Source organism: Olleya namhaensis (assembly GCF_900114005.1).
GTDB classification, from domain to species: Bacteria; Bacteroidota; Bacteroidia; order Flavobacteriales; family Flavobacteriaceae; genus Olleya; species Olleya namhaensis.
The window spans coordinates 115,343-293,919 of sequence record NZ_FORM01000005.1 but is presented as its reverse complement, the minus strand read 5'-3'; the positions used below and the strand labels follow the sequence as shown (position 1 = coordinate 293,919).

General features: G+C 32.1%; 191 protein-coding genes, 3 tRNA genes and 2 pseudogenes (1 of these 196 cut by a window edge). 84 read left to right on the top strand and 112 right to left on the bottom strand.

The genetic code is table 11. The features are described 5' to 3' along the window. On the top strand, positions 1-348 hold a 348-nt coding region (locus tag BMZ09_RS10115), incomplete at its 5' end, for a T9SS type B sorting domain-containing protein (protein ID WP_143067809.1). A gap of 94 nt (positions 349-442) precedes the next feature. Here the strand turns inward: BMZ09_RS10115 and BMZ09_RS10110 are convergent. From BMZ09_RS10110 to BMZ09_RS10100, 3 genes and pseudogenes are all read right to left on the bottom strand, one after another. Next, positions 443-580, bottom strand: a pseudogene (locus BMZ09_RS10110) (dodecin family protein); the annotation flags it as partial. A 218-nt stretch (positions 581-798) separates the two neighbouring features. Further along, on the bottom strand, positions 799-2,319 hold the full coding sequence (locus tag BMZ09_RS10105) for an OmpP1/FadL family transporter (protein ID WP_090840139.1): 1,521 nt from the start codon (positions 2,317-2,319) through the stop codon (positions 799-801). 31 nt (positions 2,320-2,350) lie between these two features. After that, positions 2,351-3,325 (bottom strand): hypothetical protein, encoded by a 975-nt coding sequence (locus tag BMZ09_RS10100; protein ID WP_090840106.1) that lies wholly within the window; start codon positions 3,323-3,325, stop codon positions 2,351-2,353. 101 nt (positions 3,326-3,426) lie between these two features. Here BMZ09_RS10100 and proS point away from each other — a divergent pair, with 101 nt between their 5' ends. The 3 genes from proS to rpsT all read left to right on the top strand — a co-directional run bounded on the left by proS (position 3,427) and on the right by rpsT (position 5,407). Continuing rightward, a complete protein-coding gene (proS, locus tag BMZ09_RS10095; protein ID WP_090840104.1) occupies positions 3,427-4,905 on the top strand; it encodes a proline--tRNA ligase in 1,479 nt (492 codons plus the stop codon). Between the two features lie 147 nt (positions 4,906-5,052). Next, positions 5,053-5,124: transfer RNA gene (locus tag BMZ09_RS10090), tRNA-Glu, on the top strand. Positions 5,125-5,155: 31 nt separating this feature from the next. Next, on the top strand, positions 5,156-5,407 hold the full coding sequence (gene rpsT, locus BMZ09_RS10085) for a 30S ribosomal protein S20 (protein WP_028282655.1): 252 nt from the start codon (positions 5,156-5,158) through the stop codon (positions 5,405-5,407). 321 nt (positions 5,408-5,728) lie between these two features. On the opposite strand, the gene rho is transcribed toward rpsT, so the two are convergent. After that, positions 5,729-7,438 carry a transcription termination factor Rho gene (gene rho / locus BMZ09_RS10080; protein WP_090840101.1) on the bottom strand — a complete coding sequence of 570 codons (1,710 nt, stop codon included), beginning with the start codon at positions 7,436-7,438 and terminating at the stop codon, positions 5,729-5,731. 293 nt (positions 7,439-7,731) lie between these two features. Here rho and BMZ09_RS10075 point away from each other — a divergent pair, with 293 nt between their 5' ends. Continuing rightward, the gene (locus BMZ09_RS10075) at positions 7,732-8,145 is read left to right on the top strand and encodes a DUF4293 domain-containing protein (protein ID WP_090840099.1); all 414 of its coding nucleotides are present in this window, start codon (positions 7,732-7,734) and stop codon (positions 8,143-8,145) included. An 86-nt stretch (positions 8,146-8,231) separates the two neighbouring features. On the opposite strand, the gene BMZ09_RS10070 is transcribed toward BMZ09_RS10075, so the two are convergent. Further along, complete coding sequence (locus BMZ09_RS10070; protein ID WP_090840097.1) at positions 8,232-8,726, bottom strand: metallophosphoesterase family protein; 495 nt, start codon at positions 8,724-8,726, stop codon at positions 8,232-8,234. Between the two features lie 154 nt (positions 8,727-8,880). On the opposite strand from BMZ09_RS10070, the gene truA reads away from it, so the two are divergent. Both truA and BMZ09_RS10060 read left to right on the top strand, forming a co-directional pair. Next, positions 8,881-9,630, top strand: coding sequence for a tRNA pseudouridine(38-40) synthase TruA (gene truA / locus BMZ09_RS10065; protein WP_090840095.1), 750 nt, complete (start codon positions 8,881-8,883; stop codon positions 9,628-9,630). Then, positions 9,623-11,395, top strand: a complete 1,773-nt coding sequence (locus BMZ09_RS10060) for an ABC transporter ATP-binding protein (protein WP_090840093.1) — start codon at positions 9,623-9,625, stop codon at positions 11,393-11,395. The genes truA and BMZ09_RS10060 overlap by 8 nt, the downstream gene beginning before the upstream one ends. Before the next feature lie 118 nt (positions 11,396-11,513). Here the strand turns inward: BMZ09_RS10060 and BMZ09_RS10055 are convergent, their stop codons facing one another. The 4 genes from BMZ09_RS10055 to folP all read right to left on the bottom strand — a co-directional run bounded on the left by BMZ09_RS10055 (position 11,514) and on the right by folP (position 14,336). Then, positions 11,514-11,915 (bottom strand): hypothetical protein, encoded by a 402-nt coding sequence (locus BMZ09_RS10055; protein WP_090840090.1) that lies wholly within the window; start codon positions 11,913-11,915, stop codon positions 11,514-11,516. 75 nt (positions 11,916-11,990) lie between these two features. Then, entirely contained in the window at positions 11,991-12,776 is a 786-nt protein-coding gene (cdaA, locus tag BMZ09_RS10050) for a diadenylate cyclase CdaA (RefSeq protein ID WP_245741128.1), read from the bottom strand. Between the two features lie 35 nt (positions 12,777-12,811). Continuing rightward, on the bottom strand, positions 12,812-13,519 hold the full coding sequence (locus BMZ09_RS10045) for a hypothetical protein (RefSeq protein ID WP_090840088.1): 708 nt from the start codon (positions 13,517-13,519) through the stop codon (positions 12,812-12,814). Next, the gene (gene folP, locus BMZ09_RS10040) at positions 13,512-14,336 is read right to left on the bottom strand and encodes a dihydropteroate synthase (RefSeq protein ID WP_090840086.1); all 825 of its coding nucleotides are present in this window, start codon (positions 14,334-14,336) and stop codon (positions 13,512-13,514) included. Before folP ends, BMZ09_RS10045 begins: the two co-directional genes overlap by 8 nt. 115 nt (positions 14,337-14,451) lie before the next feature. Here folP and BMZ09_RS10035 point away from each other — a divergent pair, with 115 nt between their 5' ends. The 8 genes from BMZ09_RS10035 (at position 14,452) to BMZ09_RS10000 (ending at position 21,128) form a co-directional block, all read left to right on the top strand. Continuing rightward, positions 14,452-14,991: a DUF1599 domain-containing protein gene (locus BMZ09_RS10035; RefSeq protein WP_090840084.1), complete on the top strand. Its 540-nt coding sequence runs from the start codon at positions 14,452-14,454 to the stop codon at positions 14,989-14,991. A 34-nt stretch (positions 14,992-15,025) separates the two neighbouring features. Next, a complete protein-coding gene (locus tag BMZ09_RS10030; protein WP_090840083.1) occupies positions 15,026-15,379 on the top strand; it encodes a four helix bundle protein in 354 nt (117 codons plus the stop codon). 79 nt (positions 15,380-15,458) lie between these two features. Further along, positions 15,459-16,763, top strand: coding sequence for a BT_3928 family protein (locus BMZ09_RS10025; RefSeq protein WP_090840081.1), 1,305 nt, complete (start codon positions 15,459-15,461; stop codon positions 16,761-16,763). A gap of 102 nt (positions 16,764-16,865) precedes the next feature. Beyond that, positions 16,866-17,942 (top strand): ABC transporter permease, encoded by a 1,077-nt coding sequence (locus tag BMZ09_RS10020; RefSeq protein WP_090840078.1) that lies wholly within the window; start codon positions 16,866-16,868, stop codon positions 17,940-17,942. An 11-nt stretch (positions 17,943-17,953) separates the two neighbouring features. Then, positions 17,954-18,703 (top strand): triose-phosphate isomerase, encoded by a 750-nt coding sequence (gene tpiA, locus BMZ09_RS10015; RefSeq protein ID WP_090840076.1) that lies wholly within the window; start codon positions 17,954-17,956, stop codon positions 18,701-18,703. 146 nt (positions 18,704-18,849) lie between these two features. Then, the gene (gene prmA / locus BMZ09_RS10010) at positions 18,850-19,689 is read left to right on the top strand and encodes a 50S ribosomal protein L11 methyltransferase (RefSeq protein WP_090840135.1); all 840 of its coding nucleotides are present in this window, start codon (positions 18,850-18,852) and stop codon (positions 19,687-19,689) included. A gap of 236 nt (positions 19,690-19,925) precedes the next feature. After that, a complete protein-coding gene (locus tag BMZ09_RS10005; RefSeq protein ID WP_090840073.1) occupies positions 19,926-20,756 on the top strand; it encodes a M57 family metalloprotease in 831 nt (276 codons plus the stop codon). Between the two features lie 96 nt (positions 20,757-20,852). Next, positions 20,853-21,128, top strand: a complete 276-nt coding sequence (locus tag BMZ09_RS10000) for an ATP-dependent Clp protease adaptor ClpS (protein ID WP_090840133.1) — start codon at positions 20,853-20,855, stop codon at positions 21,126-21,128. A gap of 45 nt (positions 21,129-21,173) precedes the next feature. On the opposite strand, the gene BMZ09_RS09995 is transcribed toward BMZ09_RS10000, so the two are convergent. From BMZ09_RS09995 to BMZ09_RS09980, 4 genes are all read right to left on the bottom strand, one after another. Further along, entirely contained in the window at positions 21,174-21,377 is a 204-nt protein-coding gene (locus BMZ09_RS09995) for a YgaP family membrane protein (RefSeq protein ID WP_090840071.1), read from the bottom strand. A 66-nt stretch (positions 21,378-21,443) separates the two neighbouring features. Next, positions 21,444-22,145 carry a M50 family metallopeptidase gene (locus BMZ09_RS09990; protein WP_090840069.1) on the bottom strand — a complete coding sequence of 234 codons (702 nt, stop codon included), beginning with the start codon at positions 22,143-22,145 and terminating at the stop codon, positions 21,444-21,446. A gap of 135 nt (positions 22,146-22,280) precedes the next feature. Next, positions 22,281-22,354 (bottom strand) — tRNA-Arg (locus BMZ09_RS09985). A 67-nt stretch (positions 22,355-22,421) separates the two neighbouring features. Continuing rightward, the gene (locus tag BMZ09_RS09980; RefSeq protein ID WP_090840067.1) at positions 22,422-22,574 is read right to left on the bottom strand and encodes an SsrA-binding protein; all 153 of its coding nucleotides are present in this window, start codon (positions 22,572-22,574) and stop codon (positions 22,422-22,424) included. Positions 22,575-23,281: 707 nt separating this feature from the next. On the opposite strand from BMZ09_RS09980, the gene BMZ09_RS09975 reads away from it, so the two are divergent. Then, complete coding sequence (locus BMZ09_RS09975) at positions 23,282-24,373, top strand: mechanosensitive ion channel family protein (RefSeq protein ID WP_090840065.1); 1,092 nt, start codon at positions 23,282-23,284, stop codon at positions 24,371-24,373. A gap of 134 nt (positions 24,374-24,507) precedes the next feature. Beyond that, on the top strand, positions 24,508-26,487 hold the full coding sequence (locus tag BMZ09_RS09970; protein WP_090840063.1) for an endonuclease: 1,980 nt from the start codon (positions 24,508-24,510) through the stop codon (positions 26,485-26,487). Between the two features lie 70 nt (positions 26,488-26,557). Here the strand turns inward: BMZ09_RS09970 and BMZ09_RS09965 are convergent, their stop codons facing one another. Next, on the bottom strand, positions 26,558-28,822 hold the full coding sequence (locus BMZ09_RS09965) for a M56 family metallopeptidase (RefSeq protein WP_090840061.1): 2,265 nt from the start codon (positions 28,820-28,822) through the stop codon (positions 26,558-26,560). Positions 28,823-28,824: 2 nt separating this feature from the next. Continuing rightward, positions 28,825-29,184, bottom strand: a complete 360-nt coding sequence (locus BMZ09_RS09960; protein ID WP_090840059.1) for a BlaI/MecI/CopY family transcriptional regulator — start codon at positions 29,182-29,184, stop codon at positions 28,825-28,827. Between the two features lie 177 nt (positions 29,185-29,361). Here BMZ09_RS09960 and BMZ09_RS09955 point away from each other — a divergent pair, with 177 nt between their 5' ends. Further along, a complete protein-coding gene (locus BMZ09_RS09955) occupies positions 29,362-30,303 on the top strand; it encodes a calcium/sodium antiporter (RefSeq protein ID WP_090840057.1) in 942 nt (313 codons plus the stop codon). A gap of 125 nt (positions 30,304-30,428) precedes the next feature. On the opposite strand, the gene BMZ09_RS09950 is transcribed toward BMZ09_RS09955, so the two are convergent. Continuing rightward, positions 30,429-31,448: a glutamine synthetase beta-grasp domain-containing protein gene (locus tag BMZ09_RS09950; protein ID WP_090840055.1), complete on the bottom strand. Its 1,020-nt coding sequence runs from the start codon at positions 31,446-31,448 to the stop codon at positions 30,429-30,431. 188 nt (positions 31,449-31,636) lie between these two features. Here BMZ09_RS09950 and BMZ09_RS09945 point away from each other — a divergent pair, with 188 nt between their 5' ends. The 12 genes from BMZ09_RS09945 (at position 31,637) to BMZ09_RS09890 (ending at position 47,464) form a co-directional block, all read left to right on the top strand. After that, on the top strand, positions 31,637-33,823 hold the full coding sequence (locus tag BMZ09_RS09945; protein ID WP_090840053.1) for a glutamine synthetase III family protein: 2,187 nt from the start codon (positions 31,637-31,639) through the stop codon (positions 33,821-33,823). A gap of 334 nt (positions 33,824-34,157) precedes the next feature. Next, positions 34,158-35,606 (top strand): hypothetical protein, encoded by a 1,449-nt coding sequence (locus tag BMZ09_RS09940; protein WP_090840051.1) that lies wholly within the window; start codon positions 34,158-34,160, stop codon positions 35,604-35,606. Positions 35,607-35,921: 315 nt separating this feature from the next. Continuing rightward, a complete protein-coding gene (locus BMZ09_RS09935; protein WP_090840050.1) occupies positions 35,922-36,875 on the top strand; it encodes a hypothetical protein in 954 nt (317 codons plus the stop codon). A 351-nt stretch (positions 36,876-37,226) separates the two neighbouring features. Next, on the top strand, positions 37,227-39,221 hold the full coding sequence (locus BMZ09_RS09930; protein ID WP_090840048.1) for a beta strand repeat-containing protein: 1,995 nt from the start codon (positions 37,227-37,229) through the stop codon (positions 39,219-39,221). A 136-nt stretch (positions 39,222-39,357) separates the two neighbouring features. Beyond that, complete coding sequence (locus BMZ09_RS09925; protein ID WP_090840046.1) at positions 39,358-39,873, top strand: hypothetical protein; 516 nt, start codon at positions 39,358-39,360, stop codon at positions 39,871-39,873. 103 nt (positions 39,874-39,976) lie between these two features. Further along, entirely contained in the window at positions 39,977-41,074 is a 1,098-nt protein-coding gene (locus tag BMZ09_RS09920; RefSeq protein WP_177183527.1) for a CsgE family curli-type amyloid fiber assembly protein, read from the top strand. 11 nt (positions 41,075-41,085) lie between these two features. Further along, complete coding sequence (locus tag BMZ09_RS09915) at positions 41,086-41,484, top strand: curli production assembly/transport component CsgF (RefSeq protein ID WP_090840041.1); 399 nt, start codon at positions 41,086-41,088, stop codon at positions 41,482-41,484. A gap of 16 nt (positions 41,485-41,500) precedes the next feature. After that, the gene (locus BMZ09_RS09910; RefSeq protein ID WP_090840039.1) at positions 41,501-42,988 is read left to right on the top strand and encodes a CsgG/HfaB family protein; all 1,488 of its coding nucleotides are present in this window, start codon (positions 41,501-41,503) and stop codon (positions 42,986-42,988) included. 44 nt (positions 42,989-43,032) lie between these two features. Continuing rightward, positions 43,033-44,520 (top strand): carboxypeptidase-like regulatory domain-containing protein, encoded by a 1,488-nt coding sequence (locus tag BMZ09_RS09905; protein ID WP_090840037.1) that lies wholly within the window; start codon positions 43,033-43,035, stop codon positions 44,518-44,520. Positions 44,521-44,611: 91 nt separating this feature from the next. Next, positions 44,612-45,790 (top strand): AIR synthase related protein, encoded by a 1,179-nt coding sequence (locus BMZ09_RS09900; RefSeq protein WP_090840035.1) that lies wholly within the window; start codon positions 44,612-44,614, stop codon positions 45,788-45,790. Positions 45,791-45,813: 23 nt separating this feature from the next. Beyond that, positions 45,814-46,758, top strand: a complete 945-nt coding sequence (locus BMZ09_RS09895; RefSeq protein ID WP_090840033.1) for a DUF3078 domain-containing protein — start codon at positions 45,814-45,816, stop codon at positions 46,756-46,758. 142 nt (positions 46,759-46,900) lie between these two features. After that, complete coding sequence (locus BMZ09_RS09890) at positions 46,901-47,464, top strand: hypothetical protein (RefSeq protein ID WP_090840031.1); 564 nt, start codon at positions 46,901-46,903, stop codon at positions 47,462-47,464. Positions 47,465-47,467: 3 nt separating this feature from the next. On the opposite strand, the gene BMZ09_RS09885 is transcribed toward BMZ09_RS09890, so the two are convergent. Then, a complete protein-coding gene (locus BMZ09_RS09885; RefSeq protein ID WP_090840029.1) occupies positions 47,468-48,127 on the bottom strand; it encodes an ATP-binding cassette domain-containing protein in 660 nt (219 codons plus the stop codon). A 410-nt stretch (positions 48,128-48,537) separates the two neighbouring features. On the opposite strand from BMZ09_RS09885, the gene prfA reads away from it, so the two are divergent. The 3 genes from prfA to BMZ09_RS09865 all read left to right on the top strand — a co-directional run bounded on the left by prfA (position 48,538) and on the right by BMZ09_RS09865 (position 51,520). Further along, positions 48,538-49,614 carry a peptide chain release factor 1 gene (prfA, locus tag BMZ09_RS09875; RefSeq protein ID WP_090840025.1) on the top strand — a complete coding sequence of 359 codons (1,077 nt, stop codon included), beginning with the start codon at positions 48,538-48,540 and terminating at the stop codon, positions 49,612-49,614. Positions 49,615-49,648: 34 nt separating this feature from the next. Then, the gene (gene pyrF / locus BMZ09_RS09870) at positions 49,649-50,467 is read left to right on the top strand and encodes an orotidine-5'-phosphate decarboxylase (RefSeq protein ID WP_090840023.1); all 819 of its coding nucleotides are present in this window, start codon (positions 49,649-49,651) and stop codon (positions 50,465-50,467) included. A gap of 273 nt (positions 50,468-50,740) precedes the next feature. Then, positions 50,741-51,520, top strand: coding sequence for an ABC transporter substrate-binding protein (locus BMZ09_RS09865; protein WP_090840021.1), 780 nt, complete (start codon positions 50,741-50,743; stop codon positions 51,518-51,520). Here BMZ09_RS09865 and BMZ09_RS09860 read toward each other — a convergent pair. The 3 genes from BMZ09_RS09860 to purU form a co-directional block, all read right to left on the bottom strand. Next, positions 51,503-51,700 (bottom strand): Lacal_2735 family protein, encoded by a 198-nt coding sequence (locus tag BMZ09_RS09860; protein WP_090840019.1) that lies wholly within the window; start codon positions 51,698-51,700, stop codon positions 51,503-51,505. The genes BMZ09_RS09865 and BMZ09_RS09860 overlap by 18 nt on opposite strands. A gap of 243 nt (positions 51,701-51,943) precedes the next feature. Beyond that, positions 51,944-52,645: a DUF4197 domain-containing protein gene (locus BMZ09_RS09855; protein WP_090840017.1), complete on the bottom strand. Its 702-nt coding sequence runs from the start codon at positions 52,643-52,645 to the stop codon at positions 51,944-51,946. Between the two features lie 131 nt (positions 52,646-52,776). Next, a complete protein-coding gene (purU, locus tag BMZ09_RS09850; RefSeq protein ID WP_090840015.1) occupies positions 52,777-53,631 on the bottom strand; it encodes a formyltetrahydrofolate deformylase in 855 nt (284 codons plus the stop codon). A gap of 144 nt (positions 53,632-53,775) precedes the next feature. Between purU and BMZ09_RS09845 the strand changes: the two genes are divergently transcribed. The 4 genes from BMZ09_RS09845 to BMZ09_RS09830 all read left to right on the top strand — a co-directional run bounded on the left by BMZ09_RS09845 (position 53,776) and on the right by BMZ09_RS09830 (position 59,343). Further along, the gene (locus BMZ09_RS09845; protein ID WP_090840014.1) at positions 53,776-57,189 is read left to right on the top strand and encodes a methylmalonyl-CoA mutase family protein; all 3,414 of its coding nucleotides are present in this window, start codon (positions 53,776-53,778) and stop codon (positions 57,187-57,189) included. Between the two features lie 205 nt (positions 57,190-57,394). Beyond that, positions 57,395-57,868, top strand: a complete 474-nt coding sequence (locus BMZ09_RS09840) for an OsmC family protein (RefSeq protein WP_090840131.1) — start codon at positions 57,395-57,397, stop codon at positions 57,866-57,868. 263 nt (positions 57,869-58,131) lie between these two features. Further along, the gene (locus BMZ09_RS09835) at positions 58,132-58,671 is read left to right on the top strand and encodes a sigma-70 family RNA polymerase sigma factor (protein WP_090840012.1); all 540 of its coding nucleotides are present in this window, start codon (positions 58,132-58,134) and stop codon (positions 58,669-58,671) included. Between the two features lie 57 nt (positions 58,672-58,728). Continuing rightward, positions 58,729-59,343, top strand: a complete 615-nt coding sequence (locus BMZ09_RS09830; RefSeq protein ID WP_090840010.1) for a DEAD/DEAH box helicase — start codon at positions 58,729-58,731, stop codon at positions 59,341-59,343. Between the two features lie 3 nt (positions 59,344-59,346). Here BMZ09_RS09830 and BMZ09_RS09825 read toward each other — a convergent pair whose 3' ends face one another. Continuing rightward, positions 59,347-59,742, bottom strand: coding sequence for a hypothetical protein (locus tag BMZ09_RS09825; RefSeq protein WP_090840008.1), 396 nt, complete (start codon positions 59,740-59,742; stop codon positions 59,347-59,349). A 116-nt stretch (positions 59,743-59,858) separates the two neighbouring features. On the opposite strand from BMZ09_RS09825, the gene BMZ09_RS09820 reads away from it, so the two are divergent. Further along, the gene (locus BMZ09_RS09820) at positions 59,859-60,299 is read left to right on the top strand and encodes an Lrp/AsnC family transcriptional regulator (protein WP_090840006.1); all 441 of its coding nucleotides are present in this window, start codon (positions 59,859-59,861) and stop codon (positions 60,297-60,299) included. A 1-nt stretch (position 60,300) separates the two neighbouring features. Here the strand turns inward: BMZ09_RS09820 and BMZ09_RS09815 are convergent, their stop codons facing one another. From BMZ09_RS09815 to BMZ09_RS09805, 3 genes are read right to left on the bottom strand one after another with little or no spacing between them, the layout of a single operon-like run. Then, entirely contained in the window at positions 60,301-61,059 is a 759-nt protein-coding gene (locus tag BMZ09_RS09815) for a DJ-1/PfpI family protein (RefSeq protein ID WP_090840004.1), read from the bottom strand. A gap of 3 nt (positions 61,060-61,062) precedes the next feature. Further along, positions 61,063-61,440 carry a VOC family protein gene (locus BMZ09_RS09810; protein ID WP_090840002.1) on the bottom strand — a complete coding sequence of 126 codons (378 nt, stop codon included), beginning with the start codon at positions 61,438-61,440 and terminating at the stop codon, positions 61,063-61,065. Then, complete coding sequence (locus tag BMZ09_RS09805) at positions 61,437-62,648, bottom strand: MDR family MFS transporter (RefSeq protein ID WP_090840000.1); 1,212 nt, start codon at positions 62,646-62,648, stop codon at positions 61,437-61,439. Before BMZ09_RS09805 ends, BMZ09_RS09810 begins: the two co-directional genes overlap by 4 nt. Positions 62,649-62,910: 262 nt before the next feature. Between BMZ09_RS09805 and BMZ09_RS09800 the strand changes: the two genes are divergently transcribed. Together BMZ09_RS09800 and BMZ09_RS09795 are read left to right on the top strand one after the other, a co-directional pair. Next, positions 62,911-63,453 (top strand): DUF4252 domain-containing protein, encoded by a 543-nt coding sequence (locus BMZ09_RS09800; RefSeq protein WP_090839998.1) that lies wholly within the window; start codon positions 62,911-62,913, stop codon positions 63,451-63,453. Between the two features lie 11 nt (positions 63,454-63,464). Continuing rightward, complete coding sequence (locus tag BMZ09_RS09795) at positions 63,465-64,070, top strand: DUF1684 domain-containing protein (protein WP_090839996.1); 606 nt, start codon at positions 63,465-63,467, stop codon at positions 64,068-64,070. 1 nt (position 64,071) lies between these two features. Here the strand turns inward: BMZ09_RS09795 and crcB are convergent, their stop codons facing one another. Together crcB and BMZ09_RS09785 are read right to left on the bottom strand one after the other, a co-directional pair. Next, positions 64,072-64,443, bottom strand: coding sequence for a fluoride efflux transporter CrcB (crcB, locus tag BMZ09_RS09790; RefSeq protein WP_090839994.1), 372 nt, complete (start codon positions 64,441-64,443; stop codon positions 64,072-64,074). After that, a complete protein-coding gene (locus BMZ09_RS09785) occupies positions 64,444-65,490 on the bottom strand; it encodes an SRPBCC family protein (RefSeq protein WP_090839992.1) in 1,047 nt (348 codons plus the stop codon). It lies immediately after the preceding gene. Positions 65,491-65,586: 96 nt separating this feature from the next. On the opposite strand from BMZ09_RS09785, the gene BMZ09_RS09780 reads away from it, so the two are divergent. Further along, on the top strand, positions 65,587-67,626 hold the full coding sequence (locus BMZ09_RS09780; RefSeq protein WP_090839990.1) for a dipeptidyl-peptidase 3 family protein: 2,040 nt from the start codon (positions 65,587-65,589) through the stop codon (positions 67,624-67,626). 84 nt (positions 67,627-67,710) lie between these two features. Here BMZ09_RS09780 and BMZ09_RS09775 read toward each other — a convergent pair whose 3' ends face one another. After that, entirely contained in the window at positions 67,711-67,896 is a 186-nt protein-coding gene (locus BMZ09_RS09775; RefSeq protein WP_090839988.1) for a hypothetical protein, read from the bottom strand. A 64-nt stretch (positions 67,897-67,960) separates the two neighbouring features. On the opposite strand from BMZ09_RS09775, the gene BMZ09_RS09770 reads away from it, so the two are divergent. Continuing rightward, on the top strand, positions 67,961-68,347 hold the full coding sequence (locus tag BMZ09_RS09770; RefSeq protein WP_090839986.1) for a pyrophosphohydrolase domain-containing protein: 387 nt from the start codon (positions 67,961-67,963) through the stop codon (positions 68,345-68,347). Between the two features lie 86 nt (positions 68,348-68,433). On the opposite strand, the gene BMZ09_RS09765 is transcribed toward BMZ09_RS09770, so the two are convergent. Continuing rightward, entirely contained in the window at positions 68,434-69,501 is a 1,068-nt protein-coding gene (locus BMZ09_RS09765; RefSeq protein WP_090839984.1) for a branched-chain amino acid aminotransferase, read from the bottom strand. Between the two features lie 107 nt (positions 69,502-69,608). On the opposite strand from BMZ09_RS09765, the gene BMZ09_RS09760 reads away from it, so the two are divergent. The 3 genes from BMZ09_RS09760 to BMZ09_RS09750 all read left to right on the top strand — a co-directional run bounded on the left by BMZ09_RS09760 (position 69,609) and on the right by BMZ09_RS09750 (position 71,827). After that, complete coding sequence (locus tag BMZ09_RS09760; protein WP_090839982.1) at positions 69,609-70,139, top strand: DUF4920 domain-containing protein; 531 nt, start codon at positions 69,609-69,611, stop codon at positions 70,137-70,139. Then, positions 70,139-70,825, top strand: coding sequence for a tRNA (5-methylaminomethyl-2-thiouridine)(34)-methyltransferase MnmC2 (gene mnmD, locus BMZ09_RS09755; protein ID WP_090839980.1), 687 nt, complete (start codon positions 70,139-70,141; stop codon positions 70,823-70,825). Before BMZ09_RS09760 ends, mnmD begins: the two co-directional genes overlap by 1 nt. A 99-nt stretch (positions 70,826-70,924) precedes the next feature. Then, positions 70,925-71,827, top strand: a complete 903-nt coding sequence (locus BMZ09_RS09750; protein WP_090839978.1) for a TIGR01777 family oxidoreductase — start codon at positions 70,925-70,927, stop codon at positions 71,825-71,827. Between the two features lie 34 nt (positions 71,828-71,861). On the opposite strand, the gene BMZ09_RS09745 is transcribed toward BMZ09_RS09750, so the two are convergent. The 5 genes from BMZ09_RS09745 to BMZ09_RS09725 form a co-directional block, all read right to left on the bottom strand. Then, positions 71,862-72,992 (bottom strand): MBL fold metallo-hydrolase, encoded by a 1,131-nt coding sequence (locus tag BMZ09_RS09745; protein WP_143067808.1) that lies wholly within the window; start codon positions 72,990-72,992, stop codon positions 71,862-71,864. Between the two features lie 103 nt (positions 72,993-73,095). Further along, positions 73,096-73,824: a YoaK family protein gene (locus tag BMZ09_RS09740; RefSeq protein ID WP_090839976.1), complete on the bottom strand. Its 729-nt coding sequence runs from the start codon at positions 73,822-73,824 to the stop codon at positions 73,096-73,098. Between the two features lie 35 nt (positions 73,825-73,859). Then, positions 73,860-74,666 (bottom strand): alpha/beta hydrolase, encoded by an 807-nt coding sequence (locus BMZ09_RS09735; RefSeq protein WP_090839973.1) that lies wholly within the window; start codon positions 74,664-74,666, stop codon positions 73,860-73,862. A gap of 48 nt (positions 74,667-74,714) precedes the next feature. After that, positions 74,715-75,947: a M48 family metallopeptidase gene (locus tag BMZ09_RS09730; protein WP_090839971.1), complete on the bottom strand. Its 1,233-nt coding sequence runs from the start codon at positions 75,945-75,947 to the stop codon at positions 74,715-74,717. 4 nt (positions 75,948-75,951) lie between these two features. Next, the gene (locus BMZ09_RS09725) at positions 75,952-76,749 is read right to left on the bottom strand and encodes a TrmH family RNA methyltransferase (protein ID WP_090839969.1); all 798 of its coding nucleotides are present in this window, start codon (positions 76,747-76,749) and stop codon (positions 75,952-75,954) included. A 243-nt stretch (positions 76,750-76,992) separates the two neighbouring features. Between BMZ09_RS09725 and BMZ09_RS09720 the strand changes: the two genes are divergently transcribed. Beyond that, the gene (locus BMZ09_RS09720; RefSeq protein ID WP_090839967.1) at positions 76,993-77,799 is read left to right on the top strand and encodes a DUF6503 family protein; all 807 of its coding nucleotides are present in this window, start codon (positions 76,993-76,995) and stop codon (positions 77,797-77,799) included. A gap of 109 nt (positions 77,800-77,908) precedes the next feature. Then, on the top strand, positions 77,909-78,712 hold the full coding sequence (locus BMZ09_RS09715; RefSeq protein WP_090839965.1) for a DUF6503 family protein: 804 nt from the start codon (positions 77,909-77,911) through the stop codon (positions 78,710-78,712). Positions 78,713-78,761: 49 nt separating this feature from the next. Here BMZ09_RS09715 and BMZ09_RS09710 read toward each other — a convergent pair whose 3' ends face one another. The 4 genes from BMZ09_RS09710 to BMZ09_RS09695 all read right to left on the bottom strand — a co-directional run bounded on the left by BMZ09_RS09710 (position 78,762) and on the right by BMZ09_RS09695 (position 84,653). After that, positions 78,762-79,121 carry a hypothetical protein gene (locus BMZ09_RS09710; protein WP_090839963.1) on the bottom strand — a complete coding sequence of 120 codons (360 nt, stop codon included), beginning with the start codon at positions 79,119-79,121 and terminating at the stop codon, positions 78,762-78,764. 26 nt (positions 79,122-79,147) lie between these two features. Beyond that, positions 79,148-80,440 (bottom strand): amidohydrolase family protein, encoded by a 1,293-nt coding sequence (locus tag BMZ09_RS09705; protein ID WP_090839961.1) that lies wholly within the window; start codon positions 80,438-80,440, stop codon positions 79,148-79,150. A gap of 75 nt (positions 80,441-80,515) precedes the next feature. After that, positions 80,516-83,500, bottom strand: a complete 2,985-nt coding sequence (locus tag BMZ09_RS09700) for an amidohydrolase family protein (protein WP_090839959.1) — start codon at positions 83,498-83,500, stop codon at positions 80,516-80,518. Positions 83,501-83,585: 85 nt separating this feature from the next. Then, positions 83,586-84,653: a DUF3810 domain-containing protein gene (locus BMZ09_RS09695; protein WP_090839956.1), complete on the bottom strand. Its 1,068-nt coding sequence runs from the start codon at positions 84,651-84,653 to the stop codon at positions 83,586-83,588. Positions 84,654-85,159: 506 nt separating this feature from the next. Here BMZ09_RS09695 and BMZ09_RS09690 point away from each other — a divergent pair. Continuing rightward, positions 85,160-86,065, top strand: a complete 906-nt coding sequence (locus tag BMZ09_RS09690) for a phospholipase D-like domain-containing protein (RefSeq protein WP_090839954.1) — start codon at positions 85,160-85,162, stop codon at positions 86,063-86,065. Positions 86,066-86,390: 325 nt separating this feature from the next. Then, positions 86,391-87,851, top strand: coding sequence for an aminoacyl-histidine dipeptidase (locus tag BMZ09_RS09685; RefSeq protein WP_090839952.1), 1,461 nt, complete (start codon positions 86,391-86,393; stop codon positions 87,849-87,851). A 220-nt stretch (positions 87,852-88,071) separates the two neighbouring features. On the opposite strand, the gene BMZ09_RS09680 is transcribed toward BMZ09_RS09685, so the two are convergent. The 5 genes from BMZ09_RS09680 to BMZ09_RS09660 form a co-directional block, all read right to left on the bottom strand. Next, complete coding sequence (locus tag BMZ09_RS09680; RefSeq protein WP_090839950.1) at positions 88,072-88,833, bottom strand: hypothetical protein; 762 nt, start codon at positions 88,831-88,833, stop codon at positions 88,072-88,074. Between the two features lie 11 nt (positions 88,834-88,844). Beyond that, a complete protein-coding gene (locus tag BMZ09_RS09675) occupies positions 88,845-89,081 on the bottom strand; it encodes a hypothetical protein (RefSeq protein ID WP_143067807.1) in 237 nt (78 codons plus the stop codon). 3 nt (positions 89,082-89,084) lie between these two features. Continuing rightward, complete coding sequence (locus tag BMZ09_RS09670; RefSeq protein ID WP_143067806.1) at positions 89,085-89,522, bottom strand: hypothetical protein; 438 nt, start codon at positions 89,520-89,522, stop codon at positions 89,085-89,087. 337 nt (positions 89,523-89,859) lie between these two features. Beyond that, positions 89,860-90,291, bottom strand: a complete 432-nt coding sequence (locus tag BMZ09_RS09665) for a hypothetical protein (RefSeq protein WP_090839944.1) — start codon at positions 90,289-90,291, stop codon at positions 89,860-89,862. Between the two features lie 209 nt (positions 90,292-90,500). Next, positions 90,501-91,358, bottom strand: a complete 858-nt coding sequence (locus tag BMZ09_RS09660; RefSeq protein ID WP_090839942.1) for a hypothetical protein — start codon at positions 91,356-91,358, stop codon at positions 90,501-90,503. A 334-nt stretch (positions 91,359-91,692) separates the two neighbouring features. On the opposite strand from BMZ09_RS09660, the gene BMZ09_RS09655 reads away from it, so the two are divergent. Further along, positions 91,693-92,568 carry an EamA family transporter gene (locus BMZ09_RS09655; RefSeq protein ID WP_090839940.1) on the top strand — a complete coding sequence of 292 codons (876 nt, stop codon included), beginning with the start codon at positions 91,693-91,695 and terminating at the stop codon, positions 92,566-92,568. 95 nt (positions 92,569-92,663) lie between these two features. On the opposite strand, the gene BMZ09_RS09650 is transcribed toward BMZ09_RS09655, so the two are convergent. The 17 genes from BMZ09_RS09650 to BMZ09_RS09570 all read right to left on the bottom strand — a co-directional run bounded on the left by BMZ09_RS09650 (position 92,664) and on the right by BMZ09_RS09570 (position 105,934). Continuing rightward, entirely contained in the window at positions 92,664-93,200 is a 537-nt protein-coding gene (locus tag BMZ09_RS09650; RefSeq protein ID WP_090839937.1) for a peptide-methionine (S)-S-oxide reductase, read from the bottom strand. Between the two features lie 72 nt (positions 93,201-93,272). After that, entirely contained in the window at positions 93,273-93,707 is a 435-nt protein-coding gene (locus BMZ09_RS09645) for a cupin domain-containing protein (RefSeq protein ID WP_090839935.1), read from the bottom strand. A gap of 137 nt (positions 93,708-93,844) precedes the next feature. Continuing rightward, complete coding sequence (locus BMZ09_RS09640; RefSeq protein WP_090839933.1) at positions 93,845-94,387, bottom strand: hypothetical protein; 543 nt, start codon at positions 94,385-94,387, stop codon at positions 93,845-93,847. 157 nt (positions 94,388-94,544) lie between these two features. Further along, complete coding sequence (locus BMZ09_RS09635; RefSeq protein WP_090839931.1) at positions 94,545-94,898, bottom strand: hypothetical protein; 354 nt, start codon at positions 94,896-94,898, stop codon at positions 94,545-94,547. Positions 94,899-95,108: 210 nt separating this feature from the next. Further along, positions 95,109-95,435, bottom strand: coding sequence for a DMT family transporter (locus BMZ09_RS09630; protein WP_090839929.1), 327 nt, complete (start codon positions 95,433-95,435; stop codon positions 95,109-95,111). Positions 95,436-95,501: 66 nt separating this feature from the next. Next, positions 95,502-95,894 (bottom strand): ACT domain-containing protein, encoded by a 393-nt coding sequence (locus BMZ09_RS09625; RefSeq protein WP_090839927.1) that lies wholly within the window; start codon positions 95,892-95,894, stop codon positions 95,502-95,504. Continuing rightward, complete coding sequence (locus BMZ09_RS09620; RefSeq protein ID WP_090839925.1) at positions 95,895-96,710, bottom strand: type 1 glutamine amidotransferase domain-containing protein; 816 nt, start codon at positions 96,708-96,710, stop codon at positions 95,895-95,897. Positions 96,711-96,854: 144 nt separating this feature from the next. Next, positions 96,855-97,418: a Crp/Fnr family transcriptional regulator gene (locus tag BMZ09_RS09615; RefSeq protein WP_090839923.1), complete on the bottom strand. Its 564-nt coding sequence runs from the start codon at positions 97,416-97,418 to the stop codon at positions 96,855-96,857. Positions 97,419-97,478: 60 nt separating this feature from the next. Then, positions 97,479-97,901 (bottom strand): hypothetical protein, encoded by a 423-nt coding sequence (locus BMZ09_RS09610; RefSeq protein ID WP_090839921.1) that lies wholly within the window; start codon positions 97,899-97,901, stop codon positions 97,479-97,481. Between the two features lie 75 nt (positions 97,902-97,976). After that, a complete protein-coding gene (locus tag BMZ09_RS09605; RefSeq protein ID WP_090839919.1) occupies positions 97,977-100,052 on the bottom strand; it encodes a T9SS type A sorting domain-containing protein in 2,076 nt (691 codons plus the stop codon). A gap of 143 nt (positions 100,053-100,195) precedes the next feature. Continuing rightward, complete coding sequence (locus tag BMZ09_RS09600) at positions 100,196-100,699, bottom strand: hypothetical protein (protein WP_090839917.1); 504 nt, start codon at positions 100,697-100,699, stop codon at positions 100,196-100,198. 43 nt (positions 100,700-100,742) lie between these two features. After that, a complete protein-coding gene (locus BMZ09_RS09595) occupies positions 100,743-100,931 on the bottom strand; it encodes a hypothetical protein (RefSeq protein WP_090839915.1) in 189 nt (62 codons plus the stop codon). A gap of 335 nt (positions 100,932-101,266) precedes the next feature. Beyond that, positions 101,267-102,313: an ACR3 family arsenite efflux transporter gene (gene arsB / locus BMZ09_RS09590; RefSeq protein ID WP_090839912.1), complete on the bottom strand. Its 1,047-nt coding sequence runs from the start codon at positions 102,311-102,313 to the stop codon at positions 101,267-101,269. A 3-nt stretch (positions 102,314-102,316) separates the two neighbouring features. After that, positions 102,317-102,949, bottom strand: coding sequence for an arsenate-mycothiol transferase ArsC (locus BMZ09_RS09585; protein ID WP_090839910.1), 633 nt, complete (start codon positions 102,947-102,949; stop codon positions 102,317-102,319). Between the two features lie 201 nt (positions 102,950-103,150). Further along, positions 103,151-104,362 (bottom strand): peptidylprolyl isomerase, encoded by a 1,212-nt coding sequence (locus BMZ09_RS09580; RefSeq protein WP_245741127.1) that lies wholly within the window; start codon positions 104,360-104,362, stop codon positions 103,151-103,153. Positions 104,363-104,379: 17 nt separating this feature from the next. After that, positions 104,380-104,925, bottom strand: a complete 546-nt coding sequence (gene gldI, locus BMZ09_RS09575) for a gliding motility-associated peptidyl-prolyl isomerase GldI (RefSeq protein WP_090839908.1) — start codon at positions 104,923-104,925, stop codon at positions 104,380-104,382. Next, complete coding sequence (locus BMZ09_RS09570; protein WP_090839906.1) at positions 104,915-105,934, bottom strand: DHH family phosphoesterase; 1,020 nt, start codon at positions 105,932-105,934, stop codon at positions 104,915-104,917. The genes gldI and BMZ09_RS09570 overlap by 11 nt, the downstream gene beginning before the upstream one ends. A 145-nt stretch (positions 105,935-106,079) precedes the next feature. On the opposite strand from BMZ09_RS09570, the gene BMZ09_RS09565 reads away from it, so the two are divergent. Next, positions 106,080-106,499 carry a nucleoside-diphosphate kinase gene (locus tag BMZ09_RS09565; protein ID WP_090839904.1) on the top strand — a complete coding sequence of 140 codons (420 nt, stop codon included), beginning with the start codon at positions 106,080-106,082 and terminating at the stop codon, positions 106,497-106,499. Between the two features lie 179 nt (positions 106,500-106,678). Here the strand turns inward: BMZ09_RS09565 and BMZ09_RS09560 are convergent, their stop codons facing one another. The 5 genes from BMZ09_RS09560 to recF all read right to left on the bottom strand — a co-directional run bounded on the left by BMZ09_RS09560 (position 106,679) and on the right by recF (position 109,139). Then, positions 106,679-106,870, bottom strand: a complete 192-nt coding sequence (locus tag BMZ09_RS09560) for a cold-shock protein (protein ID WP_090839902.1) — start codon at positions 106,868-106,870, stop codon at positions 106,679-106,681. Between the two features lie 175 nt (positions 106,871-107,045). Beyond that, positions 107,046-107,237, bottom strand: a complete 192-nt coding sequence (locus BMZ09_RS09555; protein WP_090839900.1) for a cold-shock protein — start codon at positions 107,235-107,237, stop codon at positions 107,046-107,048. 111 nt (positions 107,238-107,348) lie between these two features. Next, positions 107,349-107,645: a DciA family protein gene (locus BMZ09_RS09550; protein ID WP_090839898.1), complete on the bottom strand. Its 297-nt coding sequence runs from the start codon at positions 107,643-107,645 to the stop codon at positions 107,349-107,351. After that, positions 107,645-108,058 (bottom strand): lipocalin family protein, encoded by a 414-nt coding sequence (locus BMZ09_RS09545; RefSeq protein ID WP_090840126.1) that lies wholly within the window; start codon positions 108,056-108,058, stop codon positions 107,645-107,647. The genes BMZ09_RS09550 and BMZ09_RS09545 overlap by 1 nt, the downstream gene beginning before the upstream one ends. A gap of 1 nt (position 108,059) precedes the next feature. After that, entirely contained in the window at positions 108,060-109,139 is a 1,080-nt protein-coding gene (gene recF / locus BMZ09_RS09540; protein WP_090839897.1) for a DNA replication/repair protein RecF, read from the bottom strand. Positions 109,140-109,272: 133 nt separating this feature from the next. Here recF and BMZ09_RS09535 point away from each other — a divergent pair, with 133 nt between their 5' ends. The 8 genes from BMZ09_RS09535 (at position 109,273) to BMZ09_RS09500 (ending at position 115,738) form a co-directional block, all read left to right on the top strand. After that, a complete protein-coding gene (locus BMZ09_RS09535; protein ID WP_090839895.1) occupies positions 109,273-110,043 on the top strand; it encodes a tetratricopeptide repeat protein in 771 nt (256 codons plus the stop codon). Between the two features lie 7 nt (positions 110,044-110,050). Then, a complete protein-coding gene (gene ribH / locus BMZ09_RS09530; protein WP_090839893.1) occupies positions 110,051-110,530 on the top strand; it encodes a 6,7-dimethyl-8-ribityllumazine synthase in 480 nt (159 codons plus the stop codon). Positions 110,531-110,620: 90 nt separating this feature from the next. Continuing rightward, positions 110,621-110,839, top strand: a complete 219-nt coding sequence (locus tag BMZ09_RS09525) for a hypothetical protein (RefSeq protein WP_090839891.1) — start codon at positions 110,621-110,623, stop codon at positions 110,837-110,839. Between the two features lie 8 nt (positions 110,840-110,847). Continuing rightward, positions 110,848-111,126 (top strand): riboflavin synthase subunit beta, encoded by a 279-nt coding sequence (locus tag BMZ09_RS09520; protein ID WP_090839889.1) that lies wholly within the window; start codon positions 110,848-110,850, stop codon positions 111,124-111,126. Positions 111,127-111,134: 8 nt separating this feature from the next. After that, the gene (mutL, locus tag BMZ09_RS09515) at positions 111,135-113,009 is read left to right on the top strand and encodes a DNA mismatch repair endonuclease MutL (protein ID WP_090839887.1); all 1,875 of its coding nucleotides are present in this window, start codon (positions 111,135-111,137) and stop codon (positions 113,007-113,009) included. 3 nt (positions 113,010-113,012) lie between these two features. Then, entirely contained in the window at positions 113,013-113,840 is an 828-nt protein-coding gene (locus BMZ09_RS09510; RefSeq protein ID WP_090839885.1) for a rhomboid family intramembrane serine protease, read from the top strand. Further along, positions 113,841-114,707, top strand: coding sequence for a rhomboid family intramembrane serine protease (locus BMZ09_RS09505; RefSeq protein WP_090839883.1), 867 nt, complete (start codon positions 113,841-113,843; stop codon positions 114,705-114,707). Positions 114,708-114,721: 14 nt separating this feature from the next. Further along, a complete protein-coding gene (locus BMZ09_RS09500; RefSeq protein ID WP_090839882.1) occupies positions 114,722-115,738 on the top strand; it encodes an endonuclease/exonuclease/phosphatase family protein in 1,017 nt (338 codons plus the stop codon). Position 115,739: 1 nt separating this feature from the next. Here BMZ09_RS09500 and BMZ09_RS09495 read toward each other — a convergent pair whose 3' ends face one another. The 29 genes from BMZ09_RS09495 to udk form a co-directional block, all read right to left on the bottom strand. Then, complete coding sequence (locus BMZ09_RS09495; RefSeq protein WP_090839880.1) at positions 115,740-116,048, bottom strand: DUF6122 family protein; 309 nt, start codon at positions 116,046-116,048, stop codon at positions 115,740-115,742. Beyond that, complete coding sequence (locus BMZ09_RS09490; protein ID WP_090839877.1) at positions 116,049-116,666, bottom strand: WbqC family protein; 618 nt, start codon at positions 116,664-116,666, stop codon at positions 116,049-116,051. Between the two features lie 56 nt (positions 116,667-116,722). Beyond that, a complete protein-coding gene (gene lepB / locus BMZ09_RS09485; protein WP_090839875.1) occupies positions 116,723-118,408 on the bottom strand; it encodes a signal peptidase I in 1,686 nt (561 codons plus the stop codon). A 63-nt stretch (positions 118,409-118,471) separates the two neighbouring features. Further along, a complete protein-coding gene (dapB, locus tag BMZ09_RS09480; RefSeq protein WP_090839873.1) occupies positions 118,472-119,173 on the bottom strand; it encodes a 4-hydroxy-tetrahydrodipicolinate reductase in 702 nt (233 codons plus the stop codon). Positions 119,174-119,180: 7 nt separating this feature from the next. Next, positions 119,181-119,828: a DUF5683 domain-containing protein gene (locus BMZ09_RS09475; RefSeq protein WP_090839870.1), complete on the bottom strand. Its 648-nt coding sequence runs from the start codon at positions 119,826-119,828 to the stop codon at positions 119,181-119,183. Further along, the gene (locus BMZ09_RS09470) at positions 119,818-120,726 is read right to left on the bottom strand and encodes a ParB/RepB/Spo0J family partition protein (protein WP_090839868.1); all 909 of its coding nucleotides are present in this window, start codon (positions 120,724-120,726) and stop codon (positions 119,818-119,820) included. The genes BMZ09_RS09475 and BMZ09_RS09470 overlap by 11 nt, the downstream gene beginning before the upstream one ends. A gap of 3 nt (positions 120,727-120,729) precedes the next feature. Next, positions 120,730-121,494 (bottom strand): ParA family protein, encoded by a 765-nt coding sequence (locus tag BMZ09_RS09465; protein ID WP_090839866.1) that lies wholly within the window; start codon positions 121,492-121,494, stop codon positions 120,730-120,732. Between the two features lie 633 nt (positions 121,495-122,127). Then, positions 122,128-122,580, bottom strand: a complete 453-nt coding sequence (locus BMZ09_RS16050) for a hypothetical protein (protein ID WP_143067805.1) — start codon at positions 122,578-122,580, stop codon at positions 122,128-122,130. Positions 122,581-122,682: 102 nt separating this feature from the next. Continuing rightward, the gene (locus tag BMZ09_RS09455) at positions 122,683-123,771 is read right to left on the bottom strand and encodes a hypothetical protein (protein WP_090839862.1); all 1,089 of its coding nucleotides are present in this window, start codon (positions 123,769-123,771) and stop codon (positions 122,683-122,685) included. Between the two features lie 256 nt (positions 123,772-124,027). Further along, complete coding sequence (locus BMZ09_RS09450; RefSeq protein ID WP_090839860.1) at positions 124,028-124,327, bottom strand: hypothetical protein; 300 nt, start codon at positions 124,325-124,327, stop codon at positions 124,028-124,030. A 185-nt stretch (positions 124,328-124,512) separates the two neighbouring features. After that, entirely contained in the window at positions 124,513-125,229 is a 717-nt protein-coding gene (locus BMZ09_RS09445; protein ID WP_245741126.1) for a hypothetical protein, read from the bottom strand. Between the two features lie 139 nt (positions 125,230-125,368). Further along, entirely contained in the window at positions 125,369-125,506 is a 138-nt protein-coding gene (locus tag BMZ09_RS16180; protein ID WP_177183526.1) for a hypothetical protein, read from the bottom strand. Positions 125,507-125,620: 114 nt separating this feature from the next. After that, positions 125,621-125,809, bottom strand: coding sequence for a hypothetical protein (locus BMZ09_RS09440; protein ID WP_143067804.1), 189 nt, complete (start codon positions 125,807-125,809; stop codon positions 125,621-125,623). 141 nt (positions 125,810-125,950) lie between these two features. Continuing rightward, positions 125,951-126,523: a hypothetical protein gene (locus BMZ09_RS09435; RefSeq protein ID WP_090839854.1), complete on the bottom strand. Its 573-nt coding sequence runs from the start codon at positions 126,521-126,523 to the stop codon at positions 125,951-125,953. A 140-nt stretch (positions 126,524-126,663) separates the two neighbouring features. Further along, positions 126,664-127,155: a voltage-gated chloride channel family protein gene (locus tag BMZ09_RS09430; RefSeq protein WP_090839852.1), complete on the bottom strand. Its 492-nt coding sequence runs from the start codon at positions 127,153-127,155 to the stop codon at positions 126,664-126,666. A 365-nt stretch (positions 127,156-127,520) separates the two neighbouring features. After that, complete coding sequence (locus BMZ09_RS09425; RefSeq protein ID WP_090839850.1) at positions 127,521-128,483, bottom strand: alpha/beta fold hydrolase; 963 nt, start codon at positions 128,481-128,483, stop codon at positions 127,521-127,523. A gap of 61 nt (positions 128,484-128,544) precedes the next feature. Beyond that, positions 128,545-129,108 carry a TetR/AcrR family transcriptional regulator gene (locus tag BMZ09_RS09420; RefSeq protein WP_090839848.1) on the bottom strand — a complete coding sequence of 188 codons (564 nt, stop codon included), beginning with the start codon at positions 129,106-129,108 and terminating at the stop codon, positions 128,545-128,547. Between the two features lie 191 nt (positions 129,109-129,299). Then, complete coding sequence (locus tag BMZ09_RS09415) at positions 129,300-129,845, bottom strand: hypothetical protein (RefSeq protein WP_090839846.1); 546 nt, start codon at positions 129,843-129,845, stop codon at positions 129,300-129,302. Positions 129,846-129,949: 104 nt separating this feature from the next. Next, the gene (locus BMZ09_RS09410; protein ID WP_143067803.1) at positions 129,950-130,390 is read right to left on the bottom strand and encodes a hypothetical protein; all 441 of its coding nucleotides are present in this window, start codon (positions 130,388-130,390) and stop codon (positions 129,950-129,952) included. A 92-nt stretch (positions 130,391-130,482) separates the two neighbouring features. Then, complete coding sequence (locus BMZ09_RS09405; protein WP_090839842.1) at positions 130,483-131,028, bottom strand: TPM domain-containing protein; 546 nt, start codon at positions 131,026-131,028, stop codon at positions 130,483-130,485. A 93-nt stretch (positions 131,029-131,121) separates the two neighbouring features. Next, positions 131,122-131,910, bottom strand: coding sequence for a hypothetical protein (locus BMZ09_RS09400; RefSeq protein WP_090839840.1), 789 nt, complete (start codon positions 131,908-131,910; stop codon positions 131,122-131,124). A gap of 160 nt (positions 131,911-132,070) precedes the next feature. After that, the gene (locus BMZ09_RS09395) at positions 132,071-134,035 is read right to left on the bottom strand and encodes an NACHT domain-containing protein (RefSeq protein ID WP_090839838.1); all 1,965 of its coding nucleotides are present in this window, start codon (positions 134,033-134,035) and stop codon (positions 132,071-132,073) included. Positions 134,036-134,195: 160 nt separating this feature from the next. Further along, positions 134,196-135,113: a hypothetical protein gene (locus BMZ09_RS09390; RefSeq protein WP_090839836.1), complete on the bottom strand. Its 918-nt coding sequence runs from the start codon at positions 135,111-135,113 to the stop codon at positions 134,196-134,198. Between the two features lie 320 nt (positions 135,114-135,433). Next, positions 135,434-137,554, bottom strand: a complete 2,121-nt coding sequence (scpA, locus tag BMZ09_RS09385; RefSeq protein ID WP_090839834.1) for a methylmalonyl-CoA mutase — start codon at positions 137,552-137,554, stop codon at positions 135,434-135,436. Then, the gene (locus tag BMZ09_RS09380; RefSeq protein ID WP_143067802.1) at positions 137,554-138,165 is read right to left on the bottom strand and encodes a hypothetical protein; all 612 of its coding nucleotides are present in this window, start codon (positions 138,163-138,165) and stop codon (positions 137,554-137,556) included. The genes scpA and BMZ09_RS09380 overlap by 1 nt, the downstream gene beginning before the upstream one ends. Positions 138,166-138,177: 12 nt before the next feature. After that, positions 138,178-138,870: a hypothetical protein gene (locus tag BMZ09_RS09375; RefSeq protein WP_090839830.1), complete on the bottom strand. Its 693-nt coding sequence runs from the start codon at positions 138,868-138,870 to the stop codon at positions 138,178-138,180. Between the two features lie 14 nt (positions 138,871-138,884). Next, positions 138,885-140,207: a methylmalonyl-CoA mutase subunit beta gene (locus BMZ09_RS09370; protein WP_090839828.1), complete on the bottom strand. Its 1,323-nt coding sequence runs from the start codon at positions 140,205-140,207 to the stop codon at positions 138,885-138,887. Further along, positions 140,200-140,499 carry an FtsB family cell division protein gene (locus BMZ09_RS09365; RefSeq protein ID WP_090839826.1) on the bottom strand — a complete coding sequence of 100 codons (300 nt, stop codon included), beginning with the start codon at positions 140,497-140,499 and terminating at the stop codon, positions 140,200-140,202. Before BMZ09_RS09365 ends, BMZ09_RS09370 begins: the two co-directional genes overlap by 8 nt. A gap of 8 nt (positions 140,500-140,507) precedes the next feature. Next, positions 140,508-141,116, bottom strand: a complete 609-nt coding sequence (gene udk, locus BMZ09_RS09360) for a uridine kinase (RefSeq protein WP_090839824.1) — start codon at positions 141,114-141,116, stop codon at positions 140,508-140,510. A gap of 221 nt (positions 141,117-141,337) precedes the next feature. Here udk and BMZ09_RS09355 point away from each other — a divergent pair. Then, positions 141,338-141,412, top strand: a tRNA-Pro gene (locus BMZ09_RS09355). An 88-nt stretch (positions 141,413-141,500) separates the two neighbouring features. On the opposite strand, the gene BMZ09_RS09350 is transcribed toward BMZ09_RS09355, so the two are convergent. Beyond that, entirely contained in the window at positions 141,501-142,865 is a 1,365-nt protein-coding gene (locus BMZ09_RS09350) for an NAD-dependent succinate-semialdehyde dehydrogenase (protein ID WP_090839822.1), read from the bottom strand. 182 nt (positions 142,866-143,047) lie between these two features. Between BMZ09_RS09350 and BMZ09_RS09345 the strand changes: the two genes are divergently transcribed. From BMZ09_RS09345 to BMZ09_RS09335, 3 genes are read left to right on the top strand one after another with little or no spacing between them, the layout of a single operon-like run. Then, a complete protein-coding gene (locus BMZ09_RS09345) occupies positions 143,048-143,374 on the top strand; it encodes a YtxH domain-containing protein (protein WP_090839820.1) in 327 nt (108 codons plus the stop codon). A gap of 1 nt (position 143,375) precedes the next feature. Next, complete coding sequence (locus tag BMZ09_RS09340; protein ID WP_090839818.1) at positions 143,376-143,723, top strand: hypothetical protein; 348 nt, start codon at positions 143,376-143,378, stop codon at positions 143,721-143,723. Position 143,724: 1 nt separating this feature from the next. Next, the gene (locus BMZ09_RS09335) at positions 143,725-143,925 is read left to right on the top strand and encodes a hypothetical protein (RefSeq protein ID WP_090839816.1); all 201 of its coding nucleotides are present in this window, start codon (positions 143,725-143,727) and stop codon (positions 143,923-143,925) included. On the opposite strand, the gene BMZ09_RS16345 is transcribed toward BMZ09_RS09335, so the two are convergent. Beyond that, complete coding sequence (locus tag BMZ09_RS16345; protein ID WP_232782602.1) at positions 143,918-144,073, bottom strand: hypothetical protein; 156 nt, start codon at positions 144,071-144,073, stop codon at positions 143,918-143,920. The two genes, BMZ09_RS09335 and BMZ09_RS16345, sit on opposite strands and share 8 nt — an antisense overlap. Positions 144,074-144,257: 184 nt before the next feature. Here BMZ09_RS16345 and trxB point away from each other — a divergent pair, with 184 nt between their 5' ends. Next, positions 144,258-145,241, top strand: a complete 984-nt coding sequence (gene trxB / locus BMZ09_RS09325) for a thioredoxin-disulfide reductase (RefSeq protein WP_090839811.1) — start codon at positions 144,258-144,260, stop codon at positions 145,239-145,241. Positions 145,242-145,311: 70 nt separating this feature from the next. Here the strand turns inward: trxB and BMZ09_RS09320 are convergent, their stop codons facing one another. The 4 genes from BMZ09_RS09320 to BMZ09_RS09305 form a co-directional block, all read right to left on the bottom strand. Continuing rightward, positions 145,312-146,139: a GIN domain-containing protein gene (locus BMZ09_RS09320; RefSeq protein WP_090839809.1), complete on the bottom strand. Its 828-nt coding sequence runs from the start codon at positions 146,137-146,139 to the stop codon at positions 145,312-145,314. 203 nt (positions 146,140-146,342) lie between these two features. Next, positions 146,343-148,229 carry a PspC domain-containing protein gene (locus BMZ09_RS09315; protein WP_090839807.1) on the bottom strand — a complete coding sequence of 629 codons (1,887 nt, stop codon included), beginning with the start codon at positions 148,227-148,229 and terminating at the stop codon, positions 146,343-146,345. Then, positions 148,222-148,566, bottom strand: a complete 345-nt coding sequence (locus BMZ09_RS09310; RefSeq protein ID WP_090839805.1) for a PadR family transcriptional regulator — start codon at positions 148,564-148,566, stop codon at positions 148,222-148,224. The genes BMZ09_RS09315 and BMZ09_RS09310 overlap by 8 nt, the downstream gene beginning before the upstream one ends. 158 nt (positions 148,567-148,724) lie before the next feature. Continuing rightward, positions 148,725-149,171 carry a DUF4870 domain-containing protein gene (locus BMZ09_RS09305; RefSeq protein ID WP_090839803.1) on the bottom strand — a complete coding sequence of 149 codons (447 nt, stop codon included), beginning with the start codon at positions 149,169-149,171 and terminating at the stop codon, positions 148,725-148,727. A 144-nt stretch (positions 149,172-149,315) separates the two neighbouring features. On the opposite strand from BMZ09_RS09305, the gene BMZ09_RS09300 reads away from it, so the two are divergent. The 7 genes from BMZ09_RS09300 (at position 149,316) to BMZ09_RS09270 (ending at position 154,432) form a co-directional block, all read left to right on the top strand. Next, positions 149,316-149,771, top strand: a complete 456-nt coding sequence (locus BMZ09_RS09300; RefSeq protein ID WP_090839801.1) for a DUF4442 domain-containing protein — start codon at positions 149,316-149,318, stop codon at positions 149,769-149,771. 59 nt (positions 149,772-149,830) lie between these two features. Further along, on the top strand, positions 149,831-150,661 hold the full coding sequence (locus BMZ09_RS09295) for a TIGR00266 family protein (RefSeq protein WP_090839799.1): 831 nt from the start codon (positions 149,831-149,833) through the stop codon (positions 150,659-150,661). Between the two features lie 147 nt (positions 150,662-150,808). Further along, a complete protein-coding gene (locus tag BMZ09_RS09290; protein WP_090839797.1) occupies positions 150,809-151,006 on the top strand; it encodes a hypothetical protein in 198 nt (65 codons plus the stop codon). Positions 151,007-151,164: 158 nt separating this feature from the next. Further along, positions 151,165-151,491: a hypothetical protein gene (locus BMZ09_RS09285; protein WP_090839795.1), complete on the top strand. Its 327-nt coding sequence runs from the start codon at positions 151,165-151,167 to the stop codon at positions 151,489-151,491. Between the two features lie 66 nt (positions 151,492-151,557). Next, positions 151,558-152,361 carry an MbnP family protein gene (locus BMZ09_RS09280; RefSeq protein ID WP_090839793.1) on the top strand — a complete coding sequence of 268 codons (804 nt, stop codon included), beginning with the start codon at positions 151,558-151,560 and terminating at the stop codon, positions 152,359-152,361. A 60-nt stretch (positions 152,362-152,421) separates the two neighbouring features. After that, positions 152,422-153,468 (top strand): cytochrome-c peroxidase, encoded by a 1,047-nt coding sequence (locus BMZ09_RS09275; RefSeq protein ID WP_090839790.1) that lies wholly within the window; start codon positions 152,422-152,424, stop codon positions 153,466-153,468. Next, positions 153,446-154,432, top strand: a complete 987-nt coding sequence (locus tag BMZ09_RS09270; RefSeq protein WP_090839788.1) for a transporter family protein — start codon at positions 153,446-153,448, stop codon at positions 154,430-154,432. The genes BMZ09_RS09275 and BMZ09_RS09270 overlap by 23 nt, the downstream gene beginning before the upstream one ends. Positions 154,433-154,485: 53 nt before the next feature. On the opposite strand, the gene BMZ09_RS09265 is transcribed toward BMZ09_RS09270, so the two are convergent. Further along, on the bottom strand, positions 154,486-155,424 hold the full coding sequence (locus BMZ09_RS09265; protein WP_090839786.1) for a hydrogen peroxide-inducible genes activator: 939 nt from the start codon (positions 155,422-155,424) through the stop codon (positions 154,486-154,488). Between the two features lie 103 nt (positions 155,425-155,527). Between BMZ09_RS09265 and BMZ09_RS09260 the strand changes: the two genes are divergently transcribed. Both BMZ09_RS09260 and BMZ09_RS09255 read left to right on the top strand, forming a co-directional pair. Beyond that, a complete protein-coding gene (locus tag BMZ09_RS09260; RefSeq protein ID WP_090839784.1) occupies positions 155,528-156,007 on the top strand; it encodes a Dps family protein in 480 nt (159 codons plus the stop codon). Between the two features lie 131 nt (positions 156,008-156,138). After that, on the top strand, positions 156,139-156,813 hold the full coding sequence (locus tag BMZ09_RS09255; protein ID WP_090839782.1) for a class I SAM-dependent methyltransferase: 675 nt from the start codon (positions 156,139-156,141) through the stop codon (positions 156,811-156,813). Positions 156,814-156,842: 29 nt separating this feature from the next. On the opposite strand, the gene BMZ09_RS09250 is transcribed toward BMZ09_RS09255, so the two are convergent. Further along, positions 156,843-157,259, bottom strand: coding sequence for a BLUF domain-containing protein (locus tag BMZ09_RS09250; protein WP_143067801.1), 417 nt, complete (start codon positions 157,257-157,259; stop codon positions 156,843-156,845). Positions 157,260-157,637: 378 nt separating this feature from the next. Here BMZ09_RS09250 and BMZ09_RS09245 point away from each other — a divergent pair, with 378 nt between their 5' ends. After that, positions 157,638-159,932 carry a response regulator gene (locus tag BMZ09_RS09245; protein ID WP_090839778.1) on the top strand — a complete coding sequence of 765 codons (2,295 nt, stop codon included), beginning with the start codon at positions 157,638-157,640 and terminating at the stop codon, positions 159,930-159,932. Between the two features lie 91 nt (positions 159,933-160,023). On the opposite strand, the gene BMZ09_RS09240 is transcribed toward BMZ09_RS09245, so the two are convergent. Further along, complete coding sequence (locus BMZ09_RS09240) at positions 160,024-160,485, bottom strand: DUF2141 domain-containing protein (RefSeq protein ID WP_090839776.1); 462 nt, start codon at positions 160,483-160,485, stop codon at positions 160,024-160,026. A 103-nt stretch (positions 160,486-160,588) separates the two neighbouring features. Beyond that, positions 160,589-161,833: an OmpA family protein gene (locus BMZ09_RS09235; protein ID WP_177183525.1), complete on the bottom strand. Its 1,245-nt coding sequence runs from the start codon at positions 161,831-161,833 to the stop codon at positions 160,589-160,591. Between the two features lie 207 nt (positions 161,834-162,040). Here BMZ09_RS09235 and BMZ09_RS09230 point away from each other — a divergent pair, with 207 nt between their 5' ends. Next, positions 162,041-162,643 (top strand): trimeric intracellular cation channel family protein, encoded by a 603-nt coding sequence (locus BMZ09_RS09230; RefSeq protein WP_090839772.1) that lies wholly within the window; start codon positions 162,041-162,043, stop codon positions 162,641-162,643. Positions 162,644-162,849: 206 nt separating this feature from the next. On the opposite strand, the gene BMZ09_RS09225 is transcribed toward BMZ09_RS09230, so the two are convergent. The 3 genes from BMZ09_RS09225 to BMZ09_RS09215 form a co-directional block, all read right to left on the bottom strand. After that, positions 162,850-163,140, bottom strand: a complete 291-nt coding sequence (locus BMZ09_RS09225; RefSeq protein ID WP_090839770.1) for a hypothetical protein — start codon at positions 163,138-163,140, stop codon at positions 162,850-162,852. A gap of 92 nt (positions 163,141-163,232) precedes the next feature. Beyond that, a complete protein-coding gene (locus BMZ09_RS09220) occupies positions 163,233-165,389 on the bottom strand; it encodes a M3 family metallopeptidase (protein ID WP_090839768.1) in 2,157 nt (718 codons plus the stop codon). Positions 165,390-165,438: 49 nt separating this feature from the next. Next, complete coding sequence (locus tag BMZ09_RS09215) at positions 165,439-166,125, bottom strand: peptidylprolyl isomerase (protein WP_090840122.1); 687 nt, start codon at positions 166,123-166,125, stop codon at positions 165,439-165,441. 7 nt (positions 166,126-166,132) lie between these two features. On the opposite strand from BMZ09_RS09215, the gene BMZ09_RS09210 reads away from it, so the two are divergent. Together BMZ09_RS09210 and BMZ09_RS09205 are read left to right on the top strand one after the other, a co-directional pair. Further along, on the top strand, positions 166,133-166,774 hold the full coding sequence (locus BMZ09_RS09210; RefSeq protein ID WP_090839766.1) for an NUDIX hydrolase: 642 nt from the start codon (positions 166,133-166,135) through the stop codon (positions 166,772-166,774). A 46-nt stretch (positions 166,775-166,820) separates the two neighbouring features. Continuing rightward, positions 166,821-167,624 carry a lysophospholipid acyltransferase family protein gene (locus BMZ09_RS09205; protein ID WP_090839765.1) on the top strand — a complete coding sequence of 268 codons (804 nt, stop codon included), beginning with the start codon at positions 166,821-166,823 and terminating at the stop codon, positions 167,622-167,624. 94 nt (positions 167,625-167,718) lie between these two features. Here BMZ09_RS09205 and BMZ09_RS09200 read toward each other — a convergent pair whose 3' ends face one another. Together BMZ09_RS09200 and BMZ09_RS09195 are read right to left on the bottom strand one after the other, a co-directional pair. Further along, on the bottom strand, positions 167,719-168,351 hold the full coding sequence (locus BMZ09_RS09200; RefSeq protein ID WP_090839763.1) for a hypothetical protein: 633 nt from the start codon (positions 168,349-168,351) through the stop codon (positions 167,719-167,721). 3 nt (positions 168,352-168,354) lie between these two features. Next, positions 168,355-168,849: an RNA polymerase sigma factor gene (locus tag BMZ09_RS09195; protein ID WP_090839761.1), complete on the bottom strand. Its 495-nt coding sequence runs from the start codon at positions 168,847-168,849 to the stop codon at positions 168,355-168,357. Between the two features lie 265 nt (positions 168,850-169,114). Here BMZ09_RS09195 and BMZ09_RS09190 point away from each other — a divergent pair, with 265 nt between their 5' ends. Both BMZ09_RS09190 and BMZ09_RS09185 read left to right on the top strand, forming a co-directional pair. Further along, on the top strand, positions 169,115-171,268 hold the full coding sequence (locus tag BMZ09_RS09190; protein ID WP_090839759.1) for a TonB-dependent receptor: 2,154 nt from the start codon (positions 169,115-169,117) through the stop codon (positions 171,266-171,268). 94 nt (positions 171,269-171,362) lie between these two features. Further along, a complete protein-coding gene (locus tag BMZ09_RS09185; protein ID WP_090839757.1) occupies positions 171,363-171,869 on the top strand; it encodes a hypothetical protein in 507 nt (168 codons plus the stop codon). A 317-nt stretch (positions 171,870-172,186) separates the two neighbouring features. Here the strand turns inward: BMZ09_RS09185 and BMZ09_RS09180 are convergent, their stop codons facing one another. The 3 genes from BMZ09_RS09180 to BMZ09_RS09170 are packed head-to-tail and all read right to left on the bottom strand — an operon-like array spanning position 172,187 to position 173,588. Further along, positions 172,187-172,699, bottom strand: a complete 513-nt coding sequence (locus tag BMZ09_RS09180; RefSeq protein ID WP_090839755.1) for a 3'-5' exonuclease — start codon at positions 172,697-172,699, stop codon at positions 172,187-172,189. Between the two features lie 36 nt (positions 172,700-172,735). Beyond that, on the bottom strand, positions 172,736-173,170 hold the full coding sequence (locus BMZ09_RS09175) for a hypothetical protein (protein WP_090839753.1): 435 nt from the start codon (positions 173,168-173,170) through the stop codon (positions 172,736-172,738). Positions 173,171-173,174: 4 nt separating this feature from the next. Beyond that, complete coding sequence (locus tag BMZ09_RS09170) at positions 173,175-173,588, bottom strand: hypothetical protein (protein ID WP_143067800.1); 414 nt, start codon at positions 173,586-173,588, stop codon at positions 173,175-173,177. 177 nt (positions 173,589-173,765) lie between these two features. Here BMZ09_RS09170 and BMZ09_RS09165 point away from each other — a divergent pair, with 177 nt between their 5' ends. The 4 genes from BMZ09_RS09165 to BMZ09_RS09150 all read left to right on the top strand — a co-directional run bounded on the left by BMZ09_RS09165 (position 173,766) and on the right by BMZ09_RS09150 (position 177,061). Continuing rightward, positions 173,766-174,392, top strand: coding sequence for a hypothetical protein (locus tag BMZ09_RS09165; RefSeq protein ID WP_090839749.1), 627 nt, complete (start codon positions 173,766-173,768; stop codon positions 174,390-174,392). Positions 174,393-174,421: 29 nt separating this feature from the next. Next, the gene (locus BMZ09_RS09160) at positions 174,422-175,762 is read left to right on the top strand and encodes a 2TM domain-containing protein (protein WP_090839747.1); all 1,341 of its coding nucleotides are present in this window, start codon (positions 174,422-174,424) and stop codon (positions 175,760-175,762) included. A gap of 11 nt (positions 175,763-175,773) precedes the next feature. After that, positions 175,774-176,121 (top strand): 2TM domain-containing protein, encoded by a 348-nt coding sequence (locus BMZ09_RS09155; RefSeq protein WP_090839746.1) that lies wholly within the window; start codon positions 175,774-175,776, stop codon positions 176,119-176,121. A 184-nt stretch (positions 176,122-176,305) separates the two neighbouring features. Continuing rightward, positions 176,306-177,061, top strand: a complete 756-nt coding sequence (locus BMZ09_RS09150; protein WP_090839744.1) for a LytR/AlgR family response regulator transcription factor — start codon at positions 176,306-176,308, stop codon at positions 177,059-177,061. 3 nt (positions 177,062-177,064) lie between these two features. On the opposite strand, the gene BMZ09_RS09145 is transcribed toward BMZ09_RS09150, so the two are convergent. After that, positions 177,065-178,246, bottom strand: coding sequence for an LETM1-related biofilm-associated protein (locus BMZ09_RS09145; protein ID WP_090839742.1), 1,182 nt, complete (start codon positions 178,244-178,246; stop codon positions 177,065-177,067). Positions 178,247-178,400: 154 nt separating this feature from the next. Between BMZ09_RS09145 and BMZ09_RS16415 the strand changes: the two are divergent. Then, positions 178,401-178,577: pseudogene (locus BMZ09_RS16415) on the top strand (DUF4331 family protein); its annotated part runs 96 nt beyond the window's last position; the annotation flags it as partial.

The following is a 178,577-nucleotide window of genomic DNA, read 5'->3' as shown; positions in this document are numbered from 1 at the left end:
GCAGGAGATCACGTGGTAACCGTAAGAGATATTAATGGATGTGGAGAAACAAGTTTACCGGTATCAATAATGGATTACCCACATTTCTTCACACCCAATGATGATGGCTTTAATGACACATGGAATATCTACGGTATCGGAGATCAACCAGAAGCAGTGATTTATATCTTTGATAGATACGGTAAGTTATTAAAACAACTAAGCCCAACAGGATTAGGATGGGATGGAACCTATAATGGTAACCCAATGCCAACCAGTGACTATTGGTTTACTGTAGATTATAGAGAACCAAATGATCCAGATAATACTAAAAAACAATTTAAGGCACACTTTACCTTAAAGCGATAAGTATTATCGAAACAACATACTATTAACTAAAAAAGCCTGAACAAATAAATGTTCAGGCTTTTTTTTATACTTATTATAAGTTTAAAGAAACGTATTAGTTTACTTCAAAAGTGATTTTTAAATTAACTCTAAAGTCAACAACTTCGCCATCTTTAACACTAGCACTTTGATCTTGTACATATACAGATCTAATGTTTTTAACGCTTTTAGAAGCATGCTTTACTGCTTTTTGGTGGTGTTTTGTTAAGTTTTATAGGGGTAGAATATATCTTGGTTGGTAATAGATTAGTTTTATCTAAATTTTTAGTACTTCTATTTTGTAATTACTATTATTTTAAATTAGGCATTAGGCATTAGGCATTAGGCATTAGGCATTAGGCATTAGGCATTAGGCATAAAAAAAACCTGAACATTCGTTCAGGTTTTTAATTTATATAAATTAAATATGGCTTATAGTTTAAACCCTAAGGTTAAAGTAATATTTGAGTTTTTAGTATCTAAGGCAACAGGGTTGGTTAAACCAACATTATAAAACTGTTCGCTTCTGTCTTGTTTAGAGCTCGTGTAAGCTAAGTCTAGGTTAGTATTACCAAAGTTGTACCCTAATCCTAATGAGTAACCTGTAAGGTCTCCTATTATAGTGTCATCAGCATATGGGCTTTCTTCTATTCTGTAGCCACCTCTAAAACTTAATTGTTTTACTTTATATTCCGCACCAATCTTGTAAGTTGAAGCAGCAGTTAACACATTTGCCATTAAAGCGTTTTCTGCGCTAAAAGCGGGGTCTGATGTTGGTTTAAATTTTGTTTTACTGTAATCACGTCTTGAATAATCTACACTAATTAAACCTTGTGTACCAAAAACATATGCTAAACTACCTGTTATTTTACTAGGTGTTTGTATTCTATAGCTTTCAAAAATATTTAAAATATTTGGGTCTACAACTTGATAAAAATCACCTAGATTTTCGTCAGAAACAAATGTTTCAACATATTGTGTTGTTTCATCTTCAAGACTCATCCATGTTGGAGACTCATAAGTTATTCCTGCTCTTAGCTCATTAGTTAATTTAAAGATTCCTCCTAACTGAAAGGAAAATCCAGATCCATTTGTGGCTAAGGTATTTTCAAATAACACTTCTTTAACTACAGATGTTGCATCATTATTAGTTTCATAAAAACTAGTAAAACGCTCATAGTTTAGAAAATGAGAATTAAGATTTAATCCAAAATATGTGTTTTCTCCATATTGTGTTCCAATGTTAAAACTTATTTTTCCATTATATCCAGTCGCGATGTAATTGTAGTCTTGCTGAAAAGAATTTCCTGCAATATTACTGCTATATAAAGTATTATCATCATTGGTGTTGGCAGGCTCTAAAATATAAGAGTCGTACCCTAAAAAAGCTTGTTGGTTAGTGTAACCATACGCGCTACCTATTTCTGAATAAGCTTGAGAGGTTGTTTCTCCTGGAAATGCTGATATCTCGTCAAATCGCAAACCTTGTGCGTTTGCAAGAAAGTATTCACCAATACTGGTGTTTCCTGTTCCGTTAGCTTTCCAGTCGTTGTCGTAATTTTTAGTAATGTCATACTCTACAGCTAAAGAAAACTTTTTCCAAGGAGAGTCTGTTTTTTTGTTTTCAAATATAAAAACACCACCACCTTGATTTAAGTTAAAATCGGAGTTTGAAGCATTTCCTCTTCCATTAAAATAATTAGTATCAGTATCTTTATTATCAACACCTAAAGAGAACGAAGCATAGCTACTTGTAAAAACAGCAGATCCTGCAGGGTTAATACTAATAGCACTTAAATCTCCTCCTAATGCTCCAAAAGCACCACTCATACTTTGAAAACGAGCTGTTCCTGAAATTTCACCAGTAGAGTATCTTAAGGCGTCATTAATATTTTGGGCTTGACTTATTGATATGGATAAGACACCCATTATTAATATGATTACTTTTTTCATAGATTTTTTTTTAATTTTTTCCTTTTCAATTTTAACCTCTTCCTCTTCTTGAACTTCCACTAGATGAAGAACTACTTCTTGAAGAAGAGCTACTTCTAGTAGAGCTTCTTGATGGAGTTGACGTTCTAGGTGTAGAATTATTAGTTCTAGGTGTAGAATTGTTTGTTCTTGGTGTTGTGCTATTACTTCTTGGTCTTGTACTAGTTCTTGGTCTAGTAGTTGTGCTAGTTCTAGGTCTAGTTGTAGTACTTGTTCTAGGTCTAGTTGTTGTGTTAGATCTTGTTCTAGTAGTTGACCTTGATCTTGTTGTTGTGCTTCTTGAGTTTATTCTTGTATTTGATAAACCATTTCTGCTTGAGTAGTTACCACGTCTTCCTGAGTTGTAAGAAATACCTCTTCTATGGTATCCATTGTTGTAAGCATAGCCGTACCCGTATCCATTACCGTAAAAAGGGTGCCCCCAATATGGGTTGTTAAATCCGTTATTCCATCCCCAGTTATTCCAACCGTATCCAAAACCAAGCCCAGCATTCCAACCCCAGTTGTTGTACCCCCATCTACTATACCCCCAAGGTCTGTTCCATCCCCAATTGTTATAACCCCAGTTATTGTAACCCCAACCAAAGTTGTTGTTAAAACCATTGTCATACACATTGATAACAACAACCTCGTTAGTTGCTCCCCAACCTGCATTTTGATTGTTTTCTTTTAAAGACTCATCATAAGATCCTTGGTAAGAGTCAATATCCGTAAATACATCATCATTATTTTGGCTGTACACTTCGGCGTCTAACGCTTTTTCTTTAAAGTAGTTAGTGTAGTAGTCATTATTGTTTTCTGCTGGTATTGCAACAGTTTCTTGTTCTACATTTTCGGTAGTAGTCCCGTAGATGCCATCACTTGTTTGTCCAACATATTGGTAAGATCCGCATGAACTTAAAGCTAAAACAGCTAAAAGAACCGTGAAAGCGGGTATTTTGTTAGATAAGTAGTTAATTAATTTCATAACGTGTTGTTTTTAATTGTTGAACATTACAAAAATAGTTAGTTTTGCTGAACTATTTTATTATTTAACATAATCACAATTTTTGTGCCAAAATACTGTATATGAGTAAAAAACTAACAAGTAGAGCTGAAAATTATTCCAAATGGTATAACGAATTGGTTGTAGAGGCTGATTTAGCTGAAAATTCGGCAGTAAGAGGCTGTATGGTTATAAAACCTTACGGCTATGCAATATGGGAGAAGATGCAAGCAGAATTAGATAAAAAGTTTAAAGAAACTGGACATCAAAACGCTTATTTTCCATTATTTGTCCCTAAAAGTCTGTTTGAAGCTGAAGAAAAGAATGCTGAAGGCTTCGCAAAGGAGTGCGCAGTAGTTACGCATTACAGACTTGAGAACGATCCAGATAAACCAGGAAAACTTAGAGTTGATCCTAATGCTAAGCTTGAAGAAGAATTAGTTGTAAGACCAACTAGTGAAGCTATTATTTGGAGCACCTTTAAAGGTTGGGTACAATCGTATAGAGATTTACCATTATTAATTAATCAATGGGCTAATGTGGTGCGTTGGGAAATGCGTACACGTCTATTTTTACGTACAGCAGAGTTTTTATGGCAAGAAGGACATACGGCACATACAACAAAACAAGAAGCGATTGCTGAAGCAGAATTAATGAATAACGTTTACGCGACGTTTACAGAAGACTTTATGGCTATTCCTGTTATTCAAGGATTGAAAACAGAAAGCGAACGTTTTGCTGGAGCTGATGAAACGTATTGTATAGAAGCTTTAATGCAAGATGGAAAAGCACTACAGGCTGGAACGTCTCACTTTTTAGGACAAAACTTTGCTAAAGCATTTGATGTGAAGTTTACATCTAAAGAAGGAAAGCAAGAATACGTATGGGCAACATCTTGGGGAGTATCTACAAGGTTAATGGGTGCACTAATTATGACACATAGTGATGATCATGGATTAGTATTACCTCCAAAATTAGCACCAAACCAAGTTGTTATTGTTCCTATATATAAGACAGACGAACAATTGGAAGCTATTACAGAAGTGGTTAATGGTATAATGACAGAGTTAAGAAGTAAAAATATTTCTGTGAAGTTTGATAATAGAGATACGTATAGACCAGGCGCTAAGTTTGCACAGCATGAACTGCAAGGTGTGCCATTAAGAATAGCGATAGGGTCAAGAGATCTAGAAAACGGTACTGTGGAGCTTGCTAGACGTGATACATTAACTAAAGAGGTTGTTGCATTAGATACTTTAACGGATAGAGTGGAAGGCTTAATGACGGAAATACAAGATACTTTGTATAAGAAAGCATTAGATTATAGAGATACGCACATCACAGAAGTAGAAACTTTTGATGAATTTAAAAAAGTTTTAGAAGAAAAGGGTGGATTTATCTCTGCACATTGGGATGGAACTGCCGAAACTGAAGATAAAATTAAAGAAATTACCAAAGCAACGATTAGATGTCTTCCTTTAGACGGAAAAATTGAAAAAGGAATTTGTGTGCTTACTGGCAGAGAATCAGCACGTCGCGTATTATTTGCAAAAGCATATTAAATTTTTTTTAATTTTTTTTGTAAAAATTGTTGCAACACTTAAATATAGTTGTATATTTGCACCCGCAATGGAAACGTTGCTAAGTTATTTGAAAGAGTTTGTAAGTTTAAAAAATATGTTTTATATTTGCGCTCTCAATAATCAAATGGCCCGTTCGTCTATCGGCTAGGACGCATGGTTTTCATCCATGTAAGAGGGGTTCGATTCCCCTACGGGCTACAATTTTTATAAAAAAAATAAGGAAACAAAAATGGCAAATCACAAGTCAACTTTAAAAAGAATCAGAAGTAACGAAGCTAAGCGTTTGTTAAATAAGTACCAACATAAGACTACACGTAACGCTATTAAAAAGTTACGTGAATTAGAAGACAAGAAAGAAGCTGAAGCTTTATTTCCTTCTGTAGTGTCTATGTTAGACAGATTAGCTAAGAAAAATGTTATTCATACTAACAAAGCTTCTAACTTAAAATCTAGTTTAGCTAAGCACGTAGCTGCTTTATAATTAGCTTTTAGTTTCTAAAAAATTATAAGTGCTTCATTTAATGGAGCACTTTTTTTATGCCTTATATTTTGGAGGTCCTTAACTAAGATTAAGTGTATTGTACTTTGGTATCGCGTTAGCGGTAGTAGTGGATAGCTTTTGGCGAGCTTGCGCTTTGAGCCAAAACTTGTAACGGATGACGCGACCTTTAGCCTGAGCTTGAATCAGGATATAGGTAACGCCCTAAAATAAAATAGAACTGGTAAGCTTCCGTGCTTGCTTTAGCGCATAAAAAAAGCCTTAACAATTGTTAAGGCTTTTTTAGTTTATGTGTTTTAGTGTCTAACCATTCATTGAGATTAAAAACTCTTCGTTGTTTCTAGTCTGTTTAAAGCGGTCGTTTATAAATTCCATAGCTTCTACAGGGTTCATGTCTGCAAGGTACTTGCGCATTACCCACATACGTTGTATGGTTGTTGCGTCTAATAAGATATCGTCACGACGTGTGCTTGATGATGTTAAATCAATTGCCGGGAAAATACGACGGTTAGATATTTTACGATCTAATTGTAGTTCCATGTTACCGGTACCTTTAAATTCTTCAAAGATAACTTCGTCCATTTTAGATCCTGTTTCTGTTAATGCTGTTGCAATAATAGTTAGTGATCCTCCATTTTCTATATTACGTGCAGCTCCAAAGAAACGTTTTGGTTTGTGTAATGCATTTGCATCTACACCTCCAGAAAGTATTTTTCCTGATGCTGGTTGTACGGAGTTGTATGCTCTGGCTAAACGTGTTATTGAATCTAATAAGATTACAACATCGTGTCCACACTCTACCAATCGTTTTGCTTTTTCTAATACGATGTTAGCAATTTTTACATGCTCATGCGCTTCTTTATCAAAAGTAGAAGCAATAACTTCTCCACGAACATTACGTTGCATGTCTGTTACTTCTTCAGGACGCTCGTCAATTAGTAATATCATTTGGTATACTTCAGGATGGTTTGCTGCAATAGCATTGGCAACATCCTTTAAAAGCATTGTTTTACCTGTTTTTGGCTGTGATACAATCATACCACGTTGTCCTTTACCTATTGGTGCAAACAAATCCATGATTCTTGTAGAAATAGTCGCTTGCTTTTCGGCAATATTGAATTTTTCTTGTGGAAACAAAGGTGTTAAATGCTCAAAAGCAACACGATCTCTAACCACATTTGGGTTTTGACCGTTTATTTTGCTTACTTTAATTAACGGGAAATATTTTTCGCCTTCTTTTGGAGGTCTTACTTGACCTAATACTGTATCTCCTACTTTTAATCCAAATAAGCGGATTTGAGATTGCGATACATAAATATCATCTGGTGATGATAGGTAGTTATAATCTGAAGAACGTAAAAAACCATAACCATCTTGCATGATGTCTAAGACCCCTTCGCTTTCTATTATTGCGTCAAATTCAAAATCTGGTTCTCTGTAACGGTTACGGTTGTCTTTGTTACCGTTATGCTGGTTACCATTTTTTTGATTTTTCTGATTTTTTTGGTTAGCATGTTTAGGACGGTTAGGCTGCTTGTTGTCGCTTTGCTTATCGTCTTTACTGTCGTTAGACTGCTTATTTTTTTGATGATTGTGAACCGGTTTTTTTGGTTGTGGTTTAGCAGGTGCTTTTGCTTTAACCTCTTTTTCACTCACTTCTTTTTTAACTAGTACTTCTGCTTCTGCTTCCGGTTTTAAATCTAATTGCGGTGGCGTAGTAGGTGCTGCTTTTTGAATAGGCTTGCTAACTCTCGCTCTTTTAGGCTTTGGAGCAGTTGGCTTATCTGTAGTTTCTGCTTTTACGGGAGCTGCCTTTTTTACTGGCGCTTTTTTAACAGGAGTATCCTCTTTTTTTACTTCTAAAACAGCTTTTGGATCTGCTGCTTGTTTATCAAGTATTTGATATACTAAGTCTAATTTTTTTAATGAACGAAACTTTGATACGCTCAGTTTTTTAGCTATATCCTGCAATTCAGGAAGCTTCATTTCTTTTAATTGTGAGATTTCAAACATTGATGTTGAATTAACTTATGTGTTGATGTAATTTGAATTGTTTATTTCTTGAAGAAAATAAGATATACTTCTGAAGAATTAACGTTCTGCTAGTGTGAGTGTTGCATTGCGTTACTGCAATTATACAACATTTATTTCAATTTTTTATTTATGTGTCTATGTTTATTCCTTTTTAATTGATGCACAGAAGTTTGTGATTGTGATTTGTTATTTATGCTAATTTTTAGTGCTAGATGTTTCTTTTATAGGAAAAGAAACTATATTTTTGTTTTTCAATATTTTGAAATTTTTATATGTTACAACGCATTCAAACTGTTTATTTATTAATTGTTGCTGTAGTTTCTGGTGGGTTAATCTTCACTTTTGATTTATGGACAACAACTAATGAAGTCGTAGTTTTTGCAAAAGATGAACTAGTTATTTTTGGTTTGTTCTTAGGATCTGCGGTGTTAGCATTAATTTCAATTTTTAGTTATAAAAATAGAAAGTCTCAATTTATGTTGGGACGACTAAATCAGATATTAAATTTAATTTTACTAGGATTTTTCGTGTACCGAACCCTAAGCGCATCTGGAGAAGCAAGTGATGTTTCTGAGAAAGGTGTTGGGATCTTCCTTCCTGTTATTTCTATCGTCTTTTTGATTTTATCAAACAGAGCCATTAAGAAGGATGAAGATCTTGTCAAATCTGTGGATCGATTACGTTAAACCTAACATCTTAGTAGTATTAGTGCGAGAAAAAACCGAAGCGAAAGCTTCGGTTTTTTTGTTTTATAGCAGTTTTATTAAGTCTTTTATTTTCTTGGGTATTCTATAACTTCTAGATTATCAATTTTTCCATTATCTATTGTAAAGCGTAACATAGTTCTCACGTTGTGAAACCCATGTATACCGATTGCGCCGGGATTCATGTGTAATAATCCTAGCTTTTTGTCTGGCATAACTTTTAGGATATGTGAGTGTCCACAGATAAAAAGTTTTGGAGGATTTGCCTTTATTTCTTCTCTAATTCTAATATTATATCTATTTGGATAACCACCAATGTGTGTAATCCAAACATCAACACCTTCAATAGTAAATCTATTGTTTTCAGGAAATTCAGCTCTAGCTTTATCATTATCTATATTTCCCCAAACGGCACGTAAAGGTTTAAGGGCTTTAATAGCATCTGTTACTTTTAGATCTCCAATATCTCCAGCGTGCCAAACCTCGTCTGCTTGTTTGACATGGTTTAAAACCGCATCATCAATATGACTGTGAGTATCGGATAGTAATAATATTTTTTTCATTTATGCTGAGTTTTTTTCAGGACGCTGCGTTTAAGTATTACTGTTGCCTGTTTTGTTTATTTTATGTAAACTATTCTTAAAAAATAAGGCTTCGGACTTTAAGCTTCTGTCTTTATATTATCTTTGCTTTTTAATATGTAAAAATACAGCTTTCTTGCGCTATTTTATAGAATTATCTTATAACGGAACAAATTATCATGGTTGGCAAAAACAACCAAACGCTATATCTGTACAAGAGGTTTTGGAAAAAGCTTTATCTACTATTCTAGGAGAAACCATTGTTGTGATGGGAGCAGGTCGTACAGATGCGGGTGTACATGCTAAACAGTTATTTGCGCATTTTGATACAGTAGTTGTTTTTAATGTAGATAAATTGCAGTATAAATTAAACTCGTTTTTACCAGAGGATATTGCTATACAATCTATTTTTAAAGTCAAGGAAGATATACATGCACGTTTTCATGCAACAAGCAGAGCGTATTTATATCGTGTAGCATTGCAAAAAAGTCCTTTTAATGTAGATCAAGCTTATTTTTTAAAGCATGCTCTGGATATTGAGAAAATGAATGAAGCGACAAAAATTTTGTTTGATTACAAAGATTTTCAGTGCTTTTCAAAAACACATACGGATGTCAAAACATACAATTGTGATATTATGGCAGCAAAATGGAAACTAATTGATGGTGAGTTACAGTTTACGATTAAAGCCGATCGCTTTTTAAGAAACATGGTAAGAGCTATAGTTGGAACATTAATTAATATTGGTGTTGGTAAGATTAAAGTTGAAGATTTACATACTATTATACAATCTAAAAACAGATGTAATGCTGGTTTTTCTGTTCCTGCAAAGGGATTATATTTAACAGAAGTCGCTTACCCTGATACAATAAAACTAAATGACTAAGACAAAAGAAAACATATTTGATTTAGAGTTGTTTAAACGCTTGTTTAAATACACAAAACCTTACAGAACCGTATTTTATGGTTTGATTTTATCTGTATTGATATTAGGCGCTTTAAGTATTGCAACGCCTGTATTACTTAGAGAAATTATTGATGAGCATTTGGTTAAAAAGGACTACAATGGTTTTGTTTATCTAATTGTTTTAATGATTGTCTTATTGGTGGCGCAAGTTGTACTTCAGTTGTTTTTTATATTCTATTCTTCATGGTTAGGATTAAAAATGGTAAAAGACATACGTGTTAAATTATTTGACCATATCCTTAGTTTTAAAATGAAATATTTTAATACCTCTTCTGTTGGTGTTTTAATTACAAGAGCGGTCACAGATATGGAGCGTATTGCTTCTGTTTTTGGGGATGGCTTATTTACAATTATCAGAGATTTACTAGTTATGGTAGTTATTTCTGGAGCTATGTTATATTACAATTGGCAGTTAAGTTTAATTGTATTTGTGACTTTACCTATTGTTTTATTTGCAACTAAAATTTTTCAACGTTACATGAAACGTGCGTTTGAAGATGTACGTAATGAGGTGTCTAACTTAAACTCGTTTGTGCAAGAGCGTGTTACGGGTATGAAAATATTACAACTCTTTACAAGGGAAGATACCGAGTATAAAAACTTTAAAGAAATTAATAATCGTCATAAAAAAGCCTGGTTAAAAACGGTTTGGTACAACTCGATATTTTTTCCGATTGCAGAATTTTTAGGATCGTTAACAACAGGTTTAGTCGTATGGTTTGGTGGTTTAAATATATTAGTTGAAGGCAGTAATGTTACGCCTGGAGATTTATTTATGTTTATTACCATGATCCCGATGTTGTTTAGACCTTTGCGTCAAATAGCAGATAAGTTTAATACGCTTCAAATGGGTATGATTGCTTCTAATCGTGTTTTTAAAATATTAGATACGACGTCTCATATTGATAATTCAGGACACTTAATAGCAGATAATTTTAAAGGCGCTATCAATTTTGATAAGGTACATTTTAGTTATGTTGAAGATGAAGAAGTTTTAAAAGGCATTAGTTTTAATGTTAATGCTGGAGATACAGTTGCAATCGTAGGTGCTACAGGAGCAGGAAAAAGTACAGTTATTAATTTATTAAATCGTTTTTACGAAATTAATTCAGGTACTATAGCTGTTGATAATACAGATATTAAGGATTATACTTTAGTTTCTTTAAGACAGCAAATAGCAGTTGTGTTACAGGATGTGTTTTTGTTTGCAGATACTATTTTAAATAATATTACATTAAATAGTCCAGGTATTACTGAAGCTGATGTTGTAAAAGCAGCCAAAGATATTGGAATACACGATTTTATTATGAGTTTGCCAAACGGTTACCATTATAACGTTAAGGAAAGAGGTGTGATGTTATCTTCAGGACAACGACAATTAATTTCTTTTTTACGTGCGTATGTAACCAATCCAAGTATTTTGGTGTTAGATGAAGCCACGTCTTCTGTGGATTCGTATTCAGAGCAATTAATACAAACAGCAACAGAGAAAATAACAAAAGGACGTACGTCTATAGTTATTGCTCATAGATTAGCAACCATCCAGAAGGCAGATAATATAATTGTTATGGATGCCGGTTTAATTGTGGAGCAAGGAACACATGACGAGTTGCTTAAAAAAGAAAATGGGTATTATAAGAATTTATACGAAGTACAGTTCTTACAAGCAGAGAAGGTGGCTTAATTTCTGCTTAAGCAGAAATGTAATTACCCTTAAGCCATATAGTAGTTATTGATTTTTAATGACTAATGTTTGATCATTATTGAAGAATAAAATCAGGTAATTTAGATTTAAATTAGCCTTAAACCGGGACACCTATTTTAGTAAGCATTTTTTTTACTTTAGAAATTTCTTCAGAAGTTTTTAGGTATGCTAAATCACGACTTTTTCCATTTTTTAATTTTAAAGTCATTCGTTTAGAACCAAAAACGGTTTTTTCTGTTAATCGTTCTATTGTTTTAATTTCAATTTTTTCTTGACTTGATTTTTTGAAAAAGAAAAAATATAAGACTACTATTGATACAATCCCTAATATTAGCCAAATGATTTGCATAAAACCAATTCCGTCTTCACTAATATAAGAGACATTAAGAAGGGCATTAACAAGATTTAGAATCATTAATGCTTTGATCATAAAATACTGGGATTTTAACCCATCTTTAATGTCAATTGTTTTGTCTTTTTGATTGTAGTTAATGTCCATTGCTATAATCTTTCAATTAATGTAAAATGTATAAGAGGTGTGTTGTTTTGACTTTTAAAGAAATAGAAACAAGACTTATTCTAAATCATTCTTCAAAATTTCTGCTAATTCAATAGAGTCCTCAAACGGAAGGAATTCTCCATTTCTAAAACAAGAAATTTGGCCTGTTTCTTCACTTACAGCAATTGCAATAGCATCTGTACGCTCCGTAACACCAACTGCTGCACGGTGACGTAAACCAAAACGTTGCGGAATGTTTTTCTCGTTATTTACAGGTAAAATAACACGTGTTGCTTTTACAATATTATCTTGTATTATAATGGCACCATCATGTAATGGGCTATTTTTAAAAAAGATACTTTCAATAATAGGTTGCGTGACTCTGATATTCATTTCGTCACCTGTATTAGCAATAAAATCAAGATTATTATTGCGTTCTAAAACAATTAAAGCACCTGTTTTAGTACTACTCATTTTATTGCAGGCAGAGATGATAGCATCTATATCTGTGGATGTACCTTGTTCTATCTTTAAAAATTTTAACTGACTTAAAAACTTACGCCTGCTGGCAAAATTGGTGCTTCCAATCATCAATAAAAACTTTCTGACTTCTTGTTGGAATACAATAATTAAGGCAATAAAACCAACACTAATAAAACCACCTAAAATTTTGGTAAGTAAGACCATTTTTAAGGCTTCTACCGTAAGGTAGATAAAATAGATAACTACAATACCAATAAAGATATTAATGGCAACAGTACCTTTGACTAGCTTGTAAACGTAATAGAGTAGCAGTGCTACTAACACCACGTCGATCATGTCTATCCAACTGAATTTTAAAATGTCTTTAAATATTTCCAAGGGAAAAGTGTTTTTGTAAATTTAATATAATTGGGTTAAAAGATATGCTCGATTTTATTAATAACAGTTCTTTCATTTTTGAAATGCAATAATTTTGATTTTATAGATATGTAATCTTGAAAATTTAAACTTTTATTGAAACCTATTTGCAGATTATAAAAGTCGCCTCCATGTTCCTTATCGTCAAGATTAAAAACATTAAGTGTTTCTTTTAGGTAATCATTTAATTTGTCCAAATTCGTTTCTCCTGAAATCATAAAAGAATTTAGAGTAATATCTTCAAGACTATTAATAATAAGATTTATGCCAAAAGAATTATCATCTATTTCAATATCTTCATATTTGGTTTCAGTGTAAATTAAACGATACTCAACATCAGTAAAATCAATAAACCCTAAATTTTTAATGCTCGTATCATTACAAGTATAATAATTTCTAGCTTTTTCATTTTTATGCATAGTTGCATTACGCTTTTTCTCTTGTAATTTTATTATTGATGGTAACGCTTGTTCTAGCGTTAAACGTTTGTCAACATTAAATAGCCAGTTTGTAGATATAATTAAGTTTTTTCGATTTAATTCAACACTGTCTTGCTTGGTTTCATCATAAAAAATATAGGCAGGCGAGACGTCTAAAACTTCTGTTATGTCTGCATTTTGTATTTCTGGTAGTTCCAGTACTTTTTCATTTCCGCAGGAAAAAAACAAAAACAATACGCTAATAAATAATAATCTGTTAAGCATGTAATTGATTGTAAAGTGTGATACATTCTTGGGCTTCTTTAACATCATGCACGCGCAGTATTTTAGCGCCTTTTTGCAAAGCAATCATGTGTAAAGCAGTGGTCCCATTTAAGGCGTTATTTGCTGTAGTGTCTAACGTTTTGTAAATCATAGATTTTCTGGATAGACCAGCTAGTAATGGTAATTCGGTAATATTTAAAAGTTCAAAATTATTTAGTAGTTCAAAATTCTGTTCTAATGTTTTAGCAAAACCAAAACCAGGATCTAAAACTAAATCAATAATGCCTAAAGCACGAGCTGTTGCAATACGCTCTGAAAAATAAAAGTTTATGTCTTTGACTAAATTATCATAAACCGTCATTGTTTGCATGGTTTGAGGCGTACCTCGCATATGCATCATAATATAAGGGACATGTAAATCAGCGATGGATTGCAGCATGTTGTTATCTAAATGACCTGCCGAAATATCGTTAATCAAAGCAGCTCCCGCCTCAATAGTTGCTTTCGCAATAGTACTTCTAAACGTGTCTACTGAAATATTGATGCTAGGAAAATTACTAACCAGAAGTTTGATTATTGGTAAAATACGCTGCAATTCTTCGTCTTCAGACACAAACGGCGCATTTGGTCTAGAACTATAAGCACCAATATCTATAAAAGTAGCGCCTTGATCTAGCATGTTTTTGACTTGATTCAAAATAGAAGTTTCGTCTTTATAACGTCCGCCATCAAAAAAAGAATCGGGTGTAACATTTAAAATACCCATTACTTTTGGAGTACTTAAATCTATAAGTTTGCCTTTACAATTTATTGTCATTTGTACACTTATATGTGGTGTTGGGATAAGCTTAGTAAAACTTTAAACCCTAAACCTTGACGTTTAAATAATTTTATGCGAAATTTACGCAAAATTCAATTAGAGTTTATCAAATATGCAAGATACTTCAAAACAATACGATGCTGTTATAAAAACCTGTCGCGACCTTTTTATTAATAAAATGACGGATTACGGAAGTGCTTGGCGCATTTTACGTTTACCATCTTTAACAGATCAGATTTTTATAAAGGCGCAACGTATTAGAGGTCTGCAACAAAATGATGTGCGTAAAGTTGACGAAGGCGAGCAAAGCGAATTTATCGGGATTATTAACTATTGCATTATGGCTTTAATCCAGTTAGAAAAAGGCGTGGTAGAGCAACCGGATTTGGAAGTAGAAGAAGCTACGGTTTTATACGATGCACAGGTCAAAGCAACAAAGCAGTTAATGCAAGACAAAAACCATGATTACGGAGAAGCTTGGAGAGATATGCGTGTAAGTAGTTTAACGGATTTAATTTTACAAAAATTATTACGTGTTAAGCAAATTGAAGACAATTCAGGAAAAACAATTGTAAGCGAAGGGATAGATGCTAATTATCAAGACATGATTAATTACGCCATTTTTGCCATGATACATTTAACTAATGACTAAAATTCCAAAAAACAAAAACTAAATTCCAAATAGATTGCGTACTACAAAAACTTTTAATTTAGAAGATAGAACTTACGAGTTTGCAAGGGATTGTCGTTTTTTGGTTAAGGATTTAAATAGAACAATTTCTAATATAGAAGATGGGAAACAATTGGTTAGGTCTTCGGGCTCAGTAGGTGCTAATTATATTGAAGGAAATGAGAAATTAGGAAATAAAGATTTAATATTTAGAATTAAAATTTCAAGAAAAGAAGCTAAAGAAAGTGAATATTGGCTAAAACTTTTGAAAGATTTGAATAAAGGAGAGTCAAACAGAATAGAAACATTAATAATAGAAGCAAACGAAATTAGAAAAATACTATCTGCAATAATTAATAAATTAACATAATTTCGAATTTGTTTTTTTTAATTTGTTAAGCAGCGTATTTTGGAATTTAGTTGTTGGAATTTGATATTTATATATAGTTATGAAATACATAGTCGGTTTTTTAAGAATATTTGTTGGTATATTTTTTATTATTTCGGGATTTATAAAGCTTAATGATCCTATTGGATTTGCTTTTAAATTAGAGGAGTATTTTGGTCCAACCGTTTTAGATTTACCATTTTTTATTCCTTATGCTTTAGGGATTTCAATAATAGTAGTTGTTTTTGAAGTGCTTTTAGGTATCTTTTTAATTATTGGATACAAGCCTAAATTCACGATTTGGAGTTTATTATTAATGATTATCTTTTTTACATTCTTAACCTTTTACTCAGCGTATTTTGATAAAGTAAAAGACTGTGGATGCTTTGGTGATGCCATGAAGATGGACCCATGGGAAAGCTTTGGTAAAGACGTTTTTCTGTTAGTTTTAATTCTAATTATTTTCTTCGGAATAAAACACGTCAAACCATTTTTTGGCAAGTTAACCACAACCATACTGTCTTTATTAAGTTTTATAGCATGTTTAGGATTTGCATACCATGTATTAATGCATTTACCATCAATTGACTTTAGACCTTTTAAAATAGGAAATAACATTACAGATAACATGATTGTTCCAGAAGGTGCACCACAACCTGTAATAGAATACACTTGGGTATTTGATGAGAACGGTACAGAAAAGGCATACATGACAAGCGGATCATATCCAGAATCTACAGGTACATATGTAGGTGTAACTACTAAAACAATATCTGAAGGTTATGAGCCACCAATCCATGATTTTTCAATAGAAAAAGATGGTGAGGACTTTACGAAAGATATTTTAACAAGACCGCACGTGTTACTAATTGTTAATTATAATTTGGCAATATCAGAAACAGAGGGTTTAAAAGCTATAAAAATAGCATCGGATATGGCAAATGCTAACGGTTATGATGTTATTGGTTTAACAGCTTCTGGAGAGGATAAAGTAGCGCAAGTTAAGTCTGATTACAAGTTAGATTTTGATTACTATTTCTGTGATGAAACTGCTTTAAAAACAATCATCCGCTCTAATCCAGGATTATTAAAATTAGAAAAAGGAACCATTATCCAAAAAGTACATTGGAATGATATTGACCAATTAGCATTGCCTAAAGTTGATCGTCCAGCTCCTAAAGTAGTTCAGGAGGTTGCTGCTTATTTTATTGATGACGCTTTGGCAACAAAAGCAGAGACAGAGGCTTTGGATCCAGAAACTATTGAGAGAATGGATGTATTTAAAGACAGAACACAATTGGACTCATTAAATATAGACACACAAAAAAATATTACGAGTGTGATTAAAATTACGCTTAAAAAATAAGAAACTCACTTCGAGTGTTTTGTGAGGCACGAGCAAAATGTATCGAGAAGCACATTATTTTGTAAAGCAGTAGAACAACGTATCTAAAATAAATAAAACAATCTGATAACCTATTTACTAAATAAAACCCTGTATGCATTACTCACCTTATTTGGTGTGGTAACTGTTATATTCCTCTTATTTAGTGTCCTTCCAGGAGATCCAGCACAAATGATGTTGGGTCAAAACGAGGATAGTCAGCAATTAGCCATTATTAAAAAAAAGTATGGTTTTGATAAGCCTGTTGCGACGCAGTATTTTTATTATTTAAACGATTTGTCACCAATCTCATTTCATTCTAAAACAGAAGGTGACTATACCTATTTAAGTCAAAATAAATACTCAGCAACACAACTGTTTGCAATAGGTAACACAACTACAGTTATAAAATTTCCGTACTTACGGGAATCTTTTACCAAACAAGGTAAAAAAGTAAGCCAAGTATTATCAGAGACTTTGCCAAATACGTTTGTGTTAGCAGTTTCGGCAATATTAATCGCAATCTTTTTAGGTGTAATATTAGGCGTACTTTCAGCATTAAAAAAAGACACATTTTTAGATAAAATAATTCAAATATTAAGTACCTTAGGGATGAGTGTACCATCCTTTTTTAGTGCCATATTATTTGCATGGTTATTTGGTTTTGTATTACATAAATACACCAATCTAGAAATGACAGGTAGCCTTTACGAGTTGGATGATTTTGGCGAAAAAATGCACATTAAATGGAAAAACTTAATCCTGCCAGCAATTGTTTTAGGGATTAGACCATTAGCAGTCGTGATACAATTAATGCGTAACTCCTTATTAGAAGTCTTTAATCAAGATTATATCAGAACAGCCAGAGCAAAAGGCTTATCAGAGTTTCAAATAATAAAAAAACACGCCATTAAAAATGCTTTAAATCCTGTAGTAACAGCAATCTCAGGGTGGTTTGCAAGCATGCTAGCAGGCGCAGTGTTTGTGGAGTATATTTTTGGATGGAACGGATTGGGTAAAGAAATCGTAAATGCGCTTAACACCTTAGATTTACCTGTAATTATGGGTTCTGTGTTAATTATCGCCTTACTATTCATTATAATTAATATTTTTGTAGATATAATATACACTTGGTTAGATCCAAAAGTTAAATTAGAATAAAACACAACGTCATGAGAAAAAACATAGTAGCCGGAAATTGGAAAATGAATAATGATTTACCACTATCAGAAGCATTAATTTCAGATTTAAAAAGACAAACAAAAACATCTAATGCAGAGGTTATGATTGCGCCAACATTTACCAACTTATGGCATGCTTTTGAAGCTACACGACATGACGATATAGAAGTAATAGCGCAAAACATGCACTTTGCAGAAAACGGAGCTTATACAGGAGAGGTCAGCGCAGACATGCTTAAAAGCGTAGGGATAAAAACGGTGATTCTAGGACACTCAGAGCGTCGTGCGTATTTTAACGAAGACGATGCTATTTTAGCTAAAAAAGTAGATCAAGCCTTATCAAAAGATTTGCGTGTCATTTTCTGTTTTGGAGAAGAACTAGCAGACCGTAAAGCTGCAAATCATGAAGCAGTAGTGGAAAGTCAAATCAAAAACGCATTGTTTCATTTAGACGCTTCGGCATTCAAAAATATCGTGTTGGCTTATGAGCCTGTATGGGCAATTGGAACTGGCGAAACAGCAAGTCCAGAACAAGCACAAGACATGCACAAATTTATCCGTAAAACATTAAATGACAAATACGGTAACCAAGTGGCGGACGACATGACTATCCTTTACGGTGGTAGTGTAAAACCTGCAAATGCCAAAGAGATTTTTTCAAAACCAGACGTAGATGGTGGATTAATTGGTGGAGCAGCCTTAAAAGCTGAAGATTTTTACGCGATTGTAAACGCCTTTTAAACACAAACAATATTCAAAATAATTTGGGCGTTACCACAAGGGTCGCGTCTTCCGTTATATCTTTTTTTGCCATATATGGCAGCAAAAAAAGGATGCCACTACAACCGCTAACGCAGGCTAATCTGCAAAATACAGTACAAATTAAAATGTCAAATATTATTTACATAGGGTATTACTTTAAAGTGCAACCAATGCAACCAGGAACAGAAATTCTTATTGCAGAATTAGGTTACGCAGGATTTGAAAGTTTTGTAGAGACCGAAGAAGGCGTTACAGCATACATCCAAAAAGAAGAGTATTACGATACTATTTTGGACGATATCCAAATATTAAAGTCAGACGAGTTTAAAATCACATATACCTTTGACGAAATTGAGCAAACCAATTGGAACGAAGAGTGGGAGAAAAACTTTAACCCAATAGTAGTCGATGATCTGTGTGCAGTACGTGCACCATTCCATGACAAGTTTGATACAGAATATGATATTATCATCGAGCCAAAAATGAGTTTTGGAACAGGGCATCATGAAACCACACACATGATGATCCAGCATATTCTTAAAAACGATTTTGAAGGCAAGTCCGTTTTAGATATGGGATGCGGTACAGCTGTTTTAGCGATACTAGCAGAGATGAAAGGTGCAAAACCATTAGATGCTATAGATATTGATAACTGGTGCTACTTAAATAGCTTAGAAAACGTGGAGCGTAACAATTGTAAACATATTTCTGTTTATGAAGGGGAAGCAGCGCTTTTAAAAGATAAAAAGTACGATACCATTATAGCAAACATTAATCGTAACATCTTATTAAACGACATTGCAACATATTCAAAATGTATTGATGCAAAAGGAACCTTGTTTTTAAGTGGTTTTTACCAAGAAGACATCCCAATGATAGAAAAGGAGTGTAACGATAACCAGCTTGTTTTAAAAGATACATTAACAAGAAATAATTGGGTTGCACTTAAATTTGAAAAGCAATAAATCAGAGCTAAAAATCTAGTTTTATTATTAATAAAATAGCGTTTTAACATTTTTAATGTTAAAACGCTATTTTTTGTGGTAAAAACCGCAACATTCTTCTTTTTTAATCATTTACCTTTGACTTGATAATTATCTCACATTTGGTTAATAGCAAAATACCCTTAAACTAACGTTTAAAGATCATGTGAAACATTTTACGTAAAGCAAACCATTTATTAATTTAAAATTCAACCAAAATGAACAAAATTAAATTTATGGCTCTAGCCAGCCTGTGTTTTATTTTAGGATTACAATCCTGTCAAAAAGAAGAAACAACCTCTATTGAAGAAGAAGCAATAGCAAAAAAAGAAATTTCGGCAAAAGTATTAGAAAAGTTAGCCAATGCGCAAATCAACACTAATAATGTCAAACTAGTCGATTTTTTATTACCCGACGGTACCACAAAAGAAATGATTGAGGTAGAAGGTGATATTTTTATGAGTGAAGAAGAAGTCTTAAGTCTTGAAGACGACGCTTCTACAGATCGAAACTATCGTACAAACAACCTAGTTTCTCAAGGTAAAACCATTACAATTATTGGTTATACAGGAGGTAGCAATGCGTTGTCTTCAAAAGAGAGAACAGCTTTACAATGGGCTGTTAATAATTATAATGCATTAAGCGGAGTTTCAATTTCGTTTCAATTAACATTCGGAACCAACTACCAATCTAAAGACATGGTAGTGTATCATAACCCAAATGAGTCTGGTTCTGGTGGATCGGCAGGTTTTCCCAGTAATGGTAACCCAAATAAATTTGTACAATTGTACGGTTTAGATAGTTATGATACTAATGTAGTAGAGCATGTTATTACTCATGAAATTGGACATTCTATTGGATTTAGACACACAGATTGGTTTAACAGAGCTAGTTGTGGTCAAAACCAAAATGAAGGTGCAGGATCTATCGGAGCAATTGATTTAGGTGGAAATGATCCAGCGACGTCTGTAATGTTAGCTTGTTTTAGTACAAGTGAAGATGGAGAGTTTGGTACTGATGATGTTAATGCATTACGTATAATGTATTAATATTTAGTTAAATACGTATTAAAAAGGCTTCTGTTGCAACAGAAGCCTTTTTTTATGTCTAATAATTTTTTACTTTTATACCAAAAAGAAGTACGTATGAGTACAAAAGAGAAAATACAAGAACAACACGAGGTCGATACTTTAGAGAAGCCAAACAATGAAATTGTTGTTTATAACGATGATGTAAATACATTTGATCATGTCATAGATAGTTTAATTTATGCCTGTGATCATACACCAGAGCAAGCAGAGCAATGTACTATTTTAGTGCATTATAAAGGACAATGCACGGTTAAAACAGGTGCTTATAAAGAGTTGGAACCACGATGCACAATGCTGCTAGAAGCAGGGTTAAGTGCAGAAATTATTTAAAAAAAAAGAGTCTTTAATTATAAAGACTCTTTTTTTTTATGCTTGTTATTTTCTTTTACAAGTATTTACGCCTAAAATGGCATACAGTGGGCAAAAGTTGACAAAGCTTGTTATTAAAAACACGATTGCTACAGCCATTAAGACATAGGCTACCATTCCGCTAAGTATATCTAGATAATAAAGTAAGGCTATAAATATAGCTGCTAATACTCTTAAGCTTTTATCTAAAGCTCCCATATTTTTTTTCATAATACTAGTATTTATTACTTAAAAGTAAGCATTAGAAATAAAGAAGTAACTTTTTTTAAGTATTTTTTACAGTACGTTAGCTTCTGCTTTTTGTTTTTGGTATACATAGCGTAGCACCATAAACATAGTAATTACGGCTATAACCATCCATATTACACCAACAAGCACACTTGGTATACCGGTTAATGCTGCAATAGCGTCAGCATCACTTCCAATATTACTATTGTCTATTAAATCTCCTTTTATATCTAAGATAACATAAGCACAAGAGGTTATTCCTAAAAATTTAAGCCATAAATCGTGAAAAAAAGTACTAAAGTATTTAAATGCAATTAGCATAAAAAGACCAAGTCCAAAGGTCATAGCGGTACCAAAAAACTCGCCAGATTGTAAAACAAAGTAAGAAAGTATTATTAAGATCATCCCGATAAGCAATGTAATGTACTTGTCCCGTTCTGATTTGACAGCTAAGACTAGTATTAGAGAGCCCCAGAATAAGCTACCAAGGTAACCGGCACTTCCGGTCATAAATTCGCTCCAAAAAGTAGGAGAGATCGTGTATAAGCAATAGCCTCCAATGTGTTGACTAATTTGTATTTCAATTATTTGTCCGCCAAAAGCAATAGCCATTAATCCATGACTCATTTCATGAAGCATTACCACAAACAATTTAATAGGATAGACCAATGGGGTATTCCACAGTAGTGTAACTAATACAATCAATACAATTAAGTGTATGCTTTGGTATTTTTTATCTGTTAGTGTCATTAAGTAATAGTTGTCGTCCCTAAAAATACAAGTAATCTTATTTTAATGATTAATTAATTGTGTTTTTTAGGAAAATACAGGATAAAAAAAAACCAGCAATTTCAAATATTTTTGAAATATGCTGGTTTTACTAAGTGACCTCGACTGGATTCAAACCAGTAACCTCTTGAGCCGTAATCAAGTGCGCTATTCAGTTGCGCCACGAGGCCTTTTTTTTTCGTGGGTGCAAATATATGGATTATTTATATTAACATCAAAACTATTTGACGATTAATTTTAATTTAATGTGTTTTTAGTTACAAATACCTTCCAGCCAAAAATAGCCATCTGTAATTTAGAGGCTTTGCTTAGATCCAGTTTTTGCTTTGTATAACTTGGTAGTATAAGTTTATTAACTTTAGATAAAAACTTAAAAAATGTTTTTTTCATTCCCTTTTAATTAGGGTTCAAAATTATAGCTTTAGTGACTATCTGCCTAATGATTTAGAGTTTTAAATAAAATGGTAAAACTTATTCTAGACTAAGTTTTACATTTTATGGTTTACAGTATAACCGATGTTAAAATGTCGATTATCATTTTGGCAAGTGTTAGCATAATTTTGTAGTTTAAAGGGTTAGTAATTACATCCATTTTCAGGATTGTTTTTTGAAGATATATTTTTTTAATAATATCTACCAAGCAAAAACAGGGATATTGATACATTTGACTTTACTTATATAAGTAAATAAACGTGATGTGTTTCGATTTTTACTATTAGACCTTTATCAAAGTTTTAATGTGTAACTCTAAATCGTGTTTATGGTTTTTATTTATAATAATTGTAGGGCGTTTTTTTAAGGGTTTACTTTGGAGTAGGGCTGTTTGATTTAAGATTAGTGGAATTATTTGAATTCTATTGTTTTCGATTTTAAAATTTTTCTTTTTACTGCTCACTTTTTTTTATAACAAAACTTTAATAGAAGTAATTTTTAAGCATCCAAACTAGTAGTAAATTTGCAGTATAATAGCGCGGTCTATTTTTGTAGTAGATTTAGGGGTGTTAATTTGGGGGTATATTTAAACATAAACGATACGTAAATGTGTATCAAAATTTAAAAACCAACTAAAAAAGGTAACAAACTAATAAATAGTAACAATGATTGATTTTTTTAAAGCACATCAGCAAGATCTTATTTACAGCATTTTTGTAATAGCTATTGTTATAATATTACGCGTGTTAACTAACATGCTGCACAAGTGGGTTGTAAAAGAAAAGAAAAGGAAGTTTCCAACAGAAGCACCAAAATCGACCAACCTGCTTAAAAAAATATTAAATGCGCTTTGGATTATCTTAGGAATTATAGCTCTAAGTTATCTTTTTGTAGAGAATGACGATAAAAGTATTGTGATTCATGAGTTTAAAACGGTGTTATATGTCGGGCTTGTGTTGGCTGTAACTGTAATTGTTGCGACGACCATTAATTTGTGGTTTAAATTAGATATCCAAAAAAAGATAGAAAGTAATCAAGACCCTACTAGTATCAAGTTTTTAAGGTCGGTAGTAATTGTTGGTATTTATTTATTTGGTTTTATCTTGTGTTTATTGGCGTTTCCATCTTTAAAAGGAGTGGCACAAACCGCTTTAGGTGGGGCTGGAGTATTGGCGCTTATTATTGGTGTTGCATCTCAAGAAGCATTGTCTAATTTAATTGGTGGTATTTTTATAATTGTTTTTAAACCTTTTAAAATAGGAGACACCGTTAAGGTAACAGATACTATGGTAGGTCGTGTTACGGACATTACTTTGCGTCACACGGTTATTAGAAACTTTGAAAATAAAATGATTGTCATCCCAAATGCTATCATGAATAAAGAGAAGTTGATAAACTACGATTTAGGTGAATTAAAATGTTGCGAGAGAATAGAGATTGGTATTTCTTACGACAGTGATGTTGCATTGGCCAAGACAATAATGAGGGAAGAATGCGAAAAGCATCCGCTTATATACGATAATCGTACAGAAATAGATATCCAAGATGGTAAACCAATGGTAAAAACAGCGTTAACGGAGCTTAACGATTCTTCTGTGACCATACGTGCTTGGGCTTGGGCTAAAGATTTTAATGATAGTTTTCAGATTAAAATAGATGTTTTAGAAAGTATTAAAATGCGTTTTGATCAAGAAGGTATTGAGATTCCGTTTCCTTATAGAACTATTGTTATGAAAAAGGATAAAAAAGACGAGTAACAATTATTTGCTTGTTTAATTTAAAAGGCTTTTTCTAGTAATAAAATGCTGTTTTTGCAATTTGTTAATTTTAATTTAATACTAGAAGAAAAGCTTACCTGGTTTTAAATACTATTTTCGCAAAAAAAATAAGTATGAAAAAAATTACTCTATTAGCCTCTTTTCTTTTTTCAGTTTTGGGGTATTCTCAAACGGTTGTAATTAATGAGCTGGATTGCGATACTACCTTTGAAGGTAACAATATTGATAACCATGAGTTTATAGAATTATTATCAAGTGTTCCAAACTTTGCTTTAGATGGTTATGTTTTAGTGCTTTTTAATGGCTCTACAAGTGGTGGCGATTCTAGTTATTTCGCTTTAGATTTAGATGGTTACACTACAGATATAAACGGATTGCTTTTAATAGGTAGTAGTAATGTGTCTCCTTTTCCACAAGTAACTATTCCAACTAATTTAATTCAGAATGGTGCGGATGCAGTTGCTTTATATTTAGGCGATGATACAGATTTTTTAGAAGGGACTTTAGCAACACAGACTAATTTAGTAGATGTTTTGGTGTATGATACCAGTGATGCTAATGATACTGGCTTAATGGCATTATTAGGTGCTTCTGAGCAAATTAACGAAGGGTCTAGTAATAACACTAACTCAATCCAACGTTTTGACGATGGTTTAGCCAACGCTAATAGTATAACTTATGTTTCTACTACACCAACACCAAGAGCTTTAAATGATGGAAGTGGAGTGGTTTTAAATGGTGTTTTTACAACTATTACTGCCGGTTTTTTTAACGAAGGTGATGCATTTGATGTCACGTTTACTACAGAGCAAAATGTTACAACAGATCTAACTATTGATTTTACTTTAGATAATTATGGTTTTAATACTTCGGATTTTACGGGAAGCACTACTTTAGTGATACCTGCAGGACAAAATACAGTAACAACTACAATCACAATAATTGACGATGCTTTTGACGAAGGGGATGAGGTTTTAAAATTAGTAGTAACTAATTTGCCAACAACATTTATTGCGTTAAATAATAATTTAACAACTCGCGTTGTGGATAACGATTTTGTTGTGGCACCTTTTGGGACGCCCTTAAATTCAACATTTGGGATTGTTTCGGGCACACAACCTTCTGGTTATTATGACAGTTTAGATGGTTTGTCAGATGCAGACTTACAGCAAGCTTTACAAGATATAGTTGCTAATCCTGCATTAGTAAGAGGTCAAACTTACAGAGATGTTATTACTATATTAGAAGAAGCGGATCAAAATCCAGAAAACAGTAATCAAGTGTGGTTGGTCTATAAAGAAGAAGGTAAGCCTAAACTAGATTTTCAAACCACATCAGATAATACTGGTAAGTGGAATAGAGAGCACACTTTTCCAAGGTCATTGGCGGGATATAATAGTATAGACTTGGATGATGTTGGAGATGGTAAAGATGTGTGGTGGGCAACTACAGCAGACTCTTTAAGACACGGTAATAGTGATGCGCATGCATTGCGTGCTGCAGATGGACCAGAAAACAGTAATAGAAGTAATCAACATTACGGGCAATATAATGGACCTTCGGGCACATTAGGCAGTTTTAAAGGGGATGTTGCAAGAAGTGTTTTATATATGCAAATTAGATATAATGGGTTAAGTATAGAAAACGGATATCCAACAACATCGGGGCAAATGGGAGATTTGCAAACACTTTTGGATTGGCATAGAAATGATCCCCCAGATGATTTTGAAATGAATAGAAATAATGTGATTTACGAATGGCAGATTAATAGAAATCCTTTTATTGATCAGCCCGATTTGGTAGAATATATTTGGGGAGACCAGGTTGGTAATATTTGGAATCAATCATTAAGTGTTGCTGGTTTTACAACCGAAACAATAAAAGTGTATCCTAACCCAGTTTTAGATAAATTATATATTTCGGGTAACAAGCCAAGTTATGAGGTTACTGTATTTTCAGCTGAAGGAAGAGCTGTATTAACACAAACTATTAGTAATAATAGTTTTATAGATTTAAAACTAGCAAGTGGTTTGTATATGGTAACTATCGAAGCTGAGGGCGAACGTTTAATAAAAAAGATACTAATCAACTAATTGTTATAAAGTATAAAACATAAAAAAAGACCTTCAATTGAAGGTCTTTTTTTATAGCTTAAAGATTTATTTATTCCGAAGTAACATCAATATTTCCAACTCCATCTAAACTTATTTTTACAGGACTAATTCCTTTGTTTGCTTGATAAGTGAATTTAGATTTTTTACCTTTTTTGTCTACCACAGATAATTTAAGTTTTGTGATTTTATCTTTGTTATTGCGATTAATAGTTAAGTATTTTAACTCTATACCTTGAGTTTGTAAATAAGCTTTATGCTGGTTTAAAACAAGTTCTGGTGTGTTTTCAGAGATGTTTAAAGTGCTCCCATTTTTTAAGTGGTCTTCATCATCAGTATAAAAAGTTCCAGATACTTCAATGTTGCTAATTTTCCAAGGACTATCTTTTTTAATAGAATCGTTATTTTTTATTATTATTTCTTTTGAGGTGTTTTTTTCTTTTGTTGTTATTTCAATAATCCTATTTACATTTTTTGTATCGTATGCGCTATAAACTTCATAAACTTGCTTAGCAGTTTTATCCTTTAAAACAGTCATAGATTTAATGTTGTCAGGATTTAATTTTTTTAATTCGCCATTATCAACCTTTTTTCCATCTATAATAATAATTGTTGAGTCGTTAAAAACGCTATTAGAGTAACTTGTTTGACTTGCGTTACTGTCTTCATTTGGATATTTTAATATTGCTTTTTTAGGATTTACGCTATCTACAATTGGTGTAAAATTATAAGTCTTGCTCTCACTATCATTTTCAAAATGTTTTTTACTTGTAATTACGATAACTCCATTTTTTCCTAGTTCACCAAAAGTTTCTTCAGCAGATTTACCTTTTAATACGTTTATTGATGCAATATTTTCTGTGTCATAATTAATGTTATTTCCTTCTACAATTTTACCATCAATAACGTACAAGGGTTTCTTTCCATTTTCGGTTATTATAAGTTTGCTTTTATCATCACCAATAGCTTCTGTTTCTATTTTGTATGAAAAATCACTATCCTCATTATTGTCACTATCTAATACGATATTAACAGAGTCTCTTGTGTTTTGCAGATGTACAGTGCCTACATTTTGTGTTTCTTTTTTTGAATAAAGTTGTTCTGTCAATACTGTTGTTGTACCTTCTTTAGTTACTTTCATGTTCATTCCAAATTTTTCATAGCCAAAATGCAATTCATTATTTTTAACTTTTAAAATAAGGTTACCAATTGGACTTTTATCTTTGTGATTGTAGGTAATGTGTTTTGTGAAATTGTTTTTATTTTTAGATTGTGTTTCAATAGATAGATTAATAATTTCTCCATCACTATTTCTATTAATATCAGAGAATTTAATTTTTAAATCATTTGTAAGTGTCTCTAATCGGTTTTTAATAGCTTCAATCTCCGTGTCTGATGATTTTGTGGTAATTGTAAACGTTTCAGTTTTAACTATTGTACTTTTATTTGTTTCCGCTTTAGCGATATAAACTTCTTTTATATTAAAGCTCATTAAAAACAAGGCTAAAAAAGGAAGTACAATTGTAAACTTAAGCTGATTGCTTTTTTTGGATTGTGATTTTTGTAACATAACGATTCGTTTTTTGATTAATGATTGATAAAAATTATTGGTAATAGCCAATTGATTGGTAGTTAAACTAGCTTTTAATAATACGGTTTGATAGCTTTTAGAGCATGCTATAGTGTTCTGAGCTTCGTGATCCGCAATAAACTCAAGGTTTTGTTGCATGGCTTTTGTGTAAAGCCAAATACACGGGTTAAACCAAAATAAGATGGTTGCAATTTGGGTTAATAAAATGTCTATAGAGTGTAGTTGCTTGGCGTGTACTTTTTCGTGTGTTATAATATGTTCTAGTTCGTTTTTAGTGAACTGGTTGCTGTTAAATACGATGCGATTAAAAAAGGAAAAAGGTGCGATATTAGATTCAGTTTCAATAAATGTAAACTGTTCAGTTTTTGTTTTCTTTTGATTTTTTAATAACCTGTTTAATGATACAAATTGAAGTGTCACTTTTGTTGTTACAAATAGTACGCCTGCTAAATATATAAAAGGTAATAGCTGCCAATAATCAAATGGAGGAGCTTGGGTTGTTTGTTGTGTCGGGAAAGTGATTGCTGAGGTTTCAAAAAATTGTATTGGTCTTGGAGTGTATTCTATATAAATAGGAATAATTACAAGTGGTAATACTATTGCAATAAATAATCCTATTAACAGAAACCAACGGTTGGCCTGAAAGAAGGTATCGCGTTGTAAAAATAATTTGTAGCACGCGTAAAATAGTATGATAATTGCCGAAGCTTTTAAAAAGTAGTCCATGTTTAGTCTTGGTTTTCTATTAAACGAATAATCTCTTTTAGCTCGTCAACGCTTATTTTTTCTTCTTTAGCAAAAAAAGAAACCACATTTTTATAAGAGCTATTAAAGTAGTTGTCTATAGCGGTGTTCATAAACTTATTACGATAGTCCTCTTTGGCAACGATAGGGAAGTAGCGGTGTGTTTTTCCAAAAGCTTCATAACTAACATAGCCTTTTTCTTCAAGATTTCTAATCATTGTTGATAGTGTGTTATAATGTGGCTTATCTGTTTTGATGGCTGCCATGACATCTTTTACAAAAGCATGTTCTAGCTTCCATAGGATGTGCATAATTTCTTCTTCTTTATTTGTTAGCTTTTGCATGAGTATCATTTTTGTACAAAACAAACATAACTAAAAAAATAGTTATACAACTATAACTTTAGTTTTTTAACTATTTTTTTAGTTTTCAACGACAGACTTTCCGCTTTAGCGAAAAAATAGAAATCCAAATTCTTAATTAAGATTTCAAAATGTATCTTCGCAAAAATTATATTTTTTATGAGTGTAGCATATCTTATTTTAGGTTTTGTATTATTAGTGGTAGGAGGAGAGTTTTTGGTGCGATCGTCTGTAGCGCTTTCGTTTAAACTTAGTATTTCTAAAATTGTAATTGGTATGACGGTTGTGTCTTTTGCAACGTCTGCACCAGAATTACTGGTTAGTTTACAAGCGGCTTTAAAAGGGTCGCCTGCAATTGCTATAAATAATGTCGTAGGGTCTAATATTGCTAATATTGGCTTGGTATTAGGAATTACTGCTATTGTTGGCGCTATTGCTATAGATAAATCTTTTTATAGGTTAACATGGCCTGTTATGATGTTGTTTTCCATAGCGTTATATTACTTTTTATGGAACGATAACCAGTTGGTTGCGCTTGAAGGATTAATCTTGTTTTTAGGTTTAATTGTATTTATAGTATACTTAATAAGAACTCAGAAATCTACGGACGATTTAGAAGAGGTAGATGATGCTTTAGCGGTTGTTTCTAATTTTAAAATCGGAATTTGGTTGCTAATTGGTGCAGCAGCATTATACTTTGGTAGTGAGTGGTTAGTAAAAGGAGCAACGCAAATTGCAACCAGTTTAGGTGTTAGTGAGGCTGTTATTGGGGTGACTATGATTGCTATTGGTACTAGTGTCCCAGAATTAGCTGCATCTGTTATAGCGGCTGCTAAAAAAGAAAAAGCGATCTCTTTAGGGAATTTAATTGGGTCTAATATTTTTAATATTGGATCTGTTTTAGGATTGACTTCTATGATTAAAACAATACCTGTAACAGAGCCACTTATTTTGTCTAGAGATATTTTCTGGATGCTGATTTTTGCATCTCTAGTATTAATATTAGGGTTATTACCAAAACGACATGAAATAGGAAAGATTAAAGGTTTTGGATTGGTATTACTATATGGTATTTTTATTCTACTTGTATTTAGAGGTTAAAAATAACACATTATAAATGTCAATTAGTATTACGTTGACTGTTGGTTTTATGATATAAAAAAATGCTTTCTATAATTTATAGAAAGCATTTTTTTTGGATTCAACTATGTAATCAATAGCTATTATTAGCTAATATTAGCAGATTTTACTGTCTTAATAATACGACCTGCTATTTTGTATGGATCACCGTTTGAAGCTGGACGACGGTCTTCTAACCATCCTTTCCATCCTTTCTCTACTGTGATAATTGGAATACGTATTGATGCTCCTCTATCAGAGATACCATAACTAAAGTCATGGATAGATGCTGTTTCATGATCGCCAGTTAAACGTTGGTCGTTAAACTCTCCGTAAACCGCAATGTGTTCTTTTACTACTGGTCTAAATGCTTCACAAATTTTCTCATATGTTTCTTTAGATCCACAAGTTCTTAAAACAGAATTAGAGAAGTTAGCGTGCATTCCAGAACCGTTCCAATCCATGTCTTTACCTAATGGTTTTGGGTGGTACTCTATATAGTAACCATATTGTTCTGTTAATCTATCTAAAAGGTATCTTGATACCCAAATTTCGTCTCCTGCTTTTTTAGCACCTTGTGCAAATAATTGGTATTCCCATTGTCCAGAAGCAACCTCTTGGTTAATTCCTTCAAAGTTTAAACCGGCATCGATACATAAATCGGCATGTTCTTCTACTAATTTTCTACCATGTGTGTGTTTACCACCAACAGAGCAATAATACATACCTTGTGGAGCAGGATATCCTCCAATTGGGAAACCTAAAGGTAGTTGTGTTTTATTGTCCATGATAAAATATTCTTGCTCAAAACCAAACCAGAAATCGTTATCCTCATCTTCAATAGTAGCTCTACCATTTGATACGTGTGGTGTACCATCTGCATTTAAAACTTCTGTCATTACTAAGTAACCGTTTCTTCTTGCAGGATCTGGATAAATTGCAACTGGCTTTAATAAACAGTCAGATGCTCCACCTGAAGCTTGTTTTGTAGAAGATCCATCAAAAGACCATATTGGACAGTCTTCTAATTTTCCGCTAAAATCGTTTTCGACTTTAGTCTTGCTTCTCATGTTTTGCGTTGGGTGATACCCATCTAGCCAGATATATTCTAATTTAGATTTAGTCATGGTAAAAATACTTTTTAGTTATATGTTACGACAAATATAAAATAAAAATGAATTTACCCATTAAAAAACAAGGGTATAAATCTTAAATTTATTAAAAAGATGTTAATAACCCTGTTTTTTTTAGGGTATGATATTTTGAGTGTGGTAAATTTTGTAATTTCGTAAAATAATTAAATAAAAAAGTATATATGTCAACATTAAGATTTCATGCTATAAAAGAGTCATTAAAGCGTAAACCGATTGTTATTGAAGAGAAACAACGTCGTTCTGAAATTTTTGGAAGTAATGTTTTTAATGAGTCGACAATGCGTCAATATTTGACTAAAGAAGCTTTTGAAAGCGTTAGAGATGCTATACAATTAGGAAAAAAAATAGATAGAGTAGTTGCTGATCATATTTCTACAGGAATGAAGGAATGGGCAATCTCTAAAGGAGCAACGCATTATACGCATTGGTTCCAACCTTTAACAGGTGCAACAGCAGAAAAGCATGATGCTTTTTTTGAAACTATTGGAGGAGGTTTAGCTATAGAAAAATTTGGAGGCGGACAATTAGTACAGCAAGAACCTGATGCGTCTAGTTTCCCTAATGGGGGAATTAGAAATACTTTTGAGGCGCGTGGTTATACTGCTTGGGACCCAACATCTCCGGCATTTATTTATGGTACAACATTATGTATTCCTACTGTTTTTGTGTCTTACACAGGAGAAGCTTTAGATTATAAAACTCCGTTGTTAAGAGCATTGCAAGCTGTGGATAGTGCAGCTGTTGCAGTATGTAAGTATTTTGATAAAAACGTTAGAAAAGTAAATGCGTCTTTAGGATGGGAGCAAGAGTATTTTTTAATAGATCGTGATTTAGCGATGTCAAGACCAGATATTGTGCAGACTGGTCGCACGCTTTTAGGGCATTCTCCGGCTAAAGGGCAGCAGTTGGATGATCACTATTTTGGAACTATACCAAATCGAGCGATGGCGTTTATGCGTGATTTAGAAACCGAATGCATGCTATTGGGTATACCGGTAAAAACTAGGCATAACGAGGTAGCGCCAAACCAGTTTGAATTAGCTCCAATTTATGACGAAGCTAATTTAGCGGTTGATCATAATTCATTATTGATGGATGTCATGGATAAGATTTCAGACAGACATAATTTTAAAGTGTTATTTCACGAAAAACCTTTTGCTGGAGTCAATGGTTCTGGAAAACATAATAATTGGAGTTTAAGCACGGATACTGGTGTTAATTTATTAGGTCCAGGAAAAACACCAATGAGTAATCTTCAGTTTTTAACCTTTTTTATTAATACAATTAAGGCGGTTAATGATAACGAAGAATTGCTTCGTGCTGCAATAGCATCTGCGAGTAATGATCATCGTTTAGGAGCAAATGAGGCGCCTCCAGCAATTATTTCGGTATTTATTGGAGAGCAACTAACTAAGACATTAAACGAATTAGAAAATGTTACTGATGGTAAATTATCTCCAGAAGAAAAAACAGATCTAAAACTAAATGTAGTTGGTAAAATACCAGACGTTTTATTGGATAATACAGACCGTAATAGGACTTCTCCTTTTGCTTTTACAGGAAATAAGTTTGAGTTTAGAGCAGTAGGCTCAACTGCTAATTGTGCTAACCCAATGACTGTTTTAAATAGTATTGTGGCAAAACAATTGATAGATTTTAAGTCAGAAGTAGATGCTTTAATTGATAAAAAGGATATGAAAAAAGATGACGCCATCTTTAATATTCTTAGAGAGTATATTAAAAAGTCCAAAAATATATTATTTGAAGGAAATGGTTATGGTGAAGCTTGGGAAAAAGAAGCTAAGAAAAGAGGGTTAAGTAATAATAAAACCACGCCAATTGCTTTAAAAGCAAAAGTGTCTAAAAAAACGCTAGATCTTTTTGAAGGACTAGGTGTTATGAATAAGGTAGAGTCCGAAGCTAGATATGAAATTGAAATGGAGGACTATGTTTTACGTATCCAAATTGAAAGTCGTGTTTTAGGGGATATTGCACGTAACCATATTGTGCCTACTGCTGTGAGGTATCAAAATGTATTAATTAAAAACGTGAAGGGATTAAAATCTATTTATGGTGAGGGGTTTAAAGCGTTTGCTAAAGAGCAGTTAAACTTAATTGAACAGATATCAGGGCATATAGAATCTATTAATGCTAATGTTACTAAAATGACAGAAGTCCGTAAGAAATCTAATAAAAATGAAAATTTAGAGAAAAAGGCTTTAGCATATTGTAATAATGTTAAACCTTTATTTGATGCCATAAGGTATAATTGTGATAAATTGGAATTGTTGGTTGATGACGAGTTGTGGCCTCTAACAAAATACAGAGAATTATTGTTTACTAAATAGTAAGATTGATAACCAGTAAAAAAAAATCCACATATTAATGTGGATTTTTTTTATTCTACAAGCAAAGATTAAAACTTTAGTTGAATCGCTTTAGTGTTGTTTTTAGCTTTTTTGTTGAGTTTTGTACGTAGAACTACGTATTTAAAATACTTAAAATCAATGAGTTAAATATTTATTATTGAATATATTTTCCTACAAATAGTTTCGTTTCGTCGTTGATAAGCTTCTTTTTGTCGAATAAGTGTTTGATTTTCAAAGTTTTAAGCGGTAATTTAAATTTGATGTTATAAAACTCACTAATTTTATCATGCTATTAATCTAAAATATATTTAACATGAAAAAATTATTTTTCAGCGCAGCAGCGCTAATGTGTGGGACGGTAATGTTTGCACAATCGAACAACAGTTCAGTATTATCTCAAGGTAACAACAACATTTCGGCAGTTACTCAATCAGGTTTAACAAATGATTCAGATGTAGATCAAGTTGGAGACGACAATGATTCTGCTGTAGATCAAAATGGAACTTTAAATGCTTCTGAGGTAAGACAAGCTAGTGGGTATGGACCTTTAAGAAATCGTAATACAAGTACAGTAGATCAAGATGGTACTAGTAATGATTCTTTTGTATGGCAAGATGGAGATGATAATACGTCTTCAATTGATCAAGATGGAACTAGTAATGATTCTTACGTAGACCAATGGGGTGACTTTAATGATAATGATGTGTCTCAAGATGGAGTTAATAATGACTCTGATGTTTTACAAGGGTATAATGGAAACAATCACGTTAGTTCTGTAGACCAAGTTGGTGATGATAACGTATCTTATGTTTGGCAGGATGGAGATTCTAATACTTCGGAAGTTGATCAAGGTGGAGATAGAAATGACTCAAGTGTTAATCAAGACGGGGATAATAATATTTCTGATGTATTACAAGGTTTTGCTGGTGATGACAACACAAGTGTCGTAGATCAAGATGGGGATAATAACAACTCTAATGTAGATCAATGGGGAGATTTTAATGATAGTAGTGTTACTCAAGATGGTGACAATAACGACTCTGACGTTTTTCAAGGATACCCTGGAGACTACAATACCAGTGATGTAGATCAGATTGGTGACGATAACACATCTTATGTTTCGCAAGATGGTGGAAATAACACTTCTGACGTAGATCAAGATGGTAACTTGAACGATTCTAATGTTAATCAAGATGGTTTCTTTAATAGCAGTGCTGTTTTTCAAACAGGAAACTCTAATCTATCGACTACTGATCAAATAGGGAATGCAAATGGTTCTTCTCAAATTCAAACAGGAAGTGATAATGAGTCTTATGTCTCTCAAATAGGTAATAATAACGGGTCTTTTGTCGCTCAGGTAGGGGATTTAAATGATTCTGATGTGGAACAATTAGGAAATTTGAATAACAGTTCGGTAGCTCAAAATGGAAATGATAACTCGTCTGATGTAGATCAAATTGGGAACTCTAATGGTTCTTCTGTAGCACAAGCAGGTAATGATAATACGTCGATTGTTGCTCAAACAGGAAATGCTAATACAAGTACAGTTGCGCAATCAGGAGATTTACATTTATCAACAGTTGCACAAAACGGAATGGGTAATATTAGTAATGTAACTCAAGTTGGATTATCGCATACTAGTGATGTTTTTCAAAATGGTAATGCTAATAATAGTATTGTTACACAAACAGGTAATACTCATGTAAGTGATGTAGATCAGATTGGAAATGGTAACACTTCAACAGTAACACAAAGTAATTAAGTAGTAATTATGTATTGATAGGCAAAAAGGGTAAAAAAAAAAGTTTAAAAATTTTTTTTTTTTTTTTTTTTTTTTTTTTTTTTTTGTAAGTGATTTCACTACGTAGTTCTACGTAGGTGGGAGGTTATTTGGGATTTAGTAGTGTTTTTTGAATAAAAATAAAGCAGGAAAAACCTTAATTAATTTGTTTTTCAACACTTAAAAAGTGTGTCTCAACGAATATACTATGTAAAGCACTGTTTGTTTTGGTTGTTAAAAATTATGAATCAATTAAACCCATATCTTTACAGCGCTATTAATTAATATATATTCAAAATGAAAAAGGTAATCTTCAGCGCAGCAGCGCTAATTTGTGGGGCAGTAATGTTTGCACAATCAAACAACAGTAAAGTTGATCAAGTAGGAAGCGGAAATGATTCTGAGGTTTCGCAAACTGGAATGACTAATATCTCGGATGTTGATCAGTGGGGTGATTCTAATGTGTCTGATGTAATGCAAGACGGTGTTGCAAATAATTCAGATGTAGATTCTTTAGGAGATGAAAACGAAACTTTTATATCTCAAATAGGAAGTAGTAATTATGCAGAAGTTCATCAAGGTTACGGTACTGGAGCGGGTGAAAATGATGGTAACGAAGCGACTGTAGCTCAAGATGGCGTTTCTAATTGGGGTTATATCGATCAATATGGTGATTCAGAAGGTTCTGATGATAATGCTTCGACTATGCGTCAAGAGGGTAATAGTAATTACGCTTACAATGCTCAAGTAGGTGATAATAATATATCAGGAGTATATCAAAATGGTTTTTATAATGATGCTTATGTTTCTCAAGTTGGGGATACAAACGTGTCTAATGTTTGGCAAACTATTGGGGATAACTCTAGTGTTGTGCGTCAAGATGGAGATAATAACCAGGTTTTAAATGATCAGATGGGATTTTTTAATAAATCTGATGTTGATCAATATGGTAATCGAAATGCAGCTGAGGTAATACAGTATTCAGATAATAGTGAGAGTAATGTAGATCAAGATGGTGATGATAATGATGCGTATACGTTTCAATTTGGTTCTTTGCATTTGTCTAATGTTACGCAAGAAGGAGATTTAAACGATAGTGATGTGTTTCAGGACGGTGTTGATCACTTGTCAAATGTGATGCAAGTTGGAGATGAGAACGAAAGTTATGTTGGTCAATATGGTAATACTCATATTAGTAATGTAGCTCAAACAGGGAATAGCAATGTGTCTTCTGTAATGCAGAATGACTAAATAATAAGTAATTAATGTTATGCTTTTAGTATATCTAAAAAGGGTTCAGTTTACTGAGTCCTTTTTTTTTGTGTTCAAATTATTAGGTACTAGTTTTATGTTTGTATTCCTATGTTCTTTGTTTTGTTTTTTATATACGTAGTTCTACGTAGATTCAAGTATATTAAGGGGTTAGCTTAGTTTTTGAGAGTAAAAACAAGTAGGAAAAATCATAATTTATTTGTATTTCAACGTGTAAAAACAGAGTCTTAACGAATATACTGTTAATTGCCTCGTTTTTTTTTGTTATCGAAATTTACCAATCAAATATTTCTATATCTTTACAGAGCTATTAATCAATATATATTCAAGATGAAAAAATTATTTTTCAGCGCAGCTGCGCTTATGTGTGGAACTATGATGTTTGCACAATCAAACAACAGTGATGTTGCTCAAACAGGAAACGGAAACGCTTCTGCTGTTACTCAAACGGGGATGACAAATGACTCTGATGTAGAATCTTTAGGAGATTCAAACGGATCAATTGTAAATCAAAACGGTACTATTAACAGATCTACAGTAGTACAACATGGAGACGATAACGCTTCAGACGTAAATTCAATCGGACGTTTAAACAGTTCTCAAGTTAATCAAGCAGGAGATGATAACGCTGCAGATGTTGATCAAGATGGAAGACAAAATGCTTCTGTTGTAAGACAAGGTTTTGTAAACAGTACAGGTGCAATTTCTCGTGTAGGTAACGGAAACGAAGCTAGAGTAAATCAACTTGGAGATTTTAACGCTTCTACAGTAAGTCAATTAAGTGCTACGCCAGGTAATGAAAGTAACGATAACGAGGCTGTTGTAAGTCAAGTTGGAGATTCTAACATTAGTGCAATTAGCCAAGACGGAGATTCTAACTTTGCTGATACAGCACAACAAGGAGATGGTAATGATTCTGATGTTAATCAAATGGGAGATGCTAACTTTTCTGAAGTAGATCACCAAGGAAACGCTAACATTGCACGTACTTACCAAGGTGGTAATGACAATAGAAGTACTATTTTCTCTGTAGGAGATTCTAACTTTGCAGATACTGCACAACAAGGTACTTTTAATGATTCAGAGGTTAATCAAGTAGGAAACGATAACTTCTCTGAAGTTGATCACCAAGGAAATTTAAATACGGCACGTACGTATCAAGGTGGTAACAATAATATTAGTACAATATTATCTGTAGGAGATTCTAATTTTGCAGATACTGCACAGCAAGGGACTTTTAACGACTCTAGTGTTAATCAATATGGTGACAACCATGACTCTGAAGTTGATCACCAAGGAAATGCTAACATTGCACGTACTTACCAAGGAGGTAGTGACAATACAAGTACTATTTTCTCTGTAGGAGATTCTAACTTCGCAGATACTGCACAACAAGGAACGTTTAATGATTCTGAAGTTGTTCAAACAGGAAACGGTAACGATTCAGAAGTAGATCAACAAGGTAATAATAACGGTTCTTTAGTTACTCAATTGGGTGACGATAATGATTCAGAAGTAGATCAAACAGGAAATGATAATGGATCAATGCTTTCTCAGTGGGGTGATGATAACATGTCTACTATTGCTCAAACAGGAAATGATAATGGAGCAACAGTGTACCAGTGGGGTGATGCTAACACATCTTCAGTAGATCAGTTTGGAAATTCTAATTATGCTTATACTGCGCAAGTAGGTGATAGTAATAATTCTGCAACAAATCAAGCAGGTATTAGTAACTATGCGACTGCTAGTCAATATGGAGATTCAAATGGACAAATTACAGGTCAGTTTGGAAATTCAAATATAGCTACAACTGGTCAAACAGGTGATGCTAACGGATCTGTAACAGGTCAATTAGGAAACTCTAATGAGTCTTATGTACTTCAGGTTGGAAACACTAACGGTTCTTTTGTAGTTCAAGTTGGAGATTTAAATGACAGTGATGTTGAACAAAACGGAACTTTAAATGGTCAGACAACTATGCAAGTAGGAAACTCTAACGATAGTACAGTGCTTCAAGATGGTACAGGTAACGGTTCTAGTACTACTCAAACAGGAAATAGTAATATTTCTGGAGTGTTACAATTAGGTTCTCTTAATGGTTCTGCTGTAACTCAAACAGGAATGGGTAACAACTCTCAAGTAGTGCAAGATGGTTTCTTTAACTCTAGTACAGTAGATCAAGATGGTATGGGACATACAAGTTCAGTAAATCAAGATGGTAACTTTAACCAAAGTACAGTAGACCAAAATGGTAATACGCATGTTAGTACTGTAAACCAAATTGGTAACGGTAATGGGTCTACAGTTTCACAGAATAACTAAGCATAAGCTTTTATAAAGTAAATTGTTTTATTAAAATAATTATAAGGTATAAGAGCATTAATTTGCTCTTATACTTTTTATAACAGATATATTTTATACCTTACAGGTAGATTGTATCTAAAAAAAACATAAGACTATGAAAACTATCTTTAAATTTATAATAGCTGTTTCTATATTAACCTCAAGTAGTTTAATTACAGCTCAAACTTTTGAAGCAACAGATAATACTGATGCAATCTCTAGTTTTGATACACAGTCTTCCCAAGAAAATTTTTTATTAAACCAAACTGATACTGCAACTAGTTTTGCGTCTACAGAAAATTCTGTTTTTATTGCGCAAATAGGTGATAATAATGATTTGGTAAGTATTACAGAATCATTTGAAAGTGATATTAGTATTATACAAAATGGTAATCAAAATGTTACAGTCTTGGATTTAAATAGTACAAAACTAACAGAAACGGTTATTCAAAAAGGAGATAATAATACCTTTTTAGATTACAGTCCTTTTAAATCGGATGTTAGAAATGCAACAATAAATCAAACCGGTAATAATCAAAATTTAACCATGTTTGGATCAAACTCTTTGTCAGAAAAAATTAAAATATCCATGCAAGGACAAGATCAATCTATAATTATTAGAAATTTTTAACAACAATAATGTTATGTTTTTATGTACTAGCAAAAAAACAATAACATGTCTTATTGTCTTTCTCTTTACGGCAGTAGGTTATTCGCAATTGTACAATACAGAAGTGGAGGCAAAGCTTGATGTCAATCAAGATAATAATTACCTTAATATTAAAGGGGTTGCAATAAATAAGTCTGGAAGTCAAAAAAGCTTAAGTTATAAGTTATCTGTTTTTAAAACAGATCAAAATAATAACAAATCTAAAAACCAGCAAAGCGGTGAGTTTGTTGTTGATGTAAACCAGCAAAAAGATTTGTCTACAACATCAATTAATTTTGATAAAAACACAAAGCTTATAATTCTACTTTTAATTTACGACGCTAATAATGCCATTATAGGTAAAGATAGGGTTGTATTAAATGATGATGGACAAAATAGTCTTGACATCAAAAAAGATATTGCTAATAAAATTAACGATACTTCCATAAAAGTTTCTGCACAATTAATAAACAATGACGTAGAAGCTAAAATACAAACTAATCAGCAAAACGATTTTACGGTTATTAAGGGTACAGCCTTTAATAAAACAGAAATAACTAAAAGTTTAATTTATAAATTTATTGTTTTTAGTAAAGTAGAAAGTGTAAATAATATAGTCGAAGAAAGTAGTGGGCGATTTATTTTGTCAGCAAATACAAAAGTAGATTTATCTTCTATTACACTCAATTTAGATGATAAATTAAAAACTATAGCAGTACTTTTAATTTACGATTTAGATAATAAAATTATTGGTCAAGATAGAATTGTTTTTAATGACGATTCTGAAGACGAAGCTCAAAAAAAGAAACTGCTTTTAGAAAAATTAAAACAAGAACAAGAAAAATCTCAGGACATTAGTGTTGAGAAAAAAGATGGTCTTGAGTTAAATGGGATTGTAGTAGAAGATACTAAAACAAAACCAGGACGCGATTTTTATAAACTGTTTTATTCCTTGTACTCTCAAAACAATATAAACGGAAATAAAGTGGTTACAATAAAAGAGATTTTAGCCTTAGGGCGAAACACGAAAATAGAGGTTATAGTTGGTGATGATAAGATTTTTTCGTTTTTTGTAAGACCAAGTACTGAGTATTTAAAGCAAATGAACGATTACGCTATAATAAGTGTATATAAACATTTCAAAAAACTCGAAAAAGAATCAAAAACAATTAAACGCTATTAATTATTTTTATCATGAAAAAGCTACTTATACTATCGTTATTTTTTACAAGTTATTTTTGTGTTGGACAACAATTATCTTATAAGCCAATTAATCCTGCATTTGGAGGCGAGACTTTTAATTACCAATGGTTATTAAGTTCTGCCAACGCGCAAAACTCTTTTACAGATCCCGATGCTAATCAAGGTGATGATGAAAGCTCTTTAGAGGCTTTCGCCGAAAATTTAAACAGACAAATCTTAAGTCAATTATCAAGATCACTCTTTCAAACTCAACTTGGAGACGAGTTGCAGGAAGGTAATTTTAGCTTTGGTAGTTTAGCCTTAGAAATATATGATTCTGCCGAAGGATTAGTGGTTAATATCCTAGATACAGACACAGGAGAGCAAACACAAATTATAGTCCCTAACTAATTCTTATCGATACATTATGTTAAATTATAGACCTGCGTTTGCAGTCATACTTTTTTTATTATTAACTAGCTGTGGTGCCTTTTTTAATCAGCCTTATGAGCAAGAACGGGCCAGAATTGGAGAAACAAGTCCTGTTACTAGTAAGTTGGAAGCTTTTCCATTACCTCAAAATCCAGTAGTTGCTGGTGTGTATAATTTTAAAGATCAAACAGGGCAATATAAAGCTGTAGAAAATGGAAGTACGTTTAGTACAGCAGTTTCTCAAGGAGGTACAACTATGTTGATTAAAGCATTGGAAGATTCTAAATGGTTTACTGTTATTGAAAGAGAAAACTTAGGTAATCTACTTAACGAAAGAAACATAATAAGATCTACAAGAGACGAGTATAGAAAAAATAAAAATCCTAACGAACCCGTTTTACCAGCATTATTATATGCAGGTGTTTTACTAGAAGGTGGTGTTATATCTTATGACACTAATATCATAACCGGTGGTGCAGGAGCGCGTTATCTAGGTATCGGAAGCTCTACACAATACAGACAAGACAGAATAACGGTTTACCTTAGAGCAGTATCAACATCTACAGGTAAAATCTTGAAAACAGTTTATATTTCAAAAACTATTTTATCTCAAGCGGTATCAGCTAACTTATTTAAATACGTTAAGTATCAAAGGTTACTTGAAACAGAAATCGGATTTACAAAAAATGAACCAGTTCAATTAGCAATGAAAGAAGCTATTGAAAAGGCAGTAGAAGCTTTGATTATTGAAGGTATAAAAGATGAGGTTTGGCTACCACGATTAAGCGAGGAGTCTACAGCTAAATTAATTGCAGATTATGATGCAGAAAAGGATGAAGCAATTTCTACGGAGCTGTATGAGCGTTTTCTAACAGAAAGACGCGGAAATTATGCGGTTACTGCAGCATTAGGAGGGACGTTAATAAATGGAGATTTACCTGATCCTCAGCCAGAATTTAATAGTAAAATTGGATTTAAAAAAACTTTAAACCCTTATTTAAACTTGGGGTTTACCTACAATAAATTTAATTTAGAAAACAAACAGGTTTTAAACGAAGGTTTTATGTCTTTTGATTTAAATTTAGAATATAGCGTGTTGCCATATGATAACTTAACACCATACTTATTTGCAGGAGTAGGGACTAACGCTTCTAATTATTTTGAAGCTATAGATCCTAAAGTGCAAGCCGGTTTTGGGTTAGAGTATTTGGTTAAAGATAATCTAGGAGTCTATATTTATGGAGAGCATAATCTTGTGTTTTCAGATAAGGTTGACGGTGTTGTTGCCGGAAAAGTTGACGATATGTTTTATCGTTTTGGAGTTGGTGTCAATTTTTACTTGTCTAAACCCAATACCAAATTTAATCAACGTAAAGAGGAGAAAAGATTGGAACGAGCTGAGTTGAAAGCGACAAAAAAAGCAAATCGTAGACAGATGCAAGAAAAAATAAAAGCAGCTCGTCAGGAAAATAAAAATAATTAAACAATCTGTTAAATTTTAATTTAACATTTAAATAATTGAAACAGATGAAAATAATTTCAAAGTATATAAGTTTAATCTTAGTTTTAATAGCTGTGGTTAGCTGTAGTGAGGATAAAGTGTCACTTAGTGGTACGGGAGCAATTACTGGTAAAGTCGTGTCTAAAGGCGATAATATACCATTAGAAAACACAAAGATTTCTACAAACCCAGGAACAAGTATCGTTTTTACTGATGCTTCTGGTGAGTTTGTAATCAATAATGTAACTGTTGGCACCTATGCTATAGAGGCGCAAAAAGACGGGTATTTATCTAAATTTGAATCGTCTACTGTTACAGAGGATAATAGCGTAAATGTTATTTTCGAATTAGATGTGGAGACAGCAAATAATAATGCACCAAATGCACCCATACTTAGCGCTCCTGCTAATAATAGTACTGGTCAAAGTTTAACTTTAGATTTGGTTTGGACTGGTTCTGATCCTGAAGAAGATGATTTGGTATATGAAGTTCAGATTTTAAACGATCAGAATTCTGACGTATTAATGTATACGGATATCATAGACACGACATTAACAGTTTCGGGCTTAGACTATGGTACAAAATACTTTTGGCAAGTATCCGCTTCAGACAACATAAATGATGTTGTTATAGGCACTACTTTTAATTTTGAAACATTAGAGTTTCCGGATAATAGATTGTTTTTTACAAGAAAAATTAATGGAAACAATGTGATCTTTTCAGCAGATTCTGACGGTAATGAATATCAATTAACATCTTCAAGTAGTAATAGTTGGAGACCAAGAAAAGCTAGTAATGTAGACAAATTAGCCTTTTTAAGATCTAACGGAGGACAAACTCACATTTACACAATGGACCTAAATGGTGCTAATGTAACACAGGTAACTAATAGTATTCCTGTAAATGGATTTAATCTAGAGGAGTTGGATTTTGAATGGACCAACAGTAATACCAAATTTGCTTATGCAAGTTTTGATAAATTATATAAAATTAATACTAACGGTTCTGGCGTTACTCAAATACACCAGACATTAAATGGTAATTTTATTACAGAAGTAGATTGGAACCAAAGTACGCAGCGTATGGCTGTAAAAACAAATAATACTGTAGGGTACAATGTAGAGATCTATACAATCAATAATTCAGGAGTTATTATTGATTATGTGTTGCAAGGTGTAGCTGGAGCAGCTGGTGGTTTAGATTATGCGTTTGATGGTTCTCAATTATTATACAGTTATGATATTTCTGGTAATCAAAACGCAGAATACAGGCAGTTAGATACGCATATGTTTATTTATAACATTGGTACTATGACAGCAACGGATATTTCGACTTCAAAAGCTGCAGGAACCAATGATTTAGACCCTAAGTTTTCTCCTAATGAAGCAGAGGTTATTTACGTAAATACATCTAATGATGGTGTATCACAACAAAATGTTACTAAATTAAGTTTGGCAACCTTGTCAGAGATTACAATATTAATAGAAAATGCAAAAATGCCTGACTGGAAGTAGTTAATAACCCGTTTGTAAATTTACTTATAAAAGCACACAAATATTTGTGTGCTTTTTATTTATAAATATCTTTGTTGCTTAACACAACACAATGAGTTCAGAAATTTCAAAACGTTACAGTCAAAGAGGTGTATCTGCATCAAAAGAAGATGTGCATAATGCGATAAAGAATATAGACAAAGGTTTGTTTCCTAAAGCATTTTGCAAAATTGTACCAGATTATTTAACTAACGATCAGGAGTATTGCTTGATTATGCACGCAGATGGCGCAGGGACAAAATCGTCTTTAGCGTATATGTATTGGAAAGAAACTGGTGATGTGTCTGTTTGGAAAGGTATTGCCCAAGATGCTTTAATAATGAATATTGACGATTTGTTATGTGTTGGAGCAACCGACAATATCATGTTATCCTCAACAATAGGACGTAACAAAAGTGTAATTCCTGGTGAAGTATTATCGGCTATAATTAATGGTACCGAAGAGTTGATTGAAGACTTAAAAGGTTTTGGAGTAACAATACATAGTACTGGAGGAGAAACAGCAGATGTTGGTGACTTGGTTAGAACAATAATTGTAGATTCTACAGTTACGGCTAGAATAAAACGTAGCGACGTTATTGACAATGCTAATATAAAAGCAGGAGATGTAATTGTTGGTTTAGAAAGTTTTGGCCAAGCAACTTACGAGAAAGGCTATAACGGAGGTATGGGAAGTAACGGATTGACTTCTGCAAGACATGATGTTTTTGATAATTATTTAGCTAAAAAATATCCAGAAAGTTTTGACGCTGCTGTACCAGAAGATTTGGTGTACTCTGGAAAAGTAAAATTAACAGATAAAGTTGAAGGCTCTCCATTAGATGCTGGACAATTAGTATTGTCTCCAACAAGAACGTATGCGCCAATTATTAAAGATATTTTATCTAAATATACAAGTGAAGATATCCACGGAATGGTGCATTGTAGTGGAGGAGCACAAACTAAGATTTTACATTTTATAGATAACCTTCATATTGTTAAGGATAATTTATTTACTGTACCGCCATTATTTAAGCTAATACAAGAACAATCTAAAACAGATTGGAAAGAGATGTATCAAGTATTTAATTGTGGGCATAGAATGGAAATTTATGTATCCCCAGAAAAAGCAGAAGAAATTATTGCAATTTCAAAATCTTATAATGTTAATGCACAGGTTGTTGGTCGTGTTGAAGCTTCAGATTCTAAAAAACTAACAATAGAAAGTCCTTACGGAACGTTTGAATATTAATTACTAATTAATTTTTAAAAAATATGAGATACATTTTTATAATGTGCTTCATGTTTTGCGTTACTAATTTGGTCGCGCAGACGGAACCTGAAGTAAAAGTTGTTGATACCATTAAATGGAAACAAAAAAACAAGATTGGCGTAGATATTAACGAAGTAACTTTTGTTAATTGGAATGCTGGTGGCGCTAATTCAATTTCGGCATTATTAGCAATTAAATCTAGTTTACGTTATAAAAAAAACAATCTAATATGGTTTAACGAGGTTAGAACACGTTATGGTGTAAATAAGCAAGAAAGTCAGAAGTTACGTAAAACGGAAGACGAGCTTGAGTTAATTTCTACCATTGGATACAGAAAAGACACCATTACTAATTGGTATTATTCAGGGCGTTTTAATTTTAAAACACAATACACCAACGGATATAATTATCCAAATAGAGACAATTCTATTTCTAGTTTTATGGCTCCGGGATATTTGTTTATCGGAGGTGGTGTGGAATATGGTAAGAATATCGAAAAATTATCCTTCTATATGTCCCCTTTAACGTTTAAAGCTACTTTTGTCTTAGATCAAGAGTTAGCTGATTCTGGCGCGTTTGGTGTCGAAAAAGCAGTGTTTGATACGTTGGGTAATAAAATTAAAAACGGTGAAAATGTGAGGACGGAAATGGGTATTCTGGTCACTAATGCATACGAAACAGAAGTATTAGAAAATGTATATCTAAAAAACCGAGTAAGTTTATATACCGATTATTTAAATAGTTTTGGAAATATAGATGTGGACTGGGAAGTTGTGTTTGATTTTAAGGTTAACGATTTTGTAAAAGCAACCTTAGGATCTCATATTAGATACGATAATGATGTTAAGATTATTGAAGAAACAAATGTGGAGGATGAGTTTGTGGAGCGTGGAGCAGCTTTACAATGGAAACAACTATTAGGAATTGGTGTGATAGTAGATTTTTAATTGCTATATTTATAAAAAGCAATATTTGAAATCTAAATCCTTTTTTAACATAGTCACTCTTGTTGTTGTTATAATTAATATAACATCAATAGTGTTTTTGGATTTTTTTTATAGTCAGATAATTAGACTGGTATCTAGCTTTTTGTACCTATTATTCTTTCTGTTTTTAGGTGTAAAAGACCGTTTGCTGTTACCATTTTTAACGTTATTAGTTATTGCGGATGGTTTTGATTTGTATTATTTACAGCCGTATGTAATTGAGATTTATTCAGTTATAAAGATGGTGGCTTTTTTAATATTGTGTGTTATGCTTTCTGCTAAGCTCAGATTTCAAAAATTAGGAAATACTATTACGTTATTATTTGTAGTCGTTATAGCAATCAATATTTTAATTGGTTACAAGGCTATTACAGAGACGACTAATGTTTTGGATTATACTCAAATTTTATCAATACAGGCGTATTGGGTGATTTGTATTTTGTCATGTGCTTTGGCTGCTAAATACTATTTTTTAAACGAATCTAAGAAAGCAGTTTGTTTTACGGGCTTTACTTTTTTGTTTGTTTTTACAGATTTAAACGGGTTTATTGCTAATTTTTTTGATGCGGATTTGTTTTTCTTTACAGAAAGAATCTTATACTTTTTAGGGTTTATGTGCTTGGGTTATTATGTGTTTTTTAATAAACAAGAACAGATTAAAAGTTAGTTACTACAAGCTACCTTGAGACAAGTATTTGTAATCTTCTAATTCTGTAAGGGTCTCAATTAATTTTGAGCATCCATTTTTTATTAAATATATTGTGTCTGCTATTTCAATAACTTCGGTGTATCTGTGGTCTGTTAGTATAATTGCTTTGTGTTTTTTTTCTTCAATAATTAATGCCTTAATTTTTTCAATATATAACGGAGCCACACCATTAAAGGGCTCATCTAAAAATATAATTTTAGCTTTCTTTTTTAGTATTAAATATATTTCGACCACACGTCTTTCTCCACCGGATAAGGTCTTTATTGTGTTGTTTTTGTAGATTTTAAATTCAGGATAGTCTTTAATAAAGTTTCTCCAACTAACATTAAATAGTGTAAATAAGGTATTGACCTTAGCTTGATTTGGTGTAAAGTTGTGTTGTGGTAAATAAGCAGCAGCTTTGGTAAGATATAGTGGTTTTAATAAAGGTTTACTGTCCAGTCGGATGTGGCTGTATTTCGCGATAAGCGTACCAAAAGCAATACTTAATACGCAACTTTTTCCAGAACCATTACTGCCTAATAAAGTTGTTACTTTACCGGTCTCAGCCTTTAGATAAATGCCATTTAATATGCGTTTTTCACTAAAGTAAAGCTCTACATTATCTATCTCAAAAATCAAAGTGTATCTATGTAAATTGGTGGATTAGACTTAAAAAAGCAATAGTTACTAAAGCGTCAATGCTATATAAAAAACCAAAAAGTTTTAAATCAGAGATGCCTAGGTTTTTATAAAAAACTAATTTTTGTTTTGTATCCGTTTGAGAGACGATGTAATATAGCAAAATTATTAAAAATAGTTTAGTTATAAGGGCAACTATTAGGTAGGAACTGCCTGTTATTAATAGTAAAATATTAATAATAAGAGACCATATAGCAAAGGTGCGGTAATAGTATAGTATGGCAATAAACTGATTTAACATATAGTTTTAACGGTAAAAAGGCGCTAATATTTTAATTGTAAGCAAACTACTATAAAGTATTGAAAATTCATAAATTATCGTATTTTTGTTTCACAATTTTAAGAAGAAGATGTTAGAGAAGTTACAAATAGTAAAGCAACGTTTTGATGAGGTTAGCGATTTAATAATCCAACCTGATGTTATTACTGATCAAAAACGTTACGTCGCACTAAATAAAGAATATAAAGATTTACGACTTTTAATGGATAAGCGCGAGATTTATCTTGAGTTTACTGAAAATTTAAAAGAAGCGGAAGAAATCATAGCAGACGGTAGTGATGCCGAAATGGTCGAAATGGCTAAAATGCAATATGAAGAAGCTAAAGTGGAAATTCCTAAATTAGAAGACGACATACGTGTGCTTCTAATACCTAAAGATCCTGAGGATTCTAAGAATGCTGTTGTAGAATTACGAGCAGGTGCAGGAGGGGATGAAGCAAGTATTTTTGCTGGAGATTTATTTAGAATGTACAGTAAATACTGTGAAGCTAGAGGATGGAAAGTAGATACGGTAGATTACAGTGAAGGGACAAATGGTGGTTTTAAAGAAATCCAATTTGAAGTTACTGGAAACGATGTCTATGGGACTTTAAAGTTTGAAGCAGGTGTACACCGTGTACAACGTGTACCGCAGACAGAAACACAAGGACGTGTGCATACAAGTGCTGCCACTGTAATGGTATTTCCAGAAGCAGAGGAGTTTGATGTAGAGATTAACCCAAAAGAGGTACGTGTAGATTTTTTCTGTTCTTCAGGACCAGGTGGTCAATCTGTAAACACAACATATTCTGCAGTACGTTTAACGCACATACCAACAGGATTAGTAGCGCAATGTCAAGATCAAAAATCGCAGCATAAAAACAAAGAGAAAGCTTTTAAAGTATTACGTTCGCGTTTATACGACATGGAGTTAGCTAAGAAAAACGAAGAAGATGCAGCGTTGCGTGGTACTATGGTAACCTCTGGAGATAGAAGTGCTAAAATTAGAACTTACAACTATTCTCAAGGTCGTGTTACTGATCACAGAATTGGATTGACATTATACGATTTGCAAAATATTGTAAATGGAGATATCCAAAAAATTATTGACGAATTACAATTAGCTGATAATACAGAGAAATTAAAAGCTAGTGACGAACATATTTAATATCAAGCCTCTTCATTGAGGCTTTTTTTATAGCATGACAACACAACAACTAACAGAACAAATTATTAAAAAGAAGTCTTTTCTGTGTATCGGACTAGACGTCGATTTAAATAAAATTCCACAACATTTATTACAAACCGAAGATCCTATTTTCGAATTTAATAAAGCAATAATTGATGCAACACATCATTTATGTGTGGCTTATAAACCTAATACCGCGTTTTACGAAGCATATGGTTTAAAAGGATGGAAAGCATTAGAGAAAACAATAAACTATCTTAATGATAACCATCCAGATATTTTTACAATAGCAGATGCTAAACGTGGTGATATTGGTAATACTAGTACAATGTATGCAAAAGCCTTTTTTGAAGACTTAGCATTTGATAGTGTTACTGTTGCGCCATACATGGGAAAAGATTCGGTTGAGCCTTTTTTAGCCTTTAAAGATAAGCATACAATAATGTTAGCATTGACCTCTAACCAAGGTGCTTTTGATTTCCAGACCAAGCAAGTAGAAGGAAAAGAGTTGTACAAACAAGTTTTAGAAACGTCTAAAAATTGGAAGAATTCTGAAAATTTAATGTACGTTGTTGGAGCAACTAAAGCCGAGTATTTTGCTGAGATCAGAAAAATAGTTCCAAATAGTTTTTTATTAGTTCCAGGTGTGGGCGCTCAAGGCGGAAATCTTCAAGACGTGTGTAAATATGGAATGAGCAAAAATGTTGGACTACTAATTAATTCTTCTAGAGGGATTATTTATGCTTCAAGCAACGATGATTTTGCGCAAGCAGCAGCAGCTAAAGCAGAAGACTTACAACAACAAATGGAAGTTGTTTTAAATAATAAATAAATAATTGAACGCTCCGTCATGCTGAATTTATTTCAGCATCACATTATTAGTGTCAGTAAAAAAAATGCTGTCTCGCTACGTCATGCTGAACTTGTTTCAGTATCGCATTATTATTATTATTATTATTATTAAAGTAAGTTAATTATTATCATAGAGGATTAGAATACTTAGACTATTGTAATTTATAGATAAAATAAGAACTTTACGTTATGCTGAATATATTTCAGTATCGCATTATTTAGAGGAGTAACATTCGGTTAAAGTAATAATTAAATGAAAATTAAAGATCAAATAGGTAATGTGTTAACATTTGATACCACACCAATACGTATCATCTCGTTAGTGCCTTCTCAAACCGAATTACTCTATGATTTAGGTTTAGAGGATACTATTGTTGGTCTTACTAAGTTTTGTATACATCCAATACATTTAAAAGGAGAAAAGCAGGTTGTAGGAGGCACAAAGCAAATTAATCTAGAAAAGATTAAAGCATTAAAGCCTGATATTATTTTGTGTAACAAAGAAGAAAATACAGAAGCTATTGTAAAAGACTGTCAATCCATCTGTGCGGTGCATGTATCCGATATTTTTACAATTACAGATTGCTTAGAGCTTATAATGCAATACGGACAACTATTTAATGTTGATGCAAAAGCAGAAAGTATTAAGGCTAAAATCACAACTAAGTTAATGGATTTTAAAGCGTACATAAATGACAAACCCACTTTAAAAGTCGCTTATTTTATTTGGAAAGATCCATGGATGGTAGCAGCAAATAATACATTTATCAACCACTTACTTCAATTAAATAAATTAGATAATATTTATGCTAATCAAAAGCGATATCCTCAAGTGGATATTGCTAAGATTCAGGATAAAGATAGCTTGGACCTGGTGTTACTTTCCAGCGAGCCTTATCCATTTAAAAGTAAACATAAATCCGAATTTGTAAATGCTAAAACAATTTTGGTTGACGGAGAATATTTTTCGTGGTATGGATCAAGATTAGTACAAGCGTTTAGTTACTTTAAGCAATTAAGAAAGGGCTTTTAGACTTTCTCTAGCTAAATAATTTAGTTTATTCATCTTGTTTAAAAGCTTGACCGCTTGATAAGCAGAAACGTCACTTGCTTCGTGATCTGTTTGCCGCAAATTGTAAGAGCGCTCGATTAATGCTTTATAGCGCTCGTTTAGTTTGTTTTGTTCTTGTCTGATTAGATTGGGGCTAGTCATAGTTGTTATAGGCTGTTTTTCAGGTAATTAAATTACTTTTATTTTTTTAATAAAAAAAGAAAAACTAACAATAAAATCGTAAAAAGTAAAAGAGCCCATTCTTTACCACAAAAAATAGACTCTATTAACTAACTAAACTAACTCAATAAAAGGAGTCTGAGTGCGACGCTTTTACACAGCAAATATCTAGTATATATTTTATTTATATGTTAACTTAGTATTATTCTAAGTTTAACAAAACGGTTAATCTTGTAAAGCAAATACTTTTTGAAGTAAAGCAGTTGTTCTAGATCCCACTTTAGTTCTAATATCTTGCTCTTCAACAGCAATCATTTTGTAAACACCTTTTAAAGCTTCACCTGTAACATAATCTGTTAAATCAGGATTAACGTTACTAGTAAAAGGTATAGCATTATATTTATTTATTAAGTTAGACCAAATTTGATCAGCACCAACTTTATCAAAAGAGGCTTTAATTACAGGATTAAACTTATCATATAAAGCCGTTTGTGTTTTACTTGTTAAGTATTGCGTAGCAGCATCGTTACTACCTAATAAAATATTTTTAGCATCTGTAAAAGTAATGTCTTTAACTGCATTAATAAATATAGGTGTCGCTTCTCCAACTGCATCTTCAGCTGCTCTGTTTAAAACTTTTAAACCTTCGTCAGCTAAACTGCTTAAACCAATGTCACGTAGTGCTTTGTCTACTTTTTGTAATTCTTCTGGAAGTAAAATTTTAACTAATTCGTTTTTAAAAAAACCATCTGTTTGTGTCAATTTAGAGACCTGTTTGTCAATACCTAAGTCTAAAGCTTCTCGTAGTCCGCCAGCAATATCTAAATCGCTAATCCCTCCTGATTGAGGTAATTGGTTCACAACTTGCTGTAATTCTGCGCAAGCAGTAAAATTTAAAACAATAAGTAAGGCTAATATTTTTTTCATGTTGTATAATTTAAGGCACAAATATACCTATTAATAAGATGCGTTTTTAATTCAAAAATTGCGTTTTATTTTAGTTTTACTTTTAAAAAGAATAAAATCAAGCTTAAAAAGTGTGTGTCTATTATTCTAAATTAAGAGAAAATAACAGTCTTATTATTAAAAACCATCACTTTACGTTTAATATGAAGTTTTATTGCATTGGCTAAAACTATTTTTTCTAAATCACGTCCTTTTGCAATTAAATCGGCTATTGCATGTGTATGCGACACACGTGCAACATCTTGTTCAATAATCGGGCCAGCGTCTAATGCTTCCGTAACGTAATGACTAGTAGCACCTATAATTTTCACACCACGTTTGTAAGCGGAGTGATATGGTTTTGCACCAACAAAAGCCGGTAGAAAAGAGTGGTGTATATTAATCACCTTGTTTGGATATTGACTTATAATTTTACTAGATACAATTTGCATGTATCGTGCTAGAACAATAAAGTTAATACCATGTTTTTTACATAATTCTAATTGTTGGTCTTCCGCTTGCGCTTTGGTCTCTTTAGTTACTGGAATATGATAAAACGGAATATTAAAACTATCAGCAATAGGTTTTAGTGTGCTGTGATTACTAATTATAAACGGAATGTCCACTTCTAGTTCTCCAGAGTTGTAACGTCCCAAAATATCATACAAGCAATGGTCATATTTTGATACAAATAAGGCCATTTTTGGTTTTGTTTCGGTAGAGTAAATACGCCATTTCATTTTAAAACGATCGGCTAAATCTTGCTTAAAAGTATGTTTGAAAGCCTCAGTTTTAAATGTAGCACTTTCAAATTCGCTTTCTAAGCGCATAAAAAATATATTTTGCTCTCTATCTACGTACTGATCTATATAAACAATGTTACCCTTATTAGTGGCAATAAAATTTGTGACGCTAGCAATAATTCCTGATTGATCACTGCAGTGTATTAAGATGGTTAATTTGTTCATTTTCAATAGGTATTAGTGACTAAAATTACTCTAAAAAAGCCATCTTATTATTTTTGCTTTTAACTTTTAGATAATTACAGATTATAGAGCAATATTTTTGAATATTCCGTAAATTGCAACCTCAAAACCCATTATATTTTAAGAATGACACAAGCAACACCATACAAACCAAAATATAAAGTTAGAATAGTAACAGCAGCAGCCTTATTTGATGGTCATGATGCGTCCATAAATATCATGCGTCGTATTATCCAATCTACAGGAGTTGAGGTAATCCACTTAGGGCACGATAGAAGTGTGGACGAAGTGGTAAACACCGCAATTCAAGAGGATGCAAATGCTATTTGTTTAACCTCTTACCAAGGTGGTCATAACGAGTATTTTAAATACATGTATGATTTATTAAAAGAAAGAGGCGCAGAGCACATCAAGATTTTTGGTGGTGGTGGTGGTGTAATCTTACCTTCAGAAATCAAGGATTTAATGGATTACGGTATTGCCAGAATATATTCTCCGGATGATGGACGTGCCATGGGATTACAAGGTATGATTAATGACTTAGTTGAACAATCGGATTTTGCTATTGGAGATGTTTTAAGTAACGAGTTGGATATTTTACCTACTAAAAATCCTAAAGCAATTGCTAGGATTATTTCTTCGGCAGAAAACTTTCCTGACGTTGCTAAAGCGACTTTAGATAAAATTCATATTAAAAATAAAGCGTCTAAAACACCAGTTTTAGGAATTACAGGAACAGGTGGAGCAGGTAAATCTAGTTTAGTAGACGAGTTAGTGCGCCGCTTTTTAGTCGATTTTCCAGAAAAAACAATTGGTTTAGTATCTGTAGATCCTTCTAAGCGTAAAACAGGAGGAGCACTTTTAGGTGATAGAATTAGAATGAATGCTATCAACTCGCCAAGAGTATACATGCGTAGTTTAGCAACACGTCAATCTAACTTAGCATTATCTAAATATGTAAATGAAGCCGTTCAGGTTTTAAAAGCTGCGGAATACGATTTAATTATATTAGAAACCTCTGGAATTGGACAATCTGATACAGAAATTATGGAACATTCTGACGTAGCTTTATACGTTATGACTCCAGAATTTGGTGCAGCAACACAATTAGAAAAAATCGACATGCTTGATTTTGCAGATTTGGTTGCCATCAATAAATTTGACAAACGTGGGTCTTTAGATGCCCTTCGTGATGTTAAAAAACAATACATGCGTAACAATAATCTTTGGGATGTACACCAAGATGATTTACCAGTTTATGGTACTATTGCGTCGCAATTTAACGATCCAGGGATGAACACGCTTTACAAAGCCATCATGGATAAGTTAGTGGAGAAAACGGATTCGGTTTTAAAATCGACATTTGAAATTTCTCAGGAAATGAGCGAGAAAATTTTCGTTATTCCACCTTCACGTACACGTTACTTATCTGAAATTGCAGAAAGTAATCGTGCCTATGACAAAACAGCAAATACACAAGTTGAAGTTGCACAAAAACTTTACGGAATTTATAAAACTATTGAATCTGTTTTAGAAGGAGCTGTAGCATTAGATAAAGCTGGAATAGCTTCAGAATCAGTTGTAGCAACAACCGATAATAAAGACTTTGTTAAACTTTTAGTTGGCGAATTTGACCGTGTAAAATTAAACTTAGATCCTTACAATTGGGAAGTGATTACAGGTTGGGATGAGAAAGTAAACAAATACAAAAATCCAATTTATAGTTTTAAAGTAAGAGATAAAGAGATTAAGATTGAAACACATTCTGAGTCATTATCACACTTACAAATCCCAAGAATAGCCTTACCAAAGTATCAAGCTTGGGGCGATTTATTACGTTGGAATTTACAAGAAAACGTACCAGGAGAATTTCCATATACTTCGGGATTATATCCATTTAAACGTACTGGAGAAGATCCAGCACGTATGTTTGCAGGAGAAGGTGGACCAGAACGTACCAACAGACGTTTTCACTATGTAAGTGCAGGTTTACCAGCAAAACGTTTATCTACCGCTTTTGATAGTGTAACGCTTTACGGAAACGACCCAGATTTAAGACCAGATATTTATGGTAAAATTGGTAATGCAGGAGTTAGTATTTGTTGTTTAGACGATGCTAAAAAACTGTACTCTGGTTTTGATTTAGCAAATGTTATGACGTCGGTAAGTATGACAATTAATGGTCCTGCGCCTATGCTATTAGGATTTTTTATGAATGCTGCTATCGACCAACAATGTGAGTTTTACATTAAAGAAAACGGTCTAGAAAAAGAAGTTGAAGCAAAAATTGTTAAGCTTTATAAAGGTAAAGTGCGTCCATCTTATAATGGCGAGTTACCTGAAGGAAACAATGGGTTAGGCTTAATGCTTCTTGGTGTTACAGGAGATCAAGTGTTACCAGCAGACGTTTATGCAGAGATTAAAAAGAATACCATTGCGCAAGTAAGAGGGACGGTTCAAGCAGATATTTTAAAAGAAGATCAAGCACAAAATACTTGTATTTTCTCTACAGAATTTGCCTTAAGACTAATGGGAGATGTTCAAGAGTATTTTATCGAGAATAACGTCCGTAACTTTTATTCAGTATCAATTTCGGGGTATCATATTGCAGAAGCAGGTGCAAACCCAATTACGCAATTAGCGTTGACGTTATCTAATGGTTTCACTTACGTGGAATATTATTTAAGTCGTGGTATGGACATCAATAAATTTGGTCCAAACTTATCATTCTTTTTCTCAAACGGAATTGATCCAGAATATGCTGTAATTGGTCGTGTGGCACGTAAAATTTGGGCAAAAGCAATGAAGCACAAGTATGGTGCTAATGCAAGAGCGCAAATGTTGAAATATCATATTCAAACGTCAGGACGTAGTTTACACGCTCAAGAAATTGACTTTAATGATATTCGTACAACGCTTCAAGCTTTGTATGCTATTTATGATAACTGTAACTCATTACACACAAATGCGTATGATGAGGCTATTACAACGCCAACGGAAGAGTCAGTTAGACGTGCTATGGCAATTCAATTAATCATCAATAAAGAATTAGGGTTAAATAAAAACGAAAATCCAATTCAAGGCTCTTTTATTATTGAAGAATTAACAGATTTAGTAGAAGAAGCGGTGCTTTTAGAATTCGATAGAATTACAGAAAGAGGGGGTGTTCTTGGTGCAATGGAAACCATGTACCAACGTAGTAAAATACAAGAAGAAAGTTTATACTACGAAACGTTAAAGCATAACGGGAAATTCCCAATTGTTGGAGTAAACACTTTTTTAAGTTCTAAAGGATCGCCAACGGTTATTCCTGCGGAAGTGATTAGAGCAACAGAAGAAGAAAAGCAATTCCAGATTAAAACGTTAGCAAATCTTCATGAGGCAAATGAAACAAAAGCCTTGTTAAAAGATTTACAAGTACGTGCGATTAACAACGAAAACATATTTGAGGCTTTAATGGAAGTCTGTAAAGTATGTAGTTTAGGAGAAATTACATCCTCTTTATTTGAAGTAGGAGGACAGTATCGTCGCAACATGTAAGCAGAGAGCCCATTTTTATTTTTTGTAAAAATGGTGCGAATCGCTTATCCCAAACTTGATTTGGGATCTAAGAAAATAATTTTTCGTGAATAACGAAAAAGATAAACTAGCGTTTGTCATTAAGAGTAAATCAATAATCTCAATACATAAAACAAAAAAAGCGTTTCAATCTGAAACGCTTTTTTTATATTCAATAAAAAAAAATATGTCTATCAATCACACCTTCAAAGCAACTATAAATTGGAATATAAATGAAGGCGAAAGCACGCAAAACCCAAGAACCTTCAGTCGTAATCATGAGGTGCTGATAGAGAACAAGGCAACGCCTTTAAAAGTATCCGCAGCAAAACCATTTAGAGGTGATGACGCTTTATACAATCCAGAAGATTTATTATTATCGGCGTTAACATCATGCCACATGATGTCTTATTTATACGTCTGTGCTCAAAATAATATAGAAGTATTAAGTTATACAGATAATGCTGAAGGCGATTTAGAAGTCAATGCTTCAGGTAGTGGTAGTTTTAAAACGGTAAGATTAAAACCAGTTGTAAGTATAAAAGACGCAAGTCAAAAAGAGTTGGCAAAAAGTCTTCATACTAAAGCTAATCAACTTTGTTTTATAGCTAATTCATGTAATTTTCCTATTGTTCATGACGCGACAATAGTAGTCCGATAATCAAGTATTAAAAAATAATTCACATGTTTTGCATCTTTTTTAAAGTATTCACGTCTATTATATGAACATAAAAATAGATATCATGAAAAATAAAGACTGTAATTGTAACTGTGACGGTTGCTCAAAAGGAAATTGCCAAAACTGTACTTGCGATAATTGTACTTGTACAAATTGCAACTGTTAAGCAACACTTAAAAGAAGTAATAATAACGCTAGTTTTGGTAACTTTATACTAAGATTAGCGTTTCTTTTAATACATAACTATGGATACTCAAGACATTTGGAAATTACATGCAGACGACATCAAATATTTTATTTTTAGTAAAGTAAAAGATGCTGTGGTAGCGGACGATTTATTGCAAGAAACGTTTATAAAAGTGCACACTAAATTAAATACTTTAAAGGATAAAGACAAACTGAAGTCTTGGTTGTTTTCTATAGCAAGGTATACTGTTTTAGATTATTTTAGAAGTCAAAAAATAGTTTATGAAACGACTGACGAAGATTTTATTTTTGAAGAACAAAAATTAGAACATACAGAAGTTGATTGTTTACATGGGATTATTAAAAGTTTGCCTAAAAAGTATCGAGATCCACTATTTTTAAGTGATATAAAAGGTGTAAAGCAATCAGAGATTGCAGCACAATTACATTTGGCATTACCAACAGTTAAATCTCAAATACAACGCGGACGAAAACTAATTGCACAAGGTTTTGTAGACTGTTGTGATTTTGTGGTTAATGATGATGGTTTTTTGGTTGGAGAAGTTAAAGATAAAGCAGACTGTAAAATGTGCCATTAATTAGTATCTTTGCCAACTACAGATTACACTAATAGTTTACTTATCATAATTAAATAAATGTCTTTCAAGAAATACCATCCTTCATTAAAAGAAAATATTGAAAAAGCAGGTTTTGAAACTACTAATCCGTTTCAAAAACAAGTGATGCCTTTAATAAAAGCAGGAAGCGATGTGTATGCTATTGGTCCAAAAGATTGCGGTAAGACTACAGCAATGATTATTAGTACCATTCAAAAATTGGGTGCTGAAGCTTTTGAGGATTCTGCAAGAGCATTAATTGTAGTCAAAGATAAAAAAGCAGCTTTAGATTTAAGGGAGCGTTTTGAAGTGTTTACAAAAAGAACAGATTTACGTTTATATTGTGCTTATGAAGAGTATGATTTAGAAAAACAACGTGAAGAAGTGTATTATGGTGTTGATATACTAATTGCTACACCAAAACGATTAAGCAAGTTATATCATTTAAATAGTTTGCATTTAGGTGAATTACAGTTGTTTATGCTGCATGATGCTGATTTTATTGTAAGAAATAACTTTCATAACTATATTCTAAGATTAAGCGAAAGTGCACCTAAAGCCAAATTTGTAATTTTTTCTGAAACGTTTAATGCAAAAATTAAGGCCTTTAAAGATTCCTTTATGTATAATGCGAGGATAGTAGATTTTACTTAAAATCTACAGCGTTAACATCCAAGTAGTTTGTAGTTTTCTAAACTTACGGATTTCTCTTTTTAATATTGGTAAATAATCTTTACCATTACTATTACAAGATTCTAAACGACTACAGTTTTTGTATAACCTATTGGTTAATAGGTTTACGGAAGCAATATGTCTATGCTTTTTATAATGACAATGTTCTAGTTCCGCACTAATAATCTCTGGTGCTAAAGACACAGATTGCTGTACAATATCTCCAGACACATAAATATTTGAGTCCTCTCTACCATCGTCGTATAAATACGCTAAATCATGATTTAAGTAACTAGAAATATTTCTAGACAACATAAATATTTGCATAGCTTGCTTATATATAGGTAGTTCTGAAAGATGAGAAGGAATTGGAGCCGACATTTTACTTTTTCTTTTTTATCAAAAATAATAACAAGCTTGTATTTTTATCTTTCGATTTTAAAGTAAATATGTATATTTGCTTTAATAATTAAATAATTTTATAAAAATACTTTAATATGATTGTTGATGACCTAAGTTGGAAGATTTTAAAGTGTTTGCAACAAAATTCAAGACAATCAAACGCTGCTATTGGACGACAAGTAGGAATTACCTCTCCTGCTGTTTCAGAGCGTATTAAGAAAATGGAGGATTTAGGAATTATCCAAAATCACATTACATTAATCTCTCCTTTTGAAGTAGGATACCAACTTAAGGCGTTAATTACTTTACAAGCGTTTATGGGAAAATTAAAGCCTTTCCTTGAAAAAGTAAAAACACTTGATGAGGTTGTAAATTGCTATAGAATTACGGGTAACGAAAACATAGTGATGGAAGTGGTATTGAAAAACCACAAACATTTAGAAGCATTTATAGATCAGTTAATTGTGTATGGCGAATGCAAAACACAAATTATCTTGTCTCACGTTGTTAAAAATAATTCTATTAAAAAATTTTAATTTAGTTTACAATTAGGTGTGGTACTGTATTTAAGTCCCAATCTATAACCAAGCCTCCAGCTAAGGATTGTGCGACTTCTTTACCATATAAATACTCACATAAATACAAGGCTGCTTCAAAGCTTTTAGCACCTCCAGCAGACGTAATATATTTACCATCATGCACAAAAAGCACCTCTTTTTTAATATCTAAATCTGGGTAGCGTTTACGCATGGTATCAATATCACTAGGAAACGTTGTGGATACTTTATTGTTTAAGACACCAGCTTCAGCTAATACAAAAGCACCATCGCAATGCGAGGTAACAAATGTGGCAGTTTTATCTACTTGCTTTACAAAATTGATTAATGCTATATCGTCTAAATCTGTATCTAAATGATGCTCTGCACTTGGTACAACTAGTATATCAATTTTGGGTAAGCTATCTTTAATATAGTTGTAATCAGGTAGCAAACGCATACCTTCAAATGTAGTTATTGGATGGTCTGTATTAGCAACCGTAAATACATTCATAGCTTTTATACTATCTCTAAATATAGTGTGCTGAAAAATATCATAAGGGGCAGTTAATTCAGTATTAAATGTGCCATCCATAATTAAAAACGCGACATTATAACGGTCTGGTTTTAAATCTGGGAATTGCTTTTTTATTTTAGTTTCTTCTATAGGACTAGTATTAGTTTTATCTTCTTTTTTAGTTTCAGAAGAATTACAGCTAACAAAAAGTAATACAGTAAAAAGGTATAGTATATGTTTCATAATCTAGTTTATGCGCCAAGGTGGATTTTTTCGGTTTTTGGCAGCTTTAAATAATATAATTTTATTCCCGTCGGGATCTAAAAGATGGGCTTCGGTCCAAAGCCAAGACTTGTATTCTAGTTCTGATATAAAAGTAATACCTTTTTGTTTCAGTTGAAAAACTAAAGCTTCTAAATTTTCATCTTCAAAGTAAACTATAGTGTTATTGTGTTGTTGTTTATTTTCATTAAAATGAATAGAAAATGTAACGTCTCCATCAGGACACTCAAACCTTGCGTAACGCGGTAACGCATCTACAATAAGTTTGAGACCTAATAAAGTATAAAATGCCACAGCTTTTTCTAAATTAACAGATGATATAGTGACTTGGTTTAAATTCATCTAACTAATTTTTTACGTTTTATAAATTGATTTAAGATATATAAAAGTAGCATGCATAAACCACCTAAGACAGTCATGATATACCATGTGTTATCATAACCTACACCTTCTACAAGTTCCATTCCTGATTTATGACCAAAGATGTGGGCAAAAGAAAAAGCTATGGAATATAATGCCATATATTCTCCTTGGTTTCCTTTTTTAGCTTGTTGTAATGCAAACGCATTAGCGAAAGGAAAAGCTATCATTTCGCCAAGGGTCATTAAAAACATAGCAAAAATTAGAATGCCTGACCAGTTAGAAAAATTAAGAATTAGAAAACTAATGGCAGTTAAAAAAGCACCAAATAATATTAGTGACGTCTTAGCAAAGCGCGTATTTTCTAAATACTTAATTAATGGCATTTCTAATAAAAAGATAAAAAAACCATTGGCACCTAGTAGTAATCCAATTTCTAATTCGCTTAGCAAGTGTCTTTCTCTGTAATATAAAGGCATTGTAGAAAAGTATTGCAGGAATATAAAACCAAACAAAAACAGTGCAAATAAAAAGATAATAAACGGTTTGTCTTTATAAGCAGAGTAGGGGTTGTCTACTTTAATTTCATCTTGTACGCGTGTCTTTTTAGGGTTTAGCACCTTTATTAATAATAGTGTGGCAGCAATACATGTAATACCGTCTACCCAAAATAGACCACCATAACCTAAGCTCACAATTATTAAACCTCCAACAGCGGGACCTGCAGAAAAGCCCAAATTAATAGCTAATCTAATTAAAGTGACACTTCTAGTTTTGTTTTCGGGTTTACTGTAGGCGCTTAACGCTACAAACATGGCTGGTCTAAACATATCTGCAACAACCATTAAAGCAAAAATACCTAAGGACAAGGTGTAAATTGTTTTTAGGTATTGCAAGCCAATAAACATGAAGCCAGAAATAAATAAACTAAAAACCATTATTTTATAGTAACCAATCTTATCGGTTAGTTTTCCGCCTAACCATGATCCGATGACAGATCCAAGTCCAAAAGCGGTCATTATTGTACCGACGTTTGACAAAGTAAATCCTAAGTCTTCTGTTAAATACAAAGACAAAAAAGGAATAACCATGGTACCGGCTCTGTTAATTAACGTAATTAAAGACAGCCACCATACTTCTTTTGACAGTCCGTCAAAAGTGCTTATGTAATTTTTTAGTAGTTTTTTCATTGGTTTGGTAGTTAGTATAAATGTAAAAAGTCCAACGGTTAGGTTGGACTTTTTTGTATTGTATAAATTGATATTTAAATCAGCATAACATATAACAGGTCCAACTACTCGTATGTCTACAAGAGGTTTGTTTAGTTAAATATGTAATGACTAAATTCATTTTTTTTTGCTTTATTGAGTTCAAATCTAGACAAAAATTTTTATTAAGTTGTATTTTTGAACAGCCTATTTTTTTAAACCACAATTAAATAAATTTTTATAAATGAAAAAAACACTATTTATCATATCACTTTTTACGCTGTTTTTTTCTTGCGGAAGCGCTTCATTTCAAGGGTTTTATAATGCTCATAAAACAGACTTGGGTGCGACGTCTTTTCAAGTGCCTAATTTTATGAAAGCTTTGCTAAGTTCGGTTTCTGTGCAAACAAAAAGTGTTATTGGAAATTTACAAGATTTAAAATACATCCAATTAGAACAGGTAAGCGAGCAAAGAAGAGCCTCTGTTATTTCTGAAATGAATGCAGTTACAAACTCTGGTTTTACTGATATGTTTAGAAAAAATGAGGTTGCCGAGACTAGAATTATTTCGGTCAAAGAACGTGGTAACATTTTAACAGATGTCATTATATTTAATAGTAATAATTTAAAAACGACAGCGTTTTATTTAAAAGGTAGTTTTGATCCCGATAAAATAAAAGTCTTATCAGAAGCTAAAAATTTTGATGCCTTTTCTCAGGACTTATTACAATCTTATAAATCTAATAGCAATATGACTATTAGTCCTTCGTTTAACCCAAATAACTAAGTCTATAATTTATGAAAAAAGTTGTTGTTTTATTTATCATAATTTCTGTTACATTAAGCTGTGCTCAAGATAAGCTACCCTTGTTAGGAGATACTGAGTACCAACGCGAAATGAATGCTAATTTTAAAGATGCAGCAAAATCGCCTTTAACGGATAGTGACCGTAAAGCCTTTAGAAGTTTAGATTTTTTTAAATTTGATAGTACTTACGTAGTTACTGCAGCGTTTAAAAGAACACCAAATGAGTCTTCTTTTAAAATGAAAACAACTACAGATCGTTTAGTAGATTATGTAAAATATGGCGAAGTTACTTTTACTATAGACGGAAAAGAGCAAAATCTAAACGTCTATCAAAATATCGAATCTGTAAAGCAACTAGGCGAGGAGGAAGCTCTGTTTTTGCCATTTATGGATAATACTAACGGAGAAGAAAGCTATAAGGGCGGACGTTATGTCGAGGTTAAATTACCGGAAAATAACCAAATGGTTATAAACTTTAATAGGGCGTATAATCCCTATTGTGCTTATAATAAAAAGTATTCTTGCCCCATTGTACCAAGCGAAAACATTTTATATGTGCGCATTGAAGCTGGAGTTAAAAAGTATAAAAAAGACTAGATTAAAATTGTTTAGCAACCCACATCCCAAAAAATACTGCTAAAAAACCAAGTATAAAACTGGTAATAGTATAAAGAGCAAAACTTGTAAAATCTCCTGATTTTAAAAACAAGTGATTCTCATAAGCAAACGTAGAGAAAGTTGTGAATCCACCACAAAAACCAGTCGCTAATAATAACGTTTGATTATTGTTAAGGGTGTTGTTTTTTAAGGCTAAACCTAGAATAATCCCTATTAATAAACTACCCAAAATATTGGCTAAAAAGGTGCCATACGGAATCCCGTTTTCAGTATTATTAAGTGCTTTTCCAATAATATAACGCAGGACGCTTCCAAAACCACCACCTACAAAGACTAATACAAGTTGTTTCATTTAATTACTTAAAGTTGTGTTGTTTTCTATTAGTATAGGTAAATATATTTCTGTAATCCAATCTGATGGATTTGGTGTGTTGGTTGGATCTGTCACATATACTTCCAAAGTTACACCTGTTTTATCTGCAACTAAGTTGTTATCTGTTTGGTAGCTCATTGCAGTATTCCATGCTTTTTCTAAGTGAGAATAGTTTCCTTTTAAGGTTGTTTTTAAAGCACTAAAAGGTTGTAATTGTCCAGTTAATATATCATCTTGAGAAGTAATAATACGATCTGCAGTTGGCATTGCACAAGAAAACATAACTGCATTATTCTCTAAATCCCATTTATGATAAATTACAAATGGTGCTCCAGATGGCGTGATATTATTGTCCTTAAAATATTGTTTTAATTTTGGAAACATTTGCTCCATTTTTCCTTTAAAAGTCTCCATTTTAGAAGAAGTGGTGTTGTATACATAAAAGCCACCACCATGTTCTGTAACACCATTTATTGTTATGCTATGTTGTTTCATACTTTCTGTAACCTTACGATCTAGAAGGTCCAAACTACGCTCATAATATGGACCTATTTGCTTGTCCATCCCTCCAGAAAACGCACTATATGCTTTAAATCCAAACGGTAAATCTTTCCCAGAAATGGTCCACTTTACCGCCGTACTTCCGTCAGGGTTTGGTATAAAACTCCATATAACATCAGAGCTAGGATAGTCTCCAAATTGCATGACTTGTGTTATCGATTTATTTGGATTGTTATCTGTTGTAGTCATTGTGCCCGTTTCGCCATTATCAGTCCAATAATAAGCACCATCTATACCTTTTGTTTGTTCAGGATAAGTAATAGTCATTTCTGGCTTTTCTTCAATCCAAGCATTCCAATCTTCCCAGTTTTTAAAATCAATAACTTCATTGTAAATTAGACTTGCAGGTGCTTGTATAGTTTTACTTCTAGTTACTGTATAATCATTAGGTTGTACTGCTACATAAATAGCTATTGCTATAATTGCAATTAATAATAGAAACAATAGGTACTTTATGTATTTCATTCTGAGCAAAATTAAATAGTTAGTTATTTCAAAGATAATCAATTTACAATTTGTTAAATTCTTATCTTTAAAGACTTTTAAAAAACTATATTAATTATGAAACTAAAATCAATACTAAGTGCTGCGTTTGTTGCAACACTATTGTTTTCTTGTGGTAATGATAAGGCAGAAAAGCCAGCAACACAGGAAACAGCAAAAGCCGAAACAGCTTTTGACTTTAATGTCGAGCAATTTGCAGATATTAAAATACTACGATATCAAATTCCGGGTTGGGAAAATCTAACCTTAAAAGAACAAAAACTAGTTTATTATTTAACACAAGCAGGTTTGGCAGGTCGCGATATTATGTGGGACCAAAACTACAGACATAATCTAAAAATCAGAAAAGCATTAGAAAACATTTATACTAACTTTTCAGGAGATAAAGCTACTGCAGATTGGAAAGCTTTTGATGCTTACATAAAACGTGTATGGTTTAGTAATGGTATCCATCACCACTATTCTAACGATAAGCTTAAGCCAGATTTTTCTAAAGAGTATTTACAAGAAATTATGACTGCAACTAACACAACGTTAGCTGGAGAAGCATTTAACGTCTTGTTTAATGATACAGATAGCAAAAAAGTAAACCTATCTAAAGGGGTTGATAATGTTGCATTATCTGCTGTTAACTTTTACGGACCTGGTGTTACTAATGCAGATGTAGAATCGTTTTACAAAAAAATGAAATCGCCAAACCCAGATAAGCCATTGTCATATGGTTTAAACTCTCAGTTAGTTAAAGAGAATGGTGTTTTGAAAGAACGTGTGTATAAGTCTGGTGGTTTATACGGTGCAGCTATTGACCAAATTGTTAAATGGTTAGAATTAGCAAAAGGCGTTGCAGAAAATAAAGAACAAGGTACTGCTTTGGGGCTTTTAATTAGATACTACAAAACAGGAGATTTACAAACTTGGGATAATTATAACGTAGCTTGGACTGCTGCTACTGCAGGAAATGTAGATTATATTAATAGTTTTATTGAAGTTTATAATGACCCATTAGGATATAGAGGATCTTACGAAACAGTTGTACAAATCAACGATTTTGACATGTCAGCAAAAATGGCTGTATTATCAGAAAACGCACAATGGTTTGAAGATAATTCACCTTTAATGGATGCACACAAAAAGAAAAATGTGGTTGGTGTAACTTATAAGGTAGTAAATGTCGCAGGAGAGGCAGGAGATGCATCACCTAGCACACCAATTGGCGTAAACTTACCAAACGCTAACTGGATTCGTGCAGCTGTAGGAAGTAAGTCAGTGTCTTTAGGTAATATTATTCATGCGTACAACAACGCAGGAAGTACGGGGCGTTTAAAAGAATTTGTAAACGATGACCAAGAGTATATTTTAGAAGAAAAATACGGACAAATAGCAGATAAGTTGCATACAGCATTACACGAAGTTATTGGACACGCCTCAGGACAATTAAATCCAGGTGTAGGAGAGACTAAAGAAACACTTAAAAATTATGCTTCTACTTTAGAAGAAGGTCGTGCTGATTTAGTTGGTTTATACTACTTGTATAATCCAAAAATTCAAGATTTAGGATTGGTTGACGATTGGGAAAACGTTGGTATGGCAGCCTATGATGGTTACATCCGTAATGGATTAATGACTCAGTTAATTAGATTAAATATCGGAGACGAAGTAGAAGAAGCGCATATGCGTAACAGACAATGGGTTAGTGCTTGGGTATTTGAAAAAGGAAAAGCTGATAACGTAATAGAAAAAATTACTCGTGATGGAAAAACATATTTTAACATCAATGATTATGAAAAACTTCATAGTCTTTTTGGCGAGTTATTGCGCGAAACACAACGTATCAAGTCTGAAGGCGATTATAAAGCTGTAGAAGACTTAGTAGAAGGTTATGGTGTAAAAGTGGACCAAGCTATTCATAAAGAAGTTTTAGAGCGTAACAAACAGTTTACATCTCCTGCTTACAGCGGTTTTGTAAATCCTGTATTAGTGCCAGAAACAAATGCTGATGGAGAGATTACTGCTATTAAAGTAACACAACCAGAAAGTTTTGATGGTCAAATGTTATTTTACAGTAAAAACTACAGTTTTTTACCAGAAGTAAACTAAAATTATAACGCTTACGCGGAAATTAAAAAGCCTTAATCTAATTTAGATTAAGGCTTTTTTTATTACTTAAAAATAGTGTCGTTTTTATTTAAATATAACTTTAATAGCCACAATCATCCCAATAAAACCAAGGAAGGCTAGAAGTACCCATGGGACACCTTTAAAGTGTGCTTTATGTAGTTTTAAATCTTTTCTGTACATTCTTATAAGCACTAAAATAAAAGCAATAGCGAATAAAACTCCAAAAACGATTTGTCCTTTACTAAACATAATTTATTTTTAAGCAAAATTACTAAAACTAAGGACTAACATCAAAGAATAAAACAACAATTACATGCAAGATAAAATTGAAGCAGTAAAAGCTTTTCATACAGCTTTTAAAATAGGACATAAAGAGGCGCCAAAAGCGGATTTAGGTAAGGCTAAAAATAAATTGCGTTTTGAACTAATGCGAGAGGAAAATGCAGAATATTTCGAGGCTGCACAAAATAACGATTTAGTCGAAGTTGCAGATGCTTTAGGAGATATGTTATATATTTTATGTGGTACTATTATAGAGCATGGTATGCAACATAAAATTGAAGAAGTATTTAACGAAATACAACGCAGTAACATGAGTAAATTAGGTGAAGACGGAGAACCTATTTATCGCGAAGATGGAAAAGTATTAAAGGGACCAAATTATTTTAAGCCAAATATAAAAGCAATATTGGATAAGTAATTTATTAACATATAAGTACAAAAAAAAGCAACCAATTGGTTGCTTTTTTTTGCTATCTAAAAACTAGATATATTTATATGTTCTAATTAAAGTTTTACACGCCATCCAAACGGGTCTTCAACTTTATTAGTTTGTATTGCTACAATACGATTTTTTAATTTTGATGCAAAAGAAGCATCTTGTTCTGGAATTATAAAATCTTCGCCTCTAAATCCAAAACCAGAAATTGGAGAAATTACTGCAGCTGTTCCTGCTCCAAACATTTCTTTTAAACTTCCATTTCTAGATGCTTCAACTAACTCACTAACTTTTACTTTTCTAACGTCTGTTTTTAAGCCTTCAGCTTCTGCTAATTGTAAAATACTTTTTCTGGTAATTCCGTCTAAAATACGGTCACTTACAGGAGATGTTAAAAGGGTATCGTTAATACGAATAAAGACATTCATCGCACCAGCTTCTTCTATAAATTCGTGCGTAGTATCGTCGGTCCAAATAACTTGTTGGTATCCTTTTGCTTTTGCTAATTGTGTTGGATAAAACTGTCCAGCATAATTACCACCAGCTTTAGCAAATCCTACACCACCGTTTGCACTACGTGAGTACGTTTCTTCTATTAAAACATTAACTTTTCCAGAAAAATAAGCGCCTGAAGGTGCCGCACAAATAATAAATTTATACTCATCAGCAGGAGAGGCATGAAATCCTTTTCCTGATGCAAAAATAAATGGTCTAATATATAAAGAACTTCCTTCTGCAGTTGGGATCCAATCTTTTTCCACTTCTAAAAGGGCTTTTAAACCTTCCATGAAATACGCTTCTGGTAACTCAGGAATAGATAAACGTTTAGCAGACACATTTAAGCGTCTTACATTATCCATAGGCCTAAACATAAAGACATCTTCTTTATCATCTTTGTAGGCTTTCATACCTTCAAAAATAGACTGTCCATAATGAAAAATTTTCGCTGATGGATCTAAAGTAATTGGGCTGTAAGGAACAATCTCTGGAGTGTGCCACTTACCATTCTTATAATCGCAAATTAGCATGTGATCAGAAAACACTTGTCCGAATGCTAAATTGTTAAAATCAATCGAACTTATTTTTGAAGATTCAGTTCGTGTAATTTTTATGTCGTTTTTGGTTAAAGCTGCCATATTTTGTGGTTGTTTTTCTGACACAAAAATACAGAAATATAAATTAGAAAGTATGCTATTGCACTTAAAATACTATCTTTGAATAACATAATTTAATAGATAACACCATGAGAAATTATTTCATCTTATTAGCACTATTAGTAACAATAGTTGCTTGTAAAAACGACACTAAGCAGCAAGATGCTGCAGAAGTTGCTAAAAAAGAAGCAACGGAGCGAGCAGATGCTATTACTTTTAAGCCGTTTGGAAAAGAGATTATAGCTAACGACGCTATTGCATCTAGATCTATGATAGCCCATTATAAAGATTTAAAGTCTGGAGATAGCATTCCTGCTAAAGTAACGTTAAAAGTAAAAGAAGTTTGCCAAGCTAAAGGCTGTTGGATGACAGCAGATTTAGGAGATGGTAATGAAGTGATGGTAAAGTTTAAAGACTATGGTTTTTTTATGCCAAAAGACATTGCAGGACAAATGGTAATTGTAAATGGAATGGCATATGTTAAAGAGGTGCCTGTAGATGAGCAACGTCATTATGCTGAAGATAAAGGCGCATCTAAAGAAGAAATTGAGAAAATTACAGAACCAAAACGTACGTATTCTTTTGAAGCAGATGGTGTACTATTAGTAGATACTAAATAGTGAAACCACAAATAGAATTAACAAAAGACGGATCTTCAACTTTGTTACATCCCAAGTATAATGCCTTATATCATTCTACTTATGGCGCAATAGAAGAGTCTAACTTTGTATATATAAATGCAGGATTGTTTTCTGTTTTGTCTTCTGAAAAGGAGCAGGACTTAAAACAATCCTGTTCTATTTTAGAAGTTGGCTTTGGGTCTGGATTAAATGCTTTTAATACGTTTTTAAAAACAGAAGCATTGCCAGTAAATATCAACTATGTTGGTATAGAAACCTTTCCTGTAGGACTAGATATTGTAGCACAATTAAATTACCCTGATTTATTTTTGAAAAAAGACAAGCAATCAGTTTTTAATCAAATGCACGATGTCTCTTGGGAAGAGCAACATCAACTTACAGATCAATTTAGTCTTGAAAAGCGTAATATTGATATTTTTAAATTAGAGGACAAAGCACAATATGATGTCATTTATTATGATGCGTTTGGTCCAGGTGCACAACCAGAATTATGGACAGAGCCTATTTTTAAAATTATGTTCGAGGCGCTTAAAACAAACGGTATATTAATTACGTATTGTGCACAAGGTGCAGCAAGACGTGCTATGATTAGTGCAGGTTTTAAAGTAGATCGATTACCGGGACCGCCAAATAAACGTCATATTTTAAGAGCTGTAAAAATTTAGTTGTCCGAAGTGTTTTTTTATTCTTATAATTAAACGTTAAAGCTTACTTAAACCGTTAAAAGTTAGTATTACTTATTCGTATTTTTAATAAAAAAAGTAATGCGAATTTTAATTACGGGAGCAACAGGATTAATTGGAAGCGAAATTGTAAAACAATGTCGCTTAAATAATATTGCTGTTAATTATTTAACAACAAGTAAATCCAAATTGTCTAAAGCCGAAAACTACAAAGGTTTTTATTGGGATCCCTCTAAAAACGAGATTGATGTGGCGTGCTTAGAAGATGTGCAAGCAATTATCCATTTGGTTGGTGCTAGCATTTCTAAACGTTGGACAGAAGCGTATAAAAAGACTATTTTGTTAAGTCGTGTTCAGACCTCTCAATTAATATTCAATACATTGCAAAATAATCCTAATCAAGTTACTCAAATTGTTTCAGCTAGTGCTATTGGTATTTATCCAAATTCATTAACTAATTATTATACGGAGGACTCGAAAGAAGTTAGCACGTCCTTTTTAGGTCAAGTAGTGGAACAATGGGAGCAAGCAGTAGATGCCTTTTCTAGTTTGGATATTATGGTTTCTAAAGTTAGAATTGGATTAGTCCTATCTGCAAAAGGCGGAGCGCTTCCAGAAATGGCTAAACCTATTAAGTTTGGCGTCGGTGCGGCATTTGGGTCTGGTAAACAATGGCAATCTTGGATACATATTTCAGATCTTGCTAATTTGTTTTTACATGTTTTAGAACATAAATTAGAAGGTATTTATAACGGTGTAGCACCAAATCCAGAGACTAATACTTATTTAACAAAAGCAATAGCAAAGCAATTAAAAAGACCATTACTATTGCCTAATATTCCAGAGTTTGCAATGAAGCTTATTTTAGGAGATATGCATATCTTGTTATTTGAGAGCCAACGTGTAAGTTCTCAAAAAGTTGAAGAAACAGGTTTTAATTTTATACATTATAATCTTCAAAGCGCCTTACAGGAGGAGTATTAGGATGATTTGTTTACAATAGTTTGTTATACTGTTTTTATTGATTCCTTTTGGATAGTTCATCTTCAGTGATATAGCCATCATTATTTTTGTCTCTATTTGTAAAATTTTCTTTTAGTTTTCCTTTGGCTTCGGTTTTCGAAATCTTTCCATCCCTATTATCATCCATTCTTTTCAGCATATTCGCGAAATTTGGTACTGAATTTGGAGTGTTTATTTCAGACAGTTGTTTAGGGTCAACTTGTGTTTTATTATTTTCAACTATACTGTCATTACAAGTAATAACCATTAAGTCTTGAGCGTATAACACTGTGTTATTATAATTTTCACGAATTTGGGTAGTCGTTGCTTCTTCATCAATTGTTGCAAATGTAAAGTGCGTTAATACTAAGTTTTTAGTATTGGCTTCTTTAGCCATTTTAGAGCTTTCTGTTAAATTAACATGGGCTTTTTCTTTAGTTGACTGTTTGTTAATCTTGTTATTTGTAGCATTTCTTTTAGAACCAGCCGCAATTGCACCACCAGAATCCATTATTAAATAGTCCGCATTTTTAGCTAAAATTGGTAATGATTCAGAATAGGTTAAGTCTCCAGAAATTACAATAGATTCATCACCAACATCAAATCGATAGGCTAAAGTTTCAATAGTATGATTTACTAAGGTGTATGACACTTTGATGTCTCCGATATAAAAGGGAGTATTCTCTGTTAGGTTTTTATTTTTAAAGTTGGATAGAACATCATTTAAACTTCTATCGGATTTAGAGAGTCTATACGCGATGTCTTCTTCATAAATATCTAAAATATTATCAACTATAGAAGCGGTTTGTTTTGGACCTGCAATTATTATTTTATTTCCACCAAGTAACGATTGAATAAAAATTGGCGCAAATTCCTCATTATGGTCTAAATGATGATGTGTAAATAGTAAGCCATCAAGCATTTTAATCTTAGTATTGTTTTTGTTTAGATTGGCCTGAGTACCATTACCCATATCCACCAATATTTGTGTGTTTTTATAAGTGATTAATACTGACGGTCCAGAACGTTCTGTATTATATTTAGGTGATCCAGAACCAATAATTGTAGCTGTTAAATGATTTATGTTATTTTGAGCAGACAATTGTGTTCCTAAAAAAAGGAGTACTAGTATTAAGTATCGTGTCATGAGGTATGATTTGATACTTGGACTATTAGTTTTATTAATGGTTTAATTTAGGACTTGTGATTAATAGGGCTTTTGTTCTTTTAGAAATATTAGTTAATTACTATTATTTGATTTTTTTTCTTCTAGTCTTTATTACTTTATACCTAAGATCATCATAGAACAAACTTATTAGTAAAATGACAGCACCTATAATCAAGGTATTCAACTTTAGGTTTACTTTAGAGTAAAAGAATCCACCAATAAGTCCACCAGCAAAAAAGAATAAAATGATATAAATACGAAGTTTAATATTTGCTTTTAGTTTTGCTCTTATGGTGTCAAATTTTGGAAAAAACAATAGAGAAAGATCAATACCTAGATCGGTAAAAAGACCAGTAAGATGTGTGGTCCTAACAACTGCATTTGAAATTTTAGTTACAAAAGAGTTTTGAAGCCCCATTGCAAAAAGAAGCAAGCAAACAATAATGTTGGGAGAAGTGATAATTATAAAATTACTTAAACAGCCAATAGATATTAAGATAAAACATTCAATAAGTGTGGGTAAAACGTAAACATTTAGCTGTTTGTTTTCTTTAAAAAATTCAATTAAAAAACTAGAGGTAAAGGATCCTAATAAAAATGAGAATATATATAGAAAATAGATCGTTCCTTTCCAAACGTCAAGATCAGCAACGTCCGTTATAAATAGTGCAAAATGACCTGTTACATTTGTTGTTAATTGTTTGAAAGCTAAAAAGCCTACAACATTAACAATTCCGGCAACAAAGGATAATACCGTAGCAATACGCAGATTATGTTTTAAGTTTCTGCTTTTGCCTTGATGTCTAAACATTGTTTTTTGTTTTAGTTACTATAAGTGATAAGCAATTACTGTAACGTCCATTTAAAAGCTTTGTCTTTAGTTGCTCTAAAAATGGTGTTGTGTTGTTCATTAGGGGCATCAGAGTATTGCCAAATTAAGTTTTCTGGCGCCTCTGCTTTTAATAGTTTGTCTAATTTGTTTGTCGCAATGGATATGTCTTTAGCGTCAGATCCTGCAAACCAAAATTTAATTTCTTTATTGTTTAATGCAGCTAATTTATCCGATGCAGTTTTGACTAAGTGCATATCATTCCACCATAATGATGGATCCATAGCTATATAAAAATTAAAAGTATCTGGTTTTAGTAACATGGTTTCGACAACAAAAAGACCAGCTAGAGATTCGCCAACAATACCCTTTCTTTCATTTGTGCGGTAACGCGAATTGATTTCAGGAAATAACTCATCAGTAATAAATGCTCTAAAGTTTTTAGCACCATCCGTTAATGGACAATATTGTTCATCTTCTTTAACTTTAGAAAATCCGGATAAATCTCTTCTTCTGTCCGTGTTTTCTATTCCAACAAGAATAATCGGAGAAATGCTTTTTGATTTTATAAGTTCTGCAAGTGTATTAGCAATATGCGAGAAATCTTCTTTAATTCCGCCGTCAGGCATATACAATACAGGGAAGGTAGTAGTAGATGTTTTATACTCGGGAGGTGTCCAAACAGTGATAACTCTAGTTTCGTTAACTGCTTTAGAAGCTATTGTAAACGTGTCGTGTTCTGGTATTGGATCTATGATTTGTGTGTTGTCTTTACATCCAAAAAACACTAAACATAATACTAAGTAGCAGCTGATTTTTTTCATAATAACGATTTGACTACAAGTTAAAACAAAAAATAAATCAAGGTAAAATTATTGTCTTAAATTTTTAATTCTTTCCAGTAATGTAGGATGCGAATAATGCATAAAGACATAGGCTGGATGAGGCGTTAAATTACTTAAACTATTTTTAGACAATTTTTTAAGCGACGTAATTAAAGGTTCAGACTTAAAGGTGGTTTTAGCATAATTATCGGCTTGGTATTCAAACTTACGTGAAAACCAGTTCATTAATAACCCTGTAATTTCGGATAAAGGCGAATATAAAATACCAAACGCAATTAGTCCAATATGAAAACTTGGTGTTGTGACACCTAATGCTTCACTTAACATTGGATTTTCTATTAAAAGCGATAAAATATATAAGGTAAACCCAGTTAATATTACAGAGGTTGCTAAGTTAAAAATAATGTGTTTCTTTTTGTAATGACCAACTTCGTGTGCTAAGACAGCAACAATTTCATCTTCATTTAAGTCATTAACTAAAGTGTCATAAAGTGTGACACGTTTTTCGTTTCCAAAACCAGAAAAATAAGCGTTTGCTTTTGTGCTACGTTTAGAACCATCAATGATATAAATTTTATCTAAATTAAAACCTACAGTGTTGGCATAGTCAGAGATTGCAGTGCGCAAGCTTCCGGCTTCTAATGGACTTTGTTTATTAAATATAGGGACAATTAGCCTGGAGTAAAACAGGTTAACAAACACCGTGAAAACGGTTATTAATAACCAAGCATATATCCAAAATGTTGAACCTGTAGTTTGATAAAACCAAGTTAATGCACCTAATATTAAACCACCAATAAAAATGGTCATAAACCAACCTTTAATTTTGTCTAGGATAAAGGTTTTTCTTGTGGTTTTATTAAACCCAAACTGTTCCTCGATAACAAAGGTTTTGTAGTAAGAAAAGGGAGTGGTTAGTACATCACTACCTAACATGATTATTCCAAAGAAAATTAAAGTAATCAAAATAGAATGTTCTGTTAATTGTCTAGCTATTTGATCTACGTAAGCAAAACCATCAAAAAAGAAAAATCCTAATGTAAGTAATAAAGAAAATGTTGAAGTAAGCAACCCAAATTTATAGTTAGTAGCTTTATAACGTTGCGATTTTTTGTATTCTGCGTCATCATAAACATCTTGTAAGTCTTTAGGCAAAGCATCGTTATAATGTTTCGCGTTAAGCGCATCTAAAATGTTATCAATTATAAAACTGATGGTTATAATAGCTATTAAAATATAAAACAAAGTAGTTGCTGTCATTAGATTATTTAAAATTACGCTGACGTTTAGCTTCAAAAATTAATATTCCAGCTGCAACAGACACATTCATGGAGTCTATGGCACCTTGCATAGGTATTTTTATATTTTGCTTAGATGCTTTTCGCCAAGTATCACTTAAACCATCAGCTTCCGTACCAACTACAATAGCACTTCCTTTACTATAATCTTGCTCGTGATAATGCACAGCATCTTGTAAAATGGCACTGTAAATAGCAATATTATTTTGATTTAAAAAGGCGATAATATCTTCAGTTGTTCCTGTTGCAATTTGATTAGTAAAAATACAACCAACGCTAGAACGTACTATGTTTGGATTGTATAAGTCTGTTTTTGGATTTGCAATAATCACAGCGTCTACATTAGCAGCATCCGCAGTACGCAAAATAGCACCAATATTACCTGGTTTTTCAGGTGCTTCGGCAATTAAAATTAAAGGATTGTTATTATTAAAAACAATAGATTCTAATTGATGCGGTTTACTTTTGGCAATAGCCATGATGCCTTCCGTAGTTTCGCGATAAGCTATTTTTTGGTAGACGTCTTTAGAGACTTCAATGATATTGATAGTATCAGGGAAATCAATTAGTTTTTTGGTGTCATAAATTTCAGGTAACACTAAAATAGTTTCGATAGCATACTGTCCGTTTAAAGCCAATTGTATTTCGCGTTCACCTTCTAAAACAAAAGTATTTGTTTTTTTACGTTCGCGAGATTTGTCTTTTAATAAAACAATGTGTTTTATTAATGGATTTTGAGTGCTACTTATTTGTTTATTGCTCATGCTAATTTGTGTACCCTTTGATTTAGATTGTACAAATTTAAGGTAATTCTTGCAGTATACCATGCTAGGCATTTACTAAGAAAAATTTAGATGTTATGTTCGCAAACGATATCGTAAACCCTAGTAAATGCAAGGTTTTTGAAATATTAAAATGAAATGTTAAATAAAAATTATAACTTTTTTTATGTAAAGAATAGTAATTATTTTCGCGCAAGTAAAGAATACTAAAAAACCAATATTTAAATGAAACATTTATTTTACACATTATCCCTAGGGTTATTATTGTTTTCTTGTAAAACAGAAACAAAAAAAGAGGCCACTATTACTGCTGATACAACAGAAAAAATAGTTGAAATCGATATGACAAAATATCCTGAGAACTTAAGAAAAGTATTTGATGCTCATGGTGGTTTGAAGCTTTGGAAATCTATGAAAGCTTTAGAATTTACACAAGTAAAACCATCAGGACAAGAAATTACCATTACAGATTTAAAGAATAGAAAAGCTAAGATAGAATCCCCAGATCACGCAATTGGTTTTGATGGTCAAAAGCCATGGTTATTAAATAAATCTAACGTAGAATATAAAGGTTATGATCCTCAATTTGGATATAACTTAATGTTCTATTTTTATACAATGCCTTTTATTTTGTCTGACGACGGAATTAAATTTTCTGAGGCGGAAGCACTTACTTTTGAAGGTGTGACGTATCCTGGAATTAAAATTTCTTACGATAATGGAGTTGGAGCAACACCAGAAGATATATATGTGCTATACTATAATGAGGATACTTTTAAAATGGAATGGTTAGGATATACTGTAAACTTTGTACCTGGAATAGATACTAAGGAGTTACACTTTAGAAGATATAGCGAATGGCAATCTGTAAACGGTTTAATTTTACCTAAAGTTATAACAGGTTACGGTTTTAAAGATGATAAGCCAACGACTCCAAAAGCACCAAATGTTTTTACAAACATTAAATTAACAAAAACAGCTCCAGATCAATCGTTATTTGATAAGCCTGAAAAAGCAAATTTTGTAAATTAAAGACAACATTAAATTAATTAAAAGCTTCAGTATTTAACTGAAGCTTTTTTTTGTAATGAATATAATTAATTACGACTCAATTAAAATACTTAAATAAAACAGAATATAAATGAAACAATTAGTGTACACTTTAGCCTTAGGATTATTACTTTTTTCTTGTAAAGGTGAAGTTAAAACAGAAACAACAGTTGAAACAGATTACTCAAAAGAAACACTTGACGTAACAACGTCAATCTATCCAGAAAATATATCTAATGTATTTAAGGCACATGGTGGTTTGGATAATTGGAATCAGATGCAATCTGTTGCGTTTACAATAAATAAGCCAAACGGTAAGGAGGTAACTGCTGTAAATTTAAAATCTAGACGGTCTTTAATTACAATGCCAGATCACGTTTTAGGATATGATGGTAAGACCGTATGGTTAGATAATAAAAGTGCTGAGGTTTATAAAGGTAACCCAAAGTTTTATTATAATTTAATGTTCTATTTTCATACAATGCCATTTGTATTGGCTGATAGCGGAATTAACTATGAAGTTACAAAACCTTTAAGTTTTGAAGGTGTTGAATATCCTGGAATTAAAATTAGTTATGATAATGGTGTAGGAGAGTCATCTGATGACGAGTATGTGTTGTATTACAACCCAACAACATTTAAAATGGAATGGTTAGCATATACTGTTACTTTTAATAGTAAAGCTAAAAGCGAAAAATGGTCGTTTATTAAATATAGTAATTGGCATACTGTTGAAGGTATGGTATTGCCTGAGACTTTAACATGGTATATTGTTGAAGATAATTTACCAGTTAAAAAACGTAACGATTTACAGTTTACTGATGTTACTTTATCTAAGCAAGCATTACCTGCAAGTACATTTGCAAAGCCAGAAGCTGCAACTGTAGTAGAGTAAATACTACGATTAATATTATAAAAAAAAGCGACCCATTGGGTCGCTTTTTTTATTTTTTAAAGTTTATCCGATTATTTCCATTAGGATTTAGAAATGTGCCGGTATACATTACGTTTTGTAATTCTATATCTAAACTTGGTCTTATATCTAATGTAACGCCTTCAAAAGATTTTCCGATATTAGTTGTGTTTATTATCAATTGACCTTGTCTCATTTCATCTAAACGATCAATTAGGACTAGTGTTTCATTAATATTAGTGCTAATAGCTTTTAGTCTATCATACACATTATCAAAATCAGGATAATTTATTACTTGTACTGGCTTACTAGTATTAGACTCTACTATAATTTCTTGCGAAAAACCTAAGTAACTTACAAGTGTTAAACTAAGTGTCAAAAAATATTTCATAGCTATAGTTTTAAAATTAGTACTGTTTATTTCTTATACTTCTCAGAATAACGCTTGTATAATTCTGTTTGGTGCGTTTCTAAGCTAATAGTGCGACCTTGGATAAAAGCTTGGTCTAATTTGTTTGTTCTCATGTCTAAAGCATCACCTTGGCTAATAAAAAGGGTAGCGTCTTTACCAACTTCTAAAGAGCCTACGATGTCATCTACACCCAATATTTTAGCAGTGTTTAATGTTATTAAGCTTAGTGCTTGTGCTTTTGTTAATCCGTGTGCTACGGTTGTCCCAGCTAAAAATGGTAAGTTTCTAGTGTTCATACGCTCCATATCTCCAGCATTTTCCAAACCAACTAAAATACCTGAATTTACTAATTGCGTTGCTAATTTGTATGGCAAGTCGTAATCATGATCGTCTCCTTTTGGTCTAGAATGTGTACGTTGCAATAATACAGGGACGTTGTTTTGCTTTAATAGGTGGGCAACATTATTAGCTTCATAACCACCAACAATAACAAGGTGTTTTATGTTTTCTGCTTTAGCAAAATTGATTGCATCTGTAATTCCTTTTTCATAATCTACATGTACAAAAAGCCTTTTACTACCATCCATTAACCCGTTTAGCGCTTCAAAAGGCAAATCTTTTGGTGTTGTTTTATTAGCGTTATAGGCTTTGCTTTGTGCAAAATAATTGGTTAATTCTTCAATCTCTTTAGCGTAGTTTTTGTTTTCTTTTAAAACATTTGGTTCTCCTAACCACCAGCGTCCTCTAGAGTAGTTGCTTGGCCAGTTTAAGTGAATGGCATCATCAGCCTTAATCGCTGCATCTTCCCAGTTCCAAGCATCTAATTGTACAACACTTGATGTTCCAGAGATACGTCCACCACGAGGTGTGATTTGCGCCATTAAAACACCATTAGGTCTCATAGATTCTACTACTTTAGATTCGGTATTATAAGCAATTAGACTGCGGATGTGCGGATTCATAGCGCCAACTTCGTCTTCGTCATCACTAGCACGTACAGCATCAACTTCAACTAAACCTAAAGTCGCATTTGGTGCAATAAAGCCAGGGTATACATGTTTACCTTTGGCATCTATAATGGTTCCTTTTCTTGCAATTTTTGAGTTAGCACTACCAACAAAAGTTAGTGTACCATTTTCAAACATTATTAAGGCGTTTTCAATAACATCACCATTTCCTAAATGTGCTGTTGCACCTTCAATAGTAATGGCTTGGGTTTGTTTATCTCCAGGCGTTTGTTGTGCAAAACTAATTGCCGAAACACATAACGTTAGGATTAATATTTTGAGTGTTCTCATGATTTATTATCGTTTTATTTCCGCTTAAGCGAAAAATTTATGAGTGTATATTTTACGTTTTACTTTAGGTATTGACTAGTGTTGGTGGTCAATAGAATCACAATGCAATAGCTCTTTTTCTTTTTTCTCAATAGGTTTTGTTTTTAACCCTTTGTTTTTAGCCTGCAGCATTAGCATGGTTAATTCGTTTTTTTCCTTTTTAATAGTCTCTCTTAGTTTAGCATCACGCTCTAAATCAAAATAAACTTTTCCTTCTATGATAGTTTTTTCAGCTTTAGCGTAAATAGATAATGGGTTATCACTCCATAACACAACATCTGCATCTTTACCAACTTTAATACTACCAACACGATCATCGATATGTAATAATTTAGCAGGATTTAATGTTACAAATTTCCAAGCGTCTTCTTCGCTAATATCTCCATATTTTACAGATTTAGCAGCTTCTTGATTTAAACGTCTAGACATCTCTGCATCATCACTATTAATAGCAACTAAAACACCAGCGTTGTGCATGATTGGTGCGTTAAAAGGGATGGCATCGTTAACCTCGTACTTATAAGCCCACCAGTCAGAGAATGTAGAGCCTCCAACACCGTGTTCTACCATTTTGTCAGCTACTTTGTAACCTTCTAAAATATGTGTGAATGTGTTGATTCTAAAATTGAATTTTTCGGCAACCTTCATTAGCATATTAATCTCACTTTGCACGTAAGAGTGACAAGAGACAAAACGTTCTTTATTTAAAATTTCGGCAATAGTTTCTAACTCTAAATCTTTACGGTAAGGTTTACCACTTTTCTTTAGAGCATCATACTCTTGCGCACGTTGGAAGTAATCAGTAAACACTTGCTCAACACCCATTCTGGTTTGCGGAAAACGCGTTTTAGCATTGTCTCCCCAATTGGCTTGTTTTACATTTTCTCCTAAAGCAAATTTGATGAATTTAGGGCTGTTTTGGTAGACTAGATTATCGGCTTTTTCTCCCCATTTTAATTTAATAATAGCCGATCGTCCTCCAATTGGATTGGCAGATCCATGTAATATTTGGATACTAGTAACACCACCAGCAAGGTTACGGTAAATGTCTACATCTTCAGCATCTAAAACATCTTCAATAGTTACTTCGGCAGTACTGTTGTGTCCTGCTTCGTTAACACTTTCTGTTGCAATATGCGAGTGCTCGTCAATAATCCCTGACGTTAAATGTTTGTTTGTTCCGTCAATAACTGTTGCATTACCAGCACTTAAATTAGTACCGATTTTTGCAATCTTTCCGTTTTTAATTAAAACGTCTGTATTTTTAATAATACCATCTTTCTCATTAGTCCAAACCGTTACGTTTTTAAACAATAACGTTTCTTGTTGAGGTAGGCTTTCCATACCATACGCCATATTTGGATACGTTACAGGATATATAGTTGGTGTTTTATCGTCTTTGTCCTCGTTGTCTTTTTTGTCTTCCTTTTTAGCATCTTTTACCTGTTTAGTTGCAAAAAATGTCCCTTCGTTACCATTAGGATAAAATAATTTACCACTTAATGTTTTTGGGTTGGTAACGTTAGTGACTACTCTTATAAAGTCCTTTTTAGTACTATCTGCAGCAGCAAACGTTAATTGCATCCAATTATCACTAAAGCTTATTTTAGAACCATATTCTTTAGTACTTGTTTTAACCTTAGATTTTAGTTTTTCAATCTCACCAGAAATTTCTAACTCATACGCCGTATTGTCAAAATTAAAAGTGTAGCTACCACGTAAGTCTTGGGTATTCATTGCTGTTAATTCGTCTTTGATACCAGTTACCCAGTTTTCGTAAATGGTAGTTTCTTTATCAAAAACATCACCAGAAGTAATTAAAAAGTTAGCATAAGCACCAGATTTAAGATGACCAAGTTCTGAAGATTTTCCAATAATTCCGGCAGGAATAGTCGTTAATGCTTCTAAAGCTTTAGTTTTATCTAAACCATATGCAATAGCTTTTAAAAGATTAGGCATTAACGCTTTAGCATCTTTTAATTTGTGAGTCGTTAACGCAAACTGAATATTGTTTTCAGCTAAAATTTTAGGATTAGCAGGACTTTGGTTCCAAGCTTTTAAATCTTCAAGGCTAACAGACTGCGCTAAAAGCGGGTCTTCCATATCATACGCATCCGGAAAATCTAATGGTAAGATAAATTTAGCGTTGGTGTTTTTAATATCGCTGATCAACTCATACTCATCACCACCACCAACAAATACATATTGGATACCAAATTGATCTCCTAATTTGTCAAAACGTAACGCGTTTATCTTTTTGCCAGCATCAAAAAACTGAACCAGATTTTTGTTAGCTATATACGCTTCTAAAGCGCGGTCTTTTTCTTTAATATTACCTTTAGCATACCAATCTGCATCATGGTTTACTTGGCGTAATAACGCCATAGTCCCCATCAAAGATGTTGGATAAGCCTGTCTAGAGGTTTTACTTTTAGACGTTCCAGAATACTGACCAACCCTATCGTCCAATAATCTAGTAGCATCACTACCAGAAGCTGCTAATGTTACTAAAACACCAGTCCCTTGTATAATACCATCATCAATATGCGAGTTTACAACACCAAAACCAGCTTTACGTAATTCTTGAGCTTTCTTGCTATCAAACTCAAATAAGTCTATTGCATTTTGGTCGGGTCTAATATGGTCATTCCAGTAAAAACCTTCGCGACTAGCATCATATTGTGGGTTTCTTCTATTACCAGATGCGGCACTCGGTTTTTTAATACCAAAATCTGAATAAATATCAATAAAAGAAGGGTAAATAGATTTACCAGTCACATCAATAACAACAGCGTTTTTCGGGATAGTAACAGATGCTCCAGAAGAGACTACTTTACCATCCTTAATAAGTAAGGTTCCTTTTTCAATAATTTGATTAGGAGTGACATAAATTTTAGCGTTTGTTAAAGCTGTGTAATTAGACGTGTTGGTTTTTACGCCATCGTTTTTTGGAACGTACTCTTGTGCAAAAGAAAAATAACCGCACAACAGCAGGCTTAATGCTGCCCATTTTTTAATCATTGGTTGATAGTTTAAGGTTGTTTAAACACTAAATATAAGCATAAGCCAATATGCCAAACAAACCTCAAATAGGATTTTAACGTTTTTATAAGGTTTTATTTTCCAAATAATTAACCAATAAAGCCACCACGTAACTGTAGCTATCCATACCTTTAGCTTGGTTGTTAGCTTTTAGATACGTTGTGTATGTGGATCTAAAAATAGGTTCTAACGGATTTTGGTAGTCATTCCAAAAATCTCTAACCTCTTGATAGTTTTTTAAAATTCCTTTGTTAATAGTTGGTAATAATTGGTAATATACATCAGGGTCACGTCTAAAAATTTCGCCAAGACAATGCCTTAAACCAAAGGTGTAACCAGAATATTTAAAGTAGATATTAGTATTGCTAATGGTTGCCAAAAAGCCAATAAAATTGGCCTCGTTTTCTTTAGCGTAACCCAATTGGTGTGCCACTTCATGTGCAGCAGTGGTCGGAAATTTATAGACAGGGATCATATAATCCACCTGTGCTTCGCTAGTTAGCGGATTAAGATAACCACTAAAACCCATGTACGTCAATGGGACACTAAATAACGATTTTTTTAAACTTTTAGGGTGGTATTCCAAATGCGGAAAATCAGTTTTTAAAGCCTCATAACTTTTAGGCGTTAATGCTAAAATTTCGGATTTAGTAAATGGTAATTCGACCTTTAAACTATCATTTTTAGTAATCTGTAGTTGTATGGTATTCGATTTTTCAATCAAGTTTTTAGTTACTGTAATTAATTGTTCAGTAGTGTAGTCGTCCTCTAAATTTAAATTTTTATGCAAAGGATTTCGATAATAATTAAAACCCCAAAATAAATGAAACGCCATAAAAATAACACTCGTAGTAGCAAACACATCAATCAGCCAGCCTATTGTATCTTTCCAGATGCGTTTTACGTTTAAAATTAACCAACGTATGATATAAATTATCCCAAAAGCATATAATAAATCGCCAAAACTAAAAGGCAACCAACCCAAAGTATATCTAAACAATTTAGAAATAACAGGATACAAACCATTACTATACACAACCTCGACCGTGTCCGGGAATTTAGCCGAAACTTTAACCAATATATACATTGGTATAATTAGTAGGGCAATCCACAGTTTTTTGTTTTTTAGCATGACTCAAAAATAATTAAAAATTAGGACCAATCACTTAGGTTTATTTAAAAGGTTTCTACCTGCTGTCCGTTATATCTTTTTTTGCAAAAAAGGATGCCACTACCATCAGGAGTAGCGACTGAGGTAGTTGGGTGTCTTTAAGGGGTTTGACGTACTGTCCGGTATTATTTATATAAAATCATTCAATAATACGGTAATCCGTAAGGCATAATCAATTTATATTTTTACATTTATTGACTCTATTAAACAATCGCTTTTAATGTAATTATATCAAACCTCAGTATTAAAAAAACATCTAAAATTACAAAACGAAGATGTTGTAACCAAAGCAAACTAAAAGCATATAAAGTATTTTTTAATCTCGATTATATTTTGCAAAATCCAAATTAGCGGTGCAATTACCAAAACAGATGCTATTGGTTATCTTTTGTAAGGTTTGGTTAAGGATGAGATAGTGATTGTAGAGAAATTTTAAGAATAATTAAAATAGAAGAGAATAGTTAAGAATGAAGTTTATACCACCATTAGAAATTGCCTCAAAAATTATGACTTTAATAGAGGAGTCAGAAAAAGAACTAATATTGGTTTCGCCTTACGTGGAGTTATCAAATTGGAATAAAATGAAAAAATGTATAGATCGTGCAATACTAAGAGGTGTAAAAATCACTTTTATTGCTAGAAAAAATGCAAAACAGAATTTAAGTTTTTTAAAACGCCCAGAAATCAATTTGATATTGGTTAATGATCTACATGCAAAATTGTATTTAAATGATAATTACGCTATTGTAACCTCTCAAAATATTGTGTATTACTCGGACGTCAATTCCATAGATATAGCTTATAAAACTGAAAATACAGAACAAAGACTTGAGTTAATTGAGTTCATTAATAAATATGTGGTTAAAATAGAAGAGGCGCAAAAGAAGACTATTAAAATATTAGATAGTTTTAAAAAAACTATTAAAATTATTGATGAAACTATCGAATATGACACAAAATTTTTAACTGCAGATGAATTAGATAAATTATCATTTAGTTTTAATAGTACCTACAGTGATACTAAGTTTGTAACAACTAAGTCTTATGTTTTTAGTAAACATTTAATTCCTTTTTCAGATATTATGATTGCTTCTGTTTATACGGTTAAAGCTAAGAAAAGTAATAACGAGAATATTGAGGATTTTATCAAGGAAATTTTGGGACTTAATTTAAACTTAAAAAACAATTTTAATTTACAATTTACTAAAAGTCATAGTAGGTTTTATTATATCTATTTTGCTCCTGAGATTACCTATGATATTGATGGTTTAATTAGCGATTTTAAGTTGATAACTAACGCGATTTTAGAGTCAGAGTATAAAATTAAACAAGAAATACCTACCGGTAGAGGGTGTATAACTATTTATAAATAATACTATTGGTAAATTGAAAGACTTAAAACATAGTAAATTGTTGTATGTTTGCAACAACAGTACACACCACGCTACCCATAAGCACAGCGTCCCAGGGTGTGTCTTTTGCTTTATATTAGTCTTTCCAATAGTTTAGCTATGAAACTTAAGTGGCAAGAAGAACCATTATGGCGTAATTAGTAGTGTTGTTTTATTTATTAGTTAAGAAACAGTATCATTATTTTAATCTTAATTCAGTTTCTCCACCTAATGTTATTTCTAACCCAAAAAGGTGTCTAAATGCATATGCAATTTGTACTTTTGTAATTCAATAAAAACTATACAAATGAGTCAAGACGTTAGAGCTTTAGAGCCAAAAGCATTATGGAATAAATTCGCAGATTTAAACGCAGTACCAAGACCTTCAAAAAAAGAGGAGCGCGTAATTAAATTTATGAAAGACTTTGGTACCAATTTAGGTTTAGAAGTTATAGAAGATGAGGTTGGAAATGTGATTATCAAAAAACCAGCAACTGCAGGTATGGAAGATCGTGTGACTATTGTAATGCAATCGCATTTAGATATGGTACACCAAAAAAATGCAGATACAGATTTTGATTTTGACACACAAGGGATCCAAATGGTAGTGGAAGGTGACTGGGTAAAAGCAAAAGGAACAACGCTTGGTGCAGATAACGGATTAGGAGTGGCGACCATTATGGCACTTTTAGAAAGTACAGATATACCACATCCAGCAATTGAAGCCTTGTTTACTATTGATGAAGAAACGGGTATGACAGGTGCAATGGGATTAAAAGGTGGTTTATTAACTGGCGGAATCTTATTAAACTTAGATACAGAAGAAGATGATGAGATTGGTGTTGGTTGTGCAGGAGGTATTGATGTTACAGCAACAAGAACTTACGAGCAAGAAGAAACACCTGAATTTAAAACAGGATTTGAAGTAAAAGTAAAAGGCTTACAAGGTGGGCATTCGGGAATGCAAATTCACGAAGGTTTAGGTAATGCCAATAAAATAATGAACCGTTTATTATTTGATGGTTTTGAAAACTTTGGTTTGCGTATTTCGGAAATTGATGGTGGAAGTTTACGTAACGCTATTCCAAGAGAAAGTAGAGCAGTAGTTGCAATAGACACTGTACACGAAGCTGCTTTTATCAGCGAAATGGAGGAGTTAGGTAATAGCATTAAAACCGAACTTAAAACAATGGAACCAGATTTAGTAATTGAAGTTTCTAAAACAGAAACTCCAGAACTAATGATGGATCTTGGAGTTCAAGAAGGATTAACACGTGCTATTTACGCTGCTTTAAACGGTGTGTTCCGTATGAGTGCAGATATTCCAGAATTGGTAGAAACATCTAATAACATTGCACGAGTAATTGTTAAGGATGGTCACGTAAAAATAGGGTGTTTAACACGTAGCTCTGTAGAAAGTAGTAAAATGGACTTAGCAAACACGTTACGTTCAGCATTTGAGCTTACAGGTTGTGAGGTTGAGCTGTCAGGAGATTATCCAGGATGGACACCAAACATGGATAGCGCTATATTAAAAGTGTTAGATAATTTATACCAAAAGTTAAATGGCGAAAAAGCACATATTGCTGCTTGTCACGCTGGTTTAGAATGTGGTATATTAGGGCAAAACTATCCAGATATGGAAATGATTAGTTTTGGACCAAACATAAAAGGCGCACATAGTCCTGATGAGCGTGCACAAATATCATCTGCTAAAAAATACTGGAACTTTGTATTAGAGATATTAAAAGAGATTCCTAAAAAGTAATCTTTTTAAGTCGTATTATATAAAATAAAAAAAGCACAATCTTAGGATTGTGCTTTTTTATGTGATTTATTGATGTTTGTTTGACGGTATTGTATATGAAAAGTAGCAGATTTATAGGTGCTATTTTTCGGTTTAAAACAAAGATAGAAGAAAAGAAATAAACAAAAATTTTAGCTCTTAACTGCTATTTTTTATATACGTGGTTGTGGTTAGTTTTATTTCAAAATTTATTTGTTATATATCCAATATTGTTTTTTTCGTCTACTTTGTAATAAATAATAACTAAAGTTTTAGTGTTTTTCATTATTTTATTTTTTTTATAATTTTTATTTAAACTTGACCATTGACTTGTTTTAAAAAAAGATTTTATATTTCTATCAATTTTATTTCTAAATCCTTGAATTTTTTTCACACATTTAACTGATAAGTCTTCATTAAAAGTCAATTCGAAGATTGCAAATTCTCTTTTCAACTTAATTCCATAATTTTCTCTTCTCATGGGATGAAAATCTTCAGAAGTAAATCTGATATGGTTTGTGAACTCAACTTTGTTTAATTTTAAATTTTCTAAGATTTTTATCTCTTTTTGGTGTCTTTTATTTGTTGTATTGCTATTCGTTTTTCTATTTACTCTTAATATATTCGAACACATCTCTAATTGATAGTTTTGATTTGTTTTCGTCGCGTAAATAACTAAATCTTCATTTATCTGAGTAAAAATCCAACATGCTGAATCTTGTCGGTTTAAATAGTTTCCATATATAAAAATAGATTTTACAGAATTTCCTTTATATAAATCCAAAATTTGAATATCTACTTTGTAATAATCATTATTTTCTATATTTAGATATTTTTTTAGGATTTTTATTTTTGCTACAAAATCGGATTGTATATAATTATTCTCAATATTTTGAGTAGAACATTTACACGCAAAGCTTTTTACAGATAAAAGTAACATTATGATATAAAGTATTTTTTTCATGCTTAAATTATTTAATTATCACATTTGGAATGGTCAAAAAGTGTTTGGTTTGGACGTAAATTATTGATAAGTATATTATATTCGTCAAATAAGAATCCGTTTCTGTCATCATTTGTGATTTCATTTTCAAACTCTTCAGCTTCATCAAGTTCAACTAAACTCATGTAAAATAGACAGCCTTCTAATTCACTTCCGGAGGAATCTGTATAATTGAGCCAATTCCAATTATTTTTACACATTGTTGGCATTAGTTATTTTTCCAAAACAATTTCAAAATTCTCAAATCCGTTGATTTTGTCCAGTTCCTTAATAAAATCATTAAATTCTTTTTCCGTTTGAGTTTTAGCTTGTTTTTCGCACAACGCATATTTTTCTCCGCTTATTTGATTATAGTACGCCTGTTTTTCCATATTCGAAGCGTTATGAGGATAATTTTTTGGAATATCTTGTTTGGTTAGTTCTCTTAAATTCCTAGTGTAAATTTTTTCAGATAATTTTGTCTTATTTATTGCAATCTCAAATTTTGTCCCTCTATTTCTATTTAAGTAGTTCTCAAGTATTTCGTAAAACTCGTTTGTACAGTCTTTTTTACGATTATACAATTTCAATTTTTCAAGAAGTTCAATTTTAAAATCCCTAATATTTTGATAACTCTTTAATTTTAAATTTCTAATATTATCTGATTTCACTTGTTTATGTCCATTTAGAGTTGTTTCCAAATCTTGATTAAAAGTTCTTCATAATTAATGCCAACGTATAGCGAATATGATTCCGTTTTAATGAATTATATTCGAAGTTAAACGAAGTTAGTTGAAAAAAATGACAAAGTCAAATAGGCAATTAATGCTGTATCAAATTAAAGATTAAGATAACGGTTATTAATACACACAGATATCGTCTGCTCAAAAATACTGGAACTTTGTATTAGAGATATTAAAGGAGATTCCTAAAAAGTAATCTTTTTAAGTCGTATTATATAAAATAGAAAAAGCACAATCTTACGGTTGTGCTTTTTTTATTTTTACTTTATTTTTCTATTTTCAGTTCCTCAATATTTATTTTTAGTTTTATAGTTTGTCGTTTGCTATTAGGACCGTATTCAATCTCAAATTCTTTTTCATTTTCCTCTTTGTTGGTCCATTTTACAAATTTAGGATTATAAAAAGTTCCGATTTCGAAAAGATTTTGATTAGGCTCTTCGTCAAATTCTGAGACAGCAATTAGTAAATTATGTGAAACTTCAGAACTTGCATATCCAGCACTAGTACTACCGTTGTCTATTGCATAAATCCTTACAGATAAATAATTATCTTTATTCTCTCCAATTAATTCTGAGTCATTCAAAACTTTTGTAAGTCTAGAATTTTCAGGTTTCTCTATTTTTATTTCATTTTGACTCAGTGCTGTTTGAGTATGACAAAAAATTAAAAATAATGTCAAAATTAGTATTTTTCTCATTTAGTTTTTTTTTAATAAAATTTAAGTTGAAACGAATTTAAGAGAAAAACCTTACATATTCAAACAACTATCAACCTTTATCCAGGTTTGAGGTAAGATAGGGTTTATCAAAATATTTATTTTGGTATAAAAATACTACACTTTTTGTATTTGAGATATTAAAGGAGATTCCTAAAAAGCAAGAGGGCTTTTTTTTATGCGATTTATCTCTACTCCGTTAGCTCGGTAGTTATGATTTTCAGGATTATATAGTTTCTGTATATTGTTGCAAGCAATCCTTTTGATTTTTCGAAAGGCACTTTAATAATGGACTTTAGATTAAAATTTTTAAAACTTTCATTTTTTTTATTATGTGAAGCTATTTTCAAAAAGTAGATGTCATAACATTGGTATAGTTTTCCATTCTTTTTTACTAACCCATTTGAAATTCCTTTTTTGTTTATAGGGATTATATCCCATTCGTTTTTTGATTTCTCAATTCCGTATGGTATAATTGGATTTGAAAAGCGCGTATAAATTCTAATTGAACCAAATAGTGTGTCTTTCGGATTATAAGATTTGTTTTTTGTCAATACAAATTCACTAAGAATCCCTTTCTTAATCTCCGGATGTTCTTCATTATTTATAAAGGGAAAGCTATTGTTTTTATTTTTATAATCTTCAATAGTCATGACTCTTATCTTTTGTTCTTCCGTTTTAAAAGTAACAGTTGGTGTGATTATTTTAATTGAAGGAAAGTTTAGTTCACCTGCTTCTTTTATTTCGAATTGCGCAATTTTAATATATCTATTTGAGTTCGGTGTATTAGATATGTTAGTGATTTTTGATGTTAGTTGAGTAGAATCAGTCTTAACCCCTATAAATTTAAACGCTTTGCTTTTAGGTAATTCAACTTCTATATCATTTGATTCAGTATAAATTTCTATAATAATTATATTTCCTAAAATTAATTTAGTGCTATCTATTTTAAATTCATAATGTCTATTTGTATTTTGAGCACATAAATTATTTACCGTAAATAAATTAAGTATAATTATCAAGATTAATTTAGTAGCTGTTTTTCTCACTGTTCTTTTTTTTAATTATACCTAACGTATAGCAAATATGATTCCGTTTTAATGAATTATATTCGAAGTTAAACGAAGTTAGTTGAAAAAAATGACAAAGTCAAATAGGTGATTTTGTTTGCTTTTGTTTCCGACTTTTCAATTAACCCAGCGTTTTGTTTACTATAATAATTGTTCCGGAAGGTTTAATTAATATTCATCATCTTTAATTTATATATTCGCTTTTAAATGAAGGTTATTTACTAGCGTTTTGTTGGTAATGGATATAGATTAATAAAACAGTTAGTCTTGGCTATGTACTATTTAACCTCATTATTTGATTAAGGATATTTTTATGAGGTATTTATTTGGAGTGACTATTATTTGGGCTTTTTCATTTAGTTTAATCGGTGTATACCTTTCTGGGTATGTAGATGCGTGGTTTTCTGTATTGATGCGTATTGGTATTGCAACATTACTATTTTCACCATTTTTGAGGCTTAATAAATTAAAAAAGGAAACAATTTTTAAACTTACTGCAATTGGTGCGGTACAATTGGGTTTGATGTATTGTTTTTATTTTCAGTCGTTTAACTATCTTACTGTACCCGAAGTATTACTTTTTAGTGTGTTTACACCCATTTATATTACGTTGTTAAATGATATTTTAAGTAAGCAATTTCATAAAGGCTTTTTATTAACTGCTTTAATCGCTGTTTTGGGTGCTGCTTATATTCAATATTCCAGTATAAGTGAAAACGTAGTTTTTGGTTTTTTGATTACTCAAGGTGCTAATTTGTGCTTTGCTGTTGGTCAAGTTGCTTACAAGTATTTATTAAAATCTACACCTGAATTAGAAAGGACACCAAAGCATACTATTTTTGGGTTATTTTTTATTGGAGCTTTTATAGTATCACTAATTGCTTTTTTTGTTTTTGGTTCAACCAAAAAAATGCCAACGACACCAGTACAGTGGGGTGTGCTATTATACTTAGGTGCTGTGGCTTCAGGTTTAGGCTATTTTTTTTGGAACCAAGGTGTTATTAGGGTAAACACTGGTGCCTTAGCAATTATGAACAATGCATTGATTCCGTTAGGATTAATTGTTAACATTCTTATTTGGAATAAGGAGGCAGATATTAAGAAAATTTTAATTGGTGGTAGTCTTATTTTTGCTTCTCTGGCTATTAACCAATACCTAAATAAAAGAAACAAATATGTAAAGGAATAGCTCTTAAGTCTTGTTAATTAAGAATAGATAATCCTATTACGATTGGTAATTCTATTTTTAGTTTAAGCACTGCATTATAGCTAATTAACTACATGCTAATTGCTGTTTTTGTACTTATAGAGTAAGTCTAAAGGGATATGGCAGTAAGAGTAGTCACTAGGGTGCAAGGTTAATCTATCTTGATGTTCTGCATCACTTGGGACAAAATTTGTTAGCGGAAGTATTTCAATAGCTACTTTTTTTGTGGTTTTATTTTTATCATTTAGCGTTTGCTCTATTGACTTAATACACTGTGCTGCTTTTAAAAGAAGATTTTTGTCCGTGCTGTAGATACCTGTGCGATATTTTTCTCCTATATCATTTCCTTGTTTGTTGACACTATATGGGTCAATGATTTTTAAAAAATAATGTATCAAATCTTCAAGCGAAACAAGGGAAGAGTCAAAGACTGTTTTGACACATTCTGCAAAACCATCATAGTCTGTTTTAGTAGATTGTGTAAAGCCATTAGCTCGACCAGCCTGAGTATCAATCACGCCAGGGATGTGTTTTAAAAATTCTTGGACTCCCCAAAGACAACCACCTGCTAGGTGTATTGTTTTAATTGATTCTAATTGTTCTTTTTCTGCCATTTTTAATTGGTGCTAGTGTATAACAAATTTGATTCTAACGTATTACATTATGATCTGTATTGTACACCGTTTTTACGCTTCGTAGATATCAAATTTATTGGAGACAGATTTCATTAATTCTGCATTAGAGAAATCTGCATTAGTCATTTTGGATAATTCTTCTAAAAAAACATCAAATTGACCATTTTTAAATATAGTAAGCATTTTTCCTCCTGCTGTGCAAATTGCTTCGTGCCAAACGTTAGGAGGTACCGTTACAGTATCGCCTTCCTTTAGAATTATTGTTTCATCGTCAAAAATAAGCTCCATTTGGCCCTCAAGCATATAAAATACTTCAGTCATAATTTTATGATGATGACGCTTTAAATGAAACCCTGGTTTTAAGGTGTCTTCAATCAAACATAGTTCGCCATTAGTATCTCTTGATGATAGTTTAACAAAACAGTGGTCTTGAGAGTAATTGTAATTTTCGCCTTCACCAGTTTTTATATATTGTTTTGCAGTCATGATTTCTTTTTAAAATTGAATAAAATGGATAATAAATTTGATTTCATTTTAATGAATTACACCCTAAGCTAAACGAAGTTAGTAGAAAATTTTGATAACGTCAAATGGTTAAATATTAAGTTGATTAATTTCTGTTTTTATCTTTTTGTTATTTTTTTGATGTGATCCTTTACGAGGTTGTTGTAGCAATCCATTGCGCTATATCTAGTGCAACTTATTCCGACTAGTTCAACATTATATTTGTTTCTTAATCTTTCTTCAAATTCCAAATCAAAATTATATTCATCTTGAAAATATTTTATTTTACCATTTATGACATCCTCTTTAAACTTCTTTTCAATTTTTGAACACGAGTCATATTCAAAGTATTGGAAATACTCAGATATACCTTTAATACACTGGATTCTATCATAATTAATTTTTGCTAATCGCAAGTTGTTATACATCGAAATACTTAGTGAAGTAACGGTAATAATCGCTACAAGTTTAAATGCTTTTTTTTGTTTTAATAAAATTAAGTATGCAATAAAACTAAGAGTTCCTAAGAAAAAAAAGAATTTAGCCTCATTTAAACCGGATATCACACTTAGAGTTTGATCACGATATTTTGTATTGATTATTATAAAAAACGCATCAATTAGAAAAAGACCTAAAGCAATATATTTTATTTTAATTCTCATTGGTGCTTAAATGTTTAGTTGCTTATGCGCGTAAGGTTTGCAGTGGTTTGTAATGCGAAGGACTTTCTAATTATACTAAAACGTTAAGTATTTAATCTAGTGTAAAGATTTATCGTTGTTGTTATGCACTGTCTTTGTTTGTTTTTTTTGGAGAAAATTACCAACTTTGTTTTATTCCTCCACTACTACCGGAAGAAGGTAAAGGTCGATCAAAATGTAACTTTTTATTAAATGCATTATTTTCTAAATTTTTTAATTCAGGGAAACTAGATACTCTTGATTTTACTACATCTATTATTGTATCAAGTTGTTCTGTTAACAGGTATTTATTCCAAATTAACTTATCGCCACTAATAGCAATTCCTTCTATGTCATTTAAAGATTCATATTTAAGAAACAACTGCCAATCTTTTTCAAGATTTTTTTTGTCATTCAATCTGTCTTTCCAAATGAAATAGTAGATTCCAATTGAAAGAAGAATAAAAATACCTAAAGAATAAATTAATACCATAATTTATTAAAATTGTTGTATTGTGTAAATAATATGATTTAATTGAAATGAATTGCATCCGCAGCTAAACGAAGTTAGTAGAAAATTTTGATAACGTCAAATGGCTATTATCTACTGCTAGAAAATACTAATTATTTTGAAATTATATTAAAAAAGAAAAAAGCACAACCTTAAGAGTGTGCTTTTTTGATGCTTTTTTTAGTGTATTTTTTAATGCGAAACCACTTTTAAACCAATAATGGATGCAATTAAAGTCATAAGAAAAAGCAGGCGCCAAAAGGTTGCGGGCTCTTTAAAAACTAAAATTCCGACTAGTACAGTTCCTACAGCTCCAATACCTGTCCAAACGGCATAAGCAGTACCAATAGGAAGATGTTGCGTTACTTTTAAAAGAAGCGCCATACTTATACCTAAACACAGTACAAAACCAATGTACCAATTTGTGGCTTCCATTCCTGAGGCTTCTTTGGCTTTTCCAAGACAAGTTGCAAAACCGACTTCAAAAAGTCCAGCAATTATTAATAATATCCAATTCATATCTTAATGATTAGTTCTTGTGATTACGCTCTGTTTTTTAAACCGATTAGATTAATAACTTAAACTTTATTTTGAAAAGACATGTAAGATTTCCATTGCCTTTGCTGTATCTTTTGTGTCAACAAAAATATGATCGTGATAGTAGGCAGCAACAACATTACAGCTAATGCCATGGTCCGATAAAGCATTAGAAAAGGCAGCAGTTAATCCTACAGCTTCTAAAGATGAGTGCACAGTAAGTGTAATCCAAGAGGCTATAAACGTATACTCTAAACCTAATTGATCTGCTACTTCTTTTTTTGCAATAACTGTAGTGCTTTCGTCTTCTTTAAAAGTCATTATAACTTGACTCAATTTTATTTGATCTAAATCTTCAGTTTTACAAAACACAAATTCGCCTATATTATGCTTTGGCTTCATTGATTTTAAAAGCATTGCTAAGTTTTTTTCTCCACTCATTTATTGTGCGTTTTTAGTTAGTTTTTGTAATTCATTTAAGGTTGCTTTTCCAACACTATGGGCAGATTGTGGGTTTTGTCCTGTAACTAGTCTCTGATCAGAAACAACGTGATTAGTAAAAGGCGCAGACTTTTCAAAAATAGCACCATGCGCTATTAATTGGTCCTCTAATAAAAAAGGTACCACATCTTCTAGTTTTACTTTTACTTCTTCTTCATTAGTAAAAGCATTTACTTTTTTGCCATCTACAAGATAAGATCCATTACTTAATTTAATGTTTACAAGTCCTGCTGGTCCATGACATACTGCACTAACGACACCATTGTTTTCATAAATTTGCTTTGCTATTTCTGCAATTTCTGTATTGTCAGCAAAATCCCACATTGCTCCGTGTCCACCAGCATAATGGATAGCGATGTAGTCTTCTGGGTTTACTTCGCTAGGTGTTTTAGTATGCTCAATTTTATTACGATAAGTCGTATTATCCCAAAACTTCTTGTTTATAGAGTCTGTCATATCAAAAGCATCAACTGGTGCTTTTCCACCTTGTGGGCTAACAAAATCTATCTCATATCCGGCAGAATGTAAAACATCCCAAGGATGAGAAACTTCTCCAAGATAGTATCCTGTTTTTTCTCCAGTATCCCCTTTTTTACTATGACTAGTAACTACAAATAATATCTTTTTTAAGGCTTTAGTTTCTTTGTTAACCGTTGGTTTTATAGTGCTTTTTTTACTAGCATTATTGCAACTTGCAAGAAGAATTATAAATACAAATAGAAAATAATGTGTTTTAAATGTTATTGTTTTTGACATGTTTAACTATATTTTAAAATTAATGTTTAGCGTATTCTGAGGTAGTGATTGTAAAAAAGTTTTACAATTTCTTATAAAGAATATAACAGGACAAAAGTCTTAAACATTTTGGTTAAACTATTTATCAAATGATAAAAACGACATTTATTTTATGTTGGCTCTAATTCGGCTTAAGCTAACTTGAGTGACGCCTAAATAGGACGCGATATGCGCTAAAGGTACACGCTGTAAAATGCTAGGGTAATTTTTTAGTAGCGCCAAATACCTTTGGGTTGCAGTATTAAATTGTAAAGCAATGAGACGTTTTTCTGATTTAATAAGTTCTAATTCTGAAAACTTACGACCCCAATTTGCAATCTTAATATCTTCCAAAAACAGGTCCTGAAGTTTCTCTGTTTTTAATTCGTACAGCTCGCATTCTTCCAATAATTCTACGTCTTCGTAACCTTTTTGATTATTGACATAACTTTGCATGGATACAATAGGATCGCCTTCTTGTCCTAACCAAAACGTGATTTGATTGGCATCAGAATACGCATAAGCTCTTGCAATACCTTTTTTGATAAAATAGATACTAGTTTCAACTTTATTTGCTTTAAATAAAATATGACCCTTTGGTAATATCGTTTCTGTTATTGCTGCTTTTATTATGTTTTTAGAAGCAGTTGGTAACGGATATATTGTATCAATAATCTGGCTTAGTTCCATGTATTGTAGTAATCAGTTTTTGCTGTTTTATGGTATTAAAAGTGGTGTTTAATGTTGTAATTAAGCCTCTTGTTTTTTAAAAGGTGTATTCTCAGGTGCTAAATTTAGATTTGACAATACTTCTTTTAATTTCTCCAAAGACGTATCATCAATAAATTCGGCATCGATTTTAAATTTTTTACTATTCGTAATTAGCGTGAAATCTCCTGCATACGATTTGATAAGAGTCACATCTTTTAACTGTATTTTTCCTCCTAAACCATATAGTATATTTTTACTAATAGTACCGTTATTAATGGTTAGATACTGTGTTTTTAAATCGTATAAATAGTGTGTAATAGCCAAAGCTCCAAGCACTAAGTAGGCGAAGTCTGACCATTCTTTTTTGTCAGTTTCTAAGATATTAAATATGCCTAATGCAATACATGTTAGTCCGACAAATATATTTACACGAATCTTTTTTTTGTTGAATTTTATTTTCATAAAATGATACTATTTTCCTATAAGTTGGCCTGAATTTTATTCAAAACGAAGTTAATTTAAAATTCTAAAATAGAATTATTCTTTATAGATTTTTATGGTTTTGTCTCCAATTTTCAGAAAATACATTTGAGAATTTAAGCCTTTTATTTTAAGTTGTATTTGGTTGTTTGTGCGAGATGTTATGTGTAATGCATTAGTAATGTCTTTACCTATGGTACTGTAGAGTTTTATTGTTTTGTTTAGAAGGTTTGATCCTTTTATTGTTATTTCGGATAAAAAAGGATTTGGGTAAGCAATGGTTGTATTGTTTAAACTTACTGTTTCAGTATCTAAGGTAGTATTATAATTTAAAACTTCGCTAAGGATTTGATTAGGTGTACCAAACAGTTGTAAAGCCTCCATTTGGAAGGCTTCATACACATTTGGATCTCCATTGGATGGTGCAGCCAATCCTTCGTTTCTAATATATAAATTCATCCTACACCAGTTTGTTTTTCTCCAATCGGCAACTATACGCATGGAGTTTCTTCTATCCATGGACGTTATTGTGTTTTTGTTTACTCTACTTTTTTGTAAAGTACAGTTAGCATTAAAATCACTTTCAGGATAAAACCAAGAGACAGCTCCAGGTGTGTCAGGATTGGAAGATGTAGAAAAGACTAAAAAGCGATTTTCTAATGGTGTATTTATATTAATTTGAATTTCTTTAGAATCGCCTACTGCTTCCACATGTAATGATTGCCAGGTGTTGTTGGTGTCTCTCCACAAAATCCACTCGTACCCCAAGTCTTTATTCAGTCTGAATTCAAACTTATGTCTCATGTCTCCCATGTCGTTGTTAGCACCAGTAAAGCTTTCAAATTCTGGTCGTTTATTAACGGTGACTTCATGAAACTGAAGAATAAAAGAGGAATGTCTAATATATTCCCACTCCGCTGCATGTCTAACGGTAGATATTCCGTTAGTCTGTGTAACGTTTTCTATTGAGGAATTAAAGTCTAATTCGCTCATTAATTCGTGTCTCATATCCAGACCAAATTCATCATAAACATCATCATCAATTATGGCAGGATGATTTTCGTCTTCAAGTGTTTCATTATTAGGAAATACTAAAGGCGTGTTTTCTATAAAATCATCTTGAAAATACGAGTGTAACGGAAAACTCTCGACCATTAATTTATTAGGAAGTGAGATAACACTTGCTAAATGTCCACCAGATGTACTTGAAACACCAGCTTGTACAGGGTTAAATTTATTAGTATGAAAATAACCTCTAAGTGTTTTTGTCCCACCAGATCCAAATTTAGGAAATGGATCTAGATTTGGGCCACCAGGTGTTAACTCGGTAAAAGTAACATAACCACCACCGTTTTCATTAATTCCAATTTTTTCGCCATTAGGCAACGTTAAAAAATGCTGTCTATCTCCTGTTGTACCAGTGTAACCCGCAGGCGTATCATTGATAAATGCACTAGACGGTCCTAACCACCATTTTATAGGATTACTGTAGATAAATAAATGGTCTATTTCTGATGTAAAAGAAGTTGTTCCATTAGTTGTGGCTGCTAGGTTTATATTTTGCGCAGTGGTATTGTCTGGTAGACTTAAAGTGTAACTATTAGTCGCGTCATTTTCTAACATTATTGACGCCATGTCATTACAACTATCCAATGCAATAGAGTAGGTTACCCATTGGTTTATTGGAGGAGCAGTTGTAATTAATTGGGATGTGTTTAAGTTGTTGGTGTAAAATATTCCGTTAGATTTAAAATCAATTTCTACTTTTTTAGCACCAGTAAATAGCGTAAATGTAAGCGCATCATCATTACCTGAATATTGATTTATTTTGACTCTTATATTTATTTTAAAAGCACAAGGATTTAAATCCATGTATCCAAAATCGTTGTAGTTTATGCTTAAAGTTTCGTTTATAGGTTTTAATTCAAGTGCGTAATTGTTTAATTCGTCCTGCTTATAAATGTAAAACTTATTGGTGTCGTCAATATTATTTCCTGTCCAATTTTTTAAACCTTGATTATTGGCGTCATTTATAAAATTAAAACCATAGGAAGAATAATCAGCTCCAAATTGTGCCAAACAACTAAATGAGGTTAATAAAAATGTAATTAGAATAAAATGTAGGTGTTTCATTTGAGGTTATTTATTATTACTACTAAATGCAGCGTTTTGTATTCTAGGTCAATACATTACAAACGTTGTACAACGAAGTTAGTTCAAATTTTTCAGAAAGCCAAGTTGGTGTGTGTTCAAATTAATTTTGAAGCGAGATGGTATTAATTATTAGTGTTCCTTATTATTTTAATTATAAAATAAATAGGAATACCGACCAAAATAATGGGAAATAAGGAATCAATATATTTTTGAAATGCTATGGTTTTTCCAAGACTATTAAAAATAGAAATTACCGTTATAGTCAGGCACATTACTCCAATAGTAAGCCCTATAAGGCGCAACATTTGCGTCGCCATTTTGTAATTATACTTTGCGTTTGTTGTTGTTATTGTAACAGGGTAATTAAAAACCCACGGATATTGGTTTAACTTATAAATTGAAATTGCAATTATTCCGCAGATTATTGGACTTGCCCAAAGTGTGTTTTTTGTTCCAAAACCATTTTCATCTTTTGAAGGCCAATTGAAATTAATTTGTATTTTTTCAGGAAGTTGATTGTAGTATATTAAAATTAAACTTGCTGAAATAAGAATGAGTATACATGTGAAAACCTCGATTGATCTATCTAGTACATTTTTTTCTATTTTTATTTTAGGCCGGTTCATTCTATTAAGCTGACATTGTTTGTTTAGTAGAGTTTAATTCACGCTAATTAGTCTTTTTTAGTGATTTTAGAAAAACAAAAAGAAAAGAAACCGCAATTAATAAACCAAATAATGAAGCGTAAAATCTCCAGTTTTCAACACCATTTTCTAATCCTTTTCCAAAGAATGTTTTTGCAGAAAATAGAATAAACACGATTAATAAGATGAATATTGGTAGTTTTTTTTTGTTCATAATTTAGTGGTTAGTTGAAATTACTTTATGAATAAAGACATAGTCTTAAAATGATTTTTCTTTATTTTTTAGTAAAGACTAATTTAGTTATAAATTCTCACAATTTCAAATAGGTGTTTTTGGTGTATAAATACAGAAGTCAAGATTGTGTTGATTAATAGTCTTCTGTTAAAAGATAAATGTTCTTTTGGAAATACGATTGAAAACAAAAAAGCACCATCCTAAGATTGTGCTTTTTTGTAAGGGTTTTAGAATGGCCCATTAATAAAATTGGAAGTTAATAACTACAATTAGATAATCAAAAGAAGTGCTATTAACCGTAAATACTTTCGGCTTTAAGCCGAAGCTTTGCCATAATATTTTTTGCGTAACCAAAAGGATACACGAACCAGTAGTATTAAAGCTGGAACTTCTACTAAAGGACCGATAACTCCTGCAAAGGCTTGTCCGGAATTTAATCCAAAAACAGCAATGGCAACTGCTATTGCTAATTCAAAATTATTTCCGGCTGCTGTAAATGCTACTGAAGCTGTCTTGTCATATTCTGCTCCTGATGCTTTGGTAAAGAAAAAACCAATAATAAACATCAACGTAAAATAAATAAGTAAAGGCACTGCGATAATTAGTACATCCATTGGTATTTCGACAATTAATTCGCCTTTCAGAGAAAACATAATTACGATGGTAAATAATAGTGCAATTAAAGTAATTGGTGATATTGTAGGGATAAATTTGTTAGTATACCAATCTTCACCTTTAAGTTTTACCAATATTAATCGGCTTAAAATTCCTAATACAAATGGAAGCCCCAAGTAAATTGCAACACTTTCTGCAATAGTGGCTATTGAGATGTCAACAATAGCGCCCTCAAATCCAAAATAGGGTGGAAGCACGGTTATAAATAACCAAGCGTAAAAACTATAGGCAAATACCTGAAAGATACTATTTAATGCTACTAAACCTGCTCCATATTCGCTACTACCTTCAGCAAGATCATTCCAAACCAAAACCATTGCAATACAACGTGCTAGACCTATTAATATAAGTCCAACCATATATTCTGGATAATCATGTAAAAAAGTAATGGCCAAAACAAACATTAATACTGGACCAATAATCCAATTAAGAATAAGTGAAATAGATAGGATTTTTACATTTCTAAATACTTTAGGTAGCAAAGCATAATTGACCTTTGCTAAAGGTGGATACATCATTAATATTAATCCAATTGCAATCGGAATATTTGTTGTACCACTACTAAATGAGTTTATAATATCAGGGAATGTTGGAATAAAATAACCTAGTCCAACACCAATAGCCATGGCTACAAAGATCCATAAGGTTAGATTCCGGTCTAGAAAGCTTAGTTTTTTAGTTGCCATTGTTTATGCGTTTATTTGTGAGAAGATGTAATATAATTCGGTTGCTATTTGTAAGCTTCTTTCAGTGTATTTTTCAGCTTGTTGCGGTGTATTATCAAATGCTTTTGGGTCTTCAAAAGTTATTGGGATTCGTTTTTCTGCACCAGCAATAAACGGACAACCACCATCTGCTTGAGAGCACGTCATAATTGCAGCAAATCCGGATGTTGGATTAAAAGCGTCATCTAGTTTTTTTGAAAAGCCTATAATTGGATGTTCTGTGTCAGCATATTTAATACTGTAAACAGGGTTTTCGTTTTTAGAAATGGGATTTATCTTAAATCCTGAATTTACTAAAGTTTCTGCTACCATCGGGAAAAGTGCTGTTGCTTCTGTCCCTCCCGAATAACAAAACACGTTTTTAATATTGAAGTAATACGCTATAGTTTGTGCCCAAACTTGTGATAAATGACTTCTTCGTGAATTATGAGTACATATAAAGTTTAGTCTAATGGTTTGGTTTTTTGAAACCTTACCTTGAATAAAATCAGTTAATGGTTGTAGCACTGCTTTGCGTTGTGCGGATATAGTCTCAGTATTTAGAGTCTTAATTAGTTGTTCTATTTCTGTAAACATTTCGGTTTTGGCTAATCCCATTTTAAATCTTTATTAGTTTATTGCAATATTACGATTAATAATTTAGCTTACAAATTATTTTTTGTGTTTATAAAAGCAATTTACTTTGGTTTTTATTTATGGTTATAGTAATGGGAACTAGTCGTTTTAAAGCAAAAAAAAAGAGACTACTTAATTTAGTAGCCTCTTTTAATGGTATTTCTGCTTAAGCAGAATTTTGTTTTATTTAGTTGATAAGCTAACTATTTCAATATCAAAAATAAGGTTAGCATTTGGTGGTACTGGTCCACGTCCAGAAGCACCGTATCCTAAATAACTTGGTACAAAAATTCTAGCTTTATCACCAATATTCATGTTTAACATTGCTTCTCTAAATCCAGGAACTAAAGTTGCAGACTCGTTATAAGGCATTGCAAATGCTTGGTATGCACCTTGTTTTGCAGCGTCTTCATTATATTGATTGTATTTTTTAGCATCTTCAGCAATTGTAGAGAAAAAGAAACTTCCGTCTTCAAAAAGACCTGTACAGTCTATTAATACTCGATCAGAAGGCTTAGGAGTAACTCCGTTTGGCTTAGCATTATGAATCATTACTAATCCAGTTGGCATTTCTTTTACCTCACCTTTAATATCTGCATTTGCTTTAATAAAGTTAACTGCAGCTTCTTTAGCTTTTTCTTTAATTATTTCTTGTTCTTTAGCTTTTTGCTCTTCTAATTTTTTAGACAATAAAGGCTCTTGCTCTGTAAATACTTTAGGAGCGTCAAATGCTTTAGCTGCTTTTCCTTTTCTGATAATGTTTAGTTTTTCAATCACAACATCTTCGTTAGGTTTGTTTCTTTGTCCTACTGGTACGTTAGATATAGTATCTTGTACTTCTAAACCTTGAACAAGTTCTCCAAAAACAGAGTGACAACTTACATTACGTCCATTACAGTTTTTTAAGCTACCATCTGCGTTAAACCCATCTAAGTTTTGCTTTGGTACTTCTGTAATAAAAAATTGACTTCCGTTAGTATCATAACCTCCAGAGTTAGCCATAGATAAGATTCCTGCTTTATCATGACTTAAACTTGTATCAAATTCGCTAAAAAACTTAAATCCAGCACTTCCCATTCCTGTTCCTGTTGGATCACCACCTTGGATCATAAATTTATCCATTACTCTATGGAAAATAATACCGTTATAAAATGGTTTTCCTTTTAAAGAATCTGCTAATTGAGGATGTGTCCCTTCTGCTAAAGCTACAAAGTTAGCGACTACAACTGGCACTTTGTCGTAAAATAATTTTGCTACCATTGTCCCTTTATTAGTTACAATTTCTGCATATAATCCATCTTCTAAATCAGGGTATTGTTGTTGACAAGAATTGGTAGTTAAACTTACCATTATGGCTATTAATAATAGTTTCATTGTGTTAATTAATTTGTTCATTTTTATTGGGTTTATAACTATTCTTTTTGGGTAATCGAAAATACAGAAACTTCACATATAATAGGAATGTTAGTGCCTATTTTATTTTCATCTCCATAATAACCATAGGCTTTTTGAGATGGGAATATAAATGTTGCAACTTCTCCTGCTTGCATTAACTTTAAACCTTCACGTAATCCAGAAAATAATTCTTGCTGGTCCATGGCGTAGTTTTGATCTTTAAGTTCTGCTTTTGTGTAAATAGCATTGCCATTAAGATGCTTAACATTGTAATTAAATTTTACAAGGTCACCAAACGTTGGTGTTGGTAGGCTATCATTAGTAACTTCAGTATTAAAGTAGTACCAAAACCCATTACCAGATGTTTGATAATTGTTTTCGGGTTGTGCGGCTATAATATCTGCAATGACTTTAGTTTCTTTTTGGTACAACGCCTTATTTCTGGCAACAGACTCATTAATAAAAGAGCCTGAATTTACAGTCACAGGTTTTCTAGCTTCTGGTGTTTTACAACTTAACGCTGTAATACAAACTAATAGTATAATAACAAGATTACGCTTCATTTAATAAGGTATTGTATTGTGGTAATATACTAATAAATTTCTCAATAGTTTTTTGGATATTATCATCGCTTTTTCCTCCTGCAGCGTTGGTATGACCGCCACCATGGAAATGCTCACGGGACATTTTGTTAACTGAAAAATCACCTTTAGATCGTAAAGATATTTTAATAATGCCTTGTTGTAAATCTTCAATAAAAATAGCAGCAAGTACTACATTATTTAAGGATAAGGCATAGTTTACAAAACCTTCTGTGTCTCCTTTTTTGTAGTCAAACTGTTGTAACTCTTTCTGAGTTAGCGTGATATAAGCAGCTCTAGATTCTGGAATAACTCTTAAGTTACTTAAAGCGCATCCTAAAAGTTGTAAACGGTTATAACTGTTAGTGTCGTACACTTGATTATGTATCATAGTATTATCTGCGCCTTTGTCTATTAAACTGGCAATAATCCTATGTGTAGCACTGGTCGTAGATCTAAATCTAAATGACCCTGTATCAGTCATAATCCCCACATAAATTGCTGTGGCAATATTACTATCTATTACATCTAAACCGTTAAGGTTTTCTATAAAATTATAAACCATCTCGCAAGTAGAGCTCATACTAACGTCACTATAGGTGAATTTAGCATAGTCATCTGGTTGCTGATGATGGTCAATCATTATTTTTAATGCCGTATTGTTTGTTAAAACAGTTTCCATATCTCCAGCACGATGAAACGCATTAAAGTCTAATGTAAACACAATATCCGCCTCTGCTAATTTAGCTTCGCTTTCTTCTTTTTGGCTGTCATATTTAAGAATTAAATCCTCAGCAGGAAGCCATTTTAGAAAATCTGGATAATCATTAGGTAAGATTACAGTGGCTAAATGATTGGTTTTTGTTAAGTAATGAAACAAAGCCAAGCTAGAGCCAATAGCGTCTCCATCTGGATTTTTGTGGCTTACAATTACAATTTTTTTGGGTGTAGCCAATAACTGATTTATGTCTGTGTACTCTTGTTTTGTCATAGTCCACGAAGATACAATTTTTTAATAATTGAATTTATTGTTTTTATTAATAAATGGCTTACTTTTGCAGAAAATTAACAGGTACTTTTTTTAATTAGAAAGATTGTTTTTTTTAAACAAATTAGATAAATAATAAAATAAAGAAATGGCAACTAACAGAACATTTACAATGCTTAAGCCTGACTCTGTTGAAAAAGGGTACATTGGCGCAATCTTAGAAAAAATTAACGCTTCAGGTTTTAGAATCGTTGCAATGAAGTTAACACACATGACTAAGCAAGATGCTGAAGCATTTTACGCAGTACATAGCGAAAGACCTTTCTATGGTGAGTTAGTAGATTACATGACACGTGGACCTATTGTAGCTGCTATTTTAGAAAAAGATAACGCAGTAGAGGATTTTAGAACTTTAATTGGTGCTACTAATCCTGCTGATGCAGCAGAAGGAACTATCCGTAAATTATATGCAGCTTCTATTGGAGAAAATGCAGTACACGGTAGTGATAGTGATGAGAATGCAGCTATTGAAGGTGCTTTCCATTTTTCTGGACGTGAAATGTTTTAAGTTTAAAACACTATAAATTAAGAAAAAATCCAGCGTTTAGCTGGATTTTTTTTGTTTACTACTTTTGGTTTTTATCAAAAAAATAAAGTCAGTAATGCTAATTTAAAGTAATAGAATAAAAAAAAGCCTCTCTAAATAAATAGAGAGGCTTTTTTTTTGTTAAAGATATATGGTTGCTGTTAAAGTACTTTAACGTTAACTGCGTTTAATCCTTTTTTTCCTTCTTGTAGGTCAAATTCAACTTCGTCGCCTTCGCGTATTTCATCTGTTAATCCTGAAATGTGTACAAAGTGGTCTTTGTTTACACCTTCTTCTGTAATGAATCCAAATCCTTTAGCGTCATTGAAGAATTTTACTGTGCCTTTACTCATCTTAATAAAATTTAATATTAATTAGTTTAATTAGTACAAAGATGATACCAATAAAATTAATAAATGATATTTATTGTATTTATTTTCAATTACTTAGGTGTTAAATGTTTTAACTAAAAAAGCCTCTCCAAATGGAAAGGCTCTTTTTGTAATAGTTTAAATAGAAAATATATAATTATACTACTTTTACATTTACTGCGTTCATACCTTTTCTTCCTTCTTGTAAGTCGAATTCTACGACATCTCCTTCACGAACTTCATCAATAAGTCCAGAAATGTGTACAAAATGGTCGCTTTCTGATCCTTCTTCAGTAATAAAACCGAATCCTTTTGAATCATTGAAAAATTTTACTGTTCCTTGTGCCATTGTAATAAAAAAAATTTGTTAATAATAAAGTCAAAGATAGAATATAAAATAGTAATTACATATTATTTTTTTCGAAAATTTAATTACCATAACATTTTATATGCGTTGTAATTATCTCAATATTAGTTTTTTAATAACATCTTTGCCCAATTCTTCGTTAAGTAAAGTTATTATTTTTTGGTTTCCATAGCTTAATTCTTCCCTAAGTGCACTAGAGCTAAGTTGTACATAAAGGATGTCTTTTTTTAACTCGATTGCTGTGGTGTATTTATTAATACCATTACCCATTAGCTTGGCCCAAGCGTCCCTAACATTAACTTTGTCTAAACCTTTTTCAAGGTTGTTTTCTGTTACAAAGTTTTTTAAGGCGTCAGATATGTTTAATAAATTGTTGTTGCGTTTTGCCATTAGTCTATTGTTATAGGTGTGTAGCGTTTATATAAATATAAAACTTTATTTTGGTTTATAATTTGAAGTTTGTCTTCACTAGCCTTTAATATAGTTTCTTTCCAACTAGAAAAGGGCGTTTTGTAATATAAGTTTAAACTATCGTTTTCTATCTTAACTACAAATTTTTCAATGTCTTTGGAAGTTTCATAGGTACCATTGAAGTTTGGTTTTAGTTTTTTTCTAATTCCTATTGAGTCATTAGTGATTTCAATATAATCTATAGTTTCATTTATTTTATATTGTTTTTTAGTACCATCGTTTAAGATAACCTCACTTATTTCCCAATAACCAGTAACGTGTTGTTTAAAATCTTCTGGATTTTGAGAACAACTGACTAGTATAATACAAAGTGCGTAATATAGTTTTTTCATGTTATAATTTAAAAATTTCATAAGATTGGTGGACTTGTTTTACTGCGTTTTCTGTACGGTCTGCATGTGTATCGCTTAAAAATATTTGTCCAAAATTTTCGTCGTTTACTAGTTTTATAATTTGTGCCACACGTGTTTCGTCTAATTTATCAAAAATATCATCTAATAACAATATTGGATTATCTCCGCTAATTGCTTTTAAACTATCAAATTGTGCTAATTTTAAAGCTATTAAAAATGATTTTTGCTGGCCTTGACTCCCAAATTTTTTAATAGGGTAGTCGCCAATATTAAATTCTAGATCATCCTTATGGACACCAACACTAGTATATTGTAGTGCCTTGTCTTTATTTATTGCTTTTCTAAGCAATTGTTCTAAACTGTTGTCAAATAAATCACTTTTATAATTTAGGCTTACTTCTTCATTATTGTTACTAATAGCCTTGTATCTTGACTTAAATAGTGGAATAAACGCCTCTAAAAACTGTTTTCTTTTTTCAAAAATTTCCGTTCCGTAAAGCTGTAATTGCTGATTGTACACCTCAATAGTATCATTATTATAAGTGTGGTTGGCAGCAAAATATTTTAAAAGCGAGTTACGTTGCGATAATATCTTGTTATAATTTATCAGACTACTTAAATAGCTTTTATCACTTTGGCTAATAACACTATCTATAAACTTACGTCTAGTATCGCTACCATCAATAATCAAATCTCTATCTGCAGGACTAATTATTACCAATGGTAAAAAACCAATGTGATCGCTAAATTTTTCGTAAGCCTTACTATTACGCTTAATAACTTTTTTTTGACCTTTTTTTAAGCTGACAACTATATTTTCTGTTTTTTCGTCTTTATCGTATGATCCATTAACTACAAAAAAGTCTTCATCGTATTTTATATTTTGTGATGCAACAGGATTAAAGTAGCTTTTACCAAAGGATAAATGGTAAATAGCATCCAGTACATTTGTTTTTCCAACCCCATTATTACCAACAAGACAGTTTATGGTCTCATTAAAGGTGAAGGTTTTGGAGTCAAAATTTTTATAGTTTAAAAGCGATAAGGACTTTAAAATCATAGAGTTGTTGCTAAAATAGAGGGCTTAAAAAAGGGAAGCCTTGTAAGGATGTGCAAATTATTGAAAATTATCAAATAATAACCTTTTATTTCTGAAGAAAAATTATATTTTTGTGCGCATTAATAAAATTAATATGGCGACTTACAAGAAAAGAGGATACAAACCAAAAACAGTAGTAGAAAAGGAAATTGAAGTTGAAGACAACTCAACAACTGCTGAAGTTTTTAATACATTAGATGATTCTGCAAATAAGGCAGAGGAGTTTGTAGAGAAAAATCAGAAAAACATTTTTATTATTATTGGTGTTGTTGCTGCTTTTGCTTTAATTTACTTAGTATATCAACAATTTATTGTAAAACCTAAACAAGGTGAAGCGATGAATGAAATGTATCAAGCACAAAAATTCTTTAATGAAGCAGTAACATCTACTGTAGGACAAGATTCTTTATATAACTTAGCCTTAAAAGGAGGAGAAGGTAAATTAGGTTTAACTGATATCGCTGATCAATATAGCGGTACAGCAGCTGGTAACCTTGCTAACTACTATGCAGGTATGGCTTACTTAAATACAAAAAATTACCAAGAGGCGATTGTTTATCTTGACAAATTTGAAAGTGATGACGAGGCTTTAGCTCCTATGGCTAAAGGTGCAATCGGAGATGCTTTTATTCAGTTAACTGAAACAAAAAACGCATTAGACTACTATAAACAAGCAGCAAACTTACGTAACAATCAGTTTACTACACCAACATACTTATTTAAAGCAGGTATTACAGCTTTAGATTTAGGTGAAGCTAAAGAAGCTTTAACATTATTAAATAAAATTAAAGACAATTATCCAAACTCACCAGAAGCTACTCAAGCGGAAGTATTTATTGGAAAAGCGCAAGCGATGTCTAACTAATTAGTTTATGGCAACAACAGATTTATCAGCATACGATAAAGCATCAATCCCAAACGGAGAGCAATTTCGGTTTGGGATTGTTGTTTCAGAATGGAACGAGGATATCACACAAGGTTTACTAGAAGGTGCTAAAAGCACACTTTTAGAACATGGTGTATCTCCTGAAAACATTGCAGTTTGGGATGTTCCTGGAAGTTACGATTTAATTTACGGTTGTAAAAAAATGCAAAACCAAAGGGTAGATGCGGTGATTGCAATTGGTAGTGTTATTCAAGGAGAAACAAAGCATTTTGATTTTGTTTGCGAAGCAGTAGCACAAGGTATTAAAGACCTTAATGTTATTGATGAAACACCAGTTATTTTCTGTGTTCTTACAGATAATAACAAGCAACAATCTATTGATCGTTCTGGTGGTAAACATGGTAATAAAGGTGTAGAAGCAGGTGTTGCAGCATTAAAAATGGCAGCATTACGTCATAACGCTTAATATCTGTTAACAATTTTTAGCATTCATAATCTATAGGTCTGTAGTATTTTCAGTATTTTTGAGTAGTATTCACATTAAAACTACTAAGGCTTGTTTAGTCAAAAGAAAAATAAGAAATTCAGCTACCAGTCACGGTTCTCTAAAGAGGGCGACTCCGCTACCAAACTTAAAGAAAGTTTAAACACTAGTTGGGATGAGACAAGACGCACGTCTTCTAGCTCCAAAAAAGGAAACACCCTATTTTTACTTTTAGGTGTTTTGATTTTTATTGGTGTTTTAATGTACTACCTAGAATCTAAAACAAAATAGAGTATACCATGGGATTGCTATCTAAACGTAAAAATAAAAAGTTTGATTACACACCTCGTTTTTATAAAGGTGAAGGCAGTCCGTTTGAGATAAAACATAAGTTTGACGAGCATAGAACTACCGTAGGTGAAAATGCCAACTTTAAACAAAAATTTAATAATGCTTTTGACGAGTTTAAAAACAGTCCCGATAAAGCAGCCAATAGACGCATCTTGGTAATTGTAGCCATTCTAATATTTTTATTCTTATTAGTTATAGGTTTCGATTTATCCATCTTCTTTTCGTAACAAAATGTATGTCAGATATTATTCAATTATTACCGGATCACGTTGCTAATCAAATTGCAGCAGGAGAGGTTGTACAACGACCAGCTTCAGTTGTAAAAGAGCTATTAGAAAACGCTATAGATGCAGATGCAACGGTTATTAAGTTAATAATCAAGGATGCTGGTAAAACTCTTGTCCAAGTTATTGATGACGGAAAAGGGATGAGCGCAACTGATGCTAGATTAAGTTTTGAGCGTCATGCGACGTCTAAAATTAAATCTGCTGACGATTTATTTAAACTTAATACAAAAGGATTTAGAGGAGAAGCTTTAGCTAGTATCGCGGCAATTGCACATGTAGAGCTTAAAACTAAACAAGACGATCAAGAGCTTGGTACTACCATTGTTATTGAAGGTAGTGAGGTTAAGTCTCAAGAGGTTATTGTTACGCCAACCGGTACGTCTTTATCCGTAAAGCACTTGTTTTTTAATATTCCTGCAAGACGCAATTTTTTAAAATCGAATACAGTAGAATTACGACACATTATTGACGAGTTTCACCGTGTGGCTTTAGCACATCCATCCATAGGGTTTTCTATGTTTAGTAATGGAACCGAAACCTATAATTTGCCTCCAAGTAATTACAGACAGCGTATTGTAAATATTTTTGGAACTAAAACTAACGAAAAATTAGTACCGGTTGAAGAAGCAACAGAAGTCTTAATTATTTCTGGTTTTGTTGGTAAACCTGAGTTTGCTAAAAAATCTAGAAACGAGCAATTCTTTTTTGTTAACAATCGTTTTATTAAAAGTGCCTATTTAAACCATGCTATTAATTCAGCATTTGAAGGGTTGCTTAAAGACGGGGCACAACCTAGTTATTACTTAAATTTAACAGTAAATCCACAAACTATAGATATTAATATTCATCCAACAAAAACTGAAATTAAGTTTGATGATGAGCATACGTTATATGCCATATTAAGATCAGCAGTAAAGCATAGTTTAGGACAGTTTAATATTGCACCCGTTTTAGATTTTGATCGTGATGCAAATTTGGATACACCATATAGTTATGAGCAAAAGGGGATGCCAAGTGTAGAAGTGGATAGGAGTTTTAATCCATTTAAGCAAGATACACCTCCCACAAAAACTGTGGCCAGTAGTAGTGGTGGATCATTTAGTAGTCCTTCATTTAAAAAAGATTCTGGTGCCAATTGGGATGGATTGTATGTCGGATTAGAATCTAAAGGAACCAAAACAGCTACAGATTTTAGCGAAATTCATTTTGAAAGTCAGCCTCAAACCGAAAGCTTTTTTAAAAATGAAAACGAAGTAGAACAAAAGCAAACAACCTATCAATTAAATAACAAGTTTATAATTAGTACTATTAAATCCGGAATGTTAGTTATTGACCAACATCGTGCACATCAACGTGTGTTGTACGAGGATTTTTTAAGACATATTACTATAAAAGAAGGCGTTAGTCAGCAATTATTATTTCCATTAGAATTACATTTTTCTAATCAAGAAATAGCATTGATTAACCAATTAAAAGAAGATTTAGAATCGACAGGTTTTATATTTCAATCTATAGAAAACGAAACCGTGCAAATTACAGGAGTTCCTGTAAATGTGCCGGAAAGTGAAGTGTCTATTATTTTGGAGCAATTAATAAGCGATGTAGAAAACGAAGTGCCAGATAGTAATTTTTCTGCAACAGATTTACTAGCAAAATCTATGGCAAAAAGTTTAGCTATTAAAACAGGGCAGTCACTAACTAACCAAGAGCAAGAACATTTAGTTAATCGTTTATTTGGTTGTAAGGAACCTAACGTATCACCAACTAACAAAACTACATTTGTTACAATGACTGTGGATGAGTTAGATAAAAAATTTATGTAAGTTATGATGAGAATAACAGATACAGTTAAGCATTTAATTATCATAAACGTACTAATGTTTGTTGGTACGATGACGGTTGGAGACGGACGTTTGTTTTATGATTTATTTGCAATGCATTTTCCTGCAAGTGATGCTTTTAAACCTTGGCAAGTGGTGACGCACATGTTTATGCATGGTGGTTTTACACACTTGCTATTTAATATGTTTGCGTTGTGGATGTTTGGTGGACCGGTAGAACAGCGTTTAGGACGAAACAAATTCTTGTTTTTATACTTCTCAGCAGGCTTAGCAGCCGTACTGTTTCAGTTGTCAGGTTATTATTGGGATTATTTGCCTGCTCTAAAAAGTTTACTTGAATCTGGGCTTAGTAAATCAGCAATTAATGATATTATAAATTTTAATATTTTAGATGGAAATCAGTATACAGGGCAGTTGTTACAACAACAGTTAACAACCTATTTGGCTGAAAATAATATTAATGCAAGTTTGATTAATCAATCTGTTGTGCAGTCGTTATTTGAAACAAATGTTTTAATTAATAACAGTACAATGGTGGGAGCTTCTGGTTGTATTATGGGAATCTTAGCGGCTTTTGGTATGATGAATCCTAATGCTGAGCTTATGATGCTATTTTTACCAATCCCAATCAAAGCAAAATATTTTATACCTGGTATTATACTTTTAGATGTTATATCAGCGTTTACAGGACAGTCCTTTTTTAGCCCTAGTAATACAGCCTATTTGGCTCACGTTGGTGGTGCTATTATGGGGTTTGTTATTATGTGGTACTGGCGTAAAACACAATTTAATAAAAATCGTTGGGATAGATAGATGAATCAGATAGAGCAGCTAAAATACAAGTACGCTAGACTTAATGTCTTAGAGAAAATTATAGCCATTAATGCTGTTGTGTTTTTGTTTGCCTTATTGTTTAGACGTTTGGTTCCTGTGCTATTTGTTTGGTTACGTTTACCAAGTGATTTTACAGGTTTTTTGTATAAACCTTGGACAATTATTACTTACGGGTTTATTCATTTTGATCCGTTACACATGCTATTTAATATGTTATGGCTTTACTTTTTAGGTAGAATCATGCTTAATTTATTTAGTCCTAAAATGGCGCTTAATATCTACTTTATGGGTATTATTTCAGGTGGATTGGCCTTTTTATTAGGTTATAATTTATTACCTAAAGTCTTTTTACAACCGGCGTATTTAATTGGAGCATCTGCTGGTGTTAGAGCAATTCTTATATTTTTATGTGCTTATATGCCAAACAAGGACATTCGGTTTTTTACCTTTAATTTAAAGTTATGGTGGATTGGTGCGTTTTTAATTGGATTGGACGTTTTAAACGTTTTAAGTGGTAGTAATGCTGGCGGTAACTTAGCACATTTAGGTGGTGCAGCTTTGGGGTTTTTATATGCTAATCAATTAGCTAAAGGTCAAGATATAGGTAAGGGGTTTAGTCATTTTATGGATTGGGTATCTTCTCTATTTAAAGCAACAAAGACAACAAAAAAAGCTAACATGAAAACAGTACACAGAAAAAGTAAAGTGGCTGGATTTAAGAAAGAAGAATTTAACCAATTTAATAATCAGAAAAAAGTAGATATTATTTTAGATAAGATTAGTAAAAGTGGTTATGATAGCTTGTCTAAAGACGAAAAAGAATTTTTATTTAAAGCAGGTAAATAGTAGTGATATAATATATGAAGAAGTTAAAATTTTTAGAGAAAGTTGTCTTCTTCGTTAATTCTGTTGTGGCCTTTTTATTGTTGCTTTCTTACGTATTACCGCATGTGCCACCAAAAACATTTGCCACATTATCTGTACTAAGTTTAGGCGTACCTTTTCTAATACTACTTAATGTTTTGTTTTTTGTGTATTGGCTATTTAAAATAAAAAAGCAACTAATGTTGTCTTTGGTTGTAATTTCTATCGGTTATTTTTTATTCGGGTCTTTATATAAGTTTTCTAATTGGGAAGAAGACGAAACAGATAGTTTATCTGTGATGAACTATAATGTGCGTTTATTTAACCTTTATGATTGGATTCCTGAAAAAGGGATTCCTGAACAATTAGTCGACTTTGTTAAAAAAGAAAACCCGCAAATTTTAAGTATTCAAGAGTATCATAAACAAGCCGATGTCGATTTTTCGTTTTATAAATATAAATACGAAAAGTTAGAGGGTAACAAGATTAAAATGGGACAGGCTATTTTCTCTCAATTTCCAATTATTAACTCTGGATCTGTTGCTTTTCCTAATACAGCAAACAACGCTATTTTTGCTGATATTGTAAAAGGCAAGGATACGGTTAGGATTTATAATTTACACTTGCAATCGCTGCGTATTGATCCTAGAGTGCAAAGTTTAACAACGGAGAATTCTGAAAAACTAATAAACGGAATAGGAGAGACGTTTAAACTACAGCAAAGTCAAGCCAAACTATTTTTAGAGCACAAAAATAAAAGCCCATACAAGGTTATTATCTGTGGCGATTTTAATAATTCTGCATTCTCATACGTTTATAAGACTATTAAAGCAGACATGAAAGATGCTTTTAAGCAACAAGGTAACGGTTTTGGGCGCACGTATAACTTCAAGTTTTTTCCAGTGCGTATAGACTTTCTATTAATAGATAAATCTTATAGTGTCGATAGTTTTAAAACTTATGATGTGGAGTATTCTGATCATTTTCCAATCATGACCAAAGTGTCTTTCTAATTTACATTAACCAACAATCGGTAGTATCTGCAAGGATATGAATAACTAATCCAAGACCTACTAATCTGGTTTTTTTTGGTATAAGTAAAGCAACGTATACTGCTATAGCGTAATAGCTATGTAACGGATGGAAGTTAATACTACATCTGTTAGCTGAGAAAATGGGTGAGGCTAATAAATGGTCAAGATCTATTAGCATCCCTAAAACCATAATTATATAAGCTTTCTTCCAAGTGCCTTTAAAAAATAGTAACGCTATTATTAGTGGTAGACCAAAGTGTATTCCGTAGTGTAAAAATGGTCTAATCATTTAAGGTAATTGTTGCGCTTCTAAATAACTTAGGGCATTAGTACCTTCATTAAAAAGTAAATCTAAAATACTTAAGTTACTAATATAACCGTGTTTGATACTAAAAACTTGTGTATATGATTCTAATGTTAGTTGTTGCTCTTGTCTAGCATTTGCTAAAGCTCTATAGTCTTTTAGACCTACAGGTGCTTTTTCATACTCAGACGTGTACTTTACAGGCACATCTAACTGTAAACAATCTAAAATAACCTGAAAGCATTTGATATTATGATCAAATATAGATGCTGATGGAGTTGTAAAAAGCGGTTTAAGCTCGTCTTCATAAAACTCGAAAAAAGGAGAGGTTTTATATGCGGATTCTAAACTTTTCCACTGAATTAATTGCCATTTTTCTGTGTCACTAATTTTGACATCTTTGTATAGTTGGCGCTCTTTGTGTGTGTGTATTACTGGGACACTTAATTTTAGTTTTCCATTAGCGCCATAAATGTAAGAACGGTTTCTGTAGGTTTGCTTCTGAAAATTATCAAACATTTCAAAGGTCACACTATCCGCTTGTGCGATAGCTACAAATTGTGCTATGCTTGGGAAGTATGTCGGATGTAATAGAATGTTCATTTTTAAATAGAATGTTTAAACCCTCAGTTTCGCAGTCATGCTAACTAATATATTGTTTAAGCGTTTTTACGTTTTTTAAATTTATTGTATCCAAAAATTAGTCCTAATAGCACTAAAAAAGGAATAAAGTAAGACGTTAATTTACCTTCACCACCAACGGTTGTAAAAAGTCTTTCCCAACGTATTTTATTAATACCTTTTCCATTGGTATCCCAACTCATCCATACAAAAACAGGTTTTCCAACTACGTGATCAAAAGGAACAAATCCCCACATTCTAGCATCCTGAGAGTTGTGTCTGTTATCTCCCATCATCCAGTAGTAATCTTGTTTAAACGTATAAGAGTCTACAACGTCTCCGTTAATTGATATCTGGTTACCGTTAACCTTAAGCGTATTACCTTCGTAAACCGTTATAGCACGTTTATAAAGTGGTAAATTCTCTATAGTTAATGCAACAGTCTTACCCGCTTCAGGAATGTAAATAGGACCAAAGTTGTCTCTGTTCCAAGTATAACCTGGTGTGTTAGGAAAAATGTTTTCTGTAGTGCTAGAAGATAGTTGTTTAGTAATTTCTTTAACGTAAGGATCGGTACGCATCGCAGACGCTAGGTCATCGGTCATATTTGCATATACCGCATTACTTTCAATGGACATGCCCATTATTTTCATAAACTCATTTTCTGCACTTCCTAAAAGGATTGTTTTTACAGAATCTTGTTTTATAACCTCAAACTGATACCCTTTTGCTTTAACTAAATTTTGAACTTTGTCATCATTCCATCTAGCAGTACTTATACTTTTTACTTGTCCCCATTCAGTAAGTTTGTACTGATCAATAAATTCTTGATTTAAAGGTGTATTAGTTTCAACTAAATTAAAAAATTGAAGCTTAGCTCTGTCTGGTAATTCATTTTTAACACCGTCAATATAAACGTAACCATCTTTAATAGATAGGTTATCTCCAGGTAATCCAACACAACGCTTTACGTAGTTGGTTTTTTTGTCAATAGGTTTATGACGGACTGCTCCGTATGGTTTGTTAATTTCTACTAAAGTATCTACAGGCCAGTTAAACACAACAATATCATTACGTTTTATATTCTGAAATGCAGGTAATCTGAATTTTGGTAACTGCGGAAATTTAAAATAAGAAGGTGTTGTTGTACCAGGAATGGCATCATGTATCATCGGGACAGCAACCGTAGTTTGTGGCGCTCTGGGACCATAATGTAGTTTGCTTACCAATAAAAAGTCGCCGACTAATAAGGTTTTTTCTAAAGAAGAACTTGGTATAACAAAAGGTTGTATAATATACGTGTGTACAATGGTAGCCGCAACAATAGCAAATAAAATAGAGCTAACCCAATCTCCTAATTCTGTTCTTGGTTGTAAATCTCTGTCTTTTTTATGCGTAACATCCGTTGCTACATAGTTTAAATAAAAGCTGTAAAATCCGAATGTAAAAATAGCAAGGAATGTATCTAATGCCGAATTCTTACCATAGCTTCTAGCAATCTCAACCCAAACAACAGGGAATAAAATAAGATTTACAATTGGTAAAAATAATAGAATGGTCCACCACCAAGGTCTATTAATAATTTTCATTAATATTACAGCATTGTAAACAGGTACAAAGGCTTCCCATGCTTGTCTATCCGCTTTTTTATATAATTTCCACGTGGCTAATCCATGTAAAACTTGAATAACTAAGAAAAAGATAATCCACTGTGTAACGTCCATAGTTGTAATAATTATTGTCTATTGATAAGTTGATTGTTGCAAATGTTGTTAAATTTATTAAAGTTACCCAATATTTAACACATCTTTCATAGTAAATACGCCCGTTTTATCCGCTAACCACTCAGCAGCTATCACAGCACCTAAAGCAAAACCTTCTCTATTATGAGCTTCGTGTTCTATTTTAATAGTATCAATCGGACTGGTGTAGCTTATAATATGTGTTCCAGGTACTTCAGGAATACGTTTTGCTATAATCGGAATGTTTTTGTCTGAGGCAGTATCCAATTGCCAATCTTGATACGCGGAATTGTTTTTAATAATACCTTCGGCTAAAGTAATTGCAGTACCACTTGGTGCATCAAGTTTTTGGGTGTGGTGTATTTCTTCTATATCAAGCTTGTAATCGTTAAGCTTGGCCATCATTTTGGCTAAAGTTTCGTTTAATTCAAAAAATATATTAACCCCTAAACTAAAGTTAGAAGCATAAATAAAGGCTCCTTTTTGTTTTTCGCAAAGCGAAACAATGTCGTCGTATTGCTCTAACCAACCCGTTGTACCAGAGATTACAGGCACTTGATTGTTAAGGCAATTGCTAATATTATTAAAAGCTGCTGATGGTACGCTAAAATCTATAGCGACATCTGCATCGTTTATATTGTAATCTGAGTCTCGAGAGGTTTTAATTACTATGGTGTGTCCACGTTGTAAAGCAATAGTTTCTATTGCTTTACCCATTTTACCATAGCCTAGTAAAGCGATTTTCATGAGTGTATTAAAATTGGAAATTTAAAGATAGTCCAACACGTCCTTTATTATCAAATTCTTCAATTTGATAATGCGGTCGTAAACTTAAGTCGTCGTTGATGTTATACTGCAATAAATGCGCATCTACGTTGGCATCAATAATGTTTAGTGCGTATAAACCAACGGTAACAAGTAAGGATAATTCTTTATTACGTCTGTAGTTTTTTTGTGCTTCTCTTAGCGCATCATCAGTTAGTCTGTCTTGAAATTCGTCATCCGTAAATCCAGCCAAACGCCTTTTGTAAGCATCTCTAACACGATTGTATTGCTTGTTGTTATCCAAATAAACATAAATACCACCGCCTATAAAAGCGTAAACAATAGGGATTTTCCAATATTTACCATTATAAGCTTGTCCTAAACCAGGTAATATTGCCGAGTAAAATGCAGCTCTAGACGGAGCTAAAGGATCGTAAGCTTTTTGTGGTTTTAAGACAGTAGAATCTATGATAACTGGTTTAGCAGCTTTCTTTTTTTTCTTTTGCTTTAATACTTTAGTAACGTCTTCTGTTTGTTGTGTACTATCTGTTTTTTTGACAGTAGTTTCCTCTTGAGCAAAAGATAATGCACAAAATAAACAGAATATAATACAAACAAAATAGGGCTTATTTACCACCTTCAACTAGCTTTTTGATACGGTTAAAATCTTCTTCAGAATGGAAAGGAATTGTTATTTTTCCTTTACCATTATTGGATACTTTAACGTCTATTTTATGCCCAAAGTATTCTGAAAAAGAGCTAATCCCTTTTTTAACATATTTTGGCAATTCTTCTGTTTCCTTTTTAGCTGGTACTTTTACTTCTTTGGTTGTGTTGTAGTTACGCACCAAAGTTTCTGTGTCTCTAACAGATAATTTTTCGCTTAAAATAGTTTCGTATATATCTAATTGTACGTTTTGATCTTCAATATTTATAATAGCACGACCATGTCCCATAGATAAAAAACCATCGCGCATACCCGTTTGGATAATTGGATCTAGTTTTAATAAACGCAAATAGTTAGCAATTGTACTACGTTTTTTACCAACACGCTCGCTCATTTGCTCTTGCGTTAACTGGATTTCGTCAATTAAACGTTGGTATGATAATGCTATTTCAATTGGGTCTAAGTCTTGACGTTGGATGTTTTCCACCAAAGCCATTTCAAGACTTTCTTGATCATTCGCAATCCTAATGTAAGCAGGGATTGTTTTTAATCCAATTAATTTTGAAGCACGAAAACGACGCTCTCCAGAGACTAATTGGTAATCTTCAAATCCTAATTTTCTTACGGTAATAGGTTGGATAACACCTAATTCTTTAATAGAAGAGGCTAACTCGCGTAATGTTTCCTCGTTAAAATTGGTACGTGGTTGAAACGGGTTCATTTCAATCGAATCCAAATCCAACTCTACAATATTACCTATTACTTTGTCTGCATTTTTATCTTTTGCAGATTGTATATCATTTTCTGGGTCTTTCAATAATGCAGAAAGTCCGCGTCCTAAAGCCTGTTTTTTAACTGCTTTCGCCATAAATTAGGAGTTTTTTGTAATAATTTCTTTCGCTAAACTTAAATAATTGCTGGCACCTTTACTAGACGCATCATAATTTATAATGCTTTCTCCATAACTTGGTGCTTCACTTAACTTGACGTTACGTTGTATAATGGTTGTAAAAACCATATCGTTAAAATGCTTTTGCACTTCTTCTACAACTTGGTTTGATAAGCGTAAACGCGAATCGTACATGGTTAGTAATAAGCCTTCAATATCTAAATCTGGATTGTGTATTTTTTGTACACTTTTTACTGTGTTTAGTAATTTACCAAGACCTTCTAATGCAAAATACTCGCATTGGATTGGTATAATTACGGCATCTGCAGCAGTTAACGCATTTAAGGTTAATAGGCCTAAAGATGGGGCACAGTCAATTAATATATAATCGTAGTCGTCTTTAATTTCTTGTAATGCTTTTTTAAGCATGTATTCGCGTTGATCCTTATCTACAAGTTCTATCTCAATAGCAACTAAATCTATATGCGATGGAATTATATCTAAGTTAGGCGTTTCTGTTTTTAAAATGGCCTCTCTTGCTGTATTGGTATGCTCTAGTAATTGGTAGGTACCAACTTCTACGGTCTCTACATCTATACCTAAACCTGAGGTTGCATTAGCTTGTGGGTCTGCGTCAATTAAAAGTACTTTTTTTTCTAAAACACCTAGTGATGCTGCTAAGTTAACAGAGGTTGTTGTTTTTCCAACGCCTCCTTTTTGATTGGCAATTGCTATTATTTTACCCATTAATTTAAATTGATTTTAATGAAAATTTAGCTTTTAACTAAAGCTAAAAGTCCAGCGTAAAAATACAATTAATTATGAGGAATAAAAACCTTAGTTGTTAACATTAGGATAAATCAAAACGATACAAATCTTAAAACCTTTATTATGCTATATTTTTATGTTTAGTTAGTCTCCTTACGGTTTGACTTGTAATGCTTTATAATTGGTGTTGTAAATGAAGATAAAAATAGGGATTATATATTGCTATTTAAATTTGTGTAAAACGGGTTACCTTATTTTTATAAGAGCATAACTTTATATCTAATAGACTTGGTAAATAAACATAGGGCTTTTGAGTTAGCACAAATGGCTTGTATAAAAAGTTTACTAGGATTTTAATGAGTAGGTTAGAACTAGTAATTTATGGTCCACGTTGTTGTCAAACGGTTTTTTATTCAATCTCTCTGTATTTCATGAATAAAAGTACTTCGTTTTAAGTATGTTTTTTTAGTTGTAGTTAAAGCGTTTATCTATAATTTTCGGCTTAATTAAACACCTGATTTACCAAGTTAAAAGTTAATATAAAATCTGTTAGAGTATTTATAGGTAGCTGATAATAGGCAATTACTTATAGTCCTTTTGAATAAATTGTTTTTAGTCTTCAACAAATGTTAAGGTCAATTTCTCATATTGTTGATTGGAGTCATTCGTATTTATTTGATAGGTATAATAGCCGTTTTCAAGTGGTGTCTCTCCTACAAAATCAATTGGTTGTATTGTATATGTGTTTCCGTCAATTTCCAATTCAATAAATGAATAATTATAGCCCGATTCAAATGCTCTATAACAAGATGATTGATTTTGTTCAATTATTCCACAATTCATATCTATTAAGACAACATTGCAAAAGACATTGTCACTTATATTAGTTATTCTAATGTTTACTTTAGTTGAATCTTCATTGCACTCTGAAATGGTGTGTTCGATGCAATTATTTGAATCATCTTTTTTGCTACAACTAGTAATAAATAAAAATGTTATAAATAGTGTTATAATTGATAAGTAAGTTTTTGGTTTCAAGTTATTTATAGTTTGTGATGCTTTCAAGGTTTCTATTTAGTTTTAATTAACGAGTTACATAGTGTCAAAAGTAGTAAATATCCTACGTATTACGTCATGTTTAAAAGTTTTATTTGTGATTAGGTGGTTTTATTCCCGTCTCATTTGGTTAAATCCGCTAATTTCTAAAATAGCTAGGATAACGTCATCTTGATCAGACTTTTTAGACCATCCTTTTTCTGCTAATAGTGCTCTAACTTCGCTTTCTGATTTTTCCATTTCAAAAAGGTAAATAGCATACTCCAAAACTTTTTTTGGGATTTTTTCTATTATAGTTTTTGAAGACGAAATATAAATTTGACTAATCGCTATTAAAAACGGAAATACCATCTGAAAAATATAACTTAAGATCAATCCAATCCAACCTGTATTTAAACTTTTGATGCTTAAACCATTTTCTATACGCAGGCGTATAAACTCAAAAAAGCCAAGTCCTGTAAAATTGTTTTCAGAAATTATTATTTGGTATTGCGTAAATTGATTGGTTATAAACATTACAACCACTATTGCGCCAAGTATAATATTTGTGATACTAAAGTCTAAATAATTGGTGCTTTTTAAAACTTGACTGAATAAATATCCGATGCCTAATCCCAGACCCAATTCATAAACTCCGATAAAATAAGTAAAATGTACGGTTAGAAAGGCAACGATAACACCAAATAAAATGGCAATAATCATTCCGCCTAGTAGTGTTAACATCAAATTTGGGGGGCTTGTTACTTTTGGTTTAGGTAACTCTGATGGTATTTTATAATCTGCCCAACTATTTTCGTTTTCTAATTTGGTTTTTAACTCATCTAACTTTCCAGTCTGTTGATATTCTGTAGCCAATTTTTTAAAAAGGGCAATAAAAAGACCGGTTCTTTTAGAGTTATTTCCAAAATCAATAAAATTACCTTGTAGTGTTTTGCTATGCACCTCAATCCTTCCTGATGCGTTTTTTGTGACTGTTATCTTCTCTGTTAATTTATTCCAATCGTTTTTTCTTTTGGCTTCAATAGTTGTTTTGTTACTGTAAACAATAGGCCATTCTAGTTTTTCAAAAACCTCAATAATTAATGGGATTATTTGATTGTTTTTAATGTCTGTTTTGAATGTTTCTTTAAATTCAGGCTTGTATTTAAAACTGTATTTTCTTTTAATTGTAGACTGTAGGTTTTCGTATTTTGCGTTCATTAACGTAGTACTGGATTGGTTTTAGTTTATGATTAGTGGTGTGTTTACGCAACTAATTTCGCAAAAATGAAATTAGCTAGAGGGAATTTCGCAGGAATTTTCCAGATCAGCACTTACTAAAGCAATTAATTATACACGGTCTTGTAAACCGTTTTTATTTTCCTTTTCTCGACAGAATATTTTGGCAATAATTATCCACGCGATTTGAATTCCCGTTTAACAATTCAGGTTAGTTTCATATGCGCAAGATATTATGCTAATTAAATTCTGCTTGCATTAATCCACTAGTAAGTTTCTCAAGTTCCTCTTGCAAGTCTCCAGTGTCAAATAATACTGTTGCATCATATTTTAAAGAAAATTCTGAGCTTTTATCTCTAAATAGAATACTTAATTCCAATGGCATATTTCTTCCTTCAATAGTAAGTGTTGTGCCTGATTTATTTAATATACTGACATTTTTATCTTCTTTGATGTAATGGAAATCATGTCCATTGAAATATGTGATACACTTTTTCTTGTCTAGTGCTTGATTAATTATTAAGGTACTCGGTTTCATATTTCAATTTATATATATGTAAGATTAAATCTATTTAACTATTAATTTTACCATAATTATGATTGTTGTGATATGGTTTACGAGGTGCTTATATAAAATTAGTTACGAGGTTTAAACAAATAACTTATCAAATACAAGCCAGCTAGATTCAAGCAATGGACAATACAAGTAGTTTCGTAACGTTTTTATTTTTCAAAATAATTTAAAACTTTGTATTCAATTTTTGTGTTTGAGGCATTAATAATTTCAATACGCATGCCACGAAAGCCAATAATTTTATTCTCTGATAAATCATACTGCACTTCTTGCGTAAAAGCAGGTCTTGCATAATCATTTATATATTCTCGATAAATGAATTTATGTGCATTACCAACACGACCATTATAAATAAATTCTTCTTTAAAATAATCTTTATTCTTTGAGCTTACATTTGTTTGAATATATTCTAATTGTTCTTTAGGTTTTATTAAGGTTAGACCATTATAACTTAATCCAGTTGAGTAAATTCCATCAATATCGCTTTTATAGTAAATTAATGGACTTTTATCACTTTTAGGAATAGCAACTCCAAATTCTGAATTAGTAGAACTACTATAAAAATCATATTCATTTGTGTTATATTGATTGATAAAGATTTTGCCTTCTTCAATTACTTTAAAAACGTCATCTAGTTTGATAGTAAATGCTTTTGTTAGTTTAATAGCATCATACTGATGACCTTTTTCTCTATAAATAACTCGGCTTCCAATTTCTACATTTTTTATTTCATTCAATTGGGGTATTACTTTTGTATACGTTTCAGGTTTTACAATATTTTTTTTAACTCCGCCACATGACATCAAAATCAATGAAGAAATGAAAAGTAATAATCTCATATTCATATTATTTTTTAAAAGTTGCATAACGTGATTGTGTTTTGTTAATTATGTGATTTAAATAACTAATTTAGCAAATAAATCACAGATAGAAAGTCCGCGAGGACTTTTGTAAGTAGGCAATAACCAGCAATGAATTATACACGGTGTTGGCATTTCGTTATTTTTATTCAGACTTATTCTTATTCGGCTTAATTCCGTTTGCAGTTTTTCCAGCGTTTGAGTGAATTCGGTCAGCGATTTTTTCGCAAACTTTTTCAATTCCGATTGATTGAGAAATTCCGCAACTTACTAAATTCCGCATTCAATTCGTGTTTTGTTTTTCAGTTCAGTTTCCGATTCTGCAAACGAGCTAAAAGTCAAACGTTTTGTATTAAATGCAATTTTCAATTCTGACTTTAAACTACTTTTCCTATAATTAACTATTTAATTTTTTGTTTTCTTTACTTTTCCTAACAAAAAAACCAACCCAACTTGCAATAAAAACAATTAGAATAAACCATAACCAAAGGTTTCCATTTAATAATTCAGTTCTATCTTCTGCATTTTTTAAACTTCCAATTGCAATAACTGTCATTGTTATTGGTCTTAAAATGTCATATTTCATATTTTTCATTTTTAACGGTTCTGCCCAATGAACGTGTTTGTGTATGAAAAGATGCGTTTTTGTATGCGAGGATTTTCCGCAGGAAAATCAGACGAAACAAAAGCGCAACTAACTTTATTTAAGCACTAATTTAGCATTTTTTTATACACGGTGTTCGCCACTGGTTTTATTCTTTTCAACGTGTTTTTTTACTTTCGGAATTTTCAAATAATCTTCGTCATCTAAATACTGACATATTTGATAAGAATCAATTTCAGTCAATCTTTCCAATAGTTCTAATTTCTCTTTATTATTTAATTTTCCAGAATAAATAAATTCAAAAAGTCCCTCTGCTAGTTTTTGTTCAGCGTCAATATTCTTTTCGGTTTTTAACTGTTCAATTATCTTCTCAATTCCGATTTTCAAGGTTTTTAGTTCAAAATCAGAAATATCAAATTCAAGAAAATTACAAAGAATTTCGGAAGCAAACTCTTTTGTTTTTTCGTCTTCAGATTGAATATCTCTTATTAGACGATTAAAAAAGTCAATCTTTGAAACTTTTTCTCCGAAAGAAATATTTTCTGCTTTTATTCGCTCAATTATTTTCTCATTGTCGAAACTTACTGAGTATTTTTCAATGAAATTTTCAGTACTCCAACTATTCAATTCAAGTGTAATTCCTGTTTTTTCAGAATTAACTAATTTGAATTTATGTCCGATTAATTTGTCGTTCATTTTGAGTTTTGATTGGTACTTTCACCTAACGTGATTGTGTATGATTAGTTGCGTGGTTAAGCAACTAATTTAGTAAACAAATACGAACCCGAGAAAATTCCGAAGGAATTTTCCAAATAAGCACTTACCAAAGCAATTAATTATACACGGTGTTGTGTGTAGTTTTTATTTATTTTTATTCCTTTCCACAAAATAGCTAATCCAATTAATGTTAATATTAGTCCACTTATTAGAAAGGAAAAACCAATGTCGTTGGTGAAAATTGCACCAATCGAATTAAATAGACCAGTAATAAAATCAATCTCAAAAAAACCAATTGGAAATAATAAAAAAACTAAGATTAAACTCAAAACTGTATTAATTAATGGTAGTTTCATTTTCCATTTTATCAATAAAAGAATCACTACAGAAGCTATTAGAACATAAAAACCGAACATTATACTTTCTAATAAAAAATCTCCAAGACTTATTTCTGGTAGATTTTTTAACTTTATTGAGTTTGATTCAAGAAATGCTTTCCAAATATCAGAATAGTAGGATTTATGTAGCCTACTGATTCCATGTATCAAAAAAATAATGCCGATTGATTCAGCAATAATAATTTTCCAATTTGGTCTTATTTTCTTTTTCAAATTCTGATTAAGTTTTTTGTTTTCTCAGTTAGCTGAACGTTAGTATAAATCAATATCTTTATTCTCGTTGGTTGAGTAATTACACACAACTAGTTATATAATCACTACTATTCCTCATATCCCTGTTTTAATAATGGATAAGATTACTTTTTGTTCCAGTTAAGTAATTAAACTAAAGTATACATAAAAGTGTAATTAATTGTTTTGGTTGTTTTAACGAAGTTAATTTTTTAATATTAATTCCCGAATGATTTTAAATATAATTACCGTGCAGTTATTAACAAAACGGTTTATAATTATAACGCCTAAAAAAAGTGCAAGCTATACTGGCTTACACTTTTAAGGTTTTGTTTAATAATTGGGAGTTATTTGTTTAACCCCTTCATAAAACTTCTGATCTTTTCAATAATGGCTTCGCCATCTTCCTCTAAAGCAAAATGCCCTGTATTGTAGATGTTATAATCAATTTTTTTAACATCCTTTTTAAATGCTTCGGCACCACTTTCCGGAAAAAAGGCATCGTTTTTACCCCAAACTATTAACAGCGGTGGTTGATTGTCTCTTAAGTATTGTTGCCATTCTGGGTATAGTTTTATATTGTTTTGGTAATCGTAAAATAAATCGATGTTTACTTTATGTGCATTGGGTCTAGATAGTCTTAAATAATCTAAGTGCCAGGTGTCCGGATTTACGTTTTCTGAATTTCGGGTTCCGTGTGTGTATTGCCATTTCAAACCTTGTAGCGTAAAAGCGGGTAGGAGGGCGTCTTCTGTAGTTTTAGTTCGGTTAGCCCATAATAGTCGTGTGTCTGCCCAAGCATCTCCTAAACCGGCTTTGTATGCGTTTCCATTCTGATTAATTATGGCTGTAATTTTTTCTGGATGTGCGGTTGCTATTCTGAAGCCAATAGGTGCACCGTAATCTTGGATCATTATGGCGTAAGATTGTAATCCCTTTAATTCTAAAAAGGTATCTATTGTTGTTGCAATATTGTCAAAAGTGTAGTCGTAGTCTGTGGACAACGGAAAATCACTATTTCCAAATCCAGGATAGTCTGGTGCTATTAAATGGAAGTCGTTTGATAAGGTATTTAGTACTTTTCTGTATTGGTGTGAGGAGGATGGGAAACCATGCAGAAGTACAATGGTAGGTTTGTCAGGATTTCCGGCTTCGCGATACGCAATTGTTACGCCATTAACGTCTAGTTTTTTATAGGTTGTGGTTTCCGTTTTGGTAGTTTTGCTTGTAATGGTGTTGTTTTTTGAAGTGGTGTCTGTATGACATCCAAATAGTAAAAGAATTAGATAAAGTGTTATTGCTTTTTTCATGGTATTATTATTTAAATTAGTTAATTACCGACCATTCGGTAAAATTATGTTTTAATTTTTTTTATGTGTTTAAATAGTTGTTTTCAATGTTTTGCATGGTGGTTTCAAAAATAGAGGCATCGTGTAATCCTTTAGTAAGTATTAAACTACCTTGAATATCTATTAAGGTTTGTAGTGCTTTTTTTTCTGCTACAGCAGGCGTTAGGTTTAATTGTAGACCAATTTCAGTAAAGGCATTAAGCCATTCGGTAAGGCCCTCTTTGACATGTTGTTCAAATAATTCTAATCCTGCTTGCATAGAAAAGGCACGTATAATACAGGTTTCTTCTCCTTGATTATAAAAGACACGGATTTGAGATAGTGCTTGTTGTAATCTTATTTTTGGACTATAATTATCATCTTTTAAAACGGACACTATATTATCCTTAACCCATTGGTCTATATTAGAAAGTACTGCTTCCGCCATTTCTTGTTTTCCGTTTGGAAATCTATGGTATAAACTCGCTTTTTTTAAACCCGTAATATCCGCTAGATCTTTTAAACTAGCACCTTCATAACCTTTAGCGCGAAACACGCTGGCTAATCCAATTAACATATCTATGTCCAATACTTTTTGTGGTCTCATGCTGCAAATATATAATAAAATATTTAATTACCTAACAATCGGTAAAATACTAAATTGGATTGTTTTTTATAAATGTGGGGTATAAAGTGTGTCTTTGATTGTTTGCTTGGTTTATAATGTGATCTAACAAATAATAACCGCATAGATAGTGCGTGAAAACTTTAATAAGTAGGCTTAAAACAAGCAATTAATTATACACGGTGTTGTACATTGGCTTTTGTCAGGTTTTGCTTAAAAGTTTCTATGTTTTCTTCGTTTCTTCCAGATAATGGCATAGAATATGGACTGCCAATGCTATTTATCAAAATTAGATTATGCTTTTTTATAATTCTTATAGTTTCTGAGAAACCCCCAAAATTGTTTTTTGAAAAAGCGATTACATATTTAGAATTCTTCTCTAAAATCAGCCAATCCAATTCTGTTTGAGTTAGCTCGACTGCTTTGTCAAAATCTTGTTTAGAGACTTTTAAATCAATAGTTTTGAATTTGATTGCTTTGCGTTTTATTATCAAGAAGATTATTGCTATAAATAGAGAAATTAAAGCAAAACCTATTTCAGACATTGCTTTATCATAAACAATAGTATTATTCTCTATTATGGATTCGACAATTCCTATAAGATATACCATTGGCATTGACAAAAAGAGGATAACAAGAAAATAATGCTCAATTAAACTCCATTTTCTTAGTTTCAAATGTTTTGTCTTTATGATTTCAGAAATTTCAGTTTTATTCATTCACTTTTGGTTTCTCCAGCTTGTATACAACTATTTAAGTCTTGATTATACTTTTGATCAAGCTCTAAACCGCAATTATTTTTAAACGGTGTTATGTGCTGACTTTATTTCAGTTTACTATAATAACAACGAATTTCGCCTTCCATTTCGGCATAAGTTATTGTCACTAATTCAGTTTCAGTTAATGATACTATTTTTCCGTGACTTTCCCCCAAGTCATCAGTTCCGAGTTCTTTTTTCCAATATTCGTTATCAATATCGTAATGTATAATTAAATCATAATTCTCAGAAAATTTCCATTTTCCTGTTTCATTCCAATCACATTGTTCTGATTTATAATTTCCATTTTGGAAGTACTGTATAGTGTCCTTGCATTTCAATCCTAAATACTCTTTTCCGTCTTCAGTTTTATTTGTTTTGTTAATCCACTTTCCAACAATTAATTTGTCCCAATCCGCTTTTGGTGTTGCATTTTGTGCGAATGCTTGATTAAAACATAAAATGCTTAAAAAAATAAATCCAAATGTTAGTTTAAAGTTTTTCATTTTAGTTAATTCATCGTTGTTGTGTATGATTTCGTTGCGTGGTTTAAGGAACTGATTTGACAATTAATTTGTACATTGTTGTAAACAGTACTTTATTTCCATTTTGCCATTATTTCCGTCAAACCTTTTTCAATTCCGTTGTAATAATTTCCGTTTTTCAATTCAGGAATAATGGTTTGGTCAAGTATATTTTTACAAATTTTGTCAGTCAAAATTTTTTCAGTTCCAAATCCTGTCGTAATTCTTATTTTTCTCAAATTTGTACTGAAAACAATAGACAGTCCATTGTCTTTTTCTTTTAAACCAATTCCGTTATAATTTGATAAATCAACCGCAAACTTGTCAAAATCCGAGTATTTCCCAATAGATTCTATTGAAACGATTGCTATTTGATTAGTTGTGTTTTTCTCAAATTCTCTAATCATTAAAGTCAATTTTTCCAATTGCTCCATAGTAAAGACAAATTCATAATCATTTACTTGTCTTTTCAGTTTAGGTAAATCACTTTTGCCTAAATCATATACAGAAAACTCAACTTTTGGTGCGTTTGTTTTCGGTTCTGTTTTTTCTATTTGCTTTGTTTTACAACTATAAATAGTCAAAAAAACTATGAATATTATTTTTAAAATCGCTTTCATTCGTGCTATTTACAATGTGTTAGGGTATGGGAATTAGTAAATACATAACTACCTTTTGATTAAGCTCTAAACCACAATTATTTTTATGCGGTGTTAGGCAACGTAATTTTCTTTCCAATTATTAGTTTTAGCAATCAATTCTGGATATAGACAAGATGAGTTTCCGTCTTGTGAAACCAAAATTTTAATTGAATCTCCTGTTGATTTATTATTTGTCAAAGCAAAATTATTAGTTCTCGATTTCGCAACGTTATTTCCATATTCATAATGCACATCCATTGACGAACCAAATTTTGAAAATGTAAAACCTTTATTATGGCTTATTGAAACTATTTTACCCTCCATAATTCTGCCTGTTTTATATAATAAGATTTCTTTATTTATTCGTGAATATAGAAGATAGCAAAGAATTAGTCCAATTAGCAGAATAACTCCAGCTATATAATACATAAAATTCATATTAAAAGTGTATTGCTCAAATTCTGTCGGTATTGATTGTCCGTTCAAATGTTTAATTGGAATAATATCTCCAATTTTTAAAATATCAGTTTTGTCAGGTTCAAATACACTAAACTTTGATTCTGTTTTTTGTCCATTAAAATCAAATTCATAGGTCAATATTTGAGGATTATTTCCGTTAATCGTAACATTGTTAATTCCTTTGATGTTTGTCAGAACAGCGTTTTCATTTTTTCCGTCAGATTGGATTTTTTCCACGTTTTCAACAAATGGGAAACTATCTCCCAATGAATTCATCATCAATCCCATTGGAAGAAAGAGTAATAATGCAAATGCAATTCCTTGAAATGCAAAAAGTAGTAGTATTGGTCTAATTTTAGCTCTTTGCCAAATGGTTTTGAAGTTGGTTTTTCTATCTGTCAATGTCGTTTCTCTTTATGTTGCCTAACGGGATTGTATATGGTTGTTTGCGTGATTCAAGCAACTAATTTAGTAAATAATTACTGAGCAAGAAAGTCCGCTAGGACTTTCGTAAGTAGGCTAGAACTAGCAATTAATTTCATACGGTGTTGTACACTGCTTTTTAAATTCCATCAAGTATATCAATCTCTTTATCTTTCTTTATTTCTTTTTCAATTAAATCCATTTGTGCTTTGCATTTGTCAATATCTAGTATTAAAACTTGTCTATTTCTATTTGTCCATCTTGGATTTAGGCAGTTGTAAATTTCATTATTTACTATTTTGAAATTCGATGCTGAGTTTAAATTGTTTGTAGGATTATCATTTAGTCTTTCAGGTGTTCCTATTTTGTTTAAGGTAATTGTTTTTGGATTCTGTGTACTTAATTTAAAAGCATTGTAATAGATAGTTGGATAAACGGAATATAGTAATTCAATTAATTGTCTGTAAAAATCTATATGAAAAAATGTAAAAAAATTTGTGTTATAAGTAAAAGTACTATAAAATTTTACACCATCGAGGCTTGGGTATTTTCTCCAAACAATTTTTCTTCCTTCATTATGTTCAATTTGATTTTCTAATTGTAAAAAACATATTTCTAATCCGAAAGTCATTGCTTTTCGATTATTTATGTGTTCTTCAAGTTTGAATTTCTTGTAAGATTTTTCGTAGTGATTTATATAGTTTTTTATCAGTTTGAATAATATTGTTTTACGAAATGTTTTTATATCTAGTTCTTGAACTAAAATTAGTATATTCAAGAAAGCTTCATTTTGAGTAGAAAAAATCTTGTTAAGAATTTTTTCTTTTTTTTGGTGAAAACAAATGAATTCTGCTGCGAAATAGTCCTGTATAGATTTGTGTGCCCATTTTATTTTGTTTCCATCTCTGATAATTATTGGAACAGTTAATAGTAAATCATCTAGAAAATCATTGGTCTTAAATGAAATGCCGGAAATATTTTCTTTAGATTGATTTATATATGATATTAATTCTTGCTCACTATATTCCACAAGCCTCTTTTTGGCAGTGTTGAAGGCTAAATCTCTAAGAATAACTCTGAAATCCTGAATGTCTAACTTTGATGTCTTTTGTCTTTTGTAACCATCTTTTGATAAATCGTGTGCTTTAAATAGTGCTGTATACACTTCATCATAAAATGTTACTCTTTTTGATGGAATATCTCTGTTGTAAGTATATGATTTATATAGAAGTGAAACCAAAAAAGGATTTGTTAAAAATTCATCTATTTGACTTATTCGGTCATTAATGTCTTTTTTAAGATTATCCGCTATCTTAATTTGACTTAAGTTATCATATTTGTCGATTATTGTAAAAGAATCTTCTTTTTTTAAAGGTTCTATGAAGAAGTTTTGAAAATCACCAAAACTGGATAATGATGCTTCTGGTCGTGATGTTAATATAAACTTATTTTTACTCGCTTTTGAAATAAACTTTCTAACCTCTTTTATTACAAATTCTTGATTTATTGTCGGAATCTCATCAAAACCATCAAGAATAACAATAAAATCTCCTCGAGTAATTATTTTTAAAATAAAATCTTTGTCTAAATCTTTTTCAATTGGATTTAATTGATTGAAGAGCTCTTCTAGAATAGTGTTCTCTTTATTAATTTGTCTAAGTTCTATGAAAATTGGAATTCCTAAATTCTTTGATATGCATCTATTGACTAAATACCTTGATAATGTTGATTTACCCATTCCTGCGTAATCTGACACCAAAATTCTATCATTGTTTTTTAAAAAATCTAAATTAATAGTATCTACTTTATATCTTTTGTGGTCTTTCGAGCAAATTAAAGTTGTAGGATAGTATATTTCATTCAGTTTTATTTTTTCATTTGGAAAGGCAATCGTATTTAAATAATAGCAGTTTTGGTAAGTTCTATATAAATATTCTTCAAATTTATTTTCAAAAAAATTATCAACTAAATCATTTTCGACCTTTTTTCTTTTAAGCCAAGCAGATAAAGATTCTAATTTAGGTTTTAGAATAGTTGATATTAGTGGGTCAACAAAAGGCTTTGCAATTGTATAAATATCCTTATATAATTCAATGTTTTCCATTTAGTTTTTCGGTTGTGTACAACGTGTTTTTATATGGTTTGTTACGTGTTTTAAGTACCTAATTTAGTAGATAATTACTGACTAAAAAAGTCCGCGAGTACTTACGCAAGTTGGCAAGAAGGCAGCAATAAATTATATACAGTATTACAAATAGTATTTATTATCTTTCTTTTAATTCATAATATTTAGACCAAAATTTTCCTTCTTGAAATTTTATTTCAAAATCTCGATAAAAGTCGGGATGTCTACCATTTATTGCTTTCAGTTGCTTCCCTACAATTGTTTTATTTTTAATACTTTCAATATACTCCATTCCAATATTTTCATCAGTATCAAAATCTAAATCTGGGTTATAAAAAACAGTATATTCTCCTAATTCATTTGAAATAAAAATTAAATTTATTGCCCAGAATCCGTTTCCACCACAATAATAAGATTCAAAATTCAAAACAGCATCTTTATATTTATCATCATTTATGTGGCCTATTATAAATTCAGGATTTTCGTAGTAGTCTAATACAGTTCCATATCTCTTCGTGTTTATTCGTTCAGATGTCATATCGTAGCGTTCTTTCATACACTCATCATTGGTAAAAAACTCCTTGTCGCTTGTGGTTTTTTTATTAAACCATTTAGAATAAGCTTTTTTTAAATTAGGTATCATAAGAGTTTCATCATTATTTTTTGAATGTAGTGTTTCTTTTGATATTTTAGTTTTAAGTCCTTTTATTTTAAAATGGAAAGGGGTTTTTGTTTTTTTATTTGGGCTTAGCCAGTTACCTGCATATACATTCCCTTTCAGAGTTCCTTCAAAGAAACCTGATATTTTACCAAGATTAGAATATTCTTCAAGATTGACAACATTACCCTTTATTGTTCCTCTCAATTCTATATTAGTGTCGTTGTCTAAATTATAGAAAGTACCTTTAAGATTATCGTTTATCTGATTTAAAGTGATTTTACCATTTACTTTATTGTCAATATTTCCAATTAAAACTAGGCTAGCATGTTCTTCTTTACAGCCTATGTTAATAACGAAAGATAAAAATATTAAGTACCGCATTTTTTTTAGTAGCATATGTTCAGTTTTTGGTTTGTATTATTCGTAACTAATTATACAATCACTCACATTCGCCATATCCCTATTTTTATAAGGGATATGATTACTTTTTTTCCAGTTAAGTAATTAAACTAAACTATAAATAAAAAGTGTAATTAATTGGTTTGGTTGTTGTCACGAAGTTAATTTTTTAATCTTAATTCCCGAATGATTTTAAATATAATTACCGTGCAGTTATTAACAAAACTGTGTATAATTATAACGCATAAAAAAAGTGCAAGCTATGTTAGCTTACACTTTTTACTATTATTATGTTATTTGGTGTTTAAAAACCGTGATTAATCAATCAAGATTTCTAATATTTTTATTGCCGCATCGCTAATTTTTGTTCCAGGACCAAAGACAGCAACAGCGCCAGCATCAAATAAATATTGGTAGTCTTGTTTTGGTATAACACCACCAACAATTACCATAATATCTTCTCTGCCATACTTTTTAAGCTCTTCTATAACCTGTGGGACTAATGTTTTGTGTCCTGCTGCAAGAGATGACACACCAAGGATGTGTACATCATTTTCTACTGCTTGTTTTGCAGCTTCTTTAGGCGTTTGAAATAAAGGACCTATATCCACGTCAAAACCAACATCTGCATAACCGGTAGCCACTACTTTTGCGCCACGATCGTGCCCGTCTTGCCCCATTTTAGCAATCATAATACGTGGTCTACGACCATCTTGCTCTGCAAATTGATCTGCTAGTGCTTTTGCTTTCGCAAAAGATTTATCGTCTTTAATTTCTTTACTATACACGCCAGAAAAAGATTTAATTTGTGCTTTATAACGTCCAAAAACAGCTTCTAAAGCATCACTAATTTCGCCTAATGTTGCACGCTCTCGCGCTGCAATTACAGCTAAAGCTAATAAATTTTCTTTACCTGTTTTAGCTGCTTCTGTTAAATTTGCTAAGGCATCGTTAACTTTGGCAGTGTTTCTTTCGGCTTTAATTTTTTCTAATCCTTCAATTTGTTGTAATCGTACCGTTTGATTATCAACTTCTAAGGTTGTAATAGCATCTTCTTCATCTAAAACATATTTATTAACCCCAACAATAATGTCTTGACTAGAATCTATACGTGCTTGTTTTCTAGCAGCAGCTTCTTCTATACGTAGTTTTGGTATACCAGCTTCAATAGCTTTAGTCATACCACCAAGAGCTTCTACTTCTTCAATTAAAGACCATGCTTTTTCAGTAATATCATGTGTTAGTTTTTCGACATAATAACTACCTGCCCAAGGATCTACCGTTTTTGTAATATTGGTTTCTTCTTGTAAATATATTTGTGTGTTACGTGCAATACGTGCTGAGAAATCTGTTGGTAATGCAATAGCCTCATCCAGTGCATTGGTGTGTAAACTTTGTGTCCCTCCAAAAGCAGCTGCGGTAGCTTCAATAGTGGTGCGGGCAACATTATTAAACGGGTCTTGCTCTGTTAAGCTCCAACCACTGGTTTGACAATGCGTACGCAACGCTAAACTTTTTTGGTTTTTTGGATTAAACTGACTCACTAATTTTGACCAAAGCATACGTGCAGCACGCATTTTAGCAATTTCCATAAAGTGATTCATACCAATTGCCCAGAAAAAGGATAAACGCGGTGCAAAGGTGTCTATATCCATTCCGGCTGCTAATCCTTTTCTAATATATTCTAGTCCATCTGCTAGGGTGTAAGCCAGCTCGATATCGCAAGTGGCGCCTGCTTCTTGCATATGATAACCAGAAATACTAATACTATTGTATTTTGGCATATGCTTACTAGTATATTCAAAAATATCCGAAATTATTTTCATGGACGGAGTAGGTGGGTAGATGTACGTATTACGCACCATAAACTCTTTTAAAATATCATTTTGAATGGTTCCGGCTAGTTGTTCTGGTTTTACACCTTGCTCTTCTGCTGCAACAATATAAAACGCTAAGATGGGTAACACAGCACCATTCATAGTCATGGATACCGACATTTTATCTAACGGAATCTGGTCAAATAAGACTTTCATATCTTCGACTGAGTCTATTGCAACTCCAGCTTTTCCAACATCTCCAACCACACGCTCGTGATCAGAATCATAGCCTCTGTGTGTTGCTAAATCAAAAGCAACGGATAGTCCTTTTTGTCCTGCCTCTAAGTTACGTCTGTAAAAGGCGTTACTTTCTTCAGCGGTACTAAATCCTGCATATTGACGGATAGTCCAAGGTCTTCTAACGTACATGGTACTGTAAGGTCCACGCAAGTTTGGCGCTAATCCAGCCACAAAGTCAAGGTGATCGACGTCTTTTAAATCGGCCTTAGTATATTCCGATTTAACCATAATATCTTCCGCAGTTAAAAAAGAAGACACGTGTTGCGTTTCCTTTTTAATAGGCGATTTTAGGGTGATATGTTTAAGGTCTTTTCTAGCCATTATTTGACGATAGTTTTTTGGATGAATGTATTGTACTTCCTATTCAACATAGAGCGAAAGGTTATAATAAAAGATTTATAATTAGAACTAACCGCATAAATGGTTGCGTAACTTGTTGGTTCTGTCCCTGACTCAATTTTATATTTAGCCATAAAGGCTTGTGTCTGCTTGTTGCCTGAATATCCCGACTTTAATTTGGTACAAGTACTATTAGATACTGATGCACTTTCTTGACAAGATTGCGATACTAAAGCCGACATATACCTAGAGTCATCTTTACTAAAAGGAAAATAGTCAGTCATTTTTATAGACACGTCCGTAGTATGATTTAATGTTCTAAAAAAATACACATTTTTTTTAGAGTATTTTAAAATATTAAAACGCATAATTTCGGTTTGTCTGGCAACCGAGTCTTCAATAGCGCCCAACAATCCAGCATATTGATCTACAGTGTATTGTTGTAATGTATTAGGTAAATACACATCAATATTGTCTTTGTCTAAATTAAAATATTGCCCAAAAAGATCATCTTTAACAGTAGTTTCTTTGGTCTCTTCTTTACAAGAAAAAAAGAACATTAGAAGTATTGGTATGATGATTTTTATTTTCAAGCGTGCAATGTATTAGTCGTGGTTATGTCCTGCGTGATCGTCCTTTTTAGCAGGTGTATTTGGTGTTATAGTCGCATTAGTAGCTTTTTTGTCAAGATCTCCTGGCAGTACTTCGCCAATATTATTTGATAGGTTTACTTTACTAAAATCTACCGTATTAAATTTTGAATAGTATAAGTCTAAAGCTAAAAAAGTAGCTAAATACGTATCTCTAGCGTAAGACGAACTGCTTCTTAATGCTGGCGTAAACAATTCTGATCTCATGCTATTTGTACTAATTAAAGACACCAAACTTTGTTGTAATTTTTTGTCTTTAATATTGTCTATAATACAAGTAACAACTGGACTTGTGTAGTTTAAATGTGTACCGTCCCATAATTCTGGTTTTGATTTTAGTACATCATAAATAGCTTTAGAGTGTGGTGTAATGGTCGCTTCTAAGTTAATTCTATTAGAAATCGAATTATTAATATAAGCTCTATATGCTTTTAATTTGTTTTGACCTTTCTGATCGTATTTAGTAAGTATATCTTTTTCAAAAGCATACAATGCTTCTTTAATAACAGCGTCATAACCAGAATTGCAAGTCACAGCGTCCGGTTGGTCGGCGTATTTAAATTCTGATAATTTTGCTTCACTTTTTTTACAGCTTACATTTAAAGCTATAACTAATACTAATGCAATTTTAAAAATACGTGTGTTCATAGTGTAATAATAGTTTATTCAGTTTTTAATCTGTTTTGTTCTAAAGTTTCTGCTAATCGCCTTTCTATGATAGGTTGGATTAGTGTTTTTCTTGGATTAATTTTCAGAAAAGGAAACAGCTCAAGATCATGTTTCATTTTATCATTTTTATTAGGATGCTTATTGGTTCCTAAAAGTGTGATTGTACCGTCATCAAACTGTTCTTGTTCTTTGGTAGCACTTTCTTTAATCTTTTTCTGTATTGTACCTTCTTTTAATTGTGCAATAAAACCACCATTTGCCTCAATTTCTTTGAATAAAGTTAAGGCTTTTTCTGCTAATTGAGACGTTAGCGTTTCTATATAATAACTCCCATCTGCAGCATTATTTACAACATCAAAATAGCTTTCGTTTTTCAAAATTAATAATTGATTACGCGCTATACGCTCTCCAAACTCGTTATCCTTATGGTAAATAGCATCGTACGGTAAATTATAGACCGTATTTGCGCCACCTAAAATAGCACTCATACATTCCGTAGTGGTGCGTAACATGTTGGTGTTAAAGTCGTAAATAGTTTTATTACGTTTTGTCGGGATGGCATGTATCAGCAATTTGGCATCACAATTATATTCTGCAGCCAATGTACTATATAAGACACGTAATGCTCTAAGTTTTGCTATTTCAAAAAAGTAATTGGTACTTACAGCGACATTAAAATTAACTGTTTTAACTGTAGCATTAGCAAAATCTGGTGCACTAAAATAGTCGTTTAAATGCGATAATCCGTAAGCTAATTGCTGTATAATTGTTGCACCTGCATTTTGATATGCTGTGGTGTTAACCGTAATTTGGTTGTTAATTATTAAGCTGGTATTAGAGGTTTCAAACCAGTTTCCTGTTTGCGCTAAAAACCCGATTGGGTCAAAAATTAATAACGCTTTCGCGGAAATTTTGGCCAGGTTGTTTAAATAGTCTTGATCAGAAAATAAAAGCTCTAGCTGAATAGTTGTCGTGCTTAGGTCAATATTTTCTAACGTTTTTTCTATTGAAACTGCTTTATTAGGAATGATAAATTTTAAGGTTTCGGCACCTCTTTCAATCGCGTCTAATGCTTTTGTGTTAGATGCTTTTTCGTTTTGAACAAAAATGATCTGACCAATAGCCCACTGTTGTGGTTGGATTTTAAAGGTTTCTCCCATTTCATCTTGATGATAAAATGGACGGACATCAATACCTTGATTGGTTTTCCAAATTAGGCTGTCGTTGTAGTCAGCACCTTTTAAATCGACTTGAATTTTTTGTTTCCAAGCTTTAGAAGATACTTTTTCAAATGCGGAAAAAAGTGAGTTACTCATTGTTTTTGGTCTTTAAGCTATCTGCATATTCGATGATATAAATATCTTCGTTTTCCTTTTTCATATAGTATTTCTCTCTAGCAAAAGTTTCTAAACCGTCTTCGTTAGTCAGTTTTTTTATAGCCTTCTTATCTTTTACTATTTCTTTTCGATAATACGTTTTCTCGTCTTCCAACTTATTACGTTCTTGGTTGACTTCGTTATGACTAAGTAAAGAATTGGTATCAAAAAAAACCATCCATACTCCAAACATGATTAGGATAATTATATATATGTTTTTATACCACTTCATGACTTAGCTTATTGTAGTTTTTCGTTAATTATAGTCTTTACAATGTCTACAGCAACCGTGTTGTATTTATTGTTAGGTATAATAATATCAGCATACTCCATCATTGGTTGTATAAATTGCTGATGCATTGGTTTTAATGTGTTTTGGTAACGTGCTAATACTTCGTCAATATCTCTACCACGTTCTGTAATATCACGTTTTAATCGTCTAATTAAACGCTCGTCACTATCTGCATGTACAAATATTTTAATATCAAACATCTCTCTAAGTTCTGGGTGTGTTAGTATTAAAATACCTTCCACAATCATTACTTTTCTTGGTTTTGTTTTAATTGTATCACCTGTTCTGTTGTGTTTTACAAAAGAGTACACAGGTTGTTCTATAGATTCTCCCGCTTTTAAATCTTTTAAATGTTGTTCTAAAAGGTCAAAATCGATAGATCTTGGATGGTCAAAGTTAATTTTAATTCTTTCGTCGTAAGACAGGTGGCTCGTATCTTTGTAGTACGAATCTTGTGATATTATTCCCACTTCACCTTCCGGTAATTGGGTTAATATTTGATTAACAACAGTTGTTTTACCACAACCAGTACCTCCTGCAATTCCTATTATCAGCATATTATTTTATTAAATCTTAGTAGGCAAATTTACTAAAATCTTTAGGATGAGTGTTACTCAAATTATGGAATTATAAATTAGTTTTGAATAATAATTCAATCGTTTTCGTCAAAAAATATCTTTTTTTAAAAATAAATTAATAAAACAGCTTTGGTTTAAGGAAAAGATGTATATTTGCACCTCCAAAAAACATATCGTTTTGTGGAAAAATGATAATCACTCGGGGTGTAGCGTAGCCCGGTTATCGCGCCACGTTTGGGACGTGGAGGCCGCAGGTTCGAATCCTGCCACCCCGACAAAAAAGCTTCAGTTTTTACTGAAGCTTTTTTTATGACCTTTTTTGAACGGTTTCGGCGATTTTTTGGCCAAAATCGACAAAAATTGTTACTTATTGATGTAAACGGTCTTGATGTTTACAAATTCTAATATTCCTTCTTTAGATAATTCTCTACCATATCCTGAGGCTTTTGTTCCTCCGAAAGGTAATCTAGGATCTGATTTAACCATTTCGTTAATAAAAAGTGCACCATCCGGAATGTCACTAATATTGTGGTAAATGCTTTTAATGTCTTCGGTAAAAATCATTGTTCCGAGTCCAAATCGTGAGTTTTTTGCTAAATCTAAAGCTTCTTTTTTGTCTTTTGCTTTAATAATAGCTGCTACAGGTCCAAATGTTTCTTCATCAAAAATGGGCATATTTGGAGTCACTTCTGTGATAATTGTAGGTTGGTAAGCCGCACCTTTTCTTGTATTACCATAATGCACTTTAGCGCCTTTTTCAAGCGATTTAGTAACTTGGTTTTCTAATTCTTCGGCTAAATCTTCTCTGGCCATTACACTAGTATAGGTGTCTTTTTTTTCTGGATCACCAATTTTTAGGGCTTTTACTTTGCCTGTAAACTGCTCTAAAAAGGTGTCATATATTTTCTCTGTGACTATAAAACGTTTTGCAGCAATACAACTTTGTCCATTATTTTGCATTCTAGCACTAACCATAGTGTCTATATACTTGTCTAAATTAGCATCGTCTAAAACCACACAGGCATTATTACCACCCAATTCTAGCACTGTTTTTTTTAGATTTTTAGCAGCTAGTACAGCAATACTTTTTCCTGCTTTTTCGCTTCCTGTTAGGGTAACTGCTTTTACAGTGTCATGTGCTATTACAGTTTCTATATCGTCATGGTTTACTAAAATAGTTTGGAAACAGCCTTTAGGATATCCCGCATCTATAAAAAGTTTTTCCATTGCTAGTGCAGTTCCGGTTGTGTTGGACGCGTGTTTTAATAATCCGACGTTACCTGCTGTTAAAGTTGGTACTGCAAATCTAAAGACTTGCCAAAATGGATAATTCCAAGGCATTATAGATAGTATTGTACCCAAAGGATCGTAGCTTATAAAACTTTCATGCGCTTCTGTTTCAATAATTTGATCGGATAAAAATTTATCAGCATTGGTAATATAAAAGTCACATAATGTGGCACATTTCTTAATTTCTGCTATACTTTGCGAAATAGGTTTACCCATTTCGGCTGTCATTAATTGCGCATATTCTAGTGTATTAGTCTCTAAAAGATTAGCAACATTTTTTAGTAATTTGGTGCGTTCAGGTATTTCGGTTTGACTCCAAGAATTAAAAGTAGATTGTGATAATTCTAAAATAGTTTCAATCTCTTTTTTGGTATGATAATCATAAGTTTCTAAAGTCTTACCAGTATAAGGGTTTTTGGTTGTTATTTGCTTTTTCATGATTTTGTTTTTGTTAAAATTATTAATTATCTATAATATTTAATGTTTTAGGATGGTATTTAACATAGATTTATCACTTTATTTAGATTTTTATTAAGAATAATTAAATCTGTAAATTTTATCTTTGTGTAAGCTGATATTAGAACAATCAGTTGATTTATTAACCAAAAAAAAAATATACAATGAGTAAGAACACAAATACAGCATTAGGATTATTATTAGGTGGCGCAGTAGGAGCAGCATTAGGAATTTTATTTGCACCAGATAAAGGAAGTAAGACTAGACAAAAATTAAAAGAAGAGGCGGTTGCTACTAAAGATAAAATTGCAAATGAAGCATTGCATTTAAAAGATCAAGTAACGGACACGTTAACAAACAAAAAACACACGTTAGATGTGCAATTAGAAACTATAGTGTCTGATGCAAGTTATAAAGCGGATGACGTTATTACTACCTTAGAGAACAAATTAAAAGACTTAAAGGCTAAGAACAAAAAACTTCAAAAATAGTATGACTGTTTTTGAATCTATAAATGAATCTTCTAATGAGGCTGTAGATAAAGGTGAGACGTATTTAAAAAAGTCTCATGAATACTATAGGTTAAAGGTTTTTCAACAATTAACATCTTCTGTTAGTTTAGTTTTTAAGGCTTTTATTATTGGAAGCTTAGCGCTAATAGGTTTGATGTTTTTGGCTGTTGCTAGTGCTATTGCTATTGGTAATGAGTTGGATAGTCAACCTTTAGGATGTGTAATTGTCGGGTTTGTATTTTTGTTGATTTCGGGACTATTGTATGCTTTTAGAAAGCATATCAACAATAAAGTAATACAGTCTATGGCTAAAACTTTTTTTAATTAATATGAATAATTACAAAACAGAAGAAGATATTGAACTTAGTCTGAAGCGTCTTAATTTAGAACGACAAATTGCTTTAGAAGAATTAAAATCCGTGAAAGGCGATTTTAAGGAATCCATACAACCAGCAAACTGGTTGCAGTCTGGGATAAAGTTATTTTCAAAATATGGTATGCTTATGTTAGTTAAAAAACTAATTAAGTAGCATACCGTTTATTATCATACAAAATTATACCCACTACAATGTTACGCTGGATAATTACACTTATTATATTATCGTTTATATCTGCAGTCTTAGGATTTGGAGATATAGTTGGTAATTTAGCTTTCTTAGCAAAGCTATTTTTCTTCATTTTTATTGGATTATTTATAACTTTAGTTTACAAAAAAGTTAGAGAATAATCTTCAAACCCTTATTACTACAAGTACTTTGGAAGGCAATAGTCAAAGGTTATCATTAAATAATAACTTTTAATAAGACTGTTGTAAGTTTCCTTATAAAAATTCTACTTTTGTAGTAGATAAAATGAAATTAATATGTCAGAGACAATAGAAAAAGTAAAATGCTTAATAATAGGTTCTGGTCCCGCAGGTTATACTGCCGCAATTTATGCAGCTAGAGCTAATATGAAACCGGTTTTATACCAAGGAACACAACCAGGTGGACAGTTAACAACGACAAATGAAGTTGAAAATTTTCCTGGATATCCTGATGGTATTACAGGTCCAGCTATGATGATGGAGTTACAAAAGCAAGCTGAGCGTTTTGAAACAGATGTTAGAAACGGTTGGATTACTAAAGTTGATTTTTCAGGCGACGTACATAAAGTATGGGTTAATGGAGAAAAGGAAATCCATTGTGATACAATAATTATATCTACTGGAGCAAGTGCTAAATATTTAGGTTTAGAGTCTGAGCAAAAATACTTAAAACTAGGAGGTGGAGTTTCTGCTTGTGCGGTTTGTGATGGTTTTTTCTACAGAAAGCAAGAAGTTGTTATTGTTGGAGCAGGAGATAGTGCTTGTGAAGAAGCACATTACTTATCTAAATTATGTACTAAGGTTACAATGTTAGTAAGACGTGATGAGTTTAGAGCTTCTAAAATTATGTCTGAACGTGTTAAAAACACAGAAAACATTGAGATTTTATTCAATACGGAAACAGAAGAGGTTATTGGAGATGGACAAGTAGTTACAGGTGTTAAGGTACTTAACAACCAAACTAAAGCGTCACATTTAATACCTGCAACTGGATTTTTTGTTGCTATTGGACATAAACCAAATACAGATATTTTTAAAGGCTTCTTAGATTTAGACGAAACGGGTTACATTATAAATGCAAAACCAGGAACTTCTAAAACTAACATCGCTGGTGTTTTTGTAAGTGGAGATGCTGCAGATCACGTATACAGACAAGCAATTACTGCTGCTGGTACAGGATGTATGGCTGCATTAGATGCAGAACGTTATTTAGCTGCTAAAGATTCTACTTTTGAAGTAAGTACTTCTAATTACAATTAGAAAAATAATATATAGCATAAAAAAAACCGAAGCAAATGCTTCGGTTTTTTTTATGTTTTAATATTTAAACTTAGTATTTCTTTTTCAATATCGCGTTGTCATCAAAATTATCAATTGTTATGGTTGGACTACCATAAATTTCGATAATTGAAGATCCAGAAGCATCAATGTTAAGCGCTTCCGTTGTTTGAATACTAGCTTGTGCTCTGTTTTCTGTAGTTATTTTTCCTGTTTTAGAGGTTAATTTTTCTCCGTGAAAATCTGAAGAGTTATCAGCATTCAATATTAAGTTACTAGTTTCTCCTTCAATTTTTGCATCAGCACTTTCTAGCATATCTACTATTATTTTTGGAGCATTAATTAACGCTTCAACTTTACTGTTACCATTTAGCTCTAATGTTGCAGCTTTTGCTGTAATATTAAGTTCAGCTTTAGCTTTATCGTTGTTTATTAATTTAAATAAATCACTTTCAATGGTTAAATATGCTTTAGCATTATCCGATGTTGTTAGTGTTAGATCATCAAATTTTAAACTACTTGTAGAGCTAAGTTCTGCATCTTCTTTAAGCTCGATTGTATTTAAAGCATCGTTATAGTAAATAATAATTTCTAATTTTTTTTCTTGAAGTCTACCTGTTGTTTTAAGGCTTAGCGTATTTTCTTGAGAGATAACTTTTATATGTTCGTGTAGGTTGTCATCCGTTAATATATCTATTCTTGCAGAATCTCCTTTGACTAGTCTAACCTCAAATTTTTCGCTTAAAACCAAGCGTTCAAAATCATTAATACTGGTGGTTTCTGTCGTTAATACACGACTACCTTTTACTTTTTGCTTTTTTTGAGCAACAGCAAAAGTCGTAGAGAAAATTAAAAATATAAGAAGTATTTGTTTAGTCATTATCTATTATGTTTTGTTACATGCAAATATAAGCAAAAACCATCCCAAACTTTTTTGAAAGCTTGAAATGGCTGGTTTTTTTTGATTGATTTTTGTTTCTTTTTTAAATAAAAATAGAAACGATTGTTGTTACTAGATACTCGATTAAGGTGATCATAACGGTTTGTTTTTTTGATTGATTATTGATTGACTAATTTGTAATATTATTTATTGTTTTTATGGTTTGTAATATTTATTCCATCTTCTTCATTAATAGTTACTTTAATGTTTTTAGTACTTGCTTTTGCGCCTTCATCATTAACTATTATATCTAAATTTTCGGTTTTAGCAACAATACCATCATTATTAACGACTAGTGTAGATTGGTTTTGGTTGTTAGTGTTTGACTGATTATTACTGTTTATTTCGGTTTCATCCGTTTCTTCAGTGTCGCAGTCCAAACATTCTAATTTAGCACGTTTTACTAATAAAAAATGCTCTTCCATTCCGTTGTCTAAAATATCATTGTAATAATGTCTATTGTTTCGGTGATAGTTATATGTGCTTTCTTCTGCATATAAAACAGTTCCTTCTGGCAAGTATAAAGTTAGCTCAACTTCTTGATCTCTTGATATTTCGTTATTAGTAACCGTAAAGTAATTGTCTAAAATTAAGTTGTTGTCCACTAAAGTGTAATTATAACTTATGTTTTTAGCTCTGTTTTTTGCTTTGTTGATATTGCTACCTCTGGCAGATTTTTCTACTCTAAGTTTAGCAACACTATCCTTTGTAGATTTAACAATTAACCTAATCCCTTGAGAAAACACAACGTCATTACCATTGTCGTCGTTGGTATGCTGTAAACCATAATCTCTAATAAAACGTTCTGCAAACGTGTCATTATAATCCATGCTTACCACAAGCGTGTCATTAGTTTTAATGTTAGTTAACTGCTGTGTTTTAATATCTGACGCTTGCTCCTTATAGCTTAAGCCTTGCTTTGTACCTACAATTGCAATACCTATTACTGCTAATACCCATAATCCAATTAAGCTGTATTTAGCAGCGCTACCCATTGGCTTTAAGTTTTTTACTAATATTTTTAATCCTAAATAGATAAATAAAATAATAGGAATAACACTAACAATAAAAATTAAGACAGGTAACAACCAAAATAAACCATCCGTTCTGTCATAGGTTCTAACAAATTCTGAGGTAAAAAAGCTAAGATCAGTATCAAAAAAGGTGCCTATAATTAATCCTACAGTTAAAGCTATAATACCTGCAACACAAGATATAACTAGTACAATACCTATAAACTTAGAAAACACTTTAAATAAAGATGAAACTACGCCTCCTAAACTTCCAAAAAACGATTTACTATTAGATTTAATCTTGTTAGTATCTATTTTTTTTACGGTCTCTGATATATTATCTGAAGCTTGGTCAAACCCTTCTTTAAATTTGTCTGCATGTTTTTGAAAATCTATATTTTTTACATTTTCCGAAACACTATCAAACCCGTCTCTAATTTTTTTTTCGATGTTTGTAATGGTGACATCTTCTCCTGTCATGGTTAACTTATCCGCAGTAGAAGTTGCTTCTGGAATAAAAATCCATAATATGATATATAAGAAAATACCTGTACCAGCTCCAAAAATAAGTAGTACCCAAATTAATCTAACCCAAACAACTTCAATATTAAAATAGTGTGCTAATCCAGAACACACACCACCAACATAACTGTTTTCAGTATCTCTAAATAGTTTTTTAGACCCATTATTTTTAGATTTTGAGCTAGAGCTTGTATAGCTTTTTTGAGTTGGTTCGTCTTCAAAAATGGCATCATCTACAAGATAGTCTTCCGGTTGTCCCATGATAGTAATAACATCATCAACCTCTTTGTTACTAATAACTTGACGGTCTGTTCTCATGCGTTCAGAAAACAATTCGGCAATTCTAATTTCTATATCTGCTATAATTTCAGAACGACCTTGAGAGTCAGTAAATGAACGTTTTATAGCCTCAAGATAGCGTTGTAATTTTAAGTATGCATCCTCATCTATATGAAAAAATATACCTGCTAAATTTATGTTGACTGTTTTATTCATTGTTAGTTGATTTAATTGATGTTACTATATTTACTGCATTTTGTAATTCGTTCCAGGTCGTGGTTAATTCCTTTAAAAATAGGTGGCCTGTTTCTGTTAAACCGTAATATTTACGTGGTGGTCCCGATGTAGATTCTTCCCAACGGTAGTTGAGTAATCCTGCGTTTTTAAGTCGTGTTAATAAAGGATATATGGTACCTTCTACTACTAGTAACTTAGCATCTTTTAGTGTCCCTAATATTTCTGCAACATAGGCGTCTTGATCTTTTAAGACAGATAAGATGCAGTATTCCAGAACACCTTTACGCATTTGTGCTTTTGTGTTTTCTATTTTCATAAGTCTTTTCTAATGTTTTTTACAAGTCTTATGCAATTTGCATCACAGACATCAGTAATTGTTGATAATTTGGTTTGTGATGTGTGTGTCATAATTCTGTAAGTGATTTCATAATTAACTGTTCGTTTTTTGATGATTTGATTGATTGATGATACTCGTTATTTTATAAATTCTATCGTAAATGGATAGTGATAATCCTCTCCGTCTTTAGCTTTTAAACTTGCTTTTACTATTAGAATCAATTCTATTATAAATCCTATAACCGCCAATGCTCCTAAACTACCTCCAATGTAAAATAAGGGTGAAGGCTCAGTAATATTGATATTAATACTATCAAAAGCATTAAAATCCAATATATCTAAATGACTAAAGACACTAAAAGCAAAAAAAGGAACGCAGACAATACCAATTAGTAGTGCGTACAGTAATATGCTAAATTGAAAATTAATAGCTTGTTTACCATGTGTATCAATAAAGTCAGATTTATCCTTATTAACAACCCATAAAACTATTGGAGCGATAATGTTTCCAAATGGAAATATAAATCTAGAAAACGTCGATAAATGAATAATTGTTGCTAAGTTTTTTTGATGATTGGTAACCATAATTTAAAAGTATATAATAGTTTCTTATGCAAATATATATCTTTAGAAAGGTATTATGCAATACAAAGTACTAAATATTAACATAATTTTAACATAGTGGATTCTCGATTATTTTCGATAATTTAGCTGAAAATAGATTTATAAATGAAGATATCACCTAGTAAACTCAATACTTTTACAATGCTTAAGTTACCATCTGCTTACTTCTGTGGCGTGCGTACAAAAGTGTTAAATGAAGAACAATGTATAACGACTGTAAAACACAGATGGATTAACCAAAATCCTTTTAAATCTATGTTTTGGGCAGTTCAGGGTATGGCTGCAGAGTTCTCTACAGGTGCCATGATGATTATGAAAATTAAAGACTCTGGTAAAAAAATATCTATGCTAGTCACTACAAACAATGCTACGTTTACAAAAAAGGCGACGGGTAGAATTACATTTGTTTGTAATGATGGTAAAAAAGTTGATGAGGCTTTAGCCGAAGCTATAAAAACAGGTAAAGGTCAAACACTTTGGATGCAGTCTGTTGGTACTAATGAAGATGGAGTAGTGGTTTCTACTTTTAATTTTGAGTGGTCAGTAAAAGTAAAAAGCTAGTTTAATTTGTAACAAATTTTATAAATACGCAACATATAAGAAATTAAACCCTTAATAATATGTATCAAAAAGAGCAACTATCAGGAAACAATTTAAATGCACACGACATCGATTATGAAATTTTTGGTGAAGAAATGCAATATGTAGAAATTGAGTTAGATCCAGATGAAGGTGTTATTGCTGAAGCCGGAAGTTTTATGATGATGGACGAAGGCATTAAAATGGAAACAATCTTTGGTGATGGTTCTCAAAACGATACTGGTTTTTTAGGAAAAGTCTTTGGTGCAGGTAAACGCTTGTTAACTGGAGAAAGTTTATTTATGACCGCTTTTTATAACACCCTTACCGGTAAACGTAAAGTTAGTTTTGCTTCTCCGTATCCAGGAAAAATTGTAGCCATAGATTTATTAGAATATAAAGGAAAATTTATCTGTCAAAAAGATGCGTTTTTATGCGCAGCTAAAGGCGTAAGTGTAGGGATTGAATTTAGTAAAAAACTAGGGAGAGGATTATTTGGAGGTGAAGGCTTTATCATGCAAAAACTAGAAGGTGATGGTTTAACGTTTGTACATGCAGGTGGTACTTTGGCTAAAAAAGTACTGCAGCGTGGCGAAACACTTAGAGTTGATACAGGCTGTATTGTTGGGTTTACACAGGATATAAATTATGACATCGAGTTTGTTGGCGGTATTAAAAATACGGTCTTTGGTGGCGAAGGTTTGTTTTTTGCCAAACTAGAAGGTCCAGGTGTTGTTTACATACAATCTTTGCCATTTAGTAGATTAGCAGGGCGTGTTTTACAAAGCGTACCAAGAGGTGGTAAAAGTAAAGGCGAAGGCAGTATCTTAGGTGGTTTAGGTGATTTGTTGGATGGCGATAATCGCTTCTAGTTAGAACGTTTTAACTTTATTTTAACTGTTAAAGTTTAGATGGTTACGGTTTTGAACAACATTTTTTGCTACCTTTAATCGAAACTTATAAACGCTTTAGCCTATACTACAACACTACTTTAAATTTAACTAAATTAAAAATTAATTATGGCAAGAGCAATGTTTGAGTACACTAAAACTGTACTACAAAAAGTTAGTTTTGACACAACTTTATTTTGCAAAGAAGTGCAAAAAGCTATAGAACGATTACTACCATATGAGGTAGAGGAGCTTAAGCTTTATATCGAGTCTTTAGTAAGACAAAACCCTAAACTAGATCAGTGTTTAATATATTTAAACCCTTAATAAAATAATTGAAGAGCGACTTTTTAGTCGCTTTTTTTATGTGTTTACGCAAGTTTTTAGAGCCGTTTTCATCTAATTAATATAAATTTGCAAAAAAATATTTTTTTCTGAAAAAGCTGTTTACAATAGTATTGTTTTTATCTTTTGCTATACGACCTATGTATTACGTTGGTTATGTGGCCTATTTTCAGTTAAATATAGATTATATCATTAATACCTATTGTGTTAATAAGGAAAAGCCACAATTGGCTTGTAATGGTAAATGTCACTTGGCAAAACAACTACAGGTCCCGACTACTGATGATTCTAATAATACAGCAATAAGTAGTTTAGCAGAGTCATTTTTTCCGGTATTCTATAGTAATTATCAATATACTATAGTAAATGATGCCTTGTTTCAATTAAAAAAAGAAATCCCTATAGTTTACAATCAAAGTTATTCTTTTGACTTTGAGTATTTTCATTTTAAACCTCCCATTGCATAATTTTTATTTTCGGCTTAAGCCATAATAGGCTTAATAACTTACGACTTAAAATTAAAAATTATACAAATGAAATTATTCAAATATACATTTGCACTATTGGCGTGCGCAGTAATTACAGCATGTTCCTCAGACGATGACGGCATTCAAGAAGACGATTTAACAGGACAATCAGGTACATTAACTTTAAAATATGATAACGGTGTAGGTGATCAAGATTTTATCTTTGGGACATCATACAGCAAGTCTGGTTCAGAATCTTTTACACTAGAAAATTTGAAGTACATTATTAGTAATGTAAGATTTACAGACACAAACGGGACTGTTTTTGAATATCCAACAGAAGATAATGTATTTATTATCGACGAATTAGATGGTAACAATGCAGGCGAAATCTATGTTAGTTTAGATAATGTAGATGCAGCAGATTACGTATCGATAACTTTTGGTATTGGTATTGATCAAGACAGATTTGCTTTAGGAGCAGAAGGTCAAGGAGACTTTTTAGATTTAGCAGATGCAGAAGGTATGATGTGGAGTTGGGCTTCTGGATATAAGTTTATCCGATTAGATGGGACATACTCGTCTTCTACAATGACGGACCAACCGTTAAACATACATATGGGAAGCGTTGGTACAGCTTTAGATAATTACAAAGAAGTAACATTAGATTTTCCTAATACGGTGTTTGTAAGAGCGGATAAAGCTCCAGAAGTACATATTAAGGCAGATATAGCAAAAGTATTTGATGGTGCAACTTCTGTAAATTTTACAGATGGTTATGATCAAGTACATACAGATGCTAATGAGACACCAATAATCGCAACTAACATAGCTACAATGTTTGAAGTACACCACGTACACAACGATTAATTTAACTAATACACCATTATTAATCTAATGGTTTTTAATGGTGTATTAAATCTCATAATTATGAAAAAATTAAGCCTTATAATTTTAGGCTTGGTCTCATTTTTTTCTTGTTCTAAAAGTACAGAACAAGAAGATTATGTGCCCATACCTTTACAAATGGAATTACCTTCTAATTTTCCAGACATTGCTTATAATTTGGATAATAATCCAATTACAGAAGCCGGTTTTGAGCTAGGAAAAAAGTTGTTTTACGAGGGTAAATTATCCTCTAATGGTGCTATTGCCTGTGCCTTTTGTCATGAGCAAGCATTTGCGTTTACACATCACGGACATACATTAAGCCATGGTGTTAATGGTGGTATTGGATTTAGAAACGCACAACCCATTCAAAACTTAGCGTATCAAACCTCTTTTATGTGGGATGGATCAGCGTCTCATTTAGATTTACAACCTATTATACCATTGACTAGCGAACTAGAAATGGGAGAAACCTTAAGTAATGTAATATCTAAACTACAAGCAGAAAGTTATTACCAAGAGCAATTTGATAAAGCATTTGATGATGGTGAGGTTAGTAGCGAAAATATGCTAAAAGCCTTGTCTCAGTTTATGTTAATGATGGTGTCTTCCAATTCTAAATACGATAAGTATGTTAGAAACGAAGACAATGTTACCTTAACAACTATAGAGCTTGACGGTTTAAATACCTTTCAAAATAAATGCGCAGGATGTCATGCATCCGACCTTTTTACAGATCAATCTTTTAGAAATAATGGATTACCTGTAAATCCGCAATTGGACGATAAAGGTCGTTATAATATTTTAGAAGACCCTAATGATTTATACAAGTTTAAAGTCCCAAGTTTACGTAACATAGAAGTTACCTATCCGTATATGCATGATGGGCGGTTTTCAACTTTAGAAGTCGTGCTAGATTTTTACGATGCTAACGCAGTAGATAATGGTAATGTGGATCCATTATTACTAAGACCTGACGGCAGTTACGGTATCACCTTAACAGATTACGAAAAGGAAAGTTTAATAGCTTTCTTAAAAACATTAACCGATACTCAATTTTTAGAAGATGAACGTTTTGCAGAATATTAAATATATAATTATCGCAGTATTAATGGTTGGTTTCGCTAAAGCGGAAGCTCATAATCATGCAAACCCATGTACAAGACATGAACCCTTTAAGGTGTTATGCGACTTGTGTGGTTGCTCCACAAGTAGTGGTAGTTTTGGTTTTGGAACCTTAAGCAATGCTAATTTTGTAGGTGTACGTTATATCTATCAAAATTTTGAATCTAGAAACGGAATTTTCGAGAATTCGCCAATAAGTAAAGAAACATTTAATACGTATCAACTTTGGGCTCAGATTCCAATAAACGACTCGTTTTATGTTACAGGAAGTTTACCATATCAAGATCTAACACGAGATTTTAATGGCGTTACTGAAAATTTAAATGGGCTAGGAGATGCTAGCGTTATTGGTTGGTATAAACATGTTTTTTATAAAAAGAAATCTGATGACGTGGTTGATTTTAATAACACGAAAGAACCAACAGGTCATAGTCTGCAATTTGGACTAGGTATTAAATTGCCAACTGGACAATTTGAGCAACGCTTGGCAGATAATATTAATCCGGGTTTTCAGGTAGGAACTGGAAGTGTAGATGGTGTGTTTTCTTTAGGATATAACTACGGGAGTGACAAATTTGGAGTCAATACCTTACTAAGTTATTATTTAAAAGGAGAGAATAAAAACGAATATCAATTTGGGAATCAGTTTAGTTATGCAGTTAATTTTTTTACGGCTATACCTAAAGAAAAAATGAACATTATGCCTTTTGTTGGATTATCAGGAGATGTTTATGATAGTATTACACAATACGGTGAAACCTTAAGCGATACCGATGGAAACATCTTAAATGCTAGTTTGGGATCAGAATTAGCTATTGATAAATTTATTTTTGGAGCTAGTTATACGTTACCGGTTAGTCAAAAACTATTTGGTAATAATGTAAAGTCCAAACAACGTTTGTCTGTTTATGTTAATTTTGCACTTTAAGGCATAAAAAAAAGCGACCATTAGGTCGCTTTTTTTTATTTTATAACTTGATTTTATTTTGAAATAGGGCTAATAATTTGCACATTCTGAAACGCAATAGCACCTCTAATTACACCAGAGATTACGTCTTGCATAGCTTCTATAATTTGCATTTTAAGCTCGCTTTTATGGTATATTAAACTAACTTCTCTTGCAGGAGAAGGTTCTGAGAAATAATGTAGATTCTTTTTGTCCTTTTCATTTAAATCCAAAGTATGTAAATATGGCATTAAAGTCATCCCTAAGCCTTCGTTAGATAGTTTGACTAAGGTTTCAATACTTCCGCTTTCTAATTGAAACTTATCGTCGTTATGGCTCTTAAATGCTTTACATAAGTTAATTACACCGTCTCTAAAACAATGTCCATCTTCTAGCAATAGCATATCTTCAATCTCTAAATCCGAAGTTTCTAACGTTTTCTTATCTCGTAATCTATGATTCTGCGGGACGTAAGCTACAAATGGTTCAAAATATAAAACACGCTCTTTAATCGTGTCATTTTCTAAAGGTGTTGCAGCAATAGCCGCATCTAAATGCCCATCGTTTATACGTGTAATGATTTCTTCTGTAGTTAACTCTTCAATTTTCAGTTTAACCTTAGGGTATTTTTTAACAAAGTTGTTTAAAAACATAGGTAATAAGGTTGGCATAACCGTTGGGATGATACCTAATTTAAATTCACCTCCAATAAACCCTTTTTCTTGATCAACAATATCTTGTATTCTATAAGACTCATTAACAATATTTCTAGCCTGAGTAACTATCTTTTTACCAACTTCAGTCAGTTCAATAGGTTTTTTACTTCTATCAAAAATTAAAACATCCAATTGGTCTTCTAATTTTTGAATTTGCATGCTTAAAGTGGGTTGTGTTACAAAACACTTTTGAGCAGCTTTAGTAAAATTTTGGTTTTCTGCGACAGCCAAAACATATGATAATTGTGTTATAGTCATGCTTATAGTTTAAGACTATAAAAATATAACATCTATCAATAAAACTTATATTTAAAAGGCATTATTTAATCGTAAATTTGATTAACAAATAAAACATAGGATTATGACATTAAATACTCTAGGATTAGATACAGAAAAAACAAAAGAATTGGCAGGGCAGTTAAATCAGTTATTGGCTAATTTTCAGATATATTACCAGAATTTAAGAGGTATCCATTGGAATATTAGAGGTAAAAACTTTTTTGATTTACATGTTAAGTTTGAAGAATTGTACACGGATGCAAATTTAAAAGTTGATTTAATTGCAGAGCGTGTTTTAACTTTAGGTGAAACACCATTACATACATTTGATGATTATATTAAGTCTGCAAAAGTACCTGTTGGACATAGTGTGTCTAAAGATGATGAGGCTGTAGCATTAATTGTAACGTCTTTAACAGAATTATTAAAATTAGAACGTAGCATTTTAAATGCAGCAGGAGATGCTAATGATGAAGGAACAAATTCTATGATTAGTGATTTTATCTCTGAGCAAGAAAAAACAATTTGGATGATGAATGCTTGGTTAGGAAAAAGCCTATAATTAGCGCAAATTATATAAATTTAAAGAGCAACTTAGGTTGCTCTTTTTTTATGCCTTATTTTATGTAACCTTAAGTATTACTTATAATTTGTAGGTTTGCTAAATCTAAAGTGTAAAGTAAAAAGTAATTAATGAAGACAAATGCTAATAAAACTAAAGTAATAAAAACACCGTGGCCAACTAAGGCTGCTATGGAGCAGGTATATGCTATGAAACTTTGGGGAGGTAATACGTCAGATTTCTACTCGGGAGATGGGTCGCATAATCCGGATTTAGTAAAACCATATATTACTATTTTAATAGATTTTTTAAAATCATTTAAATCGCCAATTGAAGTTTGTGATATGGGTTGTGGCGATTTTAATATTGGTAAAGCATTGGTTAATTACACCAGCAAATATGTTGCAGTAGATATTGTGTCTGACCTTATTGCGTTTAATAAAACTAATTTTAAAGCACCACACTTAGAATTTAAGTGTTTGGATGCTGCAGTGGACCAATTACCAGCTGCCGACTGTATAATATTAAGACAGGTGTTGCAACATTTGTCAAATACAGAAATATCGAATATTGTCCCTAAGTTAAAGGGGTTTAAATACGTTGTTTTAACAGAACATCTTCCAGAAGATGATTTTACGCCTAATAAAGATATTATTTCAGGTCAAGGTATTAGATTAAAAAAGAAAAGTGGTGTAGATCTTTTAGCTGCTCCGTTTAATTTACAAATAAAAGCTAAAGAGCAAGTCCTATCAGTAAAAGTTACGGATGGTAAAGGTGTTATTGTAACTTCTATTTACACGCTTTAATGTGTTTTAATTAGAATTGCCTTAGGATATTATTCTATGTTTTCTGCTAATAGCGTTGCTATTTCGGGTAGTCGTTTAATTAAATCGTCTATAACTTTTGGGTTACTAATGTCTGTTCGGATTCCTGGTATTAAACTCAATGATGGATCATCAAAATCTGCACATCCCATGCTCCATTTAGGAAAAAGCTTGGTATCCGTAGGTTGGTCATCTATAATTGTAACATCGTCGTGTCTAGGATCTCTTTTTAATCGTTCTAATAAATCATCAAGAAATAAAGATTCGCCTTCAATAACTTGCAAAAACAAACCTTCTTTATGTATTAAAACGCCACTAATACCATCCATTTCATTAAAAGCTCTGGAGTCGTGCAATAGGTCTAATAAATTACGTTTATTAAAATGTTTTGTAGCGTGACTGGTGTAAATAATTCGGCGATATTTCATAGGTTGGGTTGATTTGGCAATAGCTATCACTAAGTTAATAGAAATATTGACAATTTCAAACAAATTAGTAGTACAATTACAATCTATGTTGCAGAGGGTTAGTTGGTTTTGTTTTTTAGAGGTGCTAAAAGTATCTTTTTATAATTACATTAAACCACTATAAAGTGTTTGATAACTTATCTTTTTTGCGACACTTTTTATTTTAAAAAAGCATCCTTTAATTTGTAAGTAAAGTGCTATTTGTCTTCTAGTTTTTGGCTTAAATAAATCCATGTAATTTGTTGTAATATAGAAACTTGCCGATGTGTTTTTGAGCGAATAATTTGAGGAATAATTTTAAAAGTATTATATTAAAGTCCCTAAATCCATTTCTTTTTTATGACTAACTTAACCAAAACCCTATTTTTTCTAATTTTTTTCTATAGTATTTCCGGACGTTCTCAAAGTGAAATACCTAATATAGGACCTGATTTAACGTCTTATACGGCTATTAATGAATCCCTGCCTAAAATATCAAAAGACTCAACAAACGCAGAGATAATTAAGCATGTGGAAGCTACTATTGCATGGATGACAGAAGAGCATTATAAATCTAGTTATGCGCCAAGTTTAATTTATTCGGATACCGCACTTTACCTAGCAAAAAAAACTGATAGTACTAAATATCTTCATGATTTAAGAACCGTTATTGGTAACACAATGTTGCGTATAAAGGATACTGCTCGGGCCAAGGTCTTATTTTTAAAATCTTTTGAAGAGGCTAAAGTATCTAATGACAGTACGGTGCTTTTAAGATTTATAAATAATTTGGCTAATGTTTATTATTTTACAGATTACAAAAAAAAAGCTGCTGATAAATATATTGAAAGTATTGGAATAGCAAAACGCTTAAAGGACACCACGCGTCTATTTGTAATACATCATAATGTCGCTAGAATTTATAATGAAATAGAAGATCCCGTTAATAGTAGTTTTTACATTAAAGAAACAGAGCGTTATTTAAATGATTTGGGTAATCCACCGCATTATTTATCAAGTCATATACATAATCAGGGTCAAATGTTACTATTATTAAACAAACCCGATGAAGCCATATTAAAGTTTAAAGAGACCATCAGAATTTGTGAAGGTACTGAGTTTGTTGACGCCTTGATTGAAGGTTACGAAGGTTATAGAAAGGCTTTAGAAGTCAAAAAGGATTATAAAGGAATTTATGAAGTGGATAAGCTTTTAAGTCTTTATGATGATAAGAAAGAAAAAGATGTCGAAAATAATATAATTGAAGCGGTTACTGCAGAATTAAATGTAGAACGTTATAAAGAACAAATTAAATCTAAAGAGTTAGAAAAGCAATTATTAGAGCAAAAGGCAGAGCAAAAAAATGGATTGCTTTTTATTGTCTTTTTAATTATTTTCTTATTGCTTATTATTTTGGTAATAAGTTATTTATCAAGCGAGAAAAGACAGGTTTTAGTAAAAGATTTAAAATTGAAAAATAGTCAATATCTTGTGGCTAAAGAGGAAAGTGAATACTTAGCTAAATCTAAAGAAAAGTTTTTTGCAACTATTAGTCATGAGTTAAGAACACCTTTGTATGGTGTGGTAGGGATAAGTTCTATCTTGTTAGAAGATAAAGCACTTAATGGCCATAAAGAAGATTTGAAGACACTTAAGTTTTCGGCTAATTACTTATTGGCATTGATTAATGATTTGCTTCAGTTTAATAAAATTGAAAATAAATTTTTCACAAAAGAAGAATCTACTTTCAATTTAAAAGATCAAATAAGCATCATTGTCTCTTCATTTGAATATATCCGTTTGCAACATAATAACGAGATTAATATTCAGGTTAGCGAAGAAGTCCCTCCTCTATTAAAAGGTAATTTAATAAGACTGTCACAAGTATTAATGAATTTGGTAGGTAATGCTTGTAAATTTACAGAACGCGGCGTTATTGACGTTATTGTTAATGCTAAGGCTAAAACAGATACTGTTGTTGAGGTCGAGTTTATTATTAAAGATACAGGTCCAGGGATTGAAGCGTCTAAACTGAGTTCTATTTTTGATGAATTTTCACAAGTTAATGCCATACCAAATTCTTACCAAGGGACAGGTTTGGGATTGCCTATTGTTAAAAAATTATTAGAACAAGCTGGAAGTGAAATAGTAGTAGAAAGTGACTTAGGAAAAGGCTGCACTTTTAAATTTACATTGCCTCTTAAAATAGAAGTAGCACAAGAGCAAGAAATGATAGCGCCTATAATTGATCTCAAACTATTAAATAACAAACGAATTCTTATTGTGGAAGACAATCGTATTAATCAGATTGTCACTAAAAAAATACTTAAGATTAGTAATGTACAATGTGATATTGCCGAAAACGGAGATGAAGCAATAGCTAAAGTAAAGGAGAATACTTACGATTTAATTTTAATGGATATTAATATGCCAGTAAAAAACGGAATAGATGCCACAAGAGAAATACGTCTTTTTAATAAGACAGTTCCAATTATAGCGCTTACAGCGGTTGAGATAGAGGAGGAGCGTGTGCTTGTTTTTGAATCTGGTATGAATGATATTATTGTTAAGCCATACGATTTAGATTATTTTAAACGGACCATTATTAAAAATATTTTGAGTGCTAGTAATTCAACTCAGAAAAGGACTGCTTAATTTTTAATTAGCATTTAGAACTTAAAATGTAACGTTTAGAATAGAAAAAGCCACTGTAAAGTGGCTTTTTCTATTCTAGTTTTTTAGTCTGTTAGAACCTAATATTAAACTCTAGGTCTTCTGTGTTTATTTCAAATTTAGATTCTGAAAATTGAGGCGGTCCATAACTCATCGGATTGTTTGACATTCCGTAGTTTTCTGTTGGCATCCCATTGTCAAAATCCATACGGTTATTGGTATTTTCGTCATGTAATACCATAATAGCATACGTACCAGGAGTTACATTTTTAAACGTAATTGAGACTTGGTTATTTTCAATTTTACTATTGATATTCTGTAGGCCTTGTCCTTTCATCCATGTGTCTGCAGTATGTAATGCAACCATAACTTGTCCCGTATTGTTTTTTACATTCTTTACGGTTATGGTTATATTTTTACCTTCGGTTACCACTGTTTTTGTTTGTCCAAAAGCAAAAGTGATGCTTAATACAAATAAAAAAAGAGTTGATACTAACTTGTTGCTAATTGGATTTGATGTCGTTAAAGTCTTCATAATGTGATGTTTTTATTGGTTAACACTTCAAAAATGAAATAAATACAGCTAGTATTCAAAAACAAATAACCCAATTGTTATTTTTAGTTGCTCAATTGTAATTTTAAAGCATTGGAATAATTTCTACACGTCTGTTTTTTTGCTTTCCAGCTTTTGTGTTGGTTTTATCAATTGGAAATTCTTCACCAAAACCAGCGGTCTTCAGTTTAGTTTCAGCAACACCTTTTGCAACTAAATAAGCTCTAACAGCATTGGCACGTTCCAAAGATAATTTTAAGTTAGTTTGCTTTGAAGAGGTGTTATCTGTATGTCCAGAAATTTCGTAGGACTTAATATCTGATTGCTTTATAAATTTAGCAACATTGTCTAATATTTTTTGACTTTTAGCATCAATTTCGGCCTTACTCAATTCAAAATAAATTAAAACAGGTTTTTTAGATATGACTGCTTTGGTTTGCTCAGGTTTTTCCTCTGGACAACCATTATTGTTTTTAGAGCCTTTAATTTGCGGACATTTATCTAAAGTGTCAATAATACCATCCTTGTCAGTATCTGGTATTGGACACCCTCTGTTAGATTTTTCTCCTACTAGGTTTGGACAATTATCATATAAATCAGGAACGCCATCCTTGTCACTATCAGGGCAACCATTAAGTGTACCTGGTGTATCAGGGCAATTATCTTCTTTATCAGGAATGCCATCTTTATCAGTATCTGGACAACCATTAAAATCTGCTAATCCAAAGATATTAGGACAGTCATCTTCCTTATTTACAATACCATCGTTGTCATTATCAGAGCCACCAAATTTAAAAATTATACCAACAGAGTGCTGGTAGTAACTTATACCAAATTCTTGTATAGCCTGTTTATACATTGTTTGTCCGGTTAAACCGAAATTATAAGTTAACCATACATTTAGACCAACACCAGCATCAACGGTAAATGATTTACCAAGTGTGTCTACCCAAGTTAATCCGCCACCAAAAGTAACATATGGATTTACCGTAAAACTATTACTAAGGTTGTACTTTAATAATCCGTCTAAAGCAATTAATGAAAATTTTTCGTTAACATCAATAAAGTTTTGTTTAATTCCAGTTAAAGTTAAGGTTCCTTCAAAAGATAACTTACCAGTCAAATGTCTAGAAATTCCACCTTTAAAGCCGGCAGCTTCCCAGTTCCAGGTTTTAAATCGTCCTTCGTCTCCAGGAAAAGTTCTGAATGGATTATTAATAGCATTTGTACTTAAACTAGCGGTCCAAGGAGAATGTACATCCTGCGCATGTATAGTTTGAGATAGGCACGATAAGGTAATGACAGTTAGTAGTAAAACTAATCGTTTCATTTTTTTAGAATATTTAATTAATAGCATAGCCAATATAGGTTAAAAATATATAATTAGAAAAAGAAATGGGTAATGTGTTTGCTTTGGAGGTTTAAGTATAGCAAGCTTTTTTGTATTTGAAGTATACAAATATCAAATAGGATTAAAAGTTTACATTATGTTAGTTTTGTCTTTTAAAAAGCTAATTTTGCTTTTTATTAAAAGAGTATGTTTTATATAATAGACATTTTAGGAACCATAGCATTTGCTATTTCAGGAGTATTGGTAGCGCTTAACAAGCGTATGGATGCTTTTGGAATTTTAATTATTGCATTTGTTACAGCAGTAGGAGGTGGTACTTTGCGTGATATTTTAATTGGCGAAACTCCAGTAAGTTGGATGAAGGACATGACGTTTATTTACGTTGTTATTTTGTCTACTATTTTTGCTGTTGCGTTTAGATCAAAAATTGATTATTTGCGTAAATCTTTACTATTGTTTGATACCATTGGTATTGGACTATATACTGTTGTTGGGGTTGAAAAAGGAATTTCTGCAGGTTTACATCCTATTATCTGTGTCTTTTTAGGAACAATGTCAGCATGTTTTGGAGGTGTTATCAGAGATATTTTGTGTAATGAAATCCCTGTAATATTTAGAAAAGAGGTGTATGCTACTGCCTGTATTTTAGGAGGAGCCACTTATTTTTTAATTATAAAACTACCTTTAGCTTCAGACTTTGTATTTATTATTGCAGGAGCTGTAGTGATCACCGTAAGGTTAATTGCTGTAAAATTTAAAGTTAGTTTACCTAATTTATATAAGGACTAAAATTAATTTTTATTTCGTATTCTGTTGGTCTGAAATTATAAAAAACGTCTTAAAATATGATTTACCAGCTTAAAGTTATTTGGTTTGATAACAAGAGGATACGGCATTATTACTTTTTGTTTTTAGGCGCTATCTTTTTAGATTTTTCAGTAGTTTAAAACCATTTTTATTTTTGGGTTTTTACTGTATTTGCAATTTTTATTAGTTTACTCAGGTTTTTGTTTTCCATAAAAACCAACCAATAGTTTTCCGAATATAAAATACAAACATAGGACCGTTAATCCGCCCATAAAAATACCATTATTGAGCAATGCATCAAACCCATAGTTAAAATAAAAAATTAAACAACAGGCTATTAACTGCAATATGGCATACGCAATGTTTCCTTTTGGGCTGTATCCAAATAAGCCTAGAAAGTGTGCTTTGGTAAGTCCAAAAACAAGATGTGGCATGGCATTAACTAAAAGTGCGCCAATAATAAAATCTATAAAATTCATGTGTATTATATTATATAAAAAAACAAAAGTTTCAACACTCTAGAAAAGTATCTAGAAGCATCAAAACTTTTGTTATTTAATGGTCTTTAGTTTTAGTTTTCTGTTGGCACAGGAAACCCTCTATCTCTTAATAAAGCTTCAATTTTAGCATCACGTCCTCTAAATTTTCTAAACGCTTCAGCAGGATCCATACTGTTTCTTGGAGCAAATAAATACTTGACTAATTTGTCAGCCACTTCTTTATCATAAAAACCACCTGGAGCATCTTTAAATGCTTCTGATGCATCACTAGTTAAGACATCTGCCCACATGTAACCATAATACGCTGTTGCATAACCTTCGCCAGAAAAAACATGACCAAAATGCGGTGTTCTGTGACGCATTGGTAATTCTTTAGGCATCTTTAATTCAGCTAACGTTTCACGTTCAAATTTATCAATATCAATATTTTCAGGATCAGCAAGGTGTAATTTCATGTCCATTAATGCAGATGCTAAATATTCGGTAGTACCAAAACCTTGATTAAAAGTTGAGGCTTTTTTAATTTTAGCAACTAAACTAGCTGGAATTGGTTCTCCTGTTTTATTATGTACTAAAAATTGATTAATCACTTCGTCTGTAGATAACCAACGTTCTAACAACTGACTTTGAAACTCTGTGTAATCTCTAACACCTCCATTTAAGGTTGGGTATTTTACATTAGAAGAGAAGAAGTGGAGTGCGTGTCCAAACTCATGAAAAAATGTTTGCGCATCATCCCAAGAAATTAATACTGCTTCTCCTGGAGCTGCTTTTACAAAGTTAGAATTGTTTGAGGCTAAGACTGTTTTTGGTCCGTCAAGTGTAGTATGACTTCTATAAGTTGTTGCCCATGCACCAGAACGTTTTCCTGGTCTAGCAAAAGGATCTAAATACCATAAACCAATTGCTTTTCCAGAATCTAAATCTGTTACTTCCCAAACCTTTACATCTTCATGAAACACTGGTACTTTACCTTCTGCAACAGGTGTAAATTTATAATTGAATAAACGACCAGCAGTATAAAATAAAGCTTCCGTTAATTTATCTAGTTGTAAGTATTGTTTAACCTCATCACTATCTAAGTTATACTTTTTTTGTCTTACTTTTTCTGCGTAGTAACGGTAGTCCCATGCTTCAATATCTGATTTTTGTCCCGATGCATCTGCAACCGTTTGCATATCTGCAACCTCTTCTTTTACTCTCGCAATAGCAGCAGGCCAAACAGCAAGCATTAATTGCATAGCATTTTCTGGTGTTTTAGCCATACGGTCTTGTAAACGCCATTCGGCAAAGTTTTTATAACCTAATAATTCAACACGTTCTCTTCTAAGTTTTAGAATTTCCGCGATAAGCGTATTATTATCAAATTCATCTCCGTTATCTCCTCTAGAGTAATAGTTTGTCCAAACTTGCTTACGTAATTCGCGATTTGTGCTATACGTTAAAAACGGATCCATTGAAGATCTAGTGTTGGTAATGGCATATTGACCATCTTTACCATTATCTGTTGCTATTTTTGCTGCAGACTTAATAAATCCTTCACTTAGACCGTCTAATTGGTCTTTTGTTAAATAGGTAATATAGTTTTCTTCGTCATGTAAAACATTGTCTCCAAACTTATTGTAAAGTGATGATAGCTCTTTATTAATTTCCGCATAACGCTTTTTCTTAACGTCATCTAATTCGGCACCATTCATTTCAAAACGCTTGTAAGTCAATTCTAAAACACGCTGTTGGTCAGCTTCTAATGGTGTTTTTTGTGACGCATCATAAACCGATTTAATACGCTTAAATAACGCTTCGTTTTGATTAATTTTTGACGTGTATTCAGATAATTTAGGTGCTAGTTTACCTTGTACTTCTCTAAATTCTGGACTACTCATGTTACTACCAAAAATCCCGTAGTAGGTAAATACATTGTCCAAACCACTACCAGCACGTTCCATTGCTTCGATAGTGTTTTTAAAAGTAGGTGCATCTGTATTATTAGCAATGGCTTCAATATCTTTTAAGCCTTGTTCCATTCCAGCAATAACAGCAGGTTCTATTTGTTCGACTTTCATTTTGTCAAACGCAGGAACACCACCGTAAGGTCCTGTATAGTCTTGAAGTAATAAATTGTCGCTCATAGTTTCAGAGGATTCAGTAGTATCAGTATCTTTCTTGCAACTTGTACTAAACAATATAATAGAACAAGTTAGGATAGAGAAAACAGTGTTTTTTTTCATATAAAATGGATAATTTAATTTCAGTTTAAAAATACTTAAAAGTCAGCAGCTATTCTATAATTTCTACTTTTTTAATATATATGTTACGTAATGGCCAATCTGCTTTATCAATATCAACAGCGTTTATTTTGTCTACAACATCCATCCCTTTTATAACTTCTCCAAATACCGTAAAGTCGCCATCTAAATGAAAGGCGTTTTGTTGTGTTATAAAAAACTCATAAGGCGAGGCTAATTTATAAGGATTTTCAATATCGCTGCTTGGCATAGATATTACACCTCTTTTATGGGTGTAACCGCGGTTGGTATCTGTTGGTAAAAGGTATCTACCAATTTTACCACGTCTGGCAGCTACTTGTAAATCGTCTGTATTACCTCCTTGAATGATAAAGTTTTTTACCACACGATGAAACTGGGTATTATCAAAAGCATGCTGTTTAGTTAGAAATATAAAATTAGCACGATGGAATTTAGTTTTGTCGTACAATAATATGTCAATATCACCCATAGAAGTAGAGATGCGTACTTTGTTTTCTGGGTTTTTAGGCTCGTAATCCAAGAAAAAATCCATAACGTTATCCTTATCTAAATAAGGAAATTCGCGTTGCGGAGTTGTATCTTTTTCTACTACTTTGACCTCTGTTTTAGGAGTGTTTGATTTTGTTTTAGATTTGGATTGTTTATCTTCACAATTAAGAAACAAAAAACAAAAACCAACCAATAATAATACGCGCATTTTTAAAATGAATTTTAATGAATTTATCATAGCGTTACCAAAAATAAAAAATATCCCCTTGCCAGCCGAAGCTTCTCAGCTTAAAATGGTACCACCTTACAGACAAGAGTTGGTTAAAAAGCAAGGCGATAATATAAAAAATGCAAGGCAAAGTGCTGTTTTAGCGTTGTTTTACCCTGATTTGGAAGCGCAAACTAAACTGATTTTAATTTTAAGAAAAACCTATAAAGGGGTCCACTCAGGGCAAGTAGGATTTCCGGGAGGTAAAGTAGAAGAGGAAGATCGTGATTTAATGCACACCGCTTTGCGCGAAACGCATGAAGAGGTTGGGGTACATCCAGAGCTAGTCACTGTGTATAAAAAAATGACACAAGTATACATTCCTCCAAGCAATTTTTATGTGCAACCTTATATTGGAGCAGCCACTAAGACACCGACTTTTATCAAACAAGAGACAGAAGTGGAGGATTTATTAGAGGTTTATCTCTCTGATTTGTTAAGTGATAGTAATCTAACCTCTAAAAAAGTTAAAACTAGTTACGGTACTGATGTTGAGGTGCCTGCGTTTTATTTAGGGACACATTTAGTTTGGGGTGCAACAGCAATGATGCTAAGCGAAGTCAAAGACTTGTTAAAAGCTACCCTATAAGTTAAAGGTTTTTCTATATTTGTTATTACTAAATGTAAAAAAAACTATGGGTTTATTTAAAAAAAATCCCTTTGGACATATTCTTTTTGTAAAAAAATGGTTAATCAGAATCTTAGGTCTGTTTACACACAGACGCTTTAGAGGCTTTAACGATTTGCAAATCGAAGGATCAGACGTTATAAAAAACTTACCAGATACTAACGTACTTTTTATATCTAATCATCAAACGTACTTTGCAGATGTAATTGCAATGTTTCATGTATTTAATGCATCCTTAAAAGGGAGAGATGATAATATTAAAAATGTGGGGTATTTATGGAATCCAAAGCTAAACATGTATTATGTGGCAGCTAAAGAAACCATGAAATCAGGTCTGCTACCAAAAATATTTGCTTACACAGGATCTATTAGTATAGAGCGTACTTGGCGTAGTCAAGGTAAAGATATAAACAGGCAAGTAAAAATGTCTGATATTTCTGCCATTAAAAAAGCTTTGGATGACGGTTGGGTAGTTACATTCCCGCAAGGGACCACAACACCATTTAAGCCAATCCGTAAAGGGACAGCGCATATAATAAAACGTTATAAGCCAATAGTAGTACCAATAGTAATTGATGGTTTTAGACGTAGTTTTGATAAAAAGGGATTACGAATTAAAAAGAAAAACGTTTATCAATCTTTCGAGATTAAAGAACCTTTAAAAATTGATTACGAAAACGATACTATTGCAGACATCGTAGAGCAAATAGAATATGCAATAGAGCAACACCCATCGTTCTTAAAAGTAATACCTCAAAAGGAGTTATTGGCACAAGAAGAGCTTAATAAAAAACGTGAGTTTTTAACTTAATAGCCACTATTCTTCAATAAAAAACATACAACCATAAAAAAGCCTCAAAGTAAATTTACTTTGAGGCTTTTTTTATTCTGATACTATTTAAAGATTAAACTTCAATCTTCTTTAATTCTTTGTAGTTTCTATTTAATCGCCTTAAAAGGATACCGTAAAGTAACTTGTAAAACAGCCATATAACAGCTACAAAAACGATAGTAACTAACATAAACATTCCAATCATTGCTATATATTGCTTGTTAGTGAAATGATCAATTTTTTCAGCTAATAAGGGGTCATGACTACTAGTGTATATAAACGCTAAGATCATTGATACGGATGCCAAAACTAAATTATAAAGCACATAGTATTTAATGATTTTTCTAGTTTTTAATATGTTTTGCATCAATTTTTTTGCATTGTCTGTAACAGAAATTGATTTGTGCGATCGGTATAATAAATACACAAAAAGTAATATAATAGCATAAGACAAAAGGCTTAAAATTATAAACATATTACTAGTATACATTTCTTCATGTTTGGCTCTGTAAGCATCAGACATCAAAAAAGGTATTGTATTTATGGCGACCCAAAACACCAGTTCTGCAATACTTATATAAAATAACGTCTTTACAATACTAGACGATTTTTTTAATAGCATTGGATATAGTTGGGCAGTCGATTTTCTTTCAAATTTATCGTCACTCTTAACCCAGTCTTTTTTTAATAATTCTAATTCATCCATAGGTTACGGATTTAAAATGGTTCTTAATTTGGTTTTCACTCTGTTCATCTTCACTCTAGCATTAACCTCAGTAATACCCATTGTTTCACTTATCTCTTTATAATTTTTGTCCTCCAGATACAAAAAGACTAAAGCCTTTTCAATATCATTTAATTGGTGGACAGCGTTGTATAATAATTTTAATTGGTCCTCCTCAGTGCTATCATATTCCTCTGCACTAATCTTAAACTGTACTGTGTCAAATTGCTGAGTGTTGATAGTACGTTTAGACTTTCTGTATAATGTAATGGCGGTATTTAAGCCCACACGATACATCCAAGTGCTAAATTTACTATCCCCTCTAAACTTCGGGAAAGCCTTCCATAGCTGGATGGTTATTTCCTGAAATAAATCGTTGTGCGCATCATAGTTATTGGTATAAAGTCTACAAACTTTATGTACAATATTCTGGTGCTGCTCTAACAATTCAACAAAATTTTGTTCTAATGGTTTACTCAATGGTTATTTGGTTAGTTTAACTATTAGTAGTTAAAATTATAAAGACGTTACACAAATTTAGAATTATTTTTTTTGGGCGTTACCACAAGGGTCGCGTTTTCCGTTAAAATCTTTTTTTGCCATAAGTGGCAGCAAAAAAAGGATACCACTGCAACCGCTAACGCAGCTCATCCGTAAAAATCAACACTTCGGGATTTAATAATTTAAAACCCTTAGTCCTCCGTGCATCTTTGCAGAGTCAAACAATCAAAAACCATTTTTTATTATGAAACTTGCACTAACCCTATTAACATTAATTATCAGTACGCTAGGACTATCTCAAAACACAATCTCAGGTACCGTAACAGACACCAATAACCAACCCGTTTTAGGAGCAAATGTATATCTAGATGGGACGTATGATGGCGCAAGTACACTAGCCGATGGTAGTTTTAGTTTTACAACAACAGCCACAGGGCAACAACGTCTGGTTACGTCTTTCGTGTCTTTTGAGACCTTAACAATAGTCAAAACAGTAACAGCTTTAAAAAACATAAAAATAGTCTTAAAAGAAGACGTAAACACTTTGGACGCAGTCGTTATATCAGCCGGGACCTTTGCAGCAGGAGATAATAGTAAAGTATCGGTATTAAAACCCTTGGATGTAGTTACTACAGCAAGTGCTTTAGGCGATTTTGTAGGCGCATTACAAACCTTACCAGGGACCACAACAGTATCCGAGGATGGGCGCTTGTTTGTACGTGGAGGAGAAGCAGAAGAAACACAAATATTTATTGACGGGATGCGTGTATTTACGCCTTATGCTCCAACCACAAATAACATTCCAACGCGTGGTCGCTACTCGCCATTTTTATTTGACGGAATTACCTTTTCAACAGGTGGTTATAGTGCCGAGTATGGGCAAGCCTTATCTAGTGTTTTAGAGCTTAATACCATAAATCAACCTGATCAAGAAAAAACAGATATTGGTATCATGAGTGTCGGAGCTAGTTTAGGAAACACACAAATATGGGGCAAAAACAGTTTAAGCGTTAACGCGTCGTATATTAATTTAGCACCCTATTTAGAGTTGTTTGAAGATCGTAACGATTGGAAAAAGCCTTTCCAAACCGTTTCTGGTGAAGCTGTTTTTAGACATAAAACAGACAATGGAATCTTAAAATTATACTCCGCTTTTGATACCTCAGACTTTAGTTTAGTTCAGGAAGACATTAATTTAGAAGATGGATTATCCTTTGCTTTAAATAATAAAAACTTCTATTTTAATGGTTCTTATAAAGAAGTTTTAAATAGCGATTGGACCATTTCTGGAGGTTTAAGTTATACCTACGCCAAAGGAAAGGTTAGTATAATTGATAGTAAAATAAATACTACAGAAAACTCTATACATGCTAAGTTAAAACTAAAATACCGAATCAGTAATCGTTTTAAATTAAATTTTGGAGCAGAACAATTTGCTACTAAATTCAACGAAAACTACAACGATCAAGTTATAGATAATGTTAATTATGGGTATAATAATAATCTAACAGCAGCATTTACAGAAGCGGATATTTTCTTTTCTAAAAAACTAGCTTTAAAAGCAGGGTTTCGTGCAGAGTATAGTCAGTTATTTGATAAAGTAACAGCATCTCCAAGAGCATCATTAGCTTATAAAACAGGTAGTAAAAGCCAATTATCATTAGCTTATGGTAATTTTTTCCAACAACCTAACAGTGCTATTTTAAAGTTTGATCAAAATTTAGAAGCACAACAAGCCCAACATTATATTTTAAATTATCAGTTTAATTCCGATGGTAAAATTTTTAGAGCAGAAACCTATTATAAAAAATATAGCGATTTTGTTAAATATGATTCAGATTTTACCAATTTTGAAACTGATTTTGATAATTCAGGAAGTGGTTATGCAAAAGGAATAGATTTGTTTTTTAGAGATAATAAAAGCATCAATAATATTGATTATTGGGTCAGCTATTCATTTTTGGATACAGCACGTAATTATAAAAATTACACGACCTCAGCACAACCTAATTTTGCTAACACACATAACTTATCCGTTGTTGGTAAATATTGGATAGATAGCTGGAAAAGCCAAGTAGGTTTAAGTTATAATTTTGCTTCGGGTAGAACTTACACTGATCCTAATCAAACGGGTTTTTTAAATCAAAAAACTAAATCTTATAATAGCTTAAGTGTTAATTGGGCGTACTTATTAAGTCCCCAAAAAATCTTATATTTTTCAGTTAACAATGCCTTAGGATTTAAAAATATTAATGGCTATCAATATGCTAATACAGCAGATTTAAATGGGCAGTTTAATAGGCGAGCATTACGTCCGGCAGCGGATCAGTTTTTCTTCGTAGGTTTCTTTTGGACGATTAGTGAGAAGGGAACAGACAATCAATTAGATAATCTTTAAAAGTTTGGTTTTTAAAGTAAAAGCCATCTAGGGTAGGAAATAAAGGTGCATATTGGTTATATTAATAAATAACTAACTTTAAATTTTCACTGCTATGAAAAATTATGTTTTAAATGCCTTTATTATCTTATCCCTAATTAGTGTTGTGTCGTGTAATAACGACGACGATACTGCGGACAATCCTGAAGAAGTCAACCAAGTCATCGGGGATTGGCAAATGTACCGATCAGAAAGCTTAGAATCTACTTTAGACGAATGGACCGGGACAGAATGGACGCTTGTTGACAGATGGTTTAAAAGTGTTTTTGAAGACTCAGAAATATTAATAACCTTTAATTCCGATGGGACTTTTATGGAGTTTTATGCAACTGTAGAAACAGCAACTGGAACCTGGGAGAAAATAGAAGACGGACGTTATCTTTACAATTATACAGTAGATGTAGACAATACAAATGATGCTTTTGTGGGGACTAGATTTATAACGGTGTATTGTGATAACACATACTCAGTAACCAAAGAGAATGACGATAGAAGCATTTCTTATTACAGAACAAGAAGCACTACAGAATGCAGTAGTCTGATTACTTATAATGTTGAATAAACGCAACGTTTTAAATAGTATTAATTAATAGTAAGCAGAGATAAAACTCAGTTTGCTATTTTTTTTTGTTTTGGATGTAATCAAGAGTAATCACACATGAATAATTACACCATGTCAGTTTTAGTAATTCGACGTAGGAGAAGTGTATCAAGAACCGTTACTGTTTGAATAACTTCTCGATACAATTTGCTCGTACCTCACAAACCACTCGAAGTGACGATACGTGCTTATAATGTGATAAGGTTTCTGTTTAAGTGTGAGTAAACGAATTACGTCAGTTCGAGTGCTTCGACGTAGGAGAAGTGTATCGAGAACCGTTAAAACAAAGGTAAAGACTCAAATTGAGCAATTAAAAACAACTTACCGCATGCTCTAGCATCAGATAACGCGTCGTGATGTTTTAGTGCAATATTATGCACTTTACAACACGCGTCTAATTTAGCTGGTTTGTAGCCTTTATTACGATATAGTTTTAATGTACACTCCCAACGATGTTCCATAATCAAATCAGAATGTGGAATGTTATAATCTGTCATCGTTTTTTGTAAAACAGTACGGTCAAAAGACTCATTGTGCGCAACGGTTGTGATTCCCGAAATCCGTTTTTTTATTTCAGGGTATACCGCTTTAAAATTTGGTGCAAATCGTGTGTCATCCTCAGTAATACCATGGACTTGTATATTGTGAAAATTATAATCGTTGTTTGGTGGTTGTATTAACGCATGAAACTCGTCCACAATAACCCCGTCTTTAAACGTCACAATTCCTACCGAACAAATATGATGGCTTTTTGCAGTTTCAAAATCTATTGCAGCGAATGTTGATGACATGATTATTTTTTATGTAAATATAATTCAATTTATCTATTACCCGTGCACACCACGCTGTCTCCAAACTAAAAATGCTATTAAAAACCCAATGATCATGTAAATAGCATGTGCGATACGTATATCATTTTCCGTGGGGCCAATAAAAGTTTCAACTTTTGTTCCTAAGCTAAACCAATAGATAAAAAAAGCAAGCACGACTAAAATTATACTTCCAATGGTACCGCTAACTAATAAAACGTGTTTGGTAGTAAAGAAGAAATTTGCTGCTAATGCACCCCAAAAAAAGGTTAGGACATATAACCCATTATCAGTATAATTTTTTATAATTCGGCTAATAGTGTCGTTATCTGTCGTTGTATCTACAGCTAGATAAATATCAAATGCAATTAGTAATAAAAATAAAGTAATTATTAAATACTGTACTTTTTTGATAAAAGTATCTTGGTCTAACAGTTGGTTTATTGGTTGCATATTTTTAATTGTTTAAGGCGAAATTAATAAACTCTTCATGGCGTTGAGACCATATAAAATGCCCAAATAGTAGCCCAGAAATTAATAGTAATACTTGGTGTTTCGTTTTTATAATTAAATCTTTAGGTAATTTTCTACCATAGATAATCATGATTATAACAATTAGCACTAATGCAATTGGCGGGATTTCCCAATGGGTAATAAAAATATCTAAAACAGGCTTTTTACTACCTAAAAAAAAGTGACCTCCAAATACACCCCAAACAAAAGTTATAAAAAAGTATTTATTGTGACTCCAGTTTTTAATAACAACATTAATAGTGTCGTTTTTATACTTATTAATGTTTAAAAGTAAATTAAGGAGTATTAATAATCCGATGATACTAAATACAATGATTTCGACTGTTTTAATAGGCATAAGTAACTGGTTTTGATGATTTAAAGTTACTGTTTTGTCAGGTAAATACAATAGCTATGTTTATGTAACTGAATACGACTTACAATTCAGCCTAAAAAAATAACAGTTGGGTCATGCTTTTTTTTAATAAGCCGGTTTGTGCAGCATCTTTGTAGTGTAATTAATAACTCTATAATCATGTATAAATTAACTTTTACTATTGTGTTTTTTATAACGTCAATGTTACAAGCACAAACCACGTATAAATCAGGAATGAACAAAGCTTTTGAGCTTTGGGAACAAGGTCAAATAACAGAAGCTTCTAATTTATTTGAGCGCATTGCAACTGCAGAAACCGATAATTGGTTGCCTTCATATTATGCTGCGCAAGTATTAATCTTGGACGGATTTTCTAAATTAAAAGAGAAAGATGTTTTAGATGCTCAGTTAAAAAAAGCACAAGGTTTTGTGGATAATGCGACTGCCCAGTCTAAAGATAATCCCGAAATATTGGTTTTGCAAGCTATGCTGCACATGGTTTATGTCGTTAGTGATGGTGCAACTTATGGGATGACGTTATCTGGTAAAATAAATGCTTTATATAGCCAAGCAGCACAATTAGCGCCTGATAATCCTAGAGTTATGTTAAGTAAAGCAGAATGGGATATGGGAACCGCAAAGTATTTTGGAAAAGATACTAAGCCATTTTGTGAGCAAATAGAAAAATCTCTGCAACTTTTTGCTAACTTTAAACCAGAAACAGCATTTGATCCAAATTGGGGACAAGAGCGTGCAGAACAATTAACTAAAGCTTGTAACCAATAGCTATAGTGCGTGTTTTAAAAGTAATAACTATGAATAAAATTTTAAAAAATATTGTTTTAACCTTTGCAATTGGGTGCTTAGTTTTTGTTGTTGGACAATACATGTCTAATGGATTTAGCTACGATTCGGTTGGGCAATTTATAGAGGATTTTATATTCTATCAGTTATATGCTATTGTTTTAGGGTTTTCTAATATGACGTTTTTTGGTTTTATGGAACGTATCAATTGGAAACCTGGAGCGTATATTAAAAGAATCCTTCTAGGTATTGTTGGTTCTACGTTAATTACGCTTTTAGGCTTGTTTTTATTAAGAGCTTTTACATCTATTGTTTACGTAGGTAACTCGTTTAAATTTTTTATTGCTAACGAGTCATGGAGTGGTTACTCCTTTGGGCTATGGATAACGTTGACCATAGTATCTGTGTTTCATGTGGTTTATTTTTATAACAGATTTCAGAAAAATAAATTAAAAGAACAAAAAGTTATTGCTGGTACGGCAAGCGCAAAATTTGATGCTTTAAAAAACCAATTGGATCCTCATTTTTTATTTAATAGCTTAAATGTATTAACTAGTTTAATTGAAGAAAATCCAGAAAGCGCACAAAAATTCACGACTAGCTTATCTAAAGTTTATCGTTATGTTTTAGAACAGAAAAATAAAGAATTAGTTACAGTAGATGAAGAGTTAAAATTCGCAAAAACATATATGTCTTTACTTAAAATGAGATTTGAAGACAGCATCATCTTTGATATTCCAGAACAGGCTTTAGACCCAGAAAGTAAAGTGGTGCCATTAGCGTTACAGTTGTTACTAGAAAATGCTGTAAAGCATAATATTGTTACTAGTGGCAAACCGTTACATATTAAGATTTATGAAACCGAACAAAATCTAGTTGTAGAAAACAATCTGCAACCTAAACAAATTGTAAAAAAGAGTAGTGGTGTTGGCTTAGAAAATATCAAACAACGCTACCAATTATTAACTAATAAGCGTGTCAGTATTAATCAGAATAGCACTAGTTTTTTAGTGTCAATACCAATGCTTAGTAAAGAAATTTCGATAATGAAACAAATACCACAAAAACAGTTAGACGACTCTTACGTTAGAGCCCGTAAACATGTAGAAGAATTAAAAGAGTTTTACTATAACCTGATATCGTACTGTATTGTTATTCCGTTTTTAATTTTTATTAATTATAAAACAAGTTGGGACTATAAATGGTTTTTCTTTCCAATGTTTGGTTGGGCGGTAGGCTTATCTTTTCACGCTTATAAAGTGTTTGTAAATGATGGTATGCTTGGTAAATCATGGGAAGACAAGAAGATTAGAAAGTTTATGGAAGAGGATAATCAACAACGTTATAATTAAATTAGCGCATTATGAAAAATGACATTGATACATATCTGGAAGACAATCAACAGTCTAGATTTGAAAAAGAAGAAGCGTATTTAAGAGCTAAGAAAAAAGTGGATAAAATTGTCGGTTTTTATTGGCACTTTGCGATCTATATTGTCGTTAATATTTTTTTAATAGTAATGATTTATTCTAAGTCAGGAGAACCGTTTTGGAGTTTTGCTGTCTGGTCTACTCCTTTATTTTGGGGAATAGGCGTTGGGTTTCATTTTTTAGGCGTTTTTGGTACGGATTACCTCTTTGGAAAAGACTGGGAACAGCGTAAAATTGAAAGATACATGAATAAAGAAAAGGACAATAGACGTTGGGAGTAGGTGATTAGAGGAAGTTTAAAAGGCTAAAGGCAAAAGGCTAAAGGCAAAAGGCTAAAGTTGTAAGGGATAAGTTGAAAATTAATTAAAACTAGCGATAGCCTATTAGTCTTAAATTTTTTTAATTGAAACCTATCTAGAATAATAGAGTAAAATAATATAACAAACCAACCAAATTATAGTACTAATGAAAGTCATAATTATAGAAGACGAAAAACCATCTGCAAGACGTTTAAAACGTATGTTAGAAGCAATTGATATTACTGCGGAAACAATGTTGCATTCGGTAGAAGAATCTATCCAATGGTTTAATAATAATCCACATCCAGATGTTATCTTTTTAGACATTCAGCTTAGTGATGGTTTGTCTTTTGAGATTTTTGATCAGGTTGAGGTTAAATCGGCTATTATATTTACAACTGCTTATGACGAATATGCTTTGCAAGCTTTTAAACTAAATAGTATCGATTATTTATTAAAACCTATCGATGATGAAGATTTAGAAACAGCTGTTGCTAAATATAAAACTAGGCTTCCGCAGAAAACTAATATTGCCTTAGATTTTGAGGATATTAAAAAGTTATTGATTAATCCAATTGACAGGGTTTATAAAAAACGGTTTTCGGTTAAAGTAGGGCAACATTTAAAATTAGTAAATATTGATGATGTAGAGTGCTTTTACAGCGAAAACAAAGGGACTTATCTATATACTACGGAAGGTCGAAATTATTTGTTAGACACCACATTAGAGGCTTTGGAAAATGAATTGGAACCAGATACCTTTTTTAGAATCAATCGTAAATTCTTTATTAATATAAATGCTATTAAAGACATTATAAGCTACACTAACTCGCGTTTACAAATAAAGCTTAACAATTATAATGAAGATGAGGTTATTGTGGCTAGAGAGCGTGTAAAGGATTTTAAAGAGTGGTTAGAGTAATGTTTACTCTTCTTCGTCTTCAATTCTGTTGTCATCAAAAGCACTTGGTAATAATTTAGGTATAAATTTAACTACTAATGGTAATAGTAAAGCACCACCGGGTAGTAAAAATATAGCCAAACTTGGTACCGATTTAAAGATGTCAAGTAACTGTTCCTGAACTTTTCTTTGTTCTTCTTTACTTAAATCTCTAACAGTGGATTTTGATAATAAAATAACCAGTTCTTTACTTTCTAATAACTCCTTTGTTAAGCGTTTACTGTTACGTTTAATCAGTTTAAATACCATGTTAGTAGAGTTATCGTAAAACGTTTTCACAATATTTTTAGAGCCTAATAACGGTACTTTTTGTCTGTACGTTTTATAAAATTCTTCAATGGTTTTTGAAGCTTCGTCTGTCTGATGTTGTGTTAGATTAAGGTTTTTGCCTAAAGTATTTAAAAATACAACTTCTTCGTTATCCAATGTTGCATCCGTCCAAGTAGCCATAGCTGCTAGGTCTAAGCAATAGCGCGAAAATAAATTGCTATCCACATTTTTAATAGCTTCGTTATATAATAATACAGTATCACGCTGGTAGCGTAATGATTGCTCAAACAGATTAATTAAACTTTTATCGTATTCAGATTTTTCTTTTTTACTATTTAAAGTATTCAAAACAATACTTTCTATTATAGCTTCGTAGCGCTGTATATAGTCTTCACTTATTGCGCCTGTTTTTAAATACTGTCTAAACGCTAAAACATCTACAAAAAGTAAGGCGTTGGTAATAAAATAGTTAAAACTTTTATCAATAAGGTTGTCGTCTATTTGTATACGCTTATTGATAATGTTCTCGGTTTGATCTTTTACGTCTTTAGACGCTATTATAAATTGTAAAAAAGAGACTCTTTTTTTATTAATAGTGTTGTAAAAATTAACAACTTCTGTATAAAAATCTTGACTAGTATTATGGTTAGTATAGGCAATAAGTAAAGCAATTACTAAATTTATTTTACAAATTTCGTCTGCTTCAAAATCATCATTTTCAATCCAGTTATTTACAATTGTTACGTTGCTTCCGTATATAAAACCACAGTCTCTAAAATGTCTGTAGTACACTTCTAAGTCATTGTATTTAAAGAGTTTTTCGGGTTTTAGCTCTTTAATTAATTTTTTAATCCAGCCTGAAGCAGATGGGTTCATTGTTGTTTGTAATTATAAGGTCAAAGATACTTTTTTAAAATTATTTTTCACATTTTTTCAAAAAAACTAAACTTTTATAAAACCGCTATTGTAAAAGTTGCGTAAGTGTCTTCGAGAACCAAAAATATAAATTAACAAAAATCTCAAAAACATTATGAAAAATTTCAAATTTATTTTAGGAGTAGGTGTATTTGCAGCAGCAAGTTTCTTCTTCTTATCAGCAGATCACATTGATGCTCCAGCAGTACAAGGTGGTACAAGTGACATTACAGACTTTTACGCTTTTCAGGGTGAAGACACAAACAATTTAGTATTTGTAGCAAACGTGCAA

Excerpts from the sequence above, each read along its gene's own strand:
- BMZ09_RS09595 (WP_090839915.1), bottom strand. The coding sequence starts at position 100,931 with ATGAACAAAAAAAAACTACCAATATTCATCTTATTAATCGTGTTTATT.
- BMZ09_RS10000 (WP_090840133.1), top strand. The coding sequence starts at position 20,853 with ATGAGTACAAAAGAGAAAATACAAGAACAACACGAGGTCGATACTTTA.
- BMZ09_RS09930 (WP_090840048.1), top strand. The coding sequence starts at position 37,227 with ATGAAAAAATTATTTTTCAGCGCAGCTGCGCTTATGTGTGGAACTATG.
- BMZ09_RS10070 (WP_090840097.1), bottom strand. The coding sequence starts at position 8,726 with ATGAAAAAAATATTATTACTATCCGATACTCACAGTCATATTGATGAT.
- BMZ09_RS09995 (WP_090840071.1), bottom strand. The coding sequence starts at position 21,377 with ATGAAAAAAAATATGGGAGCTTTAGATAAAAGCTTAAGAGTATTAGCA.
- BMZ09_RS09420 (WP_090839848.1), bottom strand. The coding sequence starts at position 129,108 with ATGAGACCACAAAAAGTATTGGACATAGATATGTTAATTGGATTAGCC.
- BMZ09_RS09445 (WP_245741126.1), bottom strand. The coding sequence starts at position 125,229 with ATGCAACTTTTAAAAAATAATATGAATATGAGATTATTACTTTTCATT.
- BMZ09_RS09410 (WP_143067803.1), bottom strand. The coding sequence starts at position 130,390 with ATGAAAAACTTTAAACTAACATTTGGATTTATTTTTTTAAGCATTTTA.
- BMZ09_RS09335 (WP_090839816.1), top strand. The coding sequence starts at position 143,725 with ATGAATAATTACAAAACAGAAGAAGATATTGAACTTAGTCTGAAGCGT.
- BMZ09_RS09305 (WP_090839803.1), bottom strand. The coding sequence starts at position 149,171 with ATGGTTACCAATCATCAAAAAAACTTAGCAACAATTATTCATTTATCG.
- BMZ09_RS09570 (WP_090839906.1), bottom strand. The coding sequence starts at position 105,934 with ATGACAAAACAAGAGTACACAGACATAAATCAGTTATTGGCTACACCC.
- BMZ09_RS09910 (WP_090840039.1), top strand. The coding sequence starts at position 41,501 with ATGTTAAATTATAGACCTGCGTTTGCAGTCATACTTTTTTTATTATTA.
- proS (WP_090840104.1), top strand. The coding sequence starts at position 3,427 with ATGAGTAAAAAACTAACAAGTAGAGCTGAAAATTATTCCAAATGGTAT.
- arsB (WP_090839912.1), bottom strand. The coding sequence starts at position 102,313 with ATGGCAACTAAAAAACTAAGCTTTCTAGACCGGAATCTAACCTTATGG.
- BMZ09_RS09350 (WP_090839822.1), bottom strand. The coding sequence starts at position 142,865 with ATGAAAAAGCAAATAACAACCAAAAACCCTTATACTGGTAAGACTTTA.
- BMZ09_RS09535 (WP_090839895.1), top strand. The coding sequence starts at position 109,273 with ATGGCGACTTACAAGAAAAGAGGATACAAACCAAAAACAGTAGTAGAA.
- BMZ09_RS09900 (WP_090840035.1), top strand. The coding sequence starts at position 44,612 with ATGAGTTCAGAAATTTCAAAACGTTACAGTCAAAGAGGTGTATCTGCA.
- BMZ09_RS09705 (WP_090839961.1), bottom strand. The coding sequence starts at position 80,440 with ATGAGAACACTCAAAATATTAATCCTAACGTTATGTGTTTCGGCAATT.
- BMZ09_RS09955 (WP_090840057.1), top strand. The coding sequence starts at position 29,362 with ATGAGTGTAGCATATCTTATTTTAGGTTTTGTATTATTAGTGGTAGGA.
- BMZ09_RS09255 (WP_090839782.1), top strand. The coding sequence starts at position 156,139 with ATGAAGACAAATGCTAATAAAACTAAAGTAATAAAAACACCGTGGCCA.
- BMZ09_RS09725 (WP_090839969.1), bottom strand. The coding sequence starts at position 76,749 with ATGAGCAATAAACAAATAAGTAGCACTCAAAATCCATTAATAAAACAC.
- BMZ09_RS09610 (WP_090839921.1), bottom strand. The coding sequence starts at position 97,901 with ATGAAAATAAAATTCAACAAAAAAAAGATTCGTGTAAATATATTTGTC.
- purU (WP_090840015.1), bottom strand. The coding sequence starts at position 53,631 with ATGAACAAATTAACCATCTTAATACACTGCAGTGATCAATCAGGAATT.
- BMZ09_RS09680 (WP_090839950.1), bottom strand. The coding sequence starts at position 88,833 with ATGAAAAAAATACTTTATATCATAATGTTACTTTTATCTGTAAAAAGC.
- BMZ09_RS09270 (WP_090839788.1), top strand. The coding sequence starts at position 153,446 with ATGAACGTTTTGCAGAATATTAAATATATAATTATCGCAGTATTAATG.
- BMZ09_RS09655 (WP_090839940.1), top strand. The coding sequence starts at position 91,693 with ATGAGGTATTTATTTGGAGTGACTATTATTTGGGCTTTTTCATTTAGT.
- BMZ09_RS09780 (WP_090839990.1), top strand. The coding sequence starts at position 65,587 with ATGAAACTAAAATCAATACTAAGTGCTGCGTTTGTTGCAACACTATTG.
- BMZ09_RS09265 (WP_090839786.1), bottom strand. The coding sequence starts at position 155,424 with ATGACTATAACACAATTATCATATGTTTTGGCTGTCGCAGAAAACCAA.
- BMZ09_RS09300 (WP_090839801.1), top strand. The coding sequence starts at position 149,316 with ATGAAGATATCACCTAGTAAACTCAATACTTTTACAATGCTTAAGTTA.
- BMZ09_RS09340 (WP_090839818.1), top strand. The coding sequence starts at position 143,376 with ATGACTGTTTTTGAATCTATAAATGAATCTTCTAATGAGGCTGTAGAT.
- BMZ09_RS09820 (WP_090840006.1), top strand. The coding sequence starts at position 59,859 with ATGATTGTTGATGACCTAAGTTGGAAGATTTTAAAGTGTTTGCAACAA.
- BMZ09_RS09990 (WP_090840069.1), bottom strand. The coding sequence starts at position 22,145 with ATGACACTAACAGATAAAAAATACCAAAGCATACACTTAATTGTATTG.
- BMZ09_RS09810 (WP_090840002.1), bottom strand. The coding sequence starts at position 61,440 with ATGAATTTAAACCAAGTCACTATATCATCTGTTAATTTAGAAAAAGCT.
- BMZ09_RS09730 (WP_090839971.1), bottom strand. The coding sequence starts at position 75,947 with ATGACAGCAACTACTTTGTTTTATATTTTAATAGCTATTATAACCATC.
- BMZ09_RS09685 (WP_090839952.1), top strand. The coding sequence starts at position 86,391 with ATGAGTCAAGACGTTAGAGCTTTAGAGCCAAAAGCATTATGGAATAAA.
- BMZ09_RS09975 (WP_090840065.1), top strand. The coding sequence starts at position 23,282 with ATGATTGATTTTTTTAAAGCACATCAGCAAGATCTTATTTACAGCATT.
- BMZ09_RS09630 (WP_090839929.1), bottom strand. The coding sequence starts at position 95,435 with ATGAATTGGATATTATTAATAATTGCTGGACTTTTTGAAGTCGGTTTT.
- BMZ09_RS09160 (WP_090839747.1), top strand. The coding sequence starts at position 174,422 with ATGAATAAAATTTTAAAAAATATTGTTTTAACCTTTGCAATTGGGTGC.
- BMZ09_RS09740 (WP_090839976.1), bottom strand. The coding sequence starts at position 73,824 with ATGTTTAGACATCAAGGCAAAAGCAGAAACTTAAAACATAATCTGCGT.
- BMZ09_RS09370 (WP_090839828.1), bottom strand. The coding sequence starts at position 140,207 with ATGAGTAACTCACTTTTTTCCGCATTTGAAAAAGTATCTTCTAAAGCT.
- BMZ09_RS09260 (WP_090839784.1), top strand. The coding sequence starts at position 155,528 with ATGACATTAAATACTCTAGGATTAGATACAGAAAAAACAAAAGAATTG.
- BMZ09_RS09145 (WP_090839742.1), bottom strand. The coding sequence starts at position 178,246 with ATGAACCCATCTGCTTCAGGCTGGATTAAAAAATTAATTAAAGAGCTA.
- BMZ09_RS09310 (WP_090839805.1), bottom strand. The coding sequence starts at position 148,566 with ATGAAAATAGAAAACACAAAAGCACAAATGCGTAAAGGTGTTCTGGAA.
- BMZ09_RS09290 (WP_090839797.1), top strand. The coding sequence starts at position 150,809 with ATGGCAAGAGCAATGTTTGAGTACACTAAAACTGTACTACAAAAAGTT.
- BMZ09_RS09200 (WP_090839763.1), bottom strand. The coding sequence starts at position 168,351 with ATGGATGAATTAGAATTATTAAAAAAAGACTGGGTTAAGAGTGACGAT.
- BMZ09_RS09585 (WP_090839910.1), bottom strand. The coding sequence starts at position 102,949 with ATGGGATTAGCCAAAACCGAAATGTTTACAGAAATAGAACAACTAATT.
- BMZ09_RS09695 (WP_090839956.1), bottom strand. The coding sequence starts at position 84,653 with ATGCTAAAAAACAAAAAACTGTGGATTGCCCTACTAATTATACCAATG.
- BMZ09_RS10045 (WP_090840088.1), bottom strand. The coding sequence starts at position 13,519 with ATGCTTAACAGATTATTATTTATTAGCGTATTGTTTTTGTTTTTTTCC.
- BMZ09_RS09210 (WP_090839766.1), top strand. The coding sequence starts at position 166,133 with ATGAATTTTAATGAATTTATCATAGCGTTACCAAAAATAAAAAATATC.
- BMZ09_RS09805 (WP_090840000.1), bottom strand. The coding sequence starts at position 62,648 with ATGAAAAAACTACTAAAAAATTACATAAGCACTTTTGACGGACTGTCA.
- BMZ09_RS09520 (WP_090839889.1), top strand. The coding sequence starts at position 110,848 with ATGGGATTGCTATCTAAACGTAAAAATAAAAAGTTTGATTACACACCT.
- BMZ09_RS10055 (WP_090840090.1), bottom strand. The coding sequence starts at position 11,915 with ATGGACATTAACTACAATCAAAAAGACAAAACAATTGACATTAAAGAT.
- rpsT (WP_028282655.1), top strand. The coding sequence starts at position 5,156 with ATGGCAAATCACAAGTCAACTTTAAAAAGAATCAGAAGTAACGAAGCT.
- BMZ09_RS09450 (WP_090839860.1), bottom strand. The coding sequence starts at position 124,327 with ATGAAACCGAGTACCTTAATAATTAATCAAGCACTAGACAAGAAAAAG.
- BMZ09_RS09545 (WP_090840126.1), bottom strand. The coding sequence starts at position 108,058 with ATGAAAAAACTATATTACGCACTTTGTATTATACTAGTCAGTTGTTCT.
- BMZ09_RS09840 (WP_090840131.1), top strand. The coding sequence starts at position 57,395 with ATGTCTATCAATCACACCTTCAAAGCAACTATAAATTGGAATATAAAT.
- BMZ09_RS09815 (WP_090840004.1), bottom strand. The coding sequence starts at position 61,059 with ATGAAACATATACTATACCTTTTTACTGTATTACTTTTTGTTAGCTGT.
- BMZ09_RS09950 (WP_090840055.1), bottom strand. The coding sequence starts at position 31,448 with ATGACTAAATCTAAATTAGAATATATCTGGCTAGATGGGTATCACCCA.
- BMZ09_RS09980 (WP_090840067.1), bottom strand. The coding sequence starts at position 22,574 with ATGAAAAAAACATTTTTTAAGTTTTTATCTAAAGTTAATAAACTTATA.
- BMZ09_RS09905 (WP_090840037.1), top strand. The coding sequence starts at position 43,033 with ATGAAAATAATTTCAAAGTATATAAGTTTAATCTTAGTTTTAATAGCT.
- trxB (WP_090839811.1), top strand. The coding sequence starts at position 144,258 with ATGTCAGAGACAATAGAAAAAGTAAAATGCTTAATAATAGGTTCTGGT.
- BMZ09_RS09675 (WP_143067807.1), bottom strand. The coding sequence starts at position 89,081 with ATGCCAACAATGTGTAAAAATAATTGGAATTGGCTCAATTATACAGAT.
- BMZ09_RS09190 (WP_090839759.1), top strand. The coding sequence starts at position 169,115 with ATGAAACTTGCACTAACCCTATTAACATTAATTATCAGTACGCTAGGA.
- BMZ09_RS09825 (WP_090840008.1), bottom strand. The coding sequence starts at position 59,742 with ATGTCGGCTCCAATTCCTTCTCATCTTTCAGAACTACCTATATATAAG.
- BMZ09_RS09745 (WP_143067808.1), bottom strand. The coding sequence starts at position 72,992 with ATGACACGATACTTAATACTAGTACTCCTTTTTTTAGGAACACAATTG.
- BMZ09_RS09505 (WP_090839883.1), top strand. The coding sequence starts at position 113,841 with ATGAATCAGATAGAGCAGCTAAAATACAAGTACGCTAGACTTAATGTC.
- BMZ09_RS09395 (WP_090839838.1), bottom strand. The coding sequence starts at position 134,035 with ATGGAAAACATTGAATTATATAAGGATATTTATACAATTGCAAAGCCT.
- folP (WP_090840086.1), bottom strand. The coding sequence starts at position 14,336 with ATGACAATAAATTGTAAAGGCAAACTTATAGATTTAAGTACTCCAAAA.
- BMZ09_RS09650 (WP_090839937.1), bottom strand. The coding sequence starts at position 93,200 with ATGGCAGAAAAAGAACAATTAGAATCAATTAAAACAATACACCTAGCA.
- BMZ09_RS09970 (WP_090840063.1), top strand. The coding sequence starts at position 24,508 with ATGAAAAAAATTACTCTATTAGCCTCTTTTCTTTTTTCAGTTTTGGGG.
- BMZ09_RS09735 (WP_090839973.1), bottom strand. The coding sequence starts at position 74,666 with ATGAAAAAAATCAGCTGCTACTTAGTATTATGTTTAGTGTTTTTTGGA.
- BMZ09_RS09500 (WP_090839882.1), top strand. The coding sequence starts at position 114,722 with ATGAAGAAGTTAAAATTTTTAGAGAAAGTTGTCTTCTTCGTTAATTCT.
- BMZ09_RS09690 (WP_090839954.1), top strand. The coding sequence starts at position 85,160 with ATGAAGTTTATACCACCATTAGAAATTGCCTCAAAAATTATGACTTTA.
- BMZ09_RS09240 (WP_090839776.1), bottom strand. The coding sequence starts at position 160,485 with ATGAAGACTTTAACGACATCAAATCCAATTAGCAACAAGTTAGTATCA.
- BMZ09_RS09720 (WP_090839967.1), top strand. The coding sequence starts at position 76,993 with ATGAAACATTTATTTTACACATTATCCCTAGGGTTATTATTGTTTTCT.
- BMZ09_RS09470 (WP_090839868.1), bottom strand. The coding sequence starts at position 120,726 with ATGGCGAAAGCAGTTAAAAAACAGGCTTTAGGACGCGGACTTTCTGCA.
- tpiA (WP_090840076.1), top strand. The coding sequence starts at position 17,954 with ATGAGAAAAAACATAGTAGCCGGAAATTGGAAAATGAATAATGATTTA.
- BMZ09_RS09775 (WP_090839988.1), bottom strand. The coding sequence starts at position 67,896 with ATGTTTAGTAAAGGACAAATCGTTTTTGGAGTTTTATTCGCTATTGCT.
- BMZ09_RS09895 (WP_090840033.1), top strand. The coding sequence starts at position 45,814 with ATGAGATACATTTTTATAATGTGCTTCATGTTTTGCGTTACTAATTTG.
- prmA (WP_090840135.1), top strand. The coding sequence starts at position 18,850 with ATGTCAAATATTATTTACATAGGGTATTACTTTAAAGTGCAACCAATG.
- BMZ09_RS09455 (WP_090839862.1), bottom strand. The coding sequence starts at position 123,771 with ATGAACGCAAAATACGAAAACCTACAGTCTACAATTAAAAGAAAATAC.
- BMZ09_RS09770 (WP_090839986.1), top strand. The coding sequence starts at position 67,961 with ATGCAAGATAAAATTGAAGCAGTAAAAGCTTTTCATACAGCTTTTAAA.
- BMZ09_RS09390 (WP_090839836.1), bottom strand. The coding sequence starts at position 135,113 with ATGCTACTAAAAAAAATGCGGTACTTAATATTTTTATCTTTCGTTATT.
- BMZ09_RS09665 (WP_090839944.1), bottom strand. The coding sequence starts at position 90,291 with ATGAGAAAAATACTAATTTTGACATTATTTTTAATTTTTTGTCATACT.
- recF (WP_090839897.1), bottom strand. The coding sequence starts at position 109,139 with ATGATTTTAAAGTCCTTATCGCTTTTAAACTATAAAAATTTTGACTCC.
- BMZ09_RS09785 (WP_090839992.1), bottom strand. The coding sequence starts at position 65,490 with ATGAAATACATAAAGTACCTATTGTTTCTATTATTAATTGCAATTATA.
- BMZ09_RS09640 (WP_090839933.1), bottom strand. The coding sequence starts at position 94,387 with ATGAGAATTAAAATAAAATATATTGCTTTAGGTCTTTTTCTAATTGAT.
- BMZ09_RS09845 (WP_090840014.1), top strand. The coding sequence starts at position 53,776 with ATGACACAAGCAACACCATACAAACCAAAATATAAAGTTAGAATAGTA.
- prfA (WP_090840025.1), top strand. The coding sequence starts at position 48,538 with ATGTTAGAGAAGTTACAAATAGTAAAGCAACGTTTTGATGAGGTTAGC.
- BMZ09_RS10100 (WP_090840106.1), bottom strand. The coding sequence starts at position 3,325 with ATGAAATTAATTAACTACTTATCTAACAAAATACCCGCTTTCACGGTT.
- BMZ09_RS09245 (WP_090839778.1), top strand. The coding sequence starts at position 157,638 with ATGACTAACTTAACCAAAACCCTATTTTTTCTAATTTTTTTCTATAGT.
- BMZ09_RS09425 (WP_090839850.1), bottom strand. The coding sequence starts at position 128,483 with ATGAAAAAAGCAATAACACTTTATCTAATTCTTTTACTATTTGGATGT.
- dapB (WP_090839873.1), bottom strand. The coding sequence starts at position 119,173 with ATGAAAATCGCTTTACTAGGCTATGGTAAAATGGGTAAAGCAATAGAA.
- udk (WP_090839824.1), bottom strand. The coding sequence starts at position 141,116 with ATGCTGATAATAGGAATTGCAGGAGGTACTGGTTGTGGTAAAACAACT.
- BMZ09_RS09250 (WP_143067801.1), bottom strand. The coding sequence starts at position 157,259 with ATGAAATATCGCCGAATTATTTACACCAGTCACGCTACAAAACATTTT.
- BMZ09_RS09285 (WP_090839795.1), top strand. The coding sequence starts at position 151,165 with ATGTATTACGTTGGTTATGTGGCCTATTTTCAGTTAAATATAGATTAT.
- BMZ09_RS09280 (WP_090839793.1), top strand. The coding sequence starts at position 151,558 with ATGAAATTATTCAAATATACATTTGCACTATTGGCGTGCGCAGTAATT.
- BMZ09_RS09465 (WP_090839866.1), bottom strand. The coding sequence starts at position 121,494 with ATGGGTAAAATAATAGCAATTGCCAATCAAAAAGGAGGCGTTGGAAAA.
- ribH (WP_090839893.1), top strand. The coding sequence starts at position 110,051 with ATGGCAACAACAGATTTATCAGCATACGATAAAGCATCAATCCCAAAC.
- BMZ09_RS09830 (WP_090840010.1), top strand. The coding sequence starts at position 58,729 with ATGTCTTTCAAGAAATACCATCCTTCATTAAAAGAAAATATTGAAAAA.
- gldI (WP_090839908.1), bottom strand. The coding sequence starts at position 104,925 with ATGAAGCGTAATCTTGTTATTATACTATTAGTTTGTATTACAGCGTTA.
- scpA (WP_090839834.1), bottom strand. The coding sequence starts at position 137,554 with ATGGCTAGAAAAGACCTTAAACATATCACCCTAAAATCGCCTATTAAA.
- BMZ09_RS09185 (WP_090839757.1), top strand. The coding sequence starts at position 171,363 with ATGAAAAATTATGTTTTAAATGCCTTTATTATCTTATCCCTAATTAGT.
- BMZ09_RS09800 (WP_090839998.1), top strand. The coding sequence starts at position 62,911 with ATGAAAAAAACACTATTTATCATATCACTTTTTACGCTGTTTTTTTCT.
- BMZ09_RS09935 (WP_090840050.1), top strand. The coding sequence starts at position 35,922 with ATGAAAAAGGTAATCTTCAGCGCAGCAGCGCTAATTTGTGGGGCAGTA.
- BMZ09_RS09560 (WP_090839902.1), bottom strand. The coding sequence starts at position 106,870 with ATGAGTAAAGGCACAGTAAAATTCTTCAATGACGCTAAAGGATTTGGA.
- BMZ09_RS16180 (WP_177183526.1), bottom strand. The coding sequence starts at position 125,506 with ATGCGGAATTTAGTAAGTTGCGGAATTTCTCAATCAATCGGAATTGAA.
- BMZ09_RS09765 (WP_090839984.1), bottom strand. The coding sequence starts at position 69,501 with ATGGCAGCTTTAACCAAAAACGACATAAAAATTACACGAACTGAATCT.
- BMZ09_RS09620 (WP_090839925.1), bottom strand. The coding sequence starts at position 96,710 with ATGTCAAAAACAATAACATTTAAAACACATTATTTTCTATTTGTATTT.
- BMZ09_RS09605 (WP_090839919.1), bottom strand. The coding sequence starts at position 100,052 with ATGAAACACCTACATTTTATTCTAATTACATTTTTATTAACCTCATTT.
- BMZ09_RS09835 (WP_090840012.1), top strand. The coding sequence starts at position 58,132 with ATGGATACTCAAGACATTTGGAAATTACATGCAGACGACATCAAATAT.
- BMZ09_RS09375 (WP_090839830.1), bottom strand. The coding sequence starts at position 138,870 with ATGAACACACGTATTTTTAAAATTGCATTAGTATTAGTTATAGCTTTA.
- BMZ09_RS09940 (WP_090840051.1), top strand. The coding sequence starts at position 34,158 with ATGAAAAAATTATTTTTCAGCGCAGCAGCGCTAATGTGTGGGACGGTA.
- BMZ09_RS09435 (WP_090839854.1), bottom strand. The coding sequence starts at position 126,523 with ATGAACGACAAATTAATCGGACATAAATTCAAATTAGTTAATTCTGAA.
- BMZ09_RS09945 (WP_090840053.1), top strand. The coding sequence starts at position 31,637 with ATGTCAACATTAAGATTTCATGCTATAAAAGAGTCATTAAAGCGTAAA.
- BMZ09_RS09645 (WP_090839935.1), bottom strand. The coding sequence starts at position 93,707 with ATGACTGCAAAACAATATATAAAAACTGGTGAAGGCGAAAATTACAAT.
- BMZ09_RS09440 (WP_143067804.1), bottom strand. The coding sequence starts at position 125,809 with ATGAAATATGACATTTTAAGACCAATAACAATGACAGTTATTGCAATT.
- BMZ09_RS09915 (WP_090840041.1), top strand. The coding sequence starts at position 41,086 with ATGAAAAAGCTACTTATACTATCGTTATTTTTTACAAGTTATTTTTGT.
- BMZ09_RS09510 (WP_090839885.1), top strand. The coding sequence starts at position 113,013 with ATGATGAGAATAACAGATACAGTTAAGCATTTAATTATCATAAACGTA.
- BMZ09_RS09225 (WP_090839770.1), bottom strand. The coding sequence starts at position 163,140 with ATGAATTTTATAGATTTTATTATTGGCGCACTTTTAGTTAATGCCATG.
- BMZ09_RS10025 (WP_090840081.1), top strand. The coding sequence starts at position 15,459 with ATGAAATACATAGTCGGTTTTTTAAGAATATTTGTTGGTATATTTTTT.
- BMZ09_RS09235 (WP_177183525.1), bottom strand. The coding sequence starts at position 161,833 with ATGAAACGATTAGTTTTACTACTAACTGTCATTACCTTATCGTGCCTA.
- BMZ09_RS09365 (WP_090839826.1), bottom strand. The coding sequence starts at position 140,499 with ATGAAGTGGTATAAAAACATATATATAATTATCCTAATCATGTTTGGA.
- BMZ09_RS09600 (WP_090839917.1), bottom strand. The coding sequence starts at position 100,699 with ATGAACCGGCCTAAAATAAAAATAGAAAAAAATGTACTAGATAGATCA.
- BMZ09_RS09345 (WP_090839820.1), top strand. The coding sequence starts at position 143,048 with ATGAGTAAGAACACAAATACAGCATTAGGATTATTATTAGGTGGCGCA.
- BMZ09_RS09760 (WP_090839982.1), top strand. The coding sequence starts at position 69,609 with ATGAGAAATTATTTCATCTTATTAGCACTATTAGTAACAATAGTTGCT.
- BMZ09_RS09205 (WP_090839765.1), top strand. The coding sequence starts at position 166,821 with ATGGGTTTATTTAAAAAAAATCCCTTTGGACATATTCTTTTTGTAAAA.
- BMZ09_RS16345 (WP_232782602.1), bottom strand. The coding sequence starts at position 144,073 with ATGAAGAAAAATAGCTTTGCTAAGAAAGCTAAATTACCAACTATATCT.
- BMZ09_RS10105 (WP_090840139.1), bottom strand. The coding sequence starts at position 2,319 with ATGAAAAAAGTAATCATATTAATAATGGGTGTCTTATCCATATCAATA.
- BMZ09_RS09315 (WP_090839807.1), bottom strand. The coding sequence starts at position 148,229 with ATGAATAAAACAGTCAACATAAATTTAGCAGGTATATTTTTTCATATA.
- BMZ09_RS09155 (WP_090839746.1), top strand. The coding sequence starts at position 175,774 with ATGAAAAATGACATTGATACATATCTGGAAGACAATCAACAGTCTAGA.
- crcB (WP_090839994.1), bottom strand. The coding sequence starts at position 64,443 with ATGAAACAACTTGTATTAGTCTTTGTAGGTGGTGGTTTTGGAAGCGTC.
- BMZ09_RS09865 (WP_090840021.1), top strand. The coding sequence starts at position 50,741 with ATGAAAATTAAAGATCAAATAGGTAATGTGTTAACATTTGATACCACA.
- rho (WP_090840101.1), bottom strand. The coding sequence starts at position 7,438 with ATGTTTGAAATCTCACAATTAAAAGAAATGAAGCTTCCTGAATTGCAG.
- BMZ09_RS10075 (WP_090840099.1), top strand. The coding sequence starts at position 7,732 with ATGTTACAACGCATTCAAACTGTTTATTTATTAATTGTTGCTGTAGTT.
- BMZ09_RS09795 (WP_090839996.1), top strand. The coding sequence starts at position 63,465 with ATGAAAAAAGTTGTTGTTTTATTTATCATAATTTCTGTTACATTAAGC.
- BMZ09_RS09295 (WP_090839799.1), top strand. The coding sequence starts at position 149,831 with ATGTATCAAAAAGAGCAACTATCAGGAAACAATTTAAATGCACACGAC.
- BMZ09_RS09550 (WP_090839898.1), bottom strand. The coding sequence starts at position 107,645 with ATGGCAAAACGCAACAACAATTTATTAAACATATCTGACGCCTTAAAA.
- BMZ09_RS09170 (WP_143067800.1), bottom strand. The coding sequence starts at position 173,588 with ATGCCTATTAAAACAGTCGAAATCATTGTATTTAGTATCATCGGATTA.
- BMZ09_RS09750 (WP_090839978.1), top strand. The coding sequence starts at position 70,925 with ATGCGAATTTTAATTACGGGAGCAACAGGATTAATTGGAAGCGAAATT.
- lepB (WP_090839875.1), bottom strand. The coding sequence starts at position 118,408 with ATGGACGTTACACAGTGGATTATCTTTTTCTTAGTTATTCAAGTTTTA.
- BMZ09_RS09495 (WP_090839880.1), bottom strand. The coding sequence starts at position 116,048 with ATGATTAGACCATTTTTACACTACGGAATACACTTTGGTCTACCACTA.
- BMZ09_RS10060 (WP_090840093.1), top strand. The coding sequence starts at position 9,623 with ATGACTAAGACAAAAGAAAACATATTTGATTTAGAGTTGTTTAAACGC.
- BMZ09_RS09925 (WP_090840046.1), top strand. The coding sequence starts at position 39,358 with ATGAAAACTATCTTTAAATTTATAATAGCTGTTTCTATATTAACCTCA.
- BMZ09_RS09320 (WP_090839809.1), bottom strand. The coding sequence starts at position 146,139 with ATGACTAAACAAATACTTCTTATATTTTTAATTTTCTCTACGACTTTT.
- pyrF (WP_090840023.1), top strand. The coding sequence starts at position 49,649 with ATGACAACACAACAACTAACAGAACAAATTATTAAAAAGAAGTCTTTT.
- BMZ09_RS09180 (WP_090839755.1), bottom strand. The coding sequence starts at position 172,699 with ATGTCATCAACATTCGCTGCAATAGATTTTGAAACTGCAAAAAGCCAT.
- BMZ09_RS09230 (WP_090839772.1), top strand. The coding sequence starts at position 162,041 with ATGTTTTATATAATAGACATTTTAGGAACCATAGCATTTGCTATTTCA.
- BMZ09_RS09700 (WP_090839959.1), bottom strand. The coding sequence starts at position 83,500 with ATGATTAAAAAATGGGCAGCATTAAGCCTGCTGTTGTGCGGTTATTTT.
- BMZ09_RS09490 (WP_090839877.1), bottom strand. The coding sequence starts at position 116,666 with ATGAACATTCTATTACATCCGACATACTTCCCAAGCATAGCACAATTT.
- BMZ09_RS09275 (WP_090839790.1), top strand. The coding sequence starts at position 152,422 with ATGAAAAAATTAAGCCTTATAATTTTAGGCTTGGTCTCATTTTTTTCT.
- BMZ09_RS10035 (WP_090840084.1), top strand. The coding sequence starts at position 14,452 with ATGCAAGATACTTCAAAACAATACGATGCTGTTATAAAAACCTGTCGC.
- BMZ09_RS09860 (WP_090840019.1), bottom strand. The coding sequence starts at position 51,700 with ATGACTAGCCCCAATCTAATCAGACAAGAACAAAACAAACTAAACGAG.
- BMZ09_RS09220 (WP_090839768.1), bottom strand. The coding sequence starts at position 165,389 with ATGAAAAAAAACACTGTTTTCTCTATCCTAACTTGTTCTATTATATTG.
- BMZ09_RS09175 (WP_090839753.1), bottom strand. The coding sequence starts at position 173,170 with ATGCAACCAATAAACCAACTGTTAGACCAAGATACTTTTATCAAAAAA.
- BMZ09_RS09415 (WP_090839846.1), bottom strand. The coding sequence starts at position 129,845 with ATGAATAAAACTGAAATTTCTGAAATCATAAAGACAAAACATTTGAAA.
- BMZ09_RS09965 (WP_090840061.1), bottom strand. The coding sequence starts at position 28,822 with ATGGACTACTTTTTAAAAGCTTCGGCAATTATCATACTATTTTACGCG.
- BMZ09_RS09555 (WP_090839900.1), bottom strand. The coding sequence starts at position 107,237 with ATGGCACAAGGAACAGTAAAATTTTTCAATGATTCAAAAGGATTCGGT.
- BMZ09_RS09635 (WP_090839931.1), bottom strand. The coding sequence starts at position 94,898 with ATGGTATTAATTTATTCTTTAGGTATTTTTATTCTTCTTTCAATTGGA.
- BMZ09_RS09405 (WP_090839842.1), bottom strand. The coding sequence starts at position 131,028 with ATGAAAGCGATTTTAAAAATAATATTCATAGTTTTTTTGACTATTTAT.
- BMZ09_RS09615 (WP_090839923.1), bottom strand. The coding sequence starts at position 97,418 with ATGGAACTAAGCCAGATTATTGATACAATATATCCGTTACCAACTGCT.
- BMZ09_RS09150 (WP_090839744.1), top strand. The coding sequence starts at position 176,306 with ATGAAAGTCATAATTATAGAAGACGAAAAACCATCTGCAAGACGTTTA.
- BMZ09_RS09855 (WP_090840017.1), bottom strand. The coding sequence starts at position 52,645 with ATGAAAAAAATATTAGCCTTACTTATTGTTTTAAATTTTACTGCTTGC.
- BMZ09_RS09625 (WP_090839927.1), bottom strand. The coding sequence starts at position 95,894 with ATGAGTGGAGAAAAAAACTTAGCAATGCTTTTAAAATCAATGAAGCCA.
- BMZ09_RS09565 (WP_090839904.1), top strand. The coding sequence starts at position 106,080 with ATGGCAACTAACAGAACATTTACAATGCTTAAGCCTGACTCTGTTGAA.
- BMZ09_RS09715 (WP_090839965.1), top strand. The coding sequence starts at position 77,909 with ATGAAACAATTAGTGTACACTTTAGCCTTAGGATTATTACTTTTTTCT.
- mutL (WP_090839887.1), top strand. The coding sequence starts at position 111,135 with ATGTCAGATATTATTCAATTATTACCGGATCACGTTGCTAATCAAATT.
- BMZ09_RS09580 (WP_245741127.1), bottom strand. The coding sequence starts at position 104,362 with ATGAACAAATTAATTAACACAATGAAACTATTATTAATAGCCATAATG.
- BMZ09_RS09215 (WP_090840122.1), bottom strand. The coding sequence starts at position 166,125 with ATGCGCGTATTATTATTGGTTGGTTTTTGTTTTTTGTTTCTTAATTGT.
- BMZ09_RS09165 (WP_090839749.1), top strand. The coding sequence starts at position 173,766 with ATGTATAAATTAACTTTTACTATTGTGTTTTTTATAACGTCAATGTTA.
- BMZ09_RS09960 (WP_090840059.1), bottom strand. The coding sequence starts at position 29,184 with ATGCAAAAGCTAACAAATAAAGAAGAAGAAATTATGCACATCCTATGG.
- BMZ09_RS10005 (WP_090840073.1), top strand. The coding sequence starts at position 19,926 with ATGAACAAAATTAAATTTATGGCTCTAGCCAGCCTGTGTTTTATTTTA.
- BMZ09_RS09710 (WP_090839963.1), bottom strand. The coding sequence starts at position 79,121 with ATGAAATATTTTTTGACACTTAGTTTAACACTTGTAAGTTACTTAGGT.